Raw genomic sequence first — 230,686 nt, forward strand, 5'->3', positions numbered from 1 at the left:
TGCCGTTCACCTCCGACGCCACCAGTGCGATGAGCACCGCACAGATCGCCCGCTCCCTGGCGGGCGCCCATGTGGCCCAGCTCCGGGCGAACGCACAGGCCGGACCGCGTTACGAGCTGCTCCTGGCCAACGACGGCAAGGACCTCGACCAATGGCGGCCCGTCGTCGACCGGCTCGCGCCGATGGCCGACGACGACGCACCGCTGGTCGGCGTCTTCGGCATGCCGAACAGCATCCCGGAGACCCTCGCTGCCGCCAAGGCCCTCTCGGACCACCGGATACCGGTGATCGGGCCCATCCTCACCTCGACCACCATGCAGGCCGACTACTTCTTCAAGACCTCACCGTCGAACGAGCTCCTGGCGCGGGCGCTGGGCGCGTACCTGGAGAAGAACCCGGGGGACGGGACCGGCTTCCTGGTCTCCGACCGGAGAGAACAGGACAGCTACTCCACGGACCTCAGGGACGTCTTCCTGAAGCACTTCGGCCAGAAGTACGGACTGAAGCAGCGGCAGGCGTCCTACCTGGGACTGATCGGTGACGACAAGGGCGTACCCCAGCGGTTCTCCGACGTGGCCCGCAGCATCTGCCTGACCAAGGCGGACACCGTCTTCTTCGCCGGCCGCGACCACGACCTGCCGCACCTGGTGAACCGGCTGGCGAACGAGCCCTCCTGCGGCCACGACGCGCCGACGCGCATCCTGAAGGTGGGGATCGGCATGGATCCCGAGTCCACGGTGAAGGACACCACGGCGGAGCTGCGGGACTCCCGGATCACCCTCGTCGGCGCGGCCTCGGTCGACACCCTGTCCTGGGGGGACGGCAAGGACCTCCCGGCCGGCCCCAAGGGCTTCCTGAACGGCTTCAAGAAGCTGGGGGACGAACCGGCCTGGGGCGAAAAGCCCCTGGACGACGGCTATGCCGTCATGTACCACGACGCCTTCACCGTGCTGGCCCAGGCCACCGAGCGGGCGTACGACGACATCAACGGCGACGGCGACCCGCCGGCCGACGAGGACGCGGTGGACCTGCCGAACCACGATGACGTGTACAACACCATCATCAACATGAACATCCTCGGCACCGACTCCGGCGCGAGCTGCGTCAACTGCGTACGCGGAGCCGGCGGCACCTTCGGCTTCGACGACTCCCCCGACACCCGGAAGTGGGCCGTCTGCAAGCCCGTACCGGTCATCGAGTACCCGGCCGCACCCGCCACCGGTACGGCCAAGAAGCCCGGCCGCGACTACCGCACCTACGAGGACGTCTTCGACGGCTCCTGCCCCTGAGAACCGGATCGCGGACCTCGCGGGGGCCGCCGGGGCCGATGACTGAGCGCGAGTCGGAATCGGTTCCCGGCATCTCCCTCCCCGTACGATTCCGATGCCTGCCGATAAGGCATCGAAACCGGACAGATGGGAACCGCCATGCCGAATCAGTTCGCCCTCGACGTCACCAAGATCCGCGAAGAGGCTCGCAGGAACATCTCCAAGGGCCCGGTCACCCCCGCGAACACCGCCGACGTGGAGCGTCTCATCGACGTGCTCAACCAGGTGGTCGCCACGGAGATGGTCTGCTACCTGCGCTACACGCAGAACGCGATCGTGGCCCAGGGGATCAACCGGCAGCAGGTCGCCGACATGTTCCGCGAGCACGCCGGCGAGGAGCTCGACCACTTCCAGCGCGTCTCGGACCGGGTCAACCAGCTGGGCGGCAGCCCCGACATGGACCCGGCGACCCTCGTCGCCCGCTCGCACACCGAGTACGCGACGCCCGCGGAGACCGACCTCCAGGAGATGATCCGGGAGAACTTCGTCGCCGAGCGGATCGCCATCGAGACGTACACCGAGATCGTGCGCTGGATCGGCGAGAGCGACCCCACCTCACGCCGGCTGATCGAGGACATCCTCAAGGAGGAGGAGGACCACGCCGACGAACTCAACGACCTGTACCAGCCGTCGGGATCCGCCGGCGCGTAGCCACGCTCCCTGCCTTCAGCTGCCCTTGACGGTGACCTTCTCGTCGCTCTTCAACTGCCCCACGAGCTGCTTGACCTGTGCCTTGTCCCAGACCAGGTTGCCGTTCACGCTCTCGCCCGTGAGCGGGATGTTCATCGACGTACCCTCGCCGCCGGTGACGCCCTTCATCGCGAAGAACATCTTGCCGAGCGACCAGAGCGACATGTCCTTGTCGACGATCAGTGTGTCCAGGCCCGCGCCCATCGTCGGGTAGAGCTTGAACGGGTTGAGGATCGTCGACGGGGTCGCCGTCTGGGAGGCCAGGGCCGCGAGGAACTTCTGCTGGTTCTTCGTGCGGTCCAGGTCGCTGCCGGCGAAGGCGTACCGGGTGCGGACGAAGGCGAGGGACTGCTCGCCGTTCAGCGTCTGCTTGCCCGCCTGGAAGTCGGCGCCGGAGTTCTTGTCCTTGAAGGCCTTGGGGATGTCCAGTTCGACGCCCCCGATGGCATCCACGATCTTCGCGAAGCCGCCGAAGCCGATCTCGACGTAGTGGTCGATGTGCAGCCCGGTGTTGAACTCGATCGTGCGGACCAGCAGCTCGGGGCCGTCCTCGGCGTAGGCGGCGTTCAGCTTCGTCGTACGGCCCGTGCCCTCGTACTTCTTGCCCGACTCCGAGCCGACGAAGGAAGGGATCTCGACATTCGAGTCACGGGGCAGGGAGATCAGCGTCGGGCCGTTGGAGCCGTCGTGCAGGATCATCATCGAGTCGGTCCGCTTGCCCTCGGCGGAGCCGGTGTGCAGCTTCTTCTTGTCCTCGGCCGTCATGCCCTCGCGGCTGTCGGAGCCCACGACCAGGTAGTTCGTGCCGTCACCCTCGCTCGGCCGGTCGATGACCTTGGAGAGGTCGACCTCGCGCTTGAGTTTGCCGTCGGCCCAGAAGTACGTGCCGACGGAGACGGCGAGCACCACGACGACCAGGGTGAGAACCCCCACTCTGATCCGCCGCCCCCAGTTGGGAGCAGGACGCGCCTGTCCGTAACCTCCGTCACCCCCGGGTCCACCGCCCTGGCCGCCACCGCCGGGCCCACCACCGTAGACCTGGCCGGTGTTGTAGCCACTGTCGTAACCGGGTCCGTCCTGATAGCCCTGGCCCCCCTGCTGCGGCGGGATCTGGGGCTGGGACTGCGGCGGCGCGGGGCGCCGGACGTGCGGCATGGCGCGGGCACTCTCGGGCCGGGCGCTCGCGCTGCCCCGCCCGTAGCGCTCTCCGGATCCGCCGTTCCGTCCTTCGGGCCAATCGCTCATGCGGACCAGTGTGCCGTCTCGACCTGTGGCTCTTACAGGGTGTACGGGGGATCGGGGCAGGGCTGTTGCGAAGCTGATGCAATGCAACCGGGCGCAAGCCCCCGCATAAGGTGGACCGCATGACAGACCAGCCCCAGCCGCCGGAGGACGATATTCCGGTCAAGTCGACCGCAGCCTCCCGGACCACCCTCAGTCACATCATGACCGGCAACGACACCAACCTCCTGGGCACGGTGCACGGCGGCGTGATCATGAAGCTGGTCGACGACGCGGCGGGGGCGGTCGCGGGCCGCCACTCGGGCGGCCCGGCCGTGACGGCCTCGATGGACGAGATGGTCTTCCTCGAACCCGTCCGCGTCGGTGACCTCGTCCATGTCCGCGCCCAGGTGAACTGGACCGGCCGCTCCTCGATGGAGGTCGGCGTACGCGTCATGGCCGAGCGGTGGAACGAGTCGACCCCGGCCCAGCAGGTGGGCAGTGCCTACCTGGTGTTCGCGGCGGTCGACGAGGATGGCAAGCCGCGCCGCGTACCGCAGGTGGCTCCGGAGACCGAACGCGACAGGCGTCGCTACCAGGAGGCCCAGATCCGCCGCACACACCGCCTGGCCCGCCGCCAAGCCATCAAGGCCCTACGCGCCCAACGGACAGCGGAGGGCATCGCGGACTGACTCTCCGTCCGAGGGGAGGTTATGGACGTACATATCGGGCAAATGGCACCCGTTGTCGTCCGTAACACCCCCTCGGCCGACGCCCCCGGGCTCAGCGGGGGGTGCGTAGGCGGTGCAGGAGGGCTTGCTCGGTTCGGTGTGCGGCCGGGTCCTTCCAGAACGTCACGGGTACGTTCCTGATGTGACGGCCCAGTGGATCCAGGACATGGCCGGCGATCTTGAGCTGCCACAGGGCCACCGCCCGGTCCGCGACGGCGAGCTCGGGGAAGCGGTCGGCGAGCCTGGCCTCGAACGCGGCGATGTCCTCGGCGGAGCGCAGCCACACCGTGAGCATCAGATTGTGCGGGCCGGTCAGCGACGCGCAGAGCCGGGTCTCGCGCATCCGGATGAGCTGGGAGGCGATGCGTGAGGTCTCGCCTGCCGGGGCGATGCCCCAGAGCGTGACCGAGATCGGCCAGCCGGAGAGATGGCGGGCCACCTCGCAGCGGTAGATGAGCGAGTCCTGCCGGTGCATGCGGTCCAGCCTGCGGCGGACGGTGGTGGGGCTGACCCCGAGGCGTTCGGCGAGGCGGGCGGCCGGCTGGCGGAAGTCCTCGCTCAGCAGCAGGTAGAGCCGGGTGTCCAGGGCGTCGGGGGCGGGCAGCCCGCGCCGTGGCATGGCCGGTCCCTGGTCCTTCGCCAGCAGGTCGTGGCTGTCCGGGTCCAGCCGGTCCAGGCGCCAGCGGCTGCCCTCGGTGTGGACGGCGGTCGCCGTCTGGGGACGGGTGGCCGACACCCCGGGGAGCCGGCCGAGGCGGAAACCGACGTAGCGGGCCAGCATCGCGAGGTCGGGGAAGGCGGCGGTGAGTACGAGGTCCCGGGCGCCGGTGACGTGCTCGATGGTGATCAGATGCGGGTCGTCCGCGATCTCCGCGGCCACGTCGTGCAGCGCACCGGCCGCGCAGTCCACCTCGATGAAGGCGATGATCGGCACCGCGGGACCCACCGCCACCGTGTAACAGCTGAGCCAGGCGTGTCCGGCCTCCGTGAGCCGGTGCCAGCGGCGGGCCGCCGTCGATGCGTCCACCCCGAGGACCTTGCCGATCTGCGCCCACTCCGCGCGGGGGGAGGTCTGGAGCGCGGTGATGAGCAGATAGTCCAGCTCGTCCAGTTGCTCCGGCCGTTCCGTGCGCAGCAGATGTTCGACGGAAGCCTGGTCGGTGGATTCTTGCGTCGGTCGGCTCATGAGGAGCGCTTTCCTGCGGACGATCATGGGTGAGGGGTTTCGCTCCGCACGATACGCGTATGTCTTTGCTCCACGAGGCCCATGCCCTCGCTCCCGCCCTGACCGCACTCCGCCATGCCCTGCACCGCGAGCCCGAACTCGGGCTCGCTCTGCCGCTGACCCAGGCGAGGATCCTCGCCGCGCTGGACGGCCTGGGGCTGGAGATCCGGACCGGTGAGGCGCTGAGCTCCGTGACGGCGGTGCTGCGCGGCGGCCGGCCAGGACCCGCCGTTCTGCTGCGTGGTGACATGGACGCGCTCCCGGTCCAGGAGGACACCGGGCTGCCGTACGCCTCCGAGCTCGACGGTCGTATGCATGCCTGCGGGCACGACCTGCATGTCACCGGGCTCGTCGGTGCGGCCCGGCTGCTGGCCGCCCGGCGGGAGGAGCTGGCCGGGGACGTGGTGTTCATGTTCCAGCCCGGCGAGGAGGGGCAGGGCGGCGCGCAGATCATGATCGACGAGGGTGTCCTCGATGCCGCCGGGGAGCGTGTCGTCGCCGCGTACGCCTTGCACGTGATCTCCACCGGCGCGCCCACCGGGTTCGCCGCGACCCGGCCGGGCCCCGTGCTCGCCGCGTCGGACGCCGTGGATGTCACGGTGCTCGGGCGGGGCGGGCACGGCTCGTCACCGCATTCGGCCGCCGATCCGGTGCCCGCGCTGTGCGCCATGGTCACCGCGCTCCAGACAGCCGTCACCCGCGAGATCGACGTCTTCGACCCGGCCGTCGTCACGGTGGGGAGGATCGAGGCGGGCACCGCGGCCAATGTCATCCCGGAGACCGCCGCGTTCTCCGCCACCGTGCGGACCTTCTCCGATGACTCCCGGGCACGGGTGCGGGCCGCCTTCGAGCGGACGGTGCGGGGTGTGGCCGCCGCGCACGGTGTGAGCGCCGAGATCGACTACGTCGAGCAGTATCCGCCGACCGTCAACGACGCGGGGGAGGCGGCGTTCGCCCTGGAGACCGCACGGCAGGTGCTGGGCGAAGGGCATGCCTTCGAGGCGCCCAAGCCGATGGCGGGGGCCGAGGACTTCTCCTTCGTGCTCCGGAAGGTGCCCGGCGCGTTCGTCGGCCTCGGCGCCTGCCCGCCCGGCACCGATCCGGCCACCGCGCCGATGAACCACTCCGCGCAGGCCGTGTACGACGACGGCGCCCTGCCGCACGCCGCCGCTCTCCTCGCCGGACTCGCGCTGCGCCGGCTCGGTGCGCCGCTCGCGGAGGCGGGGGCCGACTCCCCCGACGGGGCCGACTCCCTCGCCGAGGCCGCTTCCGTCGACGGGGCCGCTTCCGTCGACGCCGGTGCGGCGGCGTCCGCCGGATCCGTGCGGGAGTAGCCAGTGACCGTCACCGATACCCCGCCGCCGGGCGCGCCCGGTGGGCAGGCACGGGCCGCGTCCGTCACCGCCGTCGTCGGACTCCTCATCCTCTTCGAGGTGACCAGCGGCTTCCTCCAGGTCGGGCTCGCCCCGCTGCTGCCCGATCTGGCCGACCGTCTGGGCATCGGCTCGGCGGCCCTGAACTGGGTCGTCTCCGTACAGCTGTTGGCGGCTGCCGTCTGTGTCCCGCTGTTCGGGCGCCTCGGTGACCTCCACGGCCACCGGCGGATGCTCCGTATCGCCCTGGTGGCCATCGCGGTGGGCACCCTTGTCGTCGCGCTCGCCCGGGACTACGGCACGCTCCTCGCGGGCCGGGTGCTCCAGGGGCCGCTCGCCGCCCTGCTGCCCCTGGAGATCGCGCTCGTACGGGACCGGCTTCCGGTCGCCGACGCGCGGCGGGCCATCGCCCGTCTGGTGGGTGCGCTGACGCTGGGCGCGCTGGCCGGCGGGGTCGTGATGGGGCTCGTCGACTCCGCGTTCGGCTCCCTGCGGCTGACCCTGCTGGTGCCCGCCGCGCTGGCCGTGGTCTGTGTGCCCGTCTCCTTCGTCGCGGTGCCGGAGTCCCGGAACAGGGCGGCCGGCCGGGTGGACTGGGCCGGGGTGGTGCTGCTCGGCGGCGCCATGGTCGCCCTGCTCGCCGGGGTCTCCGGTGCGGAGAGCGGGTCCTGGGGTTCCGCGCGGGTCCTGGGGCCCGTGGTGCTCGGACTGGCGCTGCTGACGGTGTGGGTGCTGGTGGAGCTGCGCAGCTCCGAGCCCCTGGTCGACGTCAGGGCGCTGGCCGCCCGCACCACCGCGCCGTTCTACTGTGCGGCGTTCCTGTTCGGCGTCTTCTACTTCGGGAGCCAGGCGCCCAACTCCAGCTTCTACGCGGCGGATCCGGAGGTCACCGGGTACGGCTTCGGGCTGAGCGCGCTGTCCATCTCACTGGTCCTGCTGCCCGGCGCCATCGGCAGCGTCATCGGTTCGCTGGGCACGGCTGCCGTCGCCCGGCGGATCGGTTACCGGCCCACGCTGATGGCGGCGTTCGGTCTGGTCGCGCTGACCTTCCTGCAGTTCGCGTTCCTGCACGGGGAGATCTGGCAGATGGCGACCGGGTCCGCGTTCACCGGCCTGGGGATCGGTCTCGCGCTCGGGGCCATGCCGACGGTGATCGTCGAGGCGTCCGATCCTTCGGGGACGGGGATCGCCGTGGCGCTCTACAACAACGTGAAGACGCTGGGCGGGGCCGTGGCGGGCGGTGTCTTCGCCGCCCTGCTCGGTGCGTTCCTCTCGCCCTCCACCGGCGAACCGGGGGAGGGCGGCTACACCGCTCTGTGGCTGGCCGCATCGGCCGCGGCGGTCGTCGCCCTCGTGGCGACCGTGTTCTCCCGGCGGCGTGAGGGGTGACCGGGCCGGGTCGCGGCCGGCCTTCGGAACCCGGTCAGGGGCAGACCACCTGGTCGCCCGTCACCGTGCCGAATTCGCCGCTCTGCGCGTTCTCGGCCTTCACCTTCCGCACCTTGGTGAAGTCGGTGCCGGCCGTGACCTTCAGGGTCGCGCCCTGCCCCTTCACCGCCCTGAGCTCGCATCCCGGCAGCGCGGTGGCCAGGGTCTTCGCCGACCGGTCCCAGCGGGGGTCGTAGGTGACCAGCGTCCGCCGCAGATCGTGCGGAGCGCCGTTGAGGGGGGCGCGGGTGGTGTCGAACCCGGTGGCGCGCAGCGCCTCGTCGACGTCCTGGCCGAGTCCGTCCTTCGGCGTCCCGTTGTAGACCTGCACCCGGATCTGTTCCGGGGCCACGTCGACCGGTGTCGACTTGGGCTGCTTCGGCACGTGCGGGGCGAGCGGTTCGTCCTCGCGCAGGGCCTGGAACATCTGCTTCGACTTCGCCGCGTCCCACTTCACGGTGGAGCCGATGCCCTTGACCTGGTAGCTCTCCTCCGCGATGGGCACGGAGGCGAATTCGGACGAGGCCGGGGTGAAGCCGCGCATGGCCTTGCCCAGCTCCAGCATCTCGTCCGTGCCGAAGCCCTTGTCGGCGCGTACGGATTCGAGCATCGTCGAGGCGACCTGCTGGAATTTCACCGGGTTCATCAGCACACCGCTGCTGGTCGTCTGCTTGATCAGCGCGGCCACGAACTTCTGCTGGCGTTGCATCCGGCTCAGGTCCGCCGCCCCGTCGAGATGCCGGGAGCGTACGTACTGGAGGGCCTGGCCACCGTCCAGCTCGTGGGTGCCCGCGGTCAGGTCAAGGCCGGTGTAGGAGTCCTTCAGCGGCTTGGCGGTGCAGATCTCGACCCCGCCGAGTGCGTCGACCGTCTTCATGAAGCTGGTGAAGTCGACCTCCAGATAGTGGTCGATCTTGACGCTCGTCATCTGCTCGACGGTCCGCACCGTGAGGTGGGGCCCGCCCTCGGCGTAGGCGGCGTTCAGCTTCACCGGGTGCGGCGAGTGCTCCTGGCCGGTGGTGGCGTCGGTGTGGGCGGGGAGTTCGGCGTAGCTGTCGCGCGGCAGGCTGACGACACTGGCCCGCTTCTTGTCGGCCGAGACATGGATCAGCATGAGGGTGTCGGTGCAGTGGCAGGGGGCGCCGCCGAGTTTGTACTTCGCCTTCTCCGCAGCGGTGATCTTGTCGCGGCCGTCGGTGCCGACGAGCAGGAAATTCATGCCGTGGCCGCCCTGGGGGCGGTTCTTCATGTCCTTGAACGGGTCGACCCGGTCGATCCCCGTCTCCAGACCGCTCACCACGGCATGACCGATGCCGCCGGCGCCGAGCACCAGCACGGACAGCCCGGTGACGACCCGCATGCCCCACCGGGGCGGGGGCTTCCGTCCGCCGGTACGGCCCCGGCGCGTGACGCGGCCGCCGGATCCGGCACGCCGTGCGGGCCCGTGCTGTGGGGGAGCTGTGCGGGGGTGCGGTGGACGGGGCGATCGGTGCGGCGTGGGCACGAGGGACACCTCCGCGGTGCGAGTGGGACTTTCGCACGGTAGGCCCATACGATCTGTAGACCGGAGAGGAGAACCGCGGCGCGCGCCGCTGTCCCCCGTTCGCGGTAACGTGGCGGCCGAATCACGCCGTCTCCCGGGGTGCCACATCCCCGGAACCCCGGCACCCCCGAGGACCCCCTGAGGACCACATGTCTGCCGCGCAGTACCCCGCCGTCTCCGTGATCATGCCGGTGCTCAACGAGGAACGCCATCTCAGGAACTCGGTCCGGCACATCCTGGAGCAGGAGTACGCCGGCGAGATGGAGGTGGTGATCGCCCTCGGCCCCTCGAACGACCGTACGGACGAAATCGCTGCCGAGCTGGTCGGGGAGGACTCCCGGGTCCACACCGTCCCCAACCCGACCGGCCGCACCCCCGCCGCGCTCAACGCTGCGATCAAGGCGTCACATCACCCGATCGTGGTACGGGTCGACGGCCACGGCATGCTCTCGCCGAACTACATCGCGACCGCCGTCCGCCTCCTGGAGGAGACCGGCGCGCAGAACGTCGGCGGCATCATGCACGCCGAGGGCGAGAACGCCTGGGAGGACGCCGTCGCCGCCGCGATGACGTCGAAGATCGGCGTCGGCAACGCGGCCTTCCACACCGGAGGGAAGGCGGGCCCGGCCGAGACCGTGTATCTGGGGGTCTTCCGCCGTGAGGCGCTGGAGCGCGCCGACGGCTACAACGTGGAGTTCGTCCGCGCCCAGGACTGGGAGCTGAACTTCCGGATCCGTGAGGCCGGCGGGCAGATCTGGTTCTCGCCCGAGCTGAAGGTGCAGTACCGCCCGCGGCCGAGCATCCGCGCGCTCTCCAAGCAGTACAGGGAGTACGGCCGCTGGCGTCACGTCGTGGCCCGCTACCACGCCGGCTCGATCAACCTGCGCTACCTGGCCCCGCCGACCGCCCTCTGCGCGGTGACCGCGGGGATCATCGTGGGCGCCGTCGTCACCCCGCTGGCGTTCGTCCTGCCGGTCGGGTACGTCGCGGCGATCGTCGCGGGGTCGCTGCCGGCCGGGAAGGGCCTCTCGCTGAAGGCGCGGGCGCAGATCCCGGTGGCGCTGGCCACCATGCACATGTCCTGGGGATACGGCTTCCTGACCAGCCCCCGCTCGCTGGCGAAGCGGGTCATCGCGAGCCGTCGCCCCGCCGTGCAGGAGCAGCGGGAGCAGACCGCCTGACGGCCCGACCGCTGCGTCCATGGGACGTGGCCATGAGACGTGCACATGAGGAGGGGGCCCCGCGAGCGGGGCCCCCTCCTCATGTGCACGAGGTCACCAGGTGAAGTTCGGGTTGACCTGCATGCACGCCTCCTCGTCCGCTCCGTTGAGCGGGTTCGCCGAGTCCGGTGTCTTCTCGTCGGCGGCCTTGGCGGGGTACGCCTCGTCCTTGCGCCAGTCGGCCCCGACGGCCAGGACGATGCCCGAGACGTCGGTCGACTTCTTCACCTGGGACACCGGGATGCCCAGCGCCTTGGCGACCGCCTGCGCGTCGCCCTCCAGATCCGCGCTGGGGTACAGGATGCCGGTGGTCTCGGCCGGCTCGACGTCCTGGGAGTCGACCGTCGCCTTGTCGAAGCCCGCGTCCTTCAGCAGCTCCTGGACCGTACCGGCGCGCCCCTGGACCGGACCGAGCGCGTCGGTGGCGGTCGCGTTGCGCACGCTGACGGCGATCTCGTCGTCGGGGGCGGCCTGGTCCTTGGCGACGGGCGTCTTGCGCTTGGAGGCCTTGCCGTCGAGCGGGATGTCCTCCCGGATCATCCGGAACACCTGCTCGGCCTCGTCGGCCTTGGGGTAGACCCGGCCGCTGAACGCTCCGGTGCCGTACACGTTCGGCATGGTCGTCATGGTGATGCGGTTGGTCGGGGCCTTCTTCAGCTCCTCGGCCAGGTCGTACAGCTTCTTGACGGTGTCGAGGTCCTTGTCGACGGTCAGTGCGCTGGTGGCCGCCTCGGCGAGGTTCATCAGCTTTCCGGGGTCGGTGAGCTTGGTGCCCTTGCGGAGCTCGCGGACCATCGAGTTCAGGTACTGGTGCTGGGCCTTCGTCCGGCCGAGGTCCGTGTTGTCCTCGAAGCCGTACCGGGTGCGCAGCCACTGGAGGGCCTGCTTGCCCTTGACGGAGGTGGTGCCCTTCTCCAGCTTCAGCCCCGACCCCTTGCCGTCGCTGGTGTGCGAGTAGACGTTGGAGTCGACACAGACGGGGACGCCGCCGATCGCGTCGGCCATGGAGACCACACCCGCGAAGTCGATCATCATGAAGTGGTCGATGGTGATGCCGGTGAGCTCGTACCAGGTGGCGACCGTGCACCCGGGGCCGCCGCGTCCCAGGCTCTCGTTGGTCTGGACGTCGGACGTGCTGGCCGGGTACACCTTGTCGGTCTCGGGGTCGGTGCACTTGGGCATCTTCAGCATGGTGTCCCGCGGCATGCTGAGCACGGAGATGTTGCTGCGGTCCGCGGAGAGGTGGAGCAGCATCTGTACATCGGCGAGCGGAGGGCCGCCGAAGGTCTCCTTGGCGCCGCCCAGCTTCTGGTTGGCCGCCGAGTCCCGGGCGTCGGAGCCGATGAGCAGGATGTTCAGCGGGGTCTGTCCTGCGGCGTTGGCCTTGTGGTCGGCCATCTCCTTGTCGCCGAGGGTCAGATCCTTCTTCTTGATGTTGGCGTTGAGGTGCTTGTAGTAGAGGTATCCGGCGCCGCCGGTGCCGATTATCAGCAGCGCGAGGACGGACGCCACCCAGCGCAGGACACGTCGCTTGCCGCCTTTGCGGGGGGCTCGACGGGACCGGCGGCCCGGCTCGGCGGGCCCGCCACCGCTCTCCGGCTCGGCGGACCGCTCACGCCGGCCGTGCCCCTGTCGCCCGGTGTCGCCGGACGTGTCGTCACCGCCGTCGCTCTGCGGCCCCTCATGCCGGCCGCGCGACCGTGTCCCCTCCCCGCGTGTGCTGCTCCGTCCCACCAGGCCCCCCTGCTCCTCAAGAATTCCGCTGTGGCGCGACGACGCGTCGTCACTTCGCGCATTCCGCCTTGTCGGCGCTGGCCCGCTGAATGTCCGCCGGCGCCTTTGCCGGACCCGTGACGGGTACCCCGGCGCCCTTGAAATCCGCTCCCAGGGTCAGCGCCATCGCCTGGAGGCCTTCGTCGTCGGCCGCTCCCTGCTTGAGAGCGGTGGCGGGCAGGCCCATGATGTCCGCGAGTGCGCGGGCCTGGTCCGCCTGGCCCGGCGCGTACGCCAGGGTCGTGCTGTCGATCTTCGCCGGGGCGTTGCCCTTGTTCGTGGAACGCGGCACGCCCTGCTGGTTCTGCAACCAGGTGACGGTCGCGTCCGCCGCCCCGGTGATGTCGCCTCCGTTGAGGACGTCGACGTCTATGTCCGCGGCCTCGGCCCTGCTGCCCTTGAGGACGGTCTTCTGCTTGCTCCTGGTTGCCTGTTCCTTCTTCTTCACCTCGGTGAGCGAGGTGTCGGAGCGCATCATCGAGAACACCTGCTGGGACTTCTGCGGATCCACGACCACGGTGACCGGTGTCGGCTCGGCCGGGTTGTCCTTCACGGGCATCGTGAGGAAGGTGATGTTCTTGGTGTCGGTCCGCTTGAGCTCCTGGGCCAGCGAGGTCAGCTTCTTGATGGACCCGATGCCGGAGTCGACGGTGAGGGCCTTGGTCGCCGAGTCGGCGAGCTTGAAGAGTTTGGTCGGGTCGGTCAGCGTGTCGTCGGACTTCATCCGACGGATCATCGAGCCGATGAACTGCTGCTGGACCTTGATCCGGTCCAGGTCGCTCTCGTTCCCGAAGCTGTGCCGGGTGCGGACGAAGGCCAGCGCGTCCTCGCCCTCGATCGTGGACTCGCCGGCCGGCAGGTCGAGGTGGGAATCCGGGTCCTTGACCGCCTTGTCCAGGCAGACCGTGACGCCGCCGACGGCCGTGGAGAGTGTCTTGACCGCGTTGAAGTCGACCATCATGAAGTGGTCGACCGGAAGACCGGTGATCTTCTCGACCGTGCGCATCGTGCAGCCGGGGTCGCGCCCCTCCTGGCCGAGACTGACGTTGAAGCGCACGTTCTGCGAGCCGGGTATGACCTTCTGCGAGCCGTCCGCCTGCTTGGTGGTGCAGTCGGGGACGTCCGTCATCAGGTCCCGGGGGATGCTCATCGCTGTCGCGTTGGTGCGGTCGGCGGAGACATGGAAGAGGATGTTGGTGTCGGCGTGGCCCGTGCTGCCCTTGTCGCCGTAGCCCTCGTTGCCCTTGCCGGTCCGCTTGTCCGTGCCGATCACCAGGACGTTGAGCGGGCCGTCGGACGCGACGTCCTTGCTGCCCGCGTCACCGACATCGACGGTGTTGAGGTTGCCGTTGAACTTCTGGTAGAGCGCGTACGCCCCGGCCGACCCGGCGACGATCACGAAGGCCGTGACCCCGCCGGTCCACAGCAGGGCCTTCCTGCGCCGGGAGGAGCGCTGCGTGCGGCTTCGCCCGGCGGGTATCGCCCCTGGAGTTCTGCCGGCGGGACGCCGTCCCCCGGATTCATCCCGTTCGGCCCGGCCGCCGGACCGATTCGGTGCACGGGAAGGGCGGGGCGACTCTGTTCCGGAGTGGTTCGGTCGCAATTCGTAATGGCCGGTCCGCGGGTTGAGCACCCACTGGTCGGCGGGATCGTTCTCGTCCGCCCGCCCATGGCTGCGCTCGTCCACGGTTTCCTGAATCCTCCGTCGGTGCCACACGAGACGCCGCCCCCGGCGGGCGCTCGGTTGTCCGCTCCGGCCGCGCGCGGCCCAACGAGGCCTGCCGCGAGTACCGGATCGCGTCACACTATCCGGCCGAATCGGCCAGAGGTTGCGCGCGTGACACATTCCACGCTCTTTACAACCGGGCATTCCTCCTATTCCGCTCCGATTGCCTTGCAGGTCTTGGGAATTGTTTTACGAGCCGCACAGGTCGTCCGCCGCATTCGACCCGGAATAGGTCGGTGCGGGGGTCGGGCTCGCACCCGTATCCCCTGACGTGTCCGTCCCCGAGCTGTGATCTGTCTGTGAATCCCCGGATTTGATTTCTTCGGCGGGTACCACGGTGACGGCCTCGTCCTCGCGCAACTGCTCGAACAGTCGGTTCGCGTCGGGCTGCACGAGCTCGTCGCGGTTCGCGTCGGCGTGGTACGCCTTGCGGGGCACGGTCAGGAACTGCACCTTCTCCGTGGGGACGTTCCGCATCCCGCGCACCAGGTCGTACAGGTCCCTCAGGGAGTCGAGGCCGGGGTCCGTGGTGAGCGACTTCGTCGCCGCGTCCAGCACCGGGTAGAGCCGCGTCGGGTTCAGCAGCACCCCGTTGCTCTGCACCTTGTTGACCAGGGCCCCCAGGAACTTCTGCTGACGGTCCATGCGCTCGGTGTCGCTGCCGTTGCCGATCGACTTACGGGCCCGGACATAGCCGAGTGCCTCCTCCCCGTCGAGCTTCTGGCGGCCCGCGGGGAGCTTGAGGTGGGCGTCGGCGTCGTCGACCGGCTCCTTGAGGCAGACGTCCACGCCGTCCACGGCGTCGACCATGTCCTTGAAGCCGTTGAAGTCGACGACCATGTGGTGGTCGACGCGGATGCCCGTCATCTTCTCGACCGTACGGATCGTGCAGGCCGTGCCGCCGAGCTCGAAGGCCCAGTTGAACTGGGCGAACTGCTTCTTCGTGGCCTTGCCGCCCGGGGTGTGGCAGCTGGGGATCTCGGACATCAGGTCCCGGGGGAGCGACATCGCCGTCGCGCTTCTACGGTCGGCCGCGAGGTGCAGCAGGATCGTGGTGTCCGAGCGCTGGCTGCCGCCGTCGTCACGTCCGTAGGCGCTGTTGTCGCCGGAGCGGGTGTCGGAGCCGATGAGCAGGATGTTCTGGGCGTCCCGCGCGATCGGCCGCGGGCGTTCCTTCTCGTACGCCTTGAGCTCCTCGGCCGCGCTGGTGTCGGTGGTGATGTTGCCGTCGAGCTTCCGGTACAGCCACCAGCCGGCCCCGGCGGCGACCAGGACGAGGAAGGAGGCGGCGAGAGCGGTCCAGCGGAGCCAGTGGCGACGGCCGCCCTGCGGGTCGCGCGGGGGCCGCTCGCCCCAGGTGCCGTCCCCCTGGGCCGCGTCGTCCCCCTGGGCCGCGTCATCCTTCGGAGCGGGGCCGGATGTGGCGTCCTGCTCCGGGTCCGTCCCGGAAGCGTCCTGTGCCCCGTCGGCCGGCCCGTCCTCGGCAGAGTGGTCGTGGTCCGGGCGGTCCGAGTCGTCCGGGCGGTCCGGCTCGGACGGGGTGCCGGGGCTGTCGCTCACGTCTGCGTCCATCCTTCACGTTCGGCGGCGCGATGGGCCGCCGGTCGCAGGGGTAGACGGCTGAACCTCACGCTTGGTTGTGCATCCGGACAGCGTTCTCGGCGGTGTTCCGTACCGCCGATCATGTACTGCCGCCGGTGCTCAGTCCCGGGGGCTCGGCCCGCCGTGGGCCGGACGGGTGGCCTTCGGAGCGCTTGTCATACCGCAGTGCCGGTGATCCGCTCGCTTTCGACGCGCTTGGCGAGCCCGCTCTCGTCCAGCCGGTCCAGATGACGGCACAGGACCACCGAGCCCCCCGAAGCGAGCGGCGCGAAGAGCCCGGCGGACAGCCCCTCCCAGGTGTCGTACGTACGACCCGTCAGGAGCCTGGATCCCGGGCCGAGTCCCAGCTCGGCCGCGTCCTCGCGGGCCTGTGCGACCAGCTGGTCCGCCGTCAGACCCACGCCGCCCACCGTCAGTGCGGGGGCCGCCGGGTCCACCGGGGCGTACGGAGCGAAGCGGTCGCCCTGGCCCGGCACCTCCACCGCGTAGTCCGCGAACCCCTGGGGGGCCTGCGGGAAGCGGCCGCCCAGCGGGCGCAGCGCCAGCGCGATCCGCTCACCGCGGCACGCGCGCGCCAGGTCGAGCGTGTCCGGTCCGCTGACGACCAGATCGGCCGATGCGGGGTCGCCCCCGACCTCGGCGACGACTCCCACCGACGAGCAGGCGAGCAGCCAGACGGCCGACTGCCAGTGAGCGGGGAGCAGCAGCGCGAGTCGGTCGCCCGGCTCTGCGGCCAGGTCGCCCTGGAGCAGATTGGCGGTCTTGGCCACCCAATTGGCGAAGGTGGCCACCGACAGTTCGACGCGCTCTCCGGTTGCGTCGTCGTAGAAAGTGACGAGGGGGCGGGCGGGGTCCGCGGCGAGCGCGGATCGCAGCAGGTCGGCAGGGGTGCGGTCGCTGGCGTTCATCCGGGCAAGGGTACGCGGGCGGCGTCGGCCCGGCGGGGCGTGGCGTGTGCCCCGTACACCGGTCGGCAGACGGGGCGTCAGCTGACGGTGGCTCCGCTCCAGTAGCCGGGAATGCCGGACTATGTCAAGGATTTCCTGTATGCGTGCACTTCTTGCAACCTCGATCGGCGTCTCCTGCGCGACGGCACTCGTCCTCCCGCTCGCCGCGCCCGCACCAGCCGCCCCCGCCAGGACCCCGGTCGCGCAGGCGGCCGGGGCCGCTCCCGCCGAACCCGCGGGTTCGACCCAGTCGCTGCGCCTGCGTCCCCTCACCGAGGCGGTTCCGAGGGCCGGCGGCAAGTCCACCGCATCCACGACGCCGGAGCAGGGGGTGCTGCGGAAGGATTCGCACCGCTTCTCGCTCGTCGGCGTGGTCTGGGACGACGCCGACGCCGAACTGCACGGCACCGTCCAGGTCCGCACCCGCGCGACCGGCACCACCAAGTGGTCCGGCTGGCAGTCCCTCGAGACCCACAACACCGACCACGCCGCCGACGCGGGCACGCCCGAACGCGAATCGGGCACGGTGCGCGGCTCCACCGCCCCCCTCTGGGTCGGCGACTCGGACGGCGTCGAGGTCCGCGTACGGTCCGAGAACGACGAGCCGCGCAGCGGCGCGACCGACACCGCGCCCCTCCCCGCGGGCCTCCAGGTCGAACTGGTCGACCCGGGCGACGACCCGGCCGACGCCACCGAGCAGCCGCGCGCCGACGGAAACCAGGTCACCGGCGGGCAGGCGACCGGCACCCCCGCCGTCGCCACCCCGGCGGTGGCCACGGCCACGCCCGCCACGGCCGCCCAGCCCGGCGCGCTCCCGGAGTCGGCGGGCCTCACCGTGGCCGCGGCCGAGAGCGCCGCGGTCAACGCCGACCTCGCCCCGCCCGGTGCCACCGAGATCCCCGCGCTGAGCAAGGCGGAGTCGGAGGAGCAAGCGGTCGTCGGAGCGGGTGCCAAGCCGTACGTGGGGCCGCGCCCCGGCATCGTCACCCGTAAGGGCTGGGGCGCCGACGAGAGCCTGCGCGAGAGCGCCTTCTCCTACACCTCGACCGTCAAGGCCGCGTTCATCCACCACAGCGCCACCGGCAACAACTACACCTGCGCCCAGGCACCCTCGGTCCTGCGCAGTATCTACCGCTACCACGTCAAGAGCAGCGGCTGGCGTGACATCGGCTACAACTTCGCCATCGACAAGTGCGGAAACATCTACGAAGGACGCGCCGGAGGCGTGACCAAGGCGGTCCTCGGCGCCCACACCCTCGGTTTCAACACGAACACCATGGGAATCGCGGTACTCGGGACGTACAGCTCGACGAACCCGCCCGCCGCGGCGGTCACCGCCATCGCCAAGCTCACCGCCTGGAAGCTCGGGCTGTTCGGCCGCAACCCCAAGGGAAAGGTCACGCTCGTCTCCGGCGGCAGCGGCAAGTACAAGAAGGGTGCGAAGGCCAAGCTCAATGTCATCTCGGGGCACCGCGACGGGTTCGCAACCGAATGCCCCGGAATCCGTCTTTACAACAAGCTCGGCGCGGTCCGGACCAGTTCGGCGAAGCTGCAGGGCCGCTGACCGGGAGGTTCCGACCGGTCTGCATACACTGGCCAGCCGAAACGAGGCCCGGCCCCAGCAGGAAGCAGAGACGGTGCTGTGACAGAGGCAAAAGAAGCGATCCTCCTGGTCGGTGGCAAGGGCACCCGGCTGCGCCCACTCACGGTGCACACCCCCAAGCCGATGGTCCCGGCGGCGGGGGTGCCTTTCCTGACGCACCAGTTGGCGCGGGCGAGGGCGGCCGGGGTGGAGCACATCGTGCTCGCGACGTCCTACCTCGCGGAGGTGTTCGAACCGTATTTCGGTGACGGTTCGTCGCTCGGCCTCTCCATCGAGTACGTCACCGAGGACGAACCCCTCGGTACCGGCGGAGCCATCCGCAATGTGGCGTCGCGCCTGGCCTCGGGCCCGGACGAACCCGTCATCGTGTTCAACGGGGACATCCTCACAGGACTCGACATCCGGGCCCTGGTCACGGCGCACGCCACCTCAGGGGCGGACGTCTCCCTGCACCTCACCAGGGTGGACGACCCGCGCGCCTTCGGTCTCGTACCGACGGACGCCACGGGCAGGGTGACGGCCTTCCTTGAGAAGCCGCAGACCCCCGAGGAGATAGTCACCGACCAGATCAACGCGGGGGCGTACATCTTCCGCCGGTCGGTCATCGACACCGTTCCGGCCGGCCGGCCGGTCTCCGTGGAGCGCGAGACCTTCCCCGGGCTGCTGGCCGCGGGCGCCCATCTCCAGGGCATGGTGGACTCCACGTACTGGCTGGACCTCGGGACCCCGCAGGCCTTCGTACGCGGCTCCGCCGACCTGGTGCTCGGCCGCGCTCCGTCGCCCGCCGTTCCCGGCCGCTGCGGCGACCGGCTCGTCCTGCCCACCGCGTCCGTCGCCGCCGACGCCAAGCTCACCGGCGGTACGGTCATCGGCGAGGGCGCGCTGATCGGTGCGGGCGCCAGGATCGCGGGCTCCACCGTGCTGGAGGGCGCCGTCGTGGAACCGGGCGCGGTGATCACCGACTCTCTGGTCGGAGCCGGCTCCCGGATCGGCGCCCGCTCGGTGCTCAGCGGCGCGGTGGTCGGCGACGGTGCCCAGGTCGGTGCCGACAACGAACTGCGTGACGGCATCCGTGTCTGGTGCGGTGCGGTCCTCCCGGACGCCTCGGTCCGCTTCTCGTCCGACCAGTGAACGAAGCCGTCCTCGCGCACCTGTGAACGAAGCCGTACTCGCGCACCTGTGACTTACCCTCGACAGGCACCCCGACGACCGAGGACCTCACCCGTGGCAGGACGCTTCGTACCCCGCACCACCGCCGTGCCCCGGCAGGAGCCGGACTCCGGCGAGGGCCACGCGTCCGCCCCCGCGCTGACCAGGACCTGGACCCCGCCGGGCCCGCTCGACCTGCGGCTGGTCCTGAGCCCGCTGCGGCGCGGCCCCGCGGACCCCGCCTACCGGGCGCTGCCCGACGGGACCTTCTGGCGGGCGACCCGCACCCCGGCCGGGCCCGGCACCCTGCGTGTCTCGGCGTCCCCCGGCGGACGGATCGCGGGGGCGGCCTGGGGGCCGGGCGCACAGTGGCTCCTGGACCGGCTCCCGGCGCTGCTCGGCGCGGACGACACCCCGGACGACTTCCGCCCGCGCCACCGGCTGATCGCCCTGACCCAGCACCGCAGGCCCGGCCTGCGGCTGCTGCGCACCGGGCTGGTCATGGAGTCCTTGATCCCGTCGATCCTGGAACAGAAGGTCACCACCGACGAGGCCTACCGCGCCTGGCGGCTGCTGCTCCGCACCTACGGCACTCCCGCGCCCGGCCCCCGCGACGTGACGTTCGGCACGTACGGGCTGTACGTCATGCCGGACGCCAGGACCTGGTCGCTGATCCCGTCCTGGGAGTGGCACCGCGCGGGCGTCGACGGCAAACGCTCCGCCACGATCCTGCGCGCGGTCCGGGTGGCCCGGCGCATGGAGGAGGCGGCCGCGATGGACCTGCCCGAGGCGACGGCACGGCTGCGGCTGATCCCGGGCATCGGCCCCTGGACCGCGGCGGAGACCCTGCAACGCTCGAACGGCGCCGCGGACGCGGTGACGGTCGGCGACCTCCATCTGCCGGGCATCGTCGGCCACGCGCTCGCGGGCAACAGGAACGCCGACGACGAGGAGATGCTGGAGCTCCTCGCCCCGTACGAGGGCCAGCGCCACCGTGCGACCCGCCTGATCATGCTCTCGGGCCACACCCCGGCCCGCCGGGCCCCCCGGATGACGCCGCGCGACATCGCCCGGCTGTGACCGGGCAGGCCCCGGCGGCCGCTCAGCGGACCTGGATGAACGCCCCCGCGTCCCGGGCGGCACGCGGCGGCGGTGTTCCCTTCGGATGCCCCACGGCCACCGCGCCCAGCGGATCCCAGGAGTCCGGCAGGTCCAGCACCTCACGCACCACCGACCGGCAGAACATCGTCGACGAGACCCACGCCGAGCCGAGCCGCTCGCCGGCGAGCGCCACCAGGAAGTTCTGTACGCCCGCGCCGGCCGCGACCACGAACATCTCGCGCTCCGCGGTGTCCCTGCGCTCGTCCCCGTAGGTGTGGGAGCCGTCCATCACCAGGCACGGCACCGCCAGATACGGCGCGTTCCGCAGGACGTCGCCCCGTCGCACCCGCTTGGCGACAGACTCCTCGCTCCGCCCGTCCCCGCGCAGATCCGCGATCCACGCGTCCCGCATGGCGTCCAGCAGCCGGTGGCGCGATGCGGCGGACTCCAGCAGGACGAAGCGCCAGGGTGTGGTGTGGTGGGGCGCCGGGGCGGTCACGGCCGCCGCCACCGCACGCCGTACGGAGCCCGGGTCGACCGGCTCGTCCGTGAACTCCCGCACCGTGCGCCGGAGGTTCAGCGCTTCCCGCACCGCCTCGGACGTGCCCAGCCGGAACATGTCGTCGGCCGCGACCCGCACCATCGCCCGGGCGCCCGCGTCCCCGCCCTCGGCCGCGTCCGCGATCACATGGGGGAGTCCGCGCACCACGGCGACCGGGAGCCCGGACGCCTTGCCCTTCACCAGATCACCGGCCGAGGCCAGCTCGTCGGCCGTGGCCACGATGGTGGCGCTCAGCGGATTGCCGTATCCGTCGGTACCGCCCCTGAGATCGTCCAGGACCCTGACTCCCGCGGCCCCGATCGCCACGTCCGTCAGACCGTTGCGCCAGGGGCGGCCGAAGGTGTCCGTGACGACGACCCCGACATCGACCCCGAGCGTGTCGCGCAGGCCGTCCCGGATCATCCGGGCCGAGGCGTCCGAGTCCTCGGGCAGCAGCAGGACCGTGCCCGCCGGGGTGTTCGATGCGTCGACCCCGGCAGCGGCCATGACGAGCCCCTGCCGGTTCTCCACGATCCTGATCGTCCCGCGCCGTGCGACCACCCGGACGGTCTCGGCGTCGATCGCCGCCTCCCGGTCCGTGGCCTCGACGATCCGGCCCTCGGCCTTGGAGACGATCTTCGAGGTGACCAGCAGGACATCGCCGTCCACCAGGCCGGGACCCGTCGCGGCGATCAGCTTCGCGAGGTCGTCGCCCTCGCGGACCTCGGGCATCCCCGGCAGCGCCCACACGCGGTACGAGGGGGCGGCGTCGGCCTGTGCCCCGGTCATGCCCGTACCTCCTCGGCCAGCGCCAGGGCCTGGCGGGCCATCTCGGCGGTGGCGTCCACGTCCGTCATCATCAGCGGGATGGCGCGGCAGCGGATCCCCGCGGCCTCGACCTCCTCGACCACCGCCTCGTCCACGCTGTCGACTAGCCAGCCGTCGAGCAGACCCGAGCCGTAGTGCTGGGCGACGGCCGCGGCGTTGGACGCGACACCGACGGCGGCCAGCACCTTGTCGGCCATGCCCCGCACGGGTGCGTCCCCGACGATGGGGGAGAGCCCCACGACGGGGACCCCGGCCTCGGCGATGGCCTCCCGGATGCCGGGCACGGCGAGGATCGTGCCGACCGACACGACCGGGTTCGACGGCGGGAAGACGATGACGTCGGCCTCGGCGATGGCCTCCAGGACGCCCGGCGCCGGCTTGGCCTGCTCCGCGCCCACCGGCACCACGGCCTGCGCGGGCAGGGAGGCGCGCAGCTTCACCCAGTACTCCTGGAAGTGGATGGCCTTGCTCTCGCCGTCGACGTCCACGGCGACATGCGTCTCGATACGGTCGTCGGACATCGGGATCAGCCGGACGCCCGGCTTCCATCGCGCACAGAGGGCCTCGGTGACCGCGCTCAGCGGGTAGCCCGCGCCGAGCATCTGCGTACGGACGATATGGGTCGCGAAGTCACGGTCGCCGAGGCCGAACCACTCGGGCCCCACCCCGTACTCCGCGAGCTCGTCCTTGACCCGGAAGCTCTCGTCCGTACGCCCCCAGCCCCGCTCCTCGTCGATGCCACCGCCGAGGGTGTACATCACGGTGTCGAGGTCCGGGCAGACCTTGAGCCCGAACAGATGGATGTCGTCGCCGGTGTTGCCGATCACCGTGATGTCCGCGTCGGGCGCGGCCTGTTTGAGGCCACGCAGGAAACGAGCACCACCGATACCGCCGGCCAGAACCACAATGCGCATGCGGAACAGTGTGGCAGGCGGGTACGACTGCTGGTGGCAGAGCGTCAGGCGGGTACGGCATTCTCGGCGGCCGGAGCGCACTGCGCCGAACGCATCGGCATGTCGGTCAGGCCCGGGAAGTAGATGTGCAGGCTGACGGCGGGTTCCAGCGAGTCGTTGACGACCTCGTGGACGTATCCCGGGGCGAAGACACGCTGCGCGCCCGCGTCCAGGGTCAGCGCCCCGCGCGCTGTGTGCTCCGTCAACTCGCCGTCCAGGACCGTGAGTACGCCGGAGGACGGGCCGTGGTCATGCCGGCCGCTGCCCTGGCCGGGGACCCAGCTCAGCAGCCACACCTCGTAACCGGGGGCGCTCTGCAAGCGGTGGTACCAGCGCGTCGTGGTGTCGTACCGGACGAGCGGCGCCCACCGGGCGTGGTCGGCGGCGATGGAGCGGGCGAGTCCGGCGAACCCGGCCACGGTCGAGGGATGGGGACCGGTCGGCTGGAGGAGGTGCTGGACCTCGAGGATGTCGCCGGCGATCGAAAGGTCGCTGTCGCTGTTCATGGGTGCGGTGGTTCCTCGGCATGTGGATGCGCGTGCGGAGCGCGGAGACCGGAGTGCGATGAAACGAGACGAAGCTGGATCAGAGCTGGAGCGCTACGGCTTCAACAGCTGTGACAGCTGGAACAGCAACAGCGAGCCTGGACAGCCGTACGGAACCCACGGGCGTGAGTCGTGTACCTGGCTGGGGTCGCGTGCATGAAATCAAGAAGACCGGCTGGGTCCGTCCCCTGTCAACCCAATGCCCGATTTGGCGGCAATGTTTCACCCTATCCAGTTGTGGTAGGTGGAGAAAGGTTTTGGCGCCCGGCGCAGGGGCAAGGTGGCGCATCAGCCGTGTCCGTAAACGCGATTGAGGGTCCGTGACCCTACTGTGATCTTGGTCGCTTCGGTGATCGAATCGAAACATCGGGACGGCCTCGTGCGTCTCATCCGGTGAGAAGTGAAGCTGGGTGACGCCGATGGCATATGTCAGGTTTTTGGTGATTTGGGCACTTAACGCATACGCTTGGTTCCGGAGAGTGAATACCGAGGCCAATAGCAGATCTTCGCTTGACTGGCCCGAAGCTACACACTTGTAATTTCACTCGTGTCGTTCGGCCGCACCGGTAACGGCCGCATCACGGGGACGCAAGAGACAGACGAGGGGCGCACATGACCGAGCTGTTCCAGCAACTGCTGGTCGAGGACGCGGACGAAGAGCTCGGCTGGCAGGAGCGCGCACTGTGCGCCCAGACCGACCCCGAGTCCTTCTTTCCTGAAAAGGGCGGCTCCACCCGCGAGGCCAAGAAGGTCTGTCTCGCCTGCGAGGTCCGCTCCGAATGCCTTGAGTACGCCCTCAACAACGACGAGCGCTTCGGGATCTGGGGCGGTCTCTCCGAGCGCGAGCGGCGACGCCTGAAGAAGGCGGCCATCTGACGCCGCGCGCCCTGCTGCCGCGCACTCCGCTGTCACGACCCCGATGGCCTGGGGGCCGCACCATGCACGAAGGGTGCGGCCCCCAGGCCATCGGCATGTCCGGCCGTCCCCCGGTCCGCCCCTCAACCGCTCGGCGCGGGGCGGACATCCGTACCGTTAGTGTGGGGCCCCGTCCGAGAGACGCGCCAACGCCCCGCCGCGGCGCGCATGTACACCGATGCAGCCCCCGGGGGGAAACCCCTCCGGACCCGGCCGGAGGGCCCGTACCCCGATGTCCGTGCACAGCCACTCGGCGGCGCCGAACGCGGCCGCCGCCGCCCCAGAGTTCCCCCGGCATGTCGTCACCGCCGTGCTCGTCTCGCACGACGGCGCACGCTGGCTGCCCAAAGTGCTCGACGGGCTGCTCGGGCAGGAGCGCCCCGTACAGAACGTCGTCGCCGCCGACACCGGCAGCGCCGACGACTCCGCCCGCCTGGTCACCGAGGCGCTCGGCGGCGAGCGCGTCCTCCATCTGGCACGGCGTACGAGCTTCGGCACCGCCGTCGACGAGGCGACCCGCACGGCCGGCGTCCTCACCCCCGACGACCTGCCCTATCTGAAGCGCCCGAGCGGCTGGGACCCCGTCACCCGCAGCTGGCGCGACGACGCCTACGACATGCCGGAGCTTCCGCACGGCGAACCCGTCCAGTGGCTCTGGCTGCTGCACGACGACAGCGCCCCCGAACCGGACGCACTCGCCGAGATGCTCCGTGTCGTCGACAACGACAAGCACGCCGCGATCGTCGGGCCCAAGCTGCGCGGCTGGTACGACCGCAAGCAGCTCCTCGAGGTAGGCGTCTCCATCGCCAACAGCGGACGCCGCTGGACCGGCCTCGACCGCCGTGAACAGGACCAGGGCCAGCACGACCAGGTCCGTACGGTGCTCTCCGTCTCGTCCGCCGGCATGCTGGTGCGCCGCGACGTCTGGGAGGAGCTCGGCGGCTTCGACCGCAGGCTCCCGCTGATGCGTGACGACGTCGACCTCTGCTGGCGCGCTCACATGGCGGGCCACCGGGTGCTCATCGCCCCCGACGCCATCCTCCGGCACGCCGAGGCGGCGGCGAGGGAACGCCGCCCCATCGACTGCGCCGGACGCTCCGTCGCCAGCCCGCACCGCGTCGACAAGGCCGGCGCCGTCTACACGATGCTCGTCAACGCCCGTGGCAAACAGCTTCCGTGGGCCCTGCTCCGCCTCGTCGTCGGCACCCTGCTGCGCACCCTCGCCCACCTCGTCGGCAAGGTGCCGGGGCAGGCGCTCGACGAGGTCGCCGGACTCTTCGGCACCCTGTTGCGCCCCGGGCGGATCATCGCCGCCCGCCGCGCACGACGCGGAGGTACGGTCGACGCGGCCGAGCTGCGGTCGCTCTTCCCGCCGCCCGGTGCCACGGTCAGGGCCACCGTCGAGCAGGTCGCGGGCAACTTCGGGAACCGCACCGACTCCGACTCCGGCGGTTCACGGCACGGAGCGGTCGAGTCGGGACCCGGTGGTGACGACGCCGACTTCCTGGAGATCGACCAGTTCGCACGGCTGAAGAAGCTCGGCCGCAAGCCGGGCCCCGTGCTCTTCGCGCTGCTCCTCGTCGTCTCGCTGGTGGCCTGCCGGAGCCTCCTCGGCGGCGGCGCCCTCGCGGGCGGCGCGCTGCTGCCCGCTCCCGCCGACGTCTCGGACCTCTGGGGGCGCTACGCGGACGGCTGGCACACCGTCGGAACCGGCGGAACCCAGTCCGCACCGCCCTATCTGGGCATGATCGCCGCCCTGTCGGCGCTGTTCCTCGGCTCCACCGGCTTCGCGCTCACCCTTCTGCTGGTCTGCTCGGTCCCGCTCGCCGGGGTCACCGCGTACTTCGCCTCCAGGCCGCTGATCGAGTCCCGGCTCCTGCGGGCCTGGGCGAGCGTCGCGTACGCCTTCCTGCCCGCCGCCACCGGGGCGCTGGCCACCGGCCGGCTCGGCACGGCCGTCCTGGCCGTCCTGCTGCCGCTGATCGCCCGGGCGGCCGTCGCCGCCCACGGGCTGCGGGGCGACGGGTCCACGGCACGCGGCAGCTGGCGCGCCACCTGGGCGTACACCTTGCTGCTCACCGTCACGACCGCCTTCACACCGGTCGTGTGGCCGCTCGCGGTGGTCCTCGGCATCGGGGTGCTCGTCCTGCGCAGGAACGACATCACCGCGTACGGACTGCGCTTCCTGGCCACGGCCGGAACCCCGATCCTGATCCTCGCCCCCTGGTCGCTGTCCCTGCTGACCGAGCCGTCGGCCTTCCTCGAGGAGGCCGGGCTCGACACGGGCACGGGCACGGCGTCCGCCATCGACCTGCTCGGCATCAGCCCAGGCGGTCCGAAGGCAGCGGGCGGCATCCTGCTGCTGGGCGTCGTGCTGGCGGCGCTGGCGGCCCTGCTGCGCGGCGAGCGGCAGTTCGCGATCCGCACCTCCTGGGCCGTCGTGATCGTCTCCCTGGTCTTCGCGGCGATCTCCAACGGTTCCACCTGGGCAGGGCCCGCCACCCTTGTCTACGGCATCGCGCTGCTCACCGCCGCGCTGCTCGGCGCGGACGGGGCCCGGGTCCGGGTCGCCGCACTGAGCTTCGGCTGGCGTCAGCCGGTCGCCGCGCTCATCGCTCTGGCCGCCGGGCTCGCCCCGGTCCTGGCCGCCGTCGGCTGGATGATCGGCGGTGCGGCCGGTCCGCTGGAGCGCCGGGACCCCGTGCAGGTGCCCGCGTTCGTCGCGGAGGAGAGCAGCACCCGCGACCAGGCGCGCACGCTGGTGCTCGGAGGCACATCACCCGCAGCCGTCTCCTACAGCCTGGTCCGCGGTTCGGGTGCCCGGCTGGGTGACGCCGAGCTCACCGAGGCCGGCGGCGTCAACACCCACCTCGACAAGGTCGTCGCCAACCTGGTCGCGGGCTCGGGCGCCGACCAGGGCAGTCAGCTCAGCGGCTTCGCGGTGCGTTACGTCCTCGTACGGGACGGGGCGCCGCGCGAGATGAGCCGGGTGCTCGACTCGACCCCGGGTCTGAGCAGGCTCAGCCAGCTGGACGGCAGCGCGCTGTGGCGGGTCGACCGCCAGGTCTCCCGGATCGCGATCGTTCCCTCCGGTGCGGGCGAGCCCGTACCCGTCGGCTCGGGGGCCGTCGACGCGCACACCGAGATCCCTGAGGGCGACGCGGGCCGGGTGCTACGGATCGCCGACGCGGCCGACCCGGGGTGGCAGGCCACGCTGAACGGCCGGGCGCTGACCTCGAAGACTGTGGACGGCTGGGCACAGGGCTTCGAGCTGCCCGCCGAGGGCGGCACGCTGGACCTCACTCACGACGCACCCGTCACCCACACCGCCTGGGTCTGGGCACAGGTGCTGCTCGGTGTCGTCCTGGTGGTGCTGGCCCTGCCGGGCCGCCGCCGGGAGATCGACGACGACCTGCCCGAGGAGACCGAGGCCGTCGCGGCCGAGCCGGTCGCCGGGGAGGGCCGCCGGGCCCGCAGGCTGCGCGCGGCGGCGCAGGCGGAGGCGGAGGCGGAGCCGATGACGCCGGGCGCGCCGGAGCAGGCCCCCGAGCAGACGCCGGGGGAGTACATCCCGGCGCAGCAGAACACCGACCCGTACGGGGCAGTCGCGGGAGACCAGGACGGTACGGGTACGTACGCGGCGATCCCTGCGGACCAGGACGGCACCGGCACCTACGCGGCCGTCCCTCAGCAGAACTACGGGGAGTGGGACGCCCAGCAGTACCAGGGCGCCGACTACGGCCAGTACCAGGGCGGGCAGGACCCCGGCCAGTACTACCAGCAGGACCCCTACCAGCAGGACCCGTACCAGCAGCAGGGCGCCTACGACCCGTACGGCTACGCCCAGCAGCAGCCCTACGCGCCGGGAACAGGCGAAGCCGCCCCGTACGACGGGTATGACGGGCACGACGAGAACACGACCCCGGGCCAGGGCCAGGACCCGTGGGCGAACGGCAACGGCAACGGCAACGCATCGCGAGGCGAGTCCGAGTGAAGTCCACCCCCCTGTCCCTCATCGCGGGCGTCGTCGCCCTCGCCGCCGTCACCGGTTTCGCCGCGGTCTCCGCGCCCGGCGACGAAGGCGCGACGCAGGCGAAGGCCGCTGCCCGGCTTCCCGTGGAGCGCTCCAGCCTGCTCTGCCCGGCGCCGAGCACCTCCGAACTGGCGGAGACGACGTACACGTCGTTCACCCCGGCGGGGGAGAGCCCGAAGGCCGGTACCGCCGAGCTGAAGGCGGCCGAGGCGCTGCCCGCGGACGACGACACGGACGCGGAGGACACGGACAAGGACGCGAAGGACAAGGACGCCAAGGACAAGAAGAAGGGGAAGGCCGCGGACACCAAGCCCGTCGTCTCCCTCAAGGATCTCGGCAAGCCGTCCACCGCCGAGACCTCCAAGACCGGGGCCCCGGCGCTCATCGGCACCGCCACCGACACCTTCGCCCCCGGCTGGGCGGCCCAGCAGACCACCGTGGCCGCCGCCGGCGCCGCCCGCGGCCTGCTCGGCGTCAGCTGCACCGCCCCCGACACGGACTTCTGGTTCCCGGGCGCGAGCACAGGCAAGGCCAGGCAGGACTACGTCCACCTCACCAACCCCGACGACACCGCCGCGGTCGCCGACATCGAGCTGTACGGCGCCGACGGCCCCCTCAAGTCCGATGTCGGCGAGGGCATCACCGTCCCGCCGAGGTCGAGCGTCCCGATGTTGATCTCGACCCTGACCAGCGAGGTCGCCGAGAACGTGGCCGTGCATGTGACGACACGGTCGGGCCGGGTCGGCGCGGTCGTGAGCGCCGCCGAGGAGGAGGTGGGCAGCGACTGGCTGGCCGCTTCCGCGGACCCGACGAGCACCCAGGTCCTGCCGGGGATCCCGGCCGACGCCACCTCCGTACGGCTGGTGGCGTTCGCGCCCGGGGAGGACGACGCCGATGTGAAGGTGCAGCTCGTGGGGAAGAGCGGGACGTTCTCACCGGCCGGTAACGACACCCTGCACATCAAGTCGCAGATGACCGCGAGCGTCGACCTCAAGGACGTCACCCGGGGGGAGCCCGGCTCGCTCAGGCTGACCCCTGTCGAAGGCGGCGGGACCCCGGTGGTGGCCGCACTGCGCGTGGTGCGCGGTACCGGGGCCAAGCGGGAGGTCGCGTTCATCCCGGCGACCGGTCCGGTGGGTGAGCGGGCGACCGCCGCCGACAACCGGGCGAAGGGCTCGGTGCTTTCGCTGACCGCACCCGGCGCGACGGCCAAGGTCAAGGTCACGGCATCGGCGGGCAGCGAGGGCGGCAAGGCGGCCGTCAAGACGTACACGGTCAAGGGCGGTACGACGCTCGAGGTCACCCCCGACGCTCCGGCCGGCCTCAAGGGCAACTACGCCCTGACGGTGGAGCCCGAGTCGGGCGGACAGGTGTATGCCGCCCGTACTCTCACGGTCCCGGAGGGCGGCATCGACATGTTCACCGTGCAGACGCTTCCGGACGACGGGGGCATGGTCGAGGTGCCCGAGGCGGAGCAGGACCTGTCGGTCCTGGACGACTGAGCTCTCGAGGCGTGGGCCCGGAGTCGGTCAGTCCTGCCCGTAGCGCGGGTCGACCGACTCGGGCGCGAGGCCGAGCAACTCCGCGACCTGCTCCACCACGACCTCGTGCACCAGCAGAGCGCGCTCGTCGCGGTTCTTGGTGCGGATCTCGACAGGGCGCCGGTAGACGACGATCTGGGCGGGCTGTCCCTTCGTGGCGGACACCGCGCGCCCGAGCGGCACGGTCTCGTCGAGCGAACCCGGCACATCGAGGACCAGGAAGTCCACGTCGGTCAGCTGCGGCCAGCGCCGCTCCAGCCGCTCCACCGAATCCTGGACGAGATCGCGGAAACTCTCACCCCTGCTGACGGACAGCGGCACCTGCGGCGGGGCGACCGGTCCGCGCATACCGCGGCCATGACGGTCGCGGCGGCGGGGCCGTGGTTCGGACGGGTGGGGCGGTACAGGACGGTCCACCGACGCAGCGTAACGCTCATCGGGCCGGGGCGATCACGGTGTCCCGACCCGCTCGTTCCGTGTCCGGTGGGGCCGCCGGGTGTGTCGTCGGATGAACATTCCGGTCAAGGTCGGGTACGGAACGATCGCCCGGGAGCCGCTTCAGGCCTGGTTCGAGGGCCGACACGACGGGGTGAGCTGAGGGAGAGTCGTCGCAGCCCGCTCAAGAGTGCGGTACCGTCCAACATCGTGAGCCCTGTACGTCGCTGTTCGCGAACCGCGTGCGGCCGTCCCGCCGTCGCGACACTGACGTACGTCTATGCCGACTCGACCGCGGTCCTCGGCCCGCTCGCCACCTATGCCGAGCCCCACTGCTACGACCTCTGTGCCGAGCACGGTGAGCGGCTCACCGCACCACGCGGCTGGGAAGTCGTCCGGCTCTCCGACCCCTCGGCTCCCACCCGCCCCAGCGGTGACGACCTCGAAGCGCTCGCCAACGCCGTGCGTGAGGCCGCAAGGCCGCAGGACCGGCCGCAGCAGGGCGACAGGGCCCCTCGGACGGCGGACCCGGTGGAGGTGGCCCGGCGCGGGCATCTGCGCGTGCTGCGGTCCCCGGACTCCTGACGGCTCCGCTCCGCCCTTCCGGTCCCTTCCCCGGCACCCCCCTCCCGGCCCGTCCTTCCGGGCCGCCCTCCGGAAAAAGTTTTCCGGTGCGGAGCATTGACGGTGGCTTGTCGCGGACACGACCATTCCCCCACCCGTGAGAGATCACTTCCGCATCACGGAGTTCCGGGGAGGCCTGTGTGTTTGTCCAGCAACTCGAACCCGTAGCCGATTCGCTCGGCCTGTCCGCTCTTGTCGCATCCCTGCCACTGGTGACCGTGCTGGTGCTGCTCGGCGCCGTCCGTATGAAGGCTCACCGTGCCGGACTCATCGGGCTCGCCGTCGCCGTGCTCGTCGGCTGGCTGGCGTTCGGCATGCCCGTCGGGCAGACCCTGTCCGCGGGTGTGCAAGGCGTCCTCTTCGGGCTCTTCCCCATCATGTGGATCGTCGTCAACGCCCTCTGGGTGTACCGGATGACGGTGCGCTCCCAGCACTTCGACATCCTGCGGCGCTCCTTCGGCCGGGTCTCCGACGACCCCCGCATCCAGGCGCTGGTCATCGCCTTCTGCTTCGGTGCGCTCCTGGAGGCACTGGCCGGTTTCGGCGCACCCGTCGCGATCTGCTCCGTCATGCTCGTCGCGCTCGGCTTCGACCCGGTGAAGGCCGCCGTCGTCTCGCTGGTCGCCAACACCGCGCCCGTCGCCTTCGGCGCCATGGGCACACCCGTGGTGACGCTTGCCCAGGTCACCGGTCTGCCGCTGGACGACGTCGCCACGGTCGTCGGCCGCCAGACGCCGCTGCTCGCACTCGTCGTCCCGCTGATCCTGGTCTTCCTCGTCGACGGCAAACGAGGCCTGCGCGAGACCTGGCCGCCCGCGCTCGTCTGCGGGGTGGCCTTCGCCGTCGCACAGTTCACCGCGTCCAACTTCGTCTCCGCGCAGCTCGCCGACATCGCGGCCGCTCTGGTCGGCGCGGGCGCGCTGATCGCCGTTCCCGGCGCCCGTAAGCCGGCCGGCGAACCCGTACGCGCCGCCGTGCTCACCGGCGTACGCAGCGAGGACCTGGACCAGGAGGACCCGCGCCGCGAGGTGCTGCGTGCCTACGCCCCGTACGCGTTGATCGTCGTGGTGTTCTCGGTCGCCCAGATCCCACCCGTCAAGCGGCTCCTGGACAAGGCGACCCAGGTCTTCGACTGGCCGTTCCTCGATGTCCGGGGGCCCGACGGCGAACCGGTCGGCGCCAATGTGTTCTCCCTGCCGCTGGTCAGTACGGGCGGCACGCTCGTCCTGGTCGCCGGGCTGATCACCGCCGTCGTCATCGGCGTACGGGCGGGTGCCGCGGTGCGGGAGTGGGGGGCCACCGTGCACGAGCTGCGCTACGCGATCCTCACCGTGACGTCCGTGCTCGCGCTCGCCTATGTCATGAATCTGTCCGGCCAGGCCGCCACCATCGGCCAGTCCGTCGCCGCGGCGGGTGCCGGACTCGCCTTCCTCTCCCCGGTGCTCGGCTGGTTCGGTGTCGCCGTGTCCGGATCCGACACCTCGGCCAACGCCCTCTTCGGCGCCCTCCAGGTGTCCGCCGCACGGGAGTCCGGCCTCTCGCCCGAGCTCCTCGCCTCCGCCAACAGCTCCGGGGGAGTGCTGGGCAAGATGATCTCCCCGCAGAATCTGACGATCGCCTGCGCGGCCGTGGGCCTCGCCGGACGCGAGGGCGATCTGCTGCGCAAGGTCCTGCCGTGGAGCCTCGGCCTGCTGCTGGTGATGTGCCTGATCGTGATGGCCCAGAGCACGGTGGTGCTGGGCTGGACGCTCCCCTGACCCGGCGCCCCGGGACGCCGGGTAGTTTGGGCGGTCCGTAAAGATCCCAGGAGGACCGTCCGTGGTGGCTGACCTGTCGCAGCTCGTGAAGGCGTACGACGTGCGCGGAGTCGTACCCGACCAGTGGGACGAGGCGCTCGCCGAACTGTTCGGCGCCGCTTTCGTCCAGGTCACCGACGCGGACGCGATCGTGGTCGGCCACGACATGCGGCCGTCGTCGCCCGGCCTGGCCGCCGCCTTCGCCCGCGGCGCGACGGGGCGCGGCGCCGACGTGACCCTCATCGGGCTCTGCTCGACGGACCAGCTGTACTACGCGTCCGGGGCGCTGGACCTGCCCGGGGCGATGTTCACGGCCTCGCACAATCCGGCGCGGTACAACGGCATCAAGCTGTGCCGCGCCGGGGCCGCACCCGTGGGGCAGGACACCGGCCTGACCGAGATCCGGACGCTGGTCGAGCAGTGGTCGGAGCAGGGCCTCCCCGCCGCAGACGCCACCACCCCGGGCACGGTCACCGAGCGCGACACCCTCGGCGACTACGCCGCGCACCTCCTGGGCCTCGTCGACCTCTCCGGGATCCGGCCGCTCAAGGTCGTCGTGGACGCCGGCAACGGCATGGGCGGCCACACCGTCCCCACCGTCTTCGCGGGCCTGCCCCTCGACCTCGTACCCATGTACTTCGAGCTCGACGGCACCTTCCCGAACCACGAGGCCAACCCACTCGACCCGAAGAACATCGTCGACCTCCAGGCCCGTGTCCTCGCCGAGGGAGCCGACCTCGGCCTCGCCTTCGACGGCGACGCGGACCGCTGCTTCGTCGTCGACGAGCGCGGCGACGGCGTGTCCCCGTCCGCGATCACGGGGCTGGTCGCCGCCCGTGAGCTGGCACGCAACGGTGGCGAAGGCACCGTCATCCACAACCTGATCACCTCCTGGTCGGTCCCCGAAGTCGTACGCGAGAACGGCGGAACCCCCGTCCGTACCCGTGTGGGCCACTCCTTCATCAAGGCCGAGATGGCCGACCACGGCGCGATCTTCGGCGGCGAGCACTCCGCGCACTACTACTTCCGCGACTTCTGGAACGCCGACACCGGCATGCTCGCCGCCCTCCACGTCCTCGCCGCACTCGGCGGCCAGGACGGCCCGCTCTCCGGACTCCTCGACCGGTACGACCGCTACTCGGACTCCGGCGAGATCAACTCCACCGTGGCCGACCAGGCGGGCCGGCTGGCGGCGATCAGGGCGGCCTACGCCGACCGCGACGACGTACGGTTCGACGAACTCGACGGGCTCACCGTGACGGCCACCGACTGGTGGTTCAACCTCCGTGCCTCCAACACCGAGCCGCTGCTGCGCCTGAACGTCGAGGCGCGGGACGAGGCGACCATGACGGCGGTACGCGACGAGGTCCTCGCACGCGTCCGCGCATGACGCCCGCCGACGCATGCCCTGCAGGGCGGGGCCTGCCGGGCCGCGACCCCCTCGGCCCAGCGGTAGGCTGACCACGCCCCTGGCTCCGCGGGCCCGCACCTCGGCCCGGACGGATCCGCACCGCATGCCCGAAGGGACCCACCCCATGCCGCTCGAAGCCGGCCTTCTGGAGATCCTCGCCTGCCCGGCCTGCCACGCCGAGCTCGACGACAGGTCCGCGGCCGAAAGCCCCGAGCTGGTCTGCACCGGCACGGACTGCGGTCTCGCCTACCCGGTGCGGGACGGCATCCCGGTGCTCCTGGTCGACGAGGCCCGCCGCCCCGCGTAATCGCACCCTGATCAGCACGGTGATCGGAGGCCCACCACCATGCTCGACGAGTCGCTGCTCGACGCACCGGAAGCCCTGGCCCGAGCAGACAGGCGAGACCTGCTGCGCGGCGCGGCCGAGGCCGGAGCCCGCGTCCGCACGGCCACCCGGCACGCCGCCGAGGCGGGAATCGGCAACCTGGCACCCGAGGGCAGGCCCCGCGCCGTCCTCGTCGCGGGGCCCGGCACGGCTGCCTCCGGCGTCGCCGACCTGATCGGAGCCCTCGCGGGCGCCTCCGCCCCGGTCACCGGGATCCGCCCCACCGGGGTCGCGGCCGCCGCCGGCGCGCTGCGCTGGGCCCTGCCCGGCTGGGCCGGATCCGTGGACCTGCTGCTCATCGCGACGGCCGACGGCACCGAACCCGGCCTCGCGCTGCTCGCCGAACAGGCCTACCGGCGGGGCTGCACCATCGTCGCCGTCGCACCCGTCAGGTCCCCGTTGCGTGAAGCCGTCGAGGGGGCCCACGGGCTCGTCGTCCCCATGGCGGCAGCCCCGCACGGCGAGTACGACGCGGAGACCTCCGCGGCCGGCCCGGGCACCCTCTGGGCCCTGCTCACCCCGCTGCTCGCCCTGCTGGACCGGGTCGGCCTCATCGACGCGCCCACGGAAACGCTGCGGAAGGTCGCCGACCGTCTCGACCGCACCGCGGAGCGCTGCGGACCGGCCATCGCCACGTACAGCAACCCGGCCAAGACCCTTGCCTCGGAGCTCGCCGACAGCCTGCCCCTCATCTGGACGGAGGGCGAGGCGGCGGGCCCCGTCGGGCGCCGCTTCGCCGCCGTCCTCGCCGAGCTCGCGGGCCGCCCCGCACTCGTGGCCGAGCTGCCGGAAGCGCTGCCCTCCCACGGGGGACTGCTCGCCGGAGCGTTCGCGGCGGGGGGCGACCCCGACGACTTCTTCCGGGACCGGGTGGACGAGCCCGAAGCCATGCGGGCCCGTGTCGTCCTGCTCCGTGACCGGCCCACCGGCGGCCTGACCGCGAGCCCGGCCGCCCGCGAACTGGCCCTGAGCCACGACACCGCCATCAGCGAGCTCGAACCCGAGGAGGGCAGCGAGCTCGAAGCCCTCGCCGAACTCCTCGCAGTCACCGACTTCGCCGCCGTCTACGCTTCTCTGGCCTCCGACAACCGGGCCTGAGGGCCCGCCACCCCCTGGGCGCCCACGCCCCGCGCATCCCACGAGGACACATCTCCATGGACCGGCTCTCCAACACCGTGCGCCCCTACGCCTGGGGGTCCACCACGGCCATCCCCGAGCTGCTCGGCACAGCCCCGACCGGCGAACCGCAGGCCGAGATGTGGATGGGCGCCCACCCAGGAGCCCCTTCACGCCTCACCCGCCCGGCCGGGGCGGTCACTTCGGGGGCGGCCGGGGCGGGTGCCGAGGGCACTTCCGGCTCCGGCGCCGGGGAGCGGTCCCTCACGGATGTCATCGCTGCCGACCCCGAACGCGAACTCGGCGCCGCGGCCGTCCGCGCCTTCGGCCCCCGCCTCCCCTTCCTGCTCAAGCTGCTCGCCGCCGGCGGTCCGCTGTCGCTCCAGGTCCACCCCGACCTCGCACAGGCACAGCAGGGCTACGCGGACGAGGAGCGCCGGGGCATCCCGATCGACGCACCGCACCGCACGTACAAGGACGCCAACCACAAGCCCGAGCTGATCTGCGCGCTCACGCCCTTCGACGGGCTGTGCGGCTTCCGCAGGCCCGCCGACGCCGCGGCCCTGATAGGCGCCCTCGGCGTGGACTCCCTCAAGCCGTACGTCGACCTGCTCGGTGCCCGCCCCGACGAGGCGGCCCTGCGCGAGGTCCTCACCGCGGTCCTCACCGCGGACCCCGACGACATGGCGCACACGGTCGCCGAAGCGGCAGAGGCCGCCGGACGGCTCGGCGGCGCCCACGCCCCGTACGCCCAGATCGCCCACCACTACCCCGGTGACCCGGGCGTCATCGCGGCCATGCTGCTGAACTACGTACAACTCCAGCCCGGTGAGGCCATGTTCCTCGGCGCCGGCGTCCCGCACGCCTACCTCGGCGGCCTGGGCGTCGAGATCATGGCCAACTCCGACAACGTGCTGCGGTGCGGCCTCACCCCCAAGCACGTCGACGTCCCCGAGCTGCTCCGCATCGTCCGCTTCGAGGCGACCGAGCCCGCCATCCTGCGCCCCGAGGCCGCACCCACCGGTGAAGAGGTGTACGAGACGCCGGTCGACGAATTCCGGCTGTCGCGCTACGTCCTGCCGGCCGGTGGCGCCCCCGTCGACCTCACTGCGGGCACCGCGCAGATCCTGCTCTGCACCGCCGGCGCCCCACAGGCGGGCGAGATCGGACTCGCACCCGGCCAATCCGTGTTCGTCCCGGCGGATGAAACGGTCGAAGTGACCGGTACCGGAACGCTTTTCCGCGCGACCGTCCTGGTCTGACGTACCGTCCGCGTCAGCGGCTGCAACAATGTCCGGCCGTAACGCGGCGCCCGTGTCGCAGCACTGAGGAAGGGACACCAGTCACCCATGAGCGCGTCAGGCGGAACCAAGGCGATCGTGGCGGCACTAGCCGCCAACCTCGCGATCGCAGTGGCCAAATTCGTGGCGTTCCTCTTCAGTGGCTCCTCGTCGATGCTGGCGGAGAGCGTCCACTCACTGGCCGACTCGGGCAACCAGGGACTCCTGCTGCTCGGCGGCAAGAAGGCCCAGCGGGAGGCGACGCCCCAGCACCCCTTCGGCTACGGGCGTGAGCGCTACATCTACGCATTCCTCGTCTCCATCGTGCTGTTCTCGGTCGGTGGCATGTTCGCGATCTACGAGGGCTACGAGAAGATCAAGCACCCGCACGAGATCGAGGCCTGGTACTGGCCCGTCGGAGTGCTGGTCTTCGCGATCATCGCCGAGGGCTTCTCCTTCCGTACGGCCATCGCGGAGTCCAACCAGACCCGGGGCAAGCTGTCCTGGACGCAGTTCATCCGCCGCGCCAAGGCGCCCGAGCTCCCCGTCGTCCTCCTGGAGGACTTCGGCGCCCTCATCGGCCTTGTCCTGGCCCTCGCCGGCGTCGGTCTGGCACTGGGCACCGGCAACGGTGTGTGGGACGGCATCGGCACCCTGTGCATCGGCATCCTGCTGATCGTGATCGCGATCGTCCTCGCCGCGGAGACGAAATCGCTGCTGCTCGGTGAGGCCGCCGGGATCGAGGACGTCGAGAAGATCCAGGCCTCGCTCGTCGACGGCGACACCGTCACCCGCGTCATCCACATGCGTACGCTCCACCTCGGCCCGGAAGAACTGCTGGTGGCGGCCAAGATCGCGGTGCGGGCCGAGGAGTCGGCCGCCGAGGTCGCGGAGGCGATCAACGCCGCCGAGAACCGGATCCGCGAGGCCGTCCCGATCGCCCGGGTCATCTATCTCGAACCCGACATCTACGACGAGGCGGCTGCCGCGGCGGGCACCAACCCGGGCAAGACCCCGGGCGGCCCCGGTCCCGACGCCGGACCCGACGCCGGCACCGAGTCCGATGGCGGCACCGACCCCGATGCCGGACCCGATGCCGACTCCGGTCCCGACGCCGACCCCGCGTCCCCTGGCGGCTCACCGGTGGGATCCGGCCACTGACCCGCTGAGGATCAGCCCCGAACGGCCCGGTGTCCCACGCCGTCACGCAGGCGGGCTGGGGCTCACTGGGCCGTTCGGTGTAAGTTCGGAGGGAGTACCAGACGTCGCTGCTGATGGCGGTCGATCGGCCCGCGCGAGCGGACCGGCCGAGGGAGAGAGGGCCTCCGACGGACTGCACTGCGGATCGCCCGGGCATTCGTGTGCCCATGGCCGCCGCAGAGCCATCCAGCCCACCCTCGACCCACCACGAGGAGCAGCCCGTTATGACGACGGCCGCCAACCGCCAGGACTTCAAGGTCGCCGACCTCTCCCTCGCCGCCTTCGGGCGCAAGGAGATCACCCTCGCCGAGCACGAGATGCCCGGCCTGATGTCGATCCGCAAGGAGTACACCGCCGCCCAGCCGCTGGCCGGCGCCCGGATCACCGGCTCCCTGCACATGACCGTGCAGACCGCCGTGCTCATCGAGACCCTGGTCGCCCTGGGCGCCGAGGTCCGCTGGGCCTCCTGCAACATCTACTCGACGCAGGACCACGCGGCCGCAGCCATCGCGGTCGGCCCGAACGGGACCCCCGACGCCCCCGCCGGCGTTCCGGTCTACGCCTGGAAGGGCGAGACCCTGGCGGAGTACTGGTGGTGCACGGAGCAGGCGCTGACCTGGCCGAACACCCCCACCGGCGGCCCGAACATGATCCTCGACGACGGTGGCGACGCCACCCTCCTCGTCCACAAGGGCGTCGAGTTCGAGAAGGCCGGGAAGGCCCCGGACCCCTCGACCGCGGACAGCGAGGAGTACGCGTACATCCTCACCCTGCTGAACCGCACGCTCGGTGAGTCCCCGCAGAAGTGGACCCAGCTGGCGTCCGAGATCCGCGGCGTGACCGAGGAGACCACCACCGGTGTGCACCGGCTGTACGAGATGCACCGCGACGGCACCCTCCTTTTCCCGGCGATCAACGTCAACGACGCGGTCACCAAGTCGAAGTTCGACAACAAGTACGGCTGCCGCCACTCGCTGATCGACGGCATCAACCGCGCCACCGACGTCCTCATCGGCGGCAAGACCGCCGTCGTCTGCGGCTACGGCGACGTGGGCAAGGGCTGCGCGGAGTCCCTCCGCGGCCAGGGTGCCCGGGTGATCATCACGGAGATCGACCCGATCTGCGCCCTCCAGGCCGCGATGGACGGCTACCAGGTCACGACGCTGGACGACGTGGTGGAGACCGCGGACATCTTCGTCACGACGACGGGCAACAAGGACATCATCATGGCGTCCGACATGGCCCGGATGAAGCACCAGGCCATCGTCGGCAACATCGGCCACTTCGACAACGAGATCGACATGGCCGGCCTGGCGAAGATCGACGGCATCGTCAAGGACGAGGTCAAGCCGCAGGTCCACACCTGGACGTTCGCCGACGGCAAGGTCCTCATCGTGCTGTCCGAGGGCCGTCTGCTGAACCTCGGCAACGCCACCGGTCACCCCTCGTTCGTCATGTCCAACTCGTTCGCGGACCAGACCCTGGCCCAGATCGAGCTGTTCACGAAGCCCGAGGCGTACCCCACCGACGTCTACGTGCTGCCGAAGCACCTGGACGAGAAGGTCGCCCGCCTCCACCTCGACGCGCTGGGAGTGAAGCTCACGTCCCTGCGTCAGGAGCAGGCCGACTACATCGGCGTCCCGGTCGAAGGCCCGTACAAGTCCGACCTCTACCGCTACTGAGCCGGCCGTCGGCCACCGGCCGGCGCAGCTCTCAGCAGCAGGTCCGAGTGCAGGCCCCCGCACCCCCGTGTCGGGGGCCTGCCCCGTACCGCACCCGCACAGCCCGAGGAACCCGAAGGACCCCATGCCGCGCGGCCGTTATTCGATCCACGATGTCCACGACCACACCCCCATCGGCGAAGAACACTTCCACTGCGCACCCGGCCCGTCCGGCTGGCGCTATGTCTCCCAGACCACGGCCCCCACGGGCGCCCAACTGGGTTCCGTCGATCTGGCGCTGGACGAACTCGGCCGCCCCATCCGTCTCGAACTGCACGCCGCGAGCTGGCAGATCCGCGGTGCCGCCCTCGACGGGGTCACCTGGGTACGGACCGACCCCACCGGCACTCATGCCACCGAAGGCAATGTCCGAGCCCACACCTTCTCCGGCACGTCCCCCGCTTTCCTCGTCGCCACCGCCCGGCTCCTTCGCCTCACCCCCGCTTCCCCCGCGACCCGCGTCCGTCTGGTCACCTTCACGGACCCGGTTCTCGCCCCCCGCACCGTGGACCAGTCCTGGTCCCTGCTGAACAGTGAAGCGCACACCACTGACAACGGGCCCCTGATCGTGGACGAGTACCAGGTCAACGCCCTGGACACCGGTGACCAGCACGCCGTGCACATCGCGGGTGACGTGGTGCTGGCGGCGCCGGGCATCGAGCTCGAGCACCTCGAATCCCCGCCTTCGGCCATGCCTTCGCCCATGCCCCCGGTGGCAGACGGGACTTGAGCCCGGTCGCCACTCCGTTGCCTTGCAGGGGTGGTGGCCCACCTGGAGGTGCGAGAGGCTGATCCACCACAGTGGACCTTCAGCACGCGGGGGCTATGAACTCATGCCAGTACCGGGGAACCAGCGGCTACCAGTGGCCGGTGCGTACGACATCGACCCGTCCGCATCGACAGTCCGTTTCGACACCCGCGCCATGTTCGGATTGGTCCCGGTCCGGGGCACCTTCACCATCAGCCACGGCCGGATCACCGTCACCGAACTCGCGGAGGAGCTGTCGGTGCACGTCGTGATGGAGGCGGCCGGCTTCGACTCCGGCAACCAGAAGCGTGACGACCACGTCAGGTCGGCGGACTACTTGGATGTGGCCCGGCATCCCGAGATCGACTTCCTGAGCCGAAGGCTGGAGCGATCCGAGGCGGAAGCCACCTTGCAGGGGGACCTGACCGTGTGCGGGGTGACCCGGCCGGTCGCCATCACGCTGGACACCGTCACCGAGGACGAGAAGCGGATCACGGCCGTCGGCACCGCCACGGTCGACAGGTACGCCTTCGGCGTCACCAAGGCCAAGGGCATGACGGGCAGATACCTGAAGTTCACCCTGGAGGTCGTGGCCAACCGCTGACCTCGGGCCCAGGGGTGCGAAGAAGCCTCAGGCGGGCGGGGCGAAGCCGGTCGTGGGCTGCGCCGGGCCTTGTCGCCGGCTCTCGCCTTGTCCCTGACTCTCCGGGCCGGTCACGGGCACTTCACCCAGGCCGGTCACGGGCACTTCACCCGGGCCGGTCACGGGCACTTCACCCGGGCCGGCCACAGGTACCCCGCTCAGGAGGCTGCGGCCCGCAACCGAGGCCACCCGCCGCACGTCCCGCGCCTGTCGCTCGTTCAGCACGGCCGCCAGATAGGCAGCCGCCGGAACGCCCGGCGGCGCCGGAACTCCCGTATGCGCGACGAGATCCGTGGCCAGGCGCTCGGCCATGGACCCGCGCACCGTGGCGTCGAGCTGGTTCATCCGCATCAGGTACTGCCGCACGGCCAGCCAGAGCTCTTCAGGAACGCCCGACAGGTCCAGCTGCGAGAAGCGCCCCACGAGCCAGGGCGGGGGCGGTGGCACGGCGTGAGCCCGCCCGGCGGAGACCCGCTCGCGTACGACGAGCGTTCCGGCGAACACATCACCGAGCCGGCGGCCGCGGGCGGACACCAGAGAGGCGATACAGCCCACGACTCCGAACGTGCCCAGAATCTCGACCAACCCCATAGCCCCCCGCACGAGTGCGTGCCGGAAGCGGATCGGCCCGCCGTCGTCCCGCACCACACGCAGACCGCAGGCCAGCTTTCCGAGGGAACGCCCCTGGCTGAGCGTCTCGACCGCGACCGGCCCGCCCACCAGAATCAGAAGGAACGAGGCAACGGCGACCGCAGCCGCCGCGGCCTCGTCGAGCGTCACGGTCGCCACGGCCAGACCTATGGACAGCAGTACGAACACGGTCAGGAGCGCCGCAAGATCGATGGTGATCGCCAACGCCCGGCTGGGGAGCCTCGCCGGCTGCAACCCCAGTACGACCGCGTCTCCGGTCACGAGTTCATTCATCGCCACCCACCACCCCTCGCCGCTCTTCCCTGCCCCTCAGGACCACAGTCTGCCAAGCTGACACGCGGCGCACCGCCGTAGTACGGACCCGTACGCACCATGCCTGGAGCAGCAGCCGCCCATGGACCTCGACGTCTTCGTGACCACCCACCGCAACGAGTGGGACCGCCTGGACCATCTTCTGCACCGCGGGCGCAGCCTGACAGGTGAGGAAGCGGACGAACTCGTCACCCTGTACCAGCGCACGGCCACCCATCTGTCCTTGATCCAGTCCAGCGCCCCGGACCCACTGCTGACGGCTCGCCTCACGCAACTCGTGGCCCGCGCGCGCTCGACCGTGACGGGGACCCGTCGCGCTTCGTGGCGTGACGCCGCACGCTTCCTGACCGCCGGCTTTCCCGCCGCCGTCTACCGCTCGCGGCACTGGTGGATTCCCACGGCGGTGCTCTCCACACTGCTGGCTGCCGTGATGGGCTGGTGGATCGGTACGCATCCGGAGGTCCAGGCGTCGATAGCAGCACCGGAAGACCTGCGCGCGCTGACCATGCCGGGCGGTGAGTACGAGACGTACTACTCCAGTCATCCGGCCGCCTCCTTCGCCGCCCAGGTCTGGACGAACAACGCTCAGGCGGCGGCCATGTGCCTGGTGCTGGGGGCGTTCCTCTGCATACCGGTGATCTGGATCCTCTTCGCCAACGTGCTCAACCTCGCGGTGGGCATCGGCCTGATGTCCTCGGCCGGCCGGCTGGACACCTTCCTCGGGCTCATCCTGCCGCACGGCCTGCTCGAACTCACCGCCGTCTTTGTCGCAGCGGGTACGGGACTACGACTCGGCTGGACGGTCATCGACCCGGGCCCGCGCACCCGGCGTTCGGCACTGGCTCAGCAGGGGCGCGCCGCGCTCGGCATGGCCATCGGCCTGGCACTGGTCCTGTTCGTCTCCGGCGTCATCGAAGGCTTCGTCACCCCCTCGGGGCTTCCCACCTGGGCCCGCATGGCCATCGGCATCGGTGCTGAGCTGGCCTTTCTCGCCTATGTCTACGTTCTCGGGGGCAGGGCCGCCCGTGAAGGTGGCGTCGGCGACGTCGAGGCCGCGGAGCGCAGCGCGGAGCTGCCGGCGGCGGCCTGAGGGCCGATGTGCATGGCGGATCGCTGACCTGCTAGCCTTCTTGTCGCCCGCAAAGACTGTTGACACGGTCTATGGGGAGAGGTAGATTTTAACGGTTCCAACGAGTTGGACAGCTCGCTCGGGAACGTCTAAAGTTCATCTCGCTCGTGCAGAGGATTTGGTCCTCGCAGAGCCGATCGATTCTTCTCTTTCAAGCAAAAGGCCCGGGTTCGCCTCGGCCGAATTGCTTCTGATAAAGTCGAGTCAGCCGAAAGGCAAAGGCCACTCCACAGGCCACCGGAATCAAATTCGGACCGGAAACGGAATGAAAAAGAGTCTGGTAAAGTTGGAAACGCCGAAAGGGAAACGCGAAAGCGAAGAACTGGAACGCGAAACAGTGAGATCCCGCTTCGGCCGGGAATCGGACACGAAAGAGTCTGATAGAGTCGGAAACGCAAGAACACGAAGGGAAGCGCCCGGAGGGGCCCGGTGAAACGGGACCGAAGGAAGCGTCCGTTCCTTGAGAACTCAACAGCGTGCCAAAAGTCAACGCCAGATATGTTGATACCCCGGCCTGTTTCGGCAGGTTGGTGGTTCCTTTGAAAAGTCCTACCGGTCCTTCGGGTCGGGTAGGCAACAACAGCGAGGACGCTGTGAACGACCGGTCTTATTCCGACTTGGTTGTTCCGCTCTCGTGTTGTGATCCCGATTACGGGAAAACATTCACGGAGAGTTTGATCCTGGCTCAGGACGAACGCTGGCGGCGTGCTTAACACATGCAAGTCGAACGATGAAGCCTTTCGGGGTGGATTAGTGGCGAACGGGTGAGTAACACGTGGGCAATCTGCCCTTCACTCTGGGACAAGCCCTGGAAACGGGGTCTAATACCGGATAACACTCTGTCCCGCATGGGACGGGGTTAAAAGCTCCGGCGGTGAAGGATGAGCCCGCGGCCTATCAGCTTGTTGGTGGGGTGATGGCCTACCAAGGCGACGACGGGTAGCCGGCCTGAGAGGGCGACCGGCCACACTGGGACTGAGACACGGCCCAGACTCCTACGGGAGGCAGCAGTGGGGAATATTGCACAATGGGCGAAAGCCTGATGCAGCGACGCCGCGTGAGGGATGACGGCCTTCGGGTTGTAAACCTCTTTCAGCAGGGAAGAAGCGAAAGTGACGGTACCTGCAGAAGAAGCGCCGGCTAACTACGTGCCAGCAGCCGCGGTAATACGTAGGGCGCAAGCGTTGTCCGGAATTATTGGGCGTAAAGAGCTCGTAGGCGGCTTGTCACGTCGGATGTGAAAGCCCGGGGCTTAACCCCGGGTCTGCATTCGATACGGGCTAGCTAGAGTGTGGTAGGGGAGATCGGAATTCCTGGTGTAGCGGTGAAATGCGCAGATATCAGGAGGAACACCGGTGGCGAAGGCGGATCTCTGGGCCATTACTGACGCTGAGGAGCGAAAGCGTGGGGAGCGAACAGGATTAGATACCCTGGTAGTCCACGCCGTAAACGTTGGGAACTAGGTGTTGGCGACATTCCACGTCGTCGGTGCCGCAGCTAACGCATTAAGTTCCCCGCCTGGGGAGTACGGCCGCAAGGCTAAAACTCAAAGGAATTGACGGGGGCCCGCACAAGCAGCGGAGCATGTGGCTTAATTCGACGCAACGCGAAGAACCTTACCAAGGCTTGACATATACCGGAAAGCATCAGAGATGGTGCCCCCCTTGTGGTCGGTATACAGGTGGTGCATGGCTGTCGTCAGCTCGTGTCGTGAGATGTTGGGTTAAGTCCCGCAACGAGCGCAACCCTTGTTCTGTGTTGCCAGCATGCCTTTCGGGGTGATGGGGACTCACAGGAGACTGCCGGGGTCAACTCGGAGGAAGGTGGGGACGACGTCAAGTCATCATGCCCCTTATGTCTTGGGCTGCACACGTGCTACAATGGCCGGTACAATGAGCTGCGATGCCGCGAGGCGGAGCGAATCTCAAAAAGCCGGTCTCAGTTCGGATTGGGGTCTGCAACTCGACCCCATGAAGTCGGAGTTGCTAGTAATCGCAGATCAGCATTGCTGCGGTGAATACGTTCCCGGGCCTTGTACACACCGCCCGTCACGTCACGAAAGTCGGTAACACCCGAAGCCGGTGGCCCAACCCCTTGTGGGAGGGAGCTGTCGAAGGTGGGACTGGCGATTGGGACGAAGTCGTAACAAGGTAGCCGTACCGGAAGGTGCGGCTGGATCACCTCCTTTCTAAGGAGCACTTCTTACCAGGTTCGCTTGGTCAGAGGCCAGTACACCGGCGAATGTTCGGTGCTGGTTGCTCATGGGTGGAACGTTGACTATTCGGCACGGTGAGCTTGTTGTGTGAGTACTGCTTCGGCGTGGAAAGCGGAACAAGTTGATCGGGTCGGGCACGCTGTTGGGTATCTGAAGGTACGGGCTTGTTTGAGTCTGTTCCTTTGGTTGCCGGTCCCAGTGAACTCGCCTGTAAGGGTGGGGTGGTGGGTGGCTGGTCGTTGTTTGAGAACTGCACAGTGGACGCGAGCATCTGTGGCCAAGTTTTTAAGGGCGCACGGTGGATGCCTTGGCACCAGGAACCGATGAAGGACGTGGGAGGCCACGATAGTCCCCGGGGAGCTGTCAACCAAGCTTTGATCCGGGGGTTTCCGAATGGGGAAACCCGGCAGTCGTCATGGGCTGTCACCCGCTGCTGAACACATAGGCAGTGTGGAGGGAACGAGGGGAAGTGAAACATCTCAGTACCCTCAGGAAGAGAAAACAACCGTGATTCCGGGAGTAGTGGCGAGCGAAACTGGATGAGGCCAAACCGTATGCGTGTGATACCCGGCAGGGGTTGCGCATGCGGGGTTGTGGGATCTCTTTTTCATAGTCTGCCGGCTGTGAGACGAGTCAGAAACCGTTGATGTAGGCGAAGGACATGCGAAAGGTCCGGCGTAGAGGGTAAGACCCCCGTAGCTGAAACATTGACGGCTCGTTTGAGAGACACCCAAGTAGCACGGGGCCCGAGAAATCCCGTGTGAATCTGGCGGGACCACCCGCTAAGCCTAAATATTCCCTGGTGACCGATAGCGGATAGTACCGTGAGGGAATGGTGAAAAGTACCGCGGGAGCGGAGTGAAATAGTACCTGAAACCGTGTGCCTACAAGCCGTGGGAGCGTCGCTGTGTGTGCTTGCACATGCAGTCGTGACTGCGTGCCTTTTGAAGAATGAGCCTGCGAGTTAGCGGTGTGTAGCGAGGTTAACCCGTGTGGGGAAGCCGTAGCGAAAGCGAGTCCGAATAGGGCGTTTGAGTTGCACGCTCTAGACCCGAAGCGGAGTGATCTAGCCATGGGCAGGTTGAAGCGGAGGTAAGACTTCGTGGAGGACCGAACCCACCAGGGTTGAAAACCTGGGGGATGACCTGTGGTTAGGGGTGAAAGGCCAATCAAACTCCGTGATAGCTGGTTCTCCCCGAAATGCATTTAGGTGCAGCGTCGTGTGTTTCTTGCCGGAGGTAGAGCACTGGATAGGCGATGGGCCCTACCGGGTTACTGACCTTAGCCAAACTCCGAATGCCGGTAAGTGAGAGCGCGGCAGTGAGACTGTGGGGGATAAGCTCCATGGTCGAGAGGGAAACAGCCCAGAGCATCGACTAAGGCCCCTAAGCGTACGCTAAGTGGGAAAGGATGTGGAGTCGCAGAGACAACCAGGAGGTTGGCTTAGAAGCAGCCATCCTTGAAAGAGTGCGTAATAGCTCACTGGTCAAGTGATTCCGCGCCGACAATGTAGCGGGGCTCAAGCGTACCGCCGAAGTCGTGTCATTCCAGCACATACCTCTAACGGGGGCTGGGATGGGTAGGGGAGCGTCGTGTGCCGGGTGAAGCAGCCGTGGAAGCGAGTTGTGGACGGTTCACGAGTGAGAATGCAGGCATGAGTAGCGATACACACGTGAGAAACGTGTGCGCCGATTGACTAAGGGTTCCTGGGTCAAGCTGATCTGCCCAGGGTAAGTCGGGACCTAAGGCGAGGCCGACAGGCGTAGTCGATGGACAACCGGTTGATATTCCGGTACCCGCTTTGAAACGCCCAGTACTGAATCAGGCGATGCTAAGTCCGTGAAGCCGGCCTGATCTCTTCGGAGTTGAGGGTAGTGGTGGAGCCGATGAACCAGACTTGTAGTAGGTAAGCGATGGGGTGACGCAGGAAGGTAGTCCAGCCCGGGCGGTGGTTGTCCCGGGGTAAGGGTGTAGGACGCACGGTAGGTAAATCCGTCGTGCATATAGTCTGAGACCTGATGCCGAGCCGATTGTGGTGAAGTGGATGATCCTATGCTGTCGAGAAAAGCCTCTAGCGAGTTTCATGGCGGCCCGTACCCTAAACCGACTCAGGTAGTCAGGTAGAGAATACCGAGGCGTTCGGGTGAACTATGGTTAAGGAACTCGGCAAAATGCCCCCGTAACTTCGGGAGAAGGGGGCCATTTCTGGTGATCCGATTTACTCGGTGAGCTGGGGGTGGCCGCAGAGACCAGCGAGAAGCGACTGTTTACTAAAAACACAGGTCCGTGCGAAGCCGTAAGGCGATGTATACGGACTGACGCCTGCCCGGTGCTGGAACGTTAAGGGGACCGGTTAGTGCACTTTCGGGTGTGCGAAGCTGAGAACTTAAGCGCCAGTAAACGGCGGTGGTAACTATAACCATCCTAAGGTAGCGAAATTCCTTGTCGGGTAAGTTCCGACCTGCACGAATGGCGTAACGACTTCTCGACTGTCTCAACCATAGGCCCGGTGAAATTGCACTACGAGTAAAGATGCTCGTTTCGCGCAGCAGGACGGAAAGACCCCGGGACCTTTACTATAGTTTGATATTGGTGTTCGGTTCGGCTTGTGTAGGATAGGTGGGAGACTTTGAAGCGGCCACGCCAGTGGTTGTGGAGTCGTCGTTGAAATACCACTCTGGTCGTGCTGGATGTCTAACCTGGGTCCGTGATCCGGATCAGGGACAGTGTCTGATGGGTAGTTTAACTGGGGCGGTTGCCTCCTAAAGAGTAACGGAGGCGCCCAAAGGTTCCCTCAGCCTGGTTGGCAATCAGGTGTTGAGTGTAAGTGCACAAGGGAGCTTGACTGTGAGACCGACGGGTCGAGCAGGGACGAAAGTCGGGACTAGTGATCCGGCAGTGGCTTGTGGAAGCGCTGTCGCTCAACGGATAAAAGGTACCCCGGGGATAACAGGCTGATCTTCCCCAAGAGTCCATATCGACGGGATGGTTTGGCACCTCGATGTCGGCTCGTCGCATCCTGGGGCTGGAGTCGGTCCCAAGGGTTGGGCTGTTCGCCCATTAAAGCGGTACGCGAGCTGGGTTTAGAACGTCGTGAGACAGTTCGGTCCCTATCCGCTGTGCGCGTAGGAATATTGAGAAGGGCTGTCCCTAGTACGAGAGGACCGGGACGGACGAACCTCTGGTGTGCCAGTTGTTCTGCCAAGGGCATGGCTGGTTGGCTACGTTCGGAAAGGATAACCGCTGAAAGCATCTAAGCGGGAAGCCTGCTTCGAGATGAGTATTCCCACCCTCTTGAAGGGTTAAGGCTCCCAGTAGACGACTGGGTTGATAGGCCAGATGTGGAAGCCCGGTAACGGGTGGAGCTGACTGGTACTAATAGGCCGAGGGCTTGTCCTCAGTTGCTCGCGTCCACTGTGTTGGTTCTGAAATAACGAACTGCCGTGTTGCTGCGTCTTTTTAGATGCGCCCGGTGTTGGTTAATTTCATAGTGTTTCGGTGGTCATTGCGTTAGGGAAACGCCCGGTTACATTCCGAACCCGGAAGCTAAGCCTTTCAGCGCCGATGGTACTGCAGGGGGGACCCTGTGGGAGAGTAGGACGCCGCCGAACTATTATTCCGGGAAAGCCCCGTGCCCTTGTGGCACGGGGCTTTTCTGCGTTCTGAGCATCTGAGCGTCCGGTAATGCAGGGCCGGCCAAGCTCGGCCCTGTCTCTTTACCCCTCTCTACAGCCGGCCGGCCGCCTTCAGGGCAAGGTAGGCGTCGGCCAGTGCGGGTGCGAGGTCGTTGGGGGCGGCGTCGACGACCGTGACGCCATGACGCCGGAGCTGGTCCGCGGTGCGGCGGCGTTGTGCCTGAGCCTGAGTGCCGGCGGCGGCTTCGTAGATCGCGTCCACTGTGCCCCGTGCCTGGGCCATTGCTTCGACGTGAGGGTCGGCGACTGCTGCGACCAGAACCGTGTGGCGTCGGGTGAGCTCCGGCAGGACCGGCAGGAGACCCTCTTCGATGGGCGCGGCGTCCAGACCCGTGAACAGGACAATGAGCGAACGGCGCGGGGCATGTGACAGTGCGGCTGTGCTGAGGCCGTGGGCGTCGGTCTCCACCAACTCGGATTCCAGGGTGGCCAGAGTGCTGACGACCGTCGACAGGAGGTCCCCGCCCGCTGTCCTGCCCCGTACCTGCGCTCGGACACGCCGGTCGTAAGCCATCAGGTTCACGCGGTCGCCCGCGCGGGTGGCGAGGGCCGTGAGGAGCAGTGTCGCGTCCATCGCGGCGTCGAGTCGAGGGACATCGCCCACCCGGCTTGCTGAAGTGCGGCCGGTGTCGAGGACGATGAGGATGTGGCGGTCGCGCTCGGGGCGCCAGGTGCGCACGGCGACCGCGGACTGGCGTGCGGTGGCTCGCCAGTCGATGGATCGGGTGTCGTCCCCCGGAACGTAGGCACGCAGGCTGTCGAACTCGGTGCCTTCTCCGCGTGTGAGCACACTGGTCCGGCCGTCGAGCTCTCGCAACCGGGCGAGGCGCGACGGCAGATGCTTCCGGCTGGTGAAGGGCGGCAGTACCCGGACCGTCCAGGGCACGCGATGGGATCCCTGCCGGGTCGCGAGCCCGAGGGGGCCGAACGACCGGACAGTGACGCGGTCGGCCTCGCGGTCGCCACGCCGTGACGGGCGTAGGAGCGTGGTGAGACGGCGGCGCCCTCCGGCCGGTACCTCGAACTGGTGCCGGGACGAGGCCTGTTCGGCCTCCGATGTCCAGCTGCTGGGGGGCCAGGCGTCACGGATGTGGGCGCGGAGCCGGCGCCGGGACGGACTGGTCACAGTGAGTTGCACTGATGCGGTGTCACCGAGTCGAACGGATGTGTCACCGGATCGGGTGAAGTGGAGCGTACGCACTGGCGCGGCCAGGGCGTAGTCGCACAGAATTGCCAGTGAGAGCGGGACATCGACCGCGAGCAGGCCCGTCCAGCTGGGGGCCAGGATGCCTACGGGGAGTGACCCCAACGCCGCTACCAGAGCGGCACGTCCGGTGAGGGCCATGGTCACCTCCTCACCGGGGGACGGGGACGTGAGCGAGAACCGAGGTGATGACGGAGTCCGCGGTGACTCCCTCCATTTCGGCTTCGGGCCTCAGCTGGATGCGATGACGAAGTGTGGGCAGAGCGAGAGCTTTCACATCGTCCGGGATGACGTAGTCCCGTCCTGTGAGCCAGGCCCACGCCCGTGCGGTGGAGAGCAGTGCGGTGGCTCCTCGGGGGGAGGCGCCGAGAGTGAGCGAGGGGGAATCACGCGTGGCACGACAGATATCCACGACATAGGCGGCGATCTCGGGAGAGACCGAGGTCTTGGCGACTGCGGCGCGCGCCGCTTCCAGGTGGGCGGGGCCTGCCACGGGCTGGATGCCCGCGGCCTTGAGGTCGCGAGGGTTGAACCCGTCCGCATGGCGAGTGAGCACGTTGATCTCGTCCTCGCGTGAGGGCAGGGGGACTGTCAGCTTGAGGAGGAAGCGGTCCAACTGGGCCTCGGGCAGGGGGTAGGTGCCCTCGTATTCCACCGGGTTCTGGGTGGCCGCCACCAGGAAGGGGTCGGGCAGCGGGCGGGGCGTCCCGTCGATGGTGACCTGACGTTCCTCCATGGCCTCCAGCAAGGAGGACTGCGTCTTGGGAGGGGTTCGGTTGATCTCGTCGGCGAGCAGGAGATGGGTGAACACCGGTCCGGGCTGGAAGGAGAACTCGGCGGTGCGGGCGTCATAGACGAGCGAGCCCGTGACATCGCTCGGCATCAGGTCGGGCGTGAACTGCACGCGTTTGGTGTCCAGTTCGAGGGAGGCGGCAAGTGCGCGGACCAGCAGGGTCTTCGCTACCCCGGGTACACCCTCCAGGAGGACATGACCGCGACAGAGGAGCGCGACGACCAGTCCGGTCACGGCCGGGTCCTGGCCGACCACGGCCTTGGCGATCTCGGAGCGCAGAGCCTCCAGGGATGCGCGGGCGCTGTCGGAGTTCACGGGGGCTGCAGGGGCCCCTGCAGCCCCCGTGAACTCGCCGGTCTCCGGGGTCGGGGCGCTCATGAAGTGCGTACCTCTCTTTCGAGGGCGTCGAGTTGATCGGTCAGAAGGATCAGTGCGGCGTCATCGGCCGGTGGCGGGCCGAAGAGGAGGGCGGTGGCGTCGGTGCCCGGGGTGCTGAGGCGCGCGGCGACGGCGGGCACGAGCACAGCGGGGGAGTCGGTGTCGCGGGGAGACACACCGAGGAGGGGGGAGATGCGGTTCCGCGTGGCGGAGCGCAGTGCGGCTGCGGCACGGTCGCGGGCGTCGGACTTGCGGTAGAGACGGGCCCGGCCTTCGGTGGATTCGGAGGCACGGATGGCCACCGGCAGTCGCTCGGTGACCAGCGGGCCGAAGCGGCGGCCACGCCACATGGCGGCGAGTACGGCTGCGAGGGCCAGTTGGAGGGTGCCCCAGAGCCAGCCCGAGGGGATGAGGGCGATGAAGCCGCTCTCTCCTCCGGATCCGTTGTCACCGCTGTCGCCCCCGCCGGATGTGCCGCCTTCGGCGGCGGAGGGATCGTCGAGTGAGGGGAGGTACCAGACGAGATGCGGGCGGGAACCGAGGAGTTGCAGGCCCAGCGAGGCGTTGCCCTGCTGGTCGAGACGGTCGTTGTAGAGGATGTCGGGGGAGCCGAGCAGCACGGTGTCGCCGGCTGCCTGTCCCGGCACGACGAGGAGGGAGGCGAGTCCGTGGTCCGGGTAGCAGGCGGTGGCCTCGCGTACGTCCGTGCCGTAGTGGATACCGCCCATATCGGTGGCGCCTGCGGTGCGGGCCGCGGGGAGTTCGCAGCGTGGCGGGCGCGTGGTCACCGGGCCGTGGGACTTCTGGTGCACGCCGGGAGCGAGCCGGGCGACGGAAGGGCCACCGGGGGCGACGAGTACGAAACGGCCCGCGGAGTCCGCGGTCGTCGTGCGGAGGCGCCGCTGCTGGTGGGCGGTGAGCATGTTGGGCCCGGTGACGAGCAGGGTGGTGTCGGGGCCTGCCACACCGGCGGCCTCGTCGAGGGTCGTGGCGACATCGATGGATATCCCGCGCTCCTTGAGGAGTTCGGCGACCGCCCGGCTGCCGTACGGGTCCGCGGAGCGGGGATCGAGCCGGCCGTGCTGGCCGCCGGAGCGGAAGGCTGCGATGGCGACACCCGCGACGACGAGGATGAGGGCGGCGAACAGCAGACCCCGGACGCGCTGCCAGATCTGGTGGGGGCTGCGGGACTCCGATGTGACGGGACCGGCCGCTGCGGCGGTCATCCGGCGGTCTCCCGTGCCGCGCCGGTGGCGGCCGGCGATGGCTTGGTGGCCTCAAGGTCCAGGTCGAGTGTGCGCAGGGTCAGGTACGCGGCCTCGTCGGCTGTGCGGCCCCCGTATGTGACCTCGTCGAAGACCCGGGCGGCGGCGTGGAGCCGGGCGGCGTGTGCGGGCATCAGCAGGCCCGCCTCGGAGGCCGCCTCGTCAGCGGTCCGGCCGGGGCGCGGGGTGAGCACGGCCCGGTCCTCGAGGGCGCGTACGAGGGCACGCATCCGTTCCTGGACGGCTTCGGTCCAGCGTCGGGCCTCGGCGTGTGCGGCGGCTGTGGTGCGGTGGTCGGTCGCGCTGCGCGCGGTGTCACCGAAGAGGGTCTCCGTCATGTGGGCGGTGCGCCGCGGTGTGCCGAGCCTCCACCACAGGGCGGCCCCCAGTCCGATGACGACCAGGACGAGTACGACGAGCCCGAGCGGGCCGCCGGGGGCGGCTCCTGCGGCGCCGGCGAAGAGGTCGCCGATCCAGTCCCAGAAGCGGTCGAGGCCGCGTTCCAGGAGGTTCGGATCGTGTTCGTGGTACATCGGGTCGGACAGTTCGTCCCGTGCCGCTTCACGGGCGGGGACGCGTGAGGTGTCCACGGGTATGTCCCCGCCCGCCAGGATGTGCCGTGCCGCTGCGGTGGTGCCCCCCGCCCCCGTCACCGCATCAGCCCCTGGGGGTGTCGTAGCCGGGCACGCCCGCGGCCCGGGCGAGTTCGAGGTCGAGGGCCTCACGACGGATGCGCTGGTCGATGTAGAGCAGGGCCATCACGCCGGCGGTGAAGGGGTAGGCGAGCGTCGAGATGATGACATCGCCGATGCCCGTGATGACGAGGAAGGGCCAGCCGAAGTTCGTCGAGCTGCTGTTGAGAAACTCGCTCAGACTGTCGCTGTCCACGGTCACGGCGATGACGCCGAACGGGATCGTGATGATCAAAGTGAGCACGATGACCAGCAGGTAGCTGAGAGCCAGGATGCCGAACGTCCGCCACCAGCTGCCGTTGACCAGCTTGGCGGACCGGCGCAGCGAGGTGAGTACGGGCTGCCGTTCCAGCATCAGCGCCGGCGCCGCGAGAGTGAAGCGGACCATGAGCCACAGGACGACCGCGCAGCCGGCGAGGAAGCCGAGGACGGTCAGGGCGAGCCCGCCCCCACCGCTGCCCAGGGCCAGGCCGGGAAGCAGCCCCACCACCATGATCGCGATGCTCATCAGGCCCAGCAGAAGCGTCAGCCCGAGCAGCGGAAGGAGCCGGGGCCGTGCCTCGGACCAGGCCTCGGAGAGTGTCACACCCCGGCCCAGCACGGAGCGGCTGATCACCACGGTGAGGACCGAGGTCGTGATGAGGGTGGCGATCAACGCGATGAGCGTGCTGGGGGCGGTGTTGAGCAGCTGGGACTGCGCCGAGTCGGTGGCCTGGCGGAGGGCCTCCGCCCCGGTGGCGTTCGGGTCGACCGACTTCTGCTCGGGCAGGAGATAGCGCTCCACGAGAATGATCACGATCTCGGCGATCACGGAGACGGTGAGGCTGATACCCAGGACCGTGCGCCAGTGGGTGCGCATCGTGGACACCGCGCCGTCGAGGATCTCGCCGACGCCCAGGGGGCGCAGCGGGATGACGCCGGGCTTGGCGGCCATCGGTCGGCCGCCCCATCCGGGGCCCGGAGGCATGCCGCCCCAGCCCGGGGCCGGCGGTGGTGCGCCCGGGCCTGCGCCGGGGGCGCTCGGCGGGTACCACTGTCCCGGCGGCGGCTGCGCGGGAGACCACTGTCCGGCCTGCCCGCCGCCGTCGACGGGGGAGGAGGGGTTGGGAATGCCCGTCCCCTGGTCGTCGGAGGGGGCGGATCCGGGCGAAGCCCAGCCCGGAGAGTCGTTCATCGTCGCTCCTTCACAGTCCTGCCCGCTGATCGGGGCGGCAGGTCGGCAGCCATCGTGTCACGCGCCGGTCCTGTGCGGACCTGCCCCTGTATCTGCTTCTTGCCTTCGTGTGCGGGCGGTTCAGCGGGCAGACTGGGCGGATGGCTGATCAGGATGCGCAATCGCCGGTGGGTATCGAGCCTCCGGCTCTCTCCGTGCTCCGCTGGGACGGGCCTCCGCAAGGCCCTGCGGTGGTGCTCCTCGACCAGACGCGGCTGCCTGCCGAGGAGGTCGAGCTGGTGTGCGCCGATGTGCCGGCGCTGGTGCGGGCGATCCGGACGCTGGCGGTGCGCGGGGCGCCTCTGCTGGGTATCGCCGGAGGTTACGGGGTGGCACTGGCCGCTGCCCTCGGTGAGGACGTGGCGCGGGCGGCGGAGCTGCTGGAGCGGGCGCGGCCCACCGCGGTGAATCTCGGATACGGCGCGCGGCGGGTGGCACGGGCGTACGAGGCGGCGGTCGGCAGAGGGGCGGGCTCCGAGGAGGCCGCCTCGACGGCCCTGGAGGAGGCGCGGGCTCTGCACAGGGAGGACGCGGCGGCCAGCGGCCGGATGGCGCAGTACGGTCTGGAGCTGCTCGGGGAGCTCCTGCCGGGCGGAGGCGGGCACCGGCTGCTGACCCACTGCAACACCGGGGCGCTCGTGTCGGGCGGCGCGGGTACGGCCTTCGCGGTGGCACTGCGGGCGCACCGGAAGGGCAGCCTGCGGCACCTGTGGGTGGACGAGACCCGCCCGCTGCTCCAGGGTGCACGGCTGACGGCGTACGAGGCGGGGCGGAACGGGATGCCGTACAGCGTGTTGACGGACAGTGCCGCGGGCTCGCTGTTTGCGGCGGGGGAGGTGGATGCCGTAATCATCGGGGCGGACCGCATTGCCGCGGACGGCTCGGTGGCCAACAAGGTGGGGAGCTATCCGTTGGCGGTGCTCGCGAAGTACCACCATGTGCCGTTCCTGGTCGTGGCGCCGACGACCACGGTCGATCTGGAGTCGGTGGATGGCACATCGATCGTCGTGGAGCAGCGTTCCGCGTCGGAAGTGACAGAGTTCACACCCAAGCCGGGTGCTGCGGCTGGAGGTGAAGGGGGCAGGACGGTCGTCGCGCCCCCGGGGGCCCAGGCGTACAACCCCGCATTCGACATCACGCCGTCGGAACTGGTCACGGCGATCGTCACGGAGGAGGGCGTCATTTCCCCGGTCACGGGGGTCGGACTGGCAGAGCTGTGTGCCAGGTCATCGCAGGTAACGATTAGCTAATGGGATGATGTCGTTTATGAAGGGACGCGTCCTTGTCGTCGACGACGACACCGCACTGGCCGAGATGCTCGGCATTGTGCTGCGGGGAGAAGGTTTCGAGCCGTCGTTCGTAGCGGACGGCGACAAGGCACTGGCCGCATTTCGTGAGGCCAAGCCGGACCTGGTGCTGCTGGACCTCATGCTGCCCGGACGGGACGGCATCGAGGTCTGCCGGCTGATCAGGGCCGAGTCGGGTGTGCCGATCGTCATGCTCACTGCCAAGAGCGACACGGTGGATGTGGTGGTGGGCCTGGAATCCGGGGCCGACGACTACATCGTCAAGCCGTTCAAGCCGAAGGAGTTGGTTGCCCGGATCAGGGCGCGTTTGCGGAGGTCCGAGGAGCCCGCGCCGGAGCAGCTCACGATCGGTGATCTGGTCATCGACGTGGCCGGTCACTCGGTGAAGCGGGAGGGGCAGTCCATCGCTCTCACCCCGCTGGAGTTCGACCTGCTGGTCGCTCTCGCGCGTAAGCCCTGGCAGGTCTTCACCCGTGAGGTGCTGCTGGAGCAGGTGTGGGGCTACCGCCACGCCGCGGACACCCGTCTGGTGAACGTGCACGTCCAGCGGCTCCGCTCGAAGGTGGAGAAGGACCCGGAGCGGCCGGAGATCGTCGTGACCGTCCGCGGTGTCGGTTACAAGGCCGGACCGAGCTGACATGACCCTGGGCAGCGCTGCTCCGCCACCCGGGGTGCCCGGGGCCCGTACGGGGCGGGCTGCCGGTCAGGCACGGAGTGCTCCCCGCTTCGGCCGGGATCCGCTGGGCGGCCGGTTGTTCCGCGACCGGACGCCCGGCGGCCCCGTGCCGCGGCTGTTGATGCGGTGGATCCGTGGCCCGCTGCTGCCGGCTGTCCGCCTGTGGCGGCGCAATCTGCAGCTCCGTGTCGTCGCGGGGACGCTGCTGATGTCGATCGCCGTGGTGCTCCTCCTCGGCTTCGTCGTGATCGGGCAGGTCCGCAACGGCCTGCTCGAGGCGAAGGGCAAGGCCGCGCAGACACAGGCGGCCGGCGGTTTCGCGGCCGCCCAGACGAACGCGAACGCGCCTCTGGTACCCGGGGACCAGAGCGAGGAGAGCGCCGACGGCATGACGGCCAACACCTCCTGGCGCACCGAGCTCGTCGACCAGCTCGCCAGCGGTGGCACGAACGCCTTCAACGTGGTGGCGCTCAGCCCCGACTCCGTCGGACAAGGCACCACCAGCCGCGCCCCCCGTGGCTCGGGCAGCGTGGAGGCGTCCAGCATCCCGCAGAGTCTCCGGGACGACGTGGGCAAGGGAGCGGGCGCCTTCCAGACGTACTCGCTGATCCGGTACTCGCACGGGAAGCCCTCGGAGCCCGGCCTCGTCGTGGGTAAGCGGCTCTACGACGTCGACCACAACCCGTACGAGCTGTACTACCTCTTCCCGCTCTCGCAGGAGGAGAAGTCGCTGACCCTGGTCACGACGACCCTCGCCACGGCGGGCCTGTTCGTGGTCGTGCTGCTCGGCGCCATCGCCTGGTTCGTGGTGCGTCAGGTCGTCACACCCGTACGGATGGCGGCGGGGATCGCCGAGAGGCTTTCCGCGGGCCGGCTCCAGGAGCGGATGAAGGTCACCGGCGAGGACGACATCGCACGCCTCGGCGAGGCCTTCAACAAGATGGCGCAGAGCCTTCAGCTGAAGATCCAGCAGCTGGAGGAGCTCTCCCGCATGCAACGGCGTTTCGTCTCGGACGTCAGCCACGAGCTGCGCACCCCGCTGACGACCGTGCGGATGGCCGCCGATGTCATCCATGAGGCGCGGGTCGACTTCGACCCGGTCACGGCCAGGTCGGCGGAGCTGCTGGGGGACCAGCTCGACCGCTTCGAGTCGCTCCTGTCCGATCTGCTGGAGATCAGCAGGTTCGACGCGGGAGCCGCGGCGCTGGAAGCCGAACCGATAGACCTGCGCACGGTCGTCCGGCGGGTGATCGGCGGTGCCGAGCCGCTGGCGGAGCGCAAGGGCACCCGGATCCGGGTGGTGGGTGACGAACAGCCCGTGGTCGCGGAGGCCGACGCGCGCCGTGTCGAGCGGGTCCTGCGCAATCTCGTCGTCAACGCCGTCGAGCACGGTGAGGGCCGCGACGTCGTCGTGCGCATGGGTGTCGCGCAGGGTGCCGTGGCCGTGGCGGTCAGGGATTACGGCGTGGGGCTCAAGCCGGGTGAGGCGACCCGGGTCTTCAACCGCTTCTGGCGGGCGGATCCGGCGCGCGCCCGCACCACCGGTGGCACGGGCCTCGGGCTGTCGATCGCCGTCGAGGACGCCCGGCTGCACGGCGGCTGGCTCCAGGCCTGGGGCGAGCCCGGTGGCGGCTCGCAGTTCCGGCTGACCCTTCCGCGTACGGCGGACGAGCCGCTGCGGGGGTCTCCGATACCCCTGGAGCCGGAGGACTCCCGGCGTAACCGCGAGGACCGTGAGCGTGTGGGGGTGGCGTCGGCGGCGAGCGATCACCGGCGGACGCCCGTACCGAGCGGGACAGGTTCCACGGCTCGTCCGCGCCTGGGCGTGCCGGCGCGTGGATCCGCCGCGTCGTGTGCGACGGGGTCGGTCGACCCGGCGGCTCTGCCGGGCAGTGGGGCCCGTGTGGTGTCGCGTCCGGCCGGGGACCGGCCGGGCGGGGGCGCCGAACGAGAGACGCAGGATCCGGAGCAGGAGGACACGACTCGTGGACACTGACCGCCGTCGGTGCGGCCGCTCGGTGCGGCTGTCCGTGCTGCTGGGCTGCGCGGTCATGGTGCTCGCCGGGTGCGGGGCGATGCCGGTCACCGGCGATGTGAAGGCGGTCGACGCCTCGCAGCCGGGGGACTCCCAGGTCCAGGTGTACGCCGTACCCCCGAGGGAGGGCGCCACCCCCATCGAGGTCGTCGACGGCTTTCTGGAGTCGATGACCAGCGACGACCCCGATTTCGCCACGACCCGCACCTATCTGACCGCGGAGGCGGGCCGCGCCTGGGAGCCGAGCGAGGGCACGACGGTGCTCGCGAATGCGCCCAACCGCAAACGGCGCACGATCCATGACAAGGAACGCAGGGGCACCGAGACCACGTACACGCTGACCGGCGAACAGGTGGCGGCGGTCGACGCGCAGAGTTCGTACCGGCCGCTGGCTCCCTCGGAGTACTCCCAGATGCTTCATCTGATCCGGGAGAAGGGGGCGGACGGCAAGAAGGAATGGCGCATCGACATCGTGCCGGACGGCCTGGTGCTCGGGCAGTCCGACTTCAAGCGCCTCTACCGGTCCGTGAACAAGTACTACTTCGCCGCGGGCCGGAACGACGACGCGGCCGCACTGGTCGCCGACCCCGTCTACGTACGCAACCGTACGGACCCCGTCACGCGGATGGACACGGCCACCCAGACGGTGCGCACGCTGCTGCAAGGCCCGTCGAACTGGCTGCGGCCGGTGGTCGATTCGCGCTTCCCCGTGGGGACGGCGCTGAAGCGCGGGGTCACCTCGCTGACGACGGACGACCAGAACGTCCTGAAGGTGCCGCTCAACAAGAAGGCCGAACAGGCCGGGCAGAGCACCTGCCGGCTGATGGCGGCCCAGGTGCTCTTCACGCTGCGGGATCTGACATCCGCCCGGGTGGGGCAGGTCGAGCTCCAGGGCGAGCAGGGACCACTGTGCTCCCTCGGGGCGGACGAGGCCGAGGATTTCACCGCGGACAAGGGGTCCGGCGTTCCCGACAGCCAGTACTTCGTGGACGACAAGGGGCGGGTGCAGCGCATCCCGGGAAGCAGCAAGGGGAGCGGTGATCCGGAGCCGGTGACCGGTCCGCTGGGCAGCGGGACGGTCGCCATGAGCGCGGTCGGTGTGGCCCGGGACGAACAGCAGGCCGCCGCCGTCTCGGAGGACCAGCAGCATCTCTACGTCTCCTCCCTCACCGAGGACAGCGAGCCGGCCGACCCCGTCGTGACGAGTCATGCGAAGAAGGCCGCCGACCGGCTGTCGGCACCGAGCTGGGACGGCACCGGAGACCTGTGGGTCGCCGACCGCGATCCCTCCGATCCCAGGCTGCTGCGTCTGGCCGACGGTGCGGGGGAGCCGAAGGAGGTCTCGGTGCCCGACCTGGACGGCGGGCGGATCGAGGCGCTGCGGATGTCGTCCGACGGGGTGCGGATCGCGTTGCGGGTGTCGAAGGACGGGCACACCACGCTGCACATCGGCCGGGTCGAGCGTCATGGCTCGGGAGAGGCCGAGCAGGTGTCGGTCCAGGATCTGCGCCGGGCCGCGCCCCAGCTGGCCGATGTGACGGCTTTCTCCTGGTCGGGCCGCAGCCGTCTCGTGGTGGTCGGCAAGGAGGAGGGCGGTGTGCAGCAGGTGCGCTACGTCCAGGCCGACGGGTCCACGTCCTCCTCCGGGGTCCTGCCGGGCGTGAACCAGGTGACGGCTGTCGCGGCCGCCGACGACGACCAGCTCCCGCTGATGGCGGACACCGAGAGCGACGGGATAGTGAAGCTGTCACCGGGGGACAACTGGCAGACGGTCCTCAAGGAGGGCTCGTCGCCGGTCTACCCGGGCTGAGCGGAGCGCCCCCAGGAAGCCCCGGGAAGGAGGGGCCGCCCCGTTGTCCACAGGGGTTTTCCACAGGGATGGCCGAGTGCCGGGCGCCCGGGCACAGTGGGACCGTGCGGAGTTGGTGGCGGGAGATCGCCGGACTGGTGCTGCCCGTGGCCTGCGGAGGCTGCGGCAGACCGCGGACGGAGCTGTGCGAGGAGTGCGCCGCGTCTCTGGCGGCCGGGCCGCGCCGGGTGCGGCCGTCGCCGGAGCCCGAGGGCCTGCCCCCGGTTCACGCGGCGGCGCCCTACGAGAACGCCGTACGCGCGATGCTGCTGGCCCACAAGGAGCGGGGGGTGCTCGGCCTTGCCGGGGTGCTCGGCGGGGCTCTGGCGGACGCTGTGCGGGCCGGAGCGGGGCATGCGGGAGACCGGGTGCCGCTGCTGCTGGTTCCCGTGCCGTCGGCACGGCGCGCCACGGCCGCGCGTGGGCATGATCCAGCACGCAGGATCGCGGCCGCAGCAGCGGCCGAGCTGCGGCGCGGGGGTGCGCGGGCCCGGATGCTCGCCGTGTTGCGGCAGCGGCGCGTGGTGGCCGACCAGGCGGGGCTGGGGGCCAGGGAGCGGGGGCTGAATCTGGCGGGCGCCCTCGGCGTCGTGGACGGCGGCCGGAGGCTGCTCGACGGGGGCCGGGTCGTGCTGGTGGACGACGTGCTGACGACCGGGGCGTCGCTGGCGGAGGCGGCACGCGCGGTCCGTTCGGCGGGCCGGGCGCCAGGGATGCGGGCCGCGGTTGTCGCAGCTTCTCCGTCTGCCTTCGAGATAAACCGGAACTGACAGATAAATTCCATCGTTGCAGGTGGTGAGTGGGTAAAGAAGCCCGATCGGAGGTACGCGTGAGTAGCGGGTGCCGACACGGTGGTGGGCAGGCTATGTTCGGTTGTGAGGGACGGTGAATTCCGTGCCTCCGCGAATGCGCCACCAGGTTTCGGGCAGGTAACCCATCGGTACGCCAGAAGCTTGGAAATCGGTGGGGTGGAAGCCCCGCCGACGGGGGAGGAGGAGGTGACAGCCACCGAGTCCGCGGCTCCGGCGATCACCGGAGCCTGGTGCAAAAGGGAGATGCTCCGCCGCCGAAGCGGAGCAACCCGGGAACGGAGTTCTGCGTGGACATCGTCGTCAAGGGCCGCAAGACCGAGGTGCCCGAGCGGTTCCGCAAGCACGTGGCCGAGAAGCTGAAGCTGGACAAGATCCAGAAGTTCGACGGCAAGGTGATCAGCCTCGACGTCGAGGTGTCCAAGGAGCCCAACCCCCGTCAGGCCGACCGTGCTGCAAGGGTGGAGATCACGCTCCGCTCGCGTGGGCCGGTCATCCGGGCGGAAGCGGCAGCAGGCGACCCGTACGCAGCGCTGGACCTGGCCACCGACAAGCTGGACACCCAGCTGCGCAAGGAGCACGACAAGCGCTACAGCAGGCGTGGTAACGGCCGGCTGCCCGCGTCCGAGGTGGGGGACGTCGTACCCGGTGTCGCCTCCTTCAACGGGGACGGTGAGCTGATCCCCGAGGAGCCGGCGCCGTCCGTGCCCACCACCAGGATCGGTTCACTCGAGGTGCAGGGTGAAGGTCCGCTCGTGGTGCGCGAGAAGACGCACGTCGCGGCGCCGATGACACTCGACCAGGCGCTCTACGAGATGGAGTTGGTCGGGCATGACTTCTATCTGTTCGTCGACTCCGAGACCAAGGAGCCCAGCGTCGTCTACCGGCGCCACGCCTACGACTACGGCGTGATCCACCTGAGGACCGACCCGCTGGCCTCCGACGCGGCGGGCGGCGCGGGCGGTGCGCTCGGAGGCTGACACCCACCGCTCGACAGTCGATAGGCGTGCCCCCGGGAAGCGTCCGCGCGCTCCCGGGGGCACGCGTGCGACCGCGGGGGCACCGCTTCGGCGGCCAGGCATGAAATCATGGTGCCCCAGGCCAATCAGTGCTGCGTGCACTGCCGTTGGCGGACAGCCTGTGACCTCAGGCAGTGGCCTTCAGGGGGAGGAACGATGGCGGACACCTTCGGGCCCGTACGCGGGACGAACGACGCCGACAGCACTGCCGGTGCGGACTCCGGTACGGACTCTTCCGGTGTGGATTCCGTCGCGGACGACAGCGGTTCGCGCGACAGCGGTTCCCGCAAGGAACCCATCAGGGTTCTTGTGGTGGACGACCATGCGCTCTTCCGCAGAGGTCTGGAGATCGTCCTCGCGCAGGAGGAGGACATCCAGGTCATCGGAGAGGCGGGGGACGGGGCGGAGGCGGTGGACAAGGCGGCGGACCTGCTGCCCGACATCGTGCTGATGGACGTACGGATGCCCAAGCGCGGCGGCATCGAAGCCTGCACCTCCATCAAGGAGGTGGCCCCCAGCGCGAAGATCATCATGCTGACGATCAGTGATGAGGAAGCCGATCTCTACGAGGCGATCAAGGCAGGCGCCACCGGATATCTGCTCAAGGAGATCTCGACCGACGAGGTGGCCACGGCCATTCGCGCGGTGGCGGACGGCCAGTCCCAGATCAGCCCGTCGATGGCCTCCAAACTGCTCACCGAGTTCAAGTCGATGATTCAGCGCACCGACGAGCGCCGGCTCGTTCCCGCACCGCGCCTCACCGAGCGTGAGCTGGAAGTCCTCAAACTCGTCGCCACGGGCATGAACAACCGTGATATCGCCAAGGAATTGTTCATCTCCGAGAACACGGTGAAGAACCACGTCCGCAATATCCTGGAGAAGCTCCAGCTGCACTCCCGGATGGAAGCCGTGGTCTATGCCATGCGGGAGAAGATCCTCGAGATCAGGTAGCGCGAGACCGGACAGAGCGGGCGGCGGGAGGTGCGGGGCCCGCCCGGCGCCTACGGAAGGGCGCGGGCGATTTCCGCCATGAGCGGCTCGCGCAGCTCCGGTGCGTCGACGCGCTCCAGCCGCACATCCGTGCAGCCGACCCAGGACGCCGCCTCCACGAGGGCCTCGGCCATGGGCACCACGGACTTCGCGCCGTCCAGCGAGACCTGGCGGCCGACCAGCGTGGTCCCCTCCCTGGCCGGGTCGACCCGGCCCCGCAGCCGGCCGCCCGCGAGCAGCGGCATCGCGAAGTAGCCGTGGATCCGCTTGGGCCGGGGGACGTACGCCTCCAGGCGATGGGTGAAGGCGAAGATCCGCTCCGTACGCGCACGCTCCCAGATCAGGGAGTCGAAGGGGGACAGCAGTGTCGTGCGGTGCCGTCCGCGCGGCTCGGACGCGAGGGCATCGGGGTGCGCCCAGGCGGGCTTCGCCCAGCCCTGGACGGATACCGGGATCAGCCCGGAGTCCGCCACGACGGCGTCGAACTGCTCGGCCTTGAGCCGGTGGTAGTCGGCGATGTCCGCCCGGGTGCCCACGCCCAGCGACTGCCCGGCCAGGGCCACCAGCCGGCGCAGGCACTCCGCGTCGTCCAGCCGGTCGTGGAGCACGGTGTCCGGGATCGCGCGCTCGGCCAGGTCGTAGATCCGCTTCCAGCCACGCCGCTCCGTGCACACCACCTCGCCGTACATCAGGGCACGCTCGACGGCGACCTTGGACGCGGACCAGTCCCACCACTCGCCGCCGTTCTTCGCGCCGCCGAGCTCCGTCGCCGTCAGCGGGCCCTCGGCGCGCAGCTGGTCGATCACCTTCGCGTACACCCCGACGGGCAGGTCGTGGTTCCAGTGCGGCCGGGAGCGGTAGGCGCGGCGGCGGAACGCGAAGTGCGGCCACTCCTCGACCGGCAGGACGCAGGCGGCGTGCGACCAGTACTCGAAGGAGCGGCCACCCGACCAGTAGGCCTCGTCGACCGCGCGGCGGCCCAGCGCGCCGAGGCGGGCGTACGGCACGAGCTCGTGCGACCTGGCTAGGACCGAGATCGTGTCGAGCTGGACGGCCCCGAGGCTGCGCAGCACCCCCGGGACCCCGCCCCGGCGGTCCGGGGCGCCCAGGAGTCCCTGGGCGCGCAGCGCGATACGGCGCGCCTGGTCGGCGGAGAGTTCCAGAACGGGCGGCGGCGCAGGCGTCATGCGGAGAACCCTAGAACGCGCCACTGACATCAGGGGCCGGCCGATGGGGATGCGTGCCCGGCAGCCCCAGATCGGCGGGGAGCAGCGCACCGATCCAGGTGTCGCGCCGTATGCCCTTGTTGAACAGCGCCGACCGCTGCTCACCCTCCATGCGGAAGCCCGCACGCAGAGCGACCGCCCGGGACGGGACGTTGCCGACCTCGGCCCGCCACTCCAGGCGGTCGGCACCGAGCGAGGTGAACGCCCAGCGGGCCGCCGCGAGCACCGCCTCCGTCGTGAATCCGGCGCCCCGGTGCTCCTTCGCCGTCCAGAAACCCACCTCGTACGTGCCGGGAAGGCTGTGACGGTTGACGCCGAGCGCGCCGACGAGCGGTCCGCCGCCCCGCAGGAGGACCGCGAAGTTGTACATCGTGTCGTCCTGCCACCCCGAGGGGGAGAGTTTTTGTGTGAAGAGTTCCGCGTCGGCACGGGTGTACGGCGACGGGACAACTGTCCAGCGCTGGATCTCGGGGTCCTGGCACGCGGTATGGGCGGCGTCGGCGTCCTCCGGCGCGAAGGGGCGCATGATCAGGCGCTCCGTGGTGAGTGTGATGGGTTCCATGCGGAGATTCTGGTGACAGGGGAGGCGGGAAGCGAGCACTTTTCGGTGCTTCCCGGCACCTTCCGTCCACTCCGGCCGTTGTCCTGGAGGGCGCGGCGGGGAGAACGCCGTGGCAGCCCTCCCGGCGTGGCGGGGTCCTCGCTTACGATGGCCGTTGCGGTGGGGCCCACCTGCCGTGCCCGCGCCAGAGTCCATCACACGACCCAGTGCCAGGCCCGACCGGCAAGGAGACCAGCCTCAGTGTCCGTCTTCAACAAGCTCATGCGTGCAGGCGAAGGCAAGATCCTGCGCAAACTGCACCGCATCGCGGACCAGGTCAGCTCCATCGAAGAGGACTTCGTCAACCTCTCCGACGCCGAGCTGCGGGCGCTCACCGACGAGTACAAGGAACGGTACGCGGACGGCGAGAGCCTGGACGACCTGCTTCCCGAAGCATTCGCGACCGTCCGTGAGGCGGCCAAGCGCGTCCTCGGACAGCGCCACTACGACGTCCAGATGATGGGCGGTGCCGCCCTGCACCTCGGCTATGTGGCCGAGATGAAGACCGGCGAGGGCAAGACCCTCGTCGGTACCCTGCCCGCGTATCTCAATGCGCTCTCGGGCAAGGGCGTGCACCTGATCACGGTCAACGACTACCTGGCCGAGCGCGACTCCGAGATGATGGGACGGGTGCACAAGTTCCTCGGTCTCGATGTCGGCTGCATCATCGCCAACATGACTCCGGCCCAGCGCCGCGAGCAGTACGCCTGCGACATCACGTACGGCACGAACAACGAGTTCGGTTTCGACTACCTCCGCGACAACATGGCGTGGTCCCAGGACGAGCTCGTCCAGCGCGGCCACAACTTCGCCATCGTCGACGAGGTCGACTCGATCCTCGTCGACGAGGCTCGTACGCCGCTGATCATCTCCGGCCCGGCCGACCAGGCCACCAAGTGGTACGGGGACTTCGCGAAGCTGGTCACGCGTCTCACCAAGGGTGAGGCGGGCAACCCGCTGAAGGGCATCGAGGAGACCGGCGACTACGAGGTCGACGAGAAGAAGCGGACCGTGGCCATCCATGAGCCCGGTGTCTCCAAGGTCGAGGACTGGCTGGGGATCGACAACCTCTACGAGTCGGTGAACACCCCGCTCGTCGGTTACCTCAACAACGCGATCAAGGCCAAGGAGCTCTTCAAGAACGACAAGGACTACGTCGTCATCGACGGCGAAGTCATGATCGTCGACGAGCACACCGGCCGTATCCTCGCGGGCCGCCGTTACAACGAGGGCATGCACCAGGCCATCGAGGCGAAGGAAGGGGTGGACATCAAGGACGAGAACCAGACGCTCGCCACGATCACCCTGCAGAACTTCTTCCGTCTGTACAGCAAGCTCTCCGGCATGACCGGTACGGCGATGACCGAGGCGGCCGAGTTCCACCAGATCTACAAGCTCGGCGTCGTGCCGATCCCGACGAACCGGCCCATGGTCCGTGCCGACCAGTCGGACCTGATCTACCGCACCGAGGTCGCGAAGTTCGCCGCGGTCGTCGACGACATCGCGGAGAAGCACGAGAAGGGCCAGCCGATCCTGGTCGGCACCACCTCGGTCGAGAAGTCCGAGTACCTCTCGCAGCAGCTCTCCAAGCGCGGTGTCCAGCACGAGGTGCTCAACGCCAAGGCGCACGACCGGGAGGCGCCGATCATCGCCCAGGCCGGCCGCAAGGGCGCCGTCACGGTCGCCACGAACATGGCGGGCCGCGGTACGGACATCAAGCTGGGCGGCAACCCCGACGACCTGGCCGAGGCGGATCTGCGGCAGCGCGGACTCGACCCGGTCGAGCACGTCGAGCAGTGGGCGGCCGCGCTGCCCGCGGCGCTGGAGAAGGCCGAGCAGGCCGTCAAGGCCGAGCACGACGAGGTCAAGGACCTCGGCGGGCTCTACGTCCTGGGTACGGAGCGGCACGAGTCGCGGCGTATCGACAACCAGCTGCGCGGTCGTTCCGGCCGTCAGGGCGACCCGGGCGAGTCCCGGTTCTACCTGTCGCTGGGCGACGACCTGATGCGGCTGTTCAAGGCGCAGATGGTCGAGCGCGTCATGTCGATGGCGAACGTGCCCGACGACGTCCCGATCGAGAACAAGATGGTGACGCGGGCGATCGCCTCGGCGCAGTCGCAGGTCGAGCAGCAGAACTTCGAGACGCGTAAGAACGTCCTGAAGTACGACGAGGTGCTCAACCGGCAGCGTGAGGTCATCTACGGCGAGCGGCGCCGCGTCCTGGAGGGTGAGGATCTGCAGGACCAGATCCGCCACTTCATGGACGACACGATCGACGACTACATCCGCCAGGAGACGGCCGAGGGCTTCGCCGAGGAGTGGGACCTCGACCGGCTGTGGGGCGCCTTCAAGCAGCTCTACCCGGTGAAGGTCACGGTCGAGGAGCTGGAGGAGGCCGCGGGTGACCTGGCCGGTGTGACCGCCGACTTCATCGGCGAATCGGTCAAGGACGACATCCACGAGCAGTACGCGGAGCGCGAGAAGACGCTCGGCTCGGACATCATGCGCGAGCTGGAGCGACGCGTGGTCCTGTCGGTCCTGGACCGCAAGTGGCGTGAGCACCTCTACGAGATGGACTATCTCCAGGAGGGCATCGGCCTGCGTGCCATGGCGCAGAAGGACCCGCTGGTCGAGTACCAGCGCGAGGGCTTCGACATGTTCAACGCCATGATGGAGGGCATCAAGGAGGAGTCCGTCGGCTATCTGTTCAACCTGGAGGTCCAGGTCGAGCAGCAGGTCGAGGAGGTCCCGGTGAAGGACGAGGCCGAGCGGACCTCGCTCGACAAGGAGGACGCGCCGGTGGCGGCCGGGGCAGGGCGCCCGGAGATCCGGGCCAAGGGCCTGGACGCTCCGCAGCGCCCGGACCGGCTGCACTTCTCCGCTCCCACGGTGGACGGAGAGGGCGGCGTCGTCGAGGGCGACTTCGCCAGCGGTGACGGTGACGGTGCGCGGCCCGAGGGGGACGGGCTGACGCGTGCGGAGCGCCGTAAGGCGCAGAAGAGCGCGAGTGGGCGGCGCCGCAAGAAGTAGCGCGCGGCGCGGCTGGGACGGCCCGGCCCGGACACCTCGACGGTGTTCCGGGCCGGGCCGTTCTCTTGGCGTCTCCGGGCCCCGGGGCGGGTTGGTGGCCCGGTGGGGCGCGGTGGTGGCGTTCGGGCCCGCAGGGGCCGTTGTGCGGCCCCTGGGCGGTATGTCCTCAATCGCGGGTCGGGCGTGACTGTGCTGCGGCTGTCGTCCTGTCGCCGGGACCTTCCGTCATCTGGCCGCCGGGAGGCGTTCGCCGCCCAGGTCGATCGCGGCGCAGCGCCAGCGGAGGTCGGGGCCCTGTTCCAGGCGGAACGCCATGGCGCGGACCTGCTCGCCCGTGGCGATGCTGGCGAAGGCCTCGACCACGCCGGTGGCGGGCTGGGTGCCGTGGCAGGCGCGTACGACGGGGCGCCTGCGGCCCGCGCCGAGCGGGGCGTCGGGGGCGAGCCGGGTGAGCTGGTCGTATGCCTCACCGATGGTGTGGCCCAGCATCCAGTGCACCGGGCGCTGGCCGCTGAGAACGGCCAGCAGACGTTCGGCGAACCAGTGGTGCGGGCGCAGCGGCCGCCGGGGCCGCTGCCGCGGTACGGTGCCCGGCCTGCTGCGGTCGTATCGTCCGGCCGGCCTCGTCCTGTCCTTGCTCATGCTCGTAGCCCCCGTGGCTGCTGTTCGTGGCCCGGTCGAGTACCGGGCGGTAACTTTTGCTGGGGACCTTCTACGGGTCCCGTCGCCGGGCCCGCAAGCGGCGCCATGGGCCGGTCGGGCACTCCGCAGGATCACCTATCCGGGTTGCGGGCCCCGCGCCCCAAGGGAAAGGCGAGGGTGATGGCCTTCGCGCGGTGGACAGCGGGGGGTGGATCGGCCACCCCGAAGGGGGACGTCGCACGTATCCTGAGGGCGTCATCGACTACGAAAGCGGTCAGCCATGCGTGTGTACGTCCCCCTGACCCTCTCCGGTCTCGCCACGGCGCACAGGGCGGGCGAGGTCGGTCCGGGGCCGCAGACCGCCTACGCGGTGACGCCCGGTCTGCGTGAGTGGTATGTCTCCGACGACATCGAGGAGCTGGAGTACGCGGCCCTCAATCGCGCCGCCTCCGCCTCTCTGCGGCTGATCGCCGGCCGTCCTCAGGAGGCCAGGCGCCGGGTGGTCGTCGCCCTCGACGTGCCGGACGGTGCGGCGGTCGCCGATCCGGACCTGGCCCTGGACGCCTCGTCGCTCGGGGAGGTGCGGATCGCGGACGCGGTGGCGCTGTCGAAGGCCGCCGCCGTGCATGTGGACGCCGACGACGCCGAGAAGGACGTGGCCGCCGCGGCCGCCGCGCTGGGGGCGGCGGACCTCGGCGACGACGACGCCCGGTTCACCGTGGACGGCGCGGAGGACCATGAGCTGCTGTGGTTCGGGATCCAGGAGATCCCCGGCCTGATCGCCTGAGCCCGGGGGCCCGGCAGCCGCTCCGGGGCGACTGTCGTACCCGGCGGGTATTTTTCTGTCCATGGCGACATCGGGGAAGCACCGCACACATCTGGTCTGGGACTGGAACGGCACACTGCTCGACGACATCGACGCGGTGCTCGGGGCGACGAACGCCGCCTTCGCCGAGGTCGACCTGGAGCCGCTCACGCTCGACCAGTACCGCGAGATGTACTGCGTGCCGATACCCAAGTTCTACGAGCGGCTGATGGGCCGGCTCCCCACCCCCGCCGAGTGGGAGCGGATGGACGGCCTTTTCCATCGCCACTACACCGAGCAGCGGACGGCCTGCGGGCTGACGGAGGGCGTCGAGGAGCTGCTGGCCCGGTGGCGGCTCGGGGGCCGCAGCCAGTCGCTGCTCAGCATGTACGGCCATGAGCACCTGGTCCCGGTCGTCCGGGGTTACGGCATCGAGAGCCACTTCGTGCGCGTCGACGGGCGTACGGGCCCCTCCGGAGGCAGCAAGGCCCAGCACATGGAGCGCCACTTCGAGGTGCTCGGGGGCATCGCTCCGGCGTCCGCGGTCGTCATCGGTGACGCGGTGGACGACGCGGTGGCCGCGGCCCATGTCGGTGCGCGCGCCGTGCTCTACACCGGCGGTTCGCACAGCCGAAGCAGCCTGGAGGCGGCGGGCGTGCCGGTGGTGGACACCCTGGCCGAGGCGGTCGCGCTCGCCGAGGTGATGGCGGAATGAGCGTATGCGCCCGCCTGTGTGCCCTTTGTGTCCCCTTGCGTACGGGAGCGATTCGGCGCGATGTCCAGAGTGTCAAAGTTCGGGGTCTTCTTTTGTACATATGCGGCTCATGACGGTTGCGGGTCCAGGAGGGATAGCCTGGTGCGGTGATCAGCGCGATACGCCTCGGGGGCCGTGAAGCCCCCGGCCTGCGCCCGGAGTGCCACAGCACCCGGGCGATCCGCGATCGCCGCGTCCCGGGCAGTCTGCCGAAAATGGCCGATATGGCCCCGGGCATCTCCCCAGGCGGCATAGCGTCGACCCAGACCGGAAACCCCGTGTCGTGGCGGTACGCCGTCTTTTTCACCTACGTCACGCAACGGCGCGCGACAGGAGCCAGAGGACATGCAGACCAAGCTGGACGAAGCCAAGGCCGAGCTGCTCGCACGGGCGGCCCGGGTAGCTGACAACAGTCCGGGCGGTGGTGTCGGTGGCCCGGGAGGTGGCCTCCGGGTCCACCTCGCCGAAGAGTCCGGCAGCGGAGCAGAGGAAGGCGCCGAGACCGGCCGGGACGAGCGGTCGGGCCCGAAGACGCTGCTCGCCTATCTCCAGCGCTACTACCTGCACACCGCTCCGGAGGACATCAGCGACCGCGACCCGGTCGACATCTTCGGGGCTGCTTCTTCCCACTACCGTCTCGCCGAGAACCGCCCGCAGGGCACCGCGAACGTCCGCGTGCACACCCCGACGGTCGAGGAGAACGGCTGGACGAACAGCCACTCCGTCGTCGAGGTCGTCACCGACGACATGCCCTTCCTCGTCGATTCCGTCACCAACGAACTGTCCCGGCAGGGCCGTGGCATCCACCTCGTGATCCACCCGCAGGTCATCGTCCGCCGCGATGTCGCCGGCAAGCTGATCGAGGTGCTCGCCGACCCGGCCAGGAACAACGGCGCGAAGCGGTCGGGCGGCCGTAAGGAAGCCGGGACCGAGCTGCCGCACGACGCGGTCGTCGAGTCCTGGATCCATGTCGAGATCGACCGGGAGACGGACCGCGCCGACCTGAAGCAGATCACCGCCGATCTGCTCCGTGTCCTGTCCGACGTACGGGAGACCGTCGAGGACTGGGAGAAGATGCGGGACTCCGCCCTGCGGATCGCCGACGACCTCCCGGACGAGCCCCTCGACGATCTGGGCGGGGAAGAGGTCGACGAGGCCCGCGAACTGCTGCGCTGGCTGGCCGACAACCACTTCACCTTCCTCGGGTACCGCGAGTACGAGCTCCGTGACTCCGACGCCCTGACGGCCGTCCCCGGCACCGGCCTCGGAATTCTGCGCTCCGACCCGAAGCACACCGAGGACGAGGCGCACCCGGTGAGCCCGTCCTTCGACCGGCTGCCCGCGGACGCCCGGGCCAAGGCGAGGGAGCACAAGCTCCTCGTCCTGACGAAGGCGAACAGCAGGGCGACCGTGCACCGCCCCAGCTACCTCGACTACGTCGGGGTGAAGAAGTTCGACGCCAAGGGCAACGTCATCGGCGAGCGGCGCTTCCTCGGCCTGTTCTCCTCCGCCGCGTACACCGAGTCGGTGCGTCGGGTGCCCGTGGTGCGCCGCAAGGTCGCCGAGGTGCTGGAGGGCGCGGGCTTCACGCCCAACAGCCACGACGGCCGCGACCTGCTCCAGATCCTGGAGACCTACCCGCGCGACGAGCTCTTCCAGACGCCCGTCGACCAGCTGCGTTCCATCGTCACCTCCGTGCTGTATCTCCAGGAGCGCCGCCGGCTGCGGCTCTACCTGCGCCAGGACGAGTACGGGCGCTACTACTCCGCCCTCGTCTACCTGCCGCGTGACCGCTACACCACCGGTGTGCGGCTCCGCCTGATCGACATCCTCAAGGAGGAACTCGGCGGCACCAGCGTCGACTTCACCGCCTGGAACACGGAGTCGATCCTCTCCCGGCTGCACTTCGTCGTCCGGGTCTCGCCGGGCACCGAGCTCCCGCACCTGACCGACGCGGACGCAGACCGCATCGAGGCGCGGCTCGTCGAGGCCGCCCGCTCCTGGGCCGACGGCTTCCAGGAGGCGCTGGGCGCGGAGTGCGGCGAGGAGCGCGCGGCCGAGCTGCTGCGCCGCTACGGCCACTCCTTCCCCGAGGGTTACAAGGCCGACCACTCGCCGCGCGCGGCCGTGGCCGACCTGGTCCATGTCGAAGAGCTCAAGAGCGGGCGCGAGGACTTCGCGCTCAGCCTGTACGAGCCGGTCGGCGCGGGTCCCGCAGAGCGCCGGTTCAAGATCTACCGGACCGGTGAGCAGGTCTCGCTCTCCGCCGTCCTGCCCGCGCTCCAGCAGCTCGGCGTCGAGGTCGTCGACGAACGTCCCTACGAGCTGCGCTGCGCGGACGGCACCCACGCCTGGATCTACGACTTCGGGCTGCGCATGCCGAAGAAGGCCGCGGGCAGCGGCGACTACCTCGCCGACGACGCCAGGGACCGCTTCCAGGAGGCGTTCGCGGCCATCTGGACCGGCGAGGCCGAGAACGACGGCTTCAACGCCCTCGTGCTGGGCGCCGGCCTGGACTGGCGGCAGGCCATGGTGCTGCGCGCCTACGCGAAGTACCTGCGGCAGGCGGGCTCGACGTTCAGCCAGGACTACATGGAGGACACCCTCCGCAACAACGTCCACACCACCCGGCTCCTGCTCTCCCTCTTCGAGGCCCGGATGTCCCCGGCCCGGCAGAAGGCCGGCACGGAGCTGACGGACGGGCTGCTCGAGGAGCTGGACGGGGCGCTCGACCAGGTCGCGTCGCTGGACGAGGACCGGATCCTGCGGTCCTTCCTCACGGTCATCAAGGCGACGCTGCGGACCAACTACTTCCAGCTGGCGGACGACCACGAGCCGCACAACTACGTCTCGATGAAGTTCGACCCGCAGGCCATCCCCGACCTCCCCGCGCCGCGTCCGGCGTACGAGATCTGGGTCTACTCGCCGCGCGTCGAGGGCGTCCACCTGCGCTTCGGCAAGGTCGCCCGCGGCGGCCTGCGCTGGTCGGACCGGCGGGAGGACTTCCGTACGGAGATCCTCGGCCTGGTCAAGGCGCAGATGGTCAAGAACACGGTGATCGTGCCGGTGGGCGCCAAGGGCGGGTTCGTCGCCAAGCGGCTGCCCGATCCGGCCGTGGACCGTGACGCCTGGCTCGCCGAGGGCATCGCCTGCTACAAGATCTTCATCTCGGCGCTCCTCGACATCACCGACAACATGGTGACGGGCGAGGTCGTGCCGCCCGCCGAGGTCGTCCGCCACGACGAGGACGACACCTATCTCGTCGTCGCCGCCGACAAGGGCACCGCGAGCTTCTCCGACATCGCCAACGACGTCGCCGTCTCGTACGGCTTCTGGCTCGGCGACGCCTTCGCCTCCGGAGGCTCGGCCGGCTACGACCACAAGGGCATGGGCATCACCGCCCGCGGTGCCTGGGAGTCCGTGAAGCGGCACTTCCGCGAGCTGGGCCACGACACGCAGACCGAGGACTTCACCGTCGTCGGCGTCGGCGACATGTCGGGTGACGTCTTCGGCAACGGCATGCTGCTCTCCGAGCACATCCGGCTGGTCGCGGCCTTCGACCACCGGCACATCTTCATCGACCCGGACCCCGACGCCGCCACCTCGTACGCCGAGCGGCGCCGGCTGTTCGACCTGCCGCGCAGCTCCTGGGCGGACTACGACAAGGACCTGCTGTCCGCGGGCGGCGGCGTCCACCCGCGTTCCGCCAAGTCGATCCCGGTCAACGCGCACATCCGCGCGGCGCTCGGTATCGACTCGAAGGTCACGAAGATGACCCCCGCCGAGCTGATGCAGAACATCCTCAAGGCGACGGTCGACCTTGTGTGGAACGGCGGCATCGGCACGTACATCAAGGCGACGACCGAATCGAACGCGGACGTCGGCGACAAGGCCAACGACCCGATCCGGGTCAACGGCGCGGACCTGCGGGCCCGCGTCGTCGGTGAGGGCGGCAACCTCGGGGCCACCCAGCTCGGCCGGATCGAGTTCGCCAGGAACGGCGGCCGGATCAATACCGACGCGATCGACAACAGCGCCGGTGTCGACACCTCCGACCACGAGGTGAACATCAAGATCCTGCTGAACGGCCTGGTCCGGGACGGCGACATGACCGTGAAGCAGCGCAACAAGGTGCTCGCGGAGATGACCGACGAGGTCGGACATCTCGTGCTGCGCAACAACTACGCGCAGAACGTCGCCCTCGCCAACGCCTTCGCCCAGGCGCCCTCGCTCCTCCACGCCCACCAGCGCTTCATGCGCAGGCTCGGCCGTGAGGGACACCTGGACCGTGCGCTGGAGTTCCTGCCGACCGACCGGCAGATCCGTGAACTCCTGAACCACGGCAGGGGGCTCAGCCAGCCGGAGCTGGCCGTGCTGATCGCCTACACGAAGATCACGGCGGCCGAGGAGCTGATCTCCACCCCTCTGCCGGACGACCCCCACCTGCAGAGGCTGGTGCACGCCTACTTCCCGAAGCAGCTGAGCAAGCGGTTCCCGGAGGCGGTCGACGGCCACGCGCTGCGCCGCGAGATCATCACGACGGTGCTGGTCAACGACACGGTGAACACCGGTGGTTCGACGTTCCTGCACCGGCTGCGTGAGGAGACGGGCGCCTCGCTCGAGGAGATCGTGCGGGCGCAGTACGCCGCCCGTGAGATCTTCGGCCTCTCCGGGGTGTGGGACGCGGTGGAGGCGCTCGACAACCAGGTGGCCGCCGATGTGCAGACCCGGATCCGGCTGCACTCGCGCCGGCTGGTGGAGCGCGGCTCCCGCTGGCTGCTCGGCAACCGGCCGCAGCCGGTCGGGATCGCGGAGACCATCGAGTTCTTCCAGGACGGCGTCGAGCGCGTCCGCGCCGAGCTGCCCAAGCTGCTCAGGGGCGCCGACATCGAGTGGTACCGGTCGATCCTCGACGAGCTCACCGGGGCGGGTGTACCCGAGGAGCTGGCGGGACGGGTGGCGGGATTCTCGTCGGCCTTCCCGATGCTGGACATCGTCGCCATCGCGGACCGTACGGGCAAGGACCCGTTGGCCGTCGCCGAGGTGTACTACGACCTCGGTGACCGGCTGGGGATCACCGGGCTGATGGACCGGATCATCGAGCTGCCGCGGGGCGACCGCTGGCAGTCCATGGCCCGCGCCTCCATCCGCGAGGACCTGTACGCCGCGCACGCCGCGCTCACCTCGGACGTGCTGTCCGTCGGGAACGGCACGTCGTCGCCCGAGCAGCGGTTCAAGGACTGGGAGGAGAAGAACGCGGCGATCCTGGCGCGTTCACGCGCCACCCTGGAGGAGATCCGGGGTTCGGAGTCCTTCGACCTGGCGAACCTGTCCGTCGCCATGCGGACGATGAGGACCCTGCTGCGCAGGCACGTCTGACCCGCGCCACACAGCCGTCCGCCGGACGGGCCCGAGGGGGCCCGTCCGGCGGACGGCGTTCAGGGTGTCAGGGCGTCAGGGGAGCGTCATTTCTTTGCTGCCTGGGGCTTGGGCCGCTGGGACTTCGCCGGCCCGGTGGACTCCTCGTACGCGGCGACGACCTCCTTGGCGGGGCCGTCCATCCGCAGCGTGCCGGCCTCCAGCCAGATCGCCCGGTCGCAGGTGTCGGTGATCGATCTGTTGCTGTGGCTGACCAGGAACACTGTGCCCGCCTCCTCGCGGAGCTCCATGATCCGGTCCTTGCTGCGCCGCTGGAACTTCGCGTCGCCCGTGGACAGTGCCTCGTCGATCAGCAGCACGTCATGGCTCTTGGCGGCGGCGATGGAGAAGCGCAGCCTGGCGCCCATGCCGGAGGAGTAGGTCCGCATGGGCAGGGTGATGAAGTCGCCCTTCTCGTTGATGCCGGAGAAGTCGACGATGTCCTGGTAGCGCTCGCGGATCTGCCGACGGCTCATGCCCATGGCCAGGCCGCCGAGTACGACGTTGCGCTCCCCGGTGAGGTCGCTCATCAGGGCGGCGTTCACGCCGAGCAGCGAGGGCTGGCCCTGGGTGTGGACCCGGCCCTGCGACGGGGGCAGCAGCCCCGCGATCGCCTTGAGGAGCGTCGACTTCCCGGATCCGTTGGAGCCGATCAGGCCGATGGCCTCGCCCTTGTACGCGGCGAAGCTGACGCCCTTCACGGCGTGCACCTGGCGCGCGCCCCTGGGCTGTCCGCGCGACACGATGCGGTTCAGGGCGGAGGTGGCGCTGCCCCTTCCGGTGCGGGCGCCGTTCACCGTGTAGGTGATGTGGACGTCGTCGACGACGACGGTGGGCACACGTGTGTCGGGGGTGTCAGCCACGTCCGTACCTCTCCTCGGCCTTCCAGAAGAAGATGAATCCGCCGATGCCGCAGACGAGGGCCCAGCCTGTCGCGACGGCCCATACGTGCGGGGGCAGCTGCGCGCCGGTGAAGCTGTCGATCAGGGCGAAACGCATCAGGTCGATGTAGACGGCCGCCGGGTTGCATTCGAGCGCCAGCAGGACGAGCTTCGGCACCCGGTCGCCGCTGAGCAGGTGGTCGAGGCTCCACATGACGCCCGACGAGTACATCCAGGTGCGCAGGATGAAGGGGGTCAGCTGGGCGATGTCGGGCGTCTTGGCGGCCAGCCTGGCCATGACCATCGAGACCCCCGTGTTGAACAGGGCCTGCAGGGCGAGTGCGGGGACGGCGAGCAGCCAGGACGGCCGCGGGTACTGGCCGAAGAGCAGAAGGATCAGGGACAGCGCGCCCAGCGAGAACAGCAGCTGCTGGAGCTGCTGGAGCGCCAGGGCGATCGGCAGCGAGGCGCGCGGGAAGTGCAGGGCCCTGACCAGTCCGGTGTTGCCGCTGATGGCCCGGGTGCCGGCCGTGATCGAGCTGGCGGTGAAGGTCCAGATGAAGACCCCGGTGACGAGGAAGGGCACGAAGTCGGGGACTCCGCGCTTGGTGTCCATCAGGATGCCGAAGATGAAGTAGTAGACCGTCGCGTTGAGCAGCGGGGTCATGATCTGCCAGATCTGGCCGAGCTTCGCCTGGCTGTACTGCGCGGTCAGCTTGGCCGTGGCGAAGGCGGTGATGAAGTGCCTGCGCCCCCAGAGCTGCCGGACGTACGCGCCGAGCGTCGGCCGGGCCCCGCTGACGGTCAGCCCGTGCCGGGCCGCGAGCGCGGCCAGCTCACCGGGCTCGTACACGGGGAGGAGGGTGGGAGGTGCGGTGTCCACCGGGGACGGCGGGGCTGCTGTCTGGCTCACCACGGTCGCTTTCGACGGGGTCGGGGGAAACAGGGCGGACAGATCCGGATCGATGGGACGGCACCGTATCGTCGCAACGCTGACAGTAGGACGTTTGTACGTCGCAACGCAACCGTTTCGTCGTTACGGTCTATCATTCGGAGATGAACACCGAACGGCGAACCGGGCGCCGCATCCCGGCAGGTGCCGCGGTGCTTCGGGAGGACGTGACCGACGCGATCCGCGGCGCCGTCTTCGAGGAGCTGGCCGCCGTGGGATTCGCACGGATGTCGATCGAGGGCATCGCACGGCGCGCGGGGGTGGGCAAGACCGCCGTCTACCGCCGCTGGAAGTCCAAGCTCCATCTCGTCCTCGACCTGGTCGCGGCCGTCGCCGCGCAGGGCATGCCGGCGCCCGAGACGGGTTCGCTGTACGGGGATGTGCGTGCCGTACTGGAACTCGCCGCGTACGCCCTGCGTCATCCCGTCGCCTCCCAGGTGATCCCCGACCTGCTGGTCGAGGCGGCCCGCAACCCGGAGATCTCCGACGCCATCAAGGCGGCGCTGCTGGACCAGCAGCAGGGGGTGGCCGCCGTCGTCGTACGGGCAGCGGTGGCGCGCGGCGAACTGCCCGAGGGCAGCGATCCGGACCGGGCGCTGGACCTCATCGTCGGCCCGCTGTACTGGCGCCTCGTCGTCGTCCGAGGCGATCTGCCCAAGGGGTACCTCGACGACCTCGCGGAGTCCGCGGTCCGGGCGCTCAAGGGCTGACGGGGCTCGACGGGTCGTCGTCGAGCAGCCGGTCCACGACCCTGCGGGCCGCGTCGCCGCCGCCGGGTGCGCAGTGCTCACGCCGGAAGCTGTCGTACGCCTCCGCGTGCAGCTTCGCCGAGGCCGTCGTGGTCCGCAGAGCCTGAGCCACCTCCTGGGTGGTGACGAGCAGCGGCCCGGGGGCCCGGGTCTCGAAGTCCAGACAGAAGCCGCGCACGCTGTCCCTGTAGTGCTCCAGGTCGTAGGTGTGGAAGAGCATCGGACGGCCCGTGTGCGCGAAGCCGAACACCAGGCCCGAGTAGTCGGTGATCAGCACATCGGCGATCAGCAGCAGCTCCGTGGTGTCCGGGTGCGCGGACACGTCACGCAGGGCGGGGTGCGCCGGCACGCTGCCCGTCACCCGGGGATGCCTGCGGACCAGCACCGTGGTCCGGCCGTCCAGCGAGCCCGCCAGCGCGGGCAGGTCGAGCGCCGGATCCCAGCGGTACAGCGGGGAGGAGCCGGCGGGGACACCTGCCGTCGGGTGCGCGAGATGGTCGCGGTACGTCGGCGCGTACAGCACCACGCGGTGGCCGTCAGGGATGCCGAGACGCCGGCGTACCCGCTCGGCGGTCTTGTCCCGGCCGGGCGCGAACAGCAGGTCATCGGCCGGGCATCCCGCCTCCAGCACCTCACCGCCGTAGGCCAGGGCACGGCGCAGACGCGCGGTGGCCGACGCGTGAGGGGAGACCAGGACCGACCACTGGGCGGAGCGGTGCTCCAGCGTCGCGAGGTCCTGGTGGTCCGCGTACAGGGTGCCGGTGAGGTCGAGGCCGAACCTGCCGAGCGGGGGGCCGTGCCAGGTCTGAACGACCGTCTGGCCGCGGCGGCGCTCGAACCACGCGGGCAGCTGCCCGGCCACGACGATCCGGCGGGCCCGCGCCAGCGCCTCGTACCAGGTGGTGCTGTACGCCACGACGGGGACGGCGGTGGACGGTACGCGGGCCGCGGCACCCGGGGAGCCGTCCGTGACCCAGAGGTGCTCGGCATCGGTGCTCCGGCGGACGAGCTCGGCGTGCACGGCGCGCGGGGAGCCCTCTCCGGAGTGCAGCACGATGTCCCGGAGGGGCAGCCGGCGCTGCGCCGGATAGTGCGCCGTCCGCAACAGGCCCTGGCGGTACGCGCTCCGCTCCGCCTCGCCGAGCGCCGGCGCGCAGTGCACGGTCAGCCGGTCGCCGTGACGGCGGTCGACACGGAAGCGCGCGCCCACGGCGGCCATGGGCAGGAGCGCGGCGAGGGCTGCCCCCACGCGCACGGGCCTGCCGTCGAGGAACACCTCCCAGTCACCCTCGCGGGGCGGTGGCGCGAGCAGGGCCGAGAAGCGGCCCTCGTGCGCCGTACCGGGGCCGTGTCCCCCGACGGAGCCGGTCAGGGGTACGGTCACCGTCTCGCCGAGGGTGCTGTGCCGTAGTTCGAGCGCACCTGTCCCGGTCCCGCCGATGCGCAGCGCACCACCCGGAGCGCGCTCCGCGTGGTCGACGCGCGGTTCGTCGGACGTGTCCACCACCAGATGGCCCGCCGCGTCCGCGTACGCGGGCGGCGGCAGGTCGGGGGATGCGGCGAGCGGCACCCGGACGCCGTCGGTCAGGAGGGCGGCCCGCCAACGGCCCCCGGACGCGAGGCCGGACGCGAGGACGGGGGCGGGACCGGGGCCGGTGGCGGGCTCGGCGGTGAGCTCCGCGAGCGGGATCAGGGCGCTGAAGGCTCCGCCCCCGTCCCCGCCCCCGCCCCCGTCCTCGCACCGCACCGGGCAGACGCGCTCCGTCGCCCCGTCACGGGTCAGCACGAGCGCCGTCGGCCGGGCGTCGTCCCCGTACAGCCGCCCCGTCAGCTCCAGGCCGCCCGGCACCTGCTCGTGGCCGGTGACCAGGGCGGGCAGCCGGGACACGGCCAGTTCCAGGCGGCCGTCCCGGTAGTCGAGGACCGCGCGCCCGCCACCGCCCAGGTCGTGGACCAGCGGTTGCGCGGCGGACGCCTCCACGGCGCGCAGCGCGGCCCGGCGTACGACGCCGTGTCCGGCCACCACCACGCCCACCAGCCAGTTGCCCGGACCGAGCCGCCCCGGGTCGAGCACCGTCTCGAAACCTGCGTGGTCGTAGCAGTGCGACTCCTGGCCGGAGTCCGTGGTGGCCCGGTCCATCCGGATCGTGCGCACCGGCACCGCCCGTGGCAGCCCGCCCGCGGCCTCCCGCACCAGGCCGGCCTTCAGCGAGTGCCGGGCGGCCGGCGCGGGGAGATTGCGGATGTAGGCGTATCCGCGCAGCCGCAGCCTGCCGTCCTCGCCCCATGTGGCGTCCACCAGCCGTGCCACGGCCGGCAGATCACTCCTGCCGAGTCGTGCCGAGACGCCCCGGCCGCCCCCGACCCCGGGGTGCACAGCGCGCCGCCGTCCCGGCGGGCCCGCGACGGTGAACGTGCCCGCGCCGTTGGCCCGTTCGAACGCCAGGAGCGCCAGCAGCTCGTCGGTCCTGCGCTCCCGCACCAGCTGCCAGCGGATGCGCGCCTCGGCCGGCAGTCCGGCCGAGGCCGCGTCGCCCGCCCGGTCGACGAAGGCGCCCGCGTCGGACATGAACGCGGAGCGGTAGGCGGGGCCGCCCATCGGCAGTCCCTCCAGGAAGTAGACGAAGTCGTCGCGCAGGCAGGAGGCGTCGTAGCGCAGCCGCTGCCCGTCGCCCCGGCCCGCGAGGAACGCGCTGACCTGTTCGCACGCGGCGATCCGGTCCCGCACGCCCCGCACGTCCGTACGCCGACGGGTGATGGAACCCTCCCGCACACGCCAGTGGTAGACGTGCTCGTGCAGCACGTCCACCGCCTCGGCGAGGTAGTGCGCGGGGATCATCACCGGAGTGTCCTCGTAGAGCTTGCCCACCGGGAAGGAGAAGGCGTGCCGGTCCCAGAAGGAGCGCCGGAACACCTTGTTCCAGGCGACACGGTCGGCCAGCAGCCCGGCGTCGCGGGTGATGTGGGTGCGGGGGCGGTCGGCGGTCAGCCACCGGTACTGCCAGGCCTGCTGCCTGCCCTGCTCGGTGAGCCGCCACACGTTGCCTGTCACCAGGTCCGAGCCGGTGGACTCCAGGGAGGCGACCATCCGTTCGTACGCGTCGGGGACGAGGGTGTCGTCGCTGTCGGCGAACGCCAGGTAGGGGACGCCGGGTGTGGTGCGGGCGACCCCTGTGTTGCGTGCGGCGCTCAGGCCGGCGTTGGGCTGGTGGACACAGCGGAAGCGGTCGTCCCGGGCGGCGAAGTCCTCGGCGATCCCCCGGCTGTTGTCCGTCGAGCCGTCGTCGACGAGCACCACCTCGATGTCCGTCAGGGACTGCCCTGCCAGTGAGGCGAGGCACTCCTCCAGGTAGTCCTCGACGTTGTGCACCGGGACGACGACGCTGAGGAGTGGCTTCATGGAGGGCTCAACAGGGGTGAGCGCCCCGGGTCACGCCACTGCCCCGAACGGGTGAAGATCCCTGGGGTGGCCGGCGCGGTCGCCGTTACGCTCGGCTGCCATGCTGCTCACCGTCGTCGTATCCGCCCAACGTGTCCAGGGGTATCTCAGGGCAGCCCTGGAGTCCGTGACCGGGCAGCCGCCGCCGGAGGGTGTGCCGGGTGAGCTGGAGCTGCTCGTCGTCGGCGCGGCCGACGGCGGGCTGGAGCGCGCCGTCGCCCGGGAGTTCGCCGGGAACGACCTCCGTGTGCGTGTGATCGACAGCCCCCCGGACGCGGGCGCGGCCCGTGACGCCGGTGCGGCGGCGGCGCAGGGGACCTATCTGCTCTTCCTCGGCGGGGACGACCTGCTCCTTCCCGGAGCGGTGGCGGAGATCTGCGCGCGGCTCGCCGACGACCGGCCCGACGTGCTGCGCCTCGGCCACGACCGGATCGACTGGTGGGGCACCGTGCAGCCGGGCGACGCAGCCCTCCCCGCCGCCCGGAACCAGCTCTTCCGCCGCGCCTTCTGGGACGCCCACCGGCTCGGCTTCACCGAGGGCCCGTACGGCGACGTGGTACCCGTCCACCGGGCGGCCTTCCTGGCCTCCGACAGGGGCACCCTCGCCGCGCTCGACCGGATCTGCGTCCGCCACCGGCTGCGCCGCACCGGTCCGGCTGTCGCGGTAACGGGCCGTGCGCACTTCGCCGTCATCGAGGCCTACGAGCGGCTGGCCGACGAGACCGGCGGCGACCCCCGGATCGCGGCTGCCCGTACCGCGCACCTCACGGCCGTGCTCGACGACCCGGGCCGGATCGCCCCCGGCGACCGCGCCGCGTTCTTCCGGGCGGCCGGGCTGCCCGGCCGGTACGCCGCCCATCGGAGCAGGCAGGCCGTGCGCGCCTGGCGTACCCGGGCGCGGGCCGCCGTGCGCGCGGGCAGGAAGGCGCTGCGCGCCCGCGTGCTGCGCCTCGTCTACCGCGCCGACCTGCACCGGCCGCTCGACCCCTGCCTCGCCGTCTACGGGGCCTACTGGAACAGGGGCGTCGCCTGCAATCCCGCCGCCGTCTACGCCAAGGCCCGCGAACTGGTCCCGCACGTCCGGGGCGTCTGGGTCGTCTCCTCCCGCCACCGCGACCGGATGCCGCCCGGGGTGCCGTACGTCATCGAGGGCTCGCGCGCCTACTGGCGGACCATGGCCACCGCGACGTACCTCGTCAACAACTCCAGCTTTCCCGGTGGGTTCACCAAACGGCCCGGACAGGTCTATCTCCAGACCCACCACGGGACGCCGCTGAAGACCATGGGCCTGGACCAGCTCCCGTACCCCGCCCTCACCAAGGGCGTCAGCTTCGAACGGGTCATCGCCCACACCGACCAGTGGGACTACAGCCTCTCCGCCAACCCGCACAGCACCGAGATCTGGGACCGGGTCTACCCCTCCTCGTACGAGCAACTGCCGTACGGCTATCCGCGTAACGACATCCTGTGCACCGCCACCCCCGAACAGACCGAAAAGATCAGGGCGGAGCTCGGCATCGTGCCCGGATCGACCGTGCTGCTGTACGCGCCGACCCACCGCGACTACCGCGAGGGCTTCGTCCCCCGGCTCGACCTGGAGCGGCTCAGCCGCGAGACGGTGCCCGGCTGTGTGCTGCTGGTGCGTGCCCACTACTTCTACGGGCGGTCGGCCGGGGCCGCGGCGGGTGACCGGGTCGTCGACGTCACCGGTCACCCCCGCGTCGAAGAACTCTTCCTGGCGGCCGACGCGTTGATCACGGACTACTCGTCGCTGATGTTCGACTACGCCTGTCTGGACCGCCCGATCATCACCTATGTGCCCGACTGGGACGCCTACCGTGCCGCCCGGGGCACCTACGTCGATCTGTTGTCCGGGCGTCCCGGTGACGCCCCTGGGGCGGTAGCCACCACGGAGGACGAGCTGCGCGATGTGCTGCGCAGCGGCGCCTGGAGGTCCCCGGAGGCCGATGCGCGGCGCGCCGCGTTCCGCAGGCGCTTCTGCCCGTACGACGACGGACACGCGGCGGAACGCGTGGTGCGGAGGGTCTTCCCGGTGAGCTGAACCGGCCGCGCTCGAAGGGAACCCTCTCGAACGAGGCGCGTTCGAACTGAACGCCGGAGTCACCCGTACGGGGCGATCCCTCCGCACGCCGGCGTCGTTGTGCTCAACAGCGCGCACACGGAAACGTCGGGAGAAGCTCATGCACCGGTCCGCCTACGAGCAGATGCGGCTCTGCGTCGAGGAATATCTGCCCAGAACCCGCAGGCACCGCGTCGTCGACCTCGGCTCGCGGATCTCCGAGAAGCAGACCCGCACCCACCGGGGACTCCTGACCGGCCACGACATCGACTACTTCGGGGTCGACGTACTCGACGGTCCGAACGTCGACGCGGTCATGGACCGGCCCTACCGGATCCCCGTGAAGTCGCGCAGCGCCGATGTGGTGCTGTCCGGCCAGGCTTTCGAGCACATCCCCTTCTTCTGGGTGTCGATGATGGAGATCGCCCGGGTGCTCAGGCCCGGCGGTTACGCGTTCATCACCGCACCCTCGCGCGGCCATGTCCACGACGCGCAGGACTGTTGGCGCTACTACCCGGACGGCTTCCGGGCGATGGCCGCCCACGCACGCCTCGAACTCCGCGAGGCGTACACGGACTTCCCGCCTGTCAAGGGCATCCGGCACGACTACGCCTCCATCGACGCAGGGGCGGCGTACTGGGGCGATTCGGTGGGCGTCTTCCGCCGTCCGCGGCCCGACCGGCGGCCGGTGACCCGGCTGAAGAACGGGCTTGTGGACTTCGCGGTGCGCGAGACGGCCGTGTGGTGGGCCAACCGGGCCGGAGGGGTGGACAGGGTGCCGCTGCCGCGCCCGCTGGACGGGCGGGAGCTGTGCGGGCGTCCGGACAGCCGTACGGTTCCATCAACCACCGGTTGACGAAAGGTGACATGCGTCGCAAAGCGCGCGTACTCTCCGGCTCCATGGCTTGGCGCAACGCCGTCAACGGCGTCCTTCAGCAACTCACCGGATACCAGCTCAGGCGTGCGACCCTGCCCGCTCCGCGCTCGGCCCCCGCTCAGCCGCCGCCCACCCCGAAGGCCGCGGTCAGGAAGCCGGTGGAGCTCCCCGCGGACTACGACGACGAGGCGAAGGAGATCATCCGCGCGGTCAAGCCGTACACGATGACCTCACCGGAGCGGCTCAACGCCTTCGTCCTCGCGACCCGGCACATCGTCAAGCACGACATCCCGGGCGACATCGTCGAGTGCGGTGTCTGGCGCGGCGGTTCCATGCAGGCCTGCGCCAGGACGCTGCTGTCGCTGGGGGAGACGGGGCGCGACCTCTACCTCTTCGACACGTACGAGGGCATGACGCCGCCCACCGACGAGGACCTGCGCCGGGACGGCAGGCCGGCCAGGGAACTGCTGGACGCGCAGGGCAAGGACCGGCCGATCTGGGCGGTGGCCTCCCTGGAGGACGTACAGGCCGGGTTCGAGAAGGTCCCGTATCCCGCGGACCGTGTCCACTACGTACGGGGCAAGGTCGAGGAGACCGTCCCGGAACAGGCACCCGAGCGGATCTCCATCCTCCGGCTGGACACCGACTGGTACGCGTCGACGAAGCACGAGCTGAGGTACCTGTACGAGCGGCTCGTGAGCGGCGGGGTGCTGCTGATCGACGACTACGGCTACTGGCAGGGATCGCGCCAGGCCGTGGACGAGTTCCTGGAGGAGACCGGCGAGCAGCTCCTGCTGCTGCGCATGGACGAGGGCCGTATCGCCGTCAAACCCTGAGCGGGCGATGCCCGGTCGAACCCCTCGCGGGCCGTGCCCCGTTGTGAGCCCCGTGCCTCCCCGGCACGGGGCTCGTTCCATACACAGAAGTTCAGTTCCGTCCGGAAGGATCGTGCGCAGCGCCATGGCACCCCGTCTCACCGTCGTCGTCCCCCTCTACAACGTCGAGGAGTACCTCGGCGCCTGCCTGGCCTCGCTCGCCGGGCAGACCATGGCAGACCTCGAAGTCGTCATGGTCGACGACGGCGCGACGGACGGCAGCGCCGATGTGGCGATGGAGTTCGCCCGGCAGGACGCCCGCTTCCGGCTGATCCGGCAGAAGAACGCCGGGCTCGGGGCCGCGCGCAACGCGGGCGCCGCACAGGCACACCCGGACGCGGACTTTCTGACGTTCGTCGACAGCGACGACGTCGTGCCGCAGGGTGCCTTCGCCCGGATGCTCGACGAACTGGACGCCTCGGGTTCTGACTTCGCGACGGGCAACGTCCTCAGGCTCCGGGCGAACGGGACGCTCGAACAGTCCCCCATGTTCCGCAGGCCGATGGAGAGGTCCCGTCGCGCCACCCATGTCACCCGGGACTGGATCCTGCTCGGCGACCGCATCGCGTGCAACAAGGTGTTCCGCAGGTCCTTCTGGGACCGGCACGCCTTCGCCTTCCCGACGGGCGTGCTGTACGAGGACATCGCGGTGGTGCTGCCGGCCCACTTCCTGGCCGGGAGCGTCGACGTCGTCGAGGAGCCCGTCTACCACTGGCGTGACCGTGACGGCTCGATCACCACCCGGCGTGCGGTGGCCAGGGGCATCCGTGACCGGGTCACCGCGGTCACGACGGTCAGCCGGTTCCTCGCCGACCGGGGCATGACGGAGGCGAAACGGCGCTACGACGAGCACGCGCTCTCCGGTGACCTGTGGCTGTTCATCGAGGCGCTCCCGGACGGTGACGAAAGCTTCCACCAGGCCTTCCTCACCCACGCCTGCGCCTTCGCGGCGACGGTCGAACCGGCTGTCCTCGACGCGCTCCCCCTGCATCTGAGGGTCAAGTGGCAGCTCATCCGGGAGCACAGGATCACGGAGCTGCTCGCCGTCCTGGCCCACGAGTCCACGGACCGTGACACCTTCCACGTCCGGGGGCGGCTGCGGCCGCGCGCCCAGTACCCGGGTGTCGATGCCCGGCTGCCGCGCAAGGTCACCGCCCTGTCCGCGGATGACCTCCCCGTGCACGCCCATCTGACCGAGGCGGTGTGGAAGGACGGGCTGCTGCACATCAAGGGGTACGCGTACGTCCGTAACGCCCCGGGCAGGTCCGCCGGGACAGGCTGGCTGAGGTCGGGCCGCCGGCTCATCCCGCTGCGGCTGCGCCGGACGGTGACGGACGAGGCGACGGCCGGTTCGGGCCGCTCCCTGCACCGCTACGAGCGGTCAGGCTTCCAGACCGTGATCGACCCGGTGAGGCTCGTCACCCGTGGCACGGCACGCGGCGCCCGCACGGTCTGGAAGCTGGAGTCCCTCGTCGTCGGCGCGGGACGGCCCCGCAGGGGACCGATGCGCCTGCTCGGCAATCCGGCGGCCCCCGCCGTGCGGTACGTCGACGAGCGCACCCGGGTCGTCCCGCTGCTCTCGGGGAACAAGCTGGAGCTGCGCGCCGAGCGGGTCGACGCCGTGCTCGCCGGGCACGGGCCCACGGAGTCCCGGGACGCGATTCGGATCGCCGTGCGGCTGCCGGGCGGTGACACTCCGACGGTTCTGCGGATCCAGGAGTGGCGTACGAAGGAGACCCGCGAGTTCCCCCTGGTGGCCGCCGAGGGTACGGACGGCCGCGCCGTGGTCGCCGAGGTGCCGCTGGTGACGTTCTGCGGCTCCGACGGTGACTGGGGCGTACAGCTGACCGGCGGGGCCGGCCGGCTGACGGTCGCGGCCCGTCCGGAGACAGCGGCCGGGCGCTATCCGCTGCCCGGCGGCCGTGAGGTCTACGCGGCCGCCAACCCCTCGGGTGACCTGGTGCTCACCGACAGGGACGTACGGCCCGTCGTGACGGCTGTGACATGGACGGACGAAACCGGTGCGGCGCTGGAGGGGACCTTCCCCACGGTGCGGGACGGCACGGTGGAGCTCGTCCTGCGTCACAGCGGTCATCAGGAGGAGCACACCTTCGCCGTGGAGCGCACGGACGCCGACAGCGATGCGGCCGGCGGTGCCTCCGCAGCTGCCGCTGCCCGCTTCCGTACGGTGCTGTCCCCCGGGGCGGTCGACGGAGCCGGCGGTACGCTGCCGCTCGCCGAGGGCCGCTGGTACCCCTTCCTCAGGGACCGTGGCGAGACCGACCCGGAGCGCTGTCTGCCGCTGCGGGTGGAGCACAGGCTGCACGCCGGGCTGCCGCTGTCGCGCGAGTCGGAGGGGCGTGTCTTCACCCTGGAGCGGCGCTTCCACGACCGGCTCTGTCTGCGGTCGGGCAGCGCCCTGCCGCCGGAGGACCGGGGGCCGTACGGACAGCGCCGGCTGCGCGAGCGGTACGCGAGCACGCGCGGCGGTGAACTCTGCGACGCCGTGCTGTACTCCAGCTTCGACGGGCGCCAGTACTCGGACTCGCCCCGCGCCGTCCACGAGGAACTGGCCGGGCGTGACACCGGCGTCGAGCATCTCTGGGTGGTGCGGGACCAGCAGGCGGCCGTGCCCGAAGGGGTCCGCGCCGTCGCCCTGCACAGCGCCGAGTGGCACGAGGCGCTGGCCCGCAGCCGGTGGATCGTCACCAACACCCAGCTGCCCGACTGGTTCGAGCGGGCCGATGGCCAGTTCGTCGTCCAGACCTGGCACGGCACGCCGCTCAAGCGCATCGGCCGTGACCTGGCGGGCACCGCGTACGCCGACACCGCGTACATGGAGTCCATGCCGCGACGGGCCGCCCAGTGGAGCGTCCTCGTCTCGCCGAACCGCTTCTCCACGCCCATCCTGCGACGCGCGTTCGGGCACACGGGCGAGGTCCTGGAGTGCGGCTACCCGCGCAACGACCTGCTGTACGCCGCCGACCGCGCGAAGGTCGCCGCAGCCGTCCGGGAGACGCTCGGTGTGCCCGAGGGCAAGCGGATCGTCCTGTACGCCCCCACCTGGCGCGAGGACCGGCCCAAGCAGAGCGGGCTGTACGGCCTCGACCTCCAGCTCGACCTGGACCAGGCGCGGAAGGCGCTCGGCGACGACCACGTCCTGCTGGTGCGCCGCCACTATCTGGTCGGCGGCAGCATCCCTTCGAGCGACTTCGTCCGCGATGTGTCGCGCCACCCCGATGTCGCCGAACTGATGCTCATCAGCGATGTGCTGGTCACGGACTACTCGTCCCTGATGTTCGACTTCGCGCAGACCGGCCGGCCGATGCTGTTCCACACCTACGACCTGGAGCACTACCGCGACACTCTGCGCGGATTCTGCTTCGACTTCGAGAACCGGGCGCCGGGCCCGCTGATCACCGGCTCCGCCGAAGTCGTCGAGGCGCTCCGCGACCCGGAGGCCGCGACGGCAGACCACCGCGAGGCGTACACCGGCTTCCGCGAGGCGTTCTGCGACCTGGACGACGGGACGGCTTCCGCCCAGGTCGTGGACCGGATGCTGAAGGGTGCCCAGGCATGAGTGCGCCCGACTTCAGCTGTGTCGTCACCGCCGCCGAGGGCGGGACGGAGGCCCTGACGGCGTCCGTGGAGTCCGTGCTCGAACAGAGCCTGCGCGCCGTCGAAGCCCTCGTGGTGCTGCCCCCGGGGGCACCCACCGCCCTGCGGACGGGGGCAGCGTCGCTCGCCGGGCGGGCCCCCGACCGCGTCCGTGTCCTCGACCCGGGTACGGACGCGGTCGGCCCGCTGCGCAACGCCGGCCTGGACGCGGCGCGGGGCCGCTACGTCCTCGTGCTCGACGTGGGCGAACGCCTCCATCCGCACGCCTGCCGCAACCTCTGGGAAGCGGGCGAGCGGAGCCACGCCGACCTGGTGGCCGGGCGTTGGAGCCGGCTCACCGGCGACGGTACGAAGGAACGGGAACCCTCCTGGCAGCACCCGCTGTTCCTCCGCTCCCGCACCGTCGTCCGGTTCGCCGACGCACCCGAACTGGCCGTGCACGACGCCCTGGTGACCGGCTTCTGCCTGCGGCGCACGGCACTGGAGCGGCATGCCCTGCGCTACGAGGAGGACCTCACCCACAGCGCGGTCCCGTTCGGCGTCCTGGCGGCTTCCGTCGTCGGCCGTATCGCCCTCGTACGCCGCCGGATCGTCTCCGGACGGGCGGCGGCGGACGCCGGCCAGGACCTCGCCGGGGTCGTGGAGGCGCACCGGCGGGTGTGCCATGTGCTGGTGGCCCAGGGGCTGACGGAACTGCGCGAGGAGCGGGACCGCGCCTTCCTGCTCGACCACCTGGTGCCCCTGGTGCGCGGCCTCCCCGAACTGCCCGCCGCCCGCCGCGCACACCTCGCGCGGACAGCGGCCCGGGTGCTGCCCGACTGCGTCCAGGACGCCGCGCTGCTCACCCTCCCGCCCGTCGAGCGCGTCGGTATCCGACTGCTGGAGCGGGGCGACGCGGACGGGTCGCTGTGCGCGGCGTACGCCCTGCGCCGGAGGGGCACCGTGGCCGCGCCCCTCGTCACGGGCGATGACGGCAGGGTGCACTGGCCGGAAGGCACCGGCTCAAGCACCGGCCCCGCCCCCGACCCCGCGCTGGACGTCACCGAACTCGGCTACCAGCACCGGGCGTTCGGTGAGCTGAAGCTGATGAACAGGCTCACCCGCTACGAGGCCGAGGGGCGCCGTGTCCTCCTGGAGGGCAGGCTCGTGCTGCCCGCGCACACCGGGCCCGACCCGGCCGGCACCCTCACGGCCCATCTGGAGTTCCGCGTACGTGACGGCTCCCGCACCTTCCGCGCCCCTGTCGACGCGCTACAGCCCGACGCCACAGGGATCAGCTGGTCGGCCCGCGCCGATCTCACCCGACTGGTGCGCCCCATCGGACCCCGCGACACGGTGTGGGACGCACGGTTGGTGCTCGACGACGGCCGGACCCGCTCGGTGAGCGACCTCTTCGCCCCCCACGACCTCGTCGGACCGTCGGACCGTTCCCCCGCGCGCCCCCGGCTCGGCAGGGCGGCCGGGGACACCTGGGAGCCCTACATCACGCTCCGGGACCACCTCGCGCTCCGGCTCGAAGCCCGCCGCAGGCCCGCCCGTACGGCGCGCAGGCTGGTCCACTACGCCACCCACTTCCGCCCCGCCCGCCGCGCCAGGCGCCTGCTGCGAGCCCTGCGCAAGCGGTGGGACGGGCTGCACACCAAGGACTTCAAGACCTCCGTCTACCGCTCCTGGCTGCTCCGGCTGCCCGTGCGCAAGGGCTCCGTGGTCTTCGAGAGCCACATGGGTACCTGCTACGGCGACAGCCCCAGGGCCGTACACGAGGAGGTGTGCGCCCGGGGGCTCCCGCTGCGCTGCGTCTGGTCGTACGCCGAGTCCCCGGCCGGCTTCCCCGCCGACGCCAGGCTCGTGCGCCGCTGGTCCTGGCGCTATCTGTGGGCCCTGGCCAGGGCGGAGTACTGGGTCGACAACCAGGGATTCCCGCAGCACCTCGACAAACCGTCCGGCACGGTCTACCTCCAGACCTGGCACGGCTCGGCGTACAAACGCATGGGCTTCGACGAGACCCGGGTGCGCCTGCAGAACGCCCCGCAGCGCGAACGCCTCCAGCAGGCGGTGCGGCGCTTCGACCACTTCCTCGTACGGTCCGAGCACGACGAGCGCACCCTGGCCCGCGCCTACCGGCTGCCCGAGAAGGCGCTGCTGCGCACCGGATACCCCCGCAACGACGCGCTGCTCGCCGCGCGCGCCCGGGACGAGGCGGAGGGGCGGCTGCCCCGTCCGGCGCTCGCGGCCGAACTCGGCCTGCCCGACCACCGCAAGGTCGTGCTGTACGCGCCGACCTTCCGGGGCGGTCCAGGCAGGCGTAAGCGGCAGCGGCTGCTGCTGGACGCCGCGCGCTTCGCGGAGCGCTTCGGCGACACGTACACGCTGCTGGTGCGCGCGCACTACCTGGAGGCGGCGAGCCTGCCGCCCTGCCCGCCGGGCACGGTCGTCGACGTGTCGGGCCATCACGACGTCAGCGAACTCCTCGCGCTCACCGACGTCCTGGTCACCGACTACTCGTCGATCATGTTCGACTACGCGCTCCTGGACCGTCCCGTGGTCCTCTTCGCCCCCGATCTCGATGCCTACGCCGCCGAGCGGGGCAGCTACTTCGACCTGCGCGAGAAGGCGCCGGGACCGGTGACGGACACCGAGGACGAGCTGTTCGCCGTGCTGGCCCGGCTGAAGAGCGCGGACACCGGATTCCAGGACCGGCGCGCGGCCTTCGCCGAGGAGTTCGGGGCGTACGACCGGGGGGACTCCGCCCGCGCGGTCGTGGACGCCGTGTTCGCCCGGCACCTCGTCCCGCCCCGTACCGCTCGTAACGCCCTGTCCCGTCCCGTACCGCCCGCACCGGGGGAGGCCCGTCGATGAACCGCGACCGTGATGTCTTCATCGTCTCCAACAGCACGGATGAACTCGGCGGTGTGACCGGCTGGATGCACCGGACCGCCCAGCTGTTCCAGGAGGCCGGCCACCGGGTGCACACCATCGGTATCCATGCCGCCGAGCGGAAGATGGCCCTGCCCGAGCCGCCCGGCTACCCGGTGACCGCCCTGTACCCGGCGCATCCTCCGACACCCTGGGCGCCCAAGGGGCTGCGGGACCGCTTCCGGATCCCCGCCCGGCGAGCCGAGGCAGGACGCGCGGCCCGGAAGCTGCGCGCCGTCGAGCAGCTGTCGGAGATCTTCCGGGCGGCGGGGCCGGGCGGGGTGGTGATCGTCAGCCAGGTCTGGGCGATGGAGTGGGTCGGCGAGGCGGACACCGGCGGGCTGCGGGTCATCGGGATGAGCCACGAGTCCTACGACTACTCCCGGGCGAGTCACCGCTACCGCTGGATCAAGAGCCACTACCCGCCGCTCGACCGCTGGCTCGTCCTCACGGAGGAGGACGCCGACAAGTGGGCGGGCGACGGGATGAACAACGTGGGTTTCATGCCCAACGCCCTGGCCGCGCTGCCCGATCTGCCCTCCCCGCGCCGCGAGAAGTCGGTCGCGAGCATCGGTCGGCTCACCGACCAGAAGGGCATCGACATGCTCCTGGACGCCTGGGCGCTGGTGGCCCCGCAGCGCCAGGACTGGCGTCTTGATGTGTACGGGACGGGTGAGGACGAGGCGGATCTCAGGGCGCGGTGCACCGGTCTCGGGCTGGACTCATCGGTGGCGTGGCGGGGGCGTACGGACGATGTTCCCGGCGCGCTCGCCGCCTCCTCGGTCTTCGTCCAGTCCTCACGCGGTGAGGGCTTCCCGCTGGCACTGCTGGAGGCGATGGCCAGCGGGTTGCCGTGCGCGGCGTTCGACTGCGCGCCCGGCGTACGGGAGATCGTGCGCGACGGCGAGGACGGGCTGCTCGCGCCGGCGGGCGACATCGGCGCGCTCGCCGACCGGCTGCTCAGGCTCACCGGCAACCCCCGAATGCGGGACGCGATGGGGGACCGGGCGCGGATCAATGTCCAGCGCTTCTCCGAGGCGGAGATCATGGGCCGCTGGGAAGAGCTGTTCGCGCTCCTGGAGCGCTGACCGACCGTGGGCGCCGGGCTCGCCGAGGAGAGCTCGGGCGTGCCCGGCGCGTCAGGGAGAGCTCAGGTGTGCCAGGAACGGCTCGGGCGCGCCCGTGGCCCCGAGCCTCACCCGCCGGTGTACTCCCGCACCGGCTGCTGCCGAGGCACCCCGGTGGCCCCGCAGTCCGTCTGCGCGGCCGGCAGCGGCATTCCCGAGGTGTCGCCGAGGAAGACCCGGCGGACCACCCGCTCCGACGCGTGCCCGTCGTCGTACGGACAGAACCGGGCCCGGAACGCCGCACGCCGCTGCGCGGCACGGGGCCCGCGCCAGTGGTCCGAGGTGAAGATCTCGTGCAACTCCTCCTGGTCACGGGCCACCGCCCCGGGAGGAAAGGCCGCCGGGTCGAAGTAGGTGCCGCGCGCCGCCTCGTAGGCCTGTGCGTCCTCCAGGTGCAGGACGACCGGCCGGTCCAGGTTGACGTAGTCGAACATCAGCGACGAGTAGTCCGTGATCAGCGCGTCGGAGGCGAGACAGAGCTCCTCGACGGACGGGTGGGAGGTGACGTCGATGATCCGCGGGTGCCGGGTGTGCCCCGCGGAGGCCGGGGCCGGCGCGTCCAGGTAGTGGGAGCGCGCCAGGATCACGAAGTGCGGGTCGAGGACACGGATCAGCTGCTCCAGGTCCAGGGAGTACCGCTGGGCACGGCGGTAGTCGCGGTGCGTCGGCGCGTACAGCAGGGCGCAGCCGCCGTCCGGTACACCGAGGCGCTCGCGCAGCCGGGCCGTCTCGTCGGGTCCCGTGCGGTGGAGGACGTCGTTGCGCGGGCTGCCGTACTCCAGCGTGGTGTAGCCGGACGGATAGGTGCGCTCCCATACGAGGGTGGAGTGCTGGTTCGCCGAGAGCGAGTAGTCCCACTTGTCGACGTTGCGCAGCAGTCGGCCGAAGTCCATGGAGCCGGCCGCCGCGGGCCGGTGCACGAGGTCGGTGCCCATGGTCTTCAGCGGGGTCCCGTGATGGGTCTGGAGGAGGACCTGGCCGGGTCTCTTCACGAGCCTGCGGTCGAAGTTGACGTTGTTCACGAGGTACTTGGAGCGTGCCAGGGCCGTCCAGTACGCCGCCGTTCCCGGGTGCAGCACACGGGTCGCGTCCGGAACCGTGTGCGCGTCCTCGGGGCGGCAGATCCAGGAGGTGCGCAGACCGGGCACCAGGGCCCTGGCCGTGGCCTCGAGCGCCGCGGGGCTACAGGTGTAGCCGCGGTGCCAGTAGGCGGCGAACACGGCGTCCCCGCCGCGGACGGGCAGCCGCAGCTGGACGCGGTAGTGCAGCTGGAGTGCCGCCCCGCGTACCGACCGGCGTGCCGTCGTGACGGCGCGCCCGAGGAGGCCGCCCAGGCGCTGCGCGATCCACAGGGCGCGGTAGGTGCGGTGGGCGCCCAGCCGGAACAGCGCGTGCCGCAGCCGGGCACGGCGGGGTACGCGGGCGCCGGAGGAGCGGTAGCGGCGGCAGTAAGCGCTGGCGCGGCGGAAGAACTGGGCGCGGCTGCCGCGCGGCAGCCGGTCCCGGGAGGTGAAGAGGGTCGAGAAGTGGTCGAGCATCCGGCGGAAGATCACCGGTCGCCAGGCGGCGAGTTCGGGGCGGGCGTCGATGAAGGCGAAGACGCGGTCGTACTGGTCGAAGACGTCGAAGTGCCGACGGGTGGTGGTGGAGAGGATGTTGCCCCTGCGCCGCTGGCGGTATCCCACGCAGACGGCGTCCAGCACGGCGATCGATCCGGCGGACATCAGCACCGGGTAGGTCCAGGGGGTGTCCTCGTAGTAGCCGGGCGGAAAGGTGAACCCCTCGGCCTCGATGAACTCGCGGCGGTACGCCTTGTTCCAGACGACCATGAGCACCTTGAGCAGCTCGGGCCGTTCGGTGAGCCGGAAGGACGCGGGGCCGGCCTCGGTGAGGTGCGCGGCGAAGGTGTTGCGCACGCTCGCACCCGACCAGTACGTACGGGCGTAGTCGTAGACCAGTACGTCGGGGCCGCCGGTGGCGTCCAGACGGTCGGCGACGGCCTGGAGCGCCTCGGGGGTGAAGGTGTCGTCCCCGTCGAGGAAGAGCAGGTAGTCCCCGGCCGCCCGGGCGACCCCGGCGTTGCGGGCGGGCCCGAGGCCGGCGTTGTGCGGCAGGTGGACGGCGCTGACCCGGGGGTCGCGTGTGGCGTACTCGTCGGCGATCGAGCCGCAGGCGTCCGGTGAACAGTCGTCGACCACGATGATTTCGTAGTCCTTGAAGGACTGGTTCAGCACGGAGTCGAGGCACGCGTGCAGGTACGCCTGGACCCGGTACGCGGGCACGATGACACTGAACCGGGGCACAACACATCCAGGGGTCGCTCGCGAGAGGGCAGGTGGCCCGCAAACGGCCGATGGAGTGACTTGGTTACGCGGGATGTGGCGTTCGGGGGAAAAACCGAGCCAGGGCGGCCCGATCACGAGTGAACGGGCCGCCCTGGTGTTGACGAACACATGTGCTGATGTGGGGTGTTGGCGCGGCTGTGTCGTCGCCGAGGGCGCCCCCCCGCGCCGGGGGCGCCCCCCCCGCCCGGGGCGCGTCCCCCGCGCGCTACTTGACGGCGCCCGCCATCACACCGGAGACGAACTGCCGCTGGAAGGCGAAGAAGACCGCCAGCGGGATCACCATGGAGACGAAGGCTCCGGGCGCCAGTACGTCGATGTTGTTGCCGAACTGACGGACCTGCTGTTGCAGGGCCACGGTGATCGGCGGGGACTCCGAGTCCGCGAAGATCAGCGCGACCAGCATGTCGTTCCACACCCAGAGGAACTGGAAGATCCCGAGCGAGGCGATGGCCGGGCCGCCGAGGGGCATCACGACCCGGGTGAACAGCCGGATCTCGCCCGCACCGTCCAGCCGCGCGGCCTCAAGCAGCTCGCGCGGGATCTCGGCGAAGAAGTTCCGCAGCAGGAAGATGGCGAACGGCAGGCCGAACGCCGTGTGGAACATGACCACGCCGAAGGTCGTCTCGAAGATCCCGATGATTCCGAACAGCTTGGACACCGGGATCAGGGCGACCTGCACGGGGACCACCAGCAGCCCCACGACGACCAGGAACCACCAGTCGCGGCCGGGGAACTCCATCCAGGCGAAGGCGTACCCGGCGAGGGAGCCGATGACGACCACCAGGACGGTCGCCGGGACGGTGATCGAGACGGTGCTGAGGAGGGAATCGGTGATCGTCGAATTGTCGAGCAGCCGCTGGTAGTTGTCGAAGGTCAGCTCGGACGGCGCGGTGAAGACCTTCCACCAGCCGGTCGCCGCGATGTCCTCGGGGCCTCGCAACGAGGAGAGCAGCAGCCCGATGGTCGGCATCAGCCAGAACAGGCCGACCAGGATGAGGAAGACCCGCATGGCGCCACCGCCCGCCCTGGCGGCGATGCGGGCGCCGAGGGACTGCTTGGCCTCCGTGGTCCTGGCCTCTGCGGTCCCGGCCTCGGTGGTCCCGGCCTCGGTGGTCCCGGTCTCTGTGGTTCCGGTCGTCGTCATCGGCGTCCCTCCTTCCGCATGCGGCGAATGTTGAACAGCATCACCGGGATCACCAGCAGCAGCAGGAGTACGGCGATGGCGCTGCCGACCCCGAGATCGGCGTCCGTGCCGAAGGAGGAGCGGTACAGCTGGAGGGCCAGGACGTTCGCGTCGTCCTGGGACGAGCCGGGCGCGATGATGAAGACCAGGTCGAAGATCTTCAGGACGTTGATCATCAGGGTGACCAGGACCACCGCGAGCACGGGTGCGAGCATCGGCACCGTGATCCGGCGGAACACCTGCCACTCGTTGGCGCCGTCCACCCGCGCGGCTTCGAGGAGTTCGCGCGGCAGACCCGCAAGACCTGCCGCGATCAGCACCATCGCGAATCCGGCCCACATCCAGACGTAGCTGCCGATGATCCCCGGCGTCACCAGGGAAGGCCCGAGCCAGTCGACGCCGTTGTACGGCTCGCGGAAGTTGTCCGCGGGGAGCCGGAGCAGCGATCCGTCCGCCGAGGCGGGCAGGGTGAACACCCCGTCCGCACCCGCTGTCGCCGATGCGACGACCTTGCCGTCCTTCACCGCCTCGACGGTGATGCCCTTGAGGCCCAGCTCCTTCGGATCGACGACGTTGGGCTTGCCGCCGCCGCCCTTGGTGAAGTCGAGCCAGGCCGTCCCGGTGATCTCCCCGCCCGAAGCGGCCGGCACCTTCGCCGGCTTCGCATCGTCCGGCATCTTCGCCGGCACCACACCGACCAGCGGCAGGCTCACCGGCTCACCGGACCGCACCGTCTCCTTCGTCACGAAGGAACCCCCGCCGCCCGCCTTCAGCGGATGGACGGGCAGCGGATGCGCCTTCGGGAAGCCGGCGGACTGCGCGAACGTGTCGTGCACCCCGACCGCCACGGCGTTGGCGACACCGCGCTCCGGGGCCTGCTCGTACACCAGACGGAAGATGATGCCCGCGGCCAGCATCGAGATGGCCATGGGCATGAAGACGATCAGCTTGAACGCCGTACCCCAGCGGATCCGCTCCGTGAGCACCGCGAAGATCAGCCCCAGCACGGTGGCGACCGTCGGTGCGAACACGACCCAGATCGCGTTGTTCTTGACCGCTGTCCGGATCGTGTCGTCCGTGAACAGTGCCTTGTAGTTGTCGAGCCCCGCGAAGCCGGTGCCGGCCTGGTCGAGGAACGAGCGGTAGACGGAGTACACGATCGGATAGACGACGAGTGCGCCGAGCAGCACCAGGGCCGGCAGCAGGAACGCCACCGCGACAGCTCTCCTGGTGCCCGTCACGCTTCCGCGTGGGCGCTTGCCCGTGCTCGTACCCGTGCCCGTGTCGCCCGTGTCAGGACCCTTGTCGGCGGGGGGCACGCCTCCGGCGCCCCCCGCTGTCGCTGTGGTCACCCCGTCAGCTCTTGTACGCCTTGGCCGCGTCGGACTCCAGCTTCGCTTGAGCCCCCGCGATGTCCTTCGGGTTCTTGAGGAAGTCCTGAAGCGTCTTCCACTCGCCCTTGCCGGGCGTCCCGCCGAACGACTGCGGGGCCTGGTCGGACATGTCGAACCTGACGTCGTCACCGGCGTCGATCAGCGCCTCGGCGATCGTGCGCTGCACGTCGTTCGGATAAGCGGCGGCGTCCAGCGACTTGTTGGGCGAGATGAACCCGCCGGCCTCCGCCCAGATCTTCGCCGAGTCCGCGGAGGCGAGCCAGGTCAGCAGCGCCTGGGCACCCTTGCTGTCCTTGAGCGCCACGGCCGCGTCGCCGCCGGTCACCACGGGGGAGTCGGCGCCGACCGCGGGGAACGGGAACACCTTGGCGTCCGTACCGATCTTCGCCTTGGTCTGCGCGATGTTGATGGAGACGAAGTCGCCCTCGAAGACCATCGCGCCCTTGGGCTGGTCCCCGCCGGTGAACGTCTGGGTGACCGATACGGGGAACTCGGTCTGCAACGCGCCGTCGGCGCCACCGGAGATCAGACTCGGCTTGCCGAAGAGCTCGGCGAGCGTGGTCAGGGCCTCCTTGACGGACGGGTCCGTCCACTTGATCTTGTGCTCGGCCAGCTGGTCGTACTTCTCGGGGCCCGCCTGGGAGAGATAGATGTTCTCGAACCAGTCGGTGAGCGTCCAGCCGTCCGCGCCGCCCACCGAGACAGGGGTGACACCGGAGGCGGAGATCGTCTCGGCCGTGGACAGGAAGTCCTTCCAGGTCTTCGGCTCGCTCGCGCCGGCGTTCTCGAACGCCTTGGTGTTGTACCAGACCAGGGACTTGTTGGCGGCCTTGAAGTAGACGCCGTACTGGGTGCCGTCGACCGCGCCGAGGTCCTGCCAGACCTCGGCGTAGTTCTGGCCGAGCTGGGCGCGCGCCTCGGGGCCCACTGGCTTGGCCCACTTCTTGGCCACGGCCTGCTGGATCGCGCCCACCTGCGGGATCATTGCGACGTCCGGGGGCTGGCCGCCCGCGATCTTCGTACCGAGGAAGTTCACGATCGGGTCCTGCGAGGGGACGAAGGTGACCGTGGCGCCGGTCCGCTTCTCGAACTCGTCCAGCACCTTGGTGAAGTTGGCCTGCTCGGGGCCGGTCCACACCGCGGCCACCGATATCTTCTCGCCGTCCAGCTTCGGCAGATTCACGGTCGACGCACTGTCATCGCTCGTGCCGGAGCTCTTTTCCGAGCCCTTGCCCGCCTTGTCCTTGCCGCCGTCGTCGTCACCGCCGCACCCGGTGAGTGCCAGCGCCCCGATGGCGGTGAACACCAGTGCTGCCCTGCGCATGCGAAGGGTTCTGCGCATCCCTGCCCCGTCTCTCCTGCGGTTCACGTCGTCCGTGCGCACAGTCCTATGCCCGGCGCACCGACGCCGCAATACCGCTGCCTGTGCCAACTCTGTGATCGTGATGGGCTCGTGACGTAGCGTCAGAGCGCCGTCGGCGCGGGCCTTCGGATCAGGGGATCAGCGGAGGCAGTGGCTCCGCGTTCACCGAACGGGCCGCCCTCTCCAGGGCGCTGGCCAGCAGGGCCAGGTCGGTGGGGCCGTTGCCCAGCTCGCGCACAGGCCGGCGGGCAGGCGGATCCCCCATCCGCTCCCACTCCAGCGGTACGACGGTGGGGCGCAGGGTCGCCGTGCGCGGGATTCGGCCGGTGACCCGGCCGCCCTGGAACGGCGTCACCCGGCCGTCCGGATGCCCCAGCCGCCCCCGGCCCGGTGCGGCCTCGTCGGGGGACGGGGGGACGACGGGCGGGTCGAGGACGATGCGCAGCCGCGCACCCCTGGCCAGCTCCGTGTCCTCGGTGCGGTCCGGGCGGGCCGAGGTGGCGACCAGATGGACGCCGAGCCGCCCGCCGTCCCTGGCCACGGCCTCAAGGACGCGCACCACCGAACCGGCGGACGGGCGGCCAGGGCTGCCGAGCGCCGGGGCCACCAGAGCGTCGAAGTCGTCGGCCAGGACGACCAGCCGGGGAAGAGGGGAGGGCCCGGGGTCCATCGGGCGGGCGGTGGTGGTCCGCAGCCGCAGGGTGCCGCTGGCGGGCGATTCGAGGTCCCCGCGCTGCTCGCCGCCCGCGGGGCGACGGCCGGTGAGCTCCTGCGACTGTTCGTACCGCGCGTGCCACTCGGCGAAGTCCAGCGTGCCGAGCAGCTCCGCCCTGCGCTTCAGCTCGCCGCCCAGCGCCTGGGCGAACTCCCGCATGCGGACGGGGTCGGATGCCACCAGGTGCGTGAAGACGTGCGGGAGCTCCGTGCAGGGGCGCAGCCCCTCGCCGCGCTCCCCGTGCTCGCCGGCCGCCCCGTCGATGAGGAGGATGCCGAGCCGGTCGGGACGCGCCGCGGACGCCAGGGAGGCTGCGGCGGCGCGCAGCAGCTCCGTACGGCCGCTGCCGGTGGGGCCCTCGACCAGCAGATGCGGTCCCTCGTCGGCCAGATCGACGGAGAGCGGGCCCTGGGGACCCGCGCCGAGGACGATCACCGGCCGGCCCGCGTAACCGGAGGACACGGAGGACACACCTGCGGGGCCGGTCTCTGCGGCGCCGCTGTCACGGCGCTGCGCGCCGATCCGGGGCGAGCCGCTCCTGGCGGCGGGGGGGTAGGAGGAGCGGCCCGAGCCCGAGCTGGTCGGCCCGCCGGTACGGAAGGGGGTGCGCCCGGAGTCGGGGGACTCGCGCTGCGCGCCCACCCGGGGCCCTGTGCTCAGGGTGCGGCCGGAACTCGTCGTTTCCAGGTCGGTGGCACCCGTCGCGGCCGCGCGCACCGTGGCGCCCGGCTGGTCGTCGGCGGTGGAGGCCCAGCGCGCCATCAGGGAGGCCGGGGTGGCCCGGGCGAGCCCCAGCTCGTCCAGCAGCCGGGCGGACGGGGGCAGGGCGGCCGCCACGGGCCGGCCGGACAGCGCGGCCGTGCCCTCGTCGCGCAGCGGGGCAAGCGCGCGCCCGAACCGCTCGGCCCAGGCCACCGACACCGCGTCCACCGAGGCGACCGTGCCATGGCCCGCGGCCTGGCCGCCGGCCGTGCGCAGCAGCCGCAGCGCGGTCGCCACATCGCCGCTGAGCATGGCGACCGCACCGCACTCACGGAAGGCGATCGAGGCCCGGCACGCGGTGTCGTAGGTCGCGGCGACCGGGGACGTGGGGGATGCGGCCGGGGTGTCGGCCAGGCAGATCAGATGGATCCCGGCGGCGGCCCCGGCACCGGCCAGGGCGGCCGTCGTCTCGCGCAGGGCGGCGGATCCCGGATCACCGTCCAGGATCACCACGGTGTACGGCCCCGTGTGCCGCCGGGCCGCCTCGGTGACGGTGGCGCGGTCGGCGCTCGCCCAGCCGTGCCCCAGCGGCCCTTCGTCCATGCGGCGCACCAGCTCCGCCGCGCGGGCCGCCGCCTGCTCACGGTCGTACGCGAGGAGGAGGCGGCAGTCCTGGCCGTGCATCGGGCGCAGATGGGGCAGCCACCCCAGCCAGGACCACTCGCGCCGCCGCTCGTCGAGGCTCCGGGCGCGGTCCGTGCTGATCAGCACGATCTCCACGTCGAAGGGGGAGTGCAGGGCGGCGAGCTGCGCCACCGTCGAGCGGGCGAGCCCGGAGAGCCGGGCCCGCGGGCCCGCGAGCCCGAGCGAGCCCGCCTCGCGCAGCCCCACGGTGACCGGCACCGCGGGCAGGTCGGCCCGCTCCGTGGTCCCGAGCCGCACGACCAGGGCCTCGGGGTGCGCGGTGTCGCGCTCCCACAGGCGGGGGCCCGGGCCGAGCGCGGTGAGCAGCACGGTCGCGGGGTCCGGCCAGGTCCCGGCCGGAGAGTGCACGGGGGCGGAGGGGGAGTGCGGGGCGGACGCGGACTCAGGTCCTGTCGCCGCCGAGCCGCCTGAGGGCGCTCCGTGGGTCTGCTCGCCCTTGCCGCTCGCGAGCCGGCGCGCCCAGGCGCCTATGCCGCGTCTGGGAGCCTCCACGGGAGCGAGCGGAGCGCCGCGCCCATGGGTGACCTGGGCGAAGGGCTCCCCCTGGCGGGCGCCCTGGCCGGACGGGCCCTCGTCGTATCCCTCGTGTGCGGGGTGCGTGAAGTGGGAGGGGCCCTGCCCCTCGGCGCCGGCCGGGTCCGCTTCGGGTTCCCCGGCCTGCGCCCCGTGCGCGCCGCCCGGCGCGTCCACACGGGCCACCCGCAGATGGCCCTCGCCGTCCGGGGCGGTCGCCAGCGTGGGCGTACGGATGCCGGGCGTGAGCCGGAGCGTGGACTCGCCGAGCCGCAACAGGGCGCCCGGGACCAGCCTGACCGGGCGGTCGTGGACGTCCGTGCCGTCCAGCGAGGTGCCGTTGGTGGAGCCCAGGTCGGCGACGGACACCCGGCCGTCGTCCGAGACCGTCACCGCGCAGTGCAGCCGGGAGACGTCCGGGTCGTCGAGCGGGACGTCCGCCTCGGCCGAGCGGCCGATCCTGATCTGTCCGCCGTGCAGCAGATGGACCCCGCCGGCATCAGGTCCCGCGATCACCTGCAGCCGGGCCGGGACGGCGTCGTCGGCCGCCTCGTCCTCGCCGGGCACCTGGAGCGAGAGCACCGCCCCGTCCACCAGGGGTGGCTCGCCGAGGGCGCAGCGCTGTGGATCGAGCCGCTCACGCCCGGCGTACAGCACGGTGGCGCCGCCGCCCAGGGAGCCCTCCGGGCCGGAGACCGCGGCGGCCAGACCGGAGGTGACGGCCGCGAGAGCCGTCCCGGCGGGGGCGGTCACGAGCACGTCGCAGGCGCGCGCCGGGGTCTGGCCGCTGCGCGGCGCGAGGACGGTCAGCCGGATCTGCATCGCCGTCAGCGGTCCCTTCTGCGCGGGGTGCCCGGCAGGGGAAATGCCCTGTGATTCCCCCCACCCGGCACGGACGCGTCGTCCGGTACAGGTCGTCACGGACCGTGAGGCTCCCGACCTGACGGTTCCGTGCTTGCAGGCATCCTCGCACCTGCCACTGACAACACGCCCGGGGGTGACCGCTTAGTGATCTTGAATGGTCGAGAGTGCGTGCAAAAGTGCCTGCTTGGTCCCGCCAGGGGTGTGCTGCACACTCGTTCGGCAACCAACTCTTCCGTGTCTGCGTCTTCCCGCTGACACAGCGGCAACACGACGCGACGACGACCGACCGGTGCCTTGTACGGCGGCATTAGAGTGGGCCGGAACATCCGGGAGGGCCCGGGGGATCCGCAAGCACAACGATCAGCAGGGAGCGCATCACGTGCGGCCGGTAGGCAGCAAGTACCTCCTCGAGGAACCGCTCGGACGCGGCGCCACGGGCACCGTCTGGCGGGCCCGCCAGCGGGAGACCGCGGGCGCCGAGGCGGCCGTCGCCGGGCAGCCCGGCGAGACCGTTGCGATCAAGGTGCTCAAGGAGGAGCTCGCCAACGACGCGGATGTCGTGATGCGGTTCCTGCGCGAGCGTTCCGTGCTCCTGCGGCTCACCCACGCGAACATCGTGCGCACCCGTGACCTCGTCGTCGAGGGCGATCTCCTCGCCCTGGTGATGGACCTGGTCGACGGCCCCGACCTGCACCGCTACCTCCGCGAGAACGGACCGCTCACCCCGGTCGCCGCCTCGCTGCTCACCGCGCAGATCGCGGACGCGCTGGCCGCGAGCCACGCCGACGGTGTCGTGCACCGCGACCTGAAGCCCGCCAACGTGCTGCTCGACGAGCGCGACGGCGGCATGACCCCGATGCTCACCGACTTCGGCATCGCGCGCCTCGCGGACTCCCCGGGCCTGACCAGGACCCATGAGTTCGTCGGCACGCCCGCCTATGTGGCACCCGAGTCCGCCGAGGGCCGTCCGCAGACCTCCGCCGTCGACATCTACGGCGCGGGCATCCTGCTCTACGAGCTGGTCACGGGCCGTCCGCCGTTCGCCGGCGGAACCGCGCTCGAGGTCCTGCAACGGCACCTCAGCGAGGAGCCGCGGCGCCCGAGCACCGTCCCCGAACCGCTGTGGACGGTCATCGAGCGCTGCTTGAGCAAGGACCCGGACCGGCGGCCCAGCGCGGTGAACCTGGCCCGTGCGCTGCGTACGGTCGGCGCCGGTATCGGTGTCCACGCGAGCGCGGCGCAGATCGCGGCAGCCGAGGGCGTGGGTGCCCTGCTCGCCCCCGACCCGGCACCCGCGGCCGTCCCGGACGCCCCGGGCGCGGCCGACCCGACCCAGGTGCTGCCGACCAACGCGGGCTCGTACGACCCGGCCGCCCCGACCAGCGTGATGCAGCAGACCCCGGGCGGCGGCGCCGACCCGACCGCGATGCTGCCACCCGTACCCCCGCGCCCCGACGGCGCGCCGCAGTCCGACGAGCCGCACCCCTGGCAGTCCCAGCTCAGGGCGGCCCGGGACCGTAACGAGCAGACGCAGGTCCAGTACCTCGACCCGAGCCAGGACCCGCTGCGCCGCCGCCCCCAGCGTCCCCAGCCCCAGCAGCCGCAGCGTCAGCAGGCTCAGCAGCAGGATCAGCGGTACGCGCAGCAGCAGGCCCAGCAGTATCCGCAGCAGCAGCCCCAGCGCTACCAGCCACAAGCTCAGCAGCAGCAGCGGCCCCAGCCACAGCAGCGGCAGCAGTACGCGCCCCCGCAGCGGCCCGAGCCGCAGGCGCCCGCGCCCCGCCAGCCCAGGCAGCGCAGCGCCAACCCGATGCGCATCCCCGGCCTCGGCTGCCTCAAGGGGTGTCTGTTCACGGTGGTGCTGCTGATCATCGCGGGCTGGCTCATCTGGGAACTGACGCCGCTTCAGGACTGGGTCGACGAGGGCACGAGCTTCTGGCACGCCATAGGGGACGGCATCGACAAGGTCACCGGCTGGGTCAAGGATCTGGGCGGAAGCGGCGAGTAACGGCCAGACCCGGTCTCTTTATCGACTTCTGTGGGCCCAATTCGCCCGCAGAAGTGAAGGTTGGCGGCATCCGGGGCACGCAACACCCCATCGGCCGCGTAACTTTGTCGACCGGGGGTCAACGCCAGCCGCTGAGGGAGCAGTCTTGGCACGGAATATCGGCAGCCGGTACACCGCCCACCAGATCCTGGGGCGCGGCAGCGCCGGCACGGTGTGGCTCGGCGACGGGCCCGAGGGCCCGGTCGCCATCAAGCTGCTCCGTGAGGACCTCGCGTCCGACCAGGAGCTCGTGGGCCGCTTCGTGCAGGAACGCACCGCGCTGCTCGGGCTCGGGCATCCGCATGTCGTCGCCGTTCGCGACCTCGTGGTGGACGGCACCGACCTGGCGCTGGTGATGGATCTGGTGCGGGGCACGGATCTGCGCACCCGGCTGGACCGGGAGCGCCGTCTCGCGCCCGAGGCCGCGGCGGCGATCATCGCGGACGTGGCCGACGGCCTCGCCGCCGCGCACCGCGCGGGAGTGGTCCACCGCGACGTCAAGCCGGAGAACATCCTGCTCGACATGGAGGGCCCGCTCGGCCCCGGCGGCTCGCACCCCGCGCTGCTCACCGACTTCGGTGTCGCCAAGCTGATCGACACCCCGCGCCGCACCAAGGCCACCCAGATCATCGGCACACCGGACTATCTGGCGCCCGAGATCGTCGAAGGCCTCCCACCGCGCGCCGCCGTGGACATCTACGCCCTGGCGACCGTCCTCTACGAGCTCCTCGCCGGCTTCACCCCCTTCGGCGGCGGCCACCCCGGCGCCGTCCTGCGCCGCCATGTGACCGAGACGGTCGTCCCGCTCCCCGGCATCCCCGAGGAGCTGTGGCAGCTCCTGGTGCAGTGCCTGGCCAAGGCCCCGGCCTCCCGGCTGCGCGCCTCCGAGCTGGCGACCCGGCTGCGGGAGCTGCTCCCGCTGCTGTCCGGGATACCCCCGCTCGACGTCGACGAGCCGGGCAACGAGAGCGAACCGCAGGCCTACGACGAACAGCAGTACACCCCGGCCCCCGAGGAGGAGCCCCGTCGCCGCGGCGCTGTCCCGCTCGTGCCGGGGTCCTCACCCGACTCCAACCGGGACACGCACACGAGCATGCGGGTCCCCGCCCCCGACGAGCTCTCCGGAGGCCCGCTCGGCACGGCCCGCGCCCCGCGCGCCCCCGGCCGGCCGCGCCCCGGTTCGGCCCGCAACAAGTCGGCGGCCGTCCGGAAGCGCAGGATCACCCTGGGCGTCGCCGCGGTCGCCGTGTGTGCGGCGATAGGGGTCGGCGGCTGGTTCGCCACGAGCGGCGACGACCCGGGCAGCGCCCCCGACGACACCCGGAATTCGGCTCCTTCGGCCCCCTGAGAGCCGTCCCCCGGCGGCCCGGACCCGGGGGAGGGACACGTTCACCCGGCCAGCCGTTACGCTGGACCCGTGGCAGTCGTCGATATTTCCGAAGAGCTGAAGTCCCTCTCCTCGACCATGGGGTCGATCGAGGCCGTCCTGGACCTCGATGCGATGAGGGCCGACATCGCCGCGCTCGAGGAGCAGGCGGCCGCGCCGTCCCTCTGGGACGACCCGGAGGCGGCGCAGAAGATCACCAGCAAGCTTTCGCACCTCCAGGCCGAGGTCCGCAAGGCCGAGGCCCTGCGCAGTCGCATCGACGACCTGGAGGTCCTGTTCGAGCTCGCCGAGGACGAGGGCGACGCCGACGCGCGCGCGGAGGCGGAGGCGGAGCTGGAGTCCGTCCGTAAGGCACTGGACGAGATGGAGGTCCGCACGCTCCTCTCCGGTGAGTACGACGCGCGCGAGGCCCTGGTCACCATCCGGGCCGAGGCCGGCGGCGTGGACGCCGCCGACTTCGCCGAGAAGCTCCAGCGCATGTACCTCCGCTGGGCCGAGCAGCGCAACTACAAGACCGAGGTCTACGAGACGGCCTACGCCGAAGAGGCCGGCATCAAGTCGACCACCTTCGCGGTGGAGGCCCCGTACGCCTACGGCACGCTCTCCGTCGAGCAGGGCACCCACCGGCTCGTCCGCATCTCGCCGTTCGACAACCAGGGCCGGCGCCAGACCTCCTTCGCGGGTGTCGAGGTGCTGCCCGTGGTCGAGCAGACGGACCACGTCGAGATCGACGAGTCCGAGCTCCGCGTCGACGTCTACCGCTCGTCGGGCCCCGGCGGCCAGGGCGTCAACACCACCGACTCCGCGGTGCGGCTGACCCACCTGCCCACCGGCATCGTCGTCTCCTGCCAGAACGAGCGCTCGCAGATCCAGAACAAGGCGTCCGCGATGAACGTCCTTCAGGCGAAGCTCCTCGAGCGCCGCCGTCAGGAGGAGCAGGCGAAGATGAACGCGCTCAAGGGCGACGGCGGCAACTCCTGGGGCAACCAGATGCGTTCCTACGTCCTCCACCCGTACCAGATGGTCAAGGACCTGCGTACGGAGTTCGAGATGGGCAACCCCGAAGCGGTCTTCGGCGGCGAGATCGACGGCTTCATCGAGGCCGGCATCCGCTGGCGCAAGCAGAGCGAGAAGTAATCACGGCCGCACGGCCGTTCGGGCCCGGACAGGCTTTCCTGTCCGGGCCCGAACGCGTTCCCCGCACCCTCACCCCCTCGGGAGCGCAGGGGAGTTGAGGGGGAGGTGTGGCGAATGAGTCACAGTCGTGATTCCGAATACCCGTCAAGAACCCCCATAGCGGGCGGTATGGCACCGGAACGGCCTTGACGTAGTCCTTATCTCTGGACAGGGTGCTAGAGCAGCACGCTTATGTCTGGGACAGGTGTGATCGGGGGCTGGCGGGATGACCACGGTACGGCGTGGCCCTGCAAAGACTGTGACCCCGCAGGGCCGTGGACCGCATGAGGCTGCTCCATCGACGAGATCAGCTACTGGGGGTAGCAAACAGATGACGAAGAAGACGCGCATCCGCGTGGCGCGCATAGCCGCGTGCGCAGTGATCGCAGCGGGCGCCTCGCTCACCGCCGCGGGTGCGGCGCAGGCGTCGGGGCTCGGTGACCTTTTCGGCGTGGTCGATGAGGTGACCGCCCCCCCGACCAACCCGGGTGGCGGGGACGAGACCGACCCGACGAACCCGGGCGGGGGCGACGAGACCGACCCGACGAACCCGGGCGGGGGCGACGAGACCGACCCGACCAACCCGGGCGGGGGCGACGAGACCGACCCGACGGAGCCCACGGAGCCGACGGAGCCCACGGAGCCGACGGAGCCCACGGAGCCGACGGAGCCCACGGAGCCGACGGAGCCGACCGAGCCCACGGAGCCCACCGAGCCCACGGAGCCCACCGAGCCGACGGAGCCGGGTGGCCCCGCGGACCCGAGTGGCCCCGCGGCCCCGTCGGACCCGTCCTACCCGGACGCCGGCGACAACACCGACACGGACAGTGCCGGAAACCAGCCGGTCGAGCAGGGCAAGGGCAAGGACGAGCTCGCCGAGACCGGTGCGGCCGAGACCACCTTCCTGGTGATCGGTGCCGCGACGATGATCGCCGGTGGCATCGGCTTCCGCTTCCTGCCGCGTCTGGCCGGCGGCGGTCGTACGGCCGCCTGACGCCTGTCAGCGCACACTGAGGGGCCCGGGAGAGCCGACATGGCCTTCCCGGGCTCTTTCGTGTGCGGGGGGCGTCCTGGGGGTCGTACGCGTACGCCCATGGCTCAGCGCCGGCGGGCAGGCGGCCGGCGGGCAGGTGTCACACACCCGTACTGCTCGGGTGGCGCGTGATGCGCCCTCCGGCTCAGACGGCCTGGTGCGCCAGGAGTGCCAGGGCGGCCATCAGGATCACCATCAGGGCGATCAGCATCGCCGGATTCAGCCCCGCGAAGGGGCCCTCGTCCTGCTTGCGCTGCCGGTTCGCCCGGCAGACGGGGCAGCGGCCCTCGTTCACGGGAGCCGCGCAGTTCGCGCACACCAGTCGGTCATAGGTCATGCGCATTCCTCCTCCCGCGCGGCGGAGCCGCACAAGCCTTCTCTCCGCGCAACGCTCCGGGAAACTCAACCGTTCCCCCTACCACTGTGCCAGGTCGCGGCGCTTTCGGCGCGGCCCGGCGGGCAAGGTCCGGCACGCCCCGGTTCGTACACCGTCGCGTTCCCGCATATAACGCCCATTGCTGGACGCCGACTGCACGCGTCCGCCCGCTTCGCGTAGGGTCACGCTCACCTACCCCCGGCCGACCGTGGTGCATCCGTGATCCGATTCGACAACGTCTCCAAGACCTACCCGAAGCAGAGCCGCCCAGCTCTCCGGGATGTCTCACTCGACATCGAGAAGGGCGAGTTCGTCTTCCTGGTGGGCTCCTCCGGCTCCGGCAAGTCCACCTTCATGCGGCTCATCCTGCGGGAGGAGCGCGCAAGCCAGGGCATGGTCCATGTCCTCGGCAAGGACCTCGCGCGACTGTCCAACTGGAAGGTGCCGCAGATGCGCCGCCAGCTGGGCACGGTCTTCCAGGACTTCCGGCTCCTCCCCAACAAGACCGTCGCCGAGAACGTGGCCTTCGCACAGGAGGTCATCGGCAAGCCGCGCGGCGAGATCCGCAAGGCCGTGCCGCAGGTTCTCGACCTCGTGGGTCTCGGGGGCAAGGAGGACCGGATGCCAGGTGAGCTCTCCGGTGGTGAGCAGCAACGTGTCGCCATCGCGCGGGCGTTCGTCAACCGCCCGATGCTGCTGATCGCGGACGAGCCGACCGGCAACCTCGACCCGCAGACCTCCGTGGGCATCATGAAGCTGCTGGACCGGATCAACCGGACCGGCACCACCGTGATCATGGCGACCCACGACCAGAACATCGTCGACCAGATGCGCAAACGCGTCATCGAGCTCGAGCAGGGCCGTCTCGTACGTGACCAGGCGCGCGGCGTCTACGGCTACCAGCACTGAGCCTCTGCACGAGCATCGAGTACTGAAAGGACGCCATGCGCGCCCAGTTCGTCCTGTCGGAGATCGGCGTCGGTCTTCGTCGTAACCTCACGATGACCTTCGCGGTCGTGGTCTCCGTCGCCCTCTCGCTCGCTCTGTTCGGCGGAGCGCTGTTGATGCGCGAGCAGGTCAGCTCGATGAAGACCTACTGGTACGACAAGGTCAACGTCTCGATCTTCCTCTGCAACAAGAACGACGCCAAGGACGTGCCCAAGTGTGCCAAGGGCGCTGTCACGGCGGAGCAGAAGAAGGAGATCAAGGCTGACCTGGAGAAGATGGAGGCCGTCGAGAAGCCGGTCCTCTTCGAGACGGTCGACCAGGCGTACAAGCACTACCAGGAGCAGTTCGGCGACTCGCCGATGGCCGGCAACATCACGCCGGACCAGATGCAGGAGTCGTTCCGCGTCAAGCTGAAGGACCCGCAGAAGTACAAGGTGGTCGCGACCGCCTTCGCGGGGCGTGACGGGGTGCAGTCCGTCCAGGACCAGCGAAGCATCCTGGACAACCTCTTCGGGCTGATGAACGGCATGAACGTGGCCGCGATCTTCCTGATGGGGCTGATGCTCGTCATTGCGCTGATGCTCATCGTGAACACCGTCCGCGTCTCGGCGTTCAGCCGGAGACGGGAGACGGGGATCATGCGGCTCGTGGGGGCCTCGGGCTTCTACATCCAGATGCCGTTCATCATGGAGGCCGCGTTCGCCGGCCTGATCGGCGGCCTGCTCGCCTGCGTGATCCTGATAGCCGCACGGTACTTCCTGATCGACGGCGGACTCGCGCTCCAGGAGAAGCTGAATCTGATCGACTTCATCGGCTGGGAGGCGGTTCTCACGAAGCTCCCGCTGGTTCTGGCGATCGGCCTGCTGATGCCCGCGGTTGCCGCTCTCTTCGCATTGCGCAAGTACCTCAAGGTGTGACGAGCGCCCCGTCCCGCATGCGGCCAACCAACCGTGTGCGGCCGGGGCGTTGTCCTACACTCAGCCACATGCTGGGCCTTACGCACCTTTTGAAACCCCGCGGTGTCTGCCGCGGGGCGGCCCTGACGTTGGTGTTCGCGAGCGTGCTGGCCACCGCCGCGGCCACCGGGTCCCTGCCCCGTGAGGACGGACAGGGCACGGAGATAGACGCCCGCGCGGTGTCCTCCACCGCCGGTTCCGTGGACCGTCCCGTGGACCGTGAGGAGATCGCCGACGCGGTCGCCGACGCGGAGGCCGACGGCAAGTCCGGCACGGACGCGGCCCAGGAGGTCGTCAGCCGCAGCGGGGACCGCTGGGGCGCGGTGTACGACGAGCACGAGTACGAGGATTTCGAGCAGGCACTCGACGGCTCGTACACGGGCGTGGGGATCTCCGCCCGCCGCTCGTCCGGCGGTGAGGTCACCGTGACCGGGGTCGAGCCAGGCGGACCGGCGGACCTGGCCGGTGTGCGCAGGGGTGACCTCCTGCTGACCCTGGACGGCCGTCCGGTCCGTAGGCGCCCCGTCGCCGAAGTGGTCGCGCTGCTGCGCGGCGACCGGCTGAAGACGCCGGAGGGCTCCTCCGTGGTCCTCGGGCTGAGCCGTGGCGGGCAGTCCTGGACCACTACGCTGCGCCGGGCCCGGCTGAGCACGGACCCGGTGAGTGTCAGGCGCCTCGGCCAGGACTCCTCGTCGGCCGTGCTGATCAAGGTCACCGCGTTCACCAAGGGCGTGGGCGGTGAGGTCCGGGACGCCGTGCGGGAGGCACCCGGGGACGCCGGGATCCTCCTGGACCTCAGGGCCAACACGGGCGGCCTGGTCAGCGAGGCCGTCACCGCCTCCTCCGCCTTCCTGGACGGCGGTCTTGTCGCCACCTACGACGTGCACGGAGAGCAGCGCGCCCTGTACGCGCAGTCCGGCGGGGACACGGAGCGGCCCGTGGTCGTCCTGGTGGACGGCGGCACGATGAGCGCCGCCGAGCTCCTGACGGGCGCCCTCCAGGACCGGGGGAGGGCCGTGACGGTCGGCACCCGCACCTTCGGCAAGGGCTCCGTCCAGATGCCCAGCAAGCTCCCGGGCGGCTCGGTGGCCGAGCTGACCGTCGGGCAGTACCGCACTCCGGCCGGCCGCAGCGTCGAGGGCAGCGGCATCACGCCGGACGTCGGGGCGGGTCCCGAGGCCCAGCAGCGGGGCGAAACAGTATTGAGTGGCCTCGGGGGTGGGTCGTAGTGCGAAAATGACCGCACTATGGCCAAGGAAAAAGACACCGGGCGCAAGATGATTGCGCAGAACAAGAAGGCGCGGCACGACTACCACGTCCTCGACACCTACGAGTGCGGTCTCGTACTGATGGGCACAGAGGTCAAGTCGCTGCGGATGGGCAGGGCGTCGCTGGTCGACGGCTTCGTCCAGATCGACAACGGAGAGGCGTGGCTGCACAACATCCACGTCCCCGAGTACGTGCAGGGCACCTGGACCAACCACTCGGCCAAGCGCAAGCGCAAGCTGCTCCTGCACCGGGCCGAGATCGACAAGCTGGCGTCCAAGTCACAGGAGTCGGGTCACACGATCGTGCCGCTCGCCCTGTACTTCAGGGACGGGCGCGTGAAGGTCGAGATCGCGCTCGCGAAGGGCAAGAAGGAGTACGACAAGCGCCAGACGCTGCGCGAGAAGCAGGACACGCGGGAGACGAACCGCGCGATCTCCGCGGCCCGCCGGCGCCAGCGCAGCGCGTAGGCGGCCACGGTCCGGGGCCCGCGCCCCGGAGCCGCCGGAATACGGTGGCATCCGCGTGCGTTGGTCACGTACGATGGGCCGTGCACCCCACAGAGGGTGCGCGTATTGAAAAATCAACATGGGGATGATCGGTTTCGACAGCGGATGTCGAAGCAGGGGAAGCGAGTCGAGGAAGCGGCAATGATCTCGTTAACCATATGTCGCAACCAATAATCGCCAATTCCAAGCGCGATTCCTCCGCCTTCGCCCTCGCTGCCTAATTAGCAGCTAAGCGAAGACTCTGCGGAGTGTCAGCCCGGGGGTGATCCCGACCCGGATCCTGGCATCATCAAGGGATCTAAACTTCTGAGCCCGGTCACGGGGCCCTGAAGGAAATCTAACAGTGACTGGGCCTGTCGGAGGCTTGTTCGCGTGACCTCCGGGGCCGAGAAAAGCGTAGCGAACTGCACTCGGAGAAGCCCTGGTTCCGCACCGTTGGACGCGGGTTCGATTCCCGCCATCTCCACCACCCCATGTACACAGAGCCCCTGACCTGCGAGTAATTCGCCAGGTCAGGGGCTTTTTGTGTGCGCTCCTAGCCAGGCTCGTGCGCTTCGGACCCGGACCCGGACTCGTCGTGGATGGTCAAGGTGCCGGCGAGATCGAGGTCGGCGACGGTGCCGTGCGCCCCCGCGCGGACGAGCAGCACCGCACCGAGCGCGGTGCTCCAGAACGTCCTGGCCTCCACTTCGAGCGGCCGGCGGGCCTTCCAGCCGCGACTCTCGACGATCCGGTCCACGAAACGCTCGGACTGCCGGAACAGCAACTGCAGGTGCTGGTCGACGACGGGGGCGAGTTCGGGCTTGGAAATCCCGGCGGCGAGTGCGCGCGCGACCGACGGCAGCGAGGGCATGGCCAGCACGGCGCGGGCGATGTTGCGCCGGAATGCCGCCGCGTCGGGTGCCTGGTGGCCGATGCGCTCGATCCTTCGGGCGTCGTGCAGCAGGCCGAGAAACGCGGCGTGCACGAGCAGCGAGTCCTTGGAGCCGAAGTAATACGTGACCTGATTGGGGAAGACGCCTCCCGCCTTCGCGATCTCCGCGACGCTCACCTCCGCGCCCGGCCGCTCCTTGCAGAGCTGTGCGGTCGCTTCGATCAGCCGGCGCCTCGTCGCGCGACCGCGGTCACGCGACCGGACCGACGACGGCCGGACTTCGGTCCGCTTCTTCTCGTCCACGCTCGAATTGTATGTGATACAACAGCTGGGCACGCTTGTTGTATGGCATACAAGAAAGGTTGAAGGGTATGTGGCGGACCGAAGTCGTCGTGACCGGACTCGGCGCGATCACACCACTCGGGGCAGACGTGGCGTCCACCTGGAAGGCCCTGCTCGCCGGCGAGTCCGGCATCCGCGGCGGAGCCCTGCGCGGCCACGAGGACACCGGCCTTTCCGGCACCGTCGCGGGGACGATGGCGGCCGACCCCGCCGGGTCGCTCCCGCCGGTACGGGCCAGGCGGCTCGACCGCTCGCAGCAGGCGGCTCTCACCGCGGCGGCCGAAGCCTGGGCGGACGCCGGCAGCCCTGAGGTGGACCAGGACCGGCTCGCGGCCGCGATCGGCACGGGCATCGGGGGTGTACGGACGCTGCTGAAGGAGGACGACGTACTGGAGACCGCCGGGACGCGGCGCGTCTCGCCACGTACGGTCCCGATGCTCATGCCCAACGCGGCGGCAGCGCTGATCAGCATCGAGTACGGCGCACGGGCCGGGGCCTACACGCCCGTCTCGGCCTGCTCATCCGGCGCCGAGGCGATCGCCCTGGGAGCCAGGCTCATCCGCGCCGGCGAGGCGGACCTGGTCATCGCGGGCGGGACCGAGGCCGCCATCACCCCGATCACCGTCGCCGGCTTCGCCCAGGCCCAGGCGCTGTCCCGGCACACCGCCGAACCCGCCTCGGCATCACGGCCGTTCGCCGCGGATCGCAGCGGATTCGTCCTCAGCGAAGGTGCGGCCGTCGTGGTGCTCGAAAGCGCGGAACACGCCGACGCCAGAGGCGCGCACGTCCATGCGGTACTCGCGGGCGCCGGCATCGCCGCGGACGCCCACCACATCACGGCGCCCGCCGCCGACGGATCCGGCCAGATCTCGGCCATGCGGAAGGCCCTCGCACAGGCCGGCCTGGCTCCCGAGCGGATCAGCCACATCAACGCCCACGCCACCGGAACCCCGCTCGGCGACGCCGCCGAGGCACGCGCGATCGGGAACGTCTTCGGCCGCGCCACCGTGACGGCCCCCAAGGCCGCGCTGGGTCATCTCTTCGGCGCCGCCGGCGCGATGGAAGCGCTCATCGCCGTCCTCAGCGTGGAGCACGGCGTCATCCCGCCCACCCGCAACCTCACCGAGGTCGCGGTCGGTCCCGACATCGACCTCGACGTGGTGGTGGAGCGACGAGACGCACCCCAGGAAGCCGTGCTCAGCAATTCCTTCGGCTTCGGCGGCCAGAACGTCTCACTCATCGTCAGCGCCCCGCCCCGGCTTTGAGGTTACGGACCGGCCTTAGCCCCGTATGTCCGATTTCAGCGTCCGTAACCTCACCGGGGCGCGTTACTCGCGTGGGTGGTGGCGGCGACCGTGAGGGCCAGGGCTGCCGCACACACCGGTGCCGCGTATCCGGTCGCCGTGCCGGTGTGTTCCACCGCCCAGCCGCCCGCCGCGGAACCCGCCGCCACTCCGCCGAGCAGTGCGGTGACGGCGAGTGTCATGCCCTCGTTGAGCTGTGCCTGCGGGGTGAGCCGTTGGACGAGTGTCATGCCGGTGACCATGGTGGGGGCGGTCGCCGCTCCCGCCAGCAGCAGGCAGCAGGCCAGGAGCAGCAGCGAATCGGTCGTGGCCGTGGCGATCAGGGGGAGGGACATCAGCGCGGTCATCCCCGTCAGGCAGAGCAGCAGCCTGCGTCCGATCCGTGCCGCCGGGCGCAGCGAGCCGTAGACCAGCCCTGCCACGCAGGAGCCGCCGGCCTGGAGTGCGAGGATCGCGCCTCCCGCGTGGGCGATGGAGACGACCTCCAGCGACCCGAACACCGCTCCGGTGGCCAGGAAGATGGCGAGCAGGCCGGGTATGCCGGGGGTGCGAAGAGGGGAGACGGTCCGGGGCGTGCGAGGGGCCACCGGTGGTTCGGTCGCGTGCTGTGCGGCGAAGACCAGGATGCCGGTCATGAGCAGGATCGCGCCGGTGAGCGTGCCGGCCTCGGGGAAGAGCGCCCCGCACAGGGAGGCGGCCAGGACCGGGCCGAGCATGAAGCAGAGCTCGTCGGCGGCCTGTTCGAAGGAGTTCGCCGTGTGCAGGGCCGCCGCGTCGCCACGGTGGAGGTGGGACCAGCGGGCGCGTGACATGCCGCCGGTGTTCGGGGTGGTGGCCGTCGCGGCGTAGGCGACGAAGAGGGTCCAGACCGGTGCGTCGTAGTGCACGCAGAGGACCAGGGAGAGTGAGCCGAGTACCGCGACAGCGGTGGCGGGCACGGCGACCCTGGCCTGGCCGTGGCGGTCGACGAGGCGGGCCGTCCAGGGGGCGACCACGGCGGTCGCGGCCAGCCCGGTGGCCGTGACGGCGCCGGCCAGGGCGTACGAACCGTGCACCCCGGCGATCATGATGACCGCGCTGACGCTGAACATGCCCATGGGCAGCCTGGCCAGGAGATTGCCTGCCGTGAACGCCCGGGCGCCCGGGGTGGCGAGCAGGCGTCGATAGGGATTCGCGTGGGTGGGTACGGGGGTGGGGGCCGGGACGGGTGTGGGCGCGGGGGGTGGGGGTCCGGTGGTGGATGCGGTCGCGGTCGGTGCGGGGGTTTTGTCAGGCACTCGTTCAGCCTCGGGGCGTGCCGGTGATGGCGTCCAACACCTGTTCGGGGTCCATTGACGCATCTGCGTTGTAAATTGTGCGGATGGTTGCCGCATCCCATGTCGATCCCAGGCTCATCCGTGGCTTCGTCGCGGTGGCCGAGGAGCTGCACTTCACCCGGGCCGCCTCCCGGCTCTACGTCGCCCAGCAGGCGCTGAGCCGGGACATCCGCCGGCTTGAGCGCGAGCTGGGGCGGGAGCTGTTCGTGCGTACCACCCGGCAGGTGACGCTGACCCCCGACGGGGAGCGCCTCCTTCCGTATGCCCGCCGGGTGCTCGACGCGCATGCCGCGCTCGGGGCGGCCTTCGCGGATCCGGCCGACCGCCCGCTGCTCGTCGACCTCAACACCGACGGGATGACGGCGGCCCGGGTGCTGGCCAGGGCGCGTGAGCTCGCGCCCGACTGCGAGCTGATGGCGCGCTTCGAGAGCGGGCTGACCTGGGCTGCGGGCGAGATGCTCGCAGGGCGGCTCGATGTGTCCTTCGGGCGGGCGGCCGGGCTCGATCCCGCGGTGCTCGCCCAGCTCTCCGTACGGCCGGTGCGGTACGAGCCGATGGCTCTGCTCCTTCCGCACGGTCACCGTCTGGCCGGACGCGAAGAGATCGCCATGAGTGATCTGACCGGCGAAACCGTCTACGCGGGGGCGGGCAATACGCGCACGCTGGAGTGGACCGACCTTGCGGCGCGGCTGTTCGCGGAGTGGGGAGTCGTCCTGGCGCCGCCTGCTCCGCTCGCCGTAGGGGTGGCCGAATTTCAACGGGTGATGGCGAAGAACGGAGACCCCGTGCTGACCGTCGTCGGCTTCCCCTGCCTGCCGGGGACGGTGCTGCGGCCGCTCGTCGGGCCGGTGCCGCTGTCGCCGTTGCTCATGGTGTGGCGTCGGGGCCTCGACCATCCCGGCCTGGCAGCATTGCACGCGGCAGTGGCCGAACTCGCCGAGGTGGAGGGATGGATGGTACGGCCACGTATCTCGTGGTTGCCGGATACCGATGTATCACTCATGGGTCACTGTTCATGAACAACCACTGATACGGGCCTCTGGGGGGTGCCGGTGTGCGCTACATTCGTGGTTTCGGGTGCACGGTGGCGAGTGTCGAACGGACGGGTGGGGGCCCGGATCCGATGGCACGATTCCAGTCATTCCCGCGCACCTGTTTTCGTTGAGTGGGGGAAGTGCGAACACCTGTGGAAAATTGGCGCGAAGGTACCCGAACCGGGCATACGCATGAGCCGAACGATGTGACCGTCCAACTGGACGGACTGGGTCGTCAGCTCTCCGAGCTGCCCGTGGAACCCGGCCCTCCGGATCCATCCGACGGCCCGGTGTTCGTCGACGAGAGCGGCCGCCGGAGCAAGACGTACCGGCGCGTCGGCTGGGTGCTCGCCACGATCTGTGCGGTGTACGCGGTGACGCTCGTGATAGCCGTGCTCGGCGGGAACTCCACCGCTCCCTGGCTGCCGATTTCCGGCCAGGACCAGAAGCAGTCGGACGAGGTCGAGGTGCAGCCCGCTCCGAGTGACGCCTCCGCGTCCGCGAGCCCCGGAGCCACACCCAGCGCGTCCGCGTCCGCCTCGGACCCGGCTGCCCCTTCGGTCACTCCCTCCGGCGCGGCCTCCGCGTCAGGTCCGGCCGTGCCCGGCGCGTCCGCCTCGGCCCCCGCATCCAGCAAGCCCTCCAGGACCGGTACCGCTTCGGCCCCCGCCCCGGGCAGCTCGGCGTCCGAGAAGCCGACCGGCGACCCGTCCCCGACGGACGACGACACAGAGCCTCCTGTCGACGAGAGCCCGCCGGACTCCCCGGACCCCTCTGACTCGCCGGCGCAATCACAAGAAGGCTGAAGTACATGACACCCCCCGTTTCGCGGGGCAGGCACAACCGGAAAAAGAAGCGGACCGTCCGGCGCAGACTTCCCATGCGCTACCTGCTTCCGTCACTCCTTCTTGTGGCCCTGCTCGCCATGCTCATGCTGCGTGGATACGTGCACAGCGAGATCCTCGCCGACCACCGCATCCAGAGACCGGCGCCCACCGATCACGTGCCGGACAAGGTCCTCGAAGGCGGCCCGGTCATCGACGCCCGTGCCGCGGGCGAGGAAGCCAAGTCGCTCCGGATACCCGAGCACAAGATCGTCCTGACCTTCGACGACGGCCCCGACCCGGTCTGGACCCCGCGGGTCCTGGACGAGCTCAAGAAGCACGACGCGCACGCCGTCTTCTTCGTCACCGGCACCATGGCCTCGCGTTACCCGGCCCTCGTGAAGCGGATGGTCGACGAGGGGCACGAGATCGGGCTGCACACCTTCAACCACCCCGACCTCTCCTTCCAGTCCACCAGCCGCATCGACTGGGAGCTCTCCCAGAACCAGCTGGTGCTGGCGGGCGCGGCCGGTATCCGTACCTCGCTGTTCCGGCCGCCGTACTCCTCGTTCGCCGACGCCATGGACGACAAGTCCTGGCCGGTCACGCAGTACATCGGCAGCCGCGGCTACCTCACCGTCGTGAACAACACCGACAGTGAGGACTGGAAGCGTCCCGGCGTCCACTCGATCATCGAGCGGGCCACGCCCAAGCACGGCAAGGGCGCCGTCATCCTGATGCACGACTCCGGTGGCGACCGGTCCCAGACCGTGGCCGCCCTGGACAAGTTCCTGCCGAAGATGCAGGAGCGTGGCTACGACTTCACCAATCTGACGACGGCGCTCGGTGCCCCCAGCGCGCACACCCCGGTCACCGGGTTCGCGCTCTGGAAGGGCAAGGCGTTCGTGGGGGCGGTGGAGATCTCCGAGAAGGTCACCGGTGTCATGGTGGTGGGCCTCGCGGCCATCGGCGTGCTGGTCATGGCCCGCTTCGGTCTGATGCTGCTGCTGTCCTTCCTGCACGCCAGGAAGGTGCGCCGCAGGAACTTCCGCTGGGGTGAGGACTTCACCCAACCCGTGTCCGTCCTCGTACCCGCGTACAACGAGCGCGAGTGCATCGAGGCCACCGTGCGGTCGCTGGTCGCCAGTGACTATCCGATCGAGGTCATCGTCATCGACGACGGCTCGACGGACGGCACCGCCGACCTCGTCGAGGCGATGTGGATCCCGAACGTCCGGGTCGTACGCCAGCGCAACGGCGGCAAGCCCGCGGCGCTCAACAACGGCATCGCGCACGCCCGGTACGACATCGTCGTGATGATGGACGGCGACACCGTCTTCGAACCGTCCACCGTGCGCGAGCTCGTACAGCCGTTCGCCGACCCCAAGGTCGGAGCGGTCGCGGGCAACGCCAAGGTCGGCAACCGCGACTCGCTGATCGGCGCCTGGCAGCACATCGAGTACGTGATGGGCTTCAACCTCGACCGCAGGATGTACGACCTGCTGGGCTGCATGCCCACCATCCCCGGCGCGGTCGGTGCCTTCCGCCGTGACGCGCTGGACCGGATCGGCGGCATGAGCGAGGACACCCTCGCCGAGGACACCGACGTCACCATGGCGCTGCACCGCGACGGCTGGCGTGTCGTCTACGCGGAGAACGCCAGGGCCTGGACCGAGGCCCCCGAGTCCGTGCAGCAGCTGTGGTCGCAGCGCTACCGGTGGTCCTACGGCACGATGCAGGCCATCTGGAAGCACCGCCGCGCGGTCATCGAGCGTGGCCCATCGGGCCGCTTCGGACGCGTGGGCCTGCCGTTCGTCTCGCTGTTCATGGTCGTCGCACCACTGCTGGCGCCACTGATCGACGTCTTCCTGCTCTACGGACTCGTCTTCGGTCCGACGGGGAAGACGGTCGCGGCCTGGTTCGGCGTCCTGCTGGTGCAGGCCGTCTGCGCCGCGTACGCCTTCCGGCTCGACCGGGAACGCATGACCCACCTGATCTCCCTGCCGCTCCAGCAGGTCCTGTACCGGCAGCTGATGTACGTCGTGCTGCTCCAGTCCTGGATCACCGCTCTCACCGGCGGCCGGCTGCGCTGGCAGAAGCTGCGGCGCACGGGCGTGGTGGAGGCGCCGGGCGGCACGCAGAACCGCCGTAGGGACACCGACAAGGACCGGAGGCCGGTGGCATGACCTATCCCGACCCCGAACGGCCGCAGCGGGACGGTGCCGGCGGATACGGCAACCCCGGGTACGGCGACGGTGCCTGGGCGTCCGTGCCGCCGCAGCAGCAGGGCAGTGCCTATCCGGCCCACCCTGCCCCTGTCCGGTCGGACACCGCGGCGTACCCGACCGTCGCGTACCCCGAGGCGCACCCGGCGGCGTACCCCGAGGCGCATCAAGGGCACGTGGGTGCCGCGTACCCCGAGCAGGCGCCGGCCGCCACCGTCCCGGCCGCCACCGTCCCCGTGGATACCGTGGATACCGCGGACACGGCCGACACGGCGGGGGCCGCCCCCGCTCCCCGTGCCAAGCCCGGGCGGGACCGCTATCTCGACCTGCTCAGGGCCGTGGCCCTGGTCCGGGTCGTCGTCTTCCACCTCTTCGGGTGGGCCTGGCTGACCGTCCTCTTCCCGTCCATGGGCGTGATGTTCGCGCTGGCCGGTTCGCTGATGGCGCGTTCGCTGTCCCGCCCCGCGGTGAGCGTCATCCGCAGCAGGCTGCGCAGGCTGCTTCCGCCGATGTGGGCGTTCTCGCTCGTCATCGTGCCGGTGATGTTCGCGCTGAGCTGGAAGCCCGTCCGGGAGGAGGGGCTGTGGTGGTTCATCAAGCTCGGCAGCTACATCCTTCCGCTCGGCTCGCCCCCGTACCCGTGGGAGAGCGGTTCGGAGGGCGGCTGGCTCGAGCTGTCCTGGGCGGACCAGGCGGCGGGGCCGCTCTGGTACATCCGGGCCTACCTCTGGTTCGTGCTCGCCTCACCGCTGCTGCTCAAGGCGTTCCGCAGGCTGCCGTGGGTCACGCTGCTCGCCCCGCTCGGCCTCACGGCCGTCATCGGCACCGGTCTGGTGACGGTTCCCGGCACCTTCGGCGAGGGGCTCGTCGACTTCGCCGTGTTCGGGTCCTGCTGGATCCTCGGTTTCGCCCACAACGACGGGCTGCTGAAGGAGATCCCGCGCTACCTGGCGGTGTCCTCCGCCGCGATCGTCATGGGCTTCGGCCTGTGGTGGGCCTCCGGGCACCTCACCGAGGAGGGCTGGAATCTGGACGAGATCCCGCTCGCCCAGGCCACCTGGTCCCTCGGCTTCTGCGCGATCCTCCTGGTCTACGCCCCCTCCTGGCGCAAGCTCCCCGGCAGGCTCGCCGGGTGGGACAGCCTGGTCACGCTGGCCAACAACAGGGCCGTGACGATCTATCTGTGGCACAACCTGCTGCTGATGGCGGCCGCGCAGCTGGTGGACGAGCTCTGGTCCGTGCCGTGGTTCGGCGACACGTTCGACACGTACATAGAGCAGTCGTACGAGGTGTTGATCCTGATCGCGATATGGCCGCTGATAGGGCTGGCGATCCTGGCGTTCGGCTGGGTCGAGGACGTCGCCGCCAAACGCCGGCCACGCCTGTGGCCGAACGGCGTGGACCGGGCACGCAAGGCCTGACCACGGCCGGGAGGGGTGCGGTGGAGCGGCTCACCGCACCCCTCCCGGCCGAGTGAGAGCAAGGTTGCGCACCGGTCACCTCATGGCACCGCGCCGAAACGCGGACTCCCTAGCGTGGGCAGGACAACACCCCGACCCCTGTGGAGGCGCGCGATGGCCGGTCGTTGGATCGAGCAGTGGGACCCGGAGGACGACGCCTTCTGGCGGGAGACGGGCGAGAGGACCGCCCGCAGGAATCTGTGGTTCTCCGTGCTCTCGGAGCACATCGGGTTCTCGATCTGGTCCCTGTGGTCCGTCATGGTCCTGTTCATGGGGCCGGAATACGGCGTCGACCCGGCGGGCAAGTTCTTCCTGATCTCCACGGCCACCCTGGTCGGGGCCGTCGTCCGGGTGCCGTACACCTTCGCGGTCGCGCTGTTCGGCGGGCGGAACTGGACCGTCGTCAGCGCGCTGTCGCTCCTGGTGCCGACCCTCGCCGCGTTCTGGGTGATGGAGCCGGGGACCTCGTACACGACGTTCCTCGTCGTCGCGGCGCTCACGGGCATCGGGGGCGGCAACTTCGCCTCGTCGATGACGAACATCAACGCCTTCTTCCCGCTGCGCAAGAAGGGCTGGGCGCTCGGGCTCAACGCGGGCGGCGGCAACATCGGTGTCCCGGTCGTCCAGCTCGCCGGTCTGCTGGTGATCGGCACGGCGGGCGCCGCACACCCGCGGATCGTGCTCGGGGCGTACGTACCGCTGATCGTCGTCGCGGCGCTCGGTGCCGCGCTGCGGATGGACAACCTCCGGCCCGTCAGGAACGACACAGGGGCCGCACTCCAGGCCGTACGCGAACGGCACACCTGGATCATGTCGGTGCTCTACATCGGCACCTTCGGCTCGTTCATCGGCTACAGCTTCGCCTTCGGGCTCGTCCTGCAGACCCAGTTCGGCCGGACTCCGCTGGAGGCCGCGTCACTCACCTTCATCGGCCCGCTGCTCGGTTCCCTGATCCGGCCCGTCGGCGGCCGGCTCGCCGACCGGTACGGCGGCGCCCGGATCACCCTGTGGACCTTCGCGGCCATGGCCGTGGCGACGGGTGTCGTCGTCCATGCCTCAGGCAACGAGTCGCTGCCCGAGTTCCTCGTCGGCTTCATCGCCCTGTTCGTGCTGACGGGGCTGGGCAACGGATCCACCTTCAAGATGATCCCGGGCATCTTCCACGCACAGGGCGTCGCCGATGGCCTGAGCGACGAGGAGGCCGCGGCCTACGGACGGCGGCTCTCCGGGGCGGCCATGGGGCTCATCGGGGCGGTCGGGGCCCTGGGCGGTCTCGCGATCAACCTCGCGTTCCGTCAGTCCTTCGCCGTATCGGGCGCCGGGACGGCCGCCTTCTGGTGCTTCCTCGGCTTCTACGCCGTGTGTTTCACCCTCACCTGGGCGGTATACCTTCGGCGTCCCGCGGCGCCGGCATCGAAGCCCCAGCTCACCTACGCCGAGGTGTGAAGATGTCCTCAGCGCGACGCAGGACGTAACGGGCGGGAAATACAGGAGGACCGAGACCGTCATGCGACGTTGACAGTCTCGGTCCTCCGCATCATCGAGCAACAGCGGGACGAGAGCCGGGTATCACGCCATGCACGACGACGACGCACAGCACGGGCCCCTGGCGGGCTTCACGGTCGGGGTGACCGCAGCCCGTCGCGCCGAGGAGCTCGGGACGCTTCTCGCGCGAAGGGGCGCCGCGGTCATGCACGCGCCCGCCCTGCGGATCGTGCCGCTCGCGGACGACAGCGAACTCCTGGACGCCACCAAGGAACTGATCGGTCACGCACCCGACATCGTGATCGCGACCACGGCCATCGGCTTCCGAGGCTGGGTGGAGGCCGCCGACGGCTGGGGCATCGGGGACCAGCTCCTCGCACTGCTGCGCGGTACGGAGCTGCTCGCCCGTGGCCCCAAGGTCAAGGGCGCCATCCGGGCGGCCGGACTGACCGAGGCATGGTCGCCGCAGTCGGAGTCGATGGCGGAGGTTCTTGAACGCCTGTTGGGCGAGGGTGTCGCGGGCCGAAGGGTCGCTCTCCAGCTGCACGGCGAACCGCTGCCGGGTTTCGTCGAGTCGCTGCGTGCGGCGGGCGCCGAAGTCGTCGGCGTCCCCGTCTACCGGTGGATGCCCCCGGAGGACATCGCCCCGCTCGATCGCATGCTCGACGTCACCGTCGCCCGCGGCCTTGACGCCCTCACCTTCACCAGCGCTCCTGCCGCCGCGTCCTATCTGAACCGCGCGGAGGTCCGCGGGATGCTCCCCGAGGTGCTGGAGGCCCTGAGCCACGACGTGGTCACCGCCTGCGTCGGGCCGGTCACGGCCCTGCCCCTGCAGGCCAAGGGCATCGACACCGTCCAGCCCGAGCGCTTCCGGCTGGGCCCGCTCGTGCAGGTGCTCTGTGCCCAGCTGCCGGCCCGCGCCCGTACGCTGCCCGTTGCGGGGCACCAGGTCGAGATCCGGGGCCACGCCGTGCTGGTCGACGGAGCCCTGCGCCCGGTGCCCCCGGCCGGCATGGCCCTGCTGCACGCGCTGGCCCGCAGGCCGGGCTGGGTGGTCTCCAGGGCGGACCTGCTGCGCGCCCTGCCGGGCAGCGGCAGCGACGAGCACGCGGTGGAGACGGCGATGGCCCGGCTGCGTACGGCGCTGGGTGTGCCACGGCTGGTCCAGACGGTCGTCAAGCGGGGCTACCGGCTGGCCCTCGATCCGTCGGCGGACACCAAGTACGACGGCTCCTGACCGGCCGCTACGGTGCGGGGATGATCGATGACAGCCATCCCCTGACCGACGGTGTCCGGCTGAGGCCCGTGACCCTCGACGACGCGGAGTCGTTCGCCGAGACCCTGACCCGCAGCCGCGCCTACATGCGGCGCTGGGACCCCGTGCGTCCCGAGGCCTTCTACACCCCCGAGGGCCAGCGGCGGCGGCTGACCGCGCTGCTCGCGGACCGGGACGCGGGGCGGGCGATGCCCTGGGCGCTGGCCGACGACGCCGACCGGGTCGTGGGGGCGATGACGCTCTCCTCCATCGAACGCGGTGTGTTCCGCAACGCCCGGCTCGGCTACTGGATCGACGTCGACCGGGCGGGCCGGGGCCTGGCCACGGCCGCCGTCACCCGCGTCTGCGAGGCGGCACGGGACGAATTCGGCCTGCACCGGGTGGAGGCGGGGACGGTCCTGGACAACGCGGCCTCGCAGCGGGTGCTGACGAAGTGCGGCTTCGAGCTCTACGGCACGGCGCCGCGCTACCTCCACATCAACGGCGCCTGGCAGGACCACCGGATGTTCCAGCGCATCCTGCACGACGGCCCGCCGGAGGACTGAGCGGGGCCCGGACCTCCCCGTGCCCCGGGCTTCCCACCGACCCGGCAGGAGGGGTTCCGGGGCGGGCCGGATGCGGGCACTCTGGGGGTGACTCTCCCCCACAGGTGACCCCCGAGGCGGTGACAGGCTCATGGCGGCGGGCACGGGTGCGTACGACCGGCGGTTCGACTCGGGGCGTGTCTGTCTCGACCTGGTCGCGACAGGTGCTGAGGCCTCCGGCGCGAGTGAGCGGCTCGACTGTCCGGCGCGTCTCGCCGAGTGGCTGGTGGCTTCGCGACTGGTCCCGCTCGGGACGCCGCTGGTGGCCGTCGACGAGACCTGGGTGGCGCGGTTCAGGCAACTGCGGTCCTGCATCGACCGGCTGATGACAGCTCAGCTGACGGGTGGCAGCGCCGACAAGGCGCTGGAGCTGGTCAACGCCCTTGCGGCGGGCGCACCACCGGGGCTGCGGGCCGTGCGGGGGCAGGGCGGGGCGCTCGTACGGGAGCTGAGCGCCGACCCGGGGTGCGGGGAGCTGCTCGCCTCGGTGGCCCGGGACGCGGTGGACCTGCTGACGGACCCGGTCGCGCGGGCGGGGCTGCGGCGGTGCGAGGGCGATGCCTGCCGGCGGCTCTATCTGGACACCTCCCGGGGGCGGCGGCGCCGCTGGTGCTCCAGCGAGGTCTGCGGCAACCGGGAGCGGGTGGCCAGACACCGCCGCCGCGTGAAGGCTGTGCCGTGACGCCGTGACGCCGTGACGCCGTGACGCCGTGACGCCGTGACGCTCTGGGCTGGGCGGCAGCGGGTGAGAAGCACCCGAAACGCGACCCGTGCGGCAGGTGCGCCCAGGGCTCCCTTTCGCGTACGGTTGACGGCTGCTCGATGCACGTCAGAAGGGGGCCCCGGTGGCCGCGCAGGATGCCGCTGTCGATTCGTTGCGGGACCGGGAAATCGGTGTCGAACAAGAACATCTGGACCGGGTCTACCGCCGTCTCGAAGAGAAGATCGACGAGGCGGAATTTCTCATGCGGGACGCCGGCAAAAGGGGTCAGGTAGGCACCCCGGGCGCACTCGCCGAGCGGGACGCGCAGGTCTTCCGCGCCGGAGTCCATCTCAACCGGCTGAACAGTGAGTTCGAGGACTTCCTCTTCGGGCGGATCGACCTGCTGCGCGGCAAGGACGGTGAACGCGGCCCGGACGGCGCCTTCACGTCCGTGGAGGCGGCCGACGACGCCGTGGGCGAGGACAGCACCGCCGCGATCGCGGAGACCCTCCACATCGGCCGCATAGGAGTACTCGACTCCGACTACGCACCGCTGGTGATCGACTGGCGCGCGCCGGCCGCCGCGCCCTTCTACCGTTCGACGCCGAAGGACCCCGGCCGGGTCGTACGCCGCCGGGTCATCCGCTCCAAGGGCCGCAGGGTTCTCGGGGTCGAGGACGACCTGATGCGCCCGGAGCTGACCGCACGGCTGAACGGCGAGGAACTGCCCGTCATCGGAGACGGCGCCCTGATGGCCGCGCTGGGCCAGGCCCGCAGCCACACGATGCGGGACATCGTCTCGTCGATCCAGGCCGAGCAGGACCTGGTGATCAGGGCCCCCGCCGCGTCCGTCACCGAGGTCTCCGGCGGCCCCGGCACGGGCAAGACGGCGGTGGCCCTGCACCGGGCCGCGTATCTGCTCTACCAGGACCGGCGCAGGTACGCGGGCGGCATCCTCATCGTCTCGCCGACGCCGCTGCTGGTCGCGTACACCGAAGGGGTGCTGCCCTCGCTCGGTGAGGAGGGCCAGGTCGCGATCCGTGCCATCGGTTCGCTGTCGGACGAGGCCGCGGGGGTGGAGGGCGCCTACGGGAGGGGCGGCCCGAAGGGCCCCGATGAGGGGCGGTGGTCGGGTGACGGGGGGGCGTACGACGAGCCCGCCGTCGCCCGGATCAAGGGCTCGTCCCGGATGCTCCACGTGCTGCGCAAGGCGGCCCGCGGGGCGCTGGAGCAGCCCGCGCCGAGACCTGTGCCCCAGGAGGGGCAGCTGGAGTTCGGCGAGGCCGACGAGGCCCCGGCCGACGAGGGCACCCCCACCCGGCTGAGGGTGGTGGCCTTCGGTGCCCGCGTCGAGCTGGAGGCCGACGAGCTGCGGCGGATCCGGCACAACGTCCTCGGCGGCACGGCACCCGTCAACCTGCTGCGCCCGCGCGCCCGCAAACTGCTTCTGGACGCCCTCTGGAACAAGTCGTCGGGCCGTGGCCGCTACACCGACCCCGAGCTCGCGGCGGAGCTGCGCTCCTCGTTCGACGAGGACGTGTCCACCGAGACCCCGTTCCTCACCTTCCTGCACGCCTGGTGGCCGGAACTCACCCCTCGCCGGGTGCTGGCCTCCATGTCCGACGAGCGGCGTCTTGGCAGATGGGCGCGCCGCATCCTCAACCAGGGCGAGGTGCGTCGCCTCGCCCGTTCGCTGAGGCGTCTCGACGAGGACGGCACGGGCCCGCTCTCCGTGCACGACGTGGCACTCCTGGACGAGCTGCAGACCCTGCTGGGCACCCCGGCCCGCCCGAAGAGGCAGCGCGAGGCCGACCCGCTGGACCAGCTCACGGGTCTGGAGGAGCTGATGCCGCAGCGCGAGGAGACCCAGCGCGAGCGGGCCGAGAGGCTGGCGGCGGAGCGTACCGAGTACGCCCACGTCATCGTCGACGAGGCGCAGGACCTGACGCCGATGCAGTGGCGGATGGTGGGCCGCCGGGGCCGGCACGCGACATGGACGATCGTCGGTGACGCGGCGCAGTCCTCCTGGTCGGACCCGGACGAGGCGTCCGCGGCCCGTGACGAGGCGCTCGGCAGCAGGCCGCGCCGCCGCTTCACCCTCACCGTGAACTATCGCAATCCGGCGGAGATCGCCGAGCTCGCCGCCAAGGTGCTGGCCCTGGCCATGCCGGGGATGGAGTCCCCGGCAGCGGTCCGCTCGACGGGCGTCGAACCGCGCTTCGAGACGGTGCGGGACGGGGACCTCGCCTCGACCGTCCGCGAGGAGGCCCGCAGGCTGCTCGCACAGGTGGACGGCACCGTGGGCGTGGTCGTCGCGATGAACCGCCGCGCCGAGGCCCGTGGCTGGCTGGAGGAGCTCGGGGAGCGGGTCGTGGCGCTGGGGAGCCTGGAGGCGAAGGGCCTGGAGTACGACGCCACGGTGGTGGTCTCTCCGGCGGAGATCGCCGACGAGTCCCCGGCGGGACTGCGGGTGCTCTACGTGGCGCTCACCCGTGCGACGCAGCAGCTCACCGTGGTCTCGGGGGACCGCGACATGCCGGACGAGGACGGTGTCCCGGACCTGCTGAGGGACTGATCCGGGAGCGGCGGACGCCGGTGCGCGGAGTACTTTTCCGAGTCGGTCCGTCGCACGGGAATCACTTTTCCGGGGTCTTTGTTAGCCTGGAGTCGGCACCGGCTCGATCCAAGCCCCCGGGCCCAACCTTCGTCGCTACGAGCGACCACTTGCCGCGAGGCGAGCATGGCGGGCCGGTGTCACCTACGTGAAAGACAGACCCGCGTCACCTGTTGGTGGCGCGGGTCTGTTGTCGTTTCCGGGGGTACGCGGATCCGGGGTTACGCAGAACCGTCACTTCTCGTATGGTGGAAACAAGTTTCCGAAAGGTGGCAGTCATTACCTGCTACCGGCCGGTAGGTGCGACGATCGGAACGCACGTGCGGGACTGAACCCCCATCCGCGTGCGGCAACGAAGCTCAGGAAAGCGAAGGACTCGGCCATGGCAACGGCGCCCAGCGTCTCGTACTCGATGACGGTCAGGCTGGAGGTGCCCGCGAGTGGCACAGCGGTCTCCCAGCTCACCACGGCCGTGGAGTCCTCCGGTGGCTCGGTCACCGGCCTCGACGTGACCGCTTCCGGCCACGAGAAGCTGCGGATCGACGTCACGATCGCGGCTTCCTCCACCTCGCACGCGGACGAGATCGTCGAAGGTCTGCGCGGCATCGAGGGCGTCATCCTCGGCAAGGTCTCCGACCGTACGTTCCTGATGCACCTCGGCGGCAAGATCGAGATGGCGTCCAAGCACCCCATCCGCAACCGTGACGACCTCTCGATGATCTACACCCCGGGTGTGGCGCGGGTCTGCATGGCCATCGCGGAGAACCCCGAGGACGCCCGTCGCCTCACCATCAAGCGGAACTCCGTCGCGGTGGTCACGGACGGCTCGGCGGTGCTCGGCCTCGGCAACATCGGCCCGATGGCCTCGCTCCCGGTGATGGAGGGCAAGGCGGCCCTGTTCAAGCGCTTCGCGGGCATCGACGCCTGGCCGATCTGCCTGGACACGCAGGACACCGACGAGATCGTCGCGATCGTCAAGGCGATCGCCCCGGGCTTCGCGGGCATCAATCTGGAGGACATCTCCGCCCCCCGCTGCTTCGAGATCGAGGCGCGGCTGCGTGAGGCCCTGGACATCCCCGTCTTCCACGACGACCAGCACGGCACCGCGATCGTCGTCCTGGCCTCGCTGATGAACGCGCTGCGCGTGGTGGGCAAGGCGATCGGTGACGTACGGGTCGTCATGTCCGGCGCCGGTGCGGCCGGTACGGCCATCCTCAAGCTGCTCATGGCGGCCGGCGTCAAGCACACCGTCGTCGCCGACATCCACGGCGTGGTGCACGCCGGCCGTGAGGACCTGGTGGACGCCACGCCGGACTCGCCGCTGCGCTGGATCGCGGACAACACCAACCCCGAGGGCGTCACGGGCACCCTCAAGCAGGCCGTCGCCGGCTCCGACGTCTTCATCGGGGTCTCCGCCCCCAACGTCCTGGACGGCGCCGACGTGGCGGCCATGGCGGAGGGCGCGATCGTGTTCGCGCTCGCGAATCCGGACCCCGAGGTGGACCCGGCAGTCGCTCGCGAGACGGCCGCCGTCGTCGCCACCGGGCGCTCCGACTTCCCGAACCAGATCAACAACGTGCTGGTGTTCCCCGGTGTCTTCCGCGGTCTGCTGGACGCCCAGTCCCGCACCGTCAACACGGAGATGATGATCGCCGCCGCGCGCGCCCTCGCCGATGTCGTCGCGGAGGACGAGGTGAACGCGAACTACATCATCCCCTCGGTCTTCAACGACAAGGTCGCGGGCGCCGTCGCGGACGCCGTCCGGGAGGCCGCGAAGGCGGCCGGAGTCGCCGAAGTGGCCTCCACCCCGGCCTGAGGGGTTCCCCCGGACGGTGCCGTAGGTCACGTCCGGGGCCCGTACGGCGCGTCGCGGGTCGCGGGGTCCCAAACGCCCCTTTAGGGTGGGCGGGCAGCGAGCCCCACAGGCCTGCATCCGCTGCGGAACGCTCCAACAAGTCGACGGAACGTCATCACAGGCAATCAGTGGTGCTATTCGTGTGACGTCGAGGGGTTCCGGATTGGCGTTAGCGCCGCAGGTGGGGGCAGGATGCGTATTCGGGCGCGAGGGTCTGACAGCAGACCCGGGTCCGGGGACTGTCAGAGGGCCCTGGCAGCATCGGCTTCGATCTCACGCCTCACAGGCAAGAAGAACACGGGAGTACAAACATGAACCGCAGTGAGCTGGTGGCCGCCCTGGCCGACCGTGCCGAGGTGACCCGCAAGGACGCCGACGCCGTTCTGGCCGCCCTCGCCGAGACCGTCGGCGAGATCGTCGCCAAGGGCGACGAGAAGGTCACCATCCCCGGCTTCCTGACCTTCGAGCGCACCCACCGTGCCGCTCGCACCGCTCGTAACCCGCAGACCGGCGACCCGATCAACATCCCGGCCGGCTACAGCGTGAAGGTCTCCGCGGGCTCGAAGCTCAAGGAAGCCGCCAAGGGCAAGTAAGTCCCCAAGGCATACAAGAAGGGCGGCCGTCCCGACCGGGGCGGCCGCCCTTCGCGCTGTCCTGGGGCCGCTGGAGCCCCGCCCCGGGATCGGGACCGCCCGGAGCCCGCCCCGGGGCGTTCACTGCCGCGCACGCCGCCCGTGCGGGCGCTGTGAGGCGGTCTGCGGCGCCTGGCGCCGCCGGTCGGCCCACGGGGGAGGCCGCGTGCCCCGTTCGGCTCCGTACGGGCGTTCTGCGGCCCCTGGGCGGATACGGACAAGTCCGCCGCCCCGGTCCCTTGCGGGGCCGGGGCGGCGGACTGTGGTGCGGGGGGCGCGTCCGGTGTCAGACGAGTGCGCCGCCGGGGAGCTCGACCTTCGCGCCGAGCTTCTCGAGCTTGTCCATGAAGTTCTCGTAGCCGCGGTTGATCAGGTCGATGCCGTGCACCCGGGACGTTCCCTGGGCCGCCAGGGCGGCGATCAGGTACGAGAACCCGCCGCGCAGGTCAGGGATGACCAGGTCCGCGCCCTGGAGCTTCGTCGGCCCTGACACGACCGCCGAGTGCAGGAAGTTCCGCTGCCCGAAGCGGCAGTCCGAGCCACCGAGGCACTCACGGTAGAGCTGGATGTGCGCGCCCATCTGGTTGAGCGCCGAGGTGAAGCCGAGCCGGGACTCGTAGACCGTCTCGTGGACGATGGAGAGCCCCGTGGCCTGCGTCAGGGCCACCACGAGCGGCTGCTGCCAGTCGGTCTGGAAGCCGGGGTGCACGTCCGTCTCCAGGGCGATGGCGTCCAGCGCGCCGCCCGGGTGCCAGAAGCGGATGCCCTCGTCGTCGATCTCGAAGGCGCCTCCGACGCGGCGGAAGGTGTTGAGGAAGGTCATCATCGAGCGCTGCTGGGCGCCGCGCACATAGATGTTGCCCTCGGTCGCCAGCGCGGCGGACGCCCAGGAGGCCGCCTCCAGGCGGTCCGGGATCGCCCGGTGCGTGTAACCGTCCAGCTGGTCGACACCCGTGATCCGGATGGTCCGGTCGGTGTCCATGGAGATGATCGCGCCCATCTTCTGCAGTACGCAGATGAGGTCCTCGATCTCCGGCTCGACGGCCGCGTTGGACAGCTCGGTGACGCCCTCGGCGAGGACGGCGGTCAGCAGTACCTGTTCGGTGGAGCCCACGGACGGGTACGGCAGCCTGATCTTCGTGCCCCGCAGCCGCTGCGGTGCCTCCAGGTACTGGCCGTCCGCCCGCTTCTCGATGGTCGCGCCGAACTGGCGGAGCACCTCGAAGTGGAAGTCGATCGGCCGGCCGCCGATGTCGCAGCCGCCGAGGCCCGGGATGAAGGCGTGCCCCAGACGGTGCAGCAGGGGGCCGCAGAAGAGGATCGGGATGCGTGACGAGCCCGCGTGCGCGTCGATGTCGGCGACGTTCGCGCTCTCGACGTGCGAGGGGTCGAGGATGAGTTCGCCCGGCTCGTCGCCGGGGCGCACCGTCACGCCGTGCAGCTGCAGCAGCCCACGGACCACCCGCACGTCGCGGATGTCGGGCACGTTGCGGAGTCGGCTGGGCCCGCTGCCGAGCAGCGCGGCGACCATTGCTTTCGGCACCAGGTTCTTGGCGCCTCGGACGCGGATCTCGCCCTCCAGCGGGGTGCCGCCGTGGACAAGCAGGACATCGTCTGTGCCGGTCATGTAACTCGCGTTCCGGAGTGGTCGGGCAGGGGGCCATCAAAAGGGTAATGGGCCCCGGCCCCCCTTCCGTAAGGCGTCGGGGGGTACGCGAACCTCATGAATACGCCACACCACGTTCCGCACCCCCGGGCTTGCGGAGGGTCACCACCCGCGGGGCGGGTCCGCCCGACCCGCGGGCGTGCGCTCCCCGTGCGCCCGTGCGGTGTTCGTGCGCCCTGAGCTGCGGAAGGGCGCCGCCCGGATCCGTGCGGGCCACTTGGCCCCCGCGGAAGGCCGAGATGCGGGATCATCTGTGCCATGACGGAGGTGTCCTCGCTCACAGGGCGGCTGCTCGTGGCCGCTCCCGCCCTGGCGGATCCGAATTTCGACCGCGCGGTGGTGCTGCTCCTCGACCACGACGAGGAGGGCTCACTGGGCGTGGTCCTGAACCGTCCGACCCCGGTCGGCGTCGGGGACATTCTCGCGTCCTGGGCCGGTCTGACCGGTGAGCCGGACGTGGTGTTCCAGGGTGGCCCGGTCTCGCTCGACTCCGCGCTGGGCGTCGCGGTGATCCCCGGGGGCGAGGAGTCCTTCGCGGGCTCCCGGCCCCGTTCGGACGGGCAGGAGTCGTCCTCCGGCTCCCGGATCCGCTCGGACAGGGGGGAGCCCATCGGCTGGCGCCGGGTGCACGGGGCGATCTGTCTGGTGGACCTGGACGCGCCTCCCGAGCTGCTGGCGGCGGCGCTCGGCTCGCTGCGGATCTTCGCCGGATACGCGGGCTGGGGGCCGGGTCAGCTGGAGACGGAGCTGACGGACGGCGCCTGGTACGTGGTCGAGTCGGAGCCGGGCGACGTCTCGTCGCCGCGCCCGGAGAAGCTCTGGCGGTCGGTTCTGCGGCGGCAGCGAAGCGAACTGGCGATGATCGCGACGTATCCGGACGACCCTTCGCTGAACTGATGCGCGGAGCTTTCAGTACGCTTGGCAGTTATGAGCACTCTTGAGCCCGAGCGCGGGGCAGGTACGGGGACCCTCGTAGAGCCGACGCCGCAGGTGTCGAACGGCGACGGTGACCACGAGCGCTACGCCCATTACGTCCAGAAGGACAAGATCATGGCGAGTGCCCTCGAGGGCACTCCCGTGGTGGCACTGTGCGGGAAGGTCTGGGTCCCGGGGCGCGACCCCAAGAAGTATCCGGTCTGTCCCATGTGCAAGGAGATCTACGAGTCCATGGGCGCCGGCGGCGACAAGGACAAGGGCAAGGGCGGCAAGGACAACAGCAAGAAGTAGTCCGCAGCAGGAAGTAGTCCGCTCCGCCTCTTGATATTTCTTTTCCGGACCTTGACCCCGGCCCCCGGGGTGCGTGGCGACGCGCACCCCGGGGGCCGTTCGCATGCGCGTTCGTGTGCGTGTTCGTATGCGCGTTCGCGGGCAGGTCCGACCGGCCGGATCGTGGGGTCCGCGTTGCACGGGCTGCACCGCGGGTCACAGAGTGGTTGAGACCACTTGTCGGCGCGCTGAGGCCCCCTTAGTCTCCTGCGAGTTGTGCAGAACGAAACGCACGTTGCATAGAATGCAACGATTGACCGGTAGGGGTCCCGGATGAAGCTTTCTGCCCGAATCGCCGTTCCTGTCACGGCACTTGTGCTGGCCGGTCTCACCGCCACCGCCTGCGCGCCGCAGACCTCCGACACCGGCGCCGAGGGCGACGAGAAGACCGGGACGCTCCGCGTCTGGCTCTTCCAGGAGGTCGGCAACAAGCCCAAGGAGAAGGTCGTCAACGCGGCGGTCGCCGACTTCGAGAAGTCCCACAAGGGTGCTGACGTCAAGGTCGAGTACATACCCGTCGACACCCGGGCCCAGCGCGTCAAGGCCGCCTTCAACGACCCGAAGAGCGCCCCCGACCTCATGGAGTTCGGCAACACCGACACCGCCGGCTATGTGAAGGACGGCGGACTGGCCGACGTCAGCAAGGAGTTCGCCGCCTGGGACGAGGCCAAGGACACCGACCCGACCGCCAAACAGTCCGTGACAGTGGGCGGACAGGTCTACGGGGCACCGCTCTTCGTCGGCGTACGGGCGCTCTACTACCGCACGGACATCTTCGACGAGCTGGGAATCAAGCCCCCGCAGTCCCAGGACGAGCTGATCTCCACGGCCAAGAAGATCCGCCAGGAGAAGCCGGACCTCTACGGCCTCGCGGTCGGCGGCGCGTACACCTACGGCGCGATGCCCTTCATCTGGGCGCAGGGCGGCGAGCTGGCCGACGAGACCGGGGTGACCTACGGGGCGGCCATCAACAGCGCGAAGGCCCGCAAGGGCATCGAGGCCTACACCTCGCTCTTCGGCGACGACAACTGCCCCGCGGCCAAGTGCGCCTCCATGGGAGGCAACGACACCGTCACCGCCTTCGCGTCGGGCAAGGCCGCCATGGCGATCGGCGGCGACTTCAACCACGCATCGGTCGAGGAGGGCAGCGTGCAGGGCAAGTACGCCGTCGTGCCGCTGCCCGGTGCGAAGAAGGGTTCGATCGCCCCGGCGTTCGCGGGCGGCAACAACGTCGGCGTACTCAAGAGCAGTTCGCACCGCACCCTCGCGGTCGACCTGATGAAGTCGCTGACCGGCAAGAAGACGCAGGCGAAGATGTTCGACGCGATGGGCTTCCTGCCGACGTACACGGACGTGCTGGACACCGCGGCGGAGAAGGAGCCCTTCGTCGCCCCCTTCGTCGATACGCTCGGCGCGGGCGCCAAGTTCGTTCCCGCCTCCCCGGCCTGGGCACAGATCGACGCCTCGCTGGTCCTGCCGAACATGTTCCAGGAGATCGTCAGCGGCCGTAAGGACGTGGCCACCGCCTCGGACGACGCGGCGAAGAAGATGGACGCGGCGTTCGCCGAAGCGGGATGACGATGGCAGCGAACACCGCACCGCCCAAGATCCCCGTACGGCCCGGGGCGAGCGGGGCACAGACCCGCACGCCCCGGCGCCGCCCGGCGTCACCCGCGCGGCGCGCAGGCTGGACTCCCTGGCTCTATCTGCTGCCGGCGCTCGTCCTGCTCGGCGGGCTCCTCGTCTACCCGATCTACCAGCTGGGCCTGATCTCCTTCCTGGAGTACACCCAGGCCCAGGTCAGCGGCGGCGAACCGACCAGCTTCCAGGGTTTCGGCAACTACGCCACGCTCTTCGGGGACAGCCAGTTCTGGCAGGTGCTCCTGGCGACCGTGGTGTTCGCCGCGGCCTGTGTGCTGGCCACCCTGTTCGTCGGCTGCGCCCTGGCCGTCCTGCTGACCCGCGTACGCGCCCTGCCCCGGCTGGCGCTCATGATGGCCGCGCTGGGGGCCTGGGCCACCCCGGCCGTCACCGGCTCGACCGTCTGGGTCTTCCTCTTCGACCCGGACTTCGGACCGGTCAACAAGGTGCTGGGGATCGGCGACTTCTCCTGGACGTACGGGCGCTACAGCGCCTTCGCGCTGGTGCTGCTCGAAGTGCTCTGGTGCTCGTTCCCGTTCGTGATGGTGACCGTGTACGCGGGCATCCGCGCCATCCCCACCGAGGTGCTGGAGGCGGCGTCACTGGACGGTGCCTCGCAGTGGCGGATCTGGCGGTCGGTCATGGCGCCGATGCTGAAGCCGATCCTGATCGTCGTCACCATCCAGTCCGTCATCTGGGACTTCAAGGTCTTCACCCAGATCTACGTCATGACCAACGGCGGCGGCATCGCCGGCCAGAACCTCGTGCTCAACGTGTACGCGTACCAGAAGGCGTTCGCGTCCTCGCAGTACGGACTCGGATCGGCGATCGGCGTCGTGATGCTGGTGATCCTGCTGGCCGTCACGCTGGTCTATCTGCGCCTGGTGCGGCGCCAGGGGGAGGAACTGTGAGCGCGCGTGCGCTGCTGCGTGTCCGCCGGCCGGGGCGGCTGGCGGCGGAGGCCGCGGCCCTCCTCATCGCCGTCGTGGTCGCCTTCCCCCTCTACTGGATGGTGCTCTCCGCCTTCAAGCCGGCCGGCGAGATCCGGTCCACCGAGGCGCACCCCTGGACCCTGTCCCCGTCCCTCGACTCGTTCCGCCGGGTGTTCGAACAGCAGGACTTCGGGCGCTACTTCCTCAACAGTCTGATCGTGGCCGGCACGGTCGTCGTCGTGTCCGCGCTGATCGCCTTCCTCGCCGCGACGGCGGTGACCCGCTTCCGCTTCAGATTCCGCACCACCCTGCTCATCATGTTCCTCGTGGCGCAGATGGTGCCGGTCGAGGCGCTGACCATTCCGCTGTTCTTCCTGATGCGGGACTTCGGTCAGCTGAACACGCTCGGATCACTGATCCTGCCGCACCTCGCCTTCTCGCTGCCGTTCGCGATCTGGATGCTGCGCGGCTTCGTCAAGGCCGTCCCTGACGCTCTGGAGGAGGCCGCCTACATCGACGGGGCGAGCCGCGCCCGCTTCCTGTGGCAGATCCTCTTCCCGCTCGTCTTTCCCGGCCTCGTGGCGACGAGTGTCTTCTCGTTCATCTCGACCTGGAACGACTTCCTGTTCGCGAAATCGTTCATCATCAGTGACGTCTCCCAGTCGACGCTTCCCATGGCGTTGCTGGTCTTCTTCAAACCCGACGAGAACGACTGGGGAGGGATCATGGCGGCCTCCACGGTGATGACCATTCCCGTGCTGGTCTTCTTCGTCCTCGTACAGCGGCGCCTGGTCTCCGGACTCGGCGGCGCGGTGAAGGACTGACACATGGACAACCTGATCCCGGCACCCGTACGCGGCAGCGGCGGTGGGGCCGACGGCGACGACGGCAACGGTGGCGTCGGCGGCAGCGGCGCCTTCCTCGTCGACGGTGACACGACCCTCACGGCGGGCCCCGGCACCGAGAGCACGGAGCGCTGGCTGCGCGCCACTCTCGGAGCGGCCTTCGGCCTGCCGCTCGCCCCCGGCACCCCGGCGGACGAGCCCACGAACACCATTGACCTGCGCATCGACGCGGCTCTGGAGCGCGAGGGCTACCGCCTGTCCGTGGCGCCGGGATCCGGTGTCCGCCTCACCGGAGGGAGCGCCGCAGGGGTGTTCTGGGGGGCGCAGACCCTCCGTCAGCTCCTCGGTCCCGACGCCTTCCGCCGCGCCCCCGTGAACCCCGGCGCGCGGCGGGCCGTCCCCCAGACGGAGATCGAGGACGGCCCGCGCTTCGGCTGGCGCGGCCTGATGCTCGACGTGGCCCGGCACTTCATGCCCAAGGACGGCGTGCTGCGCATGCTCGATCTGCTGGCCGCCCACAAACTGAATGTCTTCCACTTCCACCTCACCGACGACCAGGGCTGGCGCATCGAGATCAAGCGCCACCCCCGGCTCACGGAGACCGGCGCCTGGCGCGCACGCACCAAATACGGCCACCGCGCCTCCGAACTCTGGGACGAGACTCCGCACGGCGGCTTCTACACACAGGACGACATCCGCGAAATCGTCGCCTACGCCGCCGAGCGGCATATCCGGGTGGTCCCCGAGATCGACATCCCCGGCCACTCGCAGGCAGCCATCAGCGCATATCCGGAACTGGGCAACACCGACGTCATCGACACCTCCGCGCTTTCCGTGTGGGACACCTGGGGGGTCAATCCGAACGTACTCGCCCCCACTGACAACACCCTGCGCTTCTTCGAGGGCGTATTCGAAGAACTGCTCGATCTGTTCCCCGCCGATGTCTCGCCCTTCATCCACATCGGCGGTGACGAATGCCCCAAGGATCAGTGGAAGGCGTCACCGACGGCACAGGCACGCATGGCCGAGGCCGGCCTTGCGGACGAGGACGAGCTCCAGTCCTGGTTCATCCGCCACTTCGACCGCTGGCTCACGGCCAGGGGCCGCCGCGCCATCGGCTGGGACGAGATCCTGGAGGGCGGCATCGCCGAGGGCGCGGCCGTGACGTCGTGGCAGGGATACGCGGGTGGGATCACCGCCGCAGAGTCCGGCCACGACGTCGTGATGTGCCCGCTCCAGCAGGTGTACCTGGACTACCGTCAGGACGCGGGCCCCGACGAGCCGATGCCCATCGGATACGTCCGCACCCTGGAGGACGTCTACCGCTTCGAACCCGTTCCACCCGGCCTCTCCGAGGAGGCGGCAGGACACATCATGGGCACCCAGGCCAACGCCTGGACCGAGGTCATGCAGAACCGGGACCGCGTCGACTACCAGGTGTTCCCGAGGCTCGCCGCACTCGCCGAGGTCGCCTGGTCGCGACTCCCGGCCCCGGGCGAGCGGGACTTCGCCGATTTCGAACGCCGGATGAACACTCACTACGCCCGGCTCGACGCCCTGGGCGTCGGTTACCGGCCGCCGACGGGCCCACAGCCCTGGCAACGACGGCCCGGCATCCTGGGTCGCCCGATCGAGGGACCGCCGCCGACCGTGTGACCCGCTGTGACCCGCTGTTCCCGTGCCGGCCAGGGGACCCGAATAAGTCGCACGAACCCGCTGAAGAGTGTCAATTCGTGCGCCCGGCAGAAGGTCTGCCAAAGCAGACTTTTCCCCTGGTCGGGGACGGAAACACCCTTCGTGGACCCTCGCGTCGGGCAGCCCGGAAGATGTGCCAGAGTTGCCACGTCCCGGCCGTGAGCACGTACCGTACGGCGGACAGGCGGGACTGCCGGGACACCGGGAAGGGGCAGCTGGGTTGACCACGCACGCACCGCAGGCGATGCAGTCGGTGACGCTCCCGGCCTCGCTCGACGAGGCCGTGGCGGCACTCGGCGCCATGCCCGCAGCCGTCCCCGTGGCCGGCGGCACGGACCTCATGGCGGCCGTCAACAAGGGCCTCCTGCGGCCCTCCGGGCTCGTCGGCCTCGGCCGGATCAGCGAGCTGCGCGGCTGGCACTACCAGGACGGCCACGCACTGCTCGGCGCCGGACTGACCCATGCGCGCATGGGGCGTCCCGACTTCGCCGCGCTCATCCCCGCGCTGGCCGCCTCCGCGCGCGCCGCGGGCCCGCCCCAGATCCGTAACGCCGGGACGCTCGGCGGGAACATCGCCACCGCGGCCCCGACCGGCGACGCACTGCCGGTGCTGGCCGCCCTTGAGGCCGAGCTGGTCATCGCCGGCTCCGGGGGCTCCCGCCGTGAGATCCCCGTCTCGCACCTGCTGGCGGGCCGCGAGATGCTCGAACCCGCCGAGCTGATCGGTTTCGTCCGCGTACCGCTGCTGCACGCCCCCCAGGTCTTCCTCAAGGCCACCGGGCGCACCGGGCCGGGCCGCGCCACCGCCTCCGTCGCGATCGTCCTGGACCCGGCGAGGCGCGGAGTGCGCTGCGCGGTCGGCGCGATCGCCCCGATGCCCCTGCGGCCGCTGGAGGCCGAGCGCTGGATCGCCTCCCTGATCGACTGGGACGGTGAGCGCGGGCTGGCTCCCGACGCGCTGGCGGCCTTCGGCGAGTACGTCGCGGCGGCCTGTATCCCGGACCAGGCTCCACCGGACGACGGGGGAGAGGCACCTCCGCTGTCGCCCGCCGTCCTGCACCTGCGGCGCACCGTCGCCGCGCTCGCCCGACGCGCACTGGGGAGGGCACTGTCGTGAGCAATGAGGAGAACCCCGAGCAGCAGCACGGGCAGCCCGACCCGTACGCCGGCTGGCAGCCGACCCCGCAGGGCGGTGAGTACGACGCGGAGGCGACCGCCTTCGTCCACCTGGCCCCTGAGGACCTCGCCGACCTGGGCAACGACCCGCTGGCCGCCCCCGGACAGGGGTATGTGCCGCCGATGATCCTGCCGCTGACCCCGGCAGCCGGTCTCGATCCCGCGGCGACAGGCAGCTGGGTCGTGCGGACGCCCGAGCAGCAGCACGAGCAGACCGCGGGTCCGTCCGGCGGTGCGGATCCCGCGTCGGACGCGGTGCACTGGCCCGATCCGAACCAGCAGCAGGACCCGTACCAGCAGCCGTATCCGGACACCTCGCAGTACACGCAGACCTCGTCCACGACGGCTCAGTGGAATTTCACCGAGGCCCTCCCCGCCGAGCCCGAACCGGCGCCCGCGCCCGCGGGCCACACCGGCGAGTGGACGATCCCGGTGGCCAACGGCGACCTGCCCGACGAGTCGGGCGAGTTCGCGTCGTCCGCGTTGGCCTCCCAGTGGTACGCGGACACGCCCCCGGCCACGCTGCCGGGCGGCGCACCCGCGCCCTGGGCGACGCAGGAGCCCGCGGCCGAACCCGAGGCCGAGCCCGAACCCGAGGCCGCCGCCCCGGCCGAGGTGCCGTCCCGGCCCACGGAGCCTGTGGAGCCCGTGGAGGCCGCCGACGGGCCGGAGGCCCCCGCACCCGCATCGGTACCCGCAGCCGAGGCCGCGGAGCCGGCGGTCGAGACCCCGGACGCGTCCGAGGCTTCCGGGACCGGGACCGGGACCGGGACCGAGGGAGACCCGGCCCCTGAGGACGGCCGGGAACACGGCCAGGACGTGGCTCCCGAGCACGGCCCTGGCCAGGACCTGGGCCCTGAACACGGCCCCGAGCGCGGCCCTGGCCAGGACCTGGGCCCGGCGGATGAGCCCGTGGCCCACCCCGCTCCCCAGTCCACCACCGCTTCCGGCCCGACCCCCAGCGAGCATCCGTCGACCTCCTACGCCCTCCATGTGAACGGCGTGGACCGCCCCGTCAGCGACGCCTGGATCGGCGAGTCCCTGCTCTACGTGCTCAGGGAGCGTCTCGGCCTCGCCGGCGCCAAGGACGGCTGCTCGCAGGGCGAGTGCGGCGCCTGCAACGTCCAGGTCGACGGCCGCCTCGTGGCCTCCTGCCTGGTGCCCGCCGCCACGACGGCCGGCAGCGAGGTCCGTACGGTCGAGGGGCTCGCGGTCGACGGCGAACCCTCCGACGTCCAGCGGGCCCTGGCCGGGTGCGGGGCCGTCCAGTGCGGCTTCTGCATCCCGGGGATGGCCATGACCGTCCACGACCTCCTGGAGGGCAACCACGCCCCCAGCGAGCTGGAGACCCGGCAGGCCCTGTGCGGCAACCTCTGCCGGTGTTCCGGCTACCGGGGTGTGCTCGACGCCGTACGCGATGTCGTCGAGGCCCGGGAGGCGACCGCGGACGAGGCGGCCACCGCCCCGGAGGAAGCCGCCGAGCCGCGCATCCCGCACCAGGCCGCCCCCGGCGCGGGCAGCGTCCAGGCACCCGGGCCCGAGGGAGACGTCCGGTGAGCACCGCGCCGTCCCCCGCACCACCGGCCCTCCCCACCACCAGCCGCCACAGCGGAGCGAACGACAAGGAGGCGGCGTGACCAGCGACGCAGCCACCGCGACCAGCACCACGCGCACGACACCGCCGGCCGAGGGCCCCGACCCGGACCAGGAGCTGCCCGCGCTCGGTCTGGGCACCTCGCTGCCGCCCGCCGACGCCCGTGCCAAGACGGAGGGCACCTTCCCGTACGCGGCCGACCTGTGGGCCGAGGGGCTCCTCTGGGCCGCGGTGCTGCGTTCCCCGCACCCACACGCGCGCATCCTGTCGATCGACACGACGGCAGCGGCAGGCATGCCCGGAGTACGCGCGGTCGTCACGCACGAGGACATCCCCGGGGACGGCTCGTACGGCCGCCGGGTCGTCGACCGCCCCGTGTTCGCCTCCGAGCTCGTACGCCACCACGGCGAGCCGATCGCGGCCGTCGCCGCTGACCACCCCGACACCGCCCGGCTGGCCGCAGCCGCCATCGCCGTCGAGTACGAGGTACTCGATCCGGTCACCGACCCCGAGAAGGCCTTCGTCGCGGAACCCCTGCACCCCGACGGCAATCTCATCCGCCACATCCCGCTGCGCTACGGCGACCCGGACACCGTGGGCGAGGTCATCGTCGAGGGCCTGTACCGCATCGGCCGCCAGGACCCCGCGCCGATCGGCGCCGAGGCGGGCCTCGCCGTGCCCCGCCCCGACGGGGGCGTCGAGCTGTACACGGCGTCCACCGATCCGCACACGGACCGCGATCTGGCCGCCGCCTGCTTCGGCCTCGACGCCGACCGGGTCAAGGTCGTCGTGACCGGCGTCCCCGGAGCCACCGGCGACCGTGAGGACCCCGGCTTCCAGATCCCGCTGGGCCTGCTCGCCCTGCGCACCGGCTGCCCGGTCAAACTCGCCGCCACCCGCGAGGAGTCCTTCCTCGGGCACGCCCACCGCCACCCCACCCTGCTGCGCTACCGGCACCACGCGGACACGGAGGGCAGGCTCGTCAAGGTCGAGGCGCAGATCCTCCTCGACGCGGGCGCGTACGCCGACTCCTCGTCCGAATCCCTGGCCGCAGCCGTGGCCTTCGCCTGCGGTCCCTACGTCGTCCCGCACGCCTTCATCGAGGGCTGGGCGGTCCGTACGAACAACCCGCCGTCCGGGCATGTACGCGGCGAGGGTGCGATGCAGGTCTGCGCCGCGTACGAGGGCCAGATGGACAAGCTGGCGGCGAAGCTGGGCATCGACGCGGTCGAACTCCGGCTGCGCAACGCCCTCTCCACGGGCGACATACTTCCCACCAGCCAGACCGTGACCTGCCCCGCGCCCGTCGCCGAGCTCCTCACCGAGCTCCGTGACTTCCCGCTGCCCTCGCTCCCCAAGGACGCCCCTGAGGACGACTGGCTGCTGCCCGGAGGCCCGGAGGGCGCCGGCGAACCCGGGGCCGTGCGCAGGGGCGTCGGCTACGCACTCGGCATGGTCCACATGCTCGGTGCGGAAGGCGCGGACGAGGTCTCCACGGCCACGGTCCGGGTCCATGACGGCGTCGCCACCGTGATCTGCGCGGCCGTCGAGACCGGCCAGGGCTTCACCACGCTCGCCCGCCAGATCGTCCAGGAGACCCTGGGCGTCGAAGAGGTCCATGTGGCGGCGGTGGACACCGACCAGCCCCCCGCGGGCCCGGCGACGCACGGCCGCCACACCTGGGTCTCGGGCGGCGCGATCGAACGCGCCGCGAGGATGGTCCGCACCCAGCTCCTCCAGCCGCTGGCCCACAAGTTCGGCATGTCCACGGAGCTCCTCCAGATCGCCGACGGCAAGATCACCTCGTACGACGGTGTGCTGTCCACGACGGTCATGGAGGCGATGGACGGCAAGGAACTCTGGGCCACCGCCCAGTGCCGCCCCCACCCCACGGAACCCCTGGACGAGGCGGGCCAGGGCGACGCGTTCGTGGGCCTGGCCTTCTGCGCGGTCCGTGCGGTGGTCGACGTCGACATCGAACTCGGCTCCGTCCGGGTCGTCGAGATGGCGGTCGCCCAGGACGTCGGCCGGATCCTCAACCCGTCCCAGCTGACGACCCGCATCGAGGCAGGCGTCACCCAGGGCATCGGCGCGGCCCTCACGGAGAACCTCCGTACGGCCCGAGGCCTGATCCGCCACCCGGACCTCACCGGCTACGCGCTTCCGACCGCCCTGGACGCGCCGGACATCCGGATCGTCAAACTGGTCGAGGAACGCGACGTGGTGGCCCCCTTCGGCGCCAAGCCCGCCTCGGCGGTCCCGGTGGTCACCTCCCCGGCAGCGGTGGCATCCGCGGTCCGCGCCGCGACGGGCCGCCCGGTCAACCGCCTCCCGATCCGCCCGCAGGCGGCGGTGGCGGCCACGCCCAAGGCGTAACAGCCCGGCCGGAATTGAGCACCGCGCGTGCAACCGGCGACGCGGAGTGTCACCGGTGCTGGTTACAGTGGTCTTGAAGTAGTCGGCTGTATCCGGGGGAGGGTGCTGTGGCGCAGAGTGAGGTCGGAGCGGGGCTGGCCGCGCTGGCGATGCCGGGATTCGCGGGGGTGAGTATCGCGACGGCGTCCCTGGCCACGGAGCTGACATCGTTCACGAAGTTCCGCAATCGCATAGACGAACTGCTGCGTGACCTGAAGGAGTCCCCGGCGGGACCCGGGAAGCTGCGCGAAGACCCCATGTCGCGCACACAGTTCGGCGGCGGAGACAACCGGTGGGCGGAGGCGGCCTCGCTGTTCACGTCGTACCGGACGGTGATCACGGAGCTGGAGTCGCTCTCCAAGCTGCTCTCGGACTGCATCGAGGGCATGAGCATCGCGGTGCTCGCCTCGCACAACGGCTACGCGAACATCGACGACGGCCTGCGCCGCCGCATGCTCGCGATCAGCGCGGGGGCGGAGGAGCAGTACGGGGGGAAGTACGACGGGTCGCAGGGGGCGCCGAAGGAGGGCGGGGGACAGCCGTCCGCCACCAGGCCGACGGAACCGGAAACGGGCGACACCGCGGGTATCAGCGGGCTCTGAGGACAGCGAACACCGGTGCGGGGACAGACGGGGGTACGGGGATGGACCACAAGGACGCAGGCCAGGGCACTCCGTTCGACAGCATGTCGCACGAGGAGATGCTCGCGTGGCTGGACGCGGCCAACAGCGGGGCGATCCAGGGCGCCTCGGACCGCCTGGTGAGCGCGGCGGAGGAGATCCGCAAGATCGCGGAGGAGATCAAGGTCCGCCCGCAGACGGTCGAGTGGAAGGGCGAGGGCGCGGACGCCTTCCGCACCTGGAGTGCGGACCTGGCGAACGCCACGCTGCGCCTGGGCGACTACAGCGAGGGCGCGTCGAAGTGGCTGGCCCAGGCCTCGGACTCGCTCGCCTCGGCGCAGGTGGCCATCCCGCGTACGCACGAGGGGGCACAGGCGAACCTGGACGCGGCACGGGCGGCACGGAACGACCCGGACGCGTCCTCGGTGGCGCAGAAGGCGGCGGAAACGCTGCTCGCCGAGAAAGAGGCGAACCGTCAGGAGGCGGCGGCACAAATGCGGAAGCTGGCACAGTCGTACGCGCTGTCGGCTTCGCAGCTGGACGCGCTGGAGAAGCCGGCGTTTCCGCCGCCGCCGGGGGAGATCGTGCCGGAGCGAGCAGTTGGCTACGGTGACTCCGAGGCCTACCGCGAATCAACTGGCAGTAGGGCAGTTGCAGGGGGCGGAGACGCGACTGGCGCGGTGACCACGCACTCTGAGTCCTCGCAGGCAGAAGGCTCCGGAAACCAAGGTGTTCCCGACTCATCAGCGGTCCGCGTACCGCCCCACCGGGAGACCCCGGTCAGCATGGAGGTCAACAGCACAGCGACTCTGCCGCAGACTTCGTCCATGCCTGCGGTGTCACAGCCCACGCCGCCGGTGACGGGTAAGCCGGACGGTGGTCTGCCTCCTGGACCCACAGTGCCGCCGACGTTCGGCGGCGGCGCACGGCCACTTCCCGGTCCATCGGGCGGCTCGAAGAACGCGGGGCCGAACGTCCGTTCGCCATCGCCGCCTGGCCAAGGTGTGCCCAGCTCGGGCTCGGCAAGCCGCATGCCTCGTGACGCGGGCATCTCCGGTGGTCGACCGGCAGCTCAGCCCACCGGCCGAGGGCTTCCGGGCGGCACGGTTGTCGGTGGTGAGGGGACGCAGAGCCGGGGCCCCATGGGGCACGGCGGGATGAGTAGTGGCAGCGCCGCTCGGAGCGGAGCCGTGGGCGGGCGGCCACCGGCTGGTGGAAACAGCGGGGTCGTCGGTGGTCGACCCCGGCAGGTGGGGCGTTCAAGCCAACGTCCGTTCACGCCTGGTGGCACCGGCCTTGTCCGGGACAACGAAGGCGGGCGTGCTGGTGGACAGGTGGCAGGCGGATCGCGAAGCCCGTCAAGCCGTCGGCCCGGAAATGCCCGCCAGGATGATGGCGGCGAGCGCCCGGACTACTTGACCGAAGATGAGGAGACGTGGCAGCAGGGTGGCCGCCGCGCAACGCCGCCCGTGATCGACTGATGGAACGACTCCGGATAGGGACGCGAATGCTTGTCAGTGGTGTGCACAGGGGCCGGACAAGGGCCATCGTTTCGGTGGCGCTCGGAACACTACTGGTGTCTGCCACGGCAGGGACTGCCCAGGCAAAGTCGGTCCGTTCGGATCAGTGGCACCTGACAGCGATGAAGGCCGAGGGGATGTGGCAGAGCAGCACGGGGAGCGGCGTCACCGTTGCGGTGATCGACACAGGCGTCGATGCGTCAAACCCGGACCTGCAAGGGCAGGTGCTCGGCGGGAAGGACTTCGCCCCGGGTGAGCCCGGCGATGAGCACTCCGATTACGACGGTCACGGCACGGGCATGGCTGGCCTGATCGCGGGGACAGGCGACAGCCGTGGCGGAGACGGTGCGTTCGGGCTCGCGCCCGGCGTGAAGATTCTTCCCGTCCGGATCCCGGACAAGGCTGCCAACCTCGCGAAAGACATTGAACAGTTCAACGCAGCGGTTCCTGAGGCCATCCGCTATTCCGCTGACAAGGGCGCCAAAGTCATCAACATCTCGGCAGGTACGAGCGAGGGATCGCAACAACTGACCGAGTCGGTCAGGTATGCGCTCGGCAAGGGCTCACTGGTCTTCGCGGCAGTGGGCAATGACGGCAAGAGCACCAATAGCGTCAAGTACCCGGGCGCTACGCCGGGGGCCGTAGGTGTTGCCGCCATCGGTAAGGACCTGCAGAGGACAGAGGAATCCCAGTTCGGCCCCCAGGTAGACCTGGCCGCGCCGGGTGAGGAAATGATCCACGCCTGCCAGAGCGAGACGAACCTCTGCACCTCGCACGGGACCAGCGACGCCACAGCCCTCGCTTCCGCCTCCGCCGCACTGATCTGGTCCAAGTACCCGGACTGGACTAACAACCAGGTCCTGCGGGTCCTGCTCAACACGGCGGGTGGCCCGAGCAGTGGTGACGAGCGCACCGACTACATCGGATACGGCGGGGTCCGCCCCCGCATCGCGCTGACAACCCCCGGCGACCCGGGCCCCGCCGACGAGTACCCGCTCCCGGACCTCGCGGAGGCCGCGTCCCCGACACCCTCCGCGACCCCGTCCAAGGCCGCAGGCGGCCCCGAGAAGAACGACAAGCCGGCCGCCGCCGCAGCAGCGGCCACCGACGACAACGACAACACCACCCTCTGGCTCGGTCTGGGCATCGGCGCAGCAGCCCTCATCGGTGTCGCTGCCGCAGCCCTGGTCATCCGCTCTCGCCGCAGGAGCGCAGCCAAGGCTGTCCCCCAGCCGTACCAGCCTCCGTACCCGAACCAGCCGCAATCCCGGCCTCCGTACCCGCAGTACGGCCCCCCGCCCGGCGGCCCCGGATCCAACACGCCGTACGGAGGCTCTCCGGGCCCGACCGCCTGACAGATCGGAACGGGTTCACCCTGGGGCAGCGCTGCCAACGATGCGTGGATCAGGGGCCCTCCATCGAGTTCCACACTGCAGTGAATGCTGCTACCAGGCGATACCACGCAAGGTAACGACGTGCTGCTAGCTGTCTCCGGAAGTGCCGTTCGCTGCCTGGCCCGGGCCGGTGTTCGGTAGCGCGCCCCGTGGCGCGAGGAGAAGGGGGAGGTAGACGTCGTCGACGATCTCGGTGATGACCCCCTCCGGGATCGGCGCCCCGTGGAGGAGGTAGTGGTTGCGGAGCAGGTCGACCGCCACCGTGGCGCGCCGTGAGGCGGGGATCCACGGCTCGATCTCGCCACGTGCGACGGCGCGCAGCAGAACACTCTGGATCTGCCCCGGGCCCGCTGTGTGCACGCGTTCACGGACCAGTTGGGCGAGCTCGGGGTCGCGCATGGCTTCGGTCAGCAGGCCGCGGAGGATGTCGCCATGCGATGTGGCCAGTCTGAGGCAGAGCTGACGTAGTGCGGCGATGACGTCGGTGCGCAGAGCGCCGGTGTCGGGCATGTCGGCGTCGGAGAGGTGATGGACGGTGCAGGCGTCGACGACGAGTTCGGCACGGCTGGGCCACCGGCGGTACAGGGCGGCTTTGCCCGTGCGGGCCCGCACGGCTACGCGCTCCATCGTCAGTCCCGCGTAGCCGACCTCGGCGAGTTCATCGAGGGCTGCCGCCAGGATGGCGTTCTTCAGTTCCTCGCCTCGGCGGCGGGGGTTTCGGCGATGGTCGCCGTCCATCCGGTCCGGCGCGTCTCCGTTGGTTGGAGGCATGACTCCCAGCCATTTGTCGAGCACCCGTTGCAAGCGCTGAGTGCGTCAGCCTAACCTCGTATTAGAGAACTGACCGTTCTTTAAGCGTCGAGAGTATCGAGGGACTGATGACCGAGATCATTGCGACGCCCCCTTCAGGTGCGCCCGACTTCCCCAGCGACCGCACCTGCCCCTACCACCTCCCCGATCAGTACAACGACCTCCGGACGCGTGAAGGTTCGCTGCAGCGCGTCACTCTCTACGACGGTCGTCAGGCGTGGCTGGTGACCGGATACGACACGGCGCGGAAGCTGCTGGCCGATCCTCGGCTCTCCTCCGACCGGAGGCACGTCGACTTCCCGGCAACCTCGGGGCGGGTGGAGAGCTTCCGCGACCGCCGCCCCGCCTTCATCGGCCTGGATCCGCCGGAGCACGGGCCGAAACGGCGCATGACCATCAGCGAGTTCACCGTCCGGCGTATCAAGGGGATGCGGGCCGACGTCGAGCAGATCGTGCACGGCTTTCTGGACCGGATGATCGACTCCGGCCCGCCCGCCGACCTCGTCAGCCAGTTCGCGCTGCCCGTGCCGTCCATGGTGATCTGCCAACTGCTCGGCGTGCCCTATGCCGACCACGACTTCTTCCAGGACGCGTCCCAGCGGCTGATCCAGTCGCCGGACGCGGCGGGGGCGAGTGCGGCTCGGGATGACCTGGAGGACTACCTGGGCGGCCTGGCAGACAGTCTGCGAGGAAAGCCCGGGCCTGGCCTGCTGAGCACCCTCGTCGCGGAACAGTTGGAGAAGGGCAGGATCGACCGCGAGGAGTTGGTGGCGACTGCGATCCTCTTACTGGTTGCCGGCCACGAGACCACAGCGTCGATGACATCGCTGAGCGTCATCACCCTGCTCGAACACCCCGACCAGTACGCCGCATTGCGCGCCGACCCGTCGCTGGTGCCGGGCGCCGTGGAGGAACTGCTGCGCTTTCTGGCGATCGCCGACATCGCCGGGAGCCGTTTCGCGACGGCCGACATCGAGATCGACGGGCAGCACATCCGAGCCGGTGAGGGTGTCATCGTCACCAACTCCATAGCCAACCGCGATAGTTCGATCTTCGCTAACCCGGACGTCTTCGATGTCCGACGTGAGGCGCGCCACCACCTGTCGTTCGGCTACGGCGTGCATCAGTGTCTCGGCCAGAACCTGGCCCGCCTCGAACTGGAGGTCATCCTCACGGCGCTGCTCGAACGGCTGCCGAACCTGCGGCTGGCGGTGCCGGTCGACGAGCTGGACCTGCGTCCGGGGACGACGATCCAGGGCGTGAACGAACTCCCGGTCACCTGGTGACCGCGGCGGAGGGAGCAGCTATGCGTGTGACGGCCGACCGGGAGGTCTGCGTGGGTGCCGGCCTGTGCGCGTTGACGGCACCTGAGGTGTTTGACCAGGACGACGAGGGCCTGGTGACGGTTCTGGACGCCGAACCCGGGGATGACGCACGCACGTTGGCGCGCGATGCCGGCGTGCTCTGTCCTTCGGGAGCGGTGCGCGTCGTCGGGTAGGTCCCCGCGGTCGCGGGTGGGTGCTCGTGCAGTCCCGGCGTCGGTCCTCTGCGATCGGCCGTCAGCTTCGGCTGGGGGCCGATTCGCCTGCACGCCGACGTCCGGGAGTGGGCGAGGCCGCGGCCAGGGACGCGAACCGCGCCTGGGTCGGCAGTAAACCGGTCTCGTTCTACTCGCCCTCCGGGGCCAGTTGGGCCATCACCAGCCCGTGCAGTAGCTCCGCGTCCACGAAATCGCCTTCGGCGGGTGCTCCGCAACGCCAGCTCAGGGGATACGTGTTGCCGTCCGGTGCGGGAATGCCGACGTACTGGTCCCGGGCCGCCGGGCCGAAGCATCTGGCGCCGGGCGGCCAGTCGTACTCCTTGCTCGAACCGGGCGGGATCAGGAAGTAGGTCCACCGACTGCCCGCGACCTCCTGTACGACGGGGCCAGGTTCGCCGTCGGTGAGCGTCCCGAGGTGGTGCAGCACTGCCTCGCCCCGTACGCCCCGCAGCCGGATGGCGTCGAAGTGAATGCCGGTCAGGTGGAGTTGGTGCCCGGTGATGGGTACCCATTCGGGGCATCTCTTGCTCGTCATGACCCTCAGCATTCTGATCGCTGCTTAGCGTGACCAGAAGGTAGCGGTGCACATCGGTGGTATGTGGAGAAGGGGGTGGTGGCTGTGGGGACGAGTGGCGAGCCGTCGCGGGTGCGGAAGCTGGTGGGGGACCTGATCCGCATCCATCGGGTGCGGGCCGGGCTCACGCAGAAGGATGCCGCGGAGCAGCTGTTGATCTCGGAGTCGCTGATGGGGGCGGTCGAGCGGGCGGAGCGTATCCCGGGCCTGGAGCTGCTGGCCGATGCCGACCGGGTCTTCGGCGCCGGCGGTGCGCTGAAGGCGTGCGTCGAGCTGGTCGACGAGGAGAAGTACCCGGCGAAGTTCCTGGACTGGGCACGGCTGGAACGCCAGGCGCGGGTCATCAGCGCGTACGAGACGATGCTGATGCCGGGGCTGCTCCAGACGGAGGCGTACGCGTACGCGCTGTACCGGGCGCGCAAACCCGCGTACACCGAGGACGAGATCGTCCGGCACGTCGAGGCGCGGCTGGAACGGCAGGCGGTGCTGCTGCGTACTCCTCCGCCGTATGTCGGTTACGTCATCGAGGAGTCGGTCCTGGACCGGACGTTGGGTGGCGCGGAGGTGCTGAAGGAGCAGTTGCTGCATCTGCTGGACTGCATGCGGCGGATGAACCATCTGACGGTACAGGTGATGCCCTCCGACCAGCACACGCACGCGGGGTTGAACGGCCCGATGCAGCTGATGTGTACAGGGGAAGGGCGCAATCTGGTCTTCGCGGAGAGTCAGGGCGGCGGTAGGTTGATGTCCAGGCCTGAGCAGGTGGCCGACACGTTCGACCTCTTCGGCATCCTCCGGGCCCAGGCGCTCAACCCCTGGAAGTCGGCTGAGATCATCGAAACGAAGGTGAGGCGACTATGACCGTCGGGCCGGAGCTCTCCTGGTTCAAGTCCAGCTACAGCAACAACGAGGGTGAGGCCTGCGTCGAGGTCGCCGCCTGCCCCCACACCGTGCACGTCCGCGACTCCAAGGTCACCGACGGCCCCACATTTGTCATAGCTCCCGCCACCTGGACCGCCTTCTTGGCAGGTGCGGTCAGGGGCTGACCTCGGCCAGTAGCGGACATCGCCAGGTGGGCACGTTCCTGACTCGATCCTTACGGCGCGTCAGGATCACTCACAGGCCGCCGACCGCTCGGCCGCCTTGGTGTAGTCGGTGATCAGACTCTTCATTGCTGCCTGGTCGTCGATGCCGGAGTCGAGGACCTGGATGATCGCGAAGAGTTCCTGTTCCGGGTGTTCCGACGACGTGCAGGAAGCGACCTTGCCCACGCCAGCTTTCCCCGCGTAGACGAATCGCAAGTCTTCCGACGTCGTCCCGCCGTCCGTGTAGGCGTATCCCTGCGCGACCGATGCCCCGGTATCCCCCGCCCTCCACCATGCCTGGGTGAGGCGTAGAGCCGCCTTTCCGTCCACGGACACGTCGCAGCGAGTTGTGCCACCGTTCGGTTTCGAGAGTGCCGACGAGATGGAATCCCCGCCGGGCAGAGCGGCTTTCACCAGCGCGGAGTCGACAGCGATCCCGCACAGTGACGCGGGCACGGTGTACGCCCTCTCGGCCGTGTCGTCGCTGTCGCCGGAGCACGCCGACAGACCGGAGGCGAGGACAACGGTGGCCGACAAAGCGACACCCACGCCGATGAACCGGTGACGCCGGAGAGTTCCACGGACAGACAACGCGAGAGCCTTTCGCGATTCGGATTCGGATGGGCACGACACAGCGGAGCCGTCGACAACTTGGCTGGCGGAGCACTGGCCGTGTCCTGATGGACAGTTGCAGGGTATTCGCTTGTACGTGCCCCTGCGGAACGCTCCGTCGATAGGCTGTCGCGCAGTGTCCAGCAGGACTACCCAGTCCAGTCACAGGCGAGTCATCGGGGGAAACGCAACAATGGAGTTCGAGGATGCCGTGCACGCTCCCGTCGGCAAACTCAAGGCAGCCGCCGACGACTGGGCGGAGATGGTCACCAAGCTGGAGGCTCTGGCCGACGACGCTCGCAATGGCATGAAGGCGAAGTCGGACAAGGCTGACTGGGGCGGTGTGAACGCGGGCGTCACCAAGCCCTTCATATCCAAGACGGCCAAGGAGTTCGAGGACGCGGCAGCCGAGGCCAAGGGCATCAAGCTGCTGCTCGCGGACGCGCACACCTCGTTCAGGACCGCCAGGGACGAGCTCGTCAGGATCAGGGACGAGGAGGCGGGTCAGGCAGGGATCCTGATCAGCGCCGCGGGGAAGGTGACGCCCCGGTACGACCTGGAGCAGGACGTCGGCGCGCGTAACGACCCCGACTATCCGGCGGCTCTCCAGAAGCAGAAGGCCGCCGTGATCGCATGGCAGAAGCGGATCGATCGGCTCGTCGAGGACTGCTCCGATGCCGACGATTCTCTGAAGCGGGCCCTTCTGGCCAATGTGCAGGGCGACAAGGACTTCAGCGCGCCGAAGTTCAGCAGTCTCGACGCGGAACAGGTGGCCCGCGCCGCGGATCTGGTGGAGACGGTCACAGGCGAGGGTGGCACCGCCCGCAACGTGAAGGCGCTCAAGGCTCTCGAAGACATCATCGATGACAACCGTGACGATCCCGAGTTCGCCACCGGCTTCTACCACAAGCTCGGTGCGGAGGGCACCCTCGACGCCTATACGAAGATGTCGCTGGACGCGACGTCGCTCGGCCCTGCCGGTCAGGACCGGGCCTCTATGGTGCGCAACATTCAGAACGACATGGGCGCGATGCTCGGCCTGGCCACCCAGACGTCGACGCCGAACCACCTGGATTCGACCTGGACGACACAGCTCATGAAGGCCGGCCGCAAAGAGGTCGACGTGTCGGGCTTCGCCGGTGCCGGCACCAAGGTCTACGGCTACCAGGCACTCGGAGCGCTCCTCCGCGAGGGCACGTACGACAAGGACTTCCTCACCACGGTGGGCCGCGACATGGTGGCGCTGGACAAGAAGGACCCGGAGATGTGGTCCCAGAACCTGCCGTACGACCAGAAGATGGCCATCAACCTCGACGATTCCGGAGGCAAGGGATTCAACCCGATGACCGGCCTCATGGAAGCGATGAGCAAGAACCCCGCGGCGGCAACGGAGTTCTTCAACGAGGGAATTCGCGAGGACACCAACAAGGACGGCATCGTCACGCTGTCGGACGCCGAGATCAAGGGCAAGGACGCGCAGGGCGTGGTCGACTACATGCTGGACAAGAAGGAGACGGCGGACTGGTACGACACGGCGGGCGACGGAGAGTTCACTCCTGGCCAGACGGCCATGGGTAACGCCCTGGAAGCGGCAGTCACCGGCCGCGTACCGGGTGACGACGACGCACCACCGGTCTCCCACACCAAGGCCATGGCCGAGGTGATGGAGCAGGTCGTGGAGAAGGTCGGCTCGGACCCCGAGCTGGTGGCCGCGAAGCCCGGAGAACTGCCGGGTCCGCTCAACGGGCTCTCCCAGCAGTTCGGCAACATGGCGGCGGAGTACATGCCGGATTTGCAGGCCACGGCAGAAAACGCGGCAGGCCAGATCAAGCCGTTCGGCGAGGCGGCGGATTTCGACAAGGCGCAGATGGCTGGGTTCCTCAGCGCGGTGGCCCAAGACCCACAGGCATACGGTGCGATCACCATCGCACAGCAGGCTTACACCACGGCGCTCGTGAGCGATGTGTTTACGCACCCTGAGAAGCATGTGGATATGGGGGAAGCAGTGCGTAACGCGGTTCATCCCGGAGGTGAAATCGCGGGAATAATGACCGAGGCGCGAGCCTATGCGACGCACGAAATGCACGCGCATGTGGATGAGGAGTACAACAAATCCACTGAGGATAATGCCAAGTGGGCTAACCGCATCATCTCGGCCGTCGGGGCCAAGTACGTGGAAATGCTTCCCGTTGGGGGTGATGCGGTGGAGTGGATGCAGGAAGACATTACTGAATCTGCTTTGGAACGTGCAGAAAACGACTCCACGGAAGAGGGCCGCCAGGAGTCATTGGACGGCTACACGCGAGCGGAGCGTGCCACCAAGGATGCAGCCTCCGCCGCTGTTGATGTGGCTGGCAAGGCTTCAGGCCTGAAGCCTGAGCAGTACGTCGATTACAGAGGTTCGGCCTCAACGGAGTCGGCGGCGGCGCACACAATCGGTCGCGGCATGATCGACAGTTCTCATCCCAAGGGAAAGTAGCTATGTGGCAACTTGCAAGGGGGGCGTTGGTGGCATTGGTCTCGACAGCAATGGCTGTGCTGCTCGCTGGGTGTTCCGAGGAGGCTGAGGCGGTTCCGGAGCTTCCGGAGCGGATCTGCTGGGGATCCTTTGCGTCCCAAGATGTGTTGCCGCTCCTGCCGGCTGGAAAAGAGGCCAAAACCTACGGGCGTCAGTTTCTTTCTGTGGGGGAATATGATTCTTCCATGTGTGCTCTGAGTGTCGATGGTTCGGATAAGTTCCAGGCGTTTGCCAAGCGGCGAGATTTTGAAAGTTATATCGACTGGTCCTCTTGGAGTAAGTCGAAACCAGAATCGGTCGACGTCGGGCAGAAGGGGATTGTGTGGAACGGTGGTGCGGCCTCGTATATTATTTGCGAGCCGTCCAAGGATCCCAATACTCCTGGTGAATATGTCGAACTGAGTCTCTATGTACTTAACCAGCCGAGTGATGGTGTTGAGTCAAAGCGGAACCGTCGCGTTCTTCGCACCCTGATCGGTCAACTCGTCGCCTTCGCTGAGAAGGAGTTGAAGTGCGGCTGACTGTCATGGTCAAACTCGGAAATTTTGCAGCGGATCCCGCAATCCTGGCTGCGTTACTCGTCAGATTGGCCTAGCTCCTGTCCCGCATTCTCCTACAAGGAATTAGCCTTCCTGGAGAGTACCCAGACGTAATACCATTTTCCATTCTCGATCACCCGGTGGCCATTCTCGACCTTTTCCCTGATTGCGCCCCAGAAGGTACCCGCTGTGGTTAACCCAAGAGTCGTGAGCACTCGTTCCATTACCGACCCTTCCACAGCGATGAGCAGGGCTGCGGTAGAAGCGACTGTCGCGCCAACTGCACCCAGTGTCCTCTTTCTCTTCACGGCGCGGAGGTCAGATTCCATGGCGCTGACCTGGTCCTCGATCTCCAGGCGAAGTTTCGTTAATTCAAGCTGGGACTGCTCCGAATTGAGCGCCTCACTCATTGAGAGGAAGCTTGTACGCAGGAATCCTCGGAACCCCTTGTATGAATCGAACTCATCGATGGTGATTTTGCTGAAATCCCCCATGGTGACACTGTCGATGAAGGGCAGGTCGATCTCGAGTACAAGGCGAACCAAGCGATCTTTCACGGGCCTGGATTCCGAAGGGTCGATCAGTCTCCCTCCTCTCATGATGTAGTCGACCGCAGAAACCCGGCTTGGTGGGAAGGATTGTGTCTCACGACCGCTGTATTCCGTACTTGCGGTGTAGCTCGGCAAATACCAAGCGAGACCGGCCTTGATGATTGGTTGGGCTTCAAGTAGCCAAGTCCCAAGCGCCGTCATATCTGGGCAGTGGATCCCGAAATGAATGGTTCGCGTGGTGCCCAGTTGCCACCGGCCAGTGTCGAAATCGGTCTCATCCTCGGTTTGGCTTTTTACTCCGATGGGACGGTAGGGAGCGTGCGGCCCGTGCGAGAGTAATAAGGTGTCGGATACCAGCACGGCACGCTTCGTGAGTTGCTCAAAATTCCCGATTTCGTCCTGCAGTCCAATATTGAAGTTTTTGTTGATGAGCCTCCTTTCGCCCAAAATGTTAGTCCGTCCGAATCTTGCAGGATTGAAGAGAAGTTCCGAGTATGATTTAGCGACGGCGGCTGGATTATTGCGGATGCCTGGGGGGATCTGGTTGTAAATCTTTTGCATCTGGCGTGCTACATCTCTGTCGCCAATTGGTTGTGCGCGTCTCCACATATGGGTAGTCTCGGGGACGCCAGTCCATCACTGCAAGCCCCTCGGATCGCCCTCCGTTGAGTGGTTACCGCGGCGGAGGGCAGGAGCTGGGTCTGGGCGTAGTCGGGCCTCTTCTCTTTTGATCAGGTGAGGCCGAGATGGGTGAGGGCGGGGAGTGCCTGCCTGTCTGGCGGATGCCGGCGGCGATGTTGCGTGCGCCGTCGAGACGTAGGGCCCCGTTTCCTCTATCGGCGGCCGGTCAGGACCGCGGCTTCCTGGATCCGGTCCCGAATTTATGGATCAATCTGGCTATTTCCGGCAGCGCAGGGACCTATTTTTCGCCAACTGGGCAGCTTGGAGGCAGGGCAAGCACGGGGAGTGAGAGTCTGGCAAGGGCCGTCGGCCCAGTTCGGGCGATGGGACAGGGATGAGCATGGGGCGGGGACGGGGGAAATCATGACGTTCGACGAGGAATGGGCAGAACTCCGTGATGCGGCGGCAGTGCGACGGAGTGCTATGCAGCTCAACAGTGCTCCGGCCGAAGGGGGCGGGAGCGGGGGTGGGGCGGCCGATCTGGTGGTCAACCGGGATGACCTGGGTGCCATCGGGAGTGATGCCTACGAGGTACGTGTCCGGCTGTCGAAGGACGGTGACCACGCCCGCCCTTCGACCTTCGACGCCGCCATCGCGCTCACCAACGGCAACTTCACCAGTGGTTCCGCACTGCTCAAGGTGCACGACCGCTGGAACACGCACATGAAAACGCTGCTGGACTCCTGCGCGCATATTTCGAACCACCTGGATTACACCAAGTCCGTTCATTCCAAGGATGAGGTGAAGATCGTGGACGATCTGGCGCCGATCTCCAAGCTCATGCAATACATGAAGTAGCAGCCTGGGGAGGGCACGCATCTGCGAAGGAAGTGACGCGTTACTGTCATGCGGTCAAGGCATCCAGCCAGGGTTGCCGGCAGGCCGGACAGCCAAGGGGAGCTTCTCATGCAATGGCCAGTGCGCCAGGAATTCGACCGCGTGGCCGGACGCCAGCAGAGCTGGGGGGCTGGCCTGTTGGTGGTGTCAGCAGCCCTGTTCCTCTGGCTGGGCTATCTGTTGCTGATCCCGTTCAGCGTGCCGCACTACAACGACGAAGTCGCTTGCGACGCCCCCGTGTTCTACGACAGTGAGAGCTCGTCCTACAGCCAGGGCGCGGGAGACCTGTGCAGCGCCCAGCGTGACTGGCCGGAGCTCCTCGGGATCGGAGTTCTCGCCGTGCCACCCGCCGTCGCGGGTGCGGCACTGGTCACCAGCGGGAGTGCACGCAAGCGTGCGAGCGCTCATGTCTTCCGGGTCCTCGAGTTGCAGGAGTCTCAGGAGCGCGCACAGCAGAGGGCGCGACTCAAACCCTGAGTGCGGTGGCGCAACCGCTGCTGTGTCGCTGGCACAGAGGGAGGCTCCCGATGGGGTGCGTCACTGCGTCCACCTGTGGCCACGGGCACGGCAGGCAGCAGACTTCGATTGCAGCCACCTCCTCTCGACTGAGTGGAACTGGTGCGTCAGAGAGGGAACCCGGGCGATCCGAATCGCCTCATCACCGGTGCGGTAGCCCGTCAACTCCTCCCCGGTGAAGGTATGATGATTCAACTCGCACGCACCTTCCGCAGTACTGCCCGCGCCGCGCCGCGTCACTGGAGGTGGCGGCGATCGGCACCACCGCCGGACTGATCGGTGGCTTCATGGCCCCGGCTGCATCTGCCGCCGAGTCGGCCGATCCGACCTACGACAACTACGTGGCGCTCGGCGACTCGTACGCTTCCGGTGCGGGTCTCAGCTCGGTGGATGACGCCAACTGCGATCGCACCAGTCAGGGTTATCCTGCGGTGATCGCCGGTGCAGTGAAGGCGAAGCACTTCAAGAACGTCACCTGCAGTGGTGCCACCACGGCAGAGATGGCCAACGCTCAGGGCACCAACCCGGCCCAGCTCAGCGCCCTGTCAGCCGACACCGATCTGGTCACGCTGACCATCGGGGGCAGTGACATCGGGTTCACCGAGATCATCACCAACTGCGTCGTCGGCAGCTTCAGCGATCCGACCGGCAGCCCCTGCAAGACGCATTTCAATGAGTCCGGCAGTGATGCCATCGCCACGCGCATCAACTCCACGGCGGCCAAGCTCACGGTCAGCCTGCAGTACATACGCGCCCTTGCACCCAATGCCCGAGTCCTGGTGGCCGGTTATCCGTCGCTCGTGCCGGACGACGGCAAGGCCTGCCGTCCCGACGTCCCGTTCGCGGACGGCGACGTGCCCTACCTCCGCGATGTGAACAAGAAGCTCAACCAGGCCCTCGCCGATCGGGCCAAGAGCGCCGGTGCGGAGTACGCCGACACGTACACGATGACTATCGGCCATGACATGTGCCAGAACGAAGCAGACCGGTGGATCGAGCCCATCGAAACGGAGCTCGCACCGGCGCACCCCAACAGCTGGGGCCAGCAGGCCATGGCCTACGGCGTCTACAACCAGCTCCGCAACTAAAGCGTGTTTCGAAAGTCCCGCCGGCCCGGCGGGCCCCAGCCCCCGCTGGACCCCGCATAGCCGCTGACGCACGCAGGAACGGCCGCCCCCGCGCCATGGGGGCGGCCGTTCCTTCTGTGTTCTCCCGCTTGGAGGCCGTGACCGGATTCGAACCGGTGTAACTCGAGTTGCAGTCGAGCCCCTAAACCTCTCGGGCACACGGCCTTGGTGTTCTTCTTGATCTGCTGTCGACCGTACGGGCCCGCACGGCCGGCCTCAAGGGTCACAGGTGGGCCGCAACGCGACTGCCATGCCGCGTTCACGTTCGCGCCTCGGGGTGCGGCGGTGGGCGTAGGGCGGAGGGACCAGTCGGATACCGACCATCGACAGGGGTCACCAGCAGTTATGGCCCTTACCCTGGTGCTCATGACTGCCCTGGAACCCCGTGACGCCGAGGTCACCGCTGCCCCCGTGGAGACCGTCGTCGCCGAACCGGCCGAAGGTGTCCTCGGGCGTACCTACCGGGCGCTCAGCATCGGCATCGTGTCCGTCGTCCTGCTCATCGCCTTCGAGGCCACCGCCGTCGGTACGGCGATGCCCGTCGCGGCCGAGGAGCTGCACGGCATCCCGCTCTACGCGTTCGCCTTCTCCGCGTACTTCACCACCAGCCTCTTCGCCATGGTGCTTTCCGGGCAGTGGGCCGACCGGCGCGGCCCACTCGCCCCGCTCGCCACCGGAATCGGTGCCTTCGGGGCCGGGCTGCTGCTCTCCGGGACCGCGGCGAACATGTGGACGTTCATCCTCGGGCGGGCCGTCCAGGGTGTCGGCGGCGGGCTCGTGATCGTCGCGCTGTACGTCGTCATCGGGCGCGCCTATCCGGAGCGGATCCGGCCGGGCATCATGGCCGGGTTCTCGGCGGCCTGGATCGTCCCGTCCGTCGTCGGTCCCCTCGCCTCGGGGACCGTGACCGAGCATCTCGGGTGGCGCTGGGTCTTCGTCGGCATCCCCGTCCTCATCCTCCTGCCGCTCGGCCTCGCGCTGCCCGCGATCCGGCGGATGGCAGGGGGACCTACGGACGCCGAGGCCGCGGCCGAGCCATTCGACCGGCGCCGTATCCGGCTCGCGCTCGGGATCTCGGCGGGCGCCGGGCTGCTCCAGTACGCCGGGCAGGAGCTGAGGTGGCTCTCGCTGGTCCCCGCGCTGGCCGGTGCCGCGCTGCTCGTGCCCGCCGTACGGGGGCTGCTGCCCCGTGGCACCGTGCGGGCCGCGCGGGGGCTGCCCGCTGTGATCCTGCTGCGGGGGATCGCGGCCGGTTCGTTCATCGTCGCCGAGTCCTTCGTGCCGCTGATGCTCGTGACTCAGCGCGGGCTGTCCCCGACGCTGGCCGGCCTCTCGCTGGCCGCCGGTGGCCTGACCTGGGCGCTCGGCTCGTACGTCCTGGCCAGGCCCCGGCTGGAGCCCCACCGGGGGGCTCTCATGGTGATGGGCATGGTGTTCGTGACGTTTGCGATCCTCGCCGCGCCGAGTGTGCTGATCGCGGCGGTGCCGGTGTGGACGCTCGCCGCCGTCTGGGCTTTCGGATGCTTCGGCATGGGGGTGGTGATCTCCTCGACGAGCGTGCTGCTGCTGAAGCTGTCGCCCCCGCAGGAGGCCGGGGCCAACTCGGCCGCGCTCCAGATCTCGGACGGCCTGTCCAACGCGTTGCTGCTCGCCGCGAGCGGGGCGGCGTTCGCCGCGCTCGGCGGCGGCTCGGTGGGCGCGGCCGGTCACGGGGCCGTGGAGAGCGGTGCGGCCGCGGTGCACCCGGGGGCGTTCACGGCGGTGTTCCTACCGATGGCGGCGGTGGCGTTGGTGGGGGTGTGGGTGGCCGGCCGGGCGCAGCCTGGGTGACGCCCTGTGGTACCACTTTGGCCCTATCTCGTGGTACCGTTCTGGTATGGCTATGAACCTGCGCCTCCGTGACGACCAGACCGAGGCGCTCAAGCGCCGGGCCGAGCAGGAGGGCACCAGCATGCACGCCATACTGCTCAGGGCTGTGGACGATTACCTCGCCAGGACGGCTCAGGAGGCCATCGTCCGCAAGACCGCCAAGGAGCAGGCCGCCAAGTGGGGCGAGCTCATGGACCGGCTCAAGTGACCTGTGTCTACCTCTCCTCCGAGGACATCCTCGTCATCGCGGGATATGCCTGCGACGACATGCAGGTCGTCGTACGGGACGTGGGGCTCCTGGAGTCCGCGGCACACCGCCCCTCGGCTGCCATGTTCGTGGAAGAGGCATACCCGGATGTGATCGACAAGGCTGCGGCACTTCTCCAGTCCCTCGCGATCAACCATCCACTCTTTGACGGGAACAAGCGGACGGCATGGCTGTCCTGCGTCTCGTTCCTGGCCATGAACGGTGTGGACCTGCGCCCCGACATCGATGCGGCGGAACGGCTGGTCATCTCGGTTGCGACCGGTGAGGTGGACGAGGTGAAGGTCATCGCCCAGGGACTGCGCGAGCTGGTCGTCGCCGAGGTGTGACAGCTGTCGCACTATCCTCCGGAACGGCATCGCCCAGGGCGGGTTCCGCCCCGCCCGCCGGTAGGGTGGCCCGGTTGTCGTATTGCGTACGGGCTGCTTCCGGCCCGTACGGACAAGCGCCCCACGTACCCGAGTGCCCTGAACCGGAGACCGTGACTACTACCGCCTCCCACCACCTCTCACCCGCCTTTCCCGGCCGCGCCCCCTGGGGTACGGCAGGCAAGCTGCGCGCCTGGCAGCAGGGTGCGATGGACAGGTACATCCAGGAACAGCCGCGCGACTTCCTCGCGGTCGCGACCCCCGGCGCGGGGAAGACCACCTTCGCGCTGACCCTCGCCTCATGGCTGCTGCATCACCACGTGGTGCAGCAGATCACCGTCGTGGCGCCCACCGAGCACCTCAAGAAGCAGTGGGCGGAAGCCGCGGCGCGCATAGGCATCAAGCTCGACCCGGACTACAGCGCCGGCCCCGTGAGCAAGGAGTACCACGGGGTCGCGATCACGTACGCGGGTGTCGGCGTGCGGCCCATGCTGCACCGCAACCGGTGCGAGCAGCGCAAGACGCTCGTGATCCTCGACGAGATCCACCACGCCGGTGACTCGAAGTCATGGGGTGAGGCCTGCCAGGAGGCGTTCGATCCGGCGACCCGGCGACTCGCGCTCACCGGTACGCCGTTCAGGTCCGACACCAACCCGATCCCCTTCGTCGCGTACGAGGAGGGCAACGACGGCATCCGCCGCTCATCGGCCGACTACACCTACGGTTACGGCAACGCCCTCGCCGACGGGGTCGTCCGCCCCGTGATCTTCCTCAGCTACAGCGGCAACATGCGCTGGCGCACCAAGGCCGGGGACGAGATCGCCGCACGGCTCGGTGAGCCGATGACCAAGGACGCCATCGGGCAGGCATGGCGCACCGCGCTCTCGCCCACCGGCGAATGGATCCCCAATGTGCTGTCCGCCGCCGACAAACGGCTGACCGAGGTACGCAAGGGCATTCCGGACGCGGGCGGGCTCGTCATCGCGACGGACCAGGAGTCGGCGCGTGCGTACGCCAAGATCCTCAAGAAGGTGACGGGGGAGACCCCGGCCGTGGTCCTCTCCGACGAGAAGGCGGCGTCGAAGAAGATCGACAAGTTCAGCGAGGACGAATCGCGCTGGATGGTCGCGGTGCGGATGGTGTCGGAGGGCGTCGACGTCCCGCGTCTCGCGGTCGGGGTGTACGCCACGACCATCTCGACCCCGCTCTTCTTCGCACAGGCCGTCGGCCGTTTCGTACGGTCACGGCGCCGGGGCGAGACCGCGTCCGTCTTCGTGCCGACCATCCCGATGCTCCTCGACTTCGCGAACGAGATGGAGGTCGAGCGCGACCACGTGCTCGACAAGCCGAAGAAGGGCAGCGACGAGGAGAACCCCTTCGCCGAGGAGGATCAGCTCCTCGCGGACGCGGAGAAGCTGGAGGACGAGGAGACCGAGGAACAGCTGCCCTTCGAGGCCCTGGAGTCGGACGCGGTCTTCGACCGGGTGCTGTACGACGGCGCCGAGTTCGGCATGCAGGCCCACCCGGGAAGCGAGGAGGAGCAGGACTACCTGGGCATCCCGGGCCTCCTCGAACCCGACCAGGTCCAGCTGCTCCTCCAGAAACGGCAGACCCGGCAGATCGCGCACAGCAGGCAGAAACCGGCCGAAGAGGCGGACCTGCTGGAGAAGGCGGCCGAGAACCGGCCGGTGGTCACGCACAAGAAGCTGCTGGAGCTGCGCAAGCAGCTCAACACGATGGTGTCGGCCTACACGCACCAGAGCGGCAAGCCGCACGGGGTGATCCACACCGAGCTGCGCCGGGTGTGCGGCGGCCCACCGAGCGCGGAGGCTACGGCCGGACAGATCCAGGACCGAATCAAGAAGGTCCAGGAGTGGGCTACCCGGATGCGGTGAATCCGGATGGCCGGAGTGGCCCCTCGGCCCTCGATCGACCCCGGTGCGCGAGAGGCATGATCGATGCGATCGATGCGAGCGACGCGATCGACGCGATCCGTCCGATCTGCGCGTGCACCGGGGTCTTTGTGGCACCGGGGGCGGATATTTTTTGCGTCACTTCTTCACGGTGGGTTAACAATCGTTCACGTCTGATGTACGGAGCGTTGCTCCGCGTCACCCGACTAGAACGCGCGTAGATGTTCGCGTTCCGGACGGTCCGCCGCTGACCGGCGGTTATGCCGGGCCGTTTTGGAGGGAGACCGGATTCTGGACGAGGTCTTCCGCTGAGCGGACCCGCTCGCTAATGTCCCCGAAACATGAACACCCCGTGGCAACGTGGCCGCGGAGCGCAGCCGGTGCCATGGCCAGTCGGCGGCCTCTCGGTGCGTCGCCGTGGGACCGGCGTCGGTACTTCGCAGAGACAACCGCCCCGCTCACCACGAGGGAGACGGCGTCGTGACCGCGGAGACTTCTCAGACGCTCGACAGGGGACTGCGTGTCCTCAAACTGCTCGCCGACACCGATCACGGCCTGACCGTCACCGAGTTGTCCCACAAACTCGGCGTCAACCGCACCGTGGTCTACCGACTGCTCGCGACCCTGGAACAGCACGCGCTCGTCAGGCGTGACCTGGGCGGCCGGGCCCGAGTGGGTCTTGGCGTGCTGCGTCTTGGCCGGCAGGTGCACCCGCTCGTCAGGGAGGCTGCGCTGCCCGCGCTGCGTTCGCTGGCCGAGGACATAGGGGCCACGGCTCACCTCACGCTCGTCGACGGGTCGGACGCGCTCGCGGTCGCCGTCGTCGAGCCGACCTGGACCGATTACCACGTGGCCTACCGGGCCGGTTTCCGCCATGCCCTGGACAAGGGGGCCGCGGGCCGGGCGATCCTCACCGCCCGGCAGAAGACGGCCGAGCACCCGGGCTACACCCTCACCCGCGGCGAGCTCGAAGCGGGTGCCTGCGGGGCGGCGGCGCCGTTGGTCGGAGTCTCCGGTGTGGAGGGCAGCGTGGGAGTCATCATGCTCGCCGACGCCGTACCGGAACGGGTCGGGCCCAGGGTCCTCGACGCGGCCCGTGAGGTCGCCGACGCCCTCCGTTAGGCACAGGTCCCGGCATGAGCCCGCCGGGGCGGTCGGGGCGGTCGGAGCCGGCGACGCTCGGCGGATAGATTGGGCGGGTGGCCATTCGTTTCTCTCGCCCCCGCGCTCTCGCCCTCTGCGCGCTGCCCGTCCTCGCGCTGTTCGGTACGGCCGCCTTCGCGCCGCTGCCGTTCACCGTGGCGCAGCCCGGCACCACCGCCGATGTCCTGGGTGACGACAAGGGGACACCGGTCATCACGATCAAGGACGCGCCGACCCGGTCCACCGACGGCAAGCTGCTGATGACCACGATCCTCGCGACGGCCCCGACGGCGGACATCGGCATCGGGGACGTCGTGGACAGCTGGTTCAGGACGGACCGTGCGGTCATGCCGCGCGACTCCGTCTATCCGACGGGCGACTCCGAGAAGGAGATCGAGCAGCACAACCTCCAGGACATGAAGGAATCCCAGAACGTCGCGGTGGACGCGGCCCTGAACTACCTGGACATGAAGCCCGGTTCGGTGGACGTCACCCTGCACCTCGCCGACGTCGGCGGTCCCAGCGCGGGCCTGTTCTTCTCACTCGGCATCGTCGACAAGCTCGCCGACGACCTCGACGGAGGTCTGACCGGTGGACGCACCGTCGCCGGCACCGGCACGATCGAGTCCGACGGAACGGTCGGAGCCGTCGGCGGCGTCTCCCTGAAGACCCAGGCCGCCCGGCGTGACGGTGCGACCGTCTTCCTGGTGCCGAAGGACGAGTGCAAGCAGGCGAAGGCCGAGCGGCCCGACGGCCTGCGGCTGGTCTCCGTCACGACGCTGAAGGGCGCGGTGTCCGCACTGCGGGCTCTGGACCAGGGGGGCACGGTCCCGGGCTGCTGACCTGCGGCTCCGGTGCCTCCATGGTGCGCCACGCGGGGAAGACCAGCGGGCTCAGCGTCGCCAGGAAGTACACCCCGCCCATCGCGAGCAGCGCCCCCGTCGCGCCCATGCCCTCGACCAGCAGCCCAGCGGCCAGCCCGCCCACCGGCATGGTGAGCTCGCAACCCGCGGTGAGTGCCCCCGACACCCTGCTGCGCAGCTCCTCGGGAACGCGTTCGTACGTCACGGTCGTCAGGATCGGGTTGAGCATGCCTCCGGCGATCCCACCCAGCGCCATCGCCACCGCGAGCGGCAGGGTGGTCCCGGTCAGCGCGGCGACCAGGAATCTCGGGGCGCCGCACAGCACCACACACACCGTGAACACCGTCCGTCGCGAGAAGCGGTGTCCCACCGCCCCGTACAGCAGGGCGCCGATCAGCCCGCCCGCCCCGAACAGCGCGGTGAGCAGCCCCAGATCGGTCGCCCCGCCCAGCCTGCCCTCCGCGTGCACGGGGAGCAGGACGGCGTTCCAGCCCTGGTCCGTGCCGTTCATGAACATCACCATCACGACGACGGCGAGCAGCAGCCGGTTGCCCAGCAGATACGCGTATCCCTCGCGCAGTTCGGCGCGGTAGGCGCGCAGCGACACGGGGGCCGCCGCCTTGCTCGGCTCGGCCGAGCGGATGCCGCGTACGCCCGCCGCGATGAGCAGGGCGGAGAGCACGAACGTGGCGGCGTCCAACAGGAGCACGGTCTCGGCGCCGGCCATGGCGATCAGTACGCCCGCGAGCGCGGCGCCCACCATGCGCGCGCCGCGCGACACCGCGTCGAAGAGGCTGGCGGCGCGGGCGAGTGTGGTGCCTGCGCGCTCCGCGAGGTCCGGGACCAGCACGTAGCGCGCGGTGTTGCCCGGAGTGTGGGCCAGGCCGTTCAGCGCCATCAGCGTGCAGAGCAGCCAGAAGTGGAGCGCTCCCGCGTGGTGCAGGAGCGGAATCGCGGCGATGGCGGCGCCGCAGACCGTGTCGGAGGCGATGGAGACCCGGCGCCGTCCGATCCGGTCGATGACGGGCCCGCCGATCAGGGCGGCGACGACGATCGGCAGGGTCGCGCAGAAGGCGACGACGCCGGCCCGGCCCGCGCTGCCCGTGGTCTCCAGGACGAACCACGGTACGCCGATGAGCGTGAGGGAAGTGCCCGCCGTGGATATCGAGTTGGCCGCCAGGACCGTGGCGAGCGGGGTGCGGTCCCGCGGCTGTTTCCCCCCGTCCACCGTCAGGCCGTTCTCGTGGCGGGGGCCACGGCGGGGGCGGGACCGGGCCCTGACTGCGCGAGGCGCAGGCCCAGTTCGACCAGGGTCCAGCCCATGCGGTGGCGCAGTCCCGGACGTGTAGGGGTGAACTCAGCTGCCTCACGCTGGAGTTCGGCGGAGCGGTAGCTGTGGAGCAGCAGATGGGTGTCGCTGTGCATGACGGTGATCCCCTCAGTCGGTGGGACGCGGGAACACGTGCAGGTGGGTGCGGACGACGGCCGACCCCTCGGCGTCGTCGGGGACGCGACCCCGGTAGCTCTGCACCAGCTCGGTCATCTTCTCCGCGAGCTCCAGGGAGAGTTCCGGGGTGAGTCGCAGCTTGAAGTCGCTGACTTCCCAGCTGCGCAGCCACTCCTCGGGCCACTCGTGCATGGTCCCGAGCCAGGTGTTCAGCTCCTGGGCGTGCATGGTCGCGACCTCGTGGAGCACCACCCCCATGGCGCCGCGCACCTCGGCGTCCGCGTGGCGTACGAAGTCGGAGGTGGGCCCGAACACCGTGCCCGTGTGGACCGACTTCCACCACCGCTCACGCCCCTTGCCGCGCTCCGGGTCGTCCTCCACGAAGCCGTACGTCGCGAGCTGGCGCAGGTGGTAGCTGGTGGCCCCGCTGGACTCGCCGAGGCGGTCGGCGAGTCCGGAAGCGGTGGCGGGGCCGAACTCCCTCAGGGCGTTCAGCAGCCGGATCCGCAGCGGGTGGGCGAGGCCGCGCAGGGTGCGGGTGTCGACGTGGTGGATCTTCGGGTCGTCCGGGTACGGGGCCGGCCGGTCCTCGGGCTCGTTCGTTGGCATGCCGGAACCATAAAGTTGCAAAGACAGCTTTGCAACACATTTTTTGCAACGACTTCTTTGGAAGCCCCCGTTCCGCCCGGCCTCCCGCTCACCCCTCCTTGATGAATCCTTCCTTCACCAGCCAGTCCTTCGCTACTTCGTGCGGGTCCTCCCCGTCCACGTCCACCTTGGAGTTCAGCTCCTGCGCGAGCGGCGTCGTCAGCTTCTTGGTGATCGGCGCCAGCAGTTCGGCGATCTCCGGGTACTTGTCGAAGGTCGCCGTGTGGATGGCGGGCGCGGCGTTGTAGTTAGGGAAGAACTGCTTGTCGTCCTTCAGGACGTCCAGGTTCATCGCCTTGATCCGGCCGTCGGTGGTGTACACCTCACCGAGCAGGCAGGACCCCGTCTTCGTCACCTGGGTGTAGATGATCCCCGCGTCCATCTTCTTGATGTTCGAGGCCGGCAGATTCATGCCGTACCTCTTCTGCAGTCCTGGCAGCCCGTCGTCGCGCGAGGCGAACTCGTTCTCGACACAGATCGTCACCGCCTTCGGGTCCTTCTTGGCGAGTGCGGCCACGTCCGACAGGGTTTTCAGGCCGTACTTGGCCGCGTTCTTCTTGTTGAGGGCCAGGGCGTACGTGTTGTCGAGGGTGGACGGCGGCAGCCAGGTGATCCCGTTCCCCCGGTCCTCGTCACGGACGGCCTTCCACTGGTCGTGCGGGTCGACGATCGGCTTGGCATGGCCCAGATAGGTGATCCACGCCGTGCCCGTGTACTCGTACATCGCGTCGGCCTCGCCCTTGGCGACCGCCTCGCGGGCGCTGATCGACCCCGGCAGGTTCGTACGGTCCAGGACCTCGGCCCCGGCCGCCTTGAAGACCAGGCCTATGACCTGGCCGAGGATGATGTTCTCGCTGAAGTTCTTCGAGGTCACCGTCAGCGACGCGCCCTTGAGGGGCTGCCCCTTCCCGACCGACCCCGGTTCCACGTTGTCGACCAGCGGTGATCCGCTCTTCAGCCCGCACCCCGTGAGCAGGAGGGCCAGCGCGGCTGTCGATGCCAGGCCCGTACGTACCCTCACGCTTCCTCCAGTCCACGCGGCGTCAGCCACAGTTCGACCAGCGAGGCCAGCCAGTCCACGAGCAGTGCGAGCACCACCGTCAGCACGGAGCCCAGCAGCAGCACGGGCATGCGCTGCGTCTGGATGCCCGAGGTGATCAGGTCGCCCAGACCGCCGCCGCCGCCGAAGGTGGCCAGGGTCGCCGTGCCCACGTTGAGCACCAGGGCGGTACGTACGCCCGCGAGGATCAGCGGTACGGCGAGCGGCAGTTCGACCCTGGTGAGCGTGCCGATCGCCGACATGCCGATGCCCCTGGAGGCCTCGACCAGCGTCGGCTCGATCGCGTTCAACCCCGCCACCGTGTTGGACAGCACCGGCAGGACCGCGTAGATCACCATCCCGGTGATCGCGGTCGACGGGCCGATGCCCAGCCAGATGACCAGCAGCGCCAGCAGCCCGATCGCGGGCGTCGCCTGGCCGATGTTGGCGATGGCCGTGACCCCGGGGGCCGCCTTCCGCAGTCCGCGCCGGGTCAGCGCGATGCCCAGCGGGATCGCGATGATCAGCACCCAGAAGGTGGAGATCGCGGTCAGCCGCACATGCTGCCACCAGCGGACCTGCACGTTGTCGCCGGCCAGCGAGTTCTCCGCGATGGAGTCCAGCTTCACGTTGGAGATCCACAGATAGGTCACCACCAGGACGACCGCGAGGACCGCCGGCACCAGCACGAGCTTCTTCCAGGTGATCCGGCGCGCGGGCTTCGGTGGCGGCGGGGTGGGCTCCGACTCCTCGTCACGGAAGGCGTGACCTTGTACGTCGTGTTCGCCGGGTGGGCGCGAGTCCTTGGGGGAGACCTGACGGCTGGGGCTCATAGACCGCTGCCACCGCCCTCCAGCTCCTGCTCCGTCCGGTGGGCGCGCAGCTCCTCGAGTTCGTGCTCGTGCTCGATCGCGGTGAGCCGGTCGGCCTCCAGGAGTTCCTGCACGGAGTCCATCAGGGTCTGCATGTCCACGACGCCGATGAACTCACCGCGCCGCCCCGTCACCGCGACCCGTCCGCCGCTGTCGGTCAGCACCGCCTCCAGCGCGTCGTGCAGCGTGGCGTCCCGGGTCACCGTGTCGTGCACGAGCTGCCCTGCCCTGGCCAGCGAACCCTTGGCCCTCATCAGGTCCCCGCGCCGCAGCCACTTGTAGGGGCGGTTACGGCGGTCCAGCATCAGCAGCTCGTTGTGCCGGCCGTCCCGCAGCTTGTTGAAGATCGACTGGAGCGGGTCCTCGACGGTCACCGTGGGGAACTCGGCGATGCCGACGTCCCTCACACGGGTGAGGTTGAGCCGCTTCAGGGCCGCGCCCGCCCCCACGAAGCCGGAGACGAAGTCGTCCGTCGGGTTGGTGAGGATGGCCTCGGGGGTGTCGAACTGCGCGATGTGCGACTGCTCCCGCAGTACCGCGATCCGGTCGCCCAGCTTGATGGCCTCGTCGAAGTCGTGGGTGACGAAGACGATCGTCTTGTGCAGCTCGTGCTGAAGGCGGATCAGCTCGTCCTGGAGGTGGTCCCGGGTGATCGGGTCGACCGCTCCGAAGGGTTCGTCCATGAGCAGCACCGGAGGGTCGGCGGCGAGCGCCCGCGCCACCCCCACGCGCTGCTGCTGACCGCCGGAGAGCTGGCGCGGGTAGCGGCCGTGGAACTCCCGGGGGTCCAGGCCGACCAGATCGAGCATCTCCTCGACCCGGTCCTTCACGCCGGACTTCGACCAGCCGGTCATCTTCGGCACGAGGGCGATGTTCTCCGCGACCGTCATGTGCGGGAAGAGACCTGAGGACTGGATGGCGTAGCCGATCTGGCGCCGCAGCTTCACCGGGTCCATGTCGGTGACGTCCTCGTCGTTGATCCTGATCCGCCCGGACGTCGGCTCGATCAGACGGTTGATCATCTTCAGCGTGGTGGACTTCCCGCAGCCGGAGGGCCCCACGAGAATCACGGTCTCGCCGGCCTTGATGTCCATGGACACGTTGTCCACGGCAGGGGCGGGGCTGCCGGGGTAGGACTTGCTGAGGCTCTCAAGACGGATGGTCGCGCCGGAGGTGGAGGCGGGGCGGGAGGAGGGCGTCGACTCCGTCGAGCCGGTGGCTGTCTCAGGCACGGATCCCCCTGGAGATGGTGAGGCGCCCGAGCAGTACGTACGCGGCGTCGAAGAGCAGGGCGAGAATGACGATGCCGATCGTGCCGGCGAGGACCTGATTGATGGCGTTGGCACTTCCGAGTGAGGCGAGCCCGCGGAAGATCTCGTTGCCGAGACCGGGACCCGAGGCGTACGCGGCGATGGCGGCGATGCCCATCAGCATCTGGGTGGAGACCCGGATACCGCTGAGGATGGGTGGCCAGGCGAGCGGCAGTTCCACCTTGAGCAGCCGCTTCGTGCGGGACATTCCGATGCCCTTCGCCGCGTCGACGAGGGACGGGTCGACCCCGCGCAGCCCGACGATGCAGTTACGGACGATGGGCAGCAGCCCGTACAGCGTCAGGATGATCACGGTGGGCGGGACCCCGAGACCGATCAGCGGGATCAGCAGACCGATCGCCGCGAGGGCGGGGATGGTGAGGATCGCCGAGGTGGAGGTGATCGCCAGTGCGTTGCCCCAGGTGCTGCGATAGCTGATGACACCGATCAGGACGCCGAGGACGGTGGCGATGACCATGCACTGGAAGACCGCGCTGACGTGCTGGAACGCATCCGTCAGCAGCTGTTGGTGCCTCGTGCCCACGTACTCCCAGAAGTTCACATGCTGCTCCCTAGGCTCAGTCGGTGTCCTCAGCAGCCTGCTCGATCAGCGGGATAATACGCAGGGGCACCGGATTTTCCATGACGATCGCCGTGGAGGCCCGGACGATGCCATCAAAGCCGACGACCAGATCGATCACCCGTTGGAGATCGGCGTTCGAACGGGCGACGAGACGGCAGAACATGTCACCCTGACCCGTCGTCGTATGCAGTTCGAGGACCTCGGGCACGCTGCTCAAATGGGTTCGTACATCGGTGCCTTGGCCCTGTTTGATCTCCAGCGTCGCGAACGCGGTGACGGGATAGCCGAGCGCCGCGGGGTCCACGTCAGGGCCGAAGCCGCGGATGACGCCATTGGACTGAAGGCGGTCGAGACGCGCCTGCACCGTCCCGCGCGCCACGCCGAGCCGCCGCGACGCCTCCAGCACACCGATACGGGGCTCACGGGCCAGCAGTACGATGAGCCTGCCGTCCAGTCGATCGATCGCCATGGTCCGCCTCCCTGTGGTCAGCCTGTACAGATAGCCCGCCCATCCTGGCGTCCGGGTGTACAGACTGACCAGTGATTCCGCGAACTGTTGCGCACCTTGCGGAGCGGCGGGAACCTTCGGACATGACTGAGACTGTGCACACCACCCCCGACACCGCCCGGCAGGCCGATCCCTTCCCGGTCAAGGGAATGGACGCGGTGGTCTTCGCGGTGGGCAACGCCAAGCAGGCGGCGCACTACTACTCGACCGCCTTCGGCATGAAGCTCGTCGCCTACTCCGGACCGGAGAACGGCAGCCGCGAAACCGCGAGTTACGTCCTGACCAACGGCTCCGCCCGCTTCGTCTTCACCTCCGTCATCAAGCCGACCACCGAGTGGGGCACCTTCCTCACGGACCATGTGCACGCCCACGGCGACGGCGTGGTCGACCTGGCCATCGAGGTCCCCGACGCCCGCGCGGCCTACGCGTACGCCGTCGAGCACGGCGCGCGGGGCATCACCGAACCGCACGAGGTCAAGGACGACCACGGCACGGTCGTCCTGGCCGCCATCGCCACGTACGGCAAGACCCGGCACACGCTGGTCGAGCGCGGCGGCTACGACGGGCCGTACCTCCCCGGCTACGCGGCCGCGGACCCGATCGTCGAGCCGCCCGCCAAGCGCACGTTCCAGGCCGTCGACCACTGCGTCGGCAACGTCGAGCTCGGCCGGATGAACGAGTGGGTGACCTTCTACAACACGGTCATGGGCTTCACCAACATGAAGGAGTTCGTCGGCGACGACATCGCCACCGAGTACTCCGCCCTGATGTCGAAGGTCGTCGCCGACGGCACGCTCAAGGTCAAGTTCCCCATCAACGAGCCGGCGGTCGCGAAGAAGAAGTCGCAGATCGACGAGTACCTGGAGTTCTACGGCGGCGCGGGCGTCCAGCACATCGCGCTCGCCACGAACGACATCGTCGCGTCCGTGCGGGCGATGCGGGCGGCCGGCGTGCAGTTCCTCGACACCCCCGACTCGTACTACGAGACGCTGGGGGAGTGGGCGGGCGAGACCCGCGTGCCCGTGGAGACGCTGCGCGAGCTGAAGATCCTCGTCGACCGTGACGAGGACGGCTATCTGCTGCAGATCTTCACCAAGCCGGTCCAGGACCGCCCGACGGTCTTCTTCGAGATGATCGAGCGGCACGGCTCGATGGGCTTCGGCAAGGGGAACTTCAAGGCCCTGTTCGAGGCGATCGAGCGCGAGCAGGACAAGCGCGGCAACCTGTAGCCGCCGCGGCCTGTGGCCCGCAGCGACCTGTAGGCACAGCGAAGGGGCCCTTCTCCCGGTGTCGATCCGGTAGAAGGGCCCCTTCAGCATGCGGTCACGGGGTCGCCGTGGGCTTCGCGCGCGGAGCCGCCGGAGCCGGGGCAGCAGCCGACTGCGAGGACGGGGCGGAGGACGGGGCGGAGGACGCAGCGGAGGAAGGGGCCGAAGCCGGGGCGGAGGCCTGGGCGGACGCGGCAGCCGAAGGCTCTGGCGCGGCGGACGGCGCCGGCGCCGGGGCCGGGGCCGGCGGCAGCACGGACGCCGGGCCGCCCGCCGGGGGCTCGCCCAGTGCCTCCAGGGCCTCCTGCGCCAGCGGTGCGGCCAGCGGCGAGAAGTCGGGGTTCGTACGGATGGCCTCCTCCAGGTGCCCACGGGCCGGGCCGTCCTGGCCGAGGGCGCTCTCGATCACGCCCAGGTGGTAGCTGTACGAGGCGTTCCGTACGCCCGTGTCCACCGCACGCTCCGCGTACTGCACGGCCTCCTCGCTCTGCCCCGCACGGTGCATCGACCAGGCCAGGGTGTCCGACACCGCCGCGCTGCGGCGCTGCGCCGCCCATTCGGTGCGCATCAGCTCGACCGCTGCCTCCGGGTCGCCGTGGTCGGCCTCGAAGCGGGCCTCGGTCAGGGACTCGTCGACCCCGGCCGTCCTCGCCCGCGTCAGGAGGTCGCGGAGCGCGGTGTACTGACTGCGGGCGTCGCCGTCCAGGCCGAGCGATTCGTACAGCTCACCCAGTTCGAGTACGTACGCGGGGCGGGGCAGCTTCTTCGTCACCGTCCGGTAGGCATCCAGCGCCTCGTCCGTGCGGTCCAGGGCGGCCAGGGCGCGCGCCCGGCCCGCGAGGGAGGCGAGGTGACCCGGGTCGGTGCGCAGGGCGGCGTCGTACTGCGCGAGTGCCTCCGCGGGTTCCCCGCGCTCCGCGGCGAGGGTTCCCAGCCGGTGCAGGGCCGCCGCCTTCTCGGCGGGGGTGCCGGCATGGTCCGCGGCCTCCTGGGCGCCGGCCAGCGCGTCCTCGCGCCAGCCCTGGTTGCGGTACATCTCGGACGTCCTGGCCAGGGCGGGGGTGCCCTTGCGCAGGGTGGCGAACTTCTCCGTCGCCTTGGCCGCCGCCGCGTACTGGCCGAGGCCGTTGTAGGCGTCGATCAGCACCGGGTACGCCGTCCACCCCTTCGGCTGCCGCGCACGGACCGTCTCCCCCCACTTCTTCCCCGCCATGAAGTCGTTCCGCGCGTTGGCGAGCGCCCCGAGCCCCACCCAGGCCTGAAGGTTCCCGCGTTCACCCGGCTGTGCGGCCAGCGAACGCTGGAGGGCCTGTTCGGCCCGTGTGTAGTACGCCGCGTCCGCCGACCTGAGCCCCCGCTCGACGTAGGCCGACCCGAGCACCGCCCACGACGGGGCGTCAGCCGGGTGGGTCTCCACCCACTTCTGCCGGTCGGAGATGAGGGCCTTGAGGTCGGACAGCGACGCGGGGGCCCCTGCCGCCGTCGCGGCCTCGGCCCGTGCCACGGGCCCCGGTGCGGGTGCCGCGGTCTCCTTGCCGTCGTCCGGTACGGCGATCACCGCGCCGGCCACGAGCACGGCTGCCGCCATCGCACCGAACGCCGACCTGCGCAGGGTGGTGCGCATCGGCGTGGGAGGCGGCGGGACGGACGTCGCACCCTGGGGCGGCAGGGTGGAGGGGGGCGGCTCCGGATTCTGCTGCGGCTTGGCATCCATGGCCATCACTCTGCGTCAGTACGAAGATCGCATCGCGTTCCGCGAAGGGTGACGCAGACGGGTTCACACCATTGGCCCCGGGTGTCACGCTCGGATCATGGACGCTCTCCAGAGACGACTGCGCGAAGGTCTTCCGGCCGAGTCACTGATCACGGACCCGGACATCACCGCTTCGTACGCCCATGACATGGCGAGCTTCTGCGACGCGGGCACCCCCGCCGTCGTGGTGCTGCCGCGCACGGTCGAGGAGGTCCAGCACGTCATGAGGACCGCCACCGCCCTGCGGATCCCCGTCGTCCCCCAGGGCGCGAGGACCGGACTCTCGGGCGCGGCCAACGCCTCCGACGGCTGCATCGTCCTCTCCATGGTGAGGATGGACCGGATCCTGGAGATCAGCCCGGTCGACCGGATCGCGGTCGTCGAGCCGGGGGTCGTCAACGCCACACTGTCCCGCGCCGTCAACGAGCACGGCCTCTACTACCCGCCGGACCCGTCGAGCTGGGAGATGTGCACGATCGGCGGAAACATCGGCACCGCTTCCGGCGGACTGTGCTGTGTGAAGTACGGGGTCACCGCCGAATACGTCCTGGGCCTCGACGTCGTCCTGGCCGACGGGCGGTTGCTCAGCACCGGACGGCGCACCGCGAAGGGCGTCGCCGGATACGACCTCACCCGGCTCTTCGTCGGCTCGGAGGGCAGCCTCGGCATCGTCGTCAAGGCCGTACTCGCGCTGCGGCCCCAGCCGCCGCGGCAGCTCGTGCTCGCCGCCGAATTCGCCTCCGCGGCGGCGGCCTGCGACGCGGTGTGCCGGATCATGGAGCGAGGACACACTCCGTCACTCCTCGAACTGATGGACCGTACGACGGTGCGTGCCGTCAACGCGATGGCCTCCATGGGCCTCCCGGAGGCCACCGAGGCGCTGCTGCTCTGCGCCTTCGACACGCCCGACCCGACGGCCGACCTCGCCGCCGTCGGGGAGCTGTGCAGGGCGGCCGGGGCCACCGAGGTCGTGCCCGCCGACGACGCGGCCGAGTCCGAACTGCTGTTGCAGGCACGCCGGCTGTCCCTCACCGCTCTGGAGGCCGTCAAGTCCGCCACGATGATCGACGACGTGTGCGTGCCGCGCTCGCGGCTCGGCGCGATGATCGAGGGGACCGCCGCGATCGCGGAGAAGTTCGGGCTGACCATCGGGGTCTGTGCCCACGCGGGCGACGGCAACACCCACCCCGTCGTCTGCTTCGACCACACCGATGCCGACGAGTCGCGCAGGGCCCGCGAATCCTTCGACGAGATCATGGCGCTCGGCCTCGAACTGGGCGGCACCATCACCGGTGAGCACGGGGTCGGAGTGCTGAAGAAGGAGTGGCTCGCCCGCGAACTGGGTGAGGTGGGCGTCGAGTTGCAGCGTGGCATCAGGGCCGCCTTCGACCCGCTCGGGCTGCTCAACCCCGGCAAGCTGTTCTGACGCCCGTGCTCCACCGCTCAGGACTCACCCTCCTGCGGCTCGTCCGGTGACTGGGACCAGGGGTCGCCCAGCCACAGGTCGTCGGCGGGCAGCGGGGTGAGCAGCTCGGCCAGGGCCCCGTCCAGGCCGAGCAACGCGCTCTCCGTCCCGGGCGGCACGACGCGCAGGGTGCGCTCCACCCAGGCGGCCACCGCGGCCGACGGCATCTCCAGGAGGGCGTTGCCGTCGGGCGAGGTGAGCGCGACACAGATGACGCCCCTGTCCTCGACCCTGGTCGGCCAGATCCGTACGTCCCCGTGCCCGCACGGCCGGAACACGCCCTCCACCAGCAGTTCACGGGCGAACGTCCAGTGCACGGGCGCCTCGGAACCGATGTGGAAGGTGATGTGCACGGCGTACGGGTCATCGGTGAAGTAGGACAGCCGTGCGGGTACGGGGACGGACCGCTCGGGCGACAGGACCAGCTTCACTTCCAGCTCGCGTTCCACGGCGTTCTGCATGAGGGTGCACGACCTTCCGATGCTCGTAGGGCCCGGTCCCATGACCGGTCCGCACAAGGAGAGAGCGCCCTCCCCGACGTCTATGACGCGACTTCCCAGAAAAACTTCTCGGGGCCCTGAAAGTGGTCCAAACGGCAGGACAGGCCCAGGGGTGCTCGGTGGTCTGATAGATGTGGACTCTTGTATTGAGGAATCGAAGAGATACGGGACCACGGTGATGAGCGCCCCAACCCCGGCACCCGGTGACGAAAGCCCCCGCGAGGGGTATTACCCCGACCCGTCCATCCCCGGATACGTCCGGTACTGGAACGGCGCTTCGTGGGTCCCTGGCACCAGCCGGCCCGCGCCCCAGCAGGGCGAGACGACTCCCGCGGCACCGCCGGCCGACGCGGCCCCGCAGCGGCCGGCCCCGGTGGACGAGACCGGGCCGATGTACCTCGACGAGGTGGACGAGGCCGAGGGGACGCAGACGTCCGGCGGGCCGGGCGCCGGTGAGGTGGACGTCGCCCCCAGCAGGCCGAGGCCCGCGTCCGCCTGGCAGGCCGACACCTCCAGGCAGACCGGCTTCGGGGGCGAACGTGACCACCGGGTCTCGTGGGGCGGCCAGGACCCGCGTACACCCGAGGCACCCGCGCCCGGAAGCACGCCGCCCGCGACACCGGCCGCGTTCACCCCGCCCGCGTCCACGCAGGCTGCGTCTACCCCGGCCGCTTCCGCTCCGGCCCCGGCTGACGGCGCTCCGGCCGAGCGCGCGCCCGTCGACCCCAGGCAGTCCGCTGCCCAGGACCCGGCGCGCGGTGCCCTGCCCGGGATGCGGGACGGCAACGACGAGGTGAGTGACGGTACCGTCGCCATCCGCGTCGACCGGCCCGGCAGCAAGCCCGGCAACCCGGGCGGCTCCGGTGACGCGGGCAGCCGCCCGCCGACCGACGGCACGGTCACGATCCGCGCGGTGGGCCCGGGAGGGCGGCCCCCGCATCCGCGCCAGGAGGGCCCGGCCGCTGCCGACGGCACGATGGCGATGCGCGCGGTGCCGCCCGGCGGTACTGCCCAGCCAGGTACCGCACGGCCCGGTGCTGCCCAGTCCGGCGCCGGTCAGCCCGGCAACGTACGGCCTGTCAGCCCGCAGTCAGGCGCCCCCGCACCGCTGCCCACCGCCCCGTCGCAGGGGTCGCCGCAGGGCCCGGGTGGCGCCCCCTCGGCCCCCTGGGCCCAGCAGGTCCACCAGCTCGCCCAGCCCGAGCAGGCGGCCCGCCCGCAGCAGCAGCGGCCCCCGCAGCAGAGCCCGGTGCCCGCGCAGCAGCAGGGGGCGGGCCCCGAGCAGCAGCAGCCCGTCGTGCCCTGGAAGCCCCCGGTCGACGACCCCTTCCAGCAGCTCGCCCGGTCCCAGGCATCGGCCAGGCCCGCCGGGCTCGGCAAGCGGCTGGCCGCCCGGCTGCTCGACACGGTCGTCCTCGGCGCGCTCGTCGGCGCGGTCGGCTTCCCGCTGGTCACCCGGGCGACGGACCACATGGACGAGAAGATCGACGCGGCGAAGCTGTCCGGAGAGACGGTCACCGTCTGGCTCCTGGACTCCACCACGGCCGGGCTGTTCGGCGGGGTGATCGCCGCCTTCCTGGTGCTCGGTTTCCTCATCGAGGCCCTGCCCACCGCCAAGTGGGGCCGCACGCTGGGCAAGAAGCTGTGCGGCATCGAGGTACGGGACATCGAGTCGCACGACGCCCCGACCCTGGGGGCCGCGCTGCGCCGCTGGCTGGTGTACGGGGTGCTGGGCCTGGTGGTCGTCGGGGTGTTCAACGTGCTCTGGTGTCTGGTCGACCGCCCGTGGCGCCAGTGCTGGCACGACAAGGCGGCCCGCACCTTCGTCGCGGGCTGAGAGGCGCGGGCGGCTCACGGCCCGTGCGGCCCACGGCACGATCGACCGGCACAGGCGCGGGGCCCCTTCGTACGCCCGTGTGCTGACGGTCCGTCCCCCGAAGGGACCTGAGCCGTTGCGGGCCCTTCCGGGCCGGGGTGCACTGCCCCCATGAGTAACGAACCACCGCCCCCGCCGCCCGACGACGACCCCTTCTCGAAGCGGCCGCCGCAGGGGCCTCCACCTTCGCAGGGCGGTTCGCCCTACGGCAGCGGGCCGCCGCCTCCGCCCCCGCCGCAGGATCCGTACGGTGGCGGTGGCCCCTACGGTGGCGCGGACCCGCTGGCCGGCATGCCGCCGCTCGCCGAACCCGGCAAGCGGATCCTGGCGCGGTTGATCGACTTCCTCATCATCTCGATCCCGCTGTACCTGATCTCGCTGCCCTTCGGCGGTGCGGTCGACGTCTCGTCGGACGACGGCAACGACGACTTCGGCAACGCCATCGGCAACACCTACAACGGCCATCAGCTGGTGTGGTCGCTGATCGGCCTGGTCGTCTACGTCGCCTACGACACGTACTTCACCCACAAGGACGGCAGGACGCTCGGCAAGCGGCTGCTGAAGATGCGCGTGGCGATGCTCAACGACGGCTCGGTCCCCGACACGAGCTCCTCACTGATGCGGGCCGTCGTGCTCTGGCTCCCCGCGCTGCTGTGCTGCCCGTGTCTGTGGTGGCTCATCAACATCGTGCTGATGTTCACGGACAAGCCCTACCGGCAGGCCCTTCAGGACAAGGCGGGCAAGACCGTGGTCGTCAACGTCAGGTGAGCGGCGCGCGTTCAGCGGTGCAGCGAGTGCTCGCCGACGCGCTCGCGCCGGGCGGCGGTGGCGATCTCGATGTCCTCGATCGTGCGGAGGGTGCGGGCGTCGGTGGGCGGTGCCGTCGGCCTCGTGACCGCCCTCGTGCGCGTCGGCAGGGCGACGGCCACCAGCAGGCCGAGCGCCAGGGCCGCGGTGCCGACCCCAGCGACACCGATGCCCGATTCCGTACGGAACAGCAGCAGCAGCGCGAGGGCGGAGAAGACGACGGTGGCCGAACCGTAGGAGAACTGTGCGGCAGTCGGACGCGGCATGACGGTATCCGTCCTCGGGGTGTCGGATGGGGAAGTCTCTCAACACGTTCGCACTGTCAATCGACTCTACGACGGTGGATGCCCGTGAGGAGCGGGTAGTAAGCGTGACCTAACGCACGGTGCCGGTGCACAGGGGGCGCACGGAGTCACGCCGTGGCCGGCATGCGTGCCCGACGCGCCTGTGGGCGGCGTCCGGATAACGGAAGAGGTCGCCCGCATAGTGCACTTGGTGTGAGCAAGTCAAGATCTGTCTTTTCTCTCATAACTCCGATCGAATGTCGTCACTTGTGACGCGTTTACCGCGCGCGGCCCGCACTTCACCCCCTGGCCGCGACCGCGAACGCCGGGGAGGACTGCATCACGTGACCACTCAGAGACGGGCGCTGCGCGCCACCGCCGTGGCGGTGTGCCTGGCCGCAACCGCGGCGACGGCATCCGCCTTCGCCACCGCGCAGGCGGATGACAGGACGTCAGGATCGGACACCTCCGTCGTCGACCGGCGGGATCCCGCACCGGTCAAGGCGCAGGAGCACGACCTGGAAGGGCCCTTCAGCAAGGAGCAGGACGCCCAGCGCCAGGCCGCGCTGGAGCAGGTCCTGTCCGGCGACAAGAAGGTGACCGCCCAGGGCGGCTCCAAGGTCGTCAAACTCGGCAGGAGCAAGTACGTCGAGCTCGGCCGGGAGAAGACCGACAAGATCTTCACCATCCTCGTGGAGTTCGGCGACCAGGTCGACGACACCACGATGTACGACCCCGACGGCGACGGCCCGGAGCCGCCCGTCGCGAAGTACGGCGGCACGCCCGGCCCGCAGCACAACGAGATAGCCGAGCCCGACCCGGCGAAGGACAACAGCACCGCCTGGCAGGCCGACTACAACCAGGCACACTTCCAGGACCTCTACTTCGGTGAGGGCAAGGACAGTGAGGGCAAGGCCAAGGAATCGCTGAAGACGTACTACGAGAAGACGTCCTCCGGGCGTTACTCCGTCGACGGCGAGGTCTCGGACTGGGTCAAGGTCCCGTACAACGAAGCCCGTTACGGCTCCAACTACTGCGGATCCACCAACTGCGCCAACGTCTGGGACGCCGTCCGCGACGGCGTCGAGGCCTGGGTCACCGACCAGAAGGCCAAGGGCCGCACCCCGGACGAGATCAAGGCCGACCTCGCGCAGTACGACCAGTGGGACCGGTACGACTACGACAACGACGGCGACTTCAACGAGCCCGACGGCTACATCGACCACTTCCAGCTGGTCCACGCCGGCGAGGACGAGTCCGCGGGCGGCGGCGTCGAGGGAACGGACGCCATCTGGGCGCACCGCTGGTACGCCTACGGCACCGACGCCGGTGCGACGGGCCCCGAGGGCAACAAGGCCGGCGGCGCCGAGATCGGCGACACGGGCATCTGGGTCGGCGACTACACCGCGCAGCCCGAGAACGGTGGCCTGGGCGTCTTCGCCCACGAGTACGGCCACGACCTCGGCCTCCCGGACCTCTACGACACCTCCGGCGGCGGCGAGAACTCGGTCGGCTTCTGGTCCCTGATGTCGGCGGGCTCCTGGCTCGGCACCGGCGACGGCCAGATAGGCAACCTCCCGGGCGACATGACCGCCTGGGACAAGCTCCAGCTCGGCTGGCTCGACTACGACACGGCCAAGGCCGCCACGAAGTCGACCCACAAGCTGGGGGTCTCGGAGTACAACACCAAGGACAAGCAGGCGCTGGTCGTCGAACTGCCGGAGAAGGCCGTCACCACGACGGTCACCGCGCCCGCCGAGGGCTCCAAGCAGTGGTGGAGCGACATGGGTGACGACCTGTCGAACACCCTGACGCGGCCGGTCGACCTGTCCGGCACGTCCTCCGCCTCGCTCGACCTGTCCGGCTGGTACGACATCGAGGCCGACTACGACTTCCTCTACACCGAGGTGTCCGAGGACGGCGGCACCAGCTGGACCGCGCTCGACGGCACGGCCGACGGCAAGGCCATCCCGCGCGACGCCAGCGGCAAGCCGGCGCTGACCGATGTCTCCGGGGCGTACACGAAGCTCTCGTTCCCGCTGGACGCCTACGCGGGCAAGAAGGTCGACCTCCGCTTCCGCTACCAGACGGACGGCGGCGCGGGCGGCAAGGGCTTCGCCGCCGACGCCATCACCGTCACCGCCGACGGCGCCGTGCTCTTCACGGACGACGCCGAGGGCGACGACAACGGCTGGACCGCCAAGGGCTTCTCGCGGATCGGCGAGTCGTTCACCAACGACTACCCGCAGTACTACATCGCCGAGAACCGCCAGTACGTCTCGTACGACAAGACCCTCGAGGTCGGGCCGTACAACTTCGGCTTCTCCACCACCCGTCCCGACTGGGTCGAGCACTACGCGTACCAGAACGGCCTGATGGTGTGGCTCTGGGACACCTCGCAGAAGGACAACAACACCTCGGTCCACCCCGGCCAGGGTCTGATCCTCCCGGTGGACTCCCACGCCAAGCCGCTGAAGTGGGCGGACGGCACGGTCCTGCGCAACAAGATCCAGCCGTTCGACGCACCCTTCAGCTGGTACCCGAACAAGGGCTTCACGCTGCACGACGCGGATGTCCCGCTGAAGATCAAGCCGTCGCTCGGCGTCCCGGTCTTCGACGACCGCAAGGGCACGTACTGGTACGAGGAAAACCCGACAGGAAGTGTCAAGGTTTCTGACACCAACACCAAGATCTCCATCGTGAACGAGCCGCTCAGCGGCTCGACGATCACCCTGAAGGTCGGTCCGTCGGGCAAGTAGTCGGCGAACCCGCAGGTCAAAGCATGATCGGCCGTTGCCCCCTGGCGGGCAGCGGCCGATCGTGTTTAGGTGCGTCCTACCGGATCCTTATTGACACGAAGTCTTACGGGGGAGCGCGAAGCATGGCAGGCGGAGGTTTCTGCAGGTTGCCCAACGGCACTGTGGTGGTGGCACTGGCCCTGAACGGCCCGGTCGGCGGATCCGGCCCAGGAGAGCCCGTACGGGTGCTCGTGCACGCCGCGAACCGGGCGCGCGCCCTGACCAGGCTGCGCAATCTCGGGCTGCGGGCGGTCTACCTCAGGGGCAACGCCCACCCGCCCACCCCGGACGAGATCACGGCGGTCCTGCACCACCCGGACGGGCTGCTCTGGCGCGCGGCGCCGCAGACGGACCAGGAGCTCTGGCACCCCATACGGGCGCTGCTCGGGTCCTCCGGTTACGCGGGACCGGCCCGCCCGGCCGCCTGAGCGCCCGGCCGGGAGCCCGGGGGCCTTCCCGGGCCCTCAGACGACCGGCTTGCCGGACAGCTCCACACCTGCGGTCCGCAGCTCCTCCAGGGCCCGTTCCGTGGTCGCACCGGAGACGCCCGCGGTCAGGTCCAGCAGCACGTGCGTGACGAAGCCCTCGCGGGCGGCGTCCAGGGCGGTGGCCCGCACACAGTGGTCCGTGGCGATCCCCACGATGTCGACCGTGGTCACGGAGCGGGTCCGCAGCCACTCGGCGAGCCCGGTGCCGTTCTCGTCGGTGCCCTCGAAGCCGCTGTACGCCGCGGCGTACGCCCCCTTGTCGAAGACGCTGTCGATGGCGCCTGAGGCCACCGCGGGGGCGAAATTCGGGTGGAAGCCCACGCCCTCCGTGCCCGCGACGCAGTGCGGCGGCCAGGAGTGCTCGAAGTCGGGGGCCACGGAGAAGTGGTCCCCGGGGTCGACGTGGTGGTCCCGGGTGGCCACCACATGGCGGTAGCCGGGCTGGGCCTGAGCGATCAGGTCGGTGATGGCGGCGGCGACATCGGCGCCGCCCGCCACCGCGAGGCTGCCGCCCTCGCAGAAGTCGTTCTGAACGTCAACGACGATCAAGGCGCGATGCATGACGGTTGTCCTTCGGTGGGGGTCGGGCGGGTTCCGCGGGCCGGCGGGGCGGGGGTGCCACCGAGCCTAGAGACTCGGCGCACCCTGCGGGAGGGGGTGCACACCTCGGCTCTCCTTCTCCGGCGCGCCCGGGCGGGCGGCTGCCGGCTCCGGACGCACCCGGCCGGGCTGTCCTGCGTGTACCCCGTCGTCGTCATACGTACTCCGTGGGCAGCACCGGCTCCCCCCGGGACAGCTGCATCGCCGACATGGGCAGCCCCGACCTGGCGGCGATGTGCCGCTCCCGCGCGGCCTCCAGCGGCTCCCGGCCGACGACCTCGCCGCCCCTGACCAGCTCCACCAGCATCTGCCGGTCGGCCAGCTCCGCCGGAACCTCCCCGCTGCCGATCACCTCGGCCTCGGCCACCCCGGCCGCGTCCAGCCGGCGCGCGGCCCACTTGCGGCCGCCCCTCGACGACTTCGCGCCCAGCGACTTCTTCGCCACCGGCAGCAGCGGGTCGGCCGGATCGGCCGACCGCGCACGCGCCACCAGCTTGTAGACCATGGAGCACGTCGGCTGCCCGCTCCCGGTGACCAGCTGCGTGCCCACCCCGTAGCTGTCGACCGGCGCCGCGGCCAGCGAGGCGATGGCGTACTCGTCCAGGTCGGACGTCACCACGATCTTCGTCCCCGTGGCGCCCAGCTCGTCCAGCTGCTGGCGGACGCGGTGCGCCACGAGCAGCAGGTCGCCCGAGTCGATGCGTACGGCACCCAGCTCGGGCCCGGCGATCTCCACCGCCGTACGGACGGCCTCGGTCACGTCGTAGGTGTCGACGAGCAGCGAGGTGCCGCGCCCCAGCGAGTCCACCTGCGCCCGGAAGGCGTCCTTCTCGCTGTCGTGCAGGAGGGTGAAGGCGTGCGCGCTCGTCCCGACGGTCGGGATGTTGTAGCGGAAGCCCGCCGCCAGGTCCGATGTGGTGTGGAAGCCGCCGATGTACGCGGCGCGGGCCGACGCCACCGCCGACAGCTCGTGCGTACGTCGCGCGCCCATCTCGATCAGCCTGCGGCCGCCCGCCGCGGCCGACATCCGGGACGCGGCGGCGGCGATGGCCGAGTCGTGGTTCAGGATCGACAGGATCACGGTCTCCAGCAGCACGCACTCGGCGAAGGAGCCCTCGACCCGCAGGAGCGGCGAGCCGGGGAAGTACACCTCGCCCTCCGGATAGCCCCAGATGTCGCCGCTGAACCGGTAGTCGGCGAGCCAGTCGACGGTACGGGCGTCCACGACGTGCTGGTCGCGGAGGAAGGTGAGCATCTCGTCGTCGAAGTGGAAGTTCTCCACCGCGTCCAGCACCCGCCCGGTGCCCGCGACGACGCCGTAGCGCCGCCCCTCGGGCAGTCTGCGGGTGAAGGCCTCGAACACGGAGTGCCGGTCCGCGGTACCGGCCTTCAGTGCGGCCTGCACCATCGTGAGCTCGTACTGGTCGGTGAAGAGTGCGGTCGACGGCACACCGACCCGTCGCCCAAGGTCCGCTGAGTTCATGACGAGGATGCTACTCCCTATTCGTCAAAGTGACGAGATGGGGCATCCGTTTATGCGCGGACCCCCCTCTGGTGGCAGCATGGGGTAGGTGAGCGTTGCTTCCCCCGTAGAGATCGAACGTCCCGAATCGGCCGAGGAGACCTTCGCTGTCCCTGAGCCCGACGTCCCCTGGGTGACGCTGGTCCACAACGACCCGGTCAACCTCATGAGCTACGTGACGTATGTCTTCCAGGCCTACTTCGGCTACTCCAAGGACAAGGCGCACAAGCTGATGCTCGATGTCCACCAGAAGGGCCGCGCGGTCGTGTCCAGCGGCAGCCGCGAGGAGATGGAGCGCGACGTCCAGGCCATGCACGGCTACGGGCTCTGGGCCACGCTGACCCAGGATCGCAACTGACCCGACCGCTGCCCTCCGTCCGACCGTCATCGGACGTCCGAACCGTCATCGGAGAATTCATGGCCGGCCATTTCGAGGCCACCCCAGGCGGCGGCGCGTCCGTCGCGCTCGACGAGGTCGAGATCGCCATCCTGCGCTCCCTCGCCGTACAGCTGCTCGAACTCATCGGCCCCGGCGACGAGCCGGTCGAGGGCGAGGACCCGCTCGCCGCCCTCTTCGCCGAGGGCCCGAGCGAGCCGCCGTCCGACCCCGCACTCGCCCGGCTCTTCCCCGAGGCGTACGGGGACGAGGACAAGGAGCTGCGCGAGGCGTCCGCGGAGTTCCGCCGCTTCACCGAGAAGGACCTGCGTACCCGCAAGCGCGAGGACGGCCTCGTCGTCGTGCGGACGCTGGACGCGCTCTCGCCCGTGACGGACGGCGGCGCGGTACTCGCCCTCACCCCTGAGGAGAGTCAGCACTGGCTGCGTTCGCTCAACGACCTCCGGCTCACGATCGGCACCCGTCTGGAGGTGTCCGACGAGGACGAGGGCCAGGACGGCTCGCTCTACCAGCTCCCCGACAGCGATCCGCGCAAGCCGATGGTGATGGCCTATCTCTGGCTCGGCGCGCTTCAGGAAACCCTCATCGAAACGCTGATGCCCGACTGAGTGCACGGCTCGCTCAACGGACGCTCAAATCCGAATAACGATCCCGTCACCCGTACGGCTCTCTTTGCAGCGCCTGGAAACGCTTGTCCGCTTTTTCCTGTGGCGTGCGCCACATAATGTCCGATGGCCTCATCCGGCGGCCGTGATAAATCTTCACGACCACCGGGGACGCCACCCCTGTCCCCGGGGGCGCTACCAGCCGGCCGAACGCCGGCGGCACTCCATCCATATCCGGGGGGATCAGGACCTGATCCGACGCCGACGGCGGCGCGGATCGGCGTGGAGAAAGGCGCACCACCATGACATCGGCGCAGGTCGACAACGGGCAGCCGGACGGCCAGGAGGCCGTCGACGCCCCGGCGGGCGAGGGTTACCAGCGAGGGCTGGGAGCCCGCCAGATCCAGATGATCGCCATCGGCGGAGCCATCGGGACGGGGCTCTTCCTCGGCGCGGGCAAAGCCATCGACAGAGCCGGACCGAGCCTCATCCTGGCGTACGCCATCGCCGGTCTCGTCATCTTCTTCATCATGCGGGCCCTGGGCGAACTCCTCATGTACCGCCCGGTGTCGGGCTCCTTCTCGGAGTACGCACGCGAATTCCTCGGCCCGTTCTTCGGGTTCGTGACCGGCTGGACGTACTGGCTCTTCTGGGTGGTCACCGGCATCACCGAAGTCACCGCGGCCGCCACCTATATGACGTACTGGTGGGATATCCCGCAATGGCTGTCCGCACTGGTGTTCACCTTCATCCTGTACGGCGCCAACCTGATCTCGGTGAAGGTCTTCGGCGAGCTCGAGTTCTGGTTCTCGATGGTCAAGGTCACCGCCATCCTCGGCATGATCCTCATCTGCGCGGGAGTGCTCACCGTCGGCTTCTCCGACGCCGGAGACACCGCGACCGTCGCCAACCTGTGGAACGACGGCGGCTTCTTCCCCAGCGGCATCAGTGGCACGCTCATGACACTCCAGATCGTCATGTTCGCGTTCCTCGCCGTCGAGCTCGTCGGCGTCACCGCCGGTGAGTCCAAGGACCCGAAGACCGTTCTGCCCAAGGCCATCAACACCGTGCCGTGGCGCATCGCCGTCTTCTACGTCGGCGCCCTGATCATGATCCTGTCCGTCGTCCCGTGGAGCACCTTCAAGCCGGGCGTCTCCCCGTTCGTCGCCGCGTTCGAGGAGATGGGCCTCGGTATCGGAGCCGCGATCGTCAACTTCGTCGTGCTCACCGCCGCGCTCTCCTCCTGCAACTCCGGCATGTACTCCACCGGGCGCATGCTGCGCGACCTCGCGCTCAACGGGCAGGGTCCCAAGGCCTTCACCAAGCTGACGCGCAACGGCCTCCCGCTGGTCGGCACCACCTTCTCCGCCGCGCTGATGCTCGTCGGCGTCTGGATCAACTACCAGTGGCCGGGAGACGCGTTCAACTACGTCGTCTCCTTCGCCACCATCTCCGGCATGTGGGCCTGGATCATGATCCTCATCAGCCAGATCCGCTTCCGCGCCAAGGCCGACCGCGGTGAACTGCCCCAGTCCACCTTCAAGGCCCCCGGAGCGCCGTTCACCAGCTGGTTCGCGCTCTGCTTCATCGGCCTCGTCATCACCATGATGGCCATCGACAAGGACGCCAGGATCTCGCTGTACTGCGCGCCCGTCTGGGCGCTGCTCCTCGGCGTCTCCTACCTGGTGCTCAGGGCCCGCAACCCCGAGAGCGCCGCCTTCACCAAGCGCTGACCCGACCCCGCGCCTCAGGGACACCGGCCGCCCCAACGGCCCTGTCCGGCATCCGGGCCCTTCCGTACCACCCCTCGGTACGGAAGGGCCCGTTTGCCTGTCGGTCCTATCCTGGGCCCCATGCTGACCATCACCCAGGCGCTCCACGACCAGATCGTCGCGCACTCCCGCGCCGACCACCCCGACGAGGCATGCGGAGTGGTCGCGGGCCCGGCCGGCACGGGCCGCGCCGAACGCTTCATCCCCATGCTCAACGCCGCGCGCTCACCCACGTTCTACGAATTCGACTCCGCGGACCTGCTGAAGCTCTACCGCGAGATGGACGACCGCGACGAGGAGCCGGTGATCATCTACCACTCCCACACCGCGACCGAGGCCTACCCCTCCCGCACCGACGTCACCTACGCCAACGAGCCCGGCGCCCACTACGTGCTGGTCTCCACCGCGGACGCCGACGACGCGGGCCCCTTCCAGTTCCGCTCGTACCGCATCGTGGACGGCGAGATCACCGAGGAAGAGGTCGAGGTCGTCGAGACGTACCCCGCGACCGCCTGACACCCGAAGCGAGTCGTGTCCCGCATGGCGAACGCTCACCATCCACCATGTGGGATCACACTCCGGATCCCGGGTGGGGAATCGATACGATGAGCGCATGGTTCCCCATGACGTGAGCGAAAAGGCGCCGGGCATGCTGCTCGTCGCGCGGCTGCACGTCGACCTGTGCAGGCTGTCCAGCGCGATGTGTCCCGGCTGCCGCCTGCCCGCGAACCGCACGGCCTGAGCCGCGGTCCGAGCGCAACCACGTACGCACCACCCCCGTGCGGGGGCACGAACGCACGCCCCACGCCACCCTCCCCGCTTTCGACAGGAGCCCACGCCATGGCCATCGAGGTCCGCATCCCCACCATCCTCCGCACCTACACCGACGGCGCCAAGGCGGTCGAAGGCAGCGGTGAGACCCTCGCCGACCTCTTCGCCGACCTGGAGACCCGCCACACCGGCATCCGTGAGCGCATCGTCGACGGCGACCAGCTGCGCCGCTTCGTGAACGTCTACCTCAACGACGAGGACGTCCGCTTCCTCGACGGCATCACCACCAAGCTCTCCGACGGCGACAACATCACCATCCTTCCGGCTGTCGCCGGCGGCATGCGCTGATGCGGTACGACTCCCCGCTGGCGGCCGTGGGGAACACTCCCCTCGTCCGCCTCCCGCGGCTGTCCCCGTCCGAGGACGTCCGTATCTGGGCGAAGCTGGAGGACCGCAACCCCACCGGCTCGATCAAGGACCGCCCCGCGCTCCACATGGTCGAGCAGGCGGAGAAGGACGGCCGTCTGACACCGGGCTGCACCATCCTCGAACCCACCAGCGGCAACACCGGCATCTCGCTCGCCATGGCGGCCAGGCTCAAGGGCTACCGCATCGTCTGCGTCATGCCGGAGAACACCTCGCAGGAGCGGCGCGACCTGCTCACCATGTGGGGCGCCGAGATCATCTCGTCCCCCGCCGCAGGCGGCTCCAACACCGCCGTACGCGTGGCCAAGGAGCTCTCGGCCGAGCACCCCGACTGGGTCATGCTCTACCAGTACGGCAACCCGGACAACGCCGGCGCGCACTACGCCACCACCGGACCGGAGATCCTCGCCGACCTCCCCTCCCTCACCCACTTCGTGGCAGGTCTCGGCACCACAGGCACCCTCATGGGCGTCGGCCGCTACCTCCGCGAGAACAAGCCGGACGTGGGGATCGTGGCCGCCGAGCCCCGCTACGACGACCTCGTCTACGGCCTGCGCAACCTCGACGAGGGCTTCGTCCCGGAGCTCTACGACGCCTCCGTGCTCACCACCCGCTTCTCCGTCGGCTCGGCCGACGCCGTGACCCGCACCCGGGAACTCCTCCAGCAGGAGGGCATCTTCGCGGGTGTGTCCACCGGCGCCGCACTCCACGCCGCCATCGGCGTCGGCCGCAAGGCCGTCAAGGCCGGTGAGTCCGCCGACATCGTGTTCGTCGTCGCGGACGGCGGCTGGAAGTACCTGTCGACGGGCGTCTACACGGCCCCCACGACAGAGGCCGCCATCGAAACCCTGCACGGCCAGCTCTGGGCCTGACCCGCACGGGATCCACCGGGAGGCGCGCGACGGGAGAACATCCCGCCCGCGCCTTCCGTCCGTTCATCCCCCTGCCGGCGCTTCCCGCCCGGTTCACCCCAGGCCGCGCACCCGCTTCCACAGCGCCGGGTCCGCCTCGCCGGCCTTCCGGCGGAACCTGGACACCGCCACATCCCGCAGCTCGTCCGTCTCCAGGAAGCTCTGCCGGTCCTTCGTGTCCCCCACCGAACCAGGGGGCAGAGCGATCACCCCGGGACGCTCCTCATGATGCTTGCTGGTGATCTTGGCGACGACCGCCGTGCCACCCCGCACCGACAGCACGAGACACGGCCGGTCCTTCGACCCGGGCCCGTCCTCGAACGGCACGTCCGCCCACCAGATCTCCCCGGGCAGGGGAGCGCCGTGCGGACGCCCCTTCTTCCGCTCCGGAGCGCGCCCCGGCGGACGCTCCGGAGGACGCGTCCGACCACCCGGGCGCCGAGGACCACGCCCGCCCCGGCCCCGCGCATCGGAAACCGTCGCCACGAGCGCCAGCAGGACGACGCCGGCCAGTGCGAGCCACCACCACGAGTTCATATCCAGACCGTACCGGCGCCCGCCGACACCCGGCCTTCCATCGAACCGGTGACAGCACAGGTGAGTTCCCCCACAACGACAGGCCATGGAGGAGCGACCAGCTGTTTCGCACCTTACGCTCGACGGACCGCACGAACCCTCCCCGTTCCCACGCCTCGGAGGTTCACGCTCCATGAAGCTCACCGTCGTCGGCTGCTCCGGCTCGTTCCCCTCCACGGGTTCGGCATGCTCGAGCTACCTCGTAGAGGCCGACGGCTTCCGGCTGCTCCTCGACATGGGCAACGGCGCCCTGGGCGAGCTGCAGCGCCATGTAGGTCTCTACGACCTCGACGCCATCTTCCTCAGCCACCTCCATGCCGATCACTGCATCGACATGTGCGCGTACTTCGTCGTCCGCTACTACCGCTTCGACGGCGGTCGCCCCGCCGCGATCCCCGTGTACGGCCCCGAGGGCACCGAGCAGCGGCTCACCACGGCCCACGCCGACACCCCGTCCGAACACGCGATGGGCGAGGTCTTCGACTTCCACACGCTGAAGTCCGGATCGTTCGAGATCGGCCCCTTCTCGGTCCGCACGGAGAAGCTCTGCCACCCCGTCGAAACGTTCGGCATCAGAGTCGAACACGGTGGCCGCGCCCTCACGTACTCCGGCGACACCGGCACCTGTGACGCGCTGGACGAACTCGCCGAAGGCGCCGACCTGTTCCTCTGTGAAGCATCGTTCATCCATGGCAAGGAGGACATTCCGGACCTCCACCTCAACGGCCGTGAGGCAGGCGAGTACGCCGCCCGCGCCGGAGCCGGACGCCTCGTGCTCACCCACATCCCGCCGTGGACGGACGCCGAACGCAACCTCGCCGACGCACGCGAGGTCTACGACGGCCCGGTCGAGCTCGCGGCCCCCGGCAGGGTGTACGAGATCTGAGGGCTGCCCCGTAGTCCCCGGGCCACGCGAAAGCCCCATCCCCGGGACGCATTTCCAGGGGATGGGGCTTTCGCGTGTCGTGTGAGGACGGGCCCTGCTACTTGGCCTCGGCCTTCAGGAGCTCGGCGAGCTCCTCGTCGGACTCGCGGCCCGGCGTCGGCAGATTGAACTTGGTGATCGCGAAGCGGAAGACCACGTAGTAGACCGCCGCGAAGCACAGGCCGACCAGCACCAGCAGCCAGGGCTTCGACGCGATGTTCAGGTTCAGGCCGAAGTCCACCAGGCCCGCGGAGAATCCGAAGCCGTCCTTCATGCCGAGCGCCCAGGTCAGGGCCATCGAGACACCCGTCAGCACCGCGTGGATCGCGTACAGCACCGGGGCGATGAACATGAACGTGAACTCGATCGGCTCGGTCACACCCGTGATGAACGAGGTCAGCGCGAGTGAGAACATCATGCCGCCGATGACCTTGCGGCGCTCCGGGCGGGCGCAGTGGACGATCGCAAGGCAGGCCGCCGGGAGGGCGAACATCATGATCGGGAAGAAGCCGGTCATGAACTGGCCGGCGTTCGGGTCGCCGGCCAGGAAGCGGGCGATGTCGCCGTGGGCGCCGTTGTAGTCGCCCGCCTGGAACCAGGGGAAGGAGTTCAGGAGGTGGTGCATGCCGACCGGGATCAGCGCACGGTTGGCGACGCCGAAGATGCCCGCGCCGACGGCACCCGAACCGACCAGCCATTCACCGAAGTTGTGCAGGCCCGTGCCGAGTACGGGCCAGATGAGACCGAAGACGATACCGATGACCAGGCCCGAGAAGGCGGAGAGGATCGGGACCAGACGACGGCCGCTGAAGAAGCCCGCCCAGTCGGGCAGCTTCGTCCGGTGGAAGCGCTGGTAGAGCAGCGCCACGACTATGCCCATCACGACACCGCCGAGCACACCCGCGTCGACCGGTGCGTCGCTCATGACGATCTTGCCGTCGACGACGTTCGCGACCTGCGGCAGGTTGCCGTCGGTGAAGGTGGCGAGCACCTTCTGGAAGACCAGGTAGCCGGTGACGGCGGCGAGCGCGGTGGAGCCGTCCGACTTCTTGGCGAAGCCGATGGCGATACCGACGGCGAACAGCAGGGCCATGTTGTCGAGGATGGCGCCACCGCCCGCTGCCATGTAGCCGGCCAGCTTCGTGATGACGGTGGGGAACGACTCGCGGCCGAGCATGTCGACATTGCCGAGCCGGACCAGCAGTGCGGCCGCGGGCAGGACGGCGACCGGCAGCATGAGGCTGCGGCCGATGCGCTGCATGACTGCCATCACGCCGGCGCCCCGCCTCTTTGCGGGGGCCGCCGGAGCGGTGTCCGTACTCATCAACTTCCTCCAGTTGGCAAGGCGCCGCCGGGGACAGGTGGTGGGGGCGGCGACTCGAGGAACGCGGCGGCAGAGACGGCCGCGTGGTCTGGACCACTGAGTGGTGTAGACCAGTTTTAGCACGGTGTGGGTGGGATAAGGAACCTGCGATCCCTGCCCTGTTTGCGATGTAGTTCCGCAACCACCCAGGGTGACACGGCGAAGGCCCCCGGACCGTGGGGTCCGAGGGCCGTGCGCGGGGTCTGGGGCGAGCCGGGGGTGAGGCCGGGGCGGGCCTACTTCGTGAGGTTCTCCTCGGTCTTCTCCTCTTCCTCCACGGGCTCGCGCCCCGGAGTCTGGAGGTTGAACTTGGTGATCGCGAACCGGAAGATCACGTAATACACCACGGCGAAGCACAGCCCGATCGGGATGATCAGCCAGGGTTTCGTGTCCAGATGCCAGTTGACGACGTAGTCGATCAGTCCCGCCGAGAAGCTGAACCCCGCGTGCACGCCGAGCGCCCACGTCACCCCCATCGATACTCCGGTCAGGACCGCGTGGACGCCGTACAGCAGCGGTGCGACGAACATGAACGAGAACTCCAGCGGCTCCGTCACACCCGTCACGAAGGAAGTCAGCGCCACGGACACCATCAGGCCCGTCACCTCCTTGCGTCGCTCAGGCCGTGCGGTGTGGGCGATGGCCAGGGCCGCGGCGGGCAGGCCGAACATCATGATGGGGAAGAACCCCGAGGTGAACTGCCCCGCCGAGGGGTCCTCCGCGAAGAAGCGGGAGATGTCGCCCTGTACCGTCTTGCCGTCGCCACCGGTGAAGTCGCCCGCCTGGAACCAGAAGAACGTGTTCAGGAACTGATGCATGCCGATCGGGATCAGCAGTCGGTTCGCGAAGCCGAAGATGGCGGCGCCCCACGCGCCGAGGTCGATCAGATGCTTGGAGAACCAGGTCAGCGCGTCGCCGACGGGCTGCCACAGCAGGCCGAACAGGACGCCCAGGATCACGCAGAGGAACGCCATCAGGATCGGCACCAGCCGGCGCCCGTTGAAGAAGCCCAGCCAGTCCACCAGTTTCGTGCGGTGGAACCGTTGCCACACGACCGCGGTGAGCAGGCCGATGAGGATGCCGCCCAGGACGCCCGGGTTCTGCGGCTCACCGTCGGGCACGGCCTCCGTCACGGTGCCGTCGACGGGGAACGCCGTCAGTACCCCCCGGTAGACGAGGAAGCCGACGACGGCGGCCAGCGCCGTCGAGCCGTCCGCCTTCTTCGCGAATCCGATCGCGACGCCGATGCAGAACAGCAGGGGCAGTCCTACGGTGCCGTCCAGAATGGCGTTCCCGCCGTTGAGCAGGACCTTGGACGTCTTGTTCCAGAAGGCGCCGCCCAGGTAGGAGTCGAAGAGATTGCCGAGGCTGACGAGGAGGCCCGCCGCGGGCAGTACGGCCACCGGCAGTTGCAGACTTCGGCCGACCTTCTGCAGGCCCTGGACCGGTCCGTTCCACCACTTCCGCTGTGGTTGCGTGGCCGCGTTCGAACTCATCGGCATCCTCCCGGAACACGCCTGGCTTGGCGGTCGTTGCAAACTGGTGTAGACCAGTCGCGGTACGGTGCGGAGCCCCGCAGAAGGCAGGGCGCCGGTGATCGTCATCATTGGGGAGTGCACGGTTACTCGCCCGTGAAGTTGGGCCAACCGTGCGTTACCGTGACGAAACGGACCCATGGTGGGCCGCCCACGCATGCACAGATCAGGGAGAAGGACATGGCCAGCAAGGCTGAGAAGATCGTCGCCGGGCTCGGCGGTATCGAGAACATCGATGAGATCGAAGGCTGCATCACCCGTCTTCGCACCGAGGTCCACGACCCCAGCAAGGTCGACGAAGCCGCACTCAAGGCCGCCGGAGCCCACGGCGTCGTCAAGATGGGCTCCGCGATCCAGGTCGTCATCGGCACCGATGCCGACCCCATCGCCGCCGACATCGAAGACATGATGTGACGTCGGCCGTGACCGTGGCCGGCTGACCCGCCCCACCCGGGTCCGCCCGCAGGCCCCGCTCCCCGCGCCTCCCCGGCCGGGAGCGGGGCCTGCGTCGCTCGGAGGCCGCCGGGGGCACGGGGGCACGGGGCGCGGGGCACGGGGGCACCCGAGGCCACCCGAACGGACCCGGCGGCCCCAGCCGATAGGCTCGACGCCATGTCTCGTATCGACGGCCGCACCCCCGAACAGCTCCGCCCCGTCACCATCGAACGCGGATGGAGCAAGCACGCCGAAGGCTCCGTACTCATCTCCTTCGGTGACACCAAGGTCTTCTGCACCGCCTCCGTCACCGAAGGCGTCCCGCGCTGGCGCAAGGGCAGCGGCGAAGGCTGGGTCACCGCCGAGTACTCCATGCTGCCCCGCTCCACCAACACCCGCGGCGACCGCGAATCCGTACGCGGCAAGATCGGCGGCCGCACCCACGAGATCAGCCGCCTCATCGGCCGCTCCCTGCGTGCCGTGATCGACTACAAGGCCCTCGGCGAGAACACCATCGTCCTCGACTGCGACGTCCTCCAGGCCGACGGCGGCACCCGCACCGCCGCCATCACCGGCGCCTACGTCGCCCTCGCCGACGCCATCACCTGGGCCCAGGGCAAGAAGATCATCAAGCATGGCCGCAAGCCCCTCACCGGCACCGTCGCCGCGGTCAGCGTCGGCATCGTCGACGGCCTGCCCCTCCTCGACCTCTGTTACGAGGAGGACGTCCGCGCCGACACCGACATGAACGTCGTCTGCACCGGCGACGGCCGCTTCGTCGAGGTACAGGGCACCGCCGAAGCCGAACCCTTCGACCGCGCCGAGCTGAACGCCCTCCTCGACCTCGCCACCGCCGGCTGCACCGACCTGGCCACACTCCAGGAAGAGGCACTCGCCCGGACGCTCGGCGAGTAACGGAGCAACCGCAGGCGCGGTGCACAGCGTCGTGACGGGTACGGGCGCACGGATCGAACCGTGCGTCCGTCCACGTATCCGGCCCCCGGGGAGGGACCGCACCATGGCTTCGCGCCGCCGTCACCACCACACCGCACTCGCCGTCACAGCCACCCTGCTGACCCTCACCGCAGCCGTCGGCTGCGGGGCCGTCGACAAGGCCGTCGACTGCGTCCGCACCGCCGACGCCATCGCCACCAGCGTCAACAACCTCCAACAGGCGATATCCAGCGCCTCCGACGACCCGACGCAGGCCGCCGAGTCCCTCGACCAGATAGACGAGGAACTCAAGGACCTCGGCGACACCACGGACAACGCCGACCTCGGCAGCGCCGTCGACGACCTCCAGGCCGGCGTCACCAACGTCCGCGACTCCCTCGACAAGGGCGACGCCACCCCCGACATCACCCCCGTCACGGACGCGGCCACCGAGATCGGCAAGGTCTGCACCCCCTGACCGGGCGGCGATAATCGACGCATGACGCGCCTGATCCTCGCCACCCGCAACGCCGGGAAAATCACCGAACTCCACGCGATCCTCGCCGACGCGGGGCTGCCCCACGACCTCGTCGGCGCGGACGCCTATCCCGACATCCCCGACGTCAAGGAAACCGGCGTCACCTTCGCCGAGAACGCCCTCCTCAAGGCGCACGCCCTGGCCCGGGCCACCGGCCACCCCGCCATCGCCGACGACAGCGGCCTCTGCGTCGACGTACTCGGCGGAGCCCCCGGCATCTTCTCGGCCCGCTGGGCCGGCACCCACGGCGACGACCAGGCCAACCTGGACCTGCTCCTCGCCCAGCTCGGCGACATCTCCGACCCCCACCGCGGCGCCCACTTCGCCTGCGCCGCGGCCCTGGCCCTCCCGGACGGCACGGAACGCGTGGTCGAGGGCCGCCTCACGGGCACCCTGCGCCACACCCCGGCCGGCGAACACGGCTTCGGCTACGACCCGATCCTCGAACCGGCCGGCGAGACCCGCACCTGCGCGGAGCTCGCACCCGCGGAGAAGAACGCGATCAGCCACCGCGGCAAGGCGTTCAGGGCCCTGGTACCGGTGGTGCGGGAGCTGGTGGGCTGACGCCGACCGACATGCCGAAGGCTCAGCTCGTACTGCGACGAGCTGAGCCTTCGGGCGACGTACGCGAGGAGGGACTCGAACCCTCACGCCACTAGGGCACTGGTACCTAAAACCAGCCTGTCTAACCAGTTCCAGCACTCGCGCATGTACCGGCAGTCTACAAGGGGAGCGGTGGCAGGCGGCATCAGGAACTCCCGGAGTGCGCGCCACCCAACGGGCGGAGTCCTGCGGCCACGATGCGGCGGGCGATGTGCGCTGTGCGACAGCGTGCCCTTCACCGGCGTTGTGCGCGACGCGTATGAGCCCTGTATCCGAGCCCTGCGATATTGGCGGGGCTGATCGGTTCGTGTGTGCTGATGCGGAGGAGAGTTCATGATGGCCGATGGTTCTCCGGGCCCGCGGATCGGCGACGCGTTCGGACTGCAGCTCTCGGACGCGGTGCGCCTGCGGAGGCCCGTGACCGCGTTCGTCGAACGTTCGGACGGGCTGATCGTGCCGTCCGGCTCGGCCCAGTGGCTCAGCGGAGAGCAGGAGTGGCCGTCGGCGGTCCGGGACGCGCTGTCGAGGGCTCGGGGCCCCGTGCTCGACGTGGGCGCCGGCAGTGGCCGGCACAGTGCGTACCTTTCCCGCAGGCCGCTACAGGTGACCGCTGTGGACGCCTCGGAGCTGGCCCTGGGTATCTGCCGGGACGCCGGGGTGGAGGAGACCGTGTGCGCGGACGTGACGGAGCTTGAGCACCGGCTGAGAGGAAGGCCGCTGTTCCGGACTGTGCTGTTCCTCGGCAACAACGTAGGGCTGCTCGGTTCCTTCACCCGCGGTACCGACATCCTTCGGCAGGTACACGCGGTCACCTCGGACGATGCGCGGATCATCGCGGAGGGCAGACGTCCCGTGGCCGGCACCGCGGAGAACCGCGACTATCTCGAACACAACCTCGCCCGGGGCAGACTGCCGGGTGAACTGCTGATGCGTCTGCGCTACGGCACGACGGCCACCCACTGGTTCCCGTACCTGTTCTGCGGCCCGGAGGAACTGGAGCGCATCGCGAAGGCCGCGGGCTGGAGGCTGTGCGACGTCCAGGACTTCAACTACCCGGGCGCTCCGTCCGACGCGGCCCCGCTGTCCTACACGGCGGTGCTGGGCAAGCAGGACGGGTGAGACGATCAGCCCGTCGGGGCCGGCGCCCGTGTCTCAGGACGCATCGGTGCGACACAGCCAGCCGTTGATGGCGAACCGGCTGTCCGCGTAGTGCCCGCTGGGGCAGCTGACGGGCCTGACCTCGTGCAGGGCGGAGGGCAGGAAGAAGATGACGCTGTTGTGGTCCGGGGCGTAGTCCCGGTACGTGCAGTCCTCTCGACGCAGACCGTCGTGCTCGGCGTTCAGCGGCAGGGCGGCGTCGTACATGCGCAGGTCCCCGCCCGTGAAGGGGGCCGGGGTGCGGTGGAGGTAGTACACGAACGTCACCACGCGCTTGGCGGCCTGTACGCCGTTGGCCACGTCGTGGGAGCTGACATCCTGGTGGGCGCGGTAGAAGTCACCGTCGTTGTGGATGTTCAGCGTGAAAGCCGGCCGCGTTCCGGCGCAGGAGACCCCGAGGACCTTCTCGGCCTGGCCGACCATGGCGTCGATCGCGGTGAGCAGTTCCGGAGCGGAGAAGCCGCGGTGGGCCAGGGAACTGCGCATGCGCGTGTCCAGCCGGTTGTCGCGCACACGTGCGGGGAGCAGGTCGTCCTGTGCGGCCGATGCGGCGCGGCGCAACAGCGCGTCGGCCGTCGGGGCGGGCAGAAAGTCCGTCACCCGGCAAACCTTTGTCGACGACTGCCATATCGCGTGCGTACCCACCGGGGCTTCCGATACCGCTGTGGTGTCCACCGTCTCGGTCATCGCGTTCCTCCGTGCCGCTTTGTATTCATTTGGTCCGTACGTGCAGAACACAGCCGACGGGGGATGAATTTAGTGAGCTTCCGGAAGGTGCGTCAATTACTTTCCGGGCTGACGTGCGGGGTGCGTATGTCGCTCGTACCCATCACTGACACAGCATTTACGTGCAGGACGCGTATGTGCTTCGTACGAGCGGCGGCAAGACTCGACGCATGCTTCCGTCGAATGGTGTGAGAATTCCAGATCTCGCCATGGTCAACCCATTCCTCGAACGGTTGGGCCTGGGCAAGCTGTCGCCGGACCGGGTGGTCACGCATCCGGGACGGCACCGGAAGTGCTCGGGCGTCACCAGCAGCGGGCGCGGAGTGTTCGTCAAGCAACTGAACGAGTCGCTCGGTTGCCCGGCCCCGGGCATCGGGAGAGCCAGGTCGTTCGAGGCGCTGCGGACGCCGGAGCTGTCCGGGGCCGCGCTCCTGGGCGTGGACGGCGACCGTAACCTGCTTGTCTTCGAGCTGATCGAGGATGCCGAGCCGGCCGATCTGCTGGCGCGTGAAGGCCGGTTCGACGCCGGGCTCGCCCGCTGCCTGGGCGAGATGACGGGCGCCCTGCACGAACTGCCGGTCGACCTGGGGAATGCCTCCCTCGACACCTCTCCCTCGCGGTATCCACCCCTGGGATCGTTGGAGGGCCTGACTCTCACGCAGTACCAGGCCGCCAGTTCGGCCGTGCTTCAGGGGTGGCGCTTGCTGCAGCAGGACGAGGAGGTCAAGGAGGCACTGCGCGCGCTGCGCCGCGATGAGGACACGGCGTCGAAGGTGCCCACACACGGCGACTTCCGGCTCGACCAGGTCCTCGTCGCCGGCGGACGGCGGCACATCATCGACTGGGAGGAGTTCCGCCTCGGCGACCCCGCCCACGATGTGGGCATGTTCGTGGGGGAGTGGCTCTACCTGGCGGCGGACCGGGCGGCCCGCGGGCTGCACACGGGTCCCGTGGGCGATTCCGGGACCGTGCTCGGCGTCAGCCGCGACGAGGTCGTCGCCCGGACCACGGTCGAGCTGCGGGCGGTGCAGCCCATGGTGGGGGAGTTCTGGTCCGGCTACCGGTCGGTGCGCACGACGACCGACCTGGATCTGCCGCGGCGGGCCGCCGCGTTCGCCGGCTGGCACCTCTACGACCGGATGTTCAGCGTCGTGGCCAAGATGATGGTCCTCAGCATGACCCAGTACGTGGCCAATGGAATCGGACGTAGAGCGCTGCTCAGTCCCCATGAAATCGCCGGGATTCTGGAGATGGGGGAGACCGATGTCGCAAGAAGGTGACCTGTTGCTGCCGGAGCTCGAATGCGCGCTGGAGAAAATCGAGTTGCGGTCCGACGGGCTGGTCGCCCATGTCGACGGCCATAAACTGGAGGCGAACAGCCCGAGGCATCTTTCGGTACTGCTGCGATGGAGTCTCTACGACTTCCTGCATTCCGGGCGAGGGTCGGACACCTACAAAACGAAGGATGTCGTCAGAGACGCCGCCCTGGAAGCCGAACTCGCCAGAGTCATGCCGCACCAGGAGACGGTCACCAGTGCCCGGGTGGACGGGTGCAGGGGCGGCGAGTTGCTGGCCTCCATCGACGGCACCCGGGTATGGGTGCCGGAGCACCGTAAGCTCGCGGACGCCCCGGGGGGCGGCGAGGTGGTCTACCTGTCGATGCCGGCCGCACGCCCCGCTCTCTCGCCCGGCTTCTTTCTCGCCGACGGCAGCCGTGGGCGCTCGGTGCGCAAACCGGTTCTGAGGGTGTACGCGCACGTGCGGAGCATCGACGCGGTGCCGGATGTCTGGGCGGCGGCGTTGCGCTGTCTGGAGGACAAGGGCGTTCCCTACCGCGCCAAGGTCGCCTCTTCCCCGCTGCTGCTTCCGCGCCGGGACGCGCTGGTGGTCTTCCTGGGACCGGACGGCTGGGACGCCGCCCCGGACATCGTGGACGCGCTCGACGGTCTGCCGGGGCTGGGGGACGAGGTGTCCGTGTTCGCCCGGCGGCTCGCGCCGGGTGTGTCGATGGCGTGGCATCCGTTCGCCCGTCGGTCGCGTGGCCCGTCCGGACTCAGCTTCGGCCAGCATCGGGCAACGGCCGTGGCACAGGGGCTCGTCGACCATGCCATCGGGACTCATGGGGGATCACGCGCCGAGGGAGTGGCGGACGCGATGCGGGAGGCGGGGATCGACCCTGCCGACCCCTTCCGCCATGACGACTCACCGGAACTGGACTTCGCCCGCACGGACCAGCGGTCCGCACGGGACTGACCGACGGCCCGGACGTATCGCAGGAGGGAGCAACATGGGCGGTTTCTCATCGGAGTTGGCAGCGGGGCTGCGCGCGCTCGTGTCTCCGTACGGCGTCGTCAGCGAGGTGCGGCCCGGAGCGCCGGTCCGGGGGCTGGCGGGGCTGTCCCTCGCCTCGGCCCGGGTGAACGGCGCGCCGGGTGTCGAACGGCCCGAGGAGTTCGGCGGCGCGGGCCGCAGTCCGGCCGGGCCGGACGACGCGGAGCTGATCGCCGTCGCGGAGGCCGCCGAACGCTACTCGGGGGCGGACTTTCCCGGCGATGGCGAGCGGTGGGCGACAGCCGCGGAACTGGACGGGCCGGTGCTGGACATGACGGCCGTGCCCCGTTGCTCGGAGACCGAGTATGCGAGTGGTCACTGCCCGGTCGTCCCCTTCCGGGCCGAGGAGCCCATCCGATGGCAGCGCGGGCTCGACATGGCGTCGGGGGAGGCGGAGTGGGTGCCGTCGGTCATGGCACGGCACGGCATACGCCGCCCGGCACCCGCGGAACGGTTCTGGAACCGGATCTCCACGGGCTACGCGGTGCACTCCGACCCGGCCGAGGCCCTGCTGCGCGGTCTGTGCGAGGTGTGCGAGCGGGACTCCGCCGCACTCGTCTGGTTGCAGATGCTGCCCCTGCCACGCCTCGGGTTCACACGCCCCCCAGCGACGCTCTCCGCCCTGCTCGACCACTGCGCACGGCACTTCGTCACGACGCACTTCTATGACGCGACGACGGACGTCGGAGTGCCTGCCGTCTACTGCGTGCAGGTCGCCGAGTACGACGACGCCTGCCGCCGCTCGGTCGGCTGCGCCGTCGGCCGTGACCTGACCGAGGCGGCGGAGAAGGCCCTGCTCGAAGCAGTTCCAGCGCGTGCCCTGTTCCACCGTGCCGATCCCGACAGCCACGCCCTGGTCATGGCCGGAGCGCAGTACATGGGCAGGCCGGAGCGGCGGCACGCCTTCGACTTCCTGCTGGAGCAGCGCCGTACCCGCCGGGCGGAGGACGGTGCGCGGCTGCCCAGGGATGCCCGAAAGGCCCTGGCGCGGGTGGTCGGTGCCCTTGCGGAGCGGGGCATGCGGGCGGTGGCCGTGGACCGGACCACACGCGAGCTGGCGGCGGCGGGACTGACGGCCGTGTGCGTCGTCGTACCGGGGCTGCAGCCTCTGACGTTTCACCGTTACGGGCAGTACCGGGCACATCCGCGCCTGTACTCGGCGCCCGTGGCCATGGGATACCCCAGCCGGCCGGAGAAGGAGTTGAATCCATGGCCCCAGCCCTTCCAGTGATCGCCACGGGAGCCTTCGGCGAGCGGGTCGGCCGGCTGCTGGTCGAGACCCGGCCGGGATCCGAGGTGCTCCCCGTCTCCCGACTCGCCCGTGCGTTCGGCGAGTTCCGTGGTCCCGTCGTCCTGGCGTCCTGGCGGCCCGAGCTCGCCCTCTGCGAGGAGATCGACACGCTGGCACACGCCACCGAGCGGCCCTGGCTCCCGGTTGTCCTGGAGACGGCGGCCGTCCGGGTCGGACCTCTGATCAGTCCGCCGTACGCCCCCTGTTTCCGCTGTTACCGGCTCAGGCGCGGCCAGCACGACCTCCAGGCGCGGACGACCAGGCTCCTGACGGACCGTTATGACCGGGATCCGCACTGCGGCCCCGGTGGGTTCCTGCCCCATCACGCCAGGGCCGCCGCCGCCGTGGCCGCAGCCCATGTGGACGGCGCGCCCGGTACCGGCCCGGGGTGGGTGAGCACGGTTCGCCTCCGGCGGTGGGACGTCGATACACACCGCGTCGTGCCGTGTCACGGGTGTACGCGGTGTGGTGACCGCGGTGCCACGAACCCGGAGCCGAACCGCCTCGGAGCGGTTCTGCCGGCCCTGTCGCCGCGTCATGACCCCTTGGAGGTGCGGTGACGAGCCGGGGCATGTCGGCTTCGAGAGCCGTGCCGGCCCGTGAAGGGGCACGGCCTGCGCTCTGCCGTGGGCTGGTGCTCGTGGAAGTTCCGTACGGGCTCGTGGTGGAGGGCGGCCCGAAGCGCATGCTGGTGAGCGGCGAGGCGGCTTCCGGGTTCCTTTCAACGCTGCTGCCGCTGCTGGACGGACGGCATGACGTGGACGAACTGTGTTCCCTTCTCGCCGCCGATCCTGCCGACCTCACCCGGGCGCTGGAGCTGCTGGACGACTGGGGCGTACTGGAACCGGGTGGCCGGACGCAGGAGGAGCAGAGGGAGGGCGTGCCGGAGGACACCGTCGCGTACTACTCCCGTACGGCCGCCCTCACGGGTGGACATGCGTCGGCCGAGTCGGTGCTGGACGAGCTCTCCCGGTCCCATGTTCTGCTGGTCGCCGAGCAGCGCCTGGCCCGGATGCTGATGGAGGACCTGGCCGTCACCGGGGTGGGCAGGGTGTCCACCGGAGACAGCGGATGCGCAGTTCCGCGGGACTGCGACCTCGTGGTGGTGGCCGACCGGCCCGGTGCCGCGGGGTGCCTGGCCGACTGGGTGGCCGCGGCCTGGGCCGACCGCGTCCCCGTCCTGCGGCTCGCTGCCCGGGACGGTGCGGTTGAGGTGGGACCGTTGTTCTGGCCGGGTCGGTCGGCATGCGTCTGCTGCTTCCGCCGAGGCGGCGGTCCCGTTGGTGCCGCGGGTGGCGACGAGATGCTGCTGGCCTCGGCCGCGGTCATGGAAGTACTGGCCGTCCTCGCACGGACCACGCCGGTGAGGACCCTCGGTGCCCGGGTGCGCACCGCTACCGGAGGCGTCCGTACGGAGCGTCACCTCTTCGCGCCCGACCCCTCGTGCACCGTGTGTGGGGACGGCCGTGACGGGGCGGTCGGCGACGCCCGGTGGCTCATCGAGGCGTATGAGCGGCAGCTGGCGCTCCCGCCCGGTCGACTGACCCCCATGCCGCCGGTGCTCGCTCCCCGACGTCATCAGGTGCGCCAGGCGTCGCGGCGCCGCGCCCTGCCGTACACGTCGCCCGCGGTGCTGCTGCCCGGCCCCCCACGGTCCGGCCGGCCCGGCCGAGATCTCGGCCGGGCCGGGGGGCCGGTCAGGGCGCTCGCGGAGATCCTGCCGCAGGTGGTGGGGCCGACAGCCGCGTGCGACGTCGGCCGCGGCCAGGACGAGGACGGCCCGGTCTCCGTCGCCGCGTACGTCATGACAGATCTGCTCGGCCAGGAACTGCCCGGCCAGGTCTTCCGGTACGACGACCTCGACCACCGGCTGTTGTCCTTGCGGGCCGATTCCCCACCGTGGAGACAGGCCGTGCTGTCCGCCGGTCCGGATGTGGCCGGCCTGGACGCGGTGATCGTTCTCGTCGCCGACGCCGGTGCACTCGCCGCGGAGTTCGGGGACAGCGCCTGGCGGCTGGGACATCTGGACGCCGGTGTCGCGGCGATGCGACTGGCCCTCGCGGCGCGGGAGGCTCAGATTCCGCTCGCCTGCGGACTCGGCTGGAGCGAGTTCCTGCCGGCGGTCCTCGAACTCGACCCGACGAGAGAGAGCGTGGGCGCCGTGGCCGGGCTGGTGGGCGGTTCGGGACTACGGGAGGTGCGGGGATGACACCTCCGTCGATGGCCGACGCGGTCGCCGCGGTGGAGCGGGCATGCCGTGCCGGACGGCCCGCCCAGCGCGCCGAGCCTGAGCGTCGGCCCGGGGCGACGGGGACCTCCTGCGTCGCGGGGGAGGTGGCGGCCGTGCTGGACATCGCGTTCCGGTCCCACCGGCCGGCCGTCCCGGACCAGACTCCGTACGGGATCCTCGCGGTGACGGGCCACACCGGACCGGGCACGGCGCATGCCGTGTTCGCCAGGGCCGACGCCGTGGTGCCCTTCGAGGCGGACCCCTCCTGGACCGGCGCGCTCGCGGAGGCGCACCCGGACGTGGACCGGCTCTTCCTCGTCTGCGCCGATCTCGGAAGAGCAGCCGGACCGTGGACCGGTGCGGCCTACCCGGAGTCGCTGGTAGGGGCGGGAGCCCTCGCGCACAGTCTGCGGCTGGCGGCGTCCCGCCCATGGCCCGGTGCCCGGATCCACACCGGCAGCCACACCCCCGTGACCTCGGCCGTACGACGACGGCACCCGGGGATGTGCCACCTCGTCACCGTCTCCACCGGCCCTCACGATCGGAGCACCACATGACCGAGACAGTTTCCGCAGCCGGAGTCCCCGACGGCGCCGGATCCGTCGGTGCCGGACATCCGGACCCACTCTTCATCCTTTCCCCGCCCCGTTCGTTCTCCACGATCACCCTGGCTCTCCTGGCCGGGCACCCGCGGATCTTCGGCTTTCCCGAGATGCTGGTCTTCGCCAACGACACGGTGGGCGATCTCGTCGAAGAGGGCGGCACGGAGGCGGAGCGGTTTCCGCCGGCGTACCGCAGGACCCGCCTGAGCGGGGTCTGCCGCGCCCTTGCCCAGGTCCACGAGGGGGAACAGACGGCGGATGCGATCGCCAGGGCCGAGCGGTGGCTGAGGCAGCGCCCCGACTGGCCGATGCCCAGGGTCCTGGACCACCTGCTGGAACTGGTCGGTCCGCTGATCGGGGTGGAGAAGACGCCCGACACGGTGGCCACGGACGAATCCCTCGACCAGTGTCTGCGCAGTTATCCGAACGCCCGCTACATCCACCTGACCCGGCACCCCGTGACGACTCAGCGCTCGATGCACAGCCAGAACCAGCAGTACCTGACGCACCGGAAGGTGCGCGTGGTCGGAGCCGCCTCCTCCTGGTACCTGTCGCACCGGCGGATCATGCGGGCGCTCGGCGGACTCCCGCAACGCCAGTGGATGCGGATCCGCGGCGAGGACCTCGTCAACGAGCCCCGGGTGTGGCTGAGCCGGATCCTCGACTGGCTCGAACTGGACAGCGGCGAGGCGGTCCTCGACCGCATGGTGCACCCCGAGTCGTGGCTGTTCGCCGACAACGGCCCCGAGGGAGGGCTGTTCGGAGGCGACCACAAGTTCTTCAGTGCGCCCGAGCTCCGGCCTGTCCCCGATCCCGGACCGGTTGAATTCGACCCGGAATGGGACTTGCCGGACGAGATGTACAGGCGAATGGCGGCATTGGCACACGAATTGGGCTACTGACCCCGATCTCCGGAGAAAGGAAATGCTGCATGGGGAGCAGGTGCTCTTTGCCGGTCAGGTCCCCGCCTGGCGGCGGGATCCGGCCGGTTCCGAGAAGAAAAGACTGGAAAGGGGAATTCTGTGGGTAACTTCACGATTCGCGATGTGTCCGAATCCGGCTGGGAGTCGCTCGTGGCGACCGCTCTGACGGGCATCGAGGAGAGTCCGGGCTGGACCGACTGCTGGCCGACCGGTGGCACCAGCGGCGCGTGCTGCACGACATCGCCGGCTGCACCCGAGCCGGGCGTCTGAGCGAACATGCACTGAATAGGGCGCGGTATTCCGGATTCCATGGGATTTGGGATACCGCGCTCCGCTGTCTGTCCGCGGTGCCGTGGCAAGCGTATGGCAAGCCGACGGCTAGAGCGTGCTGCCAGAATTGTGGGCGTTGGAATTCTTTTGTCAAATCGGCGTGTTGGGGGGTTTGGAAGGGCAGGGCGGGCAGGGAGTCTTACGAACAGCGGGGAGTTTCGGTGTCAATAAACTTGACGTTCCAGATTCTTGGTGTGGTCGAGGCGCGTATCGGCGCCGATCTTGTCCGGCTCAGCGGAAAACAGCGGTCTCTTCTGGCTGTGCTGTTGCTGCAGGCCAACTGTACGGTGACCAACACGCGCCTCATGGACGCCGTGTGGGGCAGACCGCTGCCTGTGGCCCCGGAGACCCGGGTGCGCACCCTCGTCTCCGAACTGCGGCGTGCACTGTCCCGTCACGGGTTCGACGGGATCCAGACCAAGCCCTCGGGCTACGTGATCCGCGTCGAGGACGGCCAACTCGACCTGAGCGTCTTCCTCGCCAAGGTCCGGCAGGCGCGGGAGGAAGTGAGCAACGGGGTGCCGGGTGCCGCCCTCCACGCGTACGACGAGGCACTGGCGCTGTGGCACGGTACCGCCCTCACCGGGGCGAGCGGTCCCTTCGTCGATGCCGAGATGACACGTCTGGAAGAGATCCGGATGACCGTCATGGAAGAACGCTTCGGTGCTCTGCTTCAACTCGGCCGCCCCGCCGAGGTGGTGACCGACCTGAGCCGGCTCGTCCTCCTCCATCCGTTGCGCGAGGGCCTGCATGCCCAGCTCATGACCGCCCTCTACCGCTGTGGTCGCCGCAGCGAGGCGCTGGATCTGTACCGCTCACTGCGCAGCCGGCTGGTACGGGAGCTGGGCATGGAGCCGCTCACCGAACTGCGCGATCTGCAACAGCACATGCTCAGCAGTGAACCCGTCCCGACCGCGGCACTGCACGACCAGCTCACCGGGCCGGTGCACGCACGGCGGCGCTGAAGGGGGAGAGGACGGAACAGCGTTGTGTTGACGAGCCTGTTGCACACCCATGTCCGCCGACGCCTCCCTTCGCTCGTCCTGGTCCTGGCGCTCCAGCTGATCCAGACCATGGCCGCCCTGTCACTGCCGACCCTCAACGCCGACCTGCTCGACCGGGGTGTGGTGCCCGGCGACATCGGCCACGTCCTGCGCACCGGGGCCTGGATGGCCTCCGCCACCGTGTTGCAGCTGGCGGCTTCCGTCGGCGCCGCCTGGCTCGGTGCCCGTGTCGCCCTGGACATCGGCCGGGAGCTGCGCGCGGCGGTCTTCGGCCGGGCCTTGACCGGTGCCGTGCACGAGGTGGGCCGCGTCGGGGTGTCCTCGCTCGTGATGCGAACCACCAACGACGTCCAGCAGGTGCAGATGTTCTGCCTCACCCTGTGCACGGTCATGGTCATGGCACCACTGATGTGTCTCGGCGGGATCGTGATGGCGTTGCGGCAGGACGTGGTGTTGTCCGGGGTCGTCGCGGTGGTGGCACCGCTGCTGGCACTGGCGGTGGGCTGGGCCGTGCGCCGAGCCCGCCCGCTCTTCCGGGACCTGCAGCACCGGCTCGACATCAGCCACCGCCTCCTGCGCGAGCAGATCACCGGCGTGCGGGTGGTCCGGGCGTTCGTCCGGGAGGGCCACGAGCGTGTGAGGTTCGACCGGGCCAACACCGGCCTGCTGGAGGCGGCGCTGCAGACCGGACGCCTCATGGCGGTCCTGCAGCCCGTGGTCCTGATGGTCGTCAACGCCTCCACGGTCGTCGTGGTCTGGGCCGGCGGACACCGCATAGCCGACGGCACCCTGCGGGTCGGCGCCCTGACCGCCTTCCTCACCTACCTCGCCCAGATCCTGAGCTCGGTGATGGCGGCGGGCTCCCTGTTCGTCCTGTTGCCCCGCGCCGAGGTCAGTGCGGAGCGGATCCGGGAGGTACTGGACCTGACACCTGGCCCGTCCCCGACCGCCGCACCCGGCGAACGCCTCCCGCGGAGCGCACTGCGAGGGGCCGCGGCACACGCTCTGGAGCTGAGTGGCGTCGAATTCCGCTATCCAGGTGCCGAGGAGCCGGTGCTCCGCGACGTCACGCTCACTCTGCGGCCTGGCGAGGTGCTCGCCGTCACCGGGTCCGCCGGGGCCGGCAAATCCACGCTGCTCGACCTGATGGTGCGCACGTTCGACCCGACGTCCGGCACCGTCCGGCTCGGCGGCACGGACGTCCGCACGCTCGGCCGGGCCGAGTTGGCGAACGCCATCGGCTACGCGCCGCAGCAGCCCCACCTCTTCTCGGGCACCGTCGCCTCGAACCTCCGGTACGCCGAGCCCGAGGCCGGCGACGAGGAACTGTGGCGGGCGCTGCGCACGGCCTGCGCCGACACCTTCGTGACCGGGCTCCCGGGCGGCCTCGACGCCCCGGTGCTCCAAGGCGGGAGCAACCTCTCCGGAGGACAGCGGCAGCGACTGGTCGTCGCACGGGCGCTGGTGCACCGGCCCGCGCTCTGTCTCCTCGACGACCCCTTCTCGGCGCTCGACCAGGCCACGGAGGCGCGGCTGCGGACGGCCCTGGCCGGGGAGGCGATGACCGTAGTGGTCGTCACCCAGCGGGTCTCGGCCCTGTGTTCGGCCGACCGCGTCGCGGTGCTCGACGAAGGCCGGCTCATCGGCGTCGGCCCGCACGCCGACCTGCTCGACTCCTGCCCGACGTACCGGGAGATCGTGCTGGCCTCGACCAACAGGGAGGCCGTCTGATGGCCGCCGACGGTACCCATTCGGGGGCGGCGGGGCGGCCGTCCCCCACCTTCCGGCGGACCGCCGCCCGTCTGCTCGGTCTGCTCGCGCCGCGGCCACGACCGGTGCTGCTCGTGCTGGCCCTCGGTGCCGCCTCGGCCGGACTCACCGCGCTCGGACCGAGACTTCTCGGACATGCCACCGACCTCGTCGTCGACGGATCGTCCGGCGCCCGGGCCGACGCCGGTGTCCCGTTCGGGGCGGTGGGCCAGATCCTGGGCTGGGCGCTCCTCGTCCATGCCGTTGCCGCGATCTGCACGCTGATGCAGGCCCGGGTCGGTCTCCGCATCATCGGCCACCTCGTCCACGACCTGCGCGCCCGCGTCGAGCGTAAGACGGAGCACCTGCCGCTGAGCCATCTCGACGGCCGGCCTCGCGGAGACACCCTCAGCCGGGCCACCCACGACGTCGACAACATCGCGCAATCCCTGCAACAGACGCTCGGCCAGTTCGTCGGGTACACACTGACGGCGGTGGGTGTCGCCGTCGCGATGGCCTGGACGTCGCCGTCGCTCACTCTCGTCGCACTCGCCACGGTACCGCTCTGCGGGACGGTCGTGGCACGCCTGGCCCGGCGCGCCCAGCGGCAGTTCAAGGCTCAGCGCGCAGCCACGGGCGCACTCACCGCGTACGCCGAGGAGACGTACTCGGGACACGCTCTGGTCACCGTCTTCGGCCGCCGGGAACAAGCCGAGCGGCGGTTCGCCCGGCACAACGCGGACCTCCACCGGGCCGGCCTGAAGGCCCAGTACGTGTCGGGTCTGATCCCGGTGGCCGTGGCCTCGGTCGGGAGTCTCACCTTCGTCGCCGTCGCCGTGGTGGGCGGGCTGAGAGTCGCCGCGGGTGCCCTCACCATCGGCACGGTCCAGGCGTGCGTACAGTACGCCCGGCTGCTGGGCCAGCCGCTCGGCCGGTCCGCCGGCACGGCCAACCTCGTGCAGTCGGCGGTGGCCTCGGCCGAGCGGGTCTTCGAACTGCTCGACGCGGAGGAGGAACTGCCCGACCCGCGGCCGGCGGCCCGGCTCAGGGAGCCCGTGCGCGGCCACGTGACCTTCGACCACGTCAGCTTCTCCTACGACCCCGCACGGCCCCTCATCCAGGACCTCTCCCTCACCGCCGAACCGGGCACCATGACCGCCCTGGTCGGGCCCACAGGATCGGGCAAGAGCACCCTGGTCGACCTGCTCCTGCGCTTCCACGAGGTCCACGACGGGCGCATCCTTCTCGACGGGACGGACATCTCCCGGATGCCGCGCGGCGAACTGCGCAGGCACATGTGCACGGTTCCGCAGGACACCTGGCTGTTCACCGGGACCGTCGCCGAGAACATCGCGTACGGCAGCCCGCGCGAGGTCACTCGGACGCAGGTCGTCGCGGCGGCCCGCGCCGCGTGCCTCGACCGTCCTGTGCGCGCCCTGCCGCAGGGGTACGACACGCTGATCAGCGAGCACGCCACACAGCTCAGCGCGGGGGAGAAACAGCTCGTCACCATCGCTCGGGCCTTCCTGGCCGACGCCCCTGTACTGGTCCTGGACGAGGCGACCAGCGCCCTTGACGCGCGCACCGAGGCACTGGTCCAGGAGGCGATGCGTGGACTGCGTGCGGGACGCACCAGCCTGGTCGTCGCGCACCGCCTCGCCACGATCCGCGACGCCGACGCCGTCCTCGTCATGACAGACGGCCGTATCGTCGAACGGGGCAGGCACGCCGACCTGCTGACAGCACAAGGCGCCTATGCGGAGCTGTACGAGGCCGGGTTCAGTCCTTCAGGACACAGCGCACCGGAAAAAGCTTGAGCCCCCCGGAGAACGTCGTCGTCAGCCGTACCGGTGGGCCGGCGACGGTGGCCGACACCAGGCGGGGGAGCAGCGCGGCGAAGAACTCCTCGATCTCCAGCCGGGCCAGCGCCGCCCCGAGACAGTGGTGTACGCCGTATCCGAAGGCGAGTTGCCGGTTCGGCGTCCGGCGCACATCGAACCGGTGGGGGTCGGGGAAGACCGACTCGTCACGGTTGGCGGACGGATACGACAGGAGTACGGCCTCGCCCGCGCGTATCCGTACCCCGTGGAGGGCGTGGTCCACGAGCGCGGTACGCATGATCGCCTTCACCGGCGTGACCCAGCGGATCATCTCCTCGACGGCGTCGGGCAGCCGGGCCGCACCGTCGCGCAGCGCGGTCGTCTGGCCGGGGTGCTCGGTCAGGGCCAGCAGCCCGCCGGCGACGGTGACGCTCGCCGTGTCGTGCCCGGCCATGAGGAGGATGACGAACTGTGACAGCACCTCGTGGTCGTCGAGCAGCCGTCCGTCCACCCGCGCGTTGGCGATGACCGAGGCCAGATCGTCCCTGGGACGCGCGCGCCGGTCCGCCGTCAACGCCAGGAAGAAGGCGTAGAACTCCCGCATGGTCGCGGTGCGCTGCTCCGGTCTCATGGACCGGCGTGCCGCCGGGGTGAAGCGGCCCACCGTCGCCGCCTCGGAGCCGTCCAGCCCCAGCAGGAGGAGCAGCACGTCGAGCGCGTAGACATCGGCGACCTCGCCGACGAACTCGCAGACCTCCCCCTGCCGCCCTGCCATCCGGTCCACGGCCCCCCGTGCCAGGTCCCGGATCCGTGGCCGCAACGCGTCGACGGCCTGCGGGGTGAAACCGGACGCGATGATCGCGCGCATCGCCTGGTGCTCGGCACCGTCCAGATGCGCCAACGGGCGCAGCAGCCCCTTCCCCCCGTTGCCGGACACGACCGTTCGGGCCGGGGCCAGCATCGGCCGGGGCCCGCTCAGGAAGACGTCACTGCGCCGCTCCACCTCCCGCACGTCGGCATGGCGGGTGACGGCCCAGAACGGGTCGTAGCCGGGGGGCGTCACCCGGTGGACCGGGGCCTCGCGGCGCAGCAGGTCCAGGGCCCGGTGCAGACGGGCCTCGTCGGCATAGGCGGTCGGGTCGGCGAGGGTCACGCCGGCTTCGGCGACGGACATCGGCACCGGATTTCTCCCCCTTGGCATCGAGAAGCAGGGCCCCGGACTCCTGACGTACGGAATGTGCGGGCCATGACTGAAAAGATATTCTGTCAGGCCGGATGTACACCAGAAAGGGCGTCATTTCATTTGGATACCTCTTTCGTATGTGCCCCGTACATCACGTGAAGAGAATAGTGGGGACCTGCCGTCAGGGGTTCGAGAGGGGGCGGAATTCAGTGATCGTGGTCGGCTACAACGGATTCACGCGGAGCGCCGAACTCTTCGCGAAGCTGTACGGGGCGACGGGAGTGGACCGCCACCAGTTGATCGGACACGATGCCTCTGCCGCCCTCGTGGTGGACGGCGAGGTGGTGGCGGCCGTCGAGGAGGAGCGGCTCAGCCGGGCCAAGAAGACCTCCGACTTCCCCGTCCACGCGATCCGCTGGTGCCTGGGGCAGGCCGGTATCGGCCTCGACGACGTCGATGTCTTCGCCTTCCCCTGGCGGTTCGCGCCGGAGGTCATGGACCGGACGGTCCGGGACATCGCTGACGGTGGAATGCCCGTCGTGGCCAAGTTCGACCAGATCAGCCGGGCCGGGGAGCTCTACACGGGGATGCTCGGCCGGGCCGCCGTGCACGCCGACTTCATGACGCGGATGGACTATCCGCTCGACCCGAACAGGCTCGCCCTGGTCCCGCACCACACGGCACACCTGATGTGCGGCGCCTACGTGGCCGGTGTCCGCGACGCGGCCTTCCTCATCAGTGACGGCCGGGCCGAGACCCGCTCCGCGGTCATGGGTGAGCTGCGGGGCGGCGTCATGCGTGTCTTCGAACAGGGCTCCGTCGGAATGGACGACTCGCTCGCCATGGTCTACGGAAAGATCACCCGTTACCTGGGTTTCGTCCCGAACAACGACGAATACAAGGTGATGGGGCTCGCGGCCTACGCACCCCCGCCGACCCGAAACCCCCTCCTGGTGAACGCGGTACGGATGGATGAGGACGGCTCCTATCGAATATTCGTCCCGGGAGGGAAGGAAGCCTACTATTCTTTCTTCGACACCCTCTTCGAAGGTGACCCCGAAAAGCGCGAGGATCTCGAATTCCGGGTCAAGGTGGCCGGGTTCGCCCAGCACATGGTCGAGGCCGTGACGGCACACCAGGTCAGGGTGCTCGGGGCGGCCACGGAGCTCGACACACTGCTCTTCGAGGGAGGCCTCGCCCTTAACTGCGTCGCCGGCACGAAGATGCTGCGGAGATCGCCCTTCGCGGCGATGGAGGTCGGCTTCGGCGCCAGCGATCCGGGCGTGTCCATCGGCGCGGCGGTGCACGTGGCCGGGCTGCCGAAGCGCCCCGATGCCCATCGCACCCCCTATCTAGGCCCCGCGTACGACGACACGGAGATCCTTTCCGCTCTGGCGGAGCACGAGGACGACGTCGAATGGGTCGAGCTGGACGCGGCGCAGCTGACCGACCGGACGGTGGAGCTGCTGACCGGAAAGAAGGTGGTGGCCTGGTTCCAGGGGCGTATGGAGTACGGTCCCCGCGCGCTGGGCAACCGCAGCATCCTCGCCGACCCGAGGTTCCCCGACATCAAGGACATCATCAACCTCAGGGTCAAGCACCGCGAGCCGTTCCGACCCTTCGCTCCCGTCGTCCTCGCGTCAGAGGCCCCGCGCCTCTTCGACCTGGGGAAGAAGACCGCGTCCCCGTACATGACCTTCGTCTTCCCCGTACGGGCCGAGTACCGGGACCGTATCCCCGGCGCCTGCCACGTGGACGGCACCGCCCGCGTCCAGACCGTCGACGACGCCGCCAACCCCGAACTCGCTGACCTGTTACGCGCCTTCTCCGCGAGCACCGGCGTGCCGTGTCTGCTCAACACGTCGTTCAACGTCGCCGGGGAGCCGATCGTCTGTTCTCCACGGGACGCCCTGCGGTGCTTCCTGAAGACGGAGATCGACCAGCTGGTCATGGGCCGCTTCATGGTGGCCAAGAGGGACGGCGCCTTCCTCGGGGCCCCACCCACAGACTGATCCGCCGCCTCAAGGCGGCGGATCACGGCAGCCCTGACACCGCAGTCCCACCTGCGGCTCCGAACGGCGCTGCCCGCACCACGGCACATCCCGCACCAATCTCTATCAATCAACCCACGAACAGAGGGAGTTTGGCATGACGACTCTGGAGATGCGTCTGCAGATCCTGAACGAGGAACTGGCGGCTGCCGAGCCGAACGCGATCCACCAGGGCATGGCGGTCACGGGCGGGGACATCCTGTCCGACGACAACCTGCCGGGCCTGTGGCAGATCCCGCCGGCCGCCTGCTGACGCGGCCGTACACCCCGGGGGTGCCGGAGCAGAGCTCCGGCACCCCCGGGGATCCACCCCACATCCCGAGCCCACGGAGTCATGCGTGACGACCGAACCTGTCGAGACAACCATCGACGCCGGCGTATTGAAGGGCGTTGACACTCTGTTCGACGGCTACGCCCAGCTCTCCCCTGCCGACACCCTGCTGGTCATCTACACCCCGGACTGCCGGGAACAAGCGTCTCTTCTCATTCTCGCCGCCCGTGACCGAGGAGTGGCCGCCACGGCACTCGGCATGGCCCCCGTCGAGGACCCCGGATTCCGCGAGCGTCTCAGGGCCGCCCTGCCCTCCCGCGAGGGCCTGACCGGCCGTCTGGTCATCATCACCATCGAACGCGACACCATGTCGCACGCCCCCATCCTGCGCCACGAGGTCGACGTCTACGGCGACCAGGTACTGCCCATCCGCATCATCAACGGCAGCTGGGACTTCTTCCGCCTCGCCCTCGGCCCCACCCCCGCGGAACTCAGTGCCATCAACGCCGGCTTGCTCCACCGCTTCCTCGCCGCCAAGCACCTCGCGGTCACCACCAGCTCCGGCAGCGAACTCGAAATCACCCTGGACAACGACCGCTACCGCTGGCTGAGCAACCGCGGCATCTGGCGACCCGGCCACTTCGTCATCCTCCCCGCCGGTGAGGTCGCCACCTACCCTGCCTCGGTCACCGGCCGTTTCGTGGCCGACGGAGCGTTCAACGTCAACAAGGCCGTCCAACTCGACGCACGACTGGGGGAGAGCCCGCTCACCGTCGACCTCAAGGACGGCGACGTCGTCTCCCACTCCTGCGCGGACGAGAAGATCGCCAAGCTCTTCGGACGCTGCATCCAGGTCGACCACGGAAACCATGTCGGTGAACTCGGCTTCGGCACGAACATCGGCATCGACGACTTCATCGGCATGAATTCGCACATCAATGAGCGTCATCCCGGCATCCACCTCGGCTTCGGCCAGCATGGCCAGCTACCCGACGCCGTGGACTACTACACCGACATCCATATGGACCTCATCAGCACCGACGTCACCATTCACATCGACGGCGACCCCATCCCCCTGACGTCCCGCGAGCTGGCGCCCAGCACCCTTCCGCACCCCACCAACGTCAGCGACGAGGACATCGACAGCAACTGCTGCGGTGCCCGGACCCCTCATGTGTGAGCTGTGTTCCGGCCGCTACGCCATCCACCGTGTCAACCGCTGACGGGGCGCCGGTCCTGTCTCCGTCGGGTCCATGTAGTTTCGGAGCCCTGCAACACCGAGGTTGCAGGGCCTGCCGGGTCGGCCGACCCCCATGTGAAACCGGCTGCCGTCCGGTTCCCGCGCCACCCCGCGGACATGGTGACCGTCTCCCGCCACCGGGCACCGAACAGACCGCGCGGCCACTCCTCCGGTATCCCGTCGGCCAGCAGGATCATCTTCTGCGCGCGCCGCAGGTCGGGACCGGGGTCGAGCCCGAGATCGGCGGCCAGCCGGGCTCTGGTCTCCTCGTAGACACTCAGCGCCTCACTCCGTCGCCCTGAGCAGTACAGCACCCCCATGCGTAACAGGGTGATGCGCTCATGGTGCGGGTGTTCCTGTATCAGCTGGTCCAGTTCCTCCAGCAGGCCGCTGTGCTGACCGAGCGTCAGTCTCGCCTCCGCCCGCAGGGTGACCGCCGACAGATACGTGTCGTTCAGCCCGCTTCCCAGACGGTCCATCAGCTCCTGAGGTCCGTCGCCGCCGAGGACGGGGCCCTGCCACTCGCCGAGGGCGCGGTCGAGGAGCGCGATGCATTCCGCGGCGCTGGAGGCGAGGTCCGCACGCCGGGCGAGAGAACGGAAACGGTGGACGTCGACGCGTTGGGGATCACCGTGCAGCGCGTATCCGGCACCCTCGGACGCGATGATGGGTCCCTGGCTGTCGGCGACGACCCCCTGGAACAGTCCGCGCAGCCGCGAAACGTGTGCGTGCAGACTGGCCCGGGCGCTGACCGGCACCACTTCACCGGTCCACAGCAGTTCGATCAGCCGATACGCCGGGACGGAGTGTCCCATGTCGAGGAGGAGCAGCCCGAGCAGCAATCGCTCCCGCCGCCGACTGATCTTGACTGGTACACCGTCTATGCGGGCGTCTACCCGCCCCAGCAGTTTGAAGTCTCCCCGGCCAAGCTCCATGCGGTGATCATCGCCCAGTCGAGTGAGTGTCCGCAAGGAGATATGTGCGCTGGGTCACTCTGCCCCGAAGCGCATGGGTTCCATTCGAGGGTGTGGCGGATGTGAGGGCCGTGGGCGCGAGCCGCCGGAGGCCCTGCCATCCGGGTACTCCCGGGTGACAGGGCCTCCGGCGAAGGCGTGCGTCAGAACTTCGGGTCCGGGCTCTGGGCCTGGACCAGTTCGGCGGCTTCTTCTTCCGTCTCGACCGAGGGCGGGGAGCCGGCCAGGGGCTTGTTCGCGGTCTCCTTCATGCAGGCCACCGCGATCACGCCGACCAGGGCCGCCGCCATCGCGTAGTACGCCGGCATGAGGTTCGAGCCGGTCCAGCTGATCAGGGCGGTGATCACCAGCGGGGTCGTACCGCCGAAGAGCGAGGCCGAGAGGTTGTAGCCGACCGACAGGGATCCGTAGCGGACGTTCGTCGGGAACAGCGCCGGGAGGGCGGCGGACATCGTGCCCAGCATGCAGACCAGGGAGAGGCCCAGCATCAGCATGCCGATCGTGATCGCCGGGATGCTGCCCTGGCGGATCAGGAGGAAGGCCGGCAGCGAGAGGACGAGGAAGCCCACCATGCCGGTCATCAGTATCGGCTTGCGGCCGAAGTGGTCGGAGAGCTTGCCGAACTGGCTGATGATCAGCATCAGGAAGACCATGACGCCGAGCAGGATCAGCAGCCCGTGGGTCTCGCTGTAGCCGAGCTCGTCCGAGAGGTACGTCGGCATGTACGACAGCAGCATGTAGTCGGTGATGTTGTACGCGCCGACCAGGGCGATGCAGAGGATCAGCGTCGGCCAGTACTGGCGGAAGATCTTGGCGAGGTCGCCCTTGGCGGTGGACTCGACGTGGTCGGCGGCCTCCGTGGCGTGGGCCGTGCCGCCCTCCAGCTTCTGGAACGCGGGCGTCTCGTCCAGGCGGAGTCGCAGGTAGAGGCCTACGAGACCGAGGGGGCCCGCGACGAGGAACGGGATGCGCCAGCCCCAGGACTCCATCTGGCCGGTGTCCAGGAGGGCGTACAGCAGGGTGACGAGTCCGGCGGCGCCGACGTAGCCGGCCAGGGTGCCGAATTCCAGGAAGCTGCCGAAGAAGCCGCGACGCTTGTCGGGGGCGTACTCGGCGATGAAGGTCGAGGCACCGCCGTACTCGCCGCCGGTGGAGAAGCCCTGGAGCATCCGGAAGAAGATCAGCAGGACCGCCGCCCAGACACCGATGGTGTCGTGGGAGGGGATGAGGCCGATGGCGAAGGTGCCGATCGCCATGAGGATCATGGTGAGGGCCAGGACCTTCTTACGGCCGATCTTGTCACCCATCGGGCCGAAGAACATGCCGCCGAGCGGCCGGACCAGGAAGGCCACGGCGAAGGTCGCGAACGACGAGAGGAGCTGGGTGGTGTCGTTTCCCGAGGGGAAGAAGACATGCCCGATGGTGACGGCCAGGTAGGAGTAGATGCCGAAGTCGAACCACTCCATGGCGTTACCGAGCGACGCCGCCTTCACCGCCCGCTTGACCGCCTGGTCGTCGGTGATGGTGATGTCGGTCCGACGGAGCCGGGGGTTCTGGCGCTTCCGGATGGCGCGGAAAAGCGCGGGGTGGCGTTTGACCGCATCAGGGTCGGCCGCCTGGTGGGGGTCGGGGGCCGCCATAGCCGGTTCCTTTCGTCGAACGGTGGTGTCGAACGGTGTTCCAGGAAGGGCTTCTGCGCAGTCATGGCGGTTGCAAACCGAATTGGCGGAGGAATGCGATCTCGGTCACATCTTTTTCGTCCGAGACCCCCACGAAGCGGGGGTCAGATTCCGAGGTCCTTGATGATTTTGGCGACGTGGCCGGTCGCCTTGACGTTGTAGAGGGCCTTCTCCACCTTGCCCTCTTCGTCGACCACAATCGTGGAACGGATCACTCCCGTCACCACTTTGCCGTAGAGCTTCTTCTCGCCGAACGCGCCGTACGCCTCAAGGGTCTCCTTGGAGGGGTCGCCGACCAGCGTGACCTTGAGGTTCTCCTTCTCACGGAACTTCGCGAGCTTCTCGGGCCTGTCGGGCGACACGCCGATGACGTCGTAGCCGGCTCCGGTGAGCAGGTCCAGGTTGTCCGTGAAGTCGCAGGCCTGCTTGGTGCAGCCGGGGGTGAGCGCGGCGGGGTAGAAGTAGACGATGACCTTGCGGCCCTTGTGGTCCGAGAGCGAGACCTCGTTGCCGTCGGCGTCCGGAAGGGTGAAGGCGGGGGCGGTGTCGCCGGTCTGCAGTCGCTCGCTCATGTTTCTCCTCGAGTGGCACGCGGGCTGTGTGGCACCGAGCGTAATAGGGGGTGCCGCCGGGTGTGTGGGCGCCTGAGCTGACAGACTGTCGATGACGGTTTACCCGACGACGACCACGGAGGCGGCGCAGTGTCGGATACCAGGACCCCTGCGCAGATCGAGGCGGACATCATCAGCAGGCGTGAGCAGCTTGCGGTGGTGCTGGACGAGATCGGGGTGCGGGTGCACCCGAAGACGATGATCGGCGACGCGAAGGCGAAGGTCGCGTCAACGGTGGACCGGACGGCCGGGCGCGCGTTCGTCGCGGTGAACCGTTCGGTCTCGGATGTGAAGGCGCAGTTCGTGGCGGAGGACGGTTCGCCGCGGCTGGAGCGGGTGATCCCGGCGGCGCTCGTGGTGGTCGGTGCGGTGGCGCTGCTGACGGTGTCCTCGCGGTCGTCGCGGTCTTCCGGGCCGGGGCGGCGCAAGAGGCGCTGAGGCCCGGTTCCTGGCGGCCCTGGGCGTGGGGAGCGGCGCGGGGCAGGTAGGTTTCTGCGCGTGAGCGACAACGGTATGAGCACCACCGACGACAAGCTGCCGATCCGGATGCTGCACGACCGTGTGCTGGTCCGGTCCGACTCGCCCGAGGGCGAGCGGCGCTCGGGCGGCGGCATCCTGATTCCCGCGACGGCGGCGGTCGGCCGGCGCCTGGCGTGGGCCGAGGTGGTCGCCGTCGGGCAGAACGTGCGCACCGTGGAGCCCGGGGACCGGGTGCTGTACGACCCCGAGGACCGTGCCGAGGTCGAGGTGCGGGGAGTGGGGTACGTGCTGATGCGCGAGCGGGATCTGCACGCGGTGGCCGCGGACCGGTTCGAGGGGTCGGTGGATTCGACCGGGCTGTATCTGTAGACAGCGCCGGCCGGTGTGGGCGAGTGGGCCTGGTGACCGTTGTCACCAGGCCTTTCGGCTGTTTGTTGCTAGGGTGGTTCGATCCCGACGAGACGCGCCGTACCGGGTTCCGCAAAGACGACGCACCCGTGTTTTTCGCATGTTTCGTCGTGGAGGTGCCGTCATGGCGTGGGTTCTGCTGGTCGTCGCCGGTCTGCTGGAAGTGGGCTGGTCGATCGGGATGAAGTACACCGAGGGGTTCACCCGCTTGTGGCCGAGTGTGTTCACCGGCCTAGGGATCGTGGCCAGCATGATGCTGCTGTCACAGGCGGCGAAGACGCTGCCGATCGGTACGGCGTACGGCGTGTGGGTGGGCATCGGCGCGGCCGGGGCGGCGGTCCTGGGCATGGTGGTGCTGCATGAGCCGGTGACTGCCGCGCGTATCTTCTTCGTCTGTCTGCTGCTGGTGGCCGTGGTGGGGCTGAAGGCCACGTCCTAGGGCTGACCGCGTCCGAGGAGTCCCTGGTCCGCCGTCACCGAGGCCGCCAGTCTGGCCAGGGCCTCGGCCGAGGGGGAGCCCGGTTCTGTGTGAAGGAACAGGGCTTCCAGGTCGTCCGCGCCGACCACCGAGAACTTCTCGATCAGCAGCTCCAGGTCGCCGACCAGGGGATGCCGGATCAGGAAGTTGCCGCTGCGGGCGGTGCGGACGTCGTGGCGTGCCCACAGTTGGCGGAACCTGTCGCTCTTCAGCGACATCTCACCGATCAGCGCGTGCAGGCGTTCGTCCTCGGTCTCCGTGCCGATCCGGGCACGCAGATGGGCCACCGAGATCGCCGTGTACTGCTCCCAGTCGGGGTGGTGGTTTTGGGCCGCCGGGTCGGTGAACAGGGCTCTGAGCCTGTTCACGCCCGGCACCATGCCTGGCGACAGTTCCTGGGCCAGCGGGTTGGCGGCCAGTACGTCGCCGTACTTGTCGAAGACGATGGCGGGCACGTTGACCGTGCGGAGCAGCAGCGCCAGGCCCGGGGACACGCGCGGTTCCGGACGGGCGTCGCGGCGGCGCGTTCGGGGGCCGGCCAGCGCCATCAGGTAGGCAGTGCTCTCCGTGTCCAGCTGGAGAGCCCTGGCGATGGCGTCTACCACCTGGGCGGAGGGACCCCGGTCGCGGCCCTGTTCGAGGCGTACGTAGTACTCGGCGCTGATTCCGGCCAGCAGGGCCACCTCTTCGCGCCGTAGCCCCGGGACCCGGCGCAGGTTGTTGCCGGGCGGGAGGCCCGCCTCGGCGGGGGTGACCAGCTCGCGGCGTGCGCGTAGGAAGTCGCCGAGGTCGTTGTGCATGGGGTCAACGGTACGACGCGGGGGTGGCCGGGCGCGGGTCCCCGGGTAGCCCTCCCACTACCAGTAACAGCGGGAGCTGCCGCGCGGTGGACGGGCCCGTGAGGATCGGCGGCATGACTACTCGTACTCCTCGCACATGGTTCATCACCGGCGTCAACAGCGGTTTCGGGCGGGAACTGGCCCAGCAGCTCCTGGCCCGCGGCGACCGGGTCGCCGGCACGGTCCGCCGGGAGGGCTCGGTCGACGATCTCCGGGCCGGGTACGGCGACCGCTTCTGGCTCGGCCACCTCGACGTCACCGATCTGCCGCAGATCCGCGAGGTCGTGGATGCCGCCTTCGCGGATCTGGGCCGGGTGGACGTCGTGGTCATCAATGCCGGTTACGGTCTCTTCGGCGCGGCCGAGGAACTCACCGACGAGCAGGTCCGGCACCAGATCACCACCAATCTGCTCGGCTCGATCCAGACGGCCCGGGCCGCGCTGCCCCATCTGCGTGCACAGGGCGGTGGCCGGATTGTCCAGCTTTCCTCCGTCGCCGGTCTCGCGGCGCACGCGGGTGCCTCGCTCTACCATGCGTCCAAGTGGGGCGTCGAGGGCTTCATGGAGGCGCTCGCCCAGGAGGTTGCCCCGTTCGGCATCGGGGTGACGCTGGTCGAGCCGGGCGGCGCGACCACCGCGTTCGCCCGCGGCAGCCTGCGGCTCGGTGAACCGCTGCCGGCCTATGACGGGACGCCTGCCGCGTTCGTGCGCCAGTTCACGGAGGGCCCTGTTCCGTTGCCCGGTGACCCGGCGAAGGTCGCGGCCCGCATCATCGGCAGTGCGGACGAGCAGCCGGCCCCGCTGCGGCTGGTGCTGGGCAGCGACTCGTACGACGCGGTCACCGCGGCGCTGCGTGAGCGTCTCGCTCAGGTGGAGCCGCAGAAGGCCGCCGCCGCCCGGACCGGCGCCGGGCGGTAGTCGATATGCGGCCGCCGGTGTCCCCGGGTGGCAGGGGCACCGGCGGCCGCGCTCCTGTCCTGTCCGGGTCAGGACAGGACCAGCTCGGGTGAGTACATGTCGAGCCAGAGGGCGAGGTCCAGGGTGCGTTCCAGGCCGCGTCGGGACGCCTGGGTGATCTGTGGGGTGTCCCGGTTCGCGGCCTGTCGGACGCGCGCCGGGTCCACGATCTCGAAGACCCGGTGCGAGGGGCGGGACAGCAGGTCCTTGGCGTGGTCCTGGAGCGCCAGGGCGTACTTGGGGTCCTGGGTGGAGGGGTAGGGGCTCTTGACCCTGTCGTACACCGAGCGTGGCAGGACGTCGGCGGTGGCCTCGCGCAGCAGGCTCTTCTCGCGGCCGTCGAAGGACTTCAGCGCCCAGGGTGTGTTGTAGACGTACTCGACGAGGCGGTGGTCGCAGAACGGCACCCGTACTTCGAGGCCGACGGCCATGCTCGCCCGGTCCTTGCGGTCCAGCAGTACGCGTACGAAGCGGGTCAGGTGCTGGTGGCTGATCTTGCGCATCGTGTACTCGAAGTCGCTCTCGCCGTCGAGTCGTCGGATGCCGGAGACCGCGTCGTGGTAGCTGTCCGCGACGTACGAGGTGAGGTCGAGGCCGGTGGTGAGTTCCGGGCGGAGCACGTCGGCGTCCTCGCCGAAGTGCCGGTTGACCTGGGCCAGCCAGGGGAAGGTCTGGGACTTGCGGGCCTCCTCGTCGAAGAACTGCAGGTAGCCGCCGAAGACCTCGTCGGCGGACTCGCCGGACAGGGCGACCGTGGAGTGTTCGCGGATCGACTTGAAGAGCAGGTAGAGCGAGGCGTCCATGTCGCCGAATCCCACGGGGATGTCGCGGGCGCGGATCACCTTGGAGCGCACTTCGGGGTCGGCGAGGGAGTTCGAGTCGAGGACGATGTCGCGGTGGTCCGTGCCGGCTGTGCGTGCCACGTCATGGACGAAGGGTGTGTCCGGGGTGCCGCGGAGCTCGTCGGCGACGAAGTTCTCGGCCTGCCCGACGAAGTCGACGGCGAAGCTGCGGACGGTTTCGCCGGTCTCGCCGAGCTGACGGGCGGCCAGTGCGGTCATCGCGGAGGAGTCGAGTCCTCCGGAGAGCAGGGTGCAGCGGGGTACGTCCGAGACGAGCTGGCGGCGCACGATGTCGTCGAGGAGTGAGCGGACGGTGGCGATGCTGGTTTCGCGGTCGTCCGTGTGCGGCCGGGTCTCCAACTGCCAGTAGACGTGGCGGCGCAGGCCGCCGCGGTCCACGGTGACGACGGTGCCTGGTTCGACCTCGTGCATGCCGTCCCACACCGCATGGCCGGGAGTCTTCACGAAAGTGAACATCTCGCGGAGGCTGTCGAGGGTGACGCGGGGCTGGGCGAGGGGGTTGGCGAGTATGGCCTTGGGTTCGGACCCGAAGACGACTCCGTCGGGTGTCTCGTAGTAGTAGAAGGGCTTGATGCCCATGCGGTCGCGGATCATCACGAGCTTGTCGTGACGGGCGTCCCAGATGGCGAAGGCGTACATGCCGTTGAGGCGTTCGGCGACGGCCTCGCCCCATTCCACGTAGCCGCGCAGCACGACCTCCGTGTCGGAGTCGGTGCGGAACCGGTGGCCTCGTCGTGCGAGTTCCTGCCGGAGTTCGGTGTAGTTGTACGTCTCGCCGGAGTAGACCATGGCCACGGCACCCTGCGGGGTGTCGGCGGTCATGGGCTGGTGTCCGCCCGGCAGGTCGATGATGGCCAGCCTGCGGTGGCCGAGTCCGGCGGGTCCGTCGATCCAGGTCCCGCGGTCGTCCGGGCCGCGGCAGGACATCGTTTCTGTCATCGCGTCGAGTGTCTCGGCCGAGGCCCGCAGGTCACGGTCGAAGGAGATCCATCCGGTGATGCCGCACATCCGGTATTCCTCCTGCTTCCGGTCGCCGTCCGGCCCCCGGACCGTCGCTCCCGGCGTGAGTGCCGGGGCAGGGCGGGCAGGCGGGCCGGGACAGAACCAGTTGTATCCAGCACCTATGTCATGAGCCTGTGACATGGCGCTGACCGGGTCAACCAGGCGGTAACACGCGGAGGGAGAACGGCCCGCGATTTTCGGACGCACACGGTGCGGTCCTTTGCGAAGTCATGCCCACGCGGGGCCCGCTCCCACCCGGGAGTGCGCTTCGGGGAGGCGCGGGGACGGGCAAGGATCCAGCCACGGGCAAAGCTTTGACCAATCCGGCCGGGCCGTATGCGATCGGGCGGCGAACCGTCGGTCCCGGCCCGGTTTCAGGGGCGTGCGGGGCTGGGAGGGGGGCTCTGGCTGTCGGTGCCGTCCCTGAGGTCCGTGCCGTCCGTGCCGCCCGCCCTGTCCGTGGAGCCCGTGCCGCCCGTGCTCTCCGTGTCGCGCCGTCCGAGCGGGCGGCCGTCCGCGGTTTCGCCGGCGGCCGGGGCGCCCGGGGACGCGGTGGCGGGGGTGGCGGTGCGGGGTGCTCCCGCGGCGGGCGAGGCGTCGGAGGGGGCTTCCGGTGTGCCGGAGCGGTTGTCGTGCGGCTTCCTGCTGGAATCGCCGGTGCCGGGCTTCGTGCTGGCCCCACCGTCCCTCGGCGACTTGGTGCCTCCGGCCCTCTCGGTGTCCTCGGGCTCGTCACTCCCCTCCGGGTCGGGCTCCTCGGGGCCTTCGTCGGCCTCCAGGTCGAAGTCCTGCACCTTGCTGCCCTGGAGCGCGGCCCTGGTGTAGGCGGCCCAGGTCTCGGCGGGTGCGCCGCCGCCGTTCATACGGGCCAGGCCGAGCGCGCCGTACAGGGGCTTGTGCATGCCGGTCTTCGGGTCCTGGCCCATGACGGCGATGACGGTGGCGAGGTCGGGGGTGTAGCCGGCGAACCAGGCGGCCTGGTCCTCCTCCGCGGTGCCCGTCTTGCCCGCGGCGGGGCGGCCGGCGGCCTTCGCCGCGGTGCCGGTGCCGCCGTCCACGACGCTGCGCAGGACGGAGGTGGTGGTGTCGGCGGCCTCGCGGCTGATGGCCCGGTGGGTGTTCCTGGTGGGGAGGTCGAGGTCCTCGCCGTTCTTGCTGATCTTGGATACGAGGCTGTGGGGGCGCTGTCTGCCGTGGTCGGCGAGGGTGGCGTAGGCCGATGCCATGTCGACGACGCTGGCGGTGGCGGGGCCGAGCGCGATGGAGGGGGAGGCGGTGAGGTCCGGGGTGTCCTGGGGGATGCCGAGCGCGACCGCGGTGTCCTTGACCTCCTGGGGGCCGACATCCTGGGCCATCTGTGCGTAGACGGCGTTGACGGACTTGTCGGTGGCTTCGCGGACGGTGATGGACTTGTAGTCGACGTCGTCCTCGTTGGCGGGGGCGTAACCGGTGGAGCCCGTGGAGCTCTGGACGGTGCGCTTGTTGGTGCCGTCGTAGCGGGTGTTGGGGGTGATCGCCCGGTCCTTCTGGGTGGTGGACCCGTTGGCCAGGGCGGCGGCGAGCACGAACGGCTTGAAGGTGGATCCGACCTGGTAGTCGCGGCGGGTGGCGTTGTTGACGTACTGCTTCGTGTAGTCGATGCCGCCGTAGAGGGCGACGACATGGCCCGTGGCGGGGTCGACGGAGGCGCCGCCGGCGCGGACGTTGCGGTCGGCGTCGCGGTCGTCGCTGGTCCTGGACAGGACGTTGTCCTTGACGGCCTTGACGAGCGCGTCCTGCTTCTTCTTCTGGAGTGTGGTGGTGATGCGGTAGCCGCCGGTGGAGAGGGTGTCCTCGTCCAGGATCTTGTTGGCGGCGAGGTAGGAGTCGACGGCCTGGACGATGTAACCGCGCTGTCCTGAGAGTGCGGTGGCGGGCTTGGCCTTGCCGGGGACGGGGAAGGTCATGGTTTTGCGGTCGGCGTCGCTGAGCCAGTGGTGGGCGACCATGCCGTCGAGCACGTAGTTCCAGCGGGCGAGTACGGCCTTCTTGTTCTCGGGGTGGGCGACGACGTCGTAGGAGCTGGGGGCGTTGAGCAGGGAGGCGAGGTAGGCGCCTTCGCCGGCGTCCAGGTCGTCGACGTCCTTGTCGTAGTAGGCGTGCGAGGCGGCCTGGATGCCGTAGGCGTTGCGGCCGAAGTAGCTGGTGTTGAGGTAGCCCTCGAGGATCTCGTCCTTGCTCTGCTCGCGGTCGAGCTTGATGGAGATGAAGAATTCCTTGGCCTTGCGGACGACGGTCTGTTCCTGGCCGAGGTAGTAGTTCTTGACGTACTGCTGGGTGATGGTGGAGCCGCCCTGCCGTCCCTTGCCGGTGACGGTGTTCCAGCCGGCGCGGAGGGTCGCCTTGATGTCGATGGCGTCCTCGGAGTAGAAGTCCCGGTCCTCGGCGGCGAGCACGGCGTGCTGGATGGTGCGGGGGATGCGCTTGAGGGGGATGTTCTCGCGGTTGATCTCGCCGTCGCGGGCGATGACGGTCCCGTCCTCGTACAGATAGACGTTGGACTGGGCGGTCGCGGTGGCGTTGGCCGCGGGGATGTCGACGATCTGGTAGCCGGCGATGAAGCCGCCGACGATGAGCAGGGCGAAGAGGAGCACGCCGCCGAGGGTCATGCGCCAGGTGGGGATGGCCCGGCGCCAGCCGGTGCGCTTGGGCCGCTTGGGGCGTTTTTTCCGCCCCTTGGCGTTCTCTGCGCCGTCCGGGTGACCGGATTCGGCGGCGGGGGCCGCGGCCGAGGCGTCTCGGGGGGCCCAGCGCTCGGAGCCGGGCTGACCAGGGGCTCCGTCGGGCTGCGGTGTCTCGTCGCTCATGGCTGTGGAGGCTCCTCGACTGCGGATGATTTTCCTATAGTGCACTTTTCGGGCGGATAACCCTCGGATCCCTCCACGGAAATGGAGTCGCGGCGGCGGAACGCGGTCGATTAGAGTCGTGCGCTTTGGCGGAATCAGGGCGTGTCGTCAAACTGCCGTTGTCGCCCGGAGGGCGGCCGCGCGGCGTCTGGTGCGTGCGATCGCAAGGCGCCGGAATGGTCTTGTAGCGGAGCTACCAGGGCATTCCGGCAACGCCGCGAGCGTGCGTGCCAGACGCCGCGCGGCAGGCGGCAGTTTGATGACACGCCCTGGAAGGGGGGCGAGGTGCGGCTCTATGCCGTGGTGGCGGCCGGTGGCTTCCGGCGGTATGCCACCTACCGGATGGCGACGCTCGCGGGGGTGTTCACCAATACCGTCTTCGGCTTCATCCTGGCCTACACCTACATAGCCCTGTGGGACGAGCGTCCGCAGCTCGGTGGCTACGACATGTCGCAGGCGCTGACCTATGTGTGGCTGGGTCAGGCCCTGCTGATGACCTGCGCGATGATGGGCGGCGGCTTCGAGGACGAGCTGATGGAGCGCATCCGTACGGGTGACATCGCGGTCGACCTGTACCGGCCCGTGGATCTCCAGCTGTGGTGGCTGGCGGGGGACCTCGGCCGGGCCGCGTTCCATCTGCTGGGGCGCGGGATCGTGCCGATGGTGCTGGGGGGCCTCGCCTTCGATCTGACGATGCCGGGTTCACCCGGGCGCTGGCTGGCGTTCCTGGTGTCGGTGGCGCTCGGGGTCGTGGTGAGCTTCGCGGTGCGCTTCCTGGTCGCGCTCTCGGCGTTCTGGCTGCTGGACGGGGCGGGGGCGATGCAGATCGCCTGGCTGGCCGGGCTGTTCTTCTCCGGGATGCTGCTGCCGCTGACGCTCTTCCCCGGGCTGCTGGGGCAGGTGGCGCGGGCCCTGCCGTGGTCGTCGCTGCTCCAGGTGCCCGCCGATGTGTTCCTCGGCAAGTACGCAGGCTGGGAGCTGCTTCAGGCGTACGCGTTCCAGGGTGGCTGGGCGGTGGTGCTGCTCCTTGCGGGCCGGCTGCTCCAGTCCGTGGCGACCAGGAGGGTGGTGGTCCAGGGTGGCTGAGGTGCGGACCGAGCGGACGCGGGAGCCGCAGGAGATCGTGTTCGCCGAGCGGTCGCGGCTGGTCGAGGGGGTGCGGGCGTACGGGCTGATCGTGGCGATGTGGCTGCGCTCGACGATGGCGTACCGCGCGTCGTTCGTGATGACGGCTGTCGGGAACTTCGTGGCGACGGGGTTCGACTTCGTCACGATCATGCTGATGTTCTCGCACGTCGATGTGCTCGGCGGGTTCACCCTGCCGGAGGTCGCGTTGCTGTACGGGACGTCGACGGTCGCGTTCGGGCTGACCGATCTGGTGCTGGGTTCGATGGACCGGCTGGGACGGCGGGTGCGCGACGGGACGCTGGACACGCTGCTGGTGCGGCCCGTCCCGGTGCTGGCACAGGTGGCGGCGGACCGGTTCGCGCTCCGCAGGCTCGGGCGGATCACGCAGGGCGTGCTGATCCTCGGCTACGCGCTGATGACGGTGGACATCGCGTGGACTCCGGTCAAGGTGCTGATGCTGCCGATGATGGTGCTGAGCGGGGCAGCCATCTTCGGGGCGGTGTTCGTGGTGGGCGCGGCGTTCCAGTTCTACGCCCAGGACGCGTCGGAGGTGCAGAGCGCGTTCACCTACGGGGGGACGACGCTGTTGCAGTACCCGCCGGGGATCTTCGCGAAGGACCTGGTGCGCGGGGTGACGTTCGTGGTGCCGCTGGCGTTCGTGAGCTGGCTGCCGGCTCTGTATCTGCTGGACCGGGACTATCCGGTCGATCTGCCCCGCTGGGTGGCGTTCCTGCCGCCGGTGGTGGCCGCGGGCTGCTGGGTGCTCGCGGGGCTGGCGTGGCGGACGGGGCTGCGGGCTTACCGCAGTACGGGAAACTGAGGAGTGGGCGTGGACGGGATGGACTTCATCGAGCTCGACGGCGTCGAGAAGGTCTTCGACGTGCGCCGGAGGACGGGCCTGCTGCGCCGTGAGCGGCGGGAGGTGCGCGCGGTGGACGGCATCAGCTTCCGGGTGCCGCGCGGGGAGATGGTCGGCTACATCGGCCCGAACGGGGCGGGCAAGTCGACGACGATCAAGATGCTGACGGGCATTCTCACGCCGAGCGGTGGCCGGCTGCGGGTCGCGGGGATCGATCCTTCCCGGGAGCGTACGAAGCTGGCGCACCGGATCGGTGTGGTGTTCGGGCAGCGGACGACGCTGTGGTGGGACCTGCCGTTGCGGGACTCGTACCGGCTGATGCACCGGATGTACCGGATCCCCGACAGCCGCTACCGGGAGAATCTGGACCGCTGTGTCGAACTCCTGGACCTGGGTGCGCTGTTGGACGTGCCGGTGCGTCAGCTGTCGCTGGGGCAGCGGATGAGGGGCGACATCGCGGCGGCGCTGCTGCACGATCCCGAGGTGCTGTATCTGGACGAGCCGACGATCGGGCTCGATGTGATCTCCAAGGCCAAGGTGCGGGAGTTCCTGCGGGACCTGAACGCCGAGCGGTCCACGACGGTGCTGCTCACCACGCACGATCTGACCGACATCGAGCAGCTGTGCAAACGGGTGATGGTGATCGACCACGGCCGGCTGGTGTACGACGGTGATCTCTCGGGTCTGCACGAGGTGGGGGAGAGCGAACGCACGCTCGTCGTGGACCTGGAGCGTGAGCTGCCGCCGATCGAACTGGGCTCGGAGCCCTCGGTGCGGGTGGTGAAGGTGGAGGGGCCCCGGCAGTGGCTGGCGTTCCCTGCGGCGACGTCGGCAGCGCCGCTGGTGGCGCGGGTGGCGGCGGACTACCCCTTGGT

General features: G+C 69.8%; 188 protein-coding genes, 2 tRNA genes, 3 rRNA genes, 1 other RNA gene and 1 riboswitch (2 of these 195 cut by a window edge). Of the genes, 132 read left to right on the forward strand and 62 right to left on the reverse strand.

What is annotated here, in order from left to right; translation table 11 throughout:
- Window positions 1-1,289, forward strand: partial view of an ABC transporter substrate-binding protein gene (locus OG623_RS21140; RefSeq protein WP_406148416.1) — the 3' portion only. Its footprint begins 307 nt before the window's first position; the window shows 1,289 of its 1,596 coding nt (coding positions 308-1,596); its start codon lies beyond the left edge, outside the window; it ends in the stop codon at window positions 1,287-1,289.
- A gap of 138 nt (window positions 1,290-1,427) precedes the next feature.
- Window positions 1,428-1,979, forward strand: coding sequence for a ferritin-like fold-containing protein (locus tag OG623_RS21145; RefSeq protein ID WP_362896593.1), 552 nt, complete (start codon window positions 1,428-1,430; stop codon window positions 1,977-1,979).
- 15 nt (window positions 1,980-1,994) lie between these two features.
- Here OG623_RS21145 and OG623_RS21150 read toward each other — a convergent pair whose 3' ends face one another.
- Entirely contained in the window at window positions 1,995-3,263 is a 1,269-nt protein-coding gene (locus OG623_RS21150; protein ID WP_406148418.1) for an LCP family protein, read from the reverse strand.
- A gap of 119 nt (window positions 3,264-3,382) precedes the next feature.
- On the opposite strand from OG623_RS21150, the gene OG623_RS21155 reads away from it, so the two are divergent.
- A complete protein-coding gene (locus OG623_RS21155) occupies window positions 3,383-3,931 on the forward strand; it encodes an acyl-CoA thioesterase (protein WP_406148419.1) in 549 nt (182 codons plus the stop codon).
- A gap of 91 nt (window positions 3,932-4,022) precedes the next feature.
- On the opposite strand, the gene OG623_RS21160 is transcribed toward OG623_RS21155, so the two are convergent.
- Window positions 4,023-5,156, reverse strand: coding sequence for an Lrp/AsnC family transcriptional regulator (locus OG623_RS21160; RefSeq protein ID WP_406148421.1), 1,134 nt, complete (start codon window positions 5,154-5,156; stop codon window positions 4,023-4,025).
- A gap of 59 nt (window positions 5,157-5,215) precedes the next feature.
- On the opposite strand from OG623_RS21160, the gene OG623_RS21165 reads away from it, so the two are divergent.
- Together OG623_RS21165 and OG623_RS21170 are read left to right on the forward strand one after the other, a co-directional pair.
- On the forward strand, window positions 5,216-6,529 hold the full coding sequence (locus tag OG623_RS21165; protein WP_406148422.1) for a M20 family metallopeptidase: 1,314 nt from the start codon (window positions 5,216-5,218) through the stop codon (window positions 6,527-6,529).
- 3 nt (window positions 6,530-6,532) lie between these two features.
- On the forward strand, window positions 6,533-7,957 hold the full coding sequence (locus tag OG623_RS21170) for an MFS transporter (RefSeq protein ID WP_406148424.1): 1,425 nt from the start codon (window positions 6,533-6,535) through the stop codon (window positions 7,955-7,957).
- Window positions 7,958-7,991: 34 nt separating this feature from the next.
- Here the strand turns inward: OG623_RS21170 and OG623_RS21175 are convergent, their stop codons facing one another.
- Window positions 7,992-9,356: an LCP family protein gene (locus OG623_RS21175; protein WP_406148426.1), complete on the reverse strand. Its 1,365-nt coding sequence runs from the start codon at window positions 9,354-9,356 to the stop codon at window positions 7,992-7,994.
- Between the two features lie 332 nt (window positions 9,357-9,688).
- On the opposite strand from OG623_RS21175, the gene OG623_RS21180 reads away from it, so the two are divergent.
- A complete protein-coding gene (locus OG623_RS21180) occupies window positions 9,689-10,720 on the forward strand; it encodes a glycosyltransferase family 2 protein (RefSeq protein ID WP_362896585.1) in 1,032 nt (343 codons plus the stop codon).
- A 93-nt stretch (window positions 10,721-10,813) separates the two neighbouring features.
- Here OG623_RS21180 and OG623_RS21185 read toward each other — a convergent pair whose 3' ends face one another.
- The 4 genes from OG623_RS21185 to OG623_RS21200 form a co-directional block, all read right to left on the reverse strand.
- The gene (locus OG623_RS21185) at window positions 10,814-12,493 is read right to left on the reverse strand and encodes an LCP family protein (RefSeq protein WP_406148427.1); all 1,680 of its coding nucleotides are present in this window, start codon (window positions 12,491-12,493) and stop codon (window positions 10,814-10,816) included.
- A gap of 49 nt (window positions 12,494-12,542) precedes the next feature.
- A complete protein-coding gene (locus OG623_RS21190; protein ID WP_406148428.1) occupies window positions 12,543-14,219 on the reverse strand; it encodes an LCP family protein in 1,677 nt (558 codons plus the stop codon).
- Window positions 14,220-14,447: 228 nt separating this feature from the next.
- Window positions 14,448-15,830: an LCP family protein gene (locus tag OG623_RS21195; RefSeq protein ID WP_406148429.1), complete on the reverse strand. Its 1,383-nt coding sequence runs from the start codon at window positions 15,828-15,830 to the stop codon at window positions 14,448-14,450.
- A gap of 185 nt (window positions 15,831-16,015) precedes the next feature.
- Window positions 16,016-16,768, reverse strand: a complete 753-nt coding sequence (locus OG623_RS21200; protein WP_406148431.1) for a TIGR03089 family protein — start codon at window positions 16,766-16,768, stop codon at window positions 16,016-16,018.
- A 139-nt stretch (window positions 16,769-16,907) separates the two neighbouring features.
- Here OG623_RS21200 and OG623_RS21205 point away from each other — a divergent pair, with 139 nt between their 5' ends.
- The 3 genes from OG623_RS21205 to OG623_RS21215 all read left to right on the forward strand — a co-directional run bounded on the left by OG623_RS21205 (window position 16,908) and on the right by OG623_RS21215 (window position 20,639).
- Window positions 16,908-18,371: a peptidoglycan recognition protein gene (locus OG623_RS21205; RefSeq protein ID WP_406148432.1), complete on the forward strand. Its 1,464-nt coding sequence runs from the start codon at window positions 16,908-16,910 to the stop codon at window positions 18,369-18,371.
- A gap of 78 nt (window positions 18,372-18,449) precedes the next feature.
- Window positions 18,450-19,541 carry a sugar phosphate nucleotidyltransferase gene (locus OG623_RS21210; protein ID WP_406148433.1) on the forward strand — a complete coding sequence of 364 codons (1,092 nt, stop codon included), beginning with the start codon at window positions 18,450-18,452 and terminating at the stop codon, window positions 19,539-19,541.
- Window positions 19,542-19,634: 93 nt separating this feature from the next.
- Window positions 19,635-20,639 (forward strand): DNA-3-methyladenine glycosylase family protein, encoded by a 1,005-nt coding sequence (locus OG623_RS21215; protein ID WP_406148434.1) that lies wholly within the window; start codon window positions 19,635-19,637, stop codon window positions 20,637-20,639.
- 22 nt (window positions 20,640-20,661) lie between these two features.
- Here OG623_RS21215 and OG623_RS21220 read toward each other — a convergent pair whose 3' ends face one another.
- The 3 genes from OG623_RS21220 to OG623_RS21230 are packed head-to-tail and all read right to left on the reverse strand — an operon-like array spanning window position 20,662 to window position 23,488.
- A complete protein-coding gene (locus OG623_RS21220) occupies window positions 20,662-21,990 on the reverse strand; it encodes a coenzyme F420-0:L-glutamate ligase (RefSeq protein WP_406148435.1) in 1,329 nt (442 codons plus the stop codon).
- Window positions 21,987-22,943: a 2-phospho-L-lactate transferase gene (cofD, locus tag OG623_RS21225; protein WP_406148436.1), complete on the reverse strand. Its 957-nt coding sequence runs from the start codon at window positions 22,941-22,943 to the stop codon at window positions 21,987-21,989. The genes OG623_RS21220 and cofD overlap by 4 nt, the downstream gene beginning before the upstream one ends.
- A gap of 44 nt (window positions 22,944-22,987) precedes the next feature.
- Complete coding sequence (locus tag OG623_RS21230; RefSeq protein WP_406148437.1) at window positions 22,988-23,488, reverse strand: cysteine dioxygenase; 501 nt, start codon at window positions 23,486-23,488, stop codon at window positions 22,988-22,990.
- 651 nt (window positions 23,489-24,139) lie between these two features.
- On the opposite strand from OG623_RS21230, the gene OG623_RS21235 reads away from it, so the two are divergent.
- The 3 genes from OG623_RS21235 (at window position 24,140) to OG623_RS21245 (ending at window position 29,977) form a co-directional block, all read left to right on the forward strand.
- Window positions 24,140-24,403, forward strand: coding sequence for a WhiB family transcriptional regulator (locus tag OG623_RS21235; RefSeq protein WP_031093859.1), 264 nt, complete (start codon window positions 24,140-24,142; stop codon window positions 24,401-24,403).
- A 271-nt stretch (window positions 24,404-24,674) separates the two neighbouring features.
- Complete coding sequence (locus tag OG623_RS21240) at window positions 24,675-28,436, forward strand: glycosyltransferase (RefSeq protein WP_406148438.1); 3,762 nt, start codon at window positions 24,675-24,677, stop codon at window positions 28,434-28,436.
- Window positions 28,433-29,977, forward strand: a complete 1,545-nt coding sequence (locus tag OG623_RS21245) for a DUF5719 family protein (RefSeq protein WP_406148440.1) — start codon at window positions 28,433-28,435, stop codon at window positions 29,975-29,977. Before OG623_RS21240 ends, OG623_RS21245 begins: the two co-directional genes overlap by 4 nt.
- 27 nt (window positions 29,978-30,004) lie before the next feature.
- Here OG623_RS21245 and OG623_RS21250 read toward each other — a convergent pair whose 3' ends face one another.
- On the reverse strand, window positions 30,005-30,433 hold the full coding sequence (locus OG623_RS21250; protein ID WP_406148441.1) for a metallopeptidase family protein: 429 nt from the start codon (window positions 30,431-30,433) through the stop codon (window positions 30,005-30,007).
- 228 nt (window positions 30,434-30,661) lie between these two features.
- On the opposite strand from OG623_RS21250, the gene OG623_RS21255 reads away from it, so the two are divergent.
- The 10 genes from OG623_RS21255 to OG623_RS21300 all read left to right on the forward strand — a co-directional run bounded on the left by OG623_RS21255 (window position 30,662) and on the right by OG623_RS21300 (window position 41,336).
- The gene (locus tag OG623_RS21255; RefSeq protein ID WP_406148442.1) at window positions 30,662-31,036 is read left to right on the forward strand and encodes a DUF3499 domain-containing protein; all 375 of its coding nucleotides are present in this window, start codon (window positions 30,662-30,664) and stop codon (window positions 31,034-31,036) included.
- Window positions 31,037-31,215: 179 nt separating this feature from the next.
- On the forward strand, window positions 31,216-32,832 hold the full coding sequence (locus OG623_RS21260) for an L-lactate permease (RefSeq protein ID WP_406148443.1): 1,617 nt from the start codon (window positions 31,216-31,218) through the stop codon (window positions 32,830-32,832).
- Between the two features lie 61 nt (window positions 32,833-32,893).
- The gene (locus tag OG623_RS21265; RefSeq protein WP_406148444.1) at window positions 32,894-34,261 is read left to right on the forward strand and encodes a phosphomannomutase/phosphoglucomutase; all 1,368 of its coding nucleotides are present in this window, start codon (window positions 32,894-32,896) and stop codon (window positions 34,259-34,261) included.
- A gap of 145 nt (window positions 34,262-34,406) precedes the next feature.
- Window positions 34,407-34,589, forward strand: a complete 183-nt coding sequence (locus OG623_RS21270; protein WP_406151949.1) for a Trm112 family protein — start codon at window positions 34,407-34,409, stop codon at window positions 34,587-34,589.
- A gap of 39 nt (window positions 34,590-34,628) precedes the next feature.
- Window positions 34,629-35,765: an SIS domain-containing protein gene (locus OG623_RS21275; RefSeq protein ID WP_406148446.1), complete on the forward strand. Its 1,137-nt coding sequence runs from the start codon at window positions 34,629-34,631 to the stop codon at window positions 35,763-35,765.
- A gap of 56 nt (window positions 35,766-35,821) precedes the next feature.
- Entirely contained in the window at window positions 35,822-37,045 is a 1,224-nt protein-coding gene (gene manA, locus OG623_RS21280) for a mannose-6-phosphate isomerase, class I (RefSeq protein WP_406148447.1), read from the forward strand.
- A gap of 87 nt (window positions 37,046-37,132) precedes the next feature.
- A complete protein-coding gene (locus OG623_RS21285) occupies window positions 37,133-38,224 on the forward strand; it encodes a cation diffusion facilitator family transporter (RefSeq protein ID WP_406148448.1) in 1,092 nt (363 codons plus the stop codon).
- Between the two features lie 263 nt (window positions 38,225-38,487).
- Window positions 38,488-39,945: an adenosylhomocysteinase gene (gene ahcY, locus OG623_RS21290; protein ID WP_406148450.1), complete on the forward strand. Its 1,458-nt coding sequence runs from the start codon at window positions 38,488-38,490 to the stop codon at window positions 39,943-39,945.
- A 124-nt stretch (window positions 39,946-40,069) separates the two neighbouring features.
- On the forward strand, window positions 40,070-40,714 hold the full coding sequence (locus OG623_RS21295) for a hypothetical protein (protein ID WP_406148451.1): 645 nt from the start codon (window positions 40,070-40,072) through the stop codon (window positions 40,712-40,714).
- A 103-nt stretch (window positions 40,715-40,817) separates the two neighbouring features.
- On the forward strand, window positions 40,818-41,336 hold the full coding sequence (locus OG623_RS21300) for a YceI family protein (protein WP_406148452.1): 519 nt from the start codon (window positions 40,818-40,820) through the stop codon (window positions 41,334-41,336).
- Between the two features lie 27 nt (window positions 41,337-41,363).
- On the opposite strand, the gene OG623_RS21305 is transcribed toward OG623_RS21300, so the two are convergent.
- Window positions 41,364-42,299 (reverse strand): RDD family protein, encoded by a 936-nt coding sequence (locus OG623_RS21305; RefSeq protein WP_406148453.1) that lies wholly within the window; start codon window positions 42,297-42,299, stop codon window positions 41,364-41,366.
- Between the two features lie 121 nt (window positions 42,300-42,420).
- Here OG623_RS21305 and OG623_RS21310 point away from each other — a divergent pair, with 121 nt between their 5' ends.
- The 4 genes from OG623_RS21310 to rrf all read left to right on the forward strand — a co-directional run bounded on the left by OG623_RS21310 (window position 42,421) and on the right by rrf (window position 49,293).
- A complete protein-coding gene (locus OG623_RS21310) occupies window positions 42,421-43,428 on the forward strand; it encodes a stage II sporulation protein M (RefSeq protein WP_406148454.1) in 1,008 nt (335 codons plus the stop codon).
- A 701-nt stretch (window positions 43,429-44,129) separates the two neighbouring features.
- Window positions 44,130-45,655 (forward strand): 16S ribosomal RNA (locus OG623_RS21315).
- Between the two features lie 302 nt (window positions 45,656-45,957).
- A 23S ribosomal RNA gene (locus tag OG623_RS21320) occupies window positions 45,958-49,081 on the forward strand.
- A 95-nt stretch (window positions 49,082-49,176) separates the two neighbouring features.
- Window positions 49,177-49,293, forward strand: a 5S ribosomal RNA gene (gene rrf, locus OG623_RS21325).
- Together the 16S, 23S and 5S rRNA genes form the textbook arrangement of a ribosomal RNA operon.
- Window positions 49,294-49,408: 115 nt before the next feature.
- On the opposite strand, the gene OG623_RS21330 is transcribed toward rrf, so the two are convergent.
- Genes OG623_RS21330 through OG623_RS21350 form a run of 5 tightly spaced genes read right to left on the reverse strand, consistent with a single transcriptional unit; the run spans window position 49,409 to window position 54,883 of the window.
- Window positions 49,409-50,722: a DUF58 domain-containing protein gene (locus OG623_RS21330; protein WP_406148455.1), complete on the reverse strand. Its 1,314-nt coding sequence runs from the start codon at window positions 50,720-50,722 to the stop codon at window positions 49,409-49,411.
- A gap of 10 nt (window positions 50,723-50,732) precedes the next feature.
- Complete coding sequence (locus tag OG623_RS21335) at window positions 50,733-51,752, reverse strand: AAA family ATPase (protein WP_406148456.1); 1,020 nt, start codon at window positions 51,750-51,752, stop codon at window positions 50,733-50,735.
- Entirely contained in the window at window positions 51,749-52,978 is a 1,230-nt protein-coding gene (locus tag OG623_RS21340; RefSeq protein WP_406148457.1) for a DUF4350 domain-containing protein, read from the reverse strand. The genes OG623_RS21335 and OG623_RS21340 overlap by 4 nt, the downstream gene beginning before the upstream one ends.
- The gene (locus tag OG623_RS21345) at window positions 52,975-53,670 is read right to left on the reverse strand and encodes a DUF4129 domain-containing protein (RefSeq protein ID WP_406148458.1); all 696 of its coding nucleotides are present in this window, start codon (window positions 53,668-53,670) and stop codon (window positions 52,975-52,977) included. Before OG623_RS21345 ends, OG623_RS21340 begins: the two co-directional genes overlap by 4 nt.
- A 4-nt stretch (window positions 53,671-53,674) precedes the next feature.
- Window positions 53,675-54,883: a glycerophosphoryl diester phosphodiesterase membrane domain-containing protein gene (locus tag OG623_RS21350; RefSeq protein WP_406148460.1), complete on the reverse strand. Its 1,209-nt coding sequence runs from the start codon at window positions 54,881-54,883 to the stop codon at window positions 53,675-53,677.
- 140 nt (window positions 54,884-55,023) lie between these two features.
- Here OG623_RS21350 and mtnA point away from each other — a divergent pair, with 140 nt between their 5' ends.
- The 7 genes from mtnA (at window position 55,024) to OG623_RS21385 (ending at window position 63,568) form a co-directional block, all read left to right on the forward strand.
- Window positions 55,024-56,172 (forward strand): S-methyl-5-thioribose-1-phosphate isomerase, encoded by a 1,149-nt coding sequence (mtnA, locus tag OG623_RS21355; RefSeq protein ID WP_406148462.1) that lies wholly within the window; start codon window positions 55,024-55,026, stop codon window positions 56,170-56,172.
- Window positions 56,173-56,176: 4 nt separating this feature from the next.
- The gene (gene mtrA, locus OG623_RS21360; protein ID WP_187282414.1) at window positions 56,177-56,866 is read left to right on the forward strand and encodes a two-component system response regulator MtrA; all 690 of its coding nucleotides are present in this window, start codon (window positions 56,177-56,179) and stop codon (window positions 56,864-56,866) included.
- A 1-nt stretch (window position 56,867) separates the two neighbouring features.
- On the forward strand, window positions 56,868-58,901 hold the full coding sequence (gene mtrB / locus OG623_RS21365) for an MtrAB system histidine kinase MtrB (protein WP_406148463.1): 2,034 nt from the start codon (window positions 56,868-56,870) through the stop codon (window positions 58,899-58,901).
- The gene (locus tag OG623_RS21370) at window positions 58,891-60,750 is read left to right on the forward strand and encodes an LpqB family beta-propeller domain-containing protein (protein ID WP_406148465.1); all 1,860 of its coding nucleotides are present in this window, start codon (window positions 58,891-58,893) and stop codon (window positions 60,748-60,750) included. The genes mtrB and OG623_RS21370 overlap by 11 nt, the downstream gene beginning before the upstream one ends.
- A gap of 104 nt (window positions 60,751-60,854) precedes the next feature.
- The gene (locus OG623_RS21375) at window positions 60,855-61,559 is read left to right on the forward strand and encodes a ComF family protein (RefSeq protein ID WP_406148466.1); all 705 of its coding nucleotides are present in this window, start codon (window positions 60,855-60,857) and stop codon (window positions 61,557-61,559) included.
- A 329-nt stretch (window positions 61,560-61,888) separates the two neighbouring features.
- Complete coding sequence (gene hpf / locus OG623_RS21380; RefSeq protein WP_362886100.1) at window positions 61,889-62,578, forward strand: ribosome hibernation-promoting factor, HPF/YfiA family; 690 nt, start codon at window positions 61,889-61,891, stop codon at window positions 62,576-62,578.
- Between the two features lie 195 nt (window positions 62,579-62,773).
- On the forward strand, window positions 62,774-63,568 hold the full coding sequence (locus OG623_RS21385; protein WP_406148467.1) for a response regulator: 795 nt from the start codon (window positions 62,774-62,776) through the stop codon (window positions 63,566-63,568).
- A gap of 50 nt (window positions 63,569-63,618) precedes the next feature.
- On the opposite strand, the gene OG623_RS21390 is transcribed toward OG623_RS21385, so the two are convergent.
- Both OG623_RS21390 and OG623_RS21395 read right to left on the reverse strand, forming a co-directional pair.
- Window positions 63,619-64,794 (reverse strand): winged helix-turn-helix domain-containing protein, encoded by a 1,176-nt coding sequence (locus OG623_RS21390; protein ID WP_406148469.1) that lies wholly within the window; start codon window positions 64,792-64,794, stop codon window positions 63,619-63,621.
- Window positions 64,795-64,804: 10 nt separating this feature from the next.
- Entirely contained in the window at window positions 64,805-65,395 is a 591-nt protein-coding gene (locus OG623_RS21395) for a GNAT family N-acetyltransferase (protein ID WP_406148471.1), read from the reverse strand.
- Between the two features lie 240 nt (window positions 65,396-65,635).
- On the opposite strand from OG623_RS21395, the gene secA reads away from it, so the two are divergent.
- Entirely contained in the window at window positions 65,636-68,464 is a 2,829-nt protein-coding gene (gene secA / locus OG623_RS21400) for a preprotein translocase subunit SecA (RefSeq protein ID WP_406148473.1), read from the forward strand.
- A gap of 225 nt (window positions 68,465-68,689) precedes the next feature.
- Here secA and OG623_RS21405 read toward each other — a convergent pair whose 3' ends face one another.
- Window positions 68,690-69,106: an Rv3235 family protein gene (locus tag OG623_RS21405; RefSeq protein ID WP_406148475.1), complete on the reverse strand. Its 417-nt coding sequence runs from the start codon at window positions 69,104-69,106 to the stop codon at window positions 68,690-68,692.
- Window positions 69,107-69,386: 280 nt separating this feature from the next.
- On the opposite strand from OG623_RS21405, the gene OG623_RS21410 reads away from it, so the two are divergent.
- The 3 genes from OG623_RS21410 (at window position 69,387) to OG623_RS21420 (ending at window position 76,044) form a co-directional block, all read left to right on the forward strand.
- Complete coding sequence (locus OG623_RS21410) at window positions 69,387-69,893, forward strand: DUF6912 family protein (protein ID WP_406148476.1); 507 nt, start codon at window positions 69,387-69,389, stop codon at window positions 69,891-69,893.
- 61 nt (window positions 69,894-69,954) lie between these two features.
- Window positions 69,955-70,626, forward strand: a complete 672-nt coding sequence (locus OG623_RS21415) for an HAD family hydrolase (protein ID WP_406148478.1) — start codon at window positions 69,955-69,957, stop codon at window positions 70,624-70,626.
- A 384-nt stretch (window positions 70,627-71,010) separates the two neighbouring features.
- Complete coding sequence (locus OG623_RS21420; protein WP_406148479.1) at window positions 71,011-76,044, forward strand: NAD-glutamate dehydrogenase; 5,034 nt, start codon at window positions 71,011-71,013, stop codon at window positions 76,042-76,044.
- An 86-nt stretch (window positions 76,045-76,130) separates the two neighbouring features.
- On the opposite strand, the gene OG623_RS21425 is transcribed toward OG623_RS21420, so the two are convergent.
- Both OG623_RS21425 and OG623_RS21430 read right to left on the reverse strand, forming a co-directional pair.
- Window positions 76,131-76,946: an ABC transporter ATP-binding protein gene (locus OG623_RS21425; RefSeq protein ID WP_406148481.1), complete on the reverse strand. Its 816-nt coding sequence runs from the start codon at window positions 76,944-76,946 to the stop codon at window positions 76,131-76,133.
- On the reverse strand, window positions 76,939-77,880 hold the full coding sequence (locus tag OG623_RS21430) for an ABC transporter permease (RefSeq protein ID WP_406148483.1): 942 nt from the start codon (window positions 77,878-77,880) through the stop codon (window positions 76,939-76,941). Before OG623_RS21430 ends, OG623_RS21425 begins: the two co-directional genes overlap by 8 nt.
- Before the next feature lie 140 nt (window positions 77,881-78,020).
- Between OG623_RS21430 and OG623_RS21435 the strand changes: the two genes are divergently transcribed.
- Window positions 78,021-78,626, forward strand: a complete 606-nt coding sequence (locus tag OG623_RS21435) for a TetR/AcrR family transcriptional regulator (protein ID WP_406148485.1) — start codon at window positions 78,021-78,023, stop codon at window positions 78,624-78,626.
- Here OG623_RS21435 and OG623_RS21440 read toward each other — a convergent pair.
- Entirely contained in the window at window positions 78,616-82,065 is a 3,450-nt protein-coding gene (locus tag OG623_RS21440) for a CDP-glycerol glycerophosphotransferase family protein (RefSeq protein WP_406148486.1), read from the reverse strand. The genes OG623_RS21435 and OG623_RS21440 overlap by 11 nt on opposite strands.
- Window positions 82,066-82,165: 100 nt before the next feature.
- On the opposite strand from OG623_RS21440, the gene OG623_RS21445 reads away from it, so the two are divergent.
- The 6 genes from OG623_RS21445 (at window position 82,166) to OG623_RS21470 (ending at window position 93,558) form a co-directional block, all read left to right on the forward strand.
- Window positions 82,166-84,166, forward strand: a complete 2,001-nt coding sequence (locus tag OG623_RS21445) for a CDP-glycerol glycerophosphotransferase family protein (RefSeq protein WP_406148487.1) — start codon at window positions 82,166-82,168, stop codon at window positions 84,164-84,166.
- 139 nt (window positions 84,167-84,305) lie between these two features.
- Window positions 84,306-85,040, forward strand: a complete 735-nt coding sequence (locus tag OG623_RS21450; RefSeq protein ID WP_406148489.1) for a methyltransferase domain-containing protein — start codon at window positions 84,306-84,308, stop codon at window positions 85,038-85,040.
- Between the two features lie 11 nt (window positions 85,041-85,051).
- Window positions 85,052-85,897 carry a TylF/MycF/NovP-related O-methyltransferase gene (locus OG623_RS21455; protein WP_406148491.1) on the forward strand — a complete coding sequence of 282 codons (846 nt, stop codon included), beginning with the start codon at window positions 85,052-85,054 and terminating at the stop codon, window positions 85,895-85,897.
- A 124-nt stretch (window positions 85,898-86,021) separates the two neighbouring features.
- On the forward strand, window positions 86,022-89,516 hold the full coding sequence (locus OG623_RS21460) for a CDP-glycerol glycerophosphotransferase family protein (protein ID WP_406148493.1): 3,495 nt from the start codon (window positions 86,022-86,024) through the stop codon (window positions 89,514-89,516).
- Window positions 89,513-92,413, forward strand: coding sequence for a CDP-glycerol glycerophosphotransferase family protein (locus tag OG623_RS21465; RefSeq protein ID WP_406148494.1), 2,901 nt, complete (start codon window positions 89,513-89,515; stop codon window positions 92,411-92,413). The genes OG623_RS21460 and OG623_RS21465 overlap by 4 nt, the downstream gene beginning before the upstream one ends.
- On the forward strand, window positions 92,410-93,558 hold the full coding sequence (locus OG623_RS21470; RefSeq protein ID WP_406148495.1) for a glycosyltransferase: 1,149 nt from the start codon (window positions 92,410-92,412) through the stop codon (window positions 93,556-93,558). Before OG623_RS21465 ends, OG623_RS21470 begins: the two co-directional genes overlap by 4 nt.
- A 107-nt stretch (window positions 93,559-93,665) precedes the next feature.
- Here the strand turns inward: OG623_RS21470 and OG623_RS21475 are convergent, their stop codons facing one another.
- The 5 genes from OG623_RS21475 to OG623_RS21495 all read right to left on the reverse strand — a co-directional run bounded on the left by OG623_RS21475 (window position 93,666) and on the right by OG623_RS21495 (window position 103,339).
- A complete protein-coding gene (locus OG623_RS21475) occupies window positions 93,666-95,900 on the reverse strand; it encodes a CDP-glycerol glycerophosphotransferase family protein (protein WP_406148496.1) in 2,235 nt (744 codons plus the stop codon).
- A 247-nt stretch (window positions 95,901-96,147) separates the two neighbouring features.
- The gene (locus OG623_RS21480) at window positions 96,148-97,086 is read right to left on the reverse strand and encodes a carbohydrate ABC transporter permease (RefSeq protein WP_406148498.1); all 939 of its coding nucleotides are present in this window, start codon (window positions 97,084-97,086) and stop codon (window positions 96,148-96,150) included.
- The gene (locus OG623_RS21485; protein ID WP_406148500.1) at window positions 97,083-98,477 is read right to left on the reverse strand and encodes a carbohydrate ABC transporter permease; all 1,395 of its coding nucleotides are present in this window, start codon (window positions 98,475-98,477) and stop codon (window positions 97,083-97,085) included. The genes OG623_RS21480 and OG623_RS21485 overlap by 4 nt, the downstream gene beginning before the upstream one ends.
- Window positions 98,478-98,481: 4 nt before the next feature.
- Entirely contained in the window at window positions 98,482-99,861 is a 1,380-nt protein-coding gene (locus tag OG623_RS21490) for an ABC transporter substrate-binding protein (RefSeq protein ID WP_406148502.1), read from the reverse strand.
- Window positions 99,862-100,012: 151 nt separating this feature from the next.
- A complete protein-coding gene (locus OG623_RS21495) occupies window positions 100,013-103,339 on the reverse strand; it encodes an FHA domain-containing protein (protein WP_406148503.1) in 3,327 nt (1,108 codons plus the stop codon).
- Between the two features lie 421 nt (window positions 103,340-103,760).
- On the opposite strand from OG623_RS21495, the gene OG623_RS21500 reads away from it, so the two are divergent.
- From OG623_RS21500 to OG623_RS21515, 4 genes are all read left to right on the forward strand, one after another.
- Window positions 103,761-105,389: a serine/threonine-protein kinase gene (locus OG623_RS21500; RefSeq protein ID WP_406148504.1), complete on the forward strand. Its 1,629-nt coding sequence runs from the start codon at window positions 103,761-103,763 to the stop codon at window positions 105,387-105,389.
- A gap of 145 nt (window positions 105,390-105,534) precedes the next feature.
- Window positions 105,535-106,776, forward strand: coding sequence for a serine/threonine-protein kinase (locus OG623_RS21505; RefSeq protein ID WP_406148505.1), 1,242 nt, complete (start codon window positions 105,535-105,537; stop codon window positions 106,774-106,776).
- Between the two features lie 69 nt (window positions 106,777-106,845).
- Complete coding sequence (gene prfB, locus OG623_RS21510; protein WP_406148507.1) at window positions 106,846-107,952, forward strand: peptide chain release factor 2; 1,107 nt, start codon at window positions 106,846-106,848, stop codon at window positions 107,950-107,952.
- Window positions 107,953-108,322: 370 nt separating this feature from the next.
- Window positions 108,323-108,985, forward strand: a complete 663-nt coding sequence (locus OG623_RS21515) for an LPXTG cell wall anchor domain-containing protein (RefSeq protein ID WP_406148508.1) — start codon at window positions 108,323-108,325, stop codon at window positions 108,983-108,985.
- A 184-nt stretch (window positions 108,986-109,169) separates the two neighbouring features.
- On the opposite strand, the gene OG623_RS21520 is transcribed toward OG623_RS21515, so the two are convergent.
- Complete coding sequence (locus OG623_RS21520) at window positions 109,170-109,361, reverse strand: hypothetical protein (RefSeq protein ID WP_406148509.1); 192 nt, start codon at window positions 109,359-109,361, stop codon at window positions 109,170-109,172.
- Between the two features lie 258 nt (window positions 109,362-109,619).
- On the opposite strand from OG623_RS21520, the gene ftsE reads away from it, so the two are divergent.
- From ftsE to ssrA, 5 genes are all read left to right on the forward strand, one after another.
- Window positions 109,620-110,309: a cell division ATP-binding protein FtsE gene (ftsE, locus tag OG623_RS21525; RefSeq protein WP_014046319.1), complete on the forward strand. Its 690-nt coding sequence runs from the start codon at window positions 109,620-109,622 to the stop codon at window positions 110,307-110,309.
- A 35-nt stretch (window positions 110,310-110,344) separates the two neighbouring features.
- On the forward strand, window positions 110,345-111,265 hold the full coding sequence (ftsX, locus tag OG623_RS21530; protein ID WP_103760449.1) for a permease-like cell division protein FtsX: 921 nt from the start codon (window positions 110,345-110,347) through the stop codon (window positions 111,263-111,265).
- 68 nt (window positions 111,266-111,333) lie between these two features.
- Window positions 111,334-112,533: a S41 family peptidase gene (locus OG623_RS21535; RefSeq protein ID WP_406148510.1), complete on the forward strand. Its 1,200-nt coding sequence runs from the start codon at window positions 111,334-111,336 to the stop codon at window positions 112,531-112,533.
- An 18-nt stretch (window positions 112,534-112,551) separates the two neighbouring features.
- Window positions 112,552-113,040: an SsrA-binding protein SmpB gene (gene smpB / locus OG623_RS21540; RefSeq protein ID WP_362886046.1), complete on the forward strand. Its 489-nt coding sequence runs from the start codon at window positions 112,552-112,554 to the stop codon at window positions 113,038-113,040.
- Window positions 113,041-113,160: 120 nt separating this feature from the next.
- Window positions 113,161-113,548, forward strand: a transfer-messenger RNA (tmRNA) gene (ssrA, locus tag OG623_RS21545).
- 66 nt (window positions 113,549-113,614) lie between these two features.
- Here the strand turns inward: ssrA and OG623_RS21550 are convergent.
- Complete coding sequence (locus tag OG623_RS21550) at window positions 113,615-114,256, reverse strand: TetR/AcrR family transcriptional regulator C-terminal domain-containing protein (protein WP_406148512.1); 642 nt, start codon at window positions 114,254-114,256, stop codon at window positions 113,615-113,617.
- Between the two features lie 68 nt (window positions 114,257-114,324).
- Between OG623_RS21550 and OG623_RS21555 the strand changes: the two genes are divergently transcribed.
- The gene (locus OG623_RS21555) at window positions 114,325-115,560 is read left to right on the forward strand and encodes a beta-ketoacyl-[acyl-carrier-protein] synthase family protein (RefSeq protein ID WP_406148514.1); all 1,236 of its coding nucleotides are present in this window, start codon (window positions 114,325-114,327) and stop codon (window positions 115,558-115,560) included.
- Between the two features lie 50 nt (window positions 115,561-115,610).
- Here the strand turns inward: OG623_RS21555 and OG623_RS21560 are convergent, their stop codons facing one another.
- Window positions 115,611-116,939: an MFS transporter gene (locus OG623_RS21560; protein WP_406148516.1), complete on the reverse strand. Its 1,329-nt coding sequence runs from the start codon at window positions 116,937-116,939 to the stop codon at window positions 115,611-115,613.
- 20 nt (window positions 116,940-116,959) lie between these two features.
- Here OG623_RS21560 and OG623_RS21565 point away from each other — a divergent pair, with 20 nt between their 5' ends.
- The 11 genes from OG623_RS21565 to OG623_RS21615 all read left to right on the forward strand — a co-directional run bounded on the left by OG623_RS21565 (window position 116,960) and on the right by OG623_RS21615 (window position 131,568).
- On the forward strand, window positions 116,960-117,934 hold the full coding sequence (locus OG623_RS21565) for a LysR family transcriptional regulator (RefSeq protein WP_406148517.1): 975 nt from the start codon (window positions 116,960-116,962) through the stop codon (window positions 117,932-117,934).
- Window positions 117,935-118,101: 167 nt separating this feature from the next.
- Window positions 118,102-118,755, forward strand: coding sequence for a hypothetical protein (locus tag OG623_RS21570; RefSeq protein WP_406151951.1), 654 nt, complete (start codon window positions 118,102-118,104; stop codon window positions 118,753-118,755).
- A gap of 74 nt (window positions 118,756-118,829) precedes the next feature.
- Window positions 118,830-120,959, forward strand: coding sequence for a glycosyltransferase (locus tag OG623_RS21575; RefSeq protein WP_406148519.1), 2,130 nt, complete (start codon window positions 118,830-118,832; stop codon window positions 120,957-120,959).
- On the forward strand, window positions 120,956-122,419 hold the full coding sequence (locus tag OG623_RS21580) for an acyltransferase (protein WP_406148520.1): 1,464 nt from the start codon (window positions 120,956-120,958) through the stop codon (window positions 122,417-122,419). The genes OG623_RS21575 and OG623_RS21580 overlap by 4 nt, the downstream gene beginning before the upstream one ends.
- Window positions 122,420-122,572: 153 nt before the next feature.
- Complete coding sequence (locus tag OG623_RS21585) at window positions 122,573-123,904, forward strand: nitrate/nitrite transporter (protein ID WP_406148522.1); 1,332 nt, start codon at window positions 122,573-122,575, stop codon at window positions 123,902-123,904.
- A 130-nt stretch (window positions 123,905-124,034) separates the two neighbouring features.
- The gene (locus OG623_RS21590) at window positions 124,035-125,180 is read left to right on the forward strand and encodes a uroporphyrinogen-III synthase (RefSeq protein WP_406148524.1); all 1,146 of its coding nucleotides are present in this window, start codon (window positions 124,035-124,037) and stop codon (window positions 125,178-125,180) included.
- A 20-nt stretch (window positions 125,181-125,200) separates the two neighbouring features.
- Window positions 125,201-125,764 (forward strand): GNAT family N-acetyltransferase, encoded by a 564-nt coding sequence (locus OG623_RS21595; protein WP_406148525.1) that lies wholly within the window; start codon window positions 125,201-125,203, stop codon window positions 125,762-125,764.
- Window positions 125,765-125,894: 130 nt separating this feature from the next.
- The gene (locus OG623_RS21600) at window positions 125,895-126,485 is read left to right on the forward strand and encodes a CGNR zinc finger domain-containing protein (protein WP_406148526.1); all 591 of its coding nucleotides are present in this window, start codon (window positions 125,895-125,897) and stop codon (window positions 126,483-126,485) included.
- Between the two features lie 163 nt (window positions 126,486-126,648).
- On the forward strand, window positions 126,649-129,081 hold the full coding sequence (locus OG623_RS21605; RefSeq protein WP_406148528.1) for a HelD family protein: 2,433 nt from the start codon (window positions 126,649-126,651) through the stop codon (window positions 129,079-129,081).
- A 421-nt stretch (window positions 129,082-129,502) separates the two neighbouring features.
- Window positions 129,503-130,936, forward strand: a complete 1,434-nt coding sequence (locus tag OG623_RS21610; protein WP_406148529.1) for an NAD-dependent malic enzyme — start codon at window positions 129,503-129,505, stop codon at window positions 130,934-130,936.
- A gap of 350 nt (window positions 130,937-131,286) precedes the next feature.
- Entirely contained in the window at window positions 131,287-131,568 is a 282-nt protein-coding gene (locus OG623_RS21615; protein WP_003968811.1) for an HU family DNA-binding protein, read from the forward strand.
- A 325-nt stretch (window positions 131,569-131,893) separates the two neighbouring features.
- Here the strand turns inward: OG623_RS21615 and murA are convergent, their stop codons facing one another.
- Window positions 131,894-133,234, reverse strand: a complete 1,341-nt coding sequence (murA, locus tag OG623_RS21620) for a UDP-N-acetylglucosamine 1-carboxyvinyltransferase (RefSeq protein ID WP_406148530.1) — start codon at window positions 133,232-133,234, stop codon at window positions 131,894-131,896.
- A gap of 297 nt (window positions 133,235-133,531) precedes the next feature.
- Here murA and OG623_RS21625 point away from each other — a divergent pair, with 297 nt between their 5' ends.
- From OG623_RS21625 to mycP, 12 genes are all read left to right on the forward strand, one after another.
- The gene (locus OG623_RS21625; protein WP_406148532.1) at window positions 133,532-134,170 is read left to right on the forward strand and encodes a YqgE/AlgH family protein; all 639 of its coding nucleotides are present in this window, start codon (window positions 133,532-133,534) and stop codon (window positions 134,168-134,170) included.
- A 30-nt stretch (window positions 134,171-134,200) separates the two neighbouring features.
- Window positions 134,201-134,500: a DUF3039 domain-containing protein gene (locus OG623_RS21630; protein WP_362886019.1), complete on the forward strand. Its 300-nt coding sequence runs from the start codon at window positions 134,201-134,203 to the stop codon at window positions 134,498-134,500.
- A 312-nt stretch (window positions 134,501-134,812) separates the two neighbouring features.
- Window positions 134,813-136,117 (forward strand): extracellular solute-binding protein, encoded by a 1,305-nt coding sequence (locus tag OG623_RS21635; RefSeq protein ID WP_406148533.1) that lies wholly within the window; start codon window positions 134,813-134,815, stop codon window positions 136,115-136,117.
- A 2-nt stretch (window positions 136,118-136,119) separates the two neighbouring features.
- Window positions 136,120-137,091, forward strand: coding sequence for a carbohydrate ABC transporter permease (locus tag OG623_RS21640; protein ID WP_406148534.1), 972 nt, complete (start codon window positions 136,120-136,122; stop codon window positions 137,089-137,091).
- Window positions 137,088-137,936, forward strand: a complete 849-nt coding sequence (locus OG623_RS21645) for a carbohydrate ABC transporter permease (protein ID WP_406148535.1) — start codon at window positions 137,088-137,090, stop codon at window positions 137,934-137,936. The genes OG623_RS21640 and OG623_RS21645 overlap by 4 nt, the downstream gene beginning before the upstream one ends.
- Window positions 137,937-137,939: 3 nt before the next feature.
- Window positions 137,940-139,613, forward strand: coding sequence for a beta-N-acetylhexosaminidase (locus tag OG623_RS21650; protein WP_406148536.1), 1,674 nt, complete (start codon window positions 137,940-137,942; stop codon window positions 139,611-139,613).
- 259 nt (window positions 139,614-139,872) lie between these two features.
- Window positions 139,873-140,769, forward strand: a complete 897-nt coding sequence (locus tag OG623_RS21655; RefSeq protein WP_362886009.1) for an FAD binding domain-containing protein — start codon at window positions 139,873-139,875, stop codon at window positions 140,767-140,769.
- Window positions 140,766-142,385 (forward strand): (2Fe-2S)-binding protein, encoded by a 1,620-nt coding sequence (locus OG623_RS21660; protein ID WP_406148537.1) that lies wholly within the window; start codon window positions 140,766-140,768, stop codon window positions 142,383-142,385. The genes OG623_RS21655 and OG623_RS21660 overlap by 4 nt, the downstream gene beginning before the upstream one ends.
- A 76-nt stretch (window positions 142,386-142,461) precedes the next feature.
- A complete protein-coding gene (locus tag OG623_RS21665; RefSeq protein WP_406148538.1) occupies window positions 142,462-144,798 on the forward strand; it encodes a xanthine dehydrogenase family protein molybdopterin-binding subunit in 2,337 nt (778 codons plus the stop codon).
- Window positions 144,799-144,905: 107 nt separating this feature from the next.
- Window positions 144,906-145,439, forward strand: a complete 534-nt coding sequence (locus OG623_RS21670) for a hypothetical protein (RefSeq protein ID WP_406148539.1) — start codon at window positions 144,906-144,908, stop codon at window positions 145,437-145,439.
- 41 nt (window positions 145,440-145,480) lie between these two features.
- Window positions 145,481-146,938, forward strand: coding sequence for a translation initiation factor IF-2 (locus tag OG623_RS21675; RefSeq protein WP_406148540.1), 1,458 nt, complete (start codon window positions 145,481-145,483; stop codon window positions 146,936-146,938).
- A gap of 26 nt (window positions 146,939-146,964) precedes the next feature.
- Window positions 146,965-148,332, forward strand: a complete 1,368-nt coding sequence (gene mycP, locus OG623_RS21680) for a type VII secretion-associated serine protease mycosin (RefSeq protein WP_406151953.1) — start codon at window positions 146,965-146,967, stop codon at window positions 148,330-148,332.
- A 126-nt stretch (window positions 148,333-148,458) separates the two neighbouring features.
- On the opposite strand, the gene OG623_RS21685 is transcribed toward mycP, so the two are convergent.
- The gene (locus OG623_RS21685) at window positions 148,459-149,142 is read right to left on the reverse strand and encodes a TetR/AcrR family transcriptional regulator (protein ID WP_406148541.1); all 684 of its coding nucleotides are present in this window, start codon (window positions 149,140-149,142) and stop codon (window positions 148,459-148,461) included.
- A gap of 107 nt (window positions 149,143-149,249) precedes the next feature.
- Here OG623_RS21685 and OG623_RS21690 point away from each other — a divergent pair, with 107 nt between their 5' ends.
- Together OG623_RS21690 and OG623_RS21695 are read left to right on the forward strand one after the other, a co-directional pair.
- On the forward strand, window positions 149,250-150,467 hold the full coding sequence (locus OG623_RS21690) for a cytochrome P450 (RefSeq protein WP_406148542.1): 1,218 nt from the start codon (window positions 149,250-149,252) through the stop codon (window positions 150,465-150,467).
- 20 nt (window positions 150,468-150,487) lie between these two features.
- Entirely contained in the window at window positions 150,488-150,679 is a 192-nt protein-coding gene (locus tag OG623_RS21695; protein WP_406148543.1) for a ferredoxin, read from the forward strand.
- A gap of 169 nt (window positions 150,680-150,848) precedes the next feature.
- Here the strand turns inward: OG623_RS21695 and OG623_RS21700 are convergent, their stop codons facing one another.
- A complete protein-coding gene (locus OG623_RS21700; RefSeq protein WP_406148544.1) occupies window positions 150,849-151,256 on the reverse strand; it encodes a hypothetical protein in 408 nt (135 codons plus the stop codon).
- A gap of 78 nt (window positions 151,257-151,334) precedes the next feature.
- Between OG623_RS21700 and OG623_RS21705 the strand changes: the two genes are divergently transcribed.
- Both OG623_RS21705 and OG623_RS21710 read left to right on the forward strand, forming a co-directional pair.
- A complete protein-coding gene (locus OG623_RS21705; protein ID WP_406148545.1) occupies window positions 151,335-152,156 on the forward strand; it encodes a Scr1 family TA system antitoxin-like transcriptional regulator in 822 nt (273 codons plus the stop codon).
- Window positions 152,153-152,341 (forward strand): DUF397 domain-containing protein, encoded by a 189-nt coding sequence (locus OG623_RS21710; protein WP_406148546.1) that lies wholly within the window; start codon window positions 152,153-152,155, stop codon window positions 152,339-152,341. Before OG623_RS21705 ends, OG623_RS21710 begins: the two co-directional genes overlap by 4 nt.
- A 66-nt stretch (window positions 152,342-152,407) precedes the next feature.
- Here the strand turns inward: OG623_RS21710 and OG623_RS21715 are convergent, their stop codons facing one another.
- The gene (locus tag OG623_RS21715; RefSeq protein ID WP_406148547.1) at window positions 152,408-152,917 is read right to left on the reverse strand and encodes a hypothetical protein; all 510 of its coding nucleotides are present in this window, start codon (window positions 152,915-152,917) and stop codon (window positions 152,408-152,410) included.
- Between the two features lie 268 nt (window positions 152,918-153,185).
- Between OG623_RS21715 and OG623_RS21720 the strand changes: the two genes are divergently transcribed.
- Window positions 153,186-155,471: a DUF6571 family protein gene (locus tag OG623_RS21720; RefSeq protein WP_406148548.1), complete on the forward strand. Its 2,286-nt coding sequence runs from the start codon at window positions 153,186-153,188 to the stop codon at window positions 155,469-155,471.
- Window positions 155,472-155,500: 29 nt separating this feature from the next.
- Window positions 155,501-156,031, forward strand: coding sequence for a hypothetical protein (locus tag OG623_RS21725; protein ID WP_406148550.1), 531 nt, complete (start codon window positions 155,501-155,503; stop codon window positions 156,029-156,031).
- A gap of 92 nt (window positions 156,032-156,123) precedes the next feature.
- On the opposite strand, the gene OG623_RS21730 is transcribed toward OG623_RS21725, so the two are convergent.
- Window positions 156,124-157,161, reverse strand: a complete 1,038-nt coding sequence (locus OG623_RS21730) for a hypothetical protein (protein WP_406148551.1) — start codon at window positions 157,159-157,161, stop codon at window positions 156,124-156,126.
- 483 nt (window positions 157,162-157,644) lie between these two features.
- Between OG623_RS21730 and OG623_RS21735 the strand changes: the two genes are divergently transcribed.
- The 3 genes from OG623_RS21735 (at window position 157,645) to OG623_RS21745 (ending at window position 159,722) form a co-directional block, all read left to right on the forward strand.
- Window positions 157,645-158,079 (forward strand): hypothetical protein, encoded by a 435-nt coding sequence (locus OG623_RS21735; RefSeq protein ID WP_406148552.1) that lies wholly within the window; start codon window positions 157,645-157,647, stop codon window positions 158,077-158,079.
- Window positions 158,080-158,187: 108 nt separating this feature from the next.
- Window positions 158,188-158,595: a hypothetical protein gene (locus tag OG623_RS21740; RefSeq protein WP_406148553.1), complete on the forward strand. Its 408-nt coding sequence runs from the start codon at window positions 158,188-158,190 to the stop codon at window positions 158,593-158,595.
- Window positions 158,596-158,879: 284 nt separating this feature from the next.
- Window positions 158,880-159,722: an SGNH/GDSL hydrolase family protein gene (locus OG623_RS21745; RefSeq protein WP_406148554.1), complete on the forward strand. Its 843-nt coding sequence runs from the start codon at window positions 158,880-158,882 to the stop codon at window positions 159,720-159,722.
- A 129-nt stretch (window positions 159,723-159,851) separates the two neighbouring features.
- Here the strand turns inward: OG623_RS21745 and OG623_RS21750 are convergent.
- Window positions 159,852-159,926: transfer RNA gene (locus tag OG623_RS21750), tRNA-Cys, on the reverse strand.
- 201 nt (window positions 159,927-160,127) lie between these two features.
- Here OG623_RS21750 and OG623_RS21755 point away from each other — a divergent pair.
- From OG623_RS21755 to OG623_RS21780, 6 genes are all read left to right on the forward strand, one after another.
- Window positions 160,128-161,591 (forward strand): MFS transporter, encoded by a 1,464-nt coding sequence (locus OG623_RS21755; RefSeq protein ID WP_406148555.1) that lies wholly within the window; start codon window positions 160,128-160,130, stop codon window positions 161,589-161,591.
- 46 nt (window positions 161,592-161,637) lie between these two features.
- The gene (locus tag OG623_RS21760; protein WP_406148557.1) at window positions 161,638-161,838 is read left to right on the forward strand and encodes a ribbon-helix-helix protein, CopG family; all 201 of its coding nucleotides are present in this window, start codon (window positions 161,638-161,640) and stop codon (window positions 161,836-161,838) included.
- On the forward strand, window positions 161,835-162,224 hold the full coding sequence (locus tag OG623_RS21765; RefSeq protein ID WP_406148558.1) for a type II toxin-antitoxin system death-on-curing family toxin: 390 nt from the start codon (window positions 161,835-161,837) through the stop codon (window positions 162,222-162,224). Before OG623_RS21760 ends, OG623_RS21765 begins: the two co-directional genes overlap by 4 nt.
- Window positions 162,225-162,376: 152 nt before the next feature.
- Entirely contained in the window at window positions 162,377-164,158 is a 1,782-nt protein-coding gene (locus tag OG623_RS21770; RefSeq protein ID WP_406148559.1) for a DEAD/DEAH box helicase, read from the forward strand.
- Between the two features lie 498 nt (window positions 164,159-164,656).
- Window positions 164,657-165,298, forward strand: coding sequence for an IclR family transcriptional regulator (locus OG623_RS21775; protein WP_406148560.1), 642 nt, complete (start codon window positions 164,657-164,659; stop codon window positions 165,296-165,298).
- A gap of 77 nt (window positions 165,299-165,375) precedes the next feature.
- Window positions 165,376-166,161 (forward strand): S16 family serine protease, encoded by a 786-nt coding sequence (locus tag OG623_RS21780; protein WP_406148561.1) that lies wholly within the window; start codon window positions 165,376-165,378, stop codon window positions 166,159-166,161.
- Here OG623_RS21780 and OG623_RS21785 read toward each other — a convergent pair.
- The 8 genes from OG623_RS21785 to OG623_RS21820 form a co-directional block, all read right to left on the reverse strand.
- A complete protein-coding gene (locus OG623_RS21785) occupies window positions 166,091-167,410 on the reverse strand; it encodes an MFS transporter (protein WP_406148563.1) in 1,320 nt (439 codons plus the stop codon). The genes OG623_RS21780 and OG623_RS21785 overlap by 71 nt on opposite strands.
- Before the next feature lie 2 nt (window positions 167,411-167,412).
- A complete protein-coding gene (locus OG623_RS21790) occupies window positions 167,413-167,607 on the reverse strand; it encodes a hypothetical protein (RefSeq protein WP_406148565.1) in 195 nt (64 codons plus the stop codon).
- 13 nt (window positions 167,608-167,620) lie between these two features.
- Window positions 167,621-168,238 carry an ArsR/SmtB family transcription factor gene (locus OG623_RS21795; RefSeq protein ID WP_406148567.1) on the reverse strand — a complete coding sequence of 206 codons (618 nt, stop codon included), beginning with the start codon at window positions 168,236-168,238 and terminating at the stop codon, window positions 167,621-167,623.
- 88 nt (window positions 168,239-168,326) lie between these two features.
- Window positions 168,327-169,298 carry a glycine betaine ABC transporter substrate-binding protein gene (locus OG623_RS21800; protein ID WP_406148569.1) on the reverse strand — a complete coding sequence of 324 codons (972 nt, stop codon included), beginning with the start codon at window positions 169,296-169,298 and terminating at the stop codon, window positions 168,327-168,329.
- The gene (locus OG623_RS21805; protein WP_406148570.1) at window positions 169,295-170,149 is read right to left on the reverse strand and encodes an ABC transporter permease; all 855 of its coding nucleotides are present in this window, start codon (window positions 170,147-170,149) and stop codon (window positions 169,295-169,297) included. Before OG623_RS21805 ends, OG623_RS21800 begins: the two co-directional genes overlap by 4 nt.
- Entirely contained in the window at window positions 170,146-171,420 is a 1,275-nt protein-coding gene (locus tag OG623_RS21810; RefSeq protein ID WP_406148571.1) for an ABC transporter ATP-binding protein, read from the reverse strand. Before OG623_RS21810 ends, OG623_RS21805 begins: the two co-directional genes overlap by 4 nt.
- Window positions 171,413-172,060, reverse strand: a complete 648-nt coding sequence (locus OG623_RS21815; RefSeq protein ID WP_406148573.1) for an ABC transporter permease — start codon at window positions 172,058-172,060, stop codon at window positions 171,413-171,415. The genes OG623_RS21810 and OG623_RS21815 overlap by 8 nt, the downstream gene beginning before the upstream one ends.
- 16 nt (window positions 172,061-172,076) lie before the next feature.
- Window positions 172,077-172,550 (reverse strand): Lrp/AsnC family transcriptional regulator, encoded by a 474-nt coding sequence (locus tag OG623_RS21820; RefSeq protein ID WP_406148575.1) that lies wholly within the window; start codon window positions 172,548-172,550, stop codon window positions 172,077-172,079.
- A 122-nt stretch (window positions 172,551-172,672) separates the two neighbouring features.
- Here OG623_RS21820 and hppD point away from each other — a divergent pair, with 122 nt between their 5' ends.
- Window positions 172,673-173,818 (forward strand): 4-hydroxyphenylpyruvate dioxygenase, encoded by a 1,146-nt coding sequence (hppD, locus tag OG623_RS21825; protein ID WP_406148577.1) that lies wholly within the window; start codon window positions 172,673-172,675, stop codon window positions 173,816-173,818.
- 94 nt (window positions 173,819-173,912) lie between these two features.
- Here the strand turns inward: hppD and OG623_RS21830 are convergent, their stop codons facing one another.
- The gene (locus OG623_RS21830; protein ID WP_406148578.1) at window positions 173,913-175,571 is read right to left on the reverse strand and encodes a tetratricopeptide repeat protein; all 1,659 of its coding nucleotides are present in this window, start codon (window positions 175,569-175,571) and stop codon (window positions 173,913-173,915) included.
- Between the two features lie 97 nt (window positions 175,572-175,668).
- On the opposite strand from OG623_RS21830, the gene OG623_RS21835 reads away from it, so the two are divergent.
- Entirely contained in the window at window positions 175,669-177,036 is a 1,368-nt protein-coding gene (locus OG623_RS21835; protein WP_406148579.1) for an FAD-binding oxidoreductase, read from the forward strand.
- Between the two features lie 17 nt (window positions 177,037-177,053).
- On the opposite strand, the gene OG623_RS21840 is transcribed toward OG623_RS21835, so the two are convergent.
- The gene (locus tag OG623_RS21840) at window positions 177,054-177,536 is read right to left on the reverse strand and encodes an SsgA family sporulation/cell division regulator (RefSeq protein WP_406148581.1); all 483 of its coding nucleotides are present in this window, start codon (window positions 177,534-177,536) and stop codon (window positions 177,054-177,056) included.
- Between the two features lie 217 nt (window positions 177,537-177,753).
- Here OG623_RS21840 and OG623_RS21845 point away from each other — a divergent pair, with 217 nt between their 5' ends.
- Together OG623_RS21845 and OG623_RS21850 are read left to right on the forward strand one after the other, a co-directional pair.
- Window positions 177,754-179,412, forward strand: a complete 1,659-nt coding sequence (locus OG623_RS21845) for an RDD family protein (protein WP_406148582.1) — start codon at window positions 177,754-177,756, stop codon at window positions 179,410-179,412.
- A 150-nt stretch (window positions 179,413-179,562) separates the two neighbouring features.
- Entirely contained in the window at window positions 179,563-180,219 is a 657-nt protein-coding gene (locus OG623_RS21850) for an RDD family protein (RefSeq protein WP_406148584.1), read from the forward strand.
- An 11-nt stretch (window positions 180,220-180,230) separates the two neighbouring features.
- Here the strand turns inward: OG623_RS21850 and OG623_RS21855 are convergent, their stop codons facing one another.
- Complete coding sequence (locus tag OG623_RS21855) at window positions 180,231-180,524, reverse strand: hypothetical protein (protein ID WP_406148585.1); 294 nt, start codon at window positions 180,522-180,524, stop codon at window positions 180,231-180,233.
- A 362-nt stretch (window positions 180,525-180,886) separates the two neighbouring features.
- Here OG623_RS21855 and OG623_RS21860 point away from each other — a divergent pair, with 362 nt between their 5' ends.
- Both OG623_RS21860 and OG623_RS21865 read left to right on the forward strand, forming a co-directional pair.
- A complete protein-coding gene (locus OG623_RS21860) occupies window positions 180,887-183,301 on the forward strand; it encodes an immune inhibitor A domain-containing protein (protein WP_406148587.1) in 2,415 nt (804 codons plus the stop codon).
- 122 nt (window positions 183,302-183,423) lie between these two features.
- Window positions 183,424-183,768, forward strand: coding sequence for a hypothetical protein (locus OG623_RS21865; protein ID WP_406148589.1), 345 nt, complete (start codon window positions 183,424-183,426; stop codon window positions 183,766-183,768).
- 36 nt (window positions 183,769-183,804) lie between these two features.
- Here the strand turns inward: OG623_RS21865 and OG623_RS21870 are convergent, their stop codons facing one another.
- Together OG623_RS21870 and OG623_RS21875 are read right to left on the reverse strand one after the other, a co-directional pair.
- On the reverse strand, window positions 183,805-184,389 hold the full coding sequence (locus OG623_RS21870; RefSeq protein WP_406148591.1) for an isochorismatase family protein: 585 nt from the start codon (window positions 184,387-184,389) through the stop codon (window positions 183,805-183,807).
- A 193-nt stretch (window positions 184,390-184,582) separates the two neighbouring features.
- Window positions 184,583-185,911 carry a nicotinate phosphoribosyltransferase gene (locus tag OG623_RS21875; RefSeq protein WP_406148593.1) on the reverse strand — a complete coding sequence of 443 codons (1,329 nt, stop codon included), beginning with the start codon at window positions 185,909-185,911 and terminating at the stop codon, window positions 184,583-184,585.
- Window positions 185,912-185,999: 88 nt separating this feature from the next.
- On the opposite strand from OG623_RS21875, the gene clpS reads away from it, so the two are divergent.
- From clpS to OG623_RS21910, 7 genes are all read left to right on the forward strand, one after another.
- Window positions 186,000-186,308, forward strand: a complete 309-nt coding sequence (gene clpS, locus OG623_RS21880) for an ATP-dependent Clp protease adapter ClpS (RefSeq protein ID WP_109879765.1) — start codon at window positions 186,000-186,002, stop codon at window positions 186,306-186,308.
- A 59-nt stretch (window positions 186,309-186,367) separates the two neighbouring features.
- Entirely contained in the window at window positions 186,368-186,955 is a 588-nt protein-coding gene (locus OG623_RS21885; protein ID WP_406148595.1) for a DUF2017 domain-containing protein, read from the forward strand.
- Window positions 186,956-187,254: 299 nt separating this feature from the next.
- Window positions 187,255-188,685, forward strand: coding sequence for an amino acid permease (locus tag OG623_RS21890; RefSeq protein ID WP_406148597.1), 1,431 nt, complete (start codon window positions 187,255-187,257; stop codon window positions 188,683-188,685).
- A gap of 120 nt (window positions 188,686-188,805) precedes the next feature.
- Complete coding sequence (locus OG623_RS21895) at window positions 188,806-189,240, forward strand: Mov34/MPN/PAD-1 family protein (RefSeq protein ID WP_406148598.1); 435 nt, start codon at window positions 188,806-188,808, stop codon at window positions 189,238-189,240.
- A 97-nt stretch (window positions 189,241-189,337) separates the two neighbouring features.
- A complete protein-coding gene (locus tag OG623_RS21900; protein ID WP_406148599.1) occupies window positions 189,338-189,466 on the forward strand; it encodes a putative leader peptide in 129 nt (42 codons plus the stop codon).
- A gap of 98 nt (window positions 189,467-189,564) precedes the next feature.
- Window positions 189,565-189,843: a MoaD/ThiS family protein gene (locus tag OG623_RS21905; protein ID WP_406148600.1), complete on the forward strand. Its 279-nt coding sequence runs from the start codon at window positions 189,565-189,567 to the stop codon at window positions 189,841-189,843.
- Window positions 189,843-190,793, forward strand: coding sequence for a cysteine synthase (locus tag OG623_RS21910; protein ID WP_362885929.1), 951 nt, complete (start codon window positions 189,843-189,845; stop codon window positions 190,791-190,793). The genes OG623_RS21905 and OG623_RS21910 overlap by 1 nt, the downstream gene beginning before the upstream one ends.
- A gap of 93 nt (window positions 190,794-190,886) precedes the next feature.
- Here the strand turns inward: OG623_RS21910 and OG623_RS21915 are convergent, their stop codons facing one another.
- The gene (locus OG623_RS21915; protein ID WP_406148602.1) at window positions 190,887-191,369 is read right to left on the reverse strand and encodes a type II toxin-antitoxin system PemK/MazF family toxin; all 483 of its coding nucleotides are present in this window, start codon (window positions 191,367-191,369) and stop codon (window positions 190,887-190,889) included.
- 172 nt (window positions 191,370-191,541) lie between these two features.
- On the opposite strand from OG623_RS21915, the gene OG623_RS21920 reads away from it, so the two are divergent.
- Window positions 191,542-192,294, forward strand: coding sequence for an MBL fold metallo-hydrolase (locus OG623_RS21920; RefSeq protein ID WP_406148603.1), 753 nt, complete (start codon window positions 191,542-191,544; stop codon window positions 192,292-192,294).
- 97 nt (window positions 192,295-192,391) lie between these two features.
- Here the strand turns inward: OG623_RS21920 and OG623_RS21925 are convergent, their stop codons facing one another.
- A complete protein-coding gene (locus OG623_RS21925) occupies window positions 192,392-193,657 on the reverse strand; it encodes a PTS transporter subunit EIIC (protein ID WP_406148605.1) in 1,266 nt (421 codons plus the stop codon).
- A gap of 275 nt (window positions 193,658-193,932) precedes the next feature.
- Window positions 193,933-195,192 (reverse strand): PTS transporter subunit EIIC, encoded by a 1,260-nt coding sequence (locus OG623_RS21930; RefSeq protein WP_406148606.1) that lies wholly within the window; start codon window positions 195,190-195,192, stop codon window positions 193,933-193,935.
- Window positions 195,193-195,411: 219 nt separating this feature from the next.
- On the opposite strand from OG623_RS21930, the gene OG623_RS21935 reads away from it, so the two are divergent.
- From OG623_RS21935 to rdgB, 4 genes are all read left to right on the forward strand, one after another.
- Window positions 195,412-195,645 (forward strand): glucose PTS transporter subunit EIIB, encoded by a 234-nt coding sequence (locus OG623_RS21935; protein WP_406148607.1) that lies wholly within the window; start codon window positions 195,412-195,414, stop codon window positions 195,643-195,645.
- 198 nt (window positions 195,646-195,843) lie between these two features.
- Entirely contained in the window at window positions 195,844-196,581 is a 738-nt protein-coding gene (rph, locus tag OG623_RS21940) for a ribonuclease PH (protein WP_406148608.1), read from the forward strand.
- A gap of 103 nt (window positions 196,582-196,684) precedes the next feature.
- The gene (locus OG623_RS21945; protein ID WP_406148610.1) at window positions 196,685-197,077 is read left to right on the forward strand and encodes a hypothetical protein; all 393 of its coding nucleotides are present in this window, start codon (window positions 196,685-196,687) and stop codon (window positions 197,075-197,077) included.
- A 21-nt stretch (window positions 197,078-197,098) separates the two neighbouring features.
- Window positions 197,099-197,701 carry an RdgB/HAM1 family non-canonical purine NTP pyrophosphatase gene (gene rdgB, locus OG623_RS21950; protein ID WP_406148611.1) on the forward strand — a complete coding sequence of 201 codons (603 nt, stop codon included), beginning with the start codon at window positions 197,099-197,101 and terminating at the stop codon, window positions 197,699-197,701.
- 60 nt (window positions 197,702-197,761) lie between these two features.
- Here rdgB and OG623_RS21955 read toward each other — a convergent pair.
- Window positions 197,762-197,845: transfer RNA gene (locus OG623_RS21955), tRNA-Leu, on the reverse strand.
- Window positions 197,846-198,073: 228 nt separating this feature from the next.
- Between OG623_RS21955 and OG623_RS21960 the strand changes: the two genes are divergently transcribed.
- Window positions 198,074-198,859, forward strand: coding sequence for a class I SAM-dependent methyltransferase (locus OG623_RS21960; protein ID WP_406148613.1), 786 nt, complete (start codon window positions 198,074-198,076; stop codon window positions 198,857-198,859).
- A gap of 33 nt (window positions 198,860-198,892) precedes the next feature.
- Here OG623_RS21960 and OG623_RS21965 read toward each other — a convergent pair whose 3' ends face one another.
- On the reverse strand, window positions 198,893-199,498 hold the full coding sequence (locus OG623_RS21965) for a 2OG-Fe(II) oxygenase (protein WP_406148614.1): 606 nt from the start codon (window positions 199,496-199,498) through the stop codon (window positions 198,893-198,895).
- A 335-nt stretch (window positions 199,499-199,833) separates the two neighbouring features.
- Between OG623_RS21965 and lxmK the strand changes: the two genes are divergently transcribed.
- The 11 genes from lxmK to OG623_RS22020 all read left to right on the forward strand — a co-directional run bounded on the left by lxmK (window position 199,834) and on the right by OG623_RS22020 (window position 211,901).
- The gene (lxmK, locus tag OG623_RS21970) at window positions 199,834-200,904 is read left to right on the forward strand and encodes a class V lanthionine synthetase subunit LxmK (protein ID WP_406148616.1); all 1,071 of its coding nucleotides are present in this window, start codon (window positions 199,834-199,836) and stop codon (window positions 200,902-200,904) included.
- Window positions 200,888-201,877, forward strand: a complete 990-nt coding sequence (locus OG623_RS21975) for a T3SS effector HopA1 family protein (protein WP_406148618.1) — start codon at window positions 200,888-200,890, stop codon at window positions 201,875-201,877. The genes lxmK and OG623_RS21975 overlap by 17 nt, the downstream gene beginning before the upstream one ends.
- A gap of 34 nt (window positions 201,878-201,911) precedes the next feature.
- Window positions 201,912-203,186, forward strand: a complete 1,275-nt coding sequence (locus OG623_RS21980) for a YcaO-like family protein (protein ID WP_406148620.1) — start codon at window positions 201,912-201,914, stop codon at window positions 203,184-203,186.
- Window positions 203,165-203,806, forward strand: a complete 642-nt coding sequence (locus tag OG623_RS21985) for a TOMM precursor leader peptide-binding protein (protein WP_406148622.1) — start codon at window positions 203,165-203,167, stop codon at window positions 203,804-203,806. The genes OG623_RS21980 and OG623_RS21985 overlap by 22 nt, the downstream gene beginning before the upstream one ends.
- 11 nt (window positions 203,807-203,817) lie before the next feature.
- On the forward strand, window positions 203,818-205,455 hold the full coding sequence (locus OG623_RS21990; RefSeq protein WP_406148624.1) for a hypothetical protein: 1,638 nt from the start codon (window positions 203,818-203,820) through the stop codon (window positions 205,453-205,455).
- Window positions 205,452-206,033 carry a hypothetical protein gene (locus OG623_RS21995; RefSeq protein WP_406148626.1) on the forward strand — a complete coding sequence of 194 codons (582 nt, stop codon included), beginning with the start codon at window positions 205,452-205,454 and terminating at the stop codon, window positions 206,031-206,033. The genes OG623_RS21990 and OG623_RS21995 overlap by 4 nt, the downstream gene beginning before the upstream one ends.
- On the forward strand, window positions 206,030-206,980 hold the full coding sequence (locus tag OG623_RS22000; protein ID WP_406148628.1) for a sulfotransferase family protein: 951 nt from the start codon (window positions 206,030-206,032) through the stop codon (window positions 206,978-206,980). The genes OG623_RS21995 and OG623_RS22000 overlap by 4 nt, the downstream gene beginning before the upstream one ends.
- A 144-nt stretch (window positions 206,981-207,124) precedes the next feature.
- On the forward strand, window positions 207,125-207,271 hold the full coding sequence (locus OG623_RS22005; RefSeq protein WP_406148630.1) for a hypothetical protein: 147 nt from the start codon (window positions 207,125-207,127) through the stop codon (window positions 207,269-207,271).
- Window positions 207,272-207,492: 221 nt separating this feature from the next.
- Window positions 207,493-208,296: a BTAD domain-containing putative transcriptional regulator gene (locus OG623_RS22010; protein WP_406148631.1), complete on the forward strand. Its 804-nt coding sequence runs from the start codon at window positions 207,493-207,495 to the stop codon at window positions 208,294-208,296.
- A 24-nt stretch (window positions 208,297-208,320) separates the two neighbouring features.
- Window positions 208,321-210,066 carry an ABC transporter ATP-binding protein gene (locus OG623_RS22015; RefSeq protein WP_406148633.1) on the forward strand — a complete coding sequence of 582 codons (1,746 nt, stop codon included), beginning with the start codon at window positions 208,321-208,323 and terminating at the stop codon, window positions 210,064-210,066.
- Window positions 210,066-211,901: an ABC transporter ATP-binding protein gene (locus tag OG623_RS22020; protein ID WP_406148635.1), complete on the forward strand. Its 1,836-nt coding sequence runs from the start codon at window positions 210,066-210,068 to the stop codon at window positions 211,899-211,901. The genes OG623_RS22015 and OG623_RS22020 overlap by 1 nt, the downstream gene beginning before the upstream one ends.
- On the opposite strand, the gene OG623_RS22025 is transcribed toward OG623_RS22020, so the two are convergent.
- On the reverse strand, window positions 211,864-213,078 hold the full coding sequence (locus tag OG623_RS22025; RefSeq protein WP_406148636.1) for a cytochrome P450: 1,215 nt from the start codon (window positions 213,076-213,078) through the stop codon (window positions 211,864-211,866). The genes OG623_RS22020 and OG623_RS22025 overlap by 38 nt on opposite strands.
- A gap of 218 nt (window positions 213,079-213,296) precedes the next feature.
- Here OG623_RS22025 and OG623_RS22030 point away from each other — a divergent pair, with 218 nt between their 5' ends.
- From OG623_RS22030 to OG623_RS22040, 3 genes are all read left to right on the forward strand, one after another.
- On the forward strand, window positions 213,297-215,099 hold the full coding sequence (locus OG623_RS22030) for a carbamoyltransferase (RefSeq protein ID WP_406148638.1): 1,803 nt from the start codon (window positions 213,297-213,299) through the stop codon (window positions 215,097-215,099).
- A 136-nt stretch (window positions 215,100-215,235) separates the two neighbouring features.
- Complete coding sequence (locus OG623_RS22035; RefSeq protein ID WP_406148640.1) at window positions 215,236-215,391, forward strand: hypothetical protein; 156 nt, start codon at window positions 215,236-215,238, stop codon at window positions 215,389-215,391.
- Window positions 215,392-215,476: 85 nt separating this feature from the next.
- The gene (locus tag OG623_RS22040) at window positions 215,477-216,589 is read left to right on the forward strand and encodes a hypothetical protein (protein WP_406148642.1); all 1,113 of its coding nucleotides are present in this window, start codon (window positions 215,477-215,479) and stop codon (window positions 216,587-216,589) included.
- A gap of 32 nt (window positions 216,590-216,621) precedes the next feature.
- Here OG623_RS22040 and OG623_RS22045 read toward each other — a convergent pair whose 3' ends face one another.
- From OG623_RS22045 to bcp, 3 genes are all read right to left on the reverse strand, one after another.
- On the reverse strand, window positions 216,622-217,584 hold the full coding sequence (locus OG623_RS22045) for a BTAD domain-containing putative transcriptional regulator (RefSeq protein ID WP_406148643.1): 963 nt from the start codon (window positions 217,582-217,584) through the stop codon (window positions 216,622-216,624).
- A 182-nt stretch (window positions 217,585-217,766) separates the two neighbouring features.
- Window positions 217,767-219,263 carry a glycine betaine/L-proline transporter ProP gene (gene proP / locus OG623_RS22050; protein ID WP_406148644.1) on the reverse strand — a complete coding sequence of 499 codons (1,497 nt, stop codon included), beginning with the start codon at window positions 219,261-219,263 and terminating at the stop codon, window positions 217,767-217,769.
- Between the two features lie 143 nt (window positions 219,264-219,406).
- Entirely contained in the window at window positions 219,407-219,874 is a 468-nt protein-coding gene (gene bcp / locus OG623_RS22055) for a thioredoxin-dependent thiol peroxidase (protein WP_406148646.1), read from the reverse strand.
- 129 nt (window positions 219,875-220,003) lie between these two features.
- Here bcp and OG623_RS22060 point away from each other — a divergent pair, with 129 nt between their 5' ends.
- The 3 genes from OG623_RS22060 (at window position 220,004) to OG623_RS22070 (ending at window position 221,240) form a co-directional block, all read left to right on the forward strand.
- Complete coding sequence (locus OG623_RS22060; RefSeq protein ID WP_406148647.1) at window positions 220,004-220,351, forward strand: DUF3618 domain-containing protein; 348 nt, start codon at window positions 220,004-220,006, stop codon at window positions 220,349-220,351.
- Window positions 220,352-220,426: 75 nt separating this feature from the next.
- Window positions 220,427-220,762: a co-chaperone GroES gene (locus tag OG623_RS22065; protein ID WP_362886158.1), complete on the forward strand. Its 336-nt coding sequence runs from the start codon at window positions 220,427-220,429 to the stop codon at window positions 220,760-220,762.
- Between the two features lie 66 nt (window positions 220,763-220,828).
- Window positions 220,829-220,889, forward strand: a riboswitch (guanidine-III (ykkC-III) riboswitch).
- 36 nt (window positions 220,890-220,925) lie between these two features.
- Window positions 220,926-221,240: a DMT family transporter gene (locus OG623_RS22070; RefSeq protein ID WP_406148649.1), complete on the forward strand. Its 315-nt coding sequence runs from the start codon at window positions 220,926-220,928 to the stop codon at window positions 221,238-221,240.
- Here the strand turns inward: OG623_RS22070 and OG623_RS22075 are convergent.
- The gene (locus OG623_RS22075; protein WP_406148650.1) at window positions 221,237-222,079 is read right to left on the reverse strand and encodes a helix-turn-helix domain-containing protein; all 843 of its coding nucleotides are present in this window, start codon (window positions 222,077-222,079) and stop codon (window positions 221,237-221,239) included. The two genes, OG623_RS22070 and OG623_RS22075, sit on opposite strands and share 4 nt — an antisense overlap.
- A gap of 113 nt (window positions 222,080-222,192) precedes the next feature.
- Between OG623_RS22075 and OG623_RS22080 the strand changes: the two genes are divergently transcribed.
- Entirely contained in the window at window positions 222,193-223,035 is an 843-nt protein-coding gene (locus OG623_RS22080) for an SDR family oxidoreductase (RefSeq protein WP_406148652.1), read from the forward strand.
- A gap of 68 nt (window positions 223,036-223,103) precedes the next feature.
- Here OG623_RS22080 and asnB read toward each other — a convergent pair whose 3' ends face one another.
- Both asnB and OG623_RS22090 read right to left on the reverse strand, forming a co-directional pair.
- Window positions 223,104-224,945 (reverse strand): asparagine synthase (glutamine-hydrolyzing), encoded by a 1,842-nt coding sequence (gene asnB / locus OG623_RS22085; RefSeq protein ID WP_406148653.1) that lies wholly within the window; start codon window positions 224,943-224,945, stop codon window positions 223,104-223,106.
- A 368-nt stretch (window positions 224,946-225,313) separates the two neighbouring features.
- Complete coding sequence (locus OG623_RS22090; protein ID WP_406148654.1) at window positions 225,314-227,785, reverse strand: transglycosylase domain-containing protein; 2,472 nt, start codon at window positions 227,783-227,785, stop codon at window positions 225,314-225,316.
- A 324-nt stretch (window positions 227,786-228,109) separates the two neighbouring features.
- On the opposite strand from OG623_RS22090, the gene OG623_RS22095 reads away from it, so the two are divergent.
- The 3 genes in view from OG623_RS22095 to OG623_RS22105 are tightly spaced (at most 18 nt apart) and all read left to right on the forward strand, a layout consistent with a single transcriptional unit that may run on beyond the window.
- A complete protein-coding gene (locus OG623_RS22095) occupies window positions 228,110-228,910 on the forward strand; it encodes an ABC transporter permease (RefSeq protein WP_406148655.1) in 801 nt (266 codons plus the stop codon).
- Entirely contained in the window at window positions 228,903-229,772 is an 870-nt protein-coding gene (locus tag OG623_RS22100) for an ABC transporter permease (RefSeq protein ID WP_406148656.1), read from the forward strand. Before OG623_RS22095 ends, OG623_RS22100 begins: the two co-directional genes overlap by 8 nt.
- Window positions 229,773-229,790: 18 nt before the next feature.
- Window positions 229,791-230,686: the 5' portion of an ATP-binding cassette domain-containing protein gene (locus OG623_RS22105; RefSeq protein ID WP_406151955.1), read on the forward strand. 73 nt of this gene lie beyond the right edge of the window; 896 of the gene's 969 nt are visible here — the first part of the coding sequence; its start codon is at window positions 229,791-229,793; its stop codon lies beyond the right edge, outside the window.

This window comes from Streptomyces sp. NBC_01012, from assembly GCF_045162755.1.
Taxonomy (GTDB): domain Bacteria; phylum Actinomycetota; class Actinomycetes; order Streptomycetales; family Streptomycetaceae; genus Streptomyces.

Excerpts from the sequence above, each read along its gene's own strand:
- OG623_RS21995 (WP_406148626.1), top strand. The coding sequence starts at position 205,452 with ATGACACCTCCGTCGATGGCCGACGCGGTCGCCGCGGTGGAGCGGGCA.
- OG623_RS21635 (WP_406148533.1), top strand. The coding sequence starts at position 134,813 with ATGAAGCTTTCTGCCCGAATCGCCGTTCCTGTCACGGCACTTGTGCTG.
- OG623_RS21895 (WP_406148598.1), top strand. The coding sequence starts at position 188,806 with ATGCTGACCATCACCCAGGCGCTCCACGACCAGATCGTCGCGCACTCC.
- manA (WP_406148447.1), top strand. The coding sequence starts at position 35,822 with ATGGACCGGCTCTCCAACACCGTGCGCCCCTACGCCTGGGGGTCCACC.
- OG623_RS21850 (WP_406148584.1), top strand. The coding sequence starts at position 179,563 with ATGAGTAACGAACCACCGCCCCCGCCGCCCGACGACGACCCCTTCTCG.
- OG623_RS21795 (WP_406148567.1), bottom strand. The coding sequence starts at position 168,238 with ATGCCAACGAACGAGCCCGAGGACCGGCCGGCCCCGTACCCGGACGAC.
- OG623_RS21840 (WP_406148581.1), bottom strand. The coding sequence starts at position 177,536 with ATGCAGAACGCCGTGGAACGCGAGCTGGAAGTGAAGCTGGTCCTGTCG.
- OG623_RS21495 (WP_406148503.1), bottom strand. The coding sequence starts at position 103,339 with ATGCAGATCCGGCTGACCGTCCTCGCGCCGCGCAGCGGCCAGACCCCG.
- mycP (WP_406151953.1), top strand. The coding sequence starts at position 146,965 with ATGCTTGTCAGTGGTGTGCACAGGGGCCGGACAAGGGCCATCGTTTCG.
- OG623_RS22080 (WP_406148652.1), top strand. The coding sequence starts at position 222,193 with ATGACTACTCGTACTCCTCGCACATGGTTCATCACCGGCGTCAACAGC.
- smpB (WP_362886046.1), top strand. The coding sequence starts at position 112,552 with ATGGCCAAGGAAAAAGACACCGGGCGCAAGATGATTGCGCAGAACAAG.
- OG623_RS21755 (WP_406148555.1), top strand. The coding sequence starts at position 160,128 with ATGACTGCCCTGGAACCCCGTGACGCCGAGGTCACCGCTGCCCCCGTG.
- hppD (WP_406148577.1), top strand. The coding sequence starts at position 172,673 with ATGACTGAGACTGTGCACACCACCCCCGACACCGCCCGGCAGGCCGAT.
- OG623_RS21830 (WP_406148578.1), bottom strand. The coding sequence starts at position 175,571 with ATGGATGCCAAGCCGCAGCAGAATCCGGAGCCGCCCCCCTCCACCCTG.
- OG623_RS21350 (WP_406148460.1), bottom strand. The coding sequence starts at position 54,883 with ATGAACGACTCTCCGGGCTGGGCTTCGCCCGGATCCGCCCCCTCCGAC.
- OG623_RS21410 (WP_406148476.1), top strand. The coding sequence starts at position 69,387 with ATGCGTGTGTACGTCCCCCTGACCCTCTCCGGTCTCGCCACGGCGCAC.
- OG623_RS21415 (WP_406148478.1), top strand. The coding sequence starts at position 69,955 with ATGGCGACATCGGGGAAGCACCGCACACATCTGGTCTGGGACTGGAAC.
- OG623_RS22070 (WP_406148649.1), top strand. The coding sequence starts at position 220,926 with ATGGCGTGGGTTCTGCTGGTCGTCGCCGGTCTGCTGGAAGTGGGCTGG.
- OG623_RS21675 (WP_406148540.1), top strand. The coding sequence starts at position 145,481 with ATGGACCACAAGGACGCAGGCCAGGGCACTCCGTTCGACAGCATGTCG.
- OG623_RS21985 (WP_406148622.1), top strand. The coding sequence starts at position 203,165 with ATGGCCCCAGCCCTTCCAGTGATCGCCACGGGAGCCTTCGGCGAGCGG.
- OG623_RS21155 (WP_406148419.1), top strand. The coding sequence starts at position 3,383 with ATGACAGACCAGCCCCAGCCGCCGGAGGACGATATTCCGGTCAAGTCG.
- OG623_RS21835 (WP_406148579.1), top strand. The coding sequence starts at position 175,669 with ATGGACGCTCTCCAGAGACGACTGCGCGAAGGTCTTCCGGCCGAGTCA.
- OG623_RS21270 (WP_406151949.1), top strand. The coding sequence starts at position 34,407 with ATGCCGCTCGAAGCCGGCCTTCTGGAGATCCTCGCCTGCCCGGCCTGC.
- OG623_RS21640 (WP_406148534.1), top strand. The coding sequence starts at position 136,120 with ATGGCAGCGAACACCGCACCGCCCAAGATCCCCGTACGGCCCGGGGCG.
- cofD (WP_406148436.1), bottom strand. The coding sequence starts at position 22,943 with ATGCGCATTGTGGTTCTGGCCGGCGGTATCGGTGGTGCTCGTTTCCTG.
- OG623_RS21235 (WP_031093859.1), top strand. The coding sequence starts at position 24,140 with ATGACCGAGCTGTTCCAGCAACTGCTGGTCGAGGACGCGGACGAAGAG.
- OG623_RS21295 (WP_406148451.1), top strand. The coding sequence starts at position 40,070 with ATGCCGCGCGGCCGTTATTCGATCCACGATGTCCACGACCACACCCCC.
- OG623_RS21915 (WP_406148602.1), bottom strand. The coding sequence starts at position 191,369 with ATGAACTCGTGGTGGTGGCTCGCACTGGCCGGCGTCGTCCTGCTGGCG.
- OG623_RS21330 (WP_406148455.1), bottom strand. The coding sequence starts at position 50,722 with ATGGCCCTCACCGGACGTGCCGCTCTGGTAGCGGCGTTGGGGTCACTC.
- OG623_RS21150 (WP_406148418.1), bottom strand. The coding sequence starts at position 3,263 with ATGAGCGATTGGCCCGAAGGACGGAACGGCGGATCCGGAGAGCGCTAC.
- OG623_RS21720 (WP_406148548.1), top strand. The coding sequence starts at position 153,186 with ATGGAGTTCGAGGATGCCGTGCACGCTCCCGTCGGCAAACTCAAGGCA.
- OG623_RS21395 (WP_406148471.1), bottom strand. The coding sequence starts at position 65,395 with ATGGAACCCATCACACTCACCACGGAGCGCCTGATCATGCGCCCCTTC.
- OG623_RS21175 (WP_406148426.1), bottom strand. The coding sequence starts at position 9,356 with ATGCGGGTCGTCACCGGGCTGTCCGTGCTGGTGCTCGGCGCCGGCGGC.
- OG623_RS21610 (WP_406148529.1), top strand. The coding sequence starts at position 129,503 with ATGGCAACGGCGCCCAGCGTCTCGTACTCGATGACGGTCAGGCTGGAG.
- OG623_RS21445 (WP_406148487.1), top strand. The coding sequence starts at position 82,166 with ATGCTGCTCACCGTCGTCGTATCCGCCCAACGTGTCCAGGGGTATCTC.
- OG623_RS21890 (WP_406148597.1), top strand. The coding sequence starts at position 187,255 with ATGACATCGGCGCAGGTCGACAACGGGCAGCCGGACGGCCAGGAGGCC.
- OG623_RS21465 (WP_406148494.1), top strand. The coding sequence starts at position 89,513 with ATGAGTGCGCCCGACTTCAGCTGTGTCGTCACCGCCGCCGAGGGCGGG.
- OG623_RS21555 (WP_406148514.1), top strand. The coding sequence starts at position 114,325 with ATGTGGCGGACCGAAGTCGTCGTGACCGGACTCGGCGCGATCACACCA.
- OG623_RS21300 (WP_406148452.1), top strand. The coding sequence starts at position 40,818 with ATGCCAGTACCGGGGAACCAGCGGCTACCAGTGGCCGGTGCGTACGAC.
- proP (WP_406148644.1), bottom strand. The coding sequence starts at position 219,263 with ATGGCGGCCCCCGACCCCCACCAGGCGGCCGACCCTGATGCGGTCAAA.
- OG623_RS21650 (WP_406148536.1), top strand. The coding sequence starts at position 137,940 with ATGGACAACCTGATCCCGGCACCCGTACGCGGCAGCGGCGGTGGGGCC.
- OG623_RS21560 (WP_406148516.1), bottom strand. The coding sequence starts at position 116,939 with ATGCGTCAATGGACCCCGAACAGGTGTTGGACGCCATCACCGGCACGC.
- OG623_RS21435 (WP_406148485.1), top strand. The coding sequence starts at position 78,021 with ATGAACACCGAACGGCGAACCGGGCGCCGCATCCCGGCAGGTGCCGCG.
- OG623_RS22035 (WP_406148640.1), top strand. The coding sequence starts at position 215,236 with ATGACGACTCTGGAGATGCGTCTGCAGATCCTGAACGAGGAACTGGCG.
- OG623_RS21145 (WP_362896593.1), top strand. The coding sequence starts at position 1,428 with ATGCCGAATCAGTTCGCCCTCGACGTCACCAAGATCCGCGAAGAGGCT.
- OG623_RS21855 (WP_406148585.1), bottom strand. The coding sequence starts at position 180,524 with ATGCCGCGTCCGACTGCCGCACAGTTCTCCTACGGTTCGGCCACCGTC.
- OG623_RS21690 (WP_406148542.1), top strand. The coding sequence starts at position 149,250 with ATGACCGAGATCATTGCGACGCCCCCTTCAGGTGCGCCCGACTTCCCC.
- OG623_RS21760 (WP_406148557.1), top strand. The coding sequence starts at position 161,638 with ATGGCTATGAACCTGCGCCTCCGTGACGACCAGACCGAGGCGCTCAAG.
- OG623_RS21460 (WP_406148493.1), top strand. The coding sequence starts at position 86,022 with ATGGCACCCCGTCTCACCGTCGTCGTCCCCCTCTACAACGTCGAGGAG.
- OG623_RS21535 (WP_406148510.1), top strand. The coding sequence starts at position 111,334 with ATGCTGGGCCTTACGCACCTTTTGAAACCCCGCGGTGTCTGCCGCGGG.
- OG623_RS21845 (WP_406148582.1), top strand. The coding sequence starts at position 177,754 with ATGAGCGCCCCAACCCCGGCACCCGGTGACGAAAGCCCCCGCGAGGGG.
- OG623_RS21180 (WP_362896585.1), top strand. The coding sequence starts at position 9,689 with ATGTCTGCCGCGCAGTACCCCGCCGTCTCCGTGATCATGCCGGTGCTC.
- rdgB (WP_406148611.1), top strand. The coding sequence starts at position 197,099 with ATGACGCGCCTGATCCTCGCCACCCGCAACGCCGGGAAAATCACCGAA.
- OG623_RS21440 (WP_406148486.1), bottom strand. The coding sequence starts at position 82,065 with ATGAAGCCACTCCTCAGCGTCGTCGTCCCGGTGCACAACGTCGAGGAC.
- OG623_RS22020 (WP_406148635.1), top strand. The coding sequence starts at position 210,066 with ATGGCCGCCGACGGTACCCATTCGGGGGCGGCGGGGCGGCCGTCCCCC.
- OG623_RS21470 (WP_406148495.1), top strand. The coding sequence starts at position 92,410 with ATGAACCGCGACCGTGATGTCTTCATCGTCTCCAACAGCACGGATGAA.
- OG623_RS21730 (WP_406148551.1), bottom strand. The coding sequence starts at position 157,161 with ATGCAAAAGATTTACAACCAGATCCCCCCAGGCATCCGCAATAATCCA.
- OG623_RS21615 (WP_003968811.1), top strand. The coding sequence starts at position 131,287 with ATGAACCGCAGTGAGCTGGTGGCCGCCCTGGCCGACCGTGCCGAGGTG.
- OG623_RS21700 (WP_406148544.1), bottom strand. The coding sequence starts at position 151,256 with ATGACGAGCAAGAGATGCCCCGAATGGGTACCCATCACCGGGCACCAA.
- OG623_RS21200 (WP_406148431.1), bottom strand. The coding sequence starts at position 16,768 with ATGAACGCCAGCGACCGCACCCCTGCCGACCTGCTGCGATCCGCGCTC.
- OG623_RS21305 (WP_406148453.1), bottom strand. The coding sequence starts at position 42,299 with ATGAATGAACTCGTGACCGGAGACGCGGTCGTACTGGGGTTGCAGCCG.
- murA (WP_406148530.1), bottom strand. The coding sequence starts at position 133,234 with ATGACCGGCACAGACGATGTCCTGCTTGTCCACGGCGGCACCCCGCTG.
- OG623_RS21585 (WP_406148522.1), top strand. The coding sequence starts at position 122,573 with ATGGCCGGTCGTTGGATCGAGCAGTGGGACCCGGAGGACGACGCCTTC.
- OG623_RS21310 (WP_406148454.1), top strand. The coding sequence starts at position 42,421 with ATGGACCTCGACGTCTTCGTGACCACCCACCGCAACGAGTGGGACCGC.
- OG623_RS21405 (WP_406148475.1), bottom strand. The coding sequence starts at position 69,106 with ATGAGCAAGGACAGGACGAGGCCGGCCGGACGATACGACCGCAGCAGG.
- OG623_RS21275 (WP_406148446.1), top strand. The coding sequence starts at position 34,629 with ATGCTCGACGAGTCGCTGCTCGACGCACCGGAAGCCCTGGCCCGAGCA.
- OG623_RS21220 (WP_406148435.1), bottom strand. The coding sequence starts at position 21,990 with ATGACCGGGGCACAGGCCGACGCCGCCCCCTCGTACCGCGTGTGGGCG.
- OG623_RS22045 (WP_406148643.1), bottom strand. The coding sequence starts at position 217,584 with ATGGAGCTTGGCCGGGGAGACTTCAAACTGCTGGGGCGGGTAGACGCC.
- OG623_RS21920 (WP_406148603.1), top strand. The coding sequence starts at position 191,542 with ATGAAGCTCACCGTCGTCGGCTGCTCCGGCTCGTTCCCCTCCACGGGT.
- OG623_RS21595 (WP_406148525.1), top strand. The coding sequence starts at position 125,201 with ATGATCGATGACAGCCATCCCCTGACCGACGGTGTCCGGCTGAGGCCC.
- lxmK (WP_406148616.1), top strand. The coding sequence starts at position 199,834 with ATGGTCAACCCATTCCTCGAACGGTTGGGCCTGGGCAAGCTGTCGCCG.
- OG623_RS21165 (WP_406148422.1), top strand. The coding sequence starts at position 5,216 with ATGTCTTTGCTCCACGAGGCCCATGCCCTCGCTCCCGCCCTGACCGCA.
- mtrA (WP_187282414.1), top strand. The coding sequence starts at position 56,177 with ATGATGTCGTTTATGAAGGGACGCGTCCTTGTCGTCGACGACGACACC.
- OG623_RS21925 (WP_406148605.1), bottom strand. The coding sequence starts at position 193,657 with ATGAGTACGGACACCGCTCCGGCGGCCCCCGCAAAGAGGCGGGGCGCC.
- OG623_RS21390 (WP_406148469.1), bottom strand. The coding sequence starts at position 64,794 with ATGACGCCTGCGCCGCCGCCCGTTCTGGAACTCTCCGCCGACCAGGCG.
- OG623_RS21600 (WP_406148526.1), top strand. The coding sequence starts at position 125,895 with ATGGCGGCGGGCACGGGTGCGTACGACCGGCGGTTCGACTCGGGGCGT.
- ahcY (WP_406148450.1), top strand. The coding sequence starts at position 38,488 with ATGACGACGGCCGCCAACCGCCAGGACTTCAAGGTCGCCGACCTCTCC.
- OG623_RS22075 (WP_406148650.1), bottom strand. The coding sequence starts at position 222,079 with ATGCACAACGACCTCGGCGACTTCCTACGCGCACGCCGCGAGCTGGTC.
- OG623_RS21930 (WP_406148606.1), bottom strand. The coding sequence starts at position 195,192 with ATGAGTTCGAACGCGGCCACGCAACCACAGCGGAAGTGGTGGAACGGA.
- OG623_RS22065 (WP_362886158.1), top strand. The coding sequence starts at position 220,427 with ATGAGCACCACCGACGACAAGCTGCCGATCCGGATGCTGCACGACCGT.
- OG623_RS21870 (WP_406148591.1), bottom strand. The coding sequence starts at position 184,389 with ATGCATCGCGCCTTGATCGTCGTTGACGTTCAGAACGACTTCTGCGAG.
- OG623_RS21240 (WP_406148438.1), top strand. The coding sequence starts at position 24,675 with ATGTCCGTGCACAGCCACTCGGCGGCGCCGAACGCGGCCGCCGCCGCC.
- OG623_RS21820 (WP_406148575.1), bottom strand. The coding sequence starts at position 172,550 with ATGGCGATCGATCGACTGGACGGCAGGCTCATCGTACTGCTGGCCCGT.
- OG623_RS21285 (WP_406148448.1), top strand. The coding sequence starts at position 37,133 with ATGAGCGCGTCAGGCGGAACCAAGGCGATCGTGGCGGCACTAGCCGCC.
- OG623_RS21710 (WP_406148546.1), top strand. The coding sequence starts at position 152,153 with ATGACCGTCGGGCCGGAGCTCTCCTGGTTCAAGTCCAGCTACAGCAAC.
- OG623_RS21575 (WP_406148519.1), top strand. The coding sequence starts at position 118,830 with ATGCGCTACCTGCTTCCGTCACTCCTTCTTGTGGCCCTGCTCGCCATG.
- OG623_RS21580 (WP_406148520.1), top strand. The coding sequence starts at position 120,956 with ATGACCTATCCCGACCCCGAACGGCCGCAGCGGGACGGTGCCGGCGGA.
- ftsX (WP_103760449.1), top strand. The coding sequence starts at position 110,345 with ATGCGCGCCCAGTTCGTCCTGTCGGAGATCGGCGTCGGTCTTCGTCGT.
- bcp (WP_406148646.1), bottom strand. The coding sequence starts at position 219,874 with ATGAGCGAGCGACTGCAGACCGGCGACACCGCCCCCGCCTTCACCCTT.
- asnB (WP_406148653.1), bottom strand. The coding sequence starts at position 224,945 with ATGTGCGGCATCACCGGATGGATCTCCTTCGACCGTGACCTGCGGGCC.
- OG623_RS21515 (WP_406148508.1), top strand. The coding sequence starts at position 108,323 with ATGACGAAGAAGACGCGCATCCGCGTGGCGCGCATAGCCGCGTGCGCA.
- OG623_RS21205 (WP_406148432.1), top strand. The coding sequence starts at position 16,908 with ATGCGTGCACTTCTTGCAACCTCGATCGGCGTCTCCTGCGCGACGGCA.
- OG623_RS21480 (WP_406148498.1), bottom strand. The coding sequence starts at position 97,086 with ATGACGACGACCGGAACCACAGAGACCGGGACCACCGAGGCCGGGACC.
- OG623_RS21990 (WP_406148624.1), top strand. The coding sequence starts at position 203,818 with ATGTCGGCTTCGAGAGCCGTGCCGGCCCGTGAAGGGGCACGGCCTGCG.
- OG623_RS21905 (WP_406148600.1), top strand. The coding sequence starts at position 189,565 with ATGGCCATCGAGGTCCGCATCCCCACCATCCTCCGCACCTACACCGAC.
- OG623_RS21455 (WP_406148491.1), top strand. The coding sequence starts at position 85,052 with ATGCGTCGCAAAGCGCGCGTACTCTCCGGCTCCATGGCTTGGCGCAAC.
- OG623_RS21520 (WP_406148509.1), bottom strand. The coding sequence starts at position 109,361 with ATGACCTATGACCGACTGGTGTGCGCGAACTGCGCGGCTCCCGTGAAC.
- mtnA (WP_406148462.1), top strand. The coding sequence starts at position 55,024 with ATGGCTGATCAGGATGCGCAATCGCCGGTGGGTATCGAGCCTCCGGCT.
- OG623_RS21160 (WP_406148421.1), bottom strand. The coding sequence starts at position 5,156 with ATGAGCCGACCGACGCAAGAATCCACCGACCAGGCTTCCGTCGAACAT.
- OG623_RS21885 (WP_406148595.1), top strand. The coding sequence starts at position 186,368 with ATGGCCGGCCATTTCGAGGCCACCCCAGGCGGCGGCGCGTCCGTCGCG.
- OG623_RS21385 (WP_406148467.1), top strand. The coding sequence starts at position 62,774 with ATGGCGGACACCTTCGGGCCCGTACGCGGGACGAACGACGCCGACAGC.
- OG623_RS21625 (WP_406148532.1), top strand. The coding sequence starts at position 133,532 with ATGACGGAGGTGTCCTCGCTCACAGGGCGGCTGCTCGTGGCCGCTCCC.
- OG623_RS21975 (WP_406148618.1), top strand. The coding sequence starts at position 200,888 with ATGTCGCAAGAAGGTGACCTGTTGCTGCCGGAGCTCGAATGCGCGCTG.
- OG623_RS21960 (WP_406148613.1), top strand. The coding sequence starts at position 198,074 with ATGATGGCCGATGGTTCTCCGGGCCCGCGGATCGGCGACGCGTTCGGA.
- OG623_RS21740 (WP_406148553.1), top strand. The coding sequence starts at position 158,188 with ATGCAATGGCCAGTGCGCCAGGAATTCGACCGCGTGGCCGGACGCCAG.
- OG623_RS21900 (WP_406148599.1), top strand. The coding sequence starts at position 189,338 with ATGGTTCCCCATGACGTGAGCGAAAAGGCGCCGGGCATGCTGCTCGTC.
- OG623_RS21420 (WP_406148479.1), top strand. The coding sequence starts at position 71,011 with ATGCAGACCAAGCTGGACGAAGCCAAGGCCGAGCTGCTCGCACGGGCG.
- OG623_RS22025 (WP_406148636.1), bottom strand. The coding sequence starts at position 213,078 with ATGTCCGTCGCCGAAGCCGGCGTGACCCTCGCCGACCCGACCGCCTAT.
- OG623_RS21195 (WP_406148429.1), bottom strand. The coding sequence starts at position 15,830 with ATGGACGCAGACGTGAGCGACAGCCCCGGCACCCCGTCCGAGCCGGAC.
- OG623_RS21945 (WP_406148610.1), top strand. The coding sequence starts at position 196,685 with ATGGCTTCGCGCCGCCGTCACCACCACACCGCACTCGCCGTCACAGCC.
- OG623_RS21865 (WP_406148589.1), top strand. The coding sequence starts at position 183,424 with ATGGCAGGCGGAGGTTTCTGCAGGTTGCCCAACGGCACTGTGGTGGTG.
- OG623_RS22090 (WP_406148654.1), bottom strand. The coding sequence starts at position 227,785 with ATGAGCGACGAGACACCGCAGCCCGACGGAGCCCCTGGTCAGCCCGGC.
- OG623_RS21695 (WP_406148543.1), top strand. The coding sequence starts at position 150,488 with ATGCGTGTGACGGCCGACCGGGAGGTCTGCGTGGGTGCCGGCCTGTGC.
- OG623_RS21590 (WP_406148524.1), top strand. The coding sequence starts at position 124,035 with ATGCACGACGACGACGCACAGCACGGGCCCCTGGCGGGCTTCACGGTC.
- OG623_RS21630 (WP_362886019.1), top strand. The coding sequence starts at position 134,201 with ATGAGCACTCTTGAGCCCGAGCGCGGGGCAGGTACGGGGACCCTCGTA.
- OG623_RS21980 (WP_406148620.1), top strand. The coding sequence starts at position 201,912 with ATGGGCGGTTTCTCATCGGAGTTGGCAGCGGGGCTGCGCGCGCTCGTG.
- rph (WP_406148608.1), top strand. The coding sequence starts at position 195,844 with ATGTCTCGTATCGACGGCCGCACCCCCGAACAGCTCCGCCCCGTCACC.
- OG623_RS21805 (WP_406148570.1), bottom strand. The coding sequence starts at position 170,149 with ATGAGCCCCAGCCGTCAGGTCTCCCCCAAGGACTCGCGCCCACCCGGC.
- OG623_RS21935 (WP_406148607.1), top strand. The coding sequence starts at position 195,412 with ATGGCCAGCAAGGCTGAGAAGATCGTCGCCGGGCTCGGCGGTATCGAG.
- mtrB (WP_406148463.1), top strand. The coding sequence starts at position 56,868 with ATGACCCTGGGCAGCGCTGCTCCGCCACCCGGGGTGCCCGGGGCCCGT.
- OG623_RS21335 (WP_406148456.1), bottom strand. The coding sequence starts at position 51,752 with ATGAGCGCCCCGACCCCGGAGACCGGCGAGTTCACGGGGGCTGCAGGG.
- OG623_RS22000 (WP_406148628.1), top strand. The coding sequence starts at position 206,030 with ATGACCGAGACAGTTTCCGCAGCCGGAGTCCCCGACGGCGCCGGATCC.
- OG623_RS21565 (WP_406148517.1), top strand. The coding sequence starts at position 116,960 with ATGGTTGCCGCATCCCATGTCGATCCCAGGCTCATCCGTGGCTTCGTC.
- OG623_RS21490 (WP_406148502.1), bottom strand. The coding sequence starts at position 99,861 with ATGCGCAGAACCCTTCGCATGCGCAGGGCAGCACTGGTGTTCACCGCC.
- OG623_RS21340 (WP_406148457.1), bottom strand. The coding sequence starts at position 52,978 with ATGACCGCCGCAGCGGCCGGTCCCGTCACATCGGAGTCCCGCAGCCCC.
- OG623_RS21735 (WP_406148552.1), top strand. The coding sequence starts at position 157,645 with ATGACGTTCGACGAGGAATGGGCAGAACTCCGTGATGCGGCGGCAGTG.
- OG623_RS21230 (WP_406148437.1), bottom strand. The coding sequence starts at position 23,488 with ATGAACAGCGACAGCGACCTTTCGATCGCCGGCGACATCCTCGAGGTC.
- OG623_RS21910 (WP_362885929.1), top strand. The coding sequence starts at position 189,843 with ATGCGGTACGACTCCCCGCTGGCGGCCGTGGGGAACACTCCCCTCGTC.
- OG623_RS21875 (WP_406148593.1), bottom strand. The coding sequence starts at position 185,911 with ATGAACTCAGCGGACCTTGGGCGACGGGTCGGTGTGCCGTCGACCGCA.
- OG623_RS21685 (WP_406148541.1), bottom strand. The coding sequence starts at position 149,142 with ATGCCTCCAACCAACGGAGACGCGCCGGACCGGATGGACGGCGACCAT.
- OG623_RS21450 (WP_406148489.1), top strand. The coding sequence starts at position 84,306 with ATGCACCGGTCCGCCTACGAGCAGATGCGGCTCTGCGTCGAGGAATAT.
- OG623_RS21790 (WP_406148565.1), bottom strand. The coding sequence starts at position 167,607 with ATGCACAGCGACACCCATCTGCTGCTCCACAGCTACCGCTCCGCCGAA.